Here is a 230686-nt window from a genome sequence, read left to right as displayed (position 1 = left end):
ACCTGGGCAAACTTCTGCCGGAAGTAATCGGCAACGTGGCGTACCTTGCTGGACAGAACAGCCATGGGGGTGTCATCACCCATGGAGCCCACCGCTTCCTGACCACTCTCAGCCAGCGGACGCAGCACCTGATCCCGCTCCTCGAACGACACGTTGAACATTTTCTGGTGAACCAGCAAATCATCCGCATCCATCAGTTTGAATTCGGGCGTTTCCTGGTTCAGCGTGGTTTCAACACGCAACGCATTCTGACGCAGCCAGCTACGATACGGTTGGGCCGTCTTCAGGCGCTGATCAATGTCGTCGGTGTGCAGGACTTCACCGGTTTCAGTATCAATGGCCAGCATCTGTCCCGGACCCACTCGCCCTTTGGCAACCACGTCGTCGGGCTGGTAAGCGTAGGTACCGATTTCCGAGGCCAGGGTAATAAAATCATCCTTGGTGATTACCCAACGCGCCGGGCGAAGGCCATTGCGGTCGAGCATGCACAGTGCGTATCGACCATCCGACATCACCAGGCCTGCCGGCCCATCCCAAGGCTCCATGTGCATGGAGTTGTATTCGTAGAAAGCGCGCAACTCCGGATCCATGCTGTCAACGTTCTGCCACGCGGGCGGAATCATCATGCGAACAGCGCGGAACAGCTCAACACCGCCGGCCAGCAGAATTTCCAGCATGTTATCCATGCTTGAGGAATCGGAACCCGTCAGGTTTACCAGCGGCTGCAGGGTCTGAAGGTCAGGCAGATCCGGTGAGCTGAACTTTGCGGCGCGGGCTATCGCCCAGTTCCGGTTACCATCAATGGTGTTGATTTCGCCATTATGGGCCAGGTAACGGAAGGGCTGGGCCAGCGGCCAACGCGGCATGGTGTTGGTGGAGAACCGCTGATGGAATACGCAGATCGCCGTTTCCAGATCCGGATCACCCAGGTCCTTGTAGAAATTGGCGAGATCCGCCGGCATCATCAGGCCTTTATACGCCAGCGTGCGGTGGGACAGGCTGCAGATGTAAAACTCGGGATCCTCCGCCATGTCCCGCTCGGCATGACGGCGGCCAACGAACAGACTGATGGCAAACTCTTTCTCTGACTGAGCAGCCGGCACGACAAACACCTGCTCAATACGCGGCAGGCAGTCCAGAGCCATGGGCCCCAGGCAGCTGACATCGACAGGTACTTCCCGCCAGCCCATAATCTCGAGCCCTTGCTCGACCAGACGCTTCTCAATGGAAGCCCGTCCCGCTGCCGCCTTGCTCTCGTCCTGGTTCAGAAATACCTGTCCAACTGCAAATACGTCACCCGGCTCTTTGCCAAAGGCCGCCTTTGCAGCCTTTCTCAAAAAGGCATCCGGGCTTTGAATCAGAAGGCCACAACCATCGCCGGTCTTGCCATCCGCAGCGATCCCGCCACGGTGGGTCATGCACGTCAGCGACTCGATGGCAGTTTGCAGTAGCTTGTGGCTCACCTCACCTTTCATGTGAGCTATCAAGCCGAAGCCACAGTTGTCCCTGAATTCCTCGGGATGATACAAACCTGTCATCATAAGCGTTCTCTCGCGTATAAATACTTTCCAATCAGAGGGTTAGCCGAAACCGACCAACAAAACACCCTCTGACTCTGAAAATAAGGGGGCTGGCCATTTTACACACGTAGAAATACGTACTCAAATGGCATGATGCGGAATTCTGGGGCCTCGGGCGTAATTCAGGCCAAGGACGGCAGGCCCAATACCCCGGATTCAGGCTAAAACGGCGGTCACATTCAGAGGTCCGAGGCGGCCCGAATCCACGGGGATTGGTCGCGCAAGTCCTTCGGCAGGTTTGTCTCAGCCGCTCGTGCGGCTTCCCTGGTTGGATAGGGGCCGGCAAACACCATAAACCAGAACCGGCCTTGACGCTCGCTGCGAGTATAGACCAATCCCTCAAGATCTCTATGCTGCTCCAGCAGTGACAGAGCTGTCTTCTCAAGGTTCCCGGCCACCAACTGAACTACCCAGCCGCCATTCGACCGCAGCTGAGCGATATCGACAAATCGATCCGGGTTCGAGGGTTGGAAATCGGGAGCGCCAACCATCCCATTATCAGGGGCTGGCGCCTGCGCTTCGGGCGTCGAAGGCAATTCGGTCCGAGACTGCACACCCGGGCCCAAGGTTTCACTAACCTCTTTGGCAGGCAAAGACTCTGAGGCATCAGCCTCGTCATCTTCCGGTACGACATCAGTTTCCGGTAATTCAGGCTCGACACGCTCAACAGCAACATCAGGCGCATCGTCGCCCTCACTGTCTGCGTCAGACTGGCGGACGGAACGCTCAGCCTCAGCCAACTCGGGAGCTCCCGGTCCGGAAAGGTCGCGCTCCGGAGCGGCCAGCTCATCCATAAAAACCGGCTTCGGGGATGGTGCCTCAGCGTCATCGGTCACGGGCGCGGCCGGGCCTACCGTAATACTTTTCCTGGCCGGCGCAGCCCTCTCAGACTGCGATGCGCTCTCTGCCATTGACTGATCGTATTGACGGGAGACAAACCACCAGGACCCGGCCAACAACGCCAGAGCCAATGCAGGCCAAGCGAGGGTTCCCAGCAACGAAGGACGGCGCCGTGTGCCGGACGGAGAGCCTGCCAACCCGAGCCAGACTCCGGGCGCGACTCGCTTAATGCGCCCGAAACTGCCCTGACTGAGCGTGTGGATAACGGCAACATTGGCCGGGGACAGCATTTTCCTTACATCGCCACCCGCCTGGTAAATCCTCGGCTCCAGGTAGGCGTGTACCTCTTCCTGTGTCAGCGGACGAAGATGAATCTGGTGCATGCCCGATGCCGCGATGGTTGGGTCGACCAACCCCGCCAACTGGTCAGTGCCGGCCAAAACAGGCAAGGCTGCGGCGGAACGCTCCGACGCCAGAAAGGCGGACACCAGAAGTCGCAATAATTCGCCGGGCACGCGATCCGCATCATCGATCAGCAGCACCATTCTCTGGCCCTTACGGGCACGCGATTCAGACCAGCGGAAGAAATGATAGACGCTGTCCCTGGGATTCCGTTCCTCCCGAAACGCAGGGGGCGCAATCGCTTTTAAGCGCATGGCGAGGGATTTAGCGCTGGTGAACGCGGACGCTGGCAAGGCCTTAAATTCGAGGCGCGCTGATTCGCTGCGGACCAGTTCGGCAAGCAAGCGGGTTTTCCCAACCCCGTCAGCCCCGGTTAAAAGAATCGCCATGTCTCCGAAGCCACAAAGATGGCGCAGTGACTCAAGCGCGTGATGACGCATGGCATCGGGGAAAAATGGCGTTTCGAAGTCCATAGGATTGGCTCGGAGGCCAAACCGCTGCTGGAGGCGCGCAACCAGCCCCCCGGAATCGACCGTACTCAGACGCTCTTCCACCACAAGGCTTCCTTGTCCCTCAACCGTAGACACTCAGCTGATCGCAAACCGGCTGAGAAAGCTTAATGACAAAAAACCGACAGGGTTTGAGCCAGGTTCTCCGGCGCCGAATCCCCGGTCACCACCGCCTCACCCATCGCGGCTAACAGCACCAGGCGCAGGCGTCCATCAACGTTCTTTTTATCGACGGCCATCAATCTCATGAAATCATCCGGCGTCATCGCCTCAGGCGGGGTATCCGGCAACCCTGCTCGCCGCACAATCTCGACGACCCGAGTTTTCTCGGGTTCTGTGATCATACCCTCCCGGGCTGACAAGTCTGCCGCCATCACCATCCCGGTACCGACGGCTTCGCCATGAAGCCATTTGCCGTAACCGGCATAGGTTTCGATCGCATGGCCAAAGGTATGTCCGAGATTCAGGATAGCTCGCAAACCACCTTCACGCTCATCCTGAGCCACCACCTCCGCCTTACAGCGGCAGGATCGGAAAATGGCCTCGGCAAGGGCCTCAGCGTCAAGAGCAACAAGCCGATCCATTTCCTGCTCGAGCCAGGCCAGGAAATCCAGATCGCGAATCAACCCATACTTGATGACCTCGGCCAGGCCCGCCGAAATCTCTCTTGGTGGCAAGGTGGTGAGACTATCGGTATCGATCAGTACGATCTCGGGCTGATGAAACGCCCCGATCATGTTTTTCCCAAGCGGGTGGTTGATCCCGGTTTTACCGCCAACCGATGAATCAACCTGTGACAATAAGGTGGTAGGAATCTGAATAAACGGAACCCCGCGCTGGTAACAGGCAGCGGCAAATCCCGTCATGTCTCCAACAACCCCACCGCCAAGCGCCACCAAGGTGGTCTTCCGGCTATGGCGCTTCTCCAGCAGGGCATCAAAGATACGGTTGAGCGTGGACCAATCCTTGTATTGCTCGCCATCGGGCAACACCACCGTATCAACCTGAAGCCCCGGAAAGCTCGCGATCGCCTGTTCCAAATACAGGGGGGCAACAGTGTCGTTGGTCACGATCATGACCTGATGGCCCGAAACCCAGGAGGTCAGGTCCTGCCGGCCCAGCAGCTGCCGGCCAATAATAATCGGGTAGCTGCGCTCGCCAAGTTCTACCGTCAGTTCATGGAGAATCTCAGGCATGATGTCGTCCTTCCTTACGAACCTTTCTTTTATGGCGAGGCGTTTTCGGGTTCAGGCGGTTGACCAGTTGCCGGACCACCAGGCGAGGGCTTTTGCGATCGGTGTACATCACGATGTCGGCCAACCCCGTATACAAGGGATCCCGAATGGCGAAGAGATTACGCAGCACGGCCTCAGGATCTTCATTCTGCAAAAGCGGGCGGTTCCGATCCCTGCGTGTACGTTCGACCTGCTGCTCGATTGAGGTTTTCAGATAGATGACAACCGCACCCTGCTTGAGGATTGCCCGGTTTTCGGGGCGCATTACCGCGCCCCCGCCGGTCGCCACCACGGCATTTTCCTGCCCTGAGAGTTCCTTGAGCATTGCCGTCTCACGCTGGCGAAAGCCTTCCTCCCCTTCCACATCAAAGATCCAGGGGATATTCGCACCACAGCGTTCTTCAATGATCCGATCCGAGTCCATGAACTGATAACCCAGCTCCCTCGCCAGCAACCGGCCAATGGTACTTTTCCCGGCGCCCATAGGGCCCACCAGAACAACGCGTTTGGGCAATGACATGACTTCCGCTCAATGGTTTTTCAGGCCCGTGAGAATAGCACAGGCGCTGGTGTTCCCTAAACATTCAAGGTGTGCGACCGCGGCCGTGCAGACACAAAAAAGCCGCCGGGGTTATGCGGCGGCTTCTGGATAACGAGCGATTACTGAATCAGGTCGCTCTTGATGATCTTCGGCGTGATGAAGATCAGCAACTCACTGCGCTCATCGATACGCTCGGTGCGCTTGAACAGGCGCCCCAGGTAAGGAATGTCGCCGAGGAACGGTGTCTTGGTGGTCTGGGTGGCCACCTCAGACTGGAAGATCCCGCCAAGCACCACAGTCTCGCCATTACCCACCAGTACCTGCGTGGTGACCTCGTTGGTGTTAATGGACGGGATCCCTGCGGTCACTTCGCCACGGGAGTCCTGGTTGACCACCAGGTCCATGATGATCTTGTCATCAGGTGTGATCTGCGGCGTCACTTCCAGGGACAGCACGGCTTCCTTGAACGATACCGATGTTGCACCGCTGGAAGACGCTTCCTGGTAAGGGATCTCTTCACCAGACTTGATAGAAGCGGTTTGACGGTCAGCAGTCACAACCCGCGGCTGGGAAACCACCTCAGCCTGGCCATCGCTTTCCAGCGCCGACAGCTCCAGATCCACCAGGAAGTCATCACTGCCCCAGCCGATGGCGAATGAGGAGGTGCCCTCACCGGTTACGCCCAGATCCACTGCCAAGGCACCGGGGAAGGTGATGGTGTTGCTGCCACCTGCGGCGGCCTGGCGAGCCTCTTCAACAGCACCCTGAGAACCACCCACAGAGAAGACATTGTCGCCGCTCACGTTGTAGGCAGCACCACCCCAGCGAATACCCAGGTCCTCAGCCACATTGGTTTGAGCGCGAACAATACGGGCTTCGATGGATACCTGACGCACCGGAACGTCCCAGGTGGACACCAGGCGACGAATTTCTTCCAGTTTTTCCGCCGTTTCCCGCACACTGATGGTGTTGGTACGGGCATCGGAGGATACAAAGCCACGGTCGGAAATCAGTTCCTGATCGGCCTCAATCAATGCAACCACTTCCGCGGCCTTGGCGTAGTTGACCTGGATAATCTCCAGTCGAACCGGCGCAAGCTCAGCAATCTGCTTGCTGGTTTCCAGCTCCAGCTTTTCCCGTGCAGCGATCTCATCTGCCGGTGCGACCAGAAGAACGTTACCAATCTGACGCTTGTCCAGCCCCTTGGTTTTCAGGATAAGATCCAGAGCCTGATCCCAGGGTACGTTTTGAAGGCGCAGAGTAATGCTTCCACCAACGGTGTCGCTGGCCACCAGGTTCAGGCCGGTGAAATCGGCGATCAACTGCAGAACGGAGCGAACCTCAATATCCTGGAAATTGAGCGACAGCTTATCTCCGGTGTACGGGAACTTCTCCTCGCGGCGGGCTTCCGCCTCCTCTTCGGTCAGTTTCTCGACACTGACCGTAAATTCACTGCCGGACTGGTAAGCAATATAGTCGTAGCTGCCTTCCGGACGAATCTCGACCACGGCGCTGCCGCCTTCCATGTAGGTATCAATGCGGTGAACAGGGGTGGCAAAATCAGTCACGTCCAAGCGGCGACGCAGGTTCTCAGGCACGGACACGCCCGACATGGTCAAGCGAATCTTGCCCGCCTGCTCGGCCAGATCAACCGAGGTGGATTCGCTGCCAAGATCCACAATCACACGGCCCTCGCCGTCTTTTCCGCGCCGGAAATCAACTCCGGCCAGCGTATCTGCCCGACGAGGCGCACTGGACACCGTTGCGGACGCAGACGTGGCTGCCACTGACGGGGAACCCGACTCGCCACCGATCGTCATCACCAGGGAGTTGCCGCTTCTTACGGTGTCGTAGGGGACCAGCTCCACCAGATTGAAAATCAGTCGAGTGCGATCCTTGGTCTCGACCACCGTCATACTCTGTGCGTTACCCGAGCCCAGAGCGATACTGCGACTATCCAGTCCGCTGGTTGTATCTTTCAGGTCAATGGCAATACGAGCAGGACGCTCGATGGTGTATCCGGTTGGCTCCGGTGGCTGGCCATCGAAGGCCAACGTTACCTCTAGCCGCTCTCCTGGCAGCGAAGAGAATGCCACGTCTTCCAGAGTGACCGCGTTAGCCAGGCTTGACAGCAACCCGAAAGTGATCACGCCGACGTATACATTGAGTTTTTTAAACATCGCTAGCCTCGACCCCAAACTTTTTTGTTCATGCGTTTTTCTTACATTTATCATTATGCCGCTCCCTAGCCTTCTTCTCCGTCCAGAGTCATGGAGCGCGGACGCTCTATCCATCCACCCTGGCCATTGGGAACGATCTCAATCAGCTCAACTCTGGCCTCATTAACACCAACAATTCGACCGTAGTTCTGCCCGATATAATTGCCGCTGCGAACCCGGTGGATGCCGCCTGCGTCATCTCGAATCAAAGCGAACAGCGAGCCAGCAGAGCCGCGGAGCGTTCCAACCATCGTCAGGGCCTTGAGGTCGAAGGTTTCCAGCACTTCTTTCGGCCTGTCCAGGTTCGGCTCAACCTGACTTTCCGGCTGCTGATCCACCATGGTCAACTGAATGTCGATTGGCGGCTCAAACGGCGCACGCCGATCCGCAGCCGAATAAGTGAATGCCTCGTAGGCCTTGAACTCGGGGAGTGGCTCAACATGTCCACGAGGCTTTGCCCGGGTATCCGCCATAAATTTATCAAGATCAGAGAAACCACTGCCTTGGGTGCATGCGGTCATCAAAGATGCCAGACACACTCCCAGCCAGGCTTTTCCTGCATGCTTTACCGCCATGCTCACTCTCCAGCCCGGTAGCGGTAAGTTCGCGCAACAACCTGCATATCAAGCTGCTCAGCCTCACCACTGATTGGTTTAATAGTTAAGTCGTGCAAAGTCACAATACGTGGAAGACTCGCCACGCTACTCACAAACGACGCCAGCTCATGATAGGAACCGGAGACCCGGATGTTGATTGGCAACTCCGCATAAAAATCACGCTGACGCTCTGGCTGTAGCTTTACTTCTTGCAGCTCCAAACCACTGCCAAGCGCGGTGTTGGTGATATCTTCCAAAAGACCAGGGACTTCAGTTTCTGAAGGCAGCTGCCGCACGAGAGCCCCAAAGGTTTCTTCCATTTCCGCCATTTGAGCCTTGAACACTTCAAGGTTGGCAACACGGAAAGCCTTCTGCTCGTATGCTTGGCGAAGCTCCTGTTCGGTTTGCTCTACTCGCTCTAATTGGGCGTACTTATCTTTGACAAAGAACCAGTAGCCACCGCCAAGGATGAGACCAAAGACGATCAGTGCAAATATTGCCTTGACTGGCGCAGGCCAGATACCGGCGTTGTTGAAGTCCAGATCCGAAAGATCCAGTTCATTGAGGCTTTTCATTGAGTCCGCGAGGCTCATTACTTTTCCTCCCCTTCGGGCTCGGGCGTTTTCTGCTGCACTGACAGGTTGAACTGGCTGTAGCCAGCGCGCTTATTGTCGGCGGCTAAGACGTTCGACAGATTTGGATTAGCGAACCAGCCGGACTGATCAAACTGCCGCATCAACGATGAAATACGACTGTTGGATTCGGCCATCCCGACGATCGAAACCGTGTCACCCGCTTTTTTGAGCTCGGTATAGAACAAGCCATCCGGCAACGTCCTGACCATCTCATCAAACACCCGCACAATCACAGGGCGCTTACCCTGAAGATCCTGAATCACTTTCATCCGGGCAAGAAGCTCATCACGTTTGCGCTTGAGCTCCTCAATTTCCTTGATCTGCTTGTCCAATTGCTTCATCGCCGTCTCAATGTACGCATTGCGCGACTGCTGATAAGCGATACGACTGTCCACATCAGACACCCAAAGGAAAGCCAGGCCCGCAGCAATGATGGCAGCGCCCAGAATCATGACCACGAACTGCTTCTGCATTTCTGCCCTGAGCTCTTCGCGCCAGGGCCGGAGGTTAATTCTTGCCATCAGTCAAAGCTCCTCATTGCCAAACCGCAGGCAATCATCAGTGATGGAGCATCGTTACTGAGGGTTGATGCATTGACCTTGGACCCTACCGCCATGTCCGCAAACGGATTTGCAACCAGCGTAGGCGTTGCCGTCTTCTCTTCGACCATCTCTGTTAGCCCCTGAATCGAGGCAGTACCACCTGCCAGAACCACATAGTCGACCGCATTGTATTGGCTGGCGCCGAAAAAGAACTGAAGCGCCCGGGCGACCTGCTGGACAACCGCATCCCTGAACGGGCTCAATACTTCAGCCTCATAATCATCCGGTAAGCCACCCTGCTTTTTCGCCAGACCCGCCTCTTCCTGCGACAACCCGTATCGACGCTGAATTTCCTCGGTCAGCTGCTTGCCACCGAAAATCTGCTCGCGGGTGTAAACTGTCCGCCCTCCGGCAAGGACACTGAGCGTTGTCATGGTTGCACCGATATCGACGATGGCAACCACCAGCTCTTCGCCCTGCGATTCGAGCTGGGACTCGAGCAGAGAGTAAGCGCGCTCCAGGGCGTAGGCTTCAACATCGACAACTTTCGTAGACAGCGCAGCAATCTCGAGCGCGTCTTCGCGAATATCGACGTTTTCCTTCCTGCAAGCAGCCAGAAGCACGTCAACTTGATCGGGGTTGGTTTCCGAGACGCCCTGAACTTCAAAGTCAATGGCAACTTCATCGAGGGGATAAGGAATGTATTGATCGGCCTCGAGGGCGATCTGATCTTCCATTTCGAACTCGTTAAGACCGACATCCATCTGAATGATCTTGGTGATAACGGCAGATCCCGACACGGCAACGGCAACCTGCTTCACCCCGGTACGTGACTTGGACGCCACTTTTTTCAGCGCTTCGCCAACGGCCTCAACGTCAGTGATGTTTTTTTCTACAACAGCGTTTGCCGGCAACGGCTCGACTGCGTAACTTTCGACCTTGAAACGGTCACCTTGCTTTGACAGTTCCAGAAGTTTGACTGAACTTGAACTGACATCCACGCCCAGTACTGCACTGGATTTACTTCCAAACAATCCGAACACGCGCTCACCTTAATACCTGGTCAGACAAACCCGGTGTCGTTATTTATGTGTTTTTTATTTAAGAGAATTTCTTCTGTTTTCCGTCTACAATGGCTTCTCTTTGAATGAGAAGCATTGCACCAGCGAAGGAAACCTTCTTAACCTAAAGCAATTTCTCAAATAATAGCCCTATATCCAACAGTTGTCAGAAAAAAATGTCACATTTGCTGCGTACATCTCGTGTTTTAGCCTGGTTGTTTTTCACCGGACTGAGTGTCGCCATCATCGTAACCTCAGGCTTTTATCTTTATCTTCGCCCGGGCCTTCCCGCCGTGGAGCAACTTCTGGATATCAAGTTGCAAACACCGCTTCGGGTCTACAGCGAAGACAGCAGATTAATAGCAGAATTCGGGGAAAAGAGAAGGGCACCTATCACAATCGAACAGATCCCAACAATTCAGTTACAAGCCTTTATGGCCGCGGAAGATGCGCGTTTTTACGAGCACTTCGGGGTCGACATTAAAGGCTTGGCGCGGGCTGCCATTGAACTGATCTCCACCGGATCCATCCAGTCCGGAGGCAGTACGATCACGATGCAGGTTGCAAAAAATTACTTTCTGTCACGTGACCGTACGTTTATTCGCAAGTTCAACGAGATACTTCTTGCACTTCAGATCGAGCGCGAGCTGACCAAAGACCAGATTCTGGAGCTGTACCTGAACAAGATCTATCTGGGCAATCGCGCCTACGGCATTGCTGCTGCCGCGCAGGTCTACTACGACAAACCCATCAACGAACTGTCCCTGCCACAGATGGCCATGCTCGCAGGCCTCCCTAAAGCACCATCTGCTTTCAACCCATTGGCCAATCCAGAACGCGCACTCATTCGCCGTAACTGGATCATCAGGCGCATGAAGGATTTGGGATACATCACCGAAGACGCCTCCGAACTGGCTACGAGCGCACCACTGACCGCCAGTTACAACGCCACCGACGTGGAAGTTGACGCCGATTATGTCGCGGAAATGGCTCGCTCGGAGCTGGTCCGCCGCTATGGCGAAGGCGCCTACACCGACGGTTATGTGGTAACCCTCACCGTCAACAGCAAAAACCAGCAAACAGCAACCGATGCGCTTCGCGCCGGCCTCGAAGCCTATGATCGGCGTCACGGCTTTCGCGGCCCAATCGGTCAAGTTGACGAAGACACCCTGAACGAACGCCCCGCCGAGGAACTGGTCGTCAACTACCCCTATGTCGCCTCTCTGATTCCGGCGCTGGTCACGGAAGTCAGCGACGACGACCTGCAGGTCAGGGTGCATGCGCGCGGACTGGGAGAGGCCATAATGCCCTTTGAAACCATGTCCTGGGCGCGGCGCTTTAAAACCGAGGACCTGCGCGGCCCGGCACTCGAGAAACCCTCGGACGCACTGGCACGCGGCGACGTCGTATACGTCCACCACCGCCAAGCCGAACCGGAAAATCGGGAAACCCCGACCCTGCCTTCCGTTTCACTGGCGCAAGTACCCCGGGTCGAAGGAGCGCTCATTTCCATCGATGCCCAAACCGGCGCCATCGAAGCCCTTGCGGGCGGATACAGCTTCCGTCAGAGCAAGTACAACCGCGCGACTCAGGCGAAACGGCAGCCAGGCTCCACGTTTAAGCCGTTCCTCTACCTGACCGCACTGGAAAACGGCATCACTCCGGCTTCCGTCTACAACGACGCGCCAATCGTCTTTGAAGACGACGAACTTGAGACCGCCTGGCGGCCACAAAACTCCTCCGGACAGTTCTATGGCCCCACCCGCCTAAGGGAAGCCCTGTACCGCTCGAGAAACATCGTATCCATCCGGTTGCTCAGGGACGTTGGCATCGAGAATACGCTGGACTATCTCAGACAATTGAAGATTCCGGCAGACAACATGCCGAACAACCTGTCTCTCTCTCTGGGCAGTGGGCAGCTATCCCCCATGGAGCTGGCTCGCGGTTTCGCAGTGATCGCCAATGGCGGCTTTGACGTCGCGCCCTACTTGATCGAACGCATCGAGGACGCTACCGGCAACATACTGTACGAAGCCCCCGAGACCGTACTGTGTGACGAAGCCTGCGCCGCGCGAAACATTGAGACCGACGCCATTGAGGAACCGAGCACTGAGGTCGCAAACACCAACGGGGAAGAAGAAACCCCGGGCGATACCGAAAATGCGGCCTCCGATCTCGTGGACACCGAGCATAACAACGAAGACGTCCGCTACATGCAGCGCCTGGCCGACGAACGGTCCGTGTATATCCTGCATTCAATGATGCAGGACGTCGTCCGCCTGGGCACCGGACGTCGCGCCCTGGCCCTGGGCCGCACCGACATTGCCGGAAAAACCGGAACCACCAACGAACAGAAGGACACCTGGTTCGGCGGCTTCAACCACCAGATTGCCACGACGGCCTGGGTTGGATTTGACCAGCCCGCTCCTCTTGGGCGAAGGGAGTTTGGCGCGAGCACTGCCCTGCCCATCTGGATTGACTACATGAAAGTTGCGCTTGCAGGCATGCCTCCTCAGACCATGCCCCGCCCCAACGGGATCGTGAACATTCGAATCAATCCCGAAACCGGAAAGCGGGCACGCCCGGGTGAAGAGGGCGTCTTTGAACTGTTCCGCGAAGAGGACGCCCCTGCCCCGATTGCCGCCGAAGACGAATCATCCGGCGGAAGTGGCGATGGCGAAGGCCTGTCTCGACAGATCTTCTGACCGACCGCAAAGCGCGCATAAAAAAACCGGCGGAATCTCCGCCGGTTTTTTTATGCCTCGAACAACCGTTAGATAATGTCGTCCATGGACTTGAGAGGATAGTGAGCAGGGTACGGATGACGCGCCACTCCGGAATCTACCGCAGCTCGGGCGACGGCCGCTGGCACAACCTCAAGCAAACGAATATCCATCGGCTTCGGAATAATATATTCCTTGCCAAATTCAAAGCTGTCGACCCCGTAGGCCTCACAGATTTCCTGAGGCACCGGCTCTTTTGCCAGTTCCCGAATGGCGTGAACCGCAGCAACCTTCATCTCTTCGTTAATGGCAGTGGCACGAACGTCCAAAGCACCGCGGAAGATGAAGGGGAAACCAAGCACGTTGTTGACCTGGTTCGGGTAATCCGAACGGCCAGTCGCCATGATCAGATCATCGCGAGCAGCGAGCGCCACTTCCGGACTAATCTCTGGATCCGGATTCGAGCAGGCAAACACGATCGGGTTTGGCGCCATTTTCTTGAGCTGGTCAGCCGTCAAAAGATCCGGACCGGACAAGCCAAGGAAAACATCAGCACCATCGATAGCATCGTCCAAAGTGCGCTTGTCCGTCTCGTTCGCGAACATCGCCTTGTACTGGTTCAGGTCGTCACGACCGGAGTGGATGACACCCTTTCGGTCGAGCATGAAAATGTTTTCAGAACGGACACCGCAGCTGATCAACAATTTCATACATGCAATCGCAGCGGCACCCGCACCCAGACACACAACCCTGGCCTCATCGATCTTTTTGCCCTGCAACTCAAGGGCATTGATCATGCCTGCCGCAGTCACGATAGCCGTTCCGTGCTGATCGTCGTGGAAGATAGGCACGCTACACTTTTCGATCAAGGCGCGCTCGATTTCAAAGCACTCTGGTGCCTTGATATCTTCCAGGTTAATACCGCCAAAGGTATCAGCGATACGCTCAACGGTTTCGATAAACGCCTGAGGGCTTTCGGAATCAACCTCAATATCGAACACGTCGATTCCAGCAAAGCGCTTGAACAGTACGCCCTTGCCTTCCATGACTGGCTTGCTTGCCAGCGGACCCAGGTTACCCAGACCAAGAATCGCGGAGCCATCAGAGATTACAGCCACCAGGTTACCTTTGGCGGTGTATTTATAAGCGTTCTCCGGGTCTTTTGCGATCTCGCGGACCGGCTCGGCAACCCCGGGGCTATACGCCAACGACAGATCACGGGACGTCTTGGTTGGCTTGGTGATTTCAACACTCAGCTTACCAGCCCGCGGCTTGGCGTGATATTCAAGGGCTGCTTCTTTCAGATCTTGAGACATTGCCACTGTTCCGTTTGTCACGTTTAATAGAGTAATTAGCCGCAGGGACTCCACCCTCCGGAGCGCGCCATTATGGCGCGCCATCCCAGAAACAACAAGCCTAGAAAAATCGTTTTGTGACCCGTCAATAGTCAAAACTGCGTACCCGGCAGTAGCGGCTCATTGGTGGCCAGACACAAAAAAAGCGCCCCGAGGGCGCTTTTTTTGTTAGCTTTCAAGCGATCAGGCTTTTTTGCCGCCAATACGACCGCCAAAACGCTTCTGGAACCGATCAATACGACCACCGGTGTCCATAACCTTCTGCTTACCAGTGTAGAATGGGTGGCACTGGGAGCAAACGTCCAACTGAAGGTCTTGACCAACAGTAGACCGAGTCTTGATTACATTACCGCAGGAACAGGTCGCAGTAATGTCTGCATACTTGGGGTGAATACCTTCTTTCATGGCGAACCTCTTTCGGTCATGCCGCTACCAGATCGAGACCTTCGAACAAAAGGCCAGAGCGTCGGGCACCGCATGTTTGAACGAAATAAAAAGACGGGGCAAAATCATGCCCTGCCGGAACAGACCGCGCATCTTACTTGCAAACACCCCGCCAGGCAAGCAGCGCGGGGCACCCAGACGTGGTTTTGCGCACCACACGGCAGTTCACAAGTGTACGCACATACCACAACTCACGGGAAGATCGAGTGTCATCCACCGCACGCATTGCCCTGAACCGACCACTTCGCCGGCTATTCGATTACGAAATACCGAGAGAACTGACCCTATCGCCGGGCCAGAGAGTCCATGTTCCTTTCGGGCACCAGAAGATTACCGGTCTTGTGGTTGACACCGGTGTCGAACCACCCGCCGGCATTAAAATAAAGCCGGTGGTGTCAGCCCTTGAATCCTGGCCAGCATTGCCCCGGGAAACCTTTCAACTGCTCAACTGGGCAAGCGACTATTACCAGCATCCTTTGGGGGAGTGCCTGTTCACCGCCTTACCCCCGGCCCTGAGACGAGGCCAACCGGCGCAAGAAAAGCCCCAGACCTGGTGGCAGGCCAAGCCCTCAAGCACCCCTCTGCCGGCTAACGCCCACAAGCAAAAGGCATTACTCCACTTTCTACAAGAACACCCTAAAGGACTTCCCGCCAGCACCATCACCACAGCAGGATTTAGCCAACAGCAGCTCAGAAGTCTGCACATTAAAGGGCTGGCAGAGCCGAGCCAGCGTCAGACAGAGGCAAAGACAGGATCGGCAGGATCCGAGGAATTGAGTCCGGCCACACTCAAACTGTCGCCGGCTCAGCAAACCGTGGCCGAACAGCTTGCGCCCCCGAAAGCGGGATTCAGTGCCAGCCTTCTGTTCGGCATCACCGGAAGCGGAAAGACTGAAGTTTATCTGGATTACCTGAAAAACCACCTCCAAGCAGACCAACAAGCGCTGGTCTTGGTGCCTGAGATTAACCTTACGCCGCAAACCGTGGCCCGCTTCCGGCGGTACTTTGGCGATCGCATCGTGGTATGGCACTCGGCACTGAATGACAGTGAGCGTTTGACCACCTGGCTAAAAATCAGAAACGGGCACCCCGTTATACTGATCGGCACCCGCTCAGCTGTGCTGCTTCCTTTTACCGACCTCAAAACCATCATCGTTGACGAGGAGCACGACAGTTCCTACAAACAGGGCGAAGGTTTTCGGTATTCAGCGCGGGACGTGGCGGTTTACCGGGCACACCTGAACCAGTGCCCGGTAATTCTGGGCTCTGCGACGCCCTCGCTGGAGTCGCTGAACAATGCAAAGCAGGAAAAATACAAGCTGATTCGCCTGGAAGAAAGGGCCGGGGACGCCAAGCCGCCCGCCATAAGCCTGCTGGATATCCGCAGTCGCCCGCTTGAAGGTGGCCTGTCCCGGCCCGCGCTGAACGCGATACGACAGACACTTGAAAAAGGCGAACAGGCACTGGTATTCGTCAATCGCCGCGGTTTTGCCCCTGTGATGATGTGCTTTGACTGCGGTCACACCATCGAATGCCCTCGCTGCGACACACGCCTGACCTACCATCGCCGCGATCGCGCCATGCGCTGCCACCATTGCGACTACCAAACTGCCGCCTCGGACCTGTGTCCAGAGTGCCAAAGCGATGCCTTCAAGCCCGTGGGACAGGGCACCGAGCGCGCCGAGGACGTGCTCAAAGAAGCCTTCCCCGACACCCCAATCGTTCGCGTCGATCGAGACAGCACCCAGCGAAAAGGCAGCATCCAGAGCATTCTGAAGCAGGTAAACGCCGGCGAGCCCTGTGTGCTGGTGGGCACCCAGATGCTGGCCAAAGGCCACGACTTCCCGAACGTAACCCTCGTTCTGGTGGTAAACGCTGACGGAGGACTCTTCAGCGTGGATTTCCGAGCGCCAGAGCAGCTGATCCAGACCCTGCTACAGGTGAGCGGGCGAGCCGGCCGAGGCGAGAAAGCCGGGACTGTGCTGATACAAACTTGCCACAGCGACCACCCTCTCCTCAAAGGACTGTGCCGGGGAAACTATCTGCACATCGCAGACCAGCTTCTCGCGGAACGGGAATCCGGCCAACTGCCGCCGTTTCGGGCCATGGCTATCCTGCGCGCGGAGAACAGTACCATGGAGCAAAGCCTGAAACTCCTCGACACCATCAAACCCATGGCGCAGCAGCCAGGCATCGAGACCTGGGGGCCGCTGCCAGCACTGATCGCACGTCGTGCAGACCGCCACCGGGCGCAACTGATTATCAACGCCGGAAATCGTAAGTTGCTAAACCACCTGCTCAGGCAAATGTGCTACGAGCTGGAGCAAACCACCCCTCGCAACCACACCCGCTGGATGATTGATGTGGACCCACTGGAAACCGGCTAAGTAAGGTTGGCAAGCGCCAGGTCAACTTGGCCGGAGGAGCACGCCGGCCGGTTTGCGCGTCCACCTGCTGCTTTCCACTATTTGAGTCGCCCCGCCCTTTCCGCGATAATGCCCCCTTAATTTCGACACTGGCCATTCGGCCCCGTTTTCCACCTTTCCAGCCAACCGAGTCATCTGACAGCATGAAAGAGACCGTTTCCGATCTGCTCCAGTCCGCACTGGCCGCGCTTCAGTCTGAAGGCACACTGCCTGCAGACCAGACCTTCACACCGCAAGTAGGCTACACCAAGGACAAATCCCACGGTGACTATGCCTGCAACATTGCACTGGTCGCCGCCAAAGCTGCAGGCTGTCCGCCGCGAAAACTGGCCGAGGAACTGGTGGCCCGACTGCCGGAGAGCACAGCGGTTGAGAAAGTGGAGATTGCCGGCCCGGGCTTTATCAACTTCTTCATGAGCACCGCCAGTGCCTTCGAGATTGTCGAAACAATCCTTGATCAAGCGGAGCAATTCGGTCGAAACGACTCCGGCAAGCGCGAAAAGGTTCAGGTGGAATTCGTATCTGCCAACCCGACCGGCCCGCTGCACGTGGGCCATGGCCGTGGCGCCGCCATCGGTGACTGCCTGTGCCGGCTACTTGAAGCCAACGGCTACGACGTTACCCGCGAGTTTTACTACAATGACGCGGGCGCGCAGATCAACAACCTCGCGCTGTCTGTCCAGGCCCGTGTAAAAGGCCTGAGCCCCGAGCACGAAAGCTGGCCGGCCGACGGCTACCGTGGCGATTACATCATTGATGTTGCCAATTCTTACCTGGCCGGCGAGAAAATCGATGCCGACGACCGTCATGTCATCGGTAAGGCCGATCCGGATGACCTGGACGCCATTCGCGAATTCGCTGTCGCCTACCTGCGCCGTGAACAGGATCTCGACCTGAAAGCTTTTGATGTTCACTTCGATGTGTATTTCCTGGAGTCTTCGCTGTACAAGGATGGCAAAGTGGAAGCCACGGTGAAGCGGCTGCAGGAGAATGGCTACACCTACGAAAGTGAAGGCGCGACCTGGTTGAAAACCACCGAGTTTGGCGACGACAAAGACCGCGTAATGCGCAAAAAGGACGGCGGTTATACCTACTTCCTTCCCGATGTTGCCTATCATCTCGACAAGTGGCAGCGCGGCTTCACCACCGTCATCAACGAACAGGGTGCCGATCACCACTCCACGGTGACGCGTGTTCGTGCAGGCCTGCAGGCCCTGAAGGCCGACATCCCGCAGGGATGGCCGGACTACGTGCTGCATCAGATGGTGATGGTGACCCGCTCCGGCCAGGAAGTGAAGATTTCCAAGCGCGCCGGTAGCTATGTCACCGTGCGCGACCTGATTGATGAAGTCGGCCGCGATGCCACACGCTTTTTCCTGGCGGCGCGGCGCGTGGATTCCCAGTTGACCTTCGACATCGACCTGGCCCGCTCTCAGACTAATGAAAACCCGGTCTACTACATCCAGTACGCCCATGCGCGGATCTGCAGCGTTCTGCGCAAGCTGGCAGACGAGGGGGTTGAGCGAGGACGCAACGAATGTGCTGGGGAGCTCTCACTGCTGACGCTGGACGAAGAGAAGGAACTCGCCAACCAGCTGGCCAAGTTCCCGGAACTGATTGCCAACTCGGCCGCTCAGCGCGAACCGCATCATCTGACACACTACCTGCGTGACCTGGCCGGCCAATTCCATACTTACTACAACGCCCACAAGGTGCTTGTGGAGGACTCGGCGATCCGGGATGCGCGTGTTAGTCTGTACCTGGCCATTCGCCAAGTCATTGCGAATGGTCTTGACCTGATTGGCGTAAGCGCACCAGAAGAGATGTAACTCATTGCCATGGCAAAAGACTATGCCAAGAAGTACCGGACGGCATCGCCTTCAGCAACGCCTCAACCCAAGAAAAAATCCGACCAGCCCTCGCGCCGTGCCAAGAAACAGCCGAGGGCCGCTGCGCCAGCCAAAACCCAGAAAGGGAGATTGTCAGTGAAGTGGGTTCTTTCCCTAGCCGCCGTTGGCGGGTTCATCGGGTTTATTGTCTACCTGAATTCCATCCCGTCTTCGCAGCCGGATAATCGCGGCACTCAACAGGTACAGCAACCAGCCACCAAGGCTGTCACTGCACCAAGGACCACGGCAAAAGCGGAAGACGAGAAGCCCGGCTTCCGCTTCTACGAAATGCTGCCAGAGTCTGAAGTGGTGCCGCCCAAGGTGGAAGAGTACACACCGGGGCCGGCCAAACAGGACTTCGATTACCTGGTTCAGTCGGGCTCCTTCCGCAGCAAGACGGACGCCGAACGCCAGCGCGCGCAGATTGCCTTCCAGGGCCTGCGCGCTCAGGTTCAACGTATTGACCTGGACAACGGCTCCATCTGGTACCGGGTGAATGTAGGCCCCTTCAGCTCTCGCAGCCAGATGAATTCGGCCATCGACAAGCTGGTATCCATCAACATCGAGCCGCTGGTGCGCAAGATCCCGAAAAAAGGCTGATTCCGGGCCGCCACGGAAGGCGGCAGGCCCCTCACTCGCCAGGGTGCTGCCACGCTGGCAACCCTGCTGAGCACCCACTTGAATTCTCCCCTCCCGCCTCCATAGTGCCTTGATACCGATTTTAATCAGGCAATTGGAGCCAAAATGACTACGATACTTTCGGTCCGGCGTGATGACGAAGTTGCCATGGGAGGCGACGGCCAGGTTTCGCTGGGCAATACCGTCATGAAGGGAAACGCCCGCAAGGTCCGCCGTCTCTATAATGGCCAGGTACTTGCCGGCTTCGCCGGAGGCACCGCCGATGCGTTTACCCTGTTTGAACGATTCGAGGCCCAGCTGGAGAAGCATCAGGGCAACCTGACACGCGCTGCGGTCGAGCTGGCGAAAGACTGGCGTACGGACCGGGCACTCAGGCGCCTTGAGGCCCTCCTCGCCGTCGCCGACAAAACGGCATCGCTGATCATCACCGGCAATGGCGATGTTATTGAGCCCGAGCAGGGCCTGATTGCTATTGGCTCAGGCGGCCCATACGCCCAGGCATCCGCGCGGGCACTGCTGGAAAACACCGATTTGCCGGCCCACGAGGTAGTCGAGAAGGGCCTAAACATTGCGGCGGATATCTGTGTTTACACCAACCACAATCGCACCCTCGAAGTGCTGCCCACTAACGACTGATCCGGAGCGACCATGGCTGGAATGACCCCCCGCGAAATTGTCCACGAGCTCAACAAACACATCGTCGGCCAGGAAGAAGCCAAACGGGCGGTAGCCATCGCGCTGCGCAACCGCTGGCGTCGAATGCAGCTGGACAGCACCCTGCGAGACGAAATCACCCCCAAGAATATCCTGATGATCGGCCCCACCGGCGTGGGTAAAACCGAAATCGCCCGCCGGTTGGCCAAGCTGGCCGACGCCCCGTTCCTGAAAGTCGAGGCCACCAAGTTCACCGAAGTGGGTTACGTTGGCCGGGATGTGGAATCCATCATCCGGGACCTGGCGGATGCGGCCATCAAAATGCTGCGTGAGCAGGAAATGAAACGCCACGAGCATCGCGCTCTGGATGCCGCTGAAGAGCGGATTCTGGATGCCCTGCTGCCGCCGGCGCGCGATTTCAAGGAAGACAGCCAGAAGCCGGCAGACTCCGCCACCCGGCAGATGTTCAGAAAGAAACTCCGTGAAGGTGAGCTGGACGACAAGGAAATTGAAATTGACCTGAGCGCCAGTTCCGCCGGGGTGGAAATCATGGCACCGCCGGGCATGGAGGAAATGACCAGCCAGCTGCAAAGCATGTTCTCGAACCTGTCTTCCGACAAGCGGAAAACCCGCAAAATGAAAGTGGCGGACGCCATGCGTCGGGTAAAGGACGAAGAAGCCGCCAAGCTGGTCAACGAGGAAGAAATCAAACAGAAAGCCATTCAAGTCGTCGAGCAAAATGGCATCGTCTTTATCGACGAGATCGACAAGGTGGCCAAGCGTTCGGAAAACACCTCCTCTGATGTCTCCCGGGAAGGGGTTCAGCGAGACCTGCTCCCTCTCATTGAAGGCAGCACCGTGAGCACCAAGTATGGCTCCGTCCGCACGGACCATATCCTGTTCATCGCCTCAGGCGCCTTCCACCTGTCGAAGCCCTCAGACCTGATCCCGGAACTGCAGGGTCGGCTGCCAATTCGGGTCGAACTCCAGGCGCTCACGCCGGATGACTTCAAGCGGATCCTGACCGAGCCTGACGCCTCGCTGGTCGAGCAGTATGAGGCGCTTATTGGCACGGAAGGCGTCAAGCTGAGCTTCAGTGATGATGCCATTGCCCGAATTGCCGAGGTGGCCTGTAAGGTCAACGAAACCACTGAGAACATCGGCGCACGTCGTCTGCACACCGTGCTCGAACGGTTGCTGGAAGGCCTCTCATACGATGCCGGCGACAAGGTCACGGATGGTTTTGAAGTAACGGCTGCCTATGTTGACGAGCAACTGGGAGAACTGGCTGAAGACGAGGATTTAAGCCGGTATATCCTGTAAGAAAAGATGAGCACCGGGGTGCGGGTCAGTGCCGGCCCCGGTTTATCTGTGCTACTGAGCCTTGCTGAACAGCTGGCTCACATTCTCCAGACTGGACACCAGCCTGCCTTTCTCGGCCTTTTTCTTTCTTCCTTTGGCGACGTACAGCGGCAGCATTTCACCATACAGACTGGTACTGATGGTCCGCTGCTCGTCTTCCAGCCGGTCCCGGCGCAGCGTAATGCCATAACTGGCCAGTTTTGGCTCCAGCTCGTCCGCCCGGTTGAGCAGATCGCGACGAGTCATCTGGTAGGCGTGCTCGCACACCATCCTGCGGGACTGGAAGCTGAACACGTTGGAGAAAAAGAGCTTGGCGTCGTCCCGGGTCGGCTCGAACAGCAGAATGTCTTTGTCCGGATAATCACGGGCGTATTGGGCAATGCCCGACTGCATCCGTGAATACACCATGGTTCGAAACATCTGGGATAGCAGGTTGGGCATGCCAGATCGTGTCAGTTCTCCTGGCTTCATGGAGCCCGCTCGCACCGCGGCACTGGCATCGATCGGGACCTGGGGATTGACGGCAAACACCAGATCCGCGCCATCTTCAAAAGCCACCGACGCGTGCAACCCCTTGCGCAACGTTCCGTCCACATAATACCGGCCATCAATATCGACCGGTACGTACAGCCCGGGCGAGGCCGTGCTGGCCTGAATAGCCTTAGATATCGGCACATGATCAAAGCCCGGAGCGCCGAAACACACGGCATCGGTGCTCTCCACGTCTGCGGCGACGATATACAGGCTACGCTTGAGCTCGCGAAAATCGTTGGTCCGCCCCAGCATGGTGAACGCCCGCTTCAGGTAATCGTGCAAGCCCTCGTTATCGAACAGCCCGGATGGTGCCGCCTGAGCCAGGATGGTCATGGCTTCCAGCAGGCTTTGATCATAGGGGTTATTGATAAAGCGCTGAACCGCTGTCGATACCAGGCCGGGCACGGCGAGAAGCCGCCGCCCTATTTCCCGGAGCGCGGGTCGGTAAAAGACTTCCGGGTGAAACGGATGCACTTCAGCCTCGTTACGAACAAAAATCCGGCACAGCTGAGCGGTTGTCATCTGATTGGCAAGGTTGGCCGCCACAAAGGAGCCCGCGTTCACCCCCACATAGACGTCGATGTTGTTGAAGTCGAGCCCGTCCATGGCTTCATCCAGCGCGCGCAGGGCCCCGATCTCGTAGATACCGCCCAGCGGGCCGCCACCACCAAGGGCGAGCCCGACACGGGGAGCTGTTTTCAGATCGGTTGGCGCTGTCATGATCTATCCTATTCCGATTGGCAAAACGGGGAAGGGTCTTCGAGAGCCCAAGCCTTTTCCAAACTATCAGCAGGATTTAGAGTTCTCACCCTATATTCGCTCAACTCGCTCCCCTGGTTCAGGAAGCTGCCCGCTCTGTGAAGGCCTTGCTGGACGATTTCCCAGGCCGCAGGTACCGGCCAAAGCCAGCATTACGAAGCGCCAGATCTACACAGCTCTTGATGACGTGGGGAGAATCCAGCAGCAATACATCCTCCAGCAGCTGCATGGCCCACTCCCGACTGATACTGCGAATGACTGACTTCACTTTGGGAAGGCTCGCGGCGTTCATCGACAGGGAATCGTAGCCCATGGCCATCAGCAACAGGGCCCCGCCCGGATCCCCCGCCAGCTCACCGCAAATCCCCACCGGCTTGCCAACGACATGGGCATCCTGGGCGATTCGCACCAGAGCCTGAAGTACCGCCGGATGGTAAGAATGGTAAAGCTGAGCCACCCTGGGATTATTGCGGTCCACGGCCAGCAGGTACTGGGTCAGATCATTGGAGCCGACTGACAGGAAGTCCACCCGTTCCGCCAACTCCCGGATCTGGTACACCGCCGCGGGCACCTCCACCATCACACCCACTTTCGGCATGTGAACGTCATAGCCTTCTTCCCGCACCTCGTGATAGACCCGGTAAATCAGGTGCAGGGATTCTTCCACTTCAGACACATTGCTGATCATTGGCAGCATGATCTGGAGGTTGTTCAGCCCCTCACTCGCCTTCAGCATGGCGCGCACCTGCACCAGGAAAATCTCCGGGTGATCGAGCGTAACCCGGATACCCCGCCAGCCCAGGAACGGGTTTTCCTCCTGAATCGGGAAATAGGTCAGGGACTTGTCACCCCCAATGTCCAGCGTCCGCATGGTTACCGGGTTGGGCGCGAAGGCTTCCAGCTGTTCCCGATAGTATTCCCGCTGCTCCTGCTCCGACGGGAAGCGGTCCTTGATCATGAACGGCACTTCGGTGCGATACAGGCCGATACCCTCTGCGCCATGGGACAACGAACGCACCACGTCCGTCATCAGGCCGGTGTTGACCAGCAACGATACCCGGTGGTGGTCGATGGTTTCACACGGTTTATCCCTGAGAGCTTCGAGCCCGCGGATCAGCTCGTCTTCCTCGTCACAGATCGCCTGGTAGAACGCTCTCAGATCGTCGGACGGGGAGGCGAAAATCTGACCTTCAAATCCATCGACGATCAGTTCCTTACCATCCAACTGATTGACCGGGATATCCACCAGCCCCATCACCGTGGGCACGCCCATGGCTCGGGCCAGAATGGCCACATGCGAGTTACTGGAGCCCTTCACAGACACCAGGCCTACCAGTTGCCCCTTCGGCACCTCACCAAGCATGGCCGGCGTCAGTTCCTCACTGACCAGTACGGTACGCTCGGGATACTCAACTTCTTGCTGACCGCGTTCCTGAAGGTGGGATAAAAGTCGACGCCCCAGATCCCGGATGTCGACCGCCCGCTCCTGCAGGTAATGATCTTCCATCATCTCGAAGTGGCGCACGTACTGCTGCACAACCTGCTTCAGCGCGCCCTGCGCCCACACACCGTCACGGATCTTGTTAGCCACCTCGCCAGGCAAGGCATCGTCGCCCAGCATTCTCAGGTAAACATCGAACAACGCCTGTTCTTCCGGCCGAAGCTGCGACGCCAGACGTTTGGCAACACGCTCTATATCTTCCCGAACGGCTTTGACCGCCGACTGGAAGAGGATGACTTCCTGCTCTATGTCCTCGGGAGCCTTTTCCGGTACGGCGTCCAGATCGGCTGCGGGATAAACCGCCACACCCTGGCCAATGGCCACACCCGGAGCGCCGGGTACGCCGTTAAAGCTGACATCGCGGGCTTCTTCGCCGGTCAGCGATAGACCACTGATGACCCCGGTCGCTTCACTGTGTGCAATGACGCCCGCCAACTGGGCAGAGACCGTCACGAGGAAGGCTTCTTCACCCTCGTCAAACGTGCGAATGTTCTCGCGCTGCTGGACAACCAGCACCCCCAATACGCGTCGGTGGTGAATGATGGGCACACCGAGAAACGAGCGGAAACGCTCTTCACCAGTTTCGGGGAAATAACGATATCGGGGGTGGGCCGGCGCGTCTTCAAGATTGATCGGTTCCTCACGGGAACCGACCAAGCCGACGAGGCCTTCGGAGTAGGCGAGGGTTACCTGCCCTACCGCATCGCGGTAAAGACCTTCGGTTGCCATGAGAATGTATCGATTGGTTGCCGGGTCCAGCAGATAGACAGAGCAAACCTCGGTATTCATGGCCTTTTGCACACGCGAGACAATAATATCCAGCGCCTCCTGCAAATCCCGGGCACTGTTTACTTCTTGTACAAGGCTTCGCAGTATGCTGAGCATGCGAGTTTAGTCCGTCACCGTCTGGGGTTCCCGGGCTCGCCGATTCTGTTCGCGCCGGTGCCATTGTTCCATATCATGAAACAGACGCGGAGCCAGCTCTCTCAATGCCCGCCGATATACTTCGCGCTTGAATGAGACCACCTGCCCTAACGGATACCAGTAGCTAACCCACTGCCAGCCGTCGAATTCCGGCGAATCGGTGCCGTCCACGCAGACACGCGCATCCGGCGACAACATCCTCAACAGGAACCATTTTTGTTTTTGGCCGACACACACGGGGTGGGAATTATGACGCACCATCCGACGCGGCAGCCGATACCTGAGCCAGCCCCGGGTGCAGCTGATGATTTCCACATCGCTGGCCACAAGACCAATTTCTTCTCCGAGCTCCCGGTACAATGCCTCCTCAGGCGACTCATCATGCTTGATACCACCTTGAGGAAACTGCCAGGCATCCTGCCCGACACGCCTAGCCCACAGCACTTCACCCCTGTGGTTGGCCAAAATGATTCCGACGTTGGGTCTGAAACCGTCTGAATCTATCACGGCACAGTCCTCTTAAAAGTCGGTCGGCCCGCTCAAGTTTCGAGCGGCCACAATTATCCAAGTTGTTTTCATTCTTGCAGAAACGCATGACTTCGGCAAACGCAGCTGTACGCGACAGGCCGTGGTAGACTAGCCGTTTTCGAAAACGACGTTTGCGCATCGGAGGTGCCCAGTTGACGCTCGCCATTTTTGATCTCGACAATACCCTGCTGGCCGGAGACAGTGACCACGCGTGGGGCGAATTCTTGGTGGAAGAAGGCATCGTTGACGCCGAGGACTACCGTAAGGCCAACGATCGGTTCTATCAGGAATACCTGAATGGCGAACTCGACATCCTGCGTTACCTGAGCTTTGCGCTACAGCCTCTGGCCAAACATGACATGTCCGAGCTGTTGATCTGGCGTGAGCGTTTTATGGAAAAGAAAGTGCGCCCGATGATGCAGCGCAAGGCCGCTGAACTACTCGACACGCACCGAACACTGGGCCATACGCTCATGATCATCACCGCCACCAACCGATTCGTGACAGAACCCATTGCCCACGAACTGGGCATTGAGCACCTGATCGCCACGGATCCCGAGCTGAAAGATGGCCAGTACACCGGCAAGGTTGCCGGTGTTCCGAGTTTTCAGGATGGTAAAGTGACCCGCCTGAACGGTTGGCTCAAAGACACCGGACACAGTCTGGACGGCGCCTGGTTCTTCAGCGATTCACACAACGACGTCCCTCTGCTGGAGGCCGTCGCAAACCCGGTCGCGGTGGATCCGGATCCCACCCTGGAGTCGCTGGCCCGGCAAAGAAACTGGAAGGTCCTGTCACTCAGAGACTGACAGGACTGCTCTCGGCGTTCGTCAGGACCGGCCGGCAATCTTACAGAAAGCCGGTCAATGAGCGGACAAAACAGGACTTGATGTAGTCGGTTTCCGGAATGCCCGGAATCACGGGATGATCCGGGGCCTGGTGCCCCTGCTCCAGCAACTGCACGAACCGGTCAATCTTGCGCCCGCTGCCGCGAATGATATCGACAAGCTGGCTCTGGGACAGATGCATGGAGCAGGACGCCGACACCAGTATGCCCTCGCGTTCCAGCAACCTCAGCCCAAGCTGGTTCAGCCGGGCATAGGCCTGCTCACCGGCTTTCTGGTCTCGACGACGGGGAATCAATGCCGGCGGATCCAGCACCACGATGTCGAACTTTTCCTTCTCATCACACAACGCCTTGAGCGCATCGAAGGCGTCGCCCTGAAGCGTATCCACGTTAGTCAGCCCATTGAGCGCAGCGTTGTGATGCACCATGTCCATGGCGGATACGGAGCTGTCGACACAGGTCACCTGGCTGGCACCGGCCCACGCGGCCTGAACCCCCCATCCGCCGACATAACTGAACACGTCGAGGACCCGCTTGCCGGGCGCGTACGCCTGCAAGCGCTGTCGGTTCATTCGGTGATCGTAGAACCAGCCGGTTTTCTGGCCTTCGGCCAGAGATACCTCAAACCGAACCCCGTTTTCTTCCACCGGAAGCACAGACACCTCAGGCCCGTGAACCTGCTCAACATAGGTTTCCAAGCCTTCCACCTTGCGCATCTTGCCATCGTTCTTGAGCACGATGGCCTTGGGGTGCACCAGACGCTGAACGGCCCGGACAATGGAGCTTTTCATCAGCTCCATACCCGCCGTGGAAATCTGAATCACGACGATGTCATCAAACCGGTCAACCACCAACCCGGAGAGACCATCACTGTCTCCGAACACCCATCGATAGAACGGCCGTTCAAACAGCGACTCCCGCAGTGAGAGTGCGATTTCCAGGCGATGCGTCAGACGCTGTGGCGTCATGCCATGAGAGGCGTCCCGACTGATCAGCCGACCACAAATCAACGCGTGGGGGTTGACGAAAATGGAGCCCAAAGGCTTGTCGTTGGCAGCCCGCAATTCCGCCTGGGCACCGGGTTCAAACTCATTGAGCGGGGAACGGCGGGTATCCACCTCGTTGCTGTAAACCCAGAGATGGCCGGCACGGAGCCGTCGCTCCGCACCTTTTCGAAGATACAAGACAGGTAAGTTCATTGTGGCAACCAAGTGGGAAAGCGATTACAGCTCTGCGGCAATGTGTTCGGCATAGGCGTCGGCATCCATCAAGCCGTCGAGCTCGCCCGCATCCGCCAGCTTCACCCGGAACATCCATCCCGCGTTGTAGGGATCCTCATTCACTTTCTCCGGCTCGTCTTCCAGCGCTTCATTCACTGCAATCACTTCCCCGGTGACCGGGCTGAACACATCCGAAGCGGACTTGACCGATTCGGCAACACCTGCCTCTTCCCCACCGTTCACGGTGACTCCGAGATCAGGCACGCCAACATACACCACGTCCCCAAGCTGCTCCTGGGCGTAGTCAGTGATTCCCACGGTCGCGGTTCCGTCTTCAGCCACGCGGACCCATTGGTGAGTGTCAATGTATTTCAGATCTGCAGGTATGTCGCTCATGGTGAGATTCCCCGATGAAAATTTTGCGCAGTTTAACCCAAGACGCTGGCGAAGCGTGAGCGATGAGCCGGGAGGAGTGGCCGGAAACGGCCTGGCACAGCGTATGAACGTTAGTAGCCGGTGCTGGACTGGTCCAATTCAAAGCTGAAATTGACCGCACGACGGACCCTGGTGGTAAAGCTGCCGTCCGCGTCAAACTCAAACCAACGGTAACCCGGTGCCAGTGGTTCAACGGAGAATTTTGCAGACCCGGTGGTGAACTGAATGCAGGTCGATGGCGTTGATAGCAGGCGGACACCCTTGCGAACCAGGTTCTGCTCCTGATGGATATGCCCCCACAGCACCACCTTAACCTGGGGGAAGCGCTCAATAACCTGCCAGAAGGACTCGCGATTCTTCAGGCCAATGTTTTCAAGCCAATCGCATCCGATGTCCACCGGGTGATGATGCAGAGACACCAGTGCAGGCATGTCGGGATATTCAGACAACACCTGCTCCAGGAACTCAAGTTCAGACGCCGCCAGTTCACCATAAACCCTGCCGGGAACCGAAGAGTCCAGAAGGATGAACTGCCAGCCACCCCGGACAATCCGGCGATGCATGGCATCGAACTCGCTCGCCACACGATTCAGGATCACCGCATCGTCGTGATTACCCGGCGACCAGGCAGAGCCGCATTGGAACACACTGAGTCGCTCGCCAAATACCCGGTACGCCTGCTCGGAACTGTCTTGCGCCAGGTCCCCCGTAGCAAGGATCAGGTCTGGCTGACCATGAGACGCGAGTACTTCGTCGATAACGGCGGCAAGGCTGTCTCGCGTGTTTACCCCCAACAACTGCCCACTGGCATTCGCCATCAGGTGGGGATCGGTAAGATGCAGAACCCGAAGCGGCCGGGCCTCTTTTGGCATGGTCATGTCGATACGTTTCGTCTTACTGCGCGTCACTTGGTAGAGATTAAAGTGTACGTGGTCGAGGCGATAGTTTATTGCCCTTGAATGCCACGGGCATCACATAATCACTAGCGTCTGACGACATATTGCGATTTTTGACAACTATGACACACGAACGCTACCTCTGCCTGAAGAGCCTGATCAACGAAGACCTCCACTGGCTCAATCGACGCCTTCCCCCGCCGGCCAGGCGGCCTGGTCCATCGGCAAATGGCCAAAACGCAGGCAGAAATCCAGCCAGTCCGCCAGAAACCCGTTGACCTGAACCTTCTCATCCGGGTGATGCATAAAACGGTTTGGGTAGTCGTTGACCGGCGCAATCTGGCGATCTCGATAGCAGCTGATCACTTCCGCCTGGGAAGCATCGTGATACACCCGTACCGTCATTTCCGGGTTGTTCAACCAGCGGCCGGCATTGTGGATCTGCTCCAGCAAGAGGGTTTCGGTGTATTTGGCGGTTTGCAACACCTTGATCTGAACGCGCCCGAGATAGAGGTTCTCACGCCGCAACTCGAACGCACTGATGGATTGACCGTTTAACTCAAGCTGGCGCAACCGGCGCAAACGCTGGTAGTTACCATCGCACAGGGCCCCCAGCCTTCGCAGGTCAGGCACGTAGGGCTTTGGCCGGATGGTCCACTCACTCATTGCCCGGCCTCGTGCCGCAGCTTTGGACGATTCAACTCGAGCCACTGCAGCGCAATGATGGCTGCGGCATTGTTGATACGCCCATCGCGAATCATGCCGATCGCCTCGTCGGCGGAAAACACGTGTGCACGGATGTCCTCATGTTCATGCTCAACACCAAACAACCCTCCGGCCGACTCAGTACTGACCAGCCCACAGTAAAGATGCACCATCTCGGTCGTGCCGCCGGGGGACACCAGATAATCACAGATACGATCCAGCTTATGAAAACTCAGGCCGGCTTCTTCCTGGCCTTCCCGTTGCGCCACGTCTTCCGGGGGCTCGCCCGCTTCGTTCATACCCGCAACCAGTTCCAGCAGCCAGGGTGACTGCTCCCGCCCCAGGGCCCCCAGACGAAACTGCTCCAGCAGCACCACCTCATCGCGGACGGGATCGTAAGGCAGTACGCAGGTCGCATCCCCGCGGATGAACAGCTCACGAGTGAACACCGGCATTTCGCGCCCATCGAAACGGGCATGGGTAAGCCAGAGTTTGTCGAGGCGAAAAAACCCCTGGAAGACGGTCTCCCGCCTTTCAACATGAACATCACTGGCATTGAACTGAAACGGACTGGTCATTTTTTCTCCAACTGAACCCAACCTTGAACAATAGCCGGTGATTCTGACTCATTGCAAGCCAGCCCGAACCACCCGCCAGCGCCAAAAAAAACGGGCCACTCAGATCTTGTCGTACAGCTTGCCTCCGGACTTTCTGAATTGCCGGGATTTTTCCTGCATTCCGGCTGCCAGGGCCGTGCGCTCATCCAGAGCATTGGCCTTGGCATAATCCCTTACCTCCTGGGAAATCTGCATCGAACAGAATTTCGGGCCACACATGGAGCAGAAATGCGCCACCTTGGCAGACTCCTTGGGCATGGTTTCATCGTGATACGCGCGGGCCGTGTCCGGATCCAGCCCCAGATTGAACTGGTCCTCCCAGCGGAACTCGAACCGGGCCTTGGAAAGGGCATCGTCCCGCAATTGAGCTCCCGGGTGCCCTTTGGCCAGATCCGCCGCATGAGCAGCGATCTTGTAGGTGATGATGCCGGTTTTGACATCTTCCTTGTTGGGCAGCCCCAGATGCTCCTTCGGCGTGACGTAACAAAGCATGGCGCACCCATACCAGCCAATCATGGCGGCGCCGATACCGGAGGTGATGTGGTCATACCCCGGAGCTATGTCCGTTACCAGCGGCCCCAGGGTGTAAAAAGGCGCCTCGTCGCAGCATTCCAGCTGTTTATCCATGTTCGCCTTGATCAGGTGCATGGGTACGTGCCCCGGCCCCTCTATCATCACCTGCACATCGTGCTTCCAGGCAATCCTGGTCAGCTCCCCGAGGGTTTCCAGCTCGCCGAATTGCGCAGCATCATTGGCGTCGGCCACGGAACCGGGCCGCAGACCATCGCCGAGACTGAAGGACACGTCATAAGCCTTCATGATCTCGCAGATGTCTTCGAAGTGTTCGTAAAGGAAGCTTTCCCGATGATGCGCCAGGCACCACTTGGCCATGATGGACCCTCCCCGGGACACAATACCGGTGACCCGCTTGGCGGTCAGCGGCACGTGATGAAGCCGCACCCCAGCATGAATGGTGAAATAATCCACGCCCTGCTCGGCCTGTTCGATCAGGGTATCGCGAAAGATTTCCCAGGTAAGGTCCTCTGCCACACCGCCCACTTTCTCCAGTGCCTGATAGATTGGCACCGTGCCAACGGGAACCGGTGAGTTGCGGATGATCCACTCCCGCGTCTCATGGATGTTCTTGCCGGTCGACAGATCCATGATGGTATCGGCGCCCCAACGGATGCCCCAGGTCAGCTTGTCGATCTCCTCCTCGATGGACGAACTGACTGCCGAGTTGCCGATATTGCCATTGATCTTTACCAGGAAGTTGCGGCCGATGATCATCGGCTCGACCTCCGGGTGATTAATATTGGCGGTGATAATGGCGCGCCCGCGCGCAACCTCGTCCCGCACAAACGCCGGTGTAATCTCATCCGGCAGCGAGGCGCCGAAGGACTGGCCTTGATGCTGTGACGTCAGAAGCCCCTGCTCCCTTGCCTCCTGAAGCTTCATATTTTCCCGAATGGCGACGAACTCCATCTCAGGCGTAATCACCCCCTGACGGGCATAGTGCATCTGGGTGACGTTCCGGCCCGACTTTGCCCGCAGCGGTTTCCGGGCATCAAAAAAACGCAGTGGATCGAGCCGGGGGTCGACATTCCGGCGGCGGGTATATTCCGAGGTGTACTCGCCCAATTCCTCCACGTCATCACGCTCTTTGAGCCAGGCCGCCCTGACCGGCGCAAGCCCTCGCCTGATATCGATCCGGGCCTTGGGATCCGTGTAGGGGCCAGAGGTGTCGTAGACCATGACGTCGGGATTCGGCTCGCCCCCCATGTCAGTGGGCGTCACACTTTGGCAAATGGCGCGCATCGGCACCCGGAGATCGGCGCGCGACCCCTGAACGTAGACTTTTCGGGAACTGGGCAGCGGCTCGGCGGCGGCAGAATCGACACGGGCAGAATCTTTCAGAAAGGAGGGTTGTTCTGTCATCAGTGGCTCCGGCATTGGCAGATGAACATCTGGTCGCGTATGACGGAGCCTGGCCTTACTGATACCTGTTTAGCGAACAGGCGCACGAGAGTGCGACGGCCAATGATCGTTCTGGTCGTTGATTCCTACGCCGGTATTATCCGGATCAGGTTGCGGGTTCTGCAGTGCAATCTCAGCCGACTTTCAGGCCGCTCTTCATCAAGAGCAATCCGGTCAGCACCCCGTCAAGACGCGAAACTTGGTTGTGTGACACCCAAAATGAGTGCCGTTTGCAAGTGTAGAGCTACGCCCATTTATTGTCCATAATGGCCGACCCATGCCTACACGGCGACTGCCCCTGGTTTTTTGTCCATTTTTGTCGGCAGTTACAGCATTTACGCGGGACACCTTGGTGCACAGGTATTCAGGAGACACTATGAAGAAACGACTGCTTTCCGGACTGGTAGGCCTGATGGCGACTCAGTCCGTTTTTTCCATGGATCTGGTAGAGACCTACGAGAAAGCACTGTCTTACGACTCCGGCATAGCCGCCGCACAGGCCCGCTACGAAGCACAGCAAGCCGCCAGCGATGTGACCCGCAGCGCACTGCTTCCGCAAATCGGCGCCTTTGGCGAAGCCAACCACATTGACGTCGATGGCCCGAATCAGGATACCGGCTACCAGGAACTGAGCTACGGTGCCCGCCTGACCCAACCCGTATTCCGGGCCGACGCCTGGTATCGATACGATGCCAGCCAGTTTCAGTCCGAATCGGCGCGGGCCCAGTTCAATCTGGCCCAGCAGCAGCTCATCCTGGATGTCGCCACGGCTTATTTTAATGTGCTTCTGGCGCAGGACACGGTAACCACAGCCCTGGCCGCCGAAGCGGCGATTCAACGCCAGTATGAGCAGGCACAGGAGCGTTTCGACGTCGGCCTGATCGCGATTACCGAAGTGTATGAGGCCCGCGCCACGTTCGATGACACCCGCAGCCTCCGTATTGTCGCGGAAAACCGGCTGAACGTTGCCCGTGAGCAGCTGGCTCGCCTGACCGGTGAATTTGCCGAAGACCTGGAAAATCTGCGCGAGAACTTCCCCTTGGCCCGCCCGGAGCCGATGGATCCAAAGGCTTGGGAAAAAACCGCGCTGGAGCAGAACTGGTCTATTCAGTCCGCACTCTACGATCTCGACACCAGCGAGGCCAACCTGAAGGCGGCCAAAGCTGGCCACTATCCCACCCTTGACCTGAATGCCTCCTATGGCAAGTCCGACATCGATGGCCTGGAGGATCCCGGCGCCGTATTTACCCAGAGGGATGGCACCACAACGCAGGGCGTGATCGGCCTGACGCTGAACGTGCCCCTCTACACCGGCGGTGGCACCCAGGCTGGCGTTCGGCAACAGCGCTCCTTGCTGACCGTGGCAGAAGAGGACCTGAACACGGTGCGCCGTGACGTTCGCGTGACCACTCGCAGCCTGTTCCTGACGGTCAACAACAACATTGAGACCGCATCTGCCCTCGAGCAAACGATCGTGTCCCGGCGCAGCGCACTGGATGCGACACGCGCCGGCTATGAGGTGGGCACACGAAATATTGTCGAAGTACTGGATGCAGAGCGGGCCTACTATGTGGCACTCAGGGATTACGCCAATGCGCGCTACGATTACGTGGTCAATACCCTGCGCCTGCAACAGGCCGCTGGCACATTGAGCCCACAGGATCTGATCGTGCTTAACAACTGGCTGAGCGAGACAGCGCCGGGCATCGAAGCCCTGGCAAATGACGCTGAAGTGCTGGACGACCCCAGCCAGTGATCCTTCAGGGCGGGCCGCTCAGGCGCCCGCCCTCACAGGCGCTCGATAATTCCGCTTACCACCTTGTCCAGCGCACCCCGGTTTTTCTGCACCACGGCCAAGGCCCGCTCTCCCGACGCCCGCCGGGCCTCCGGATGCCCCACCAGAGCAATCAGGCTCTGAGCCAACTCATTAGCATCGGACACCATGGTGACCCCGTGGTCTGCCACCAAACGCTGGTAGATGGTCTCGAAATTGAACACGTGAGGACCGGAGAACACCGGAATTCCCCACACGGCAGGCTCGAGCGGATTGTGACCACCCCGGGTAATGAGCGAGCCCCCCACGAAGGCGATGTCGCTGGCGCCATAGAGCATCATCAATTCGCCCATGGTATCGCCCAGATAGACCTGAGCCCGGGCAGGGTCATCGCCATTGGCGCGCCGCGCCAGAGAGAGCCCCGCACGCTGAATCTTGTCCGCCACCGAGTCAAAGCGGTCCGGATGTCGGGGTACGACAATCAGCAAGGTCGAAGGATGTTCCGCCAGTACGCGCCGGTGCGCGTCCAGCAGCATTTCATCCTCACCTTCATGGGTGCTCCCGGCAACCCACACCACGCGACCACCGAACGCGGCCTTGAGCTGCTCAGCAGAAGCCTGCACATCCGCCGGAATATCGACATCAAATTTGACACTGCCGGTGACCGACACTCGCTCCGGGGCAACGCCCAGGCGACGAAACCGCTCAGCGTCCTTGTCAGCTTGAGCGGCCACCCAGCTCAGGCTGCGCATGATCGGTCCGGACAGCCCTTTGACACGCTCATAGCCTTGCGCCGAACGCTCCGACATACGCGCATTGATCAGGAAAATGGGCACGCCCAGAGCGTGACTCTGGTGAATCATGTTCGGCCAGAGCTCGGTTTCCATGATGACCAGAATGCGAGGCTCCACACGTCTCAGGAAGCGCCGGATCGAGCCTGGCGTATCGTAGGGTGCGTAGGCGTACCTGACCTGGTCTCCGAACATTTTCCGAGCCTGTGCCAGGCCAGTGTCGGTCATCGCGGTCATCAGGATAGTGATGCCCGGCTCCTGGGCCAGTAGCCGCCGGACCATCGGCCCTGCGGCAATGGTTTCCCCCACCGACACGGCATGAACCCACACCACCGAGCCATTCACCGGCGCCACACAACCCAGCCTCTGACGCCAGTTTTTTCGTAATTCTGGCGCCCTGCGACCATTCCACCAAAGACGCAGGAGGATGAAAGGCAACAGTAGCCGAATCAACAGGGAATAGATAAATTGAAGCACACGGGACTCCCGACAAAACAGTAGGCTATCATAGCGGAAATCCTATGGATTTTCCTGCCGCCACAGCGGAGCTGGCGGCCTTGAGGAGATGAAGTCAGAAGCTTTAAAGGACCCGTTATCAGGTGAAAAAGCGATATCGCAAGCTTCCGAGAAATACCGATTTCTCAGCCTACCGCCATCCTCGCTGGTGGCCGACCTGGTGCCTGATCGGCCTGATGTGGCTGGTGGCTCACCTGCCCCTTCGTTTGCAGTGGTGGCTTGGCAAGGTAGCTGGCCTGCTGGTTTTTCACCTGGCAGGTGGTCGGCGTCACATCACCGAAACCAACATTCGGCTTTGCTTTCCGGAACTGACGGCAGAACAACGCTCAGCCCTGGTTCGACAATCCTTCGTGGCCAACGGTATTGGCCTGATGGAACTCGGACTGGCCTGGTTCCGCGATCCCAAGCATTTTCTCAAGATCACCCGGGTACATGGACTGAAGCACTTTGAACAAGCCAGCAGTAACGGCAAGGGCGTACTGCTGCTTGGCGGGCATTACAGCACTCTGGACTTGGGCGGAGCCCTGGTGACCGAATTCATTGATGCCGATGTGATGCAGCGGGACCACAATAACCCCCTGATGAACGCGGTGATGACGCGCGCGCGGGAGCGACGCTACGGCAAAGTTCTCGGCGCCAAGGATTTACGGGGCCTGTTCAGAAGCCTGAAGCAGAACCACGCCGTGTGGTATGCCACCGACCAGGATTACGGCCGCAAGGAGATCGTCTTCGCGCCGTTCTTTGGCATCCCGGCCGGCACCATTACCGCCACCTCTCGCATCGCGGAACGCAGTGGCTGTGCAGTCGTGCCTTTCAGTCACACCCGGCGCGATGACCAACCCGGCTACGATATTTACTTCCAGCCTGCCCTGGAAAACTTCCCCAGTGGCGACGACCTGCAGGACGCAACCCTGATCAACAGCACCATCGAACAGGAAATCCGGCGGGCGCCCGACCAGTATCTCTGGATGCATCGCCGATTCAAAACCCGCCCGGATCCGGACGATCAGGGTTTTTACCGGCGCAAATAAACCGAACCAACGGGAGGCTGGCACCAGGTGCCTGCATGCATGGCGAATCTCGACACGGAATTCAGTGAAGCCCCGGTGGTCTGGCTCTTGACCGACAACAAACCCGGCCACCGCAACCAGCTCAAGGGCCTTGGCAATCGACTCCGGGTTCTGGCTGGGGCCAGCCTGCACTGGATTGATACGCGGTCGGTCAATGTTCCTCTCTGGCGGGCTCTGCTGGCTATCCCCCCGAGCGCGGATTTCCCAGCTGCCGAACCGGATCTGATCGTCGCCGCCGGTTCTGGCACACACCGCCTGTTACTGGCGCTCAGGCGCAAGAAAAAAGCGTCCACCCTGGTACTGATGAAACCCGGCTTCCCATTCAGTTGGGTCAGCGCCGTCATCACACCCGATCACGATCAAGTGGCAGACGGCCCAAATGTCCTGCTGACCGAAGGTGTCATCAATACCATTACCCCAATGGCACGCATCACCGACAAGCCGGAAGCCCTCATTCTGGTCGGCGGGCCATGCCCCCATTTCGACTGGGACGACGACGTTCTGCTCGGACAGATTCACCACCTGATCAACCATTACCCGGGCTGGCGCTGGACCATCAGCGGTTCAAGACGCACCCCCGAGCCCCTGCTGCACAAACTGCAAGAGCTGGCCGGACTGAAGATCACCGTGGTCGGCCCAGACCGAACTCACCAGGACTGGCTGAATCACCAGGTGTCGGCATCGAGAGCGATCTGGGTATCTCCCGACAGCATGTCCATGGTGTGCGAGGCGGCCACCTCGGGCGTGCCCACAGGCATTTTCCAGCTCACCCCCGTTCCTGGCAGCCGGGTTGCGGCGGGTATCGACCAACTGGTTCAGAACGGCCGCGTCGCGCGCTGGAGTGACCACGCATCGGTGATGACCGAGAAACCCCTTCGGGGCCAGGTGCTGTGGGAAGCCGACCGTGCAGCGCGCTGGGTAGTAACCAGAGGCCTTTTGCCACTGCCCACGGAGCCCCGCCAGGACCGCAAGCGAGGTGAAGATTGAGAATCCTTCAGGCCCTGCCGGCGCTTCACAGCGGGGGCGTGGAGCGTGGCACCGTTGAATTCGCGGCCGAACTTGTGAAGCGAGGCATCGAATCGTTCGTGGTATCCAGCGGGGGGCCAATGGCAGAACACCTACGCCGGGCCGGAAGCACACATATTCAGATGCCCATTCACCGCAAGTCACCGGCTTCCTTCGGTCAGATCTTGCCGATGCGCGAACTGATTCGCAGCGTTCGGCCGGACATCATTCACGTTCGCTCGAGAATGCCGGCCTGGATCGTGCACCTGGCGTGGCTGAGTTTACCCGCCAGCGAACGGCCACGGGTGGTGTCCACCTTTCACGGCATGTATTCCGTGAACCCCTACAGCGCGATCATGACCAAAGCCGATCACATCATCGCGGTTTCCGACTGCGTTCGGGACTATGTGCGTACAAACTTTTCGGTTCCCGCCGAGAACCTCACCGTCATCCAGCGAGGCGTCGATGTGGCACAGTTCCAGGCCCAGCAACTCAGCAAAACCTGGATTGATGAACTGTATCGTGACTACCCGCAGCTGAAACACCGCAGGCTATTGATGATGCCGGGGCGCATCTCGCGCTGGAAAGGGCAGCTGTCTTTTCTCGAGGTAATGGCCGGCCTGATTCGCCAGCGGGATGATTGTCACGGCATCATCGTCGGTGGCGCAGAGCCGGGCAAAGAGCACTTTTTACGCGAACTGGAGCAACGCCGGGAAGCTCTGAAGCTGAACAATCACGTCACCTTTCTGGGCCAGAGAAATGACATGGCGGAGCTCTATCTGCTGTCTGACCTGGTGTGCCACCTATCCACCAAACCGGAGCCTTTCGGGCGCACTGTTACGGAAGCCCTGGCCTCGGGAACCCCCGTGGTCGCCTTCAATCGAGGGGGTGCAGCGGAAACCCTGCAAGCCTGCTTCCGGGAGGGGCTGGTACCGCCCGACGACACCGGCGCCTTCACCCGAACGGTGTTGCAGCTGCTGGACGCACCCGGACGGGACATTCACATACCCTCGCGGTTCCGGCTTGAGGCACAGACCGAAGCAACGCTTCGTATCTATCAGCGACTGACGAATCAGGGCTTGGCGCACTCATGACAGGGCGCCGCCTGACCCTGGCGTTCATTCTCGCCACCCCAGGCACAAGCTGGGGCGGCATGGAGCGGCACACCGCAGACCTCGCTCTCGGACTGGCCAGGCGCGGGCATCAGGTGCATGTGCTCGGGCACAAGGATTACCAGTCGCATTTCACAGCGCCGGTGCGTTTTCACCGCCAGCCCGTGCATCTCGGGCGCAAGAATCCCTGGCTGCAATGGTCGATCAGCTGTTGCCTTAAACGCATTGCCCCAGACATCATCCACGCTCAGGGCAACAAGGCCGCGCACCTTGCAGGTCGGGCCCGGTGCGTCGGCGGAACGCCGCTGTTCGCCACCGTTCATGGCATGAAATCCAGCCACGCCGTTTTCCAGCGCATGGACGCCGTTATCGCGGTCAGTCAGCCCATTTTCGACACGCTGGATCATCGACAAAAACGGCTGATTCTGAACGGTGCCTCTGCACCGCCCCCCGACGCAGACACCGACGCACCGACGCTCGCGCTCCCGGATGGCTGCACCAATGTGATTGCCGTTGGTCGGCTGGAGCCGGTCAAAGGTTTTGCACGGCTTATTGAAGCCTGGGCCCGGATATCCCCTGCCAACACCGACCGTCACCTTACGGTGATTGGCGACGGTTCCGAACGCCCCCGACTGGAGCAACTGATTCGACAACATGACCTGCGTGAGACGGTAACCATCGCGGGCTTTCACTCGAACATCAGCACGCTGTATGAGCAGGCAGACCTGACGGTGATCAGTTCCGAGCGCGAGGGATTGCCGTACGTCCTGATCGAGAGCCTGCTGGCCAATTGCCCCGTCGTGTCAACGCCGATTCCCGGCATTCAGGCCCTGCTTCCGGAACAGGCTTTGAGCACCGACCAGTCAGCGGAGAGCCTTGCGGAATTGCTGACCCGATCACTGGGCAATCTGAAGGCGCTCAGGACGCACGAAGCAGCGGCCATGGCGTTTGCGCGCCAAAACCTCACTCTGGACAGCATGATCACACGAACCGAAGCCTTCTATCTTGAGGTGCTTGTTTGAGGTCCGCGCCAATCCGCCACCGGCCATTCGTCAGAGTCTGGCGCCGGCGATTTACCGCTCACGATTCAGCCGCTCCAGCATGTGCAGCTCCTTGGCCTTGGCCAGACGCATGAAGTTCCGGTAAGCCGCCGTAATCGACACACTCAGGCCAAACCAGCCGTTCAGGATCTGCCGATGGAGCAGATAATATTTCAGAAACTTGACGGGAAACTCCAGGAACAATCGGGCACTGCTGATCCGACGCCCCTTGAAGTGCATATACCTGGCCTGCTCAGACGATAGCTGACAGTACTTCCGTTCCATCTGGGCCAGCGACACCAGAGTCCGGTGCAACACATCGCCCTTGAGATCCAGCACCCGCCCTTCGCTGATCTGAGGACGATCGTTATTGCTGTTCTCTTCGGCCAAGATTGACGCCTTGTTGCGATTGTACAGACGCATGATTTTTTTCGGTTTGTCGTGCCGGAAGGGATGCCCCGGCAGAGGGGGCGACAGCACCCATCGCATCCGAAAGCCGGCCACGTCATCGGGTAGCGGCCCCGAAAACAGTGCCTTGATGTTCTTTACCAGCGCGTCGGACAACACTTCGTCGGCATCCAGGTCAAGCACCCAGTCGTTGCGACACAGGGAAGCCGCGTAGGCTTTCTGACAGGCAAAACCCTGCCAGTCGCGGTGCACAACCCGCGCACCTGCGGCCTCGGCAATGGCGCGAGTTCGATCCCGACTGCCGGAGTCAACCACGATAATCTCATCCACCCAGCCGCTCACTCTGGCGATGGATTCCGGCAATCTCAGTTCTTCATTCTGGGTGATGAAATACACTGACAATGGCAGCGCCATCCGAGGCTCCTTCCGTTACCGGCACTTTCCAGTACCTGTACGACAATATTGTGCTAACCCTATGTTAAGATCACCCGTTACAGCGACTGGCAGTGACTGACGCCCCAACGGGCGAAACGCGCTCAAAACCAACACGGAGTTGACTCATGATTCACCCCGTCATTATGGCTGGCGGTACCGGTTCCAGGCTATGGCCATTGTCCCGGCAATTGAATCCCAAACAGTTTCTGAAGCTGACGGACGGTCCCCTGTCCATGCTTCAGGCAACGGTTGAACGTCTGCAAGGCATGGATGCCAAAGAGCCCCTGCTGATCTGCAACGAAGAACATCGTTTCCTGGCGGCCGAGCAAATGCGCCAGTCCGGCCACGACAACACCAGAATTATTCTCGAGCCCTGCGGCCGCAACACCGCGCCGGCCATCGCGCTTGCAGCCCTCGAACTGATGGAAAACACCAGCGAAGCCAATCCGATTATGCTGGTGCTCGCGGCTGACCACCTGATTAAAAACACGTCCGCTTTTCAGGAAGGCGTCAGCAAGGCCATCCCCCTGGCCCAACAGGGCAAGGTGGTGACCTTTGGCATTGTTCCGCAGCATCCGGAAACCGGTTACGGCTACATCCACCAGGGTGAGGAGCTCGCAGATAACTGTTTCACCGTAGACAAGTTTGTTGAAAAGCCCGACCTGGAGACCGCGGAAGCCTATCTGGCCTGCGGCGAATACCTCTGGAACAGCGGTATGTTCCTGTTTCGCGCCCAGGACTATCTCAACGAGCTGGAGGCGCACCGGCCAGACATTCTGGCAGCCTGCAAAGCCGCCATGTCGGGCGCCAGCGAAGACCTCCACTTTACCCGGGTAAACGCCGAAGCCTTCGCCCGGTGCCCATCGGATTCCATCGACTTCGCCGTGATGGAAAAAACCGACAAGGCCGCCGTTGTCGCGCTTGATGCGGGCTGGAGCGATATTGGCTCCTGGTCGGCCCTGTGGGATGTCAGCGAGAAGGATGCCGCTGGCAACAGCCTGAGCGGCGATGTCATTGCCCATGACACCCAAAACACCCTGGTGCGTGCGGACAGCCGGTTAGTGGCAACCGTCGGTGTCGAGAACCTGGTGGTGATCGAAACCAAGGACGCCCTTTTGGTCGCCCACAAGGACAGGGTTCAGGAGGTAAAATCCATTGTTGAACAGATTCGCGACGATGGCCGCCACGAACACATGAACCATCGGGAAGTCTATCGTCCCTGGGGCGTGTATGACTCCATCGATAATGGTGCCCGCTACCAGGTGAAACGCATCACCGTAAAGCCCGGAGCCAAGCTGTCGGTTCAGATGCACCACCACCGCGCAGAACACTGGATTGTGGTCAGTGGCACCGCTCAGGTGACCAATGGAGAAAAGACGTATCTGGTGACTGAAAACCAGTCCACCTACATTCCGGTCGGCCAGGTCCATTCGCTGGAGAACCCCGGAGTCATTGATCTGGAACTGATTGAGGTGCAATCCGGCTCTTATCTGGGCGAGGACGACATCGTACGATTCGAGGATCGGTACGGCCGGAAATGAGCAGCATGAAATACAGACTGGTCTCTGGCCTGCTGAGGATCGCAGGCAGGCTGTCACTGGCCAGCGCGCAGAAACTGGGTTCCCGGCTTGGGTGGTTGCTATGGAAAATGCCCACCAAAGCCCGACAGGTAACCGACATCAATCTGGACATCTGCCTGCCGGAACTGTCCGAGGCTGAACGCCACGAGTTATCCCGTAGCTCTCTGGCCCACACCGGCATGGCCATGTTGGAAATCCCGCTGATGTGGGAGTGGCCGGTGGAAAAGTGCCTGGAGCTGGTGCGTGAAACCGAGGGACTGGAACTGATTGATAATGCCCTGGCCGCCAACAAAGGCTTGATCCTCCTGGCCCCCCACTTGGGAAACTGGGAGTTGGCGGGACTCTTCTTCTCCTCGCGCTATAAGATGGCCGCCCTGTACAGCCCCCCGAACATGCCGGAATTCGAGGACTACATGATTCGAGTCCGAGGACGACTTGGCTCGGAACTGGTTCGCGGAGACCGTCGCGGGCTGGCAAGGCTTGCCGCCCTCTTACGCGAGGGCGGCGTGGCAGGCATTCTTCCGGATCAGTCGCCGCGGGGGAAAGGCAACGCCTTTGCTTCTTTCTTTGGTATGGAAGTCAAAACCATGACACTGGTCTCCAAGCTCATGCAGCGCACCGGTGCCAACGCACTGATGACGTACGCGGAGCGGTTGCCTGACGCGAGAGGCTTTCGCCTCGTCGTGCGCCAAGTCGAACCGGGCCTTGATGACAAAGACCCAGTTGTCGCCACCACAGCCCTGAACCGTTCAATTGAACGGTGCGTTACCGAGATCCCAGAACAGTACCAGTGGGAATACAAGCGACTTCGCCATCGCCCTGCCGGTGAGATCAACCCCTACAACCCGGACCGGGTGTGTTAACCCATTCAATGCCCAACAGCGTCCAAAGAGATTGTAAGCTTTCATGACTGACTCCACAGCAACCGCCCGCTCACGCCCAATCATTTTTTTACTACTGATGGCCGGACTGGGTGGCGCACTTTTCTCCTCCAGCATGCTGGCTGCGTCAACGCTTTTACTTGCCATTGTCGGCGGACTTTACGTGGCTCGAGGTGTTCCTGAACAACTCCAGTGGGACACCCCAAAGGAGTTGCGCCTTCTGCACTTTGCATTCTGGTTCTTTGTGGCGGTCAGCACCCTGTCCTGGACTTTCGAAGGCTTTGATTACGAGGGCGGTAAAACTCTGGGTACCCACGCGAGACTGATTCTCTTCTGGCCTCTGATAATCGCCTTCAGCTGTGCAGGCTTGCGCGCCTGGCACTTTTTTTCGGCTATGGCTCTGGCTGCGCTCTCGGTATCTGGGGTCTTTCTGGCGGAACTGGTCGCTCACGACTGGGCGATCAATTCCCTGCTAAGTCGCCGCTTTGGCGGCGGCATCAACCCGATCAGCTTCGGTAACCTGGCATTGCTTGCCAGCACGCTCAGCCTGGTGAGCGCTCTCTACTTCATACGCTCGAGGAAAGTTCGCATCGCATTCATCTGCGGCGGCCTGGGCATCAGCGCATTTGTTATTGCATTGCTCTCTGAAACACGAAGTAATCTGATCGCCCTTCCGGTGCTGCTTCTGGTTTTCTTGCCTCTCGTTGATCGGAAGTTGCGTCGCGCGACGATCCTGTTGATCCCATTGATCATTGCTGTTGCACTTTACAACGCAGACCGAATGTCGAAATCCTTGGAGGCGCTGATTGAACAGCAGCAGCTCGACATGGGGATGGAAGTACGGCTTACAATTTGGAAAACAGCTGGCGAACTTTTCTCCACCAACCCGGGCTTTGGTGCGGGCCTTGGAGGCTATACCCGTCAGATAGAAGAACTGGTTGCCAACGGGTCTGCCTCGACGACGTTACTGGACTGCTGTGCCGGTCACGCCCATAACGACCTACTTACTCAAGCGGCCACAAGTGGCGTTCCGGGCATCCTTGGCTGGGCATTCCTGATATTCATTCCACTGACCTTGTTTGCCCGCCATCTGTTCAATTCCTACGCACCAGTAGCGCACCTTTCAGCCGCCGGAGTTATGGTGTCCAGTGCTTACTTGCTGTTCGGCCTGACAGAAGCAACGTTTAACCGAACCCTGTTCCTGACCTTCTACCTTCTCTCGATCGCCGGCATTGCCGCGGCGCTCTTCAATGAGCTGAGCGCCTCTTACAGTCGCCAGCGCAACTGCAAGGTGTCGGCAACGATCATCACAAAGAACGAAGAAGCGCACATTGCCGACTGTATTAAATCGGCAAGGCTGGTGGCCGACGAAATCATCGTCCTGGACAGCGGCAGCACCGACCAAACCGCAGATATTGCCAGAGAGCATGCGGATATCGTTGAAATCACCGACTGGCCGGGCTTTGGCATACAGAAACAGAGAGCGCTTGAGAAGGCGACCGGTGACTGGGTTTTATCCCTCGACGCCGATGAGCGCATCACTCCGGAACTCGCGCGTGAGATTAACCACCACCTGGCCGACCCGGATGCGGACGCCTACAAGCTTCCGTGGGCCGTGACCATTTACGGCAAACGTCTCGATTTCGGTCGAAGTGGACGAGCACCCTTGCGGCTGTTCCGCCGCGAAGGGGTCCGCTTTTCGGACGCGCTCGTGCATGAACGCATCCTGATTCCAGAGGGGCGCAGGACCAAAACGTTGCGCGGCCGACTGACTCATTACACGCATCGGGACTTCGGGCACTCTCTGGAAAAAAGTGCCAAGTATGCATGGCTGGGTGCTCTTGAAAAGCATCGCCGGGGCAAGAAAACCCGCACCATGATCTACCCCACGCTTCGAGGGCTCCTGACCTTTATACAGGTTTATTTCATCCGCTTTGGCTTTCTCGATGGTGCAGTGGGGTATTTGACAGCAGTCACCTATGCCCAGGTGACCTTCAACAAATATGCCGGGTTGTGGACACTCAATCGTGCCGATAGAGGCAAGGGTTAGGGCAGTCCGTTTACCTCCCACGTTTTAAACCACGATCATGTTGCTATCGAAAACCTATCGGGTGCTGACTTGACCACAAAATTCGAATCGATTGTTCAGGGACGAAAATTCTCTTCCTTGATGTTCTTTTGTGTCCTGGGCTTTGTATTTTTTAAGCGGTTTCACCGTGATGTGGGTGATGTCTTCATATTCCTGGCCGTTCTGGGGACCTTCGCTTCGATTTACTTCAGTTCGCGGCCAATAAAAAAAGACCCGATAGTTGTCGCGTTCTTCGTGTCCCTGATCATTCCGGTAGTCAGCTGGCTCAATAGCCGACTGCAAATTCCGGATCTCGCGAAAGATTCCCCATCTCCGTTTTTCTTTTACGACTTCTTCTTTTTCTGGTTTATCGCCTACTGGATCCAAGGGCGAAACGACAGAATTTCGGCCGTTCTCCTGGCCTACTGCTCTAGCGTTTTGAGCATTTACGTGAGTCATTCACCCGATTTTATGGGAGATATCACGCGGGGGATCCAGGGCGCTCGCATCAGCTTTGATCTCGTCAACGCGCAACATACCTCACTGTTTGCTGGCTTCGGGTTTATTGCCGCGGCCTTCTTGTTCGTTGCAAAGCTCAAACTGTCGCGCCCTCTGAACCTGGCAAGAAAAGTATTGGCCGCCTTGGCTGCTCTGTTTTTCATACTGATCATTGTGATCACACAATCAAGACAAGTCTGGCTGGCGCTGTTTGTTTGCCTTTTCCTGGCGCCGTTGGCACTCAAATTACTCCCGAACTCTCGGATCAGTGTTCGCGGACTCGTTGCCGGGTATCTGGCTTTTGCGGTATTGCTAGGGTCCCTATCGAATCTTGCCATTGTCGAGAAGCGCCTTGCGGCTGAACTGGAAACCATTGAGCAGGTAGCGGAGCTGGATCTCGATTCGATCTCTAAATTCAGCAGCGTCGGCATTCGCATCCATCTGTGGCTGGAAGGGTTGGACTGGATTGCGCAGCGCCCAATTCTGGGAAGCGGCGAGGATGCGAGAGAGCTGGTAATAGCTGAGGGTGAAAGGTTTCCGGAGTACGTCCAGAAAAACTTTACCCACCTGCACAGCTCGCACGTTGAGACCTTTGTCAGCTTTGGAGTTGTGGGTGGGATACTGGTCTACTTCCTGATGTTTTACCCGGTTATCCATGCGGTCCGAGAACCAGCGGTGCAAAAGACCTGGAAAGTCTTTTCAATGGTGGTGCTGGCTTTCTGGATCACGGTTAATTTCTTTGAGTCCTACTTCTACGCCGCAAACGGCGTCTATATCTATTCCGTGTTTTTTGGAATTATCTACAGTTTCAGATTCTCAAAAGTACAGGGCTCTGCCTCAGAAGATGCTGCGAAATAGGTATTTTTGCCAAACATAGAGTTTGCCCCAGAAACCAAGGTGTTTCGACTTCAGGAACACCATACCTGGCATTTTCTTCCAACTGTGCTGAAACCAGTGCACCAGATAGCTTTCCTCGGGGCACTCAAAATTCAGAGGTTCCTGGCTGTACGGATAGAAACAGTGCCTTGGCAGAAGAACACAGTTTTCGAGGTTCGAAAGCTGCTGATCCTTTATCAGGTAGGTAACGACCTGAGGCCCAATGTAAAGGTCCGTTTTCCAGATGCCTTCTTCATAAAAGCGAATGAGCTCAGATAAAATCCGGGAGTCCTTCTCGGAGTATATTGCCGCTGTCCCTAAATATTCTTCTGTTTCGTATCCAACGGCGAACTTTGCTCCGGCGAATAATGGGAAAGGGTTCTGTCGAATCGTTACATCCGTATCGAGATATAACCCCCCTTCGGCCTCAAGTACTTTCAAACGGAGGTAATCCGATACAAAGGCATAGAGACCTCGCCTGTAACACTCCTTGGCAAACCGGCAGTCCTCTATCCACTGCAATACCTCAGTATCGGATTCCGTCCACAACCGGAACTTGAACCCCATTTTTTTCCAATCGTCCAGGCAGGCATGAGCAAGAGGCGGCATCATCTCACCGAGCCAGACCGCGTGTATCCTATCGTTCATCAGCGAGCAGCCTTTTCCCGCGATATTTTTTCTCCAACCGCAGGTTGTAAATAAAACGCCTGATTCTCTCTGTCAGCGTGAATAACTCTCGCCTCAATCGATTCAGTAACGGACGGCGGCCAGTTTTGGGTTCGTAACCGATAATGGATTCAAATTTGTAGTCGTGAGATACAAAGGCAGGACTTATTCCCAAACAGGGCACATCGTTAACCCAGTAGCGGTCCATATATATGTCAACCGGGAGGAAGATCGGACTCACACAGTCCAAAAATTTGCGTGCAGCATCGGGGGTCAGATAGTAGCCCATGGAGCTCATCGGACCTTTGGTGTAACGAAGAATGCTGAAATCGCCAACACGCGCAACTTCATACTCTTGGTGATTACGAGTCTTGTTCTTAAACAACCTGAGGCACCCGAAATGCCGAGGCATAATTTCCAATGTTTTCAGAAATGCCTTAAATGTCTCCTGGACAAAGACAATGTCATCTTCAAAGACCACGTATCTCTTATTTTCGTTAACGCAACGTGCCCATATGTTACGATGACCGGCGAAACAGCCCAGTTGGCCGGCAGATAGCGGATTACCTCTTACTCTCAGCCTTTTGGATTGGTCGTAGAGATCGAAAACCGGATCCCGTTCCTTTCTTCCATCCACTCCCCAAACAAACTCAAAGTCTATCCCTGCTTCTTCCAGAGCATTCCTGATTCTCCCCTGTCGATCTTCCGAGTGGGGCAAAGTTAACACCACAACTTTCAGGTCAACGTTATCAGGAAACCCTATCATCAGTGTCCGTGTCCTTAATCAAAACTCTCCACGTCCTAGTGCTTCAGGCCCGTTATCCCGGCTCGCCAATACCATAGTAGAGCGCGAACACCAGAAGGGTACACAAATACGAGGCCATATCGATCACATCATCACAAAATAATGCTCTCAAACATCCAGCCGGGGTTCTAGAGGCTCGATACTTGCTCTAAAGAGGTTCTGACTACACCTATAGAGTGAAGCATACCAACGATTTCGTCGTAATAAGGCAACTGGGCGGCGAAAATTTGATCATCAATTTGATACACTTTCGACGCCGGATATATTTTCTTCAGAGTAAACAATGCCGTAGAGGCAAAGCTGTAGAATGCGAGGTAAGCTGAACCAGATGTCGCCACCTCAATTTCGATAGGACGCCCGGTCTGGCGAATTTCCACTGGAATCTCCGCCAACTCACGCTCAAGCTCCGAACGCTCCTCCTTTCGATGCATGAAATACACAAGGCGAGAAGCCGGATGTCGACCAGCCACATAACTCACCTGAGCCCTGACCTGAGCTAGTCTGTCCCCGGCACCAAACGGCTGTCCGATAAATGCGACAACCGGACTGGCATCGGTCTCACCGCATTGTGTGTGAAAGGTTTGGCGAAAAACCGGAAAATCATGAACTTCGACACGAATTCGATCTGAACTTTCCAGAGGAAAACAGGTGAAAAACTCTAGATTATCGCCACTTAAAGGGCGCAGGGGCACCCGCAGTGCAGATAACAAGGCATGTTTTCCATGGGACAACCTACTATCAAAGCTCTTATCGTGGATCGCGCGGTAGTACCTCAGCGTAGCTAGGCCATCGTCAACGAACAGGGTACGATTCGCCTTCAGCGCCCGATAGAAAGCCTCGTGAAACCAGCTATTTTTGTTTCCAATAAAAAGACGTTCAGGCGGGGACTTGGAGAGCCGGCGTAGAAGTCCAGCCAGTCGGAGCAAAAAACCGGTTTTACCAAGAAACACTGTTTCGATGCTTCTCCACCCAAGCGCGTCACTGAGGAACGCCATCTGCTTTTCTGTTTCTCGATTATCGGGTCTCGCCAGCACAAGCAGGCAGGTCTGTTCCGGACAACCGAAATGATATCGGGCTTCTGAACAACTCATCAGCTGCAGAGGCGTTGTAGCCACGAAAACATTCAAATCTAACGATTTATTTTTCAACTTACCGGCGCTCCACTCCAAGAGGCTGCTGGAGGTCTATTTTTTTCAGTTTTTTCAGCTCTTTGCGCAATCGGCGCCGTACCTTCAGTTTTCTCAGAAGGTTGAGTGGCTTTCTGCTCAAGCCGGCCTGCTTAGTGGTGAAGAAATCCTCAACCGCATCCAGAACCCGGCCACTGGACTGGCCATCGCGAAAACTGTGCAGCTCACGACAAAGGTTTCTGCTGGCCTCCATCAACGGTGCCGGCCGCGCCAGCGCCTCACTCAGGGCTGGCTCCAGGCGATCGACCTCGGCGACATCAATCAGATAGGGACCGGGCATCTTGGTTCGGAAGGTGACAACCGGACGATCCAGAAACATGAACTCGAACATGATGGACGAGGTATCACAGAGCATGATGTCAGCTTCGGGAAGAAGCGGCAGCAGATCCTCATCACTTTCAACAAAGCGAAGATGAGGGCCTGCCAGCTGACGATACTGATCAACCACGGCAGGATCCATCTTCGGATGCAACGTAACGATAAACCGCCACCGACCACTGGCAGCCAGCTCTGTGATCTTATCCACCAGCGCCGGTGCCGCGGTAACCGACCGGCTGAAGGTCGACGCAAAGAAAACAACCGGGAGCTCGCCTTCGCCCCTGGGGCGTTCACCTTGCACGCCTTTCTTTAGCAGTGGGTCGAGCTTTGGCCAACCGGTGTGCGCGACGGCAAAGTGCCCATGCTGCTGGGCCAACGCCTGAAACTTGGCAGTGTCTTTCTCAGCCTGCGTGCAATACAGATCAAACCAGCCTCGAATCCGGTAATGATCACTGTCATCCTCACTGCTATGGCCGCGCTTGTTCCGGGCCATGCCGTGGAACACTTCCACCTTGATCCCCGGAAAGAAATACGGCACCCAGTCACCCGGAACGAACGTTGCGTCCGCGTTGTAGCTCATTACATCCGAAACGGTTTTAAGGTGCCGCTCATCCGGGCGAAGCGGGTCTGTGCTGCAACCCGCTACGAACCAGGCCGCCTCATCACCACGGCGCCGGATTTCCTCCTGAAGTGGCCTGAGGATGGAATAGGAATACGGTTGATTGACAAAAAACAGATATCGGCGCATCACGCACTGCCTGTTAAAGACTGGTACATCTCAGCGGTTTCACGAACGGTCTGACTGGTATGAAACCGGTTGGCGATACGAGCCCTGGCCGCCGCACCCAAATCACTGCGCAGGTCCGGATGACGGTACAGACGCTCAATGCCACGGCACAGCGCGTCGGAACTATTTGGCTCGACAACGAGACCACTGACCCCGTCCTCCACCAGTTCAGGCATGCCTCCAACACTCGTCACCAGCGGCGGCACAGCGTACACCATGGATTCGATCACCGCCCTGGGCAGGCCTTCCCGTTCTTTCGAGGGCAGCACGAAAACATCACTGGCCGCTGCGATAGCCGGCGCGTCGGTACGGAAACCGGTGAAATGAATCCTGTCGCTGCGGGATGACTGGCTCGCCAGCGCCTGGATTTCCTCGTTGTTGATCACATCGCCCACCAGCAACAGGTGAACATCCACATCGGCCGGGAGCTTACCTACGGCTTCGATGAGCACATCAAAGCCCTTACGCGGCGAGTTTCGCCCGGTGCAACACACCACGAAGGCGCCCTCTGGTACGCCAAATTCCCTCAGGTCCGCCGGCTCCGCCTGATACCAGCTCAGATCATGTCCCTTGTAGATGCGCTGGAGCTTGGCATCGGGAATGCTCATCCACAGAAAACGCAGGCTCGCCAGGTAATCTTTGATGGCGTCCGCGACGCAGATGATTTTGCTGACTCTGGGATGCAGGAAGGTAATCCAGGACTCAGGATTGAGGAAGCTGATATTGCCGATCACGCCACGGTAGGCGACGACCTTGATGTCGGTTCCCTTGGATGCTTTCAAACCGCAGGCAAGCGCCCTTGGATTGTAGGCGTGAATGATGTCATAACGCTTGCTGGCGAGCTGCTCGCGAATAGCCGCAATGCCCTCCTTGTCGAAACGGCTTTTCAGGGCCATCGGCTGGGCCACAAGCCCCTCGTCCGTCAAACGCTGAAAATTACGGCCCTTGGGATTACACATCACATCGACATCAAAGCCCGCATTTCGAAGGCCAATAAACAGCTCGGATTCGGGACGATCACACGCATCCGTGAGACAGAGTACAGTAGGTAACGATTGCTTTGCCGGCTGACTGCTCAAGCGACTGGCCTCCCCTGATATCCGTGCGTGAAAGCCTTCCACACTTTCTGCTGGAAGGAATCCCCGGCCACCTTACGCAGCGACCGAGCAAACCGGTCAAGGTTCGCTTTTTTCCATCGAGACGAGGTCCCGTGCGGCATGATTTGCCCCTTATCAAAATCAATCAAATGGAATTCTCCTGCGGCCACCAGCACGTTAAAGCAATTCAGATCCGCATGGCGAACACCGGCATCGTGAAACCGCCGAATCAGCCGGCCGAGCGCGTGCCACTGATCGGTGGACATGTCGGCCATAATATCCGCCAGTGGCACGGCATCGTCGAGACGTTCAACGATAATGGCGGCCTGATACTGCACCGGTGACAGCTTTTGGTACCACGCCGCGATCGCGCGGGGAACTGGCAGCCCCATGGTGACCAGCTGATTCAGCAACCGAAATTCGGCGAACGAACGCACCTGCTTTTCCCGGGTGTAGGTGTAGGCGTTGCTCGACAGCTTGGCAATCAGCCCGCCGCGACGATACGCCCGCAGCACCATCCGGTCGCCATCAGCATCGAGAAACCAGGCCCCGCCCCTGCCCCCGCTACCAACCGGTTGAGCGCGATTGCCCCAGAATTCAGGTCGAAACCAGTCGCTATTGACCCGCTCGGAAAAATCCGGATGAACCAGCAGCACGGCGCCGTTTTCCCGTTTTCGGACTTCGGTTTTCTCCATGATTCCCCAGAGATCAGCAAGTGGTGGAGCGACAGAAACGATATGCCTACGGAGGCGTCGGGACGTTCGCCAGCGAGTGCGCTAGAATGGCGGCCAGTTTACCAATGAATCGCCACCAAGCTCCACACGTGGGCGGCCGAACCAGTCATGGACCTGCACTCAATGAACTCTATTTGCATTCTTCGCCTCTCTGCGATCGGTGACGTCACCCACGTAATTCCGGTGGTTCTGAGCCTTCAGGAGCAACTCCCCGGCGTAAAAATCACCTGGGTCATCGGCAAGATCGAAGCGAAGCTGATCGGTGATCTTCCCGGTGTTGAGTTTGTGATTTTTGATAAAAAAGCGGGCCGAAAGGGATATGCAGAGCTGCGTCAGAAAATGAACGGGCGCACGTTCGATGCGTTGCTGCACATGCAGGTGGCCTTCCGTGCCAATCTGGCCGCGGCCTGCATTCGCGCCAAAATCCGGGTGGGTTATGACAGCGCCAGAAGCAAAGATCTGCACAGCCTGTTCATCAATCGCCGCATTGCGCCGGCGCCCGAGCAACATGTTCGCGACTGTCTGGCCAGCTTCCTCGAACCATTGGGGCTCAAAGCGGCACCGCCGCGCTGGCACATTCCGCTCAGCGAATCGGACCACGCCTTTGCCAAAGAGCATCTGGATGGCGGCGCCAAAAACCTGGTGATCAGCCCCTGCGCCAGCCATACGCTGCGGAACTGGCCGGCGGAGCGTTATGCCCGGTTGGCGGATTATGCCATTCGCCAGCACGGCATGAAGGTCATCCTGGTGGGCAGCCCGGCGCCCTTTGAAGCAGAGTACTGCCGCGCCATCGAGGCCGCCATGGAAGAGCAAGCCCACAACATTTGCGGCAAGGACACGCTGAAACAACTGACCGCCCTGATGGCGGCAGCAGACCTCGTGGTGGCTCCGGATACCGGCCCTGCTCACATTGCCAGCGCAGTCGGTACGGATGTACTCGGCGTATTTGCCGCCAGCAACCCGAATCGATCGGGCCCGTACAATTCGCTCCAGTGGTGTGTAAACCGGTATCCGGAGGCACTGCAGCAATTTACCGGGAAAACGGTTACCCAAGCACGCTGGGGAGCAAAGGCGGAATTTGAAGGGGCTATGGAACTGGTGTCGGTTGAAGACGTTACCGGCATGCTCGACCGCTGGGTAGCGTCAAACGGTTAGCAAGGCGGCGACCGGCCTTAGCTGGCCGGCCACACCCACAACCGCCGGCGAGATTATTTCCTGGCGGTGTAATCCTGGTAGGACTTCTCTTCCACAAACCGGGAACCAAGCGCCAGATTGACCTCTTTCTTGATCGCAGCTCGCTTGTCGTTGGTCACATAGACAGCTCGCGCCAACTCAATAAACCGGGTGCCGAAATCCTGGGCGGCTTCCTGGTCGCGGATATCGTCTTCGATCACCCACAGTTCCTCGTTGACAGCCTTCAGCTGCTGCCGGAGCTCCGCAATCGCGCCCTGGTCGTCAACCGCGTCATTCCAGGTTTCGCTCAGCTCTTTCAGCTCCAAGCGCACATTCGCAAGCTTGGCTTCGTCCTTGATCCGCTCGGACTTGATTTCGAGGATGGTGATTTTGTCGAGCACCTCGCCAAAGGAGACGGGGACTTTGATGACGTCTGCCATTTGCTGTTCCTAACAATAGAATGGATTGAATGAATAAAGCCGCCACCCCGACAATCGCAGGCGACGGCTTGTCTGACTCCCTGCGGATCAGTTTCTGACGTGCGTTAGCCAGCCACTGTGTTGGGCAAGCTTGCCTTTCACCGCGTCGAAATACATGGCCTGCAGCTTTTCAGTGATCGGGCCACGCTTGCCTTCGCCGATGACCCGGCCATCCAGCTCCCGGATGGGCAGAACTTCTGCGGCAGTACCAGTAAAGAACGCTTCTTCTGCGATGTAAACTTCATCCCGGGTGATCCGACGCTCTTTCACCGGGATATTCAGCTCGGCGGCAAAATCGAGAATGGTCTGACGGGTGATCCCTTCAAGACAGGAGGTCAGTTCCGGAGTGTGCATCACGCCATCGCGGATGATAAAAATATTTTCGCCGGAACCTTCGGCCACATAACCCTCGTTATCGAGCAACAGGGCCTCTTCGCAACCACTGGCAATCGCCTCGTTCAACGCCAACATGGAGTTGATGTAGTTGCCATTCGCCTTGGCCTTGCACATCGTGATGTTCACGTGATGACGGGTGTAGGACGACGTCCGTACCTTAATCCCCAGCTCTTTCGCCTCGGGCGACATATAGGAAGGCCAGCTCCAGGCCGCTACCATGACGTGGGTCTTGAGGTTATCGGCCCGCAGCCCCATGCCTTCGGAGCCGTAAAACACCATCGGGCGCAGGTAGGCTTCGTCCAGATTGTTTTCTCTCACCGCCGCCCGCTGAGCTTCGTTGAGTTCATCCTTGCTGAACGGAATGTCCATGTTCAGGATATGGGCGGAACGGAACAGACGATCCGTGTGTTCTTTCAAGCGGAAAATGGCAGGGCCGTTCGCGGTACTGTAGGCGCGTACACCCTCAAAACAGCCCAGGCCATAATGCAGAGTGTGAGTCAGCACATGGGTTTTGGCTTCCCGCCAGGGAACCATTTCACCATCCAGCCAGATCAGGCCATCGCGATCAGCCATCGACATTCTTTGTTGCTCCTAACAATCCGTTTTCTTGGGGAATTGGCATTCTAGCAGGAAATTTGACGAGAAAAATACACGCTGTTCTACGCGCCCATCACCCGCGTCCAGACGGATGTCACGTACTCACGCTCCACTTTAAACGCCTCGCCTTCGACCTTGCTGTTGAGATTCTGAAGCGCCCGGCGATGGATGGTCGACCGTAACACGATGAACACCTCGCGCAGTTTTTCCGCATCCTCAACCGGCAACACACCCACCTGACCCAAAGCCTCCATCTGCCGGATGTTATCGGACCAGCGCGTAAGCTCAGGATGCTCGGCACTGTGGGTCAACATCAGGTACTGCACCATGAACTCGATATCCACCAGGCCGCCGGGATCGTGTTTGATATGAAAGATTTCACCGCGCTGGCTCTCGGGCGTGGCCAGACTGGCCCGCATTTTCTCCCGCATAGCCACAACTTCCTGCCGAAGTGCCTCACCGTCGCGAGCCTGGCACAGAATCCGGTGCCGGATATCTTCAAAACCGGCCAACGTTTCCTCGCAGCCTGCCACGCCTCGAGCGCGGGCCAGGGCCTGGTGCTCCCAGGTCCAGGCATCCTTCTGCTGGTAGCGCTCAAAAGCGGACAGCGTGCTGACCAGCAAGCCGGAATTGCCCGAGGGCCTGAGCCGCATGTCCACCTCGTACAGCTGCCCGGAAGGCGTCTGCGTATTGAGGATGTGCACGATGCGCTGCCCGAGCCGGGTGAAAAACACGGCATTGTCGATGGGCTTGTCGCCGTCAGTGGACAAGTTGGAATCCGCCATGTGGACGAACACCAGGTCCAGGTCCGAGGAGTAACCGAGCTCAATTCCCCCCAGCTTGCCATAACCGATGACCGCGAAGTCGGTTTCAGTCGAAGAGCCATCCGCTCGCCCGGGGTAACCGTGCCGGCTTACCAGGTTGGCGAACGCCACATCCACCACATGATCCAGCACCACTTCCGCAATCCAGGTCAGGTAATCGCTCACTTTCATTAACGGCAGTGTGCCCTTCAGCTCCGCGGCCGCCACCCGCAGCACATGAGCCTTCTTGAAGTGGCGCAGGGATTCCATTTGCTCTTCCAGATCCTCGAAGGGAATCCTCAGCATCTGCTGGCGCAGATCATCCTCCAGCTCAGCCTTTGCGGGCGGGTAATAAAGGCTCTCCGCATTCAACAGCTCATCCAGCAGCAAAGGCGTATCGGCCAACTGCTGGGCAATCCACGGGCTGTCACTGCAGAGCTTGACCAGCTGGGTGCGAGCACCGGGGTTCTCCAGCAGAAGCACCAGATACGCCGTTCGGCGAAGCACCGCCTCAACCAGAAGAAGCACTCGCGATAGCGTCTCCGAAGGATTTTCAACCTTCGTCAAAGCATCCAGCAACACCGGCATAAACTGATTCAGACGCCGGCGCCCCTGGGTTTGCATGGTCTGTACCGTCCTGTTCTGTTTCAGGTTTCTCAGCAGCCGATAACTGTCCTGCGCATCCTCAAAACCTTGCTTTTCCAGCCAGCTGACCGAAGACGCTTCATCAAGCTCCGCCAGCCACAGCTCGTGCCAGCCCTCGGCTACGGCGCCAATACCGGCAGGTTCGTCATCTTCAGTGGCGATGATGTTGGCGAAGTGCAACGCTACGCTCTTGCGGTGGACATCCAGCTCGGACACACAGGCATCCCAGCTGTCGAACCCCATAATCAAGGCGACCCGCGCACGATCCAGTTCACTTTCAGGCAAGAGCTGGGTCTGGCGATCCTCCATCCCCTGAAGCGCATGCTCAAGATTGCGCAGAAATACGTAAGCATCCCGCAACTCACTGACCACCTTGGATGGCAACAACTCCAGCGCTTCCAGCTCGCTGAGAATATTCTGCAGCGGGCGCTGCTGGAGTTCCCGATCCCGACCGCCCCGGATGAGCTGAAATGCCTGCACCACAAACTCAATTTCCCGGATCCCCCCCCGGCCAAGCTTGATGTTGTTTTCCAAGCCCTTCCGGCGCACTTCACGGCTGATCATTGCCTTCATGTTGCGCAGCGATTCAAAGGCACTGAAATCAATGTACTTGCGATAGACAAAGGGACGCAGACTGCGCATCAGAACGGCACCTGCGCGCTGATCCCCTGCGACAACGCGGGCCTTGACCATGGCATAACGTTCCCAGTCCCGGCCCTGCTCCTGGTAATAAGCCTCCAGCGCCGCGAAGCTCAAAGCCAACGCACCGCTCTGGCCATAGGGGCGAAGCCGCATATCAACACGGAACACAAAGCCATCGGCAGTGATTTGGTCCAACGCCTGAATCAGTTTTTGTCCCAGCCGGATGAAAAAGGTCTGGTTATCCAAAGACCGCCGTCCGCCGCGCGTTTCCCCTGCACTCGGGAAGGCAAAGATCAGATCGATATCCGACGAGACGTTGAGCTCGCCACCACCCAGCTTACCCATGCCCAGAACAACCATTTGCTGCGGTGATTCCTGCCCGGTGACCGGATCAACACCCCAGGGCGTTCCGGACTGTTCACAGGCTTCGTCGTACAGCCAGTTCAGGGCACCCTCAATACAGACATCCGCAAAGGTGCTGGTTGCGGCGATGGTCTCCGTGAGGTCCGCCCAGCGCATGACATCCCGCCAGATGATCCGAAACTGAGCTTCGCGACGGAACCGGCGCAGCGCAACCTGCAGGGCGGATTCGCTATCCACTTCAACCAGATAATGCTGCCAGCGCTGTCGCAGAAACTCCGGTGATGTGGGCTCTGAAAGATCCCGTACCGCCAGAAATGAGCGCACCTGATCCGGGCTACGCTCCAGCACCTGTCGAAGGAAAGGGCTGCGGGCGAAAGCACCGGCCACGACCGGTTCGGACGTACCACCAGACTTCGTCAGCCAGTCCGGACACCCGTCCGGAAACGCGGCGCTCCAGCTGCGCGCCACATCGTCTACCAGCACCGGCGGCAATGCATCCCAAGGCGTGGACATAAGGCAAACCCCTGTTTCTCTGTTATATTTCCGGTAATGTATAACGAACACCACCCCGACTGAACAGGCTGCCCCACGGATGCAGAGAAACCGACGCCCCCTCAATCCGGAGCATCAACAGACCCATCTGCCGATGGGCAGTCTGATCCTGAAACGGATGAAACGGCTGTTCCTGATTCTGATCGGGCTGCTGGCTTTTCAGATTCTGGTGATCTGGACCTTCGAGGATCTGAATCTGTTCGAGTCAGTTTGGATCACCATGACCACGGTATCCACTGTTGGCTACGGTGACTACGCGCCGCAAACCCTGACTGGACGAATCAGCACCATCGTCGTGATGTTTGTTGGCGCCATCACCCTGCTCACACTGATCGTCAGTGACTTTATTGAATATCGTTTTTATCGTCGGGAACGCATTCTTACCGGTAGATGGGTATACAAAATGAATGAACACATCGTGATCATCAACACCCCCAAAAACGGGGGTGAGCAGTACTTTTTAAGGTTTGCATCACAGGTTCGGTCGGTGCCGGGCTACACCTCCATCCCCATCATGCTGCTGACTCGCGAGTTCCCGGAGGGCCTGCCACCCGAATTGCGGGACGTCGGCCTGGTGCACTATCACGGCTCGGGTTTCGACCCGGAGGCGTTAAAAGCGGTTCATGCTGGCAGCGCCCGCCACATTGTGGTGCTGGCAGCCAACGAATCCGACGCCTACTCCGACAGCCTGACCTTCGACATTGCCCACCGATTGTGCGATCTCAACCTGGGAAGCCGAACCACCATCGAGTGCGTCAGTGACAATAACCGGTCACGCTTCGAATCCCTCGGCATTCGGACCGTCATCCGCCCGGTTCGCACTTATCCGGAAATCATGGTGCGCTCAGTGGTAGCCCCGGGCTCGGAAAAGGTTCTGGAAGACCTCTTCAATTACGAACACGACCATCCTCACCGCTACGAAATCACACTGGACGACCTGAACTGGGCAGACATCGTCAGCGCCCTGATTCGCCAAGGCATCGGCACCGCTCTGGCCTACATCGATCGCGACGACCACGTCATCTGTCACCCGGAAGTGAACAAGGAAATCGAAGGCAAGGGGCTCATCGTGCTGGTCAAATCCAACAACACACCATCTGTGGCGATTGTGAAGGAAGCGCTGGATCGGTACCGGGAGTTCATCGCCAAGTGGCACGAAATGCAGTCGCGCCAGCCAGAATCAAAAGACTGAAAAGCCTTCGACCGAGCAACGAACCTGCTCACTCATCTGCGACACCAGTGCGCAGCAGCGCCAGTTGTGCCTTACCGAGATCCGACACCTTTGCCGACGAAGGCTCAGCCATCAATCTCTCGAACAACTCGATCTCAGTCCGCCAATCTGTCTTCGTTTCCTTGGCCTTAAGTTCCGCTACTGCCTCGACGTATTCCTGCGGCAGCTCGCCCGTCAGCCACAACCGACTGAGTCCGTGGAACAATTTACTCACCGGCTCCGCGCCCGCCGACAACGAGGCCGGGCGGTGTACACCAGCCAAGAAATAGCCCTGTTCAGCCTTACTGATCAAGTTGATAAAGAACGATACCTGCTCCCCCAGTTTGGACGCCCAATACAACAGACGATCTTCCTGGCCGGACTTAAGCTCAAACTCCACCTCACACAGAGGCACAGATTGCCCCCCGGAAACAATCTCACCACGATCAAAGGCACACTCAATGACCGCCTTTCCGTCGTCGAGCATGAGAATCCTGCGCTCAAAGTTGGTTTCAAAGACCGGTTTAAGCTCGTCCAGCGATACGCTGTCTACCAGGGAGGTTGCGAGCAATAGATCACGATCCAGCACGGCCGACGGTAACGGCCACTCCCACTCCAGGCGCCGGTGCGCCCCAGCTACGAACTCGCCCTGAGTTTTCAGGGTCTGAATGTATCTGTCCCCCGCCTTCCGAATACGCAAAGCCGCTTTAAGCCTGTTGAGGCTGGCATCCGGCGTATCGAAATAGGTGTTGGCAAGGCGTTTGGTCGGGCCCACCGAGGTTTCAGGCAAAGAGGACAGCCAGCGATAGGCATCATCGGCAGGGGCGGGTTCAAGAGTCAGTTTGATTTCCAGTTCCTGAGGCATCATTTCGGCTCGCAGCAATGATTCTGCCGCCAGCATACACACCCCAATAAAAAACGGCGACCCGAGGGTCGCCGTCTTTTCAACTACTTTTAAATCAGGCTAGAAGCCGGATCAGAAGTAGTAAACAGCACCAACTGCCAGTTCAGTGGTATCTGCTTCAGCAGTACCGCTGTCGTCGGTGCGCAGGTAACCTTCAACCCACACGTACATGTGGTCAGACAGGTTGTGCAGCGCCTGAGCGGACAGAACAGAGATCTCGTCGTCGCTCAGATCAGCTTCACCCAGCTCGTAAGACAGAGCGAAGGTGTTGGCGCCCAGCGCATAGGAACCGTGAACGCCGTACAGGTCGCCTACGTCCTTGCGAGTCTGGTACTGACCGGTCACAGCCAGGTCACCCAGGTTGAAGGTACCGCGAACACCGTAGGTGTTTTCGTTGTTCACGCTCAGCTCATCGGCGCTGGAGTAAGACAGAGCACCGTCGTTGGAGTCCATGGCAACTGCCAGCTCAAACGCGTCAACTGCATAGGTAGCAGCCAGCTGGTACGGGTAGGATTTACCACCAACCTTGCTATCACCGTTAACCTGAACAGCGCCGTGCAGCTGCAGGCCGCCGAAGCTTGGGGAGCTGTACTGAATCAGGTCGCCTTCACCAGTGTCATAAACACCGTCAAAAGAGCCACCGCCGAGGTTCTGAGCACCGAACTCATAGTAGTTGGCAATGATGTCGATCGTGCGCTCGTAGGTAGAATCGTCAGAACCTACCCACACCTGACCGAAGCTATCGCCTTTTACACCGATGTAAGCTTCGTCCAGACCGTCAATACCGTTGCTCTGGGCCTTGTCGTTTGCGTTGATACCTTCAAGCTCCAGCTTGAAGAAACCGGTTACGCCCGCGGCAATTTCGTGCTCGTGAGCAATACCCAGAGTAGAGCCATTGTCAGCGTGGTCCAGAGTGGAGCTGCCTTCAACGTCTGTGTGATACAGAGCGTACTGAATGTTACCGTAAACGGTCGGCAGGTTGGACTCTTGGGCCATGGCAGCGCCAGAGAATGCAGCTGCTGCAACAGCTGATGCGATGAGCGTTTTTTTCATTTTGCGTCTTCCTTTGTGAGTTAACTCAGGTTTTAGCTTTAATCGCCGGGTTCTGATCCCGATTTTTTTTAGGCCTGACCAGAAAAACTGGCTGAACCCGATTCTGGATTACCCTTACGTCACTTTCATGACAATCTAGGTAACTTTTCTTCTAGTTATGCAATCCGCATCATGCAGATGTATAAAGCTCAATCACTTACAGAACCTTTTTAATGTCCTGAATGATGAAACTGTTTTAATACAACAAACCCAGTTTTGCAAATCGTTGCGGGTGCATTTTTAGCTCGTTTCGCACCAGAAACGCAAGAGTTTATGCCTTTCGGTGCTCAACAGCTCTCTCTACCACCGCAAACAATTACAGGGCCAACTACAATTTAACCCTTCCACTTCAATTAGTTGCGTCCGTCAATCCGGAACAACCGATATTCACCGGCTAATAACCTACACTTTTATGCACCAATAGAAAACACCACAAGCGCGGCCGCCCTCAATCTGTGCATATCACCCCTGCCCCGAGCCAGCCACCTCTAACAAGAATGTAACCGGACCATCATTTAACAGCCGCACCTTCATATCCGCACCGAAGCAACCGGCATCAACGCGCTCACATCCCAGATCAGCGCGGGCTGCGGCAACAAAATGCTCAAACAAGTCATTGGCGGCTGCCGGGGCGGCGGCAGAAGAAAAGCTCGGGCGCGTACCAGAGTTGGTATCTGCGGCAAGAGTAAACTGGGGCACCACAAGTAGCGCACCACCGGTGTCGCGCAGGCTGCGATTCATTCGCCCCTTGTCATCCGGAAACACGCGGTAATTAAGAATTTTCTGACAAAGATCGGCAGCAACCTGGGCGGAGTCTTCACGCTCAACACCCAACAACAGCAGCAGACCATCGCCAATCGACGCAATCTGCTCACCATCTACCGTTACGCTGGCTTCCGATACTCGCTGGATAAGCCCTTTCATTCAATGCCTTGGGTACAACTAAGGGGTTTTATTATTGGTCGGACGGGAGTCTATAGGTACCAGCACGGATCCGCAACAGCCAGAAGATTAACTATCCGGCGCTTCGTCGCGGTTTACTGATGACCTCTTCAACGCCGCGGATCAGGGCATCCACAATGGCAGGTTCGGATGCGGAGTGGCCGGCATCCCGAATGATTCGCAAATCAGCTTCCGGCCACGCCTTGCTTAACGCAAACGCATTATCGACCGGGCACACCATATCGTATCGTCCATGGACGATTACGCCGGGAATACGCGCCAACTTGTCAGCATTGCGCACGATCTGGTTTGGCTCGAGAAACCCGGAATTCATGAAGTAGTGGCATTCGATGCGCGCCAGCGCAATGGCGACGTGAGGATGGCCGAAGTGCTCGACCACCCGGGGATTGGGATGCAGCGTGGCGCAACGCCCCTCCCAGATGGACCAGGCTTTGGCAGCCTGAATTTGCTCCAATTCGTTACTGCTGGTCAGCCGTCGGTAGTAGGCAGACACCATATCTGCCCGCTCAGCCTCTGGAATCTGCGCCTCATACTCTTCCCAGTAATCGGGAAAGATGCGACTGGCACCGGATTGGTAAAACCATTGAATATCCTCCGGGCGGCACAGGAAGATACCCCTCAGCACCAGCCCAAGCACCCGATCCGGATGAGTCTGCGCATAAACCAAGCTTAGCGTTGAGCCCCAACTGCCGCCGAACAGCAACCAACGCTCAATACCCAGAAAGGCCCGCACCGTTTCCATGTCGGCCACAAGCCGATCGGTGCTGTTTCCCGCCAGCTCGGCCAGAGGCGTTGACCGGCCAGCTCCGCGCTGATCCATCAGAATGATGCGAAAACGCTCGGCATCAAAGAACCGGCGCTGATAGTCTTCGCACCCGGCACCTGGCCCACCGTGCACCACCAGCACCGGTATGCCATCCGGATTACCACTCTCCTCCACGTACAGCTCGTGCGGCGGGTCGACCGCCAGGGTATGGCGGGCATTGGGGGCGATGTCGGGATAGAGAGACAGCATGGCAAAGCATCCGGCTACAAGTTTCCCAGAAGTGTAGTCGACAGGCCAACACTAATGGCATGAAAAGTCATAAAAAAACCGGGCTCACCAACGGCAGGCCCGGTCTTTCAGAACGCAGCTAAGCTTACTTCTTGTTCGCCCGGCGACGCTCGTTTTCAGTCAGCAGCTTTTTGCGCAGACGAATCGACTTGGGAGTCACCTCAACCAGCTCATCATCTTCGATAAACTCAAGTGCCTGCTCCAGAGTATGCCGGATAGGTGGCACCAGACCGACAACCTCATCCTTACCGGAAGCTCGCATGTTATCGAGCTTTTTGGCCTTGGTCGGATTGACGACCAGATCGTTGTCACGGCTGTGAATACCGCACAATTGACCTTCGTAAACCTCCTGCCCCGGCTCCAGGAACAGCTTGCCACGACTCTGAAGCGTTTCCAGCGAATACGTCAGCGCCGTACCCTTTGCCATGGAGACCAGAACGCCGTTCTGGCGGCTGGTGACATCGCCCAGCTTGACCGGACCATAGTGGCTGAAGGTTGACGTCAGAATACCGGTGCCCGAGGTCATGGTGAGGAAGGTGTTGCGGAAACCAATCAGTCCGCGCGCCGGAATGGTGTATTCAAGACGCATACGCCCCTTGCCATCGGGAGTCATGTTGGTCAGGTCACCCTTACGCAGACCCATCTGCTCCATTACCGAACCCTGGTGCTGCTCTTCGATATCGACGATGACGTTTTCGTACGGCTCCTGCTTCTCGCCATCGACTTCACGGATGACCACCTCAGGACGACCTACCGCCAACTCGAAGTTTTCACGACGCATATTCTCGATCAGTACCGAGAGATGCAGCTCGCCGCGGCCAGAAACCTTGAATTTATCGGCGGAATCACCCTCTTCAACACGCAATGCAACGTTGTGCAGCAATTCCTTTTCCAGACGCTCCTTGATGTTGCGGCTGGTGACGTACTTGCCTTCCTTGCCCGCAAACGGCGAATCATTGACCTGGAAGGTCATGGATACCGTGGGCTCGTCCACCGTCAAAGGCGGCAGCGCCTCAACGCTTGAGGGATCGCACAGCGTATCGGAAATGAACAGCTCGTCCATCCCACTCACGCAAACGATATCGCCCGCCTGCGCTTCGTCGACTTCTACCCGCTGCAGACCGGAATGCCCCATGATCTTGAGAATACGACCATTGCGCTTTTTGCCGTCGGCGCCAATTGCGGTCACCGGTGAATTGGTCGAGATTTTGCCCCGCATAATGCGGCCGATGCCGATAACGCCCAGGAAGCTGTTGTAGTCCAGCTGGGAAATCTGCATCTGGAACGGACCATCGAGATCAACATTTGGTGCCGGCACATAGTCAATAATCGCCTGAAACACGGCATCCATATTGTCGTCGAGGTTTTCGTGATCGGTACCGGCAATGCCATTCAGAGCACTGGCGTACACAATCGGGAAGTCCAGCTGCTCGTCCGTGGCACCCAGGGCGTCAAACAGATCAAATACCTGATCGATTACCCAGTCCGGACGGGCACCCGGGCGATCGATCTTGTTCACCACCACGATCGGGCGCAGGCCCGCAGCGAAAGCTTTCTGGGTCACGAAGCGGGTTTGCGGCATCGGGCCATCAATTGAATCGACCACCAACAGCACGCAATCGACCATGCTCATCACACGCTCGACCTCACCACCGAAATCGGCGTGTCCCGGGGTGTCGACAATGTTGATGTCGTATTCGTTCCATTTCAGCGCCGTGTTCTTCGCGAGGATGGTAATACCACGCTCTTTTTCCTGGTCGTTCGAATCCATCACGCGTTCGCTATCGAGCTCTTTACGCTCCAGCGTTCCGGATTGACGCAGCAACTGGTCTACGAGGGTGGTTTTGCCATGGTCAACGTGGGCGATGATGGCGATATTCCGAAGCTTCTCAATCACAACTATTATTCCTGCGACATGCTGTCTTTGACCTGAGGCGTTTTCCGAGGCCAAGCCCCACATGTCGTCTCAAATCCGTAAATGGTAGGCCCATTTAGAAAGTACCCGGAGTACTGTCCCGAAAAGCAGGGACACAAAATGAGGCGGCGCGCAGTATAGCGAAAAGTCATAACCCTGAATATGGACACTAACGCCTATCGCCCCCGAAAGCCTGCACCACTCTGGTTCACAGGGGTCAGTTTGCGCACCATTTAAGTGCGCATCGAATTCTTTTGTGCACCAATAACACTCGCAACGACACCTGCCAAACCTCTTCAGACCGCACCGTTAAGCACTTCCGGGCAACGCCCCAGAAATTGGCAAGACGCTTGCTTAAAGGAATTCAGCCTTAAATCACAGGCGAGCGGCATATTCATTTGATAAGCTGCCCAAGCCTCTGAACAAGATCGGAGTAAAAGTTCCGACTATCGGCGACAAGACCATGAATGCGTCCCAGACGCGGGATAAACAACGGAGCATGCACAATGTCCAAAACGATTGATTTGATCAAAGAACATGAAGTCAAGTGGGTAGACCTGCGTTTCACTGACAGCCGCGGTAAGGAGCAGCACGTTACCCTGCCGGCCTCTGAAATTGATGAAGATTTCTTCACCGACGGCAAAATGTTCGACGGTTCCTCAATCGCTGGCTGGAAAGGCATCAACGAATCCGACATGATCCTGATGCCGGCTGATGACACTTCCGTACTCGACCCGTTCACTGAAGAAACCACCGTGAACATCACCTGCAACATCGTTGAGCCTTCAACCATGCAGGGTTACGAACGTGATCCGCGCTCTGTTGCAGCCCGTGCGGAAGAGTACCTGAAGTCCACCGGCATCGCTGACGGCGCCCTGTTCGGCCCGGAGCCCGAGTTCTTCGTATTCGACTCTGTGAAATGGGACGTAGATATGAAGGGCGCTGGCTACAGCATCCACTCTGAAGAAGCCGCCTGGGTATCCGGCGAAGACTTCGACCGCAACAACATCGGCCACCGTCCGGGCGTCAAAGGCGGCTACTTCCCGGTTCCACCGGTAGACAGCCTGCACGACCTGCGTGGCGCTATGTGTGCGGCCATGGAGTCCATGGGCCTGGAAATCGAAGTACACCACCACGAAGTCGGCACCGCCGGCCAGTGTGAAATCGGTGTTGGCGCCAACACCCTGACCCGCAAGGCTGACGAAGTTCAGATCCTGAAGTACTGCGTACACAACGTTGCTCACGCTTACGGCAAGACCGCTACCTTCATGCCGAAGCCGGTTGTTGGCGACAACGGTTCTGGCATGCACGTTCACATGTCCCTGAACAAAGACGGCAAGAACATTTTCGCCGGCGACGGCTACGCTGGTCTGAGCGAAACTGCCCTGTACTACATCGGCGGTATCATCAAGCACGCCAAGACCATCAACGCCTTCACCAACGCGTCTACCAACAGCTACAAGCGTCTGGTTCCGGGCTTCGAAGCTCCGGTTATGCTGGCTTACTCTGCCCGCAACCGCTCTGCCTCTATCCGTATCCCCTGGGTAAACAGCCCGAAAGCGCGTCGTATCGAAGTGCGCTTCCCGGATCCGTCTGCCAACCCGTACCTGGCGTTCGCTGCCATGCTGATGGCCGGCCTTGACGGCATCCAGAACAAGATCCACCCGGGCGATGCCATGGACAAGGATCTGTACGATCTGCCGAAGGAAGAAGCTCTGAACATCCCGACCGTGGCCGAGACCTTCCAGGAAGCACTGGACTGCCTCGAGAAGGATCACGAGTTCCTGACCAAAGGCGGCGTGTTCACCGAAGACATGATCGCTGGCTACGTCGACCTGAAGCGCGGCGAAGTCGAGCGTCTGAACATGACCACTCACCCGGTCGAGTTCGACATGTACTACTCTGTTTAATCCCTAAGGATTCGACAGATCAAAAAGCCCCGCCCCGTGCGGGGCTTTTTTTCGTTCCGACTCAACCCAAGCGCCTGCCGTCGTTAACGATATGTAACCAACAACCTCTGGCCCAAGCGTTGAAAAGACCTCATGCGCCGCCGATAATCGCTAAAAACCACGACAACAGGTGCAGTTATGAAACCGAGGACCGGATTGCTCGCCGCCCTTATCCTGGCCAGTGCTTCCGCCAGCGCGGAGGTTTATCGAAATGTTGATGCCTATGGCAACGTCACCTATTCCGATGAGCCATCCGAAGGCGCAGAGGCCATTGAAGTCAAACCGGTTACCACGGTCACCCTGCCCAAACCCCAAAATGTCCGGGAAACCGATAAACTTCGCGAAGAGGTGCAACGTGAGGGCTCGGTCTATGAGAGCGTGTCTTTCGTCCACCCGCAGAATAACCAGGCATTTCACAGCGGCGGCGGCGAGGTGCGATTTGAAGTCAGCAGCACCCCAGGCCTGCAGTCCGGCCACAAATACGAAGTGACCCTGGATGGCCAACCGATCGGCCAGACCACCTCTGGTACGGTGGCGGTCAATAACGTGAACCGGGGCACCCACGACGCCCGCGTTCACATCGTGGATGAAAACGGTGTCCAGGTAAAAACGGGCCCAGCCATCAGCTTCACCGTCCACCGCCCATCCGTGAAGCCATCACCGAGAAACTAACTCTCGCACCATTTTTGTGCATCTGCACCACAAAAAAGCCATACTCTGATCAGCAACAGGGCGCCACAGGCCCGCTGATCAGGGTAAATCCGACATTCTGCACCAGCTTACGGCACTGATACCCCGCTTTTCCGGTTTTTATCGGCGTGCCGCCCTGTCTTTTTCCTCGAGAGCTCAAACTGGTTCGCTTCTTGCAATCTATTGAACATCTCTAAAACAAACCAGGTCGGACAACGGGATTCCTGCATGGCACTGTCCAAGGCCAGTACATCAAGCTACAAGAGCATTCTCGACAGCCTCTCAACCGCAGTGCTGGTACTCGGTGAAAACCTCCGGGTCCGCTACTTCAATCCGGCCGCCGAGAGCCTGTTCGAAACCAGCATGACCCGCTGCTTTAACCAGCCCTTCAGCTCCATACTCACGGATTCTGAAGACGCGCTGGAAACCCTTTACGCAGCGCTGGAGAACGGCCAGTCCTATACCCGCCGGGAGGCCGCGTTCACACTGTCCAGTGGATACCGGCTGACCGCGGATTATTCGGTCACGCCGGTAAGCCTGGAGCCCACAGAACTGCTGATGGAAATCCAGCCCCGTGACCGACTGCTGCGAATCACCCGGGAAGAGGACATCATTTCCCAACAGGAAACCACGCGCATTCTGGTTCGCGGCATGGCTCATGAAATCAAGAATCCGCTCGGCGGGATACGGGGAGCGGCGCAGTTGCTCGACCGCGAACTCAATGACGAAGACCAGCGGGAGTACACCCGCGTGATTATTGACGAGGCCGATCGCCTGCGCAGTCTGGTCGACCGCATGCTTGGTCCCAACAAGGCGCTGAAGCTGGCGCCCACCAACATTCACGAAGTACTGGAACGGGTCGGCACCCTGCTGGAGGCCGAAAGCAAAGGCCGCCTCCGGTTCCGCCGCGACTATGACCCCAGCATTCCGGAATTCCCCGGCGATAAAGAGCAACTGATTCAGGCGTTCCTGAACATTGCCCGCAACGCCATGGAAGCGGCTTTCGAAAACCAATCGGGGCACAGTGACGGCGAGCCGCCCACCATTACTTTCCGCACCCGGGCACTGCGCCAGTTCACCATTGGCAATCGTCGCCATCGGCTGGTGTGCCGAGTCAACGTGATTGACAACGGGCCCGGCATCCCGCCGGAGCTCCTGCAAAATATCTTCTACCCAATGATCAGCGGGCGGGCGAGCGGCACAGGCCTGGGCTTGTCCATCACCCAAAGCATCATTGGTCAACATCATGGTCTGGTTGAGTGCGATAGCGAACCCGGCCAGACAGACTTCACCATCTTCCTGCCTCTGGAGGACACCCCATGAGCCAACCGGCTAACGTCTGGATCATTGACGACGACCGGAGCATTCGCTGGGTGCTGGAACGCGCCCTCAATCAAGCCGGCATGCAACCCCGGGTCTTTGACAGCGGCGAGGGCATCACCACCCGCCTGCAGCATGAAGAACCCGATGCGGTAATCAGCGACATCCGCATGCCCGGTGTTGATGGCATTACGCTGCTGTCCGACATTGTCGCCAGCCATCCGGACGTGCCGGTCATCATCATGACCGCCCATTCCGACCTGGAAAGCGCGGTAACCAGCTACCAGACCGGTGCCTTTGAATACCTGCCCAAGCCGTTCGACGTGGACGACGCTGTGGCTCTGGTCAAACGCGCGGTTGCCCACAGCCACGAGAAAAAGGCCACTACCGAACAGCCGGCGGAAAACCTTCAGCGTAACACCGAAATCATCGGTGAAGCGCCCGCCATGCAGGAAGTCTTCCGGGCCATTGGCCGACTGTCCCACTCCAACATCACGGTGCTGATCAATGGTGAAAGTGGCACCGGGAAGGAGCTGGTAGCGCAGGCGCTGCATAACCATAGCCCCAGGGCCAAGCATCCGTTCATTGCCCTGAACATGGCCGCTATTCCAAAGGATCTGATCGAATCGGAACTGTTCGGCCACGAGAAAGGCGCCTTCACCGGCGCCGGCGCAGCCAGGCAGGGGCGTTTTGAGCAGGCCAATGGCGGCACATTGTTCCTGGACGAAATCGGCGACATGCCAGCTGACACCCAGACCCGGCTTCTGCGGGTACTGGCGGATGGCGAGTTTTATCGGGTCGGTGGTACCACGCCCATCAAAGTCGACGTGCGTATCATTGCCGCCACCCACCAGAATCTGGAAAAGCTGGTGGACGCCGGTTCTTTCCGGGAAGACCTGTTCCACCGCCTGAACGTTATTCGGGTGCACCTGCCCAAGCTGGCCGAGCGTCGGGAAGATATTCCACGGCTCATGCAGCACTTTTTGAAGCGCGCGGCAAAGGAACTGACGGTCGAGTCAAAGATCCTGCGCCCGGACGCCGAAGAATACCTGTCCACCCTGCCCTGGCCGGGCAACGTCCGCCAGCTGGAGAACACCTGCCGCTGGCTGACCGTGATGGCCAGCGGGCGGGAAATCCACATTGACGATCTTCCGCCAGAGCTGCTGCATCAGGCCGAAACGCCAACCGTGGGTGCCACCTGGCAGGAAGGTCTGCGCAACTGGGCCGAGCAGGAACTGAAGCGGGGCAAGAAAGGCATTCTGGATACTGCGGTGCCCGAATTCGAGAAGATCATGATCGAAACCGCCCTGAAACACACCGGCGGGCGCCGTCGCGATGCCTCAATTCTGCTGGGCTGGGGTCGTAACACCCTGACCCGCAAAATCAACGAACTGGGCATGGATCATCCCGAGCACGAAGAAGACTAGCGCTCCTGCCAGAAAATAACCCGGTCGTGCCCGCGGTAGACCCCAAAGGTCGCCAGGCCGACCGGATCCTCCAGAACTCCGTCGCCGTTCCAGTCATCCTCAAACCAAGCCGACACATCCCAGGCCAGCACATCGGTTCCCTGACTTCCATTGGGCTGGAGACTCAGTGGGCCACCGGTACCACCCGCGAGCGCCCCGCTGTCTGCCGACAAGGCGTGATACACCTCCGGATCGGTGATGCTCGCCGTGCTCCATGCGGAACACCCGTCATCCCCATGCTCAACAAACCGGCTGCCGTTCCAGACCTCTGCCCGGAACGGCATCGACAGCGACGAGACATTCTCCGGCCCGTAGACATTCTCCAGGTGCCAGCGACCATAACGAATTTCCAGGGGCGCCAAGGGAGTAACCTGGACCGGCGCTGCCGGGGCCGTGACACCGTCGCTGTCGGTCACCCCGGAGATCGTGATCGTCAGGTCTGGTGAGAACGGTGCAACCTTCGTATCGGTCGATTTGTCGTAAACAACGGTGTCCGTGCTGGCGAAGGTGTAGACCAGCTCACCCGAGGGCAAGTCTGACAAATTACCCGGATCAAGGGATGCGGTTACGGGATGCAGGACGCCCGAAAGGCTGGCCTGGTTGTTGTCCGCCACCGGCACATTGCGGCTGACACCGGACTCCGCCAGTTTCATGAAACCTGGCGCGGTATAGTTCCGGGTCACGTAGTTGCCGGGCCCCATGGGCGCAATCGTAATTTCCGGCATCAGATTCCAGAACAGGTCTTGCCCGGTGTAGGTAAAGGGCGATCCGGTACTGCAGAACGACGCCAGCTCACCCGGCGCCACCGACAACTCGAAGCGGTCGGGAATGAACCGGCCAACATTAGCGGAAACCCCCTGAACCGGCGGCGTTACGCCAAGATAGGAAGCGTTGTTCGCAGCCAGGGTGATAATCCCGACTTCGTTCCAGCTCACACCACCAACGACAACCTGACCGTTACTGAACTGCGAACCTGACACATCTCCAGCGCCGGATAGCGGCCCGCTCACGCCGCCTGCCGGCTGAACGAGGGCGTGGCTGAACTCAGCGCCCTGAGGTGTGCCTTCCCGCCCGTAACTGGGTAACGGTGTCCCCTTCGCCCCAACAGCAGAAAGCTGCACGTCAAACGCCCCGCCCGCAGCCCGGAATACCGGTCCGGACGCATCGCTGGCAGACGGATTACCCGATACGGACAGCTCGAACCGGTCCGGCCGGACCGTCCACAGTGCACTGATACCCGACACGGGCAATGGATTGCCCGAGACATCCTGAACAATCCCCGAGGTGTCATCCAACAAGTTCAGCCGGTATTGGCCAACATCAGCAGTCACCAGTGAGAACGGTGCTGCACCGGCATTGAACGTCAGCGACAGGTTGTTCGATGCGGGCAACCCATCCCCTGCAGCCGTGGCGCCCGTACCATTATTCAGGTCCGGCGCGTTTCCACCGGGATCCTCTCCGGTTCGGGACAGCCAGGCTTTGAGGTCGATGCTGCCGTCGTAGTCCGGGATCAGTCCACACTCGCCATCGACAGGATCACGTCGAACCGCCCGGGCCACGAAGGAATGCTCACGCTCTGCCACAATATCCAGGCCATTGGGGTCTACGCTATCGATCAGGATCGCGTTTTCGAGAAACTGAATGGGTGCCGAGCGCCCTTGCTGCCCGTCGGCGGAATCGGTGACGGCGATCGTGATTTCGTCGGCGGTGGCGTTGGCGAGGGCTAAAGAAACGGTGCCATTATCGGTACTGGCAAACTGATAATTCGCGGATCCATCGTTGTCCGTATCCGGGGTCGGCGTCAAAGAACCTGCAGGCGCATCCGATGCCCCGGCCGACCAGTTGCCGCTGCCAGAGCTGGTCTGAAGAGAAACCAAACCAGCATAGTCGGTGACGACATCTCCCTGCTGATCAAGCGCACGAATAGTCACCTCCAGCGGCGCGCACACACTCGCGGTTTGCGCTGCGCTCACCTCGAAGCTATCCAGCCGGTTTGTTACAGGAAGAATTGTCGCGATGCCAGCCTGGCTGGCGAAGGTCCCGAACTGCGAGCCATCTGAGGTTCGGGGGTTACTCAGACTCACAAAAAACTCCGTTTCATTCGGGTTCGCGGAATTCAGGGTTTGGACATTCAAGGTGGCCTGGCTGGCTCCGGCGGCGATCCGAATTGTCCCGGCCGCCCCAGAGTAATCCTGACCGGCTGTTGCCGAGAGATCCCGGGTCTCGAAATCAATCAGGACATCCGAAGCCTGACTGGCATCGAGGGTTATGGTGAAGACGGCAACCTCCCCCTGGAACACTGCAATGTTGTCGATACTGATACCGGGGCCCGACACACCCTCATCATTGGTATCGCCCTCGGTGTCTTTGCCGTCAGAAGCACCTTCACTCAAAGACCAATCACCGTTGCCGTCGGGCTGGCGACGTGCATACTTGCCGCTCTCGCCCCCGACAAGGCTCAACCGCGTGTCGTAGGGCAATGGCGCCGGGTCCGAGGAACAGGTCGGGTCCTCGGAGGCACTGACTGAGTTCCCGACACGAACGTAATCGATGGTCTGGCCACTGGCATCCGAGAGTCTGACATCCATACCGGCAAGGTTGATTGATGCTGCACCCAGATCGTTGGCGTCCATTACCAGCCAAGGCTGGGAGTCTTTGGACGCCAGGGAAACAGACCGCAGGCCGCTGCAGCTCAGTGCCTCTTTCTTGGTCAACGCACAAAACTCTAACTGCCAAGCATCTGACGTCGAGGACGCAATACCCGATGACAGAAGCTTGAGCTCGATAAACCCATCCTGTTCGGATATCTCGTTAATCGTGGCCAATCCCGCATAGGGCGAGCAGGCCGCTCGCACCAGCTGGGGCAGTATGAGCAAGAGCAACGCGGAGGCGAGAACGGTAAGGCGCCCCGTAAAGAAACCACGGTCAGGCCTGAACAGTGTCATCGAACCTTTACCTCCACCACACGGCGGGCCTGATCCAGCCCGGCCCCGCACTGAGCCGCACTGGTTAACGTAAACACCGGCTGAGGGCTACCGGAACCCTGCAGGTCCGCCAGCACCGATTCACATGAAACCACCGCCTGACAGCCGGCAAGCCCGGCAGAAGCGAAAGTCTTGGGGGACGTGAGTCCGCTACAATCGTTGGCGTCCAGCACCTCGCGCACGCCAACCTGGGCACCGCTTTCGGCGCTGAACAAAGCCCGCTGGGACTGTATCTGCAGGCTCACCGCTTCGGCACTGCCTTGTTGCAGCTGCGCCATCACGACCACTAGCAATGCCAGCACGGTAATAACAAAAATCGCCACCGGCAGTCCGGCGCCAGACTGCTTTTTGAGGGAAAACTCAGGGCACATTACGAATCTGCACCTCCTGGCTGACGCTGGTGATCTCTCCCGTCTGATCACTTTGCAGCTGGAACCGGAACGCGACCACGCCGTTGCGCTGCAGGGTGGGAGGCACCACCTCAAAATCTAACGAGTTGGGTACCAGCCCGGCAGCCAGCACTTCGCGGTTGGGTGCGCTGGCAGGCAAACTGGAAGCCACCGCGGGCTGGATGCCGTAGTTGCGATAGCGGAACAGGTACTGCCCTTGCTGGCAGAGGGTTCTGGGGTCCTCAATCACAAAGAACTTGCGCGCCGGCGACTGGGCCGAAAATCGGTGGCTGACGCCGCCAGCAAAGCTCACCGTGACCGGCGACGCACCGGTGGGCAAGGTGGCCGGTGGGGAGACCGGGCCGGGACTGGCCACCGAATACAGGTTGCTGCCGTAACCATACACCACGATCCGCCCCGCGGCGGTTTCGCCGCCAGCCAGCGGCACCGCCTCAAACGAGGTCGGGCTGGCACCTCTGGGTAGCGACAGATAGTTGGACGCCGCCACCAGTGGCATCCACTCGATACAGGACCCGTCGCCATTGACACGCACCGACCCCGGCAACGCTTCCCGCAGAACCCGGCTCACCTGCTCACTCAATACCACACCGGTAAACGAGCGTAGCTGGCGCGAGCCCACGTCGATGGCGCCCTGGGTGGAAAGCGCGACAAACCGCACGGAGATGGTGGCGACGATCGCCAGCAGAACGATCACCATGATCAGCTCGATGAGCGTGAAGCCATTCGTCCGACGCATCAGAAATTGGCCTTGTAGGCGGAAAACACGAAATCCCGGTTATCCGGTGCAGTCACCACCAGATCAATACGCTTGGCCTGGGAAGCGGGCAGCCCGACTTCGGCGCCGGCACAGCTCACCGATACCTGCACGGCAAACCCGTTGTAGCCGGTCAGGTTACTGAGCGCGCTGGCAGGTGGTGCATCATTCAGGCCGTGGTAGTCATCCACGTCATCAAAGGTGGGCCGGGTTTCAGCTCCATCCACGCCGATGCTGCAGGCCCCACTGTAACGGGGCACGCCCCCCTGGGGCGTCTGCTCATCGTATTTGCGCATCAGGATTTCATCCATATACAGCTGGGCCAGCGCCACCGCCCGCGTTTCGTTGAGCGGGTCGGCACTGCGGCCGGAAATCAGCGAAAACGCGCCGACCACGCCGGCAATGGCAATACTGATAATCACGATCGTGATGACCAGCTCCACCAGCGTCGCGCCCTGCGCCCGCCTCACGGCAGACACCCCCCGGAGTAAACCGCCCCGAGTGAGCTGACGCAGGTTTGGTAGGTGCTGTCGCCTGAGAACGTTAGATTGGTGCTGGCGCCGGTGGCAACCCCACCCTGGCTGTTGAAAGAGAGCGTCAAGGGAAGAGCGACTCCGGACAGACTGGTTCCGGCACGCTCGACACTGAAGGTGCGGGCCTCCGGCGAACCGGCACCCACGGTAAATCGAAAGGACTCCGCCGTCTGCTCAACGGTGAGCGTACCGGCGGAGTTGCCCGCCAGCGCTGCCTGCTGGGCAAGCAGCGTGGCGGAGGCGAGTTGCTGGGTGGCGAGGAGTGGGGAGAAGGCTGATCTGCTTACGAACAAGCTACTACCTAGAACAGATAGAACTCCCACTGTGGCGATAACTACGACCAACTCCACGAGAGTGTATCCACTGTTCGTTCGGTCATCGCGCATGTAGCTTCTCACCCCATTCATGGGTCGAACTGCCCGCTCAGCCGAACAACCCCAAATAGAAGTCCAGCCTGTAAAGCAACCGCACTCAACGAAACCAATTACTCACAAGTATCGTTAATCGTCGAGACGATTCCGGTGAGCTCCGAATAACTAAAGCTGCAATTAGGAACAACAGTAGTGCCATCTGAACCCAACAAAGAGACCGTTACCGCATTAGAAGCTTCGGCCCCAACCTGAAACTCCGCACTCAGCTGAGCAGCAGCTCCGATGCCACCAGTTGTAGCCGTTGGATAGCCGTTAGTTGTGTCCATATCTACGGATTGACCATCCAAAGATACCGTTCCTGCAGAATTGCCGTCTGCGATCCATCGTGCGTGGGCAATAGATGCAGCCGAGCGGACCGAACCTGCCGCACCATTGATAGCAGCCGTTCGCGCATCAGTGCCAAAATCCGCAAACCGCGGTAGTGCGAATGCCGCCAGGATGCCCAGAATTACAATCACCATCACCAGCTCGATGAGAGTGAAACCTTGCTCTTTTCTAGTTGCCATTGCTTTCATGGTACTTCTCCATTTGTCCCAGGGACGTTTTCGACTTATAGGTTGTTCGTTACGTCGCCATTGGTGGCGTTGTAGCTGATTGCAGTAGTGCCGCCGTCCAGTTGATAGGCATAGGTGCACGTACCACTGGATGCGTTCGCCAGGTAGTCACTACCAATAGCGGTAGCAACAGACGGAGCGCTGGCCTGAAGGAGTCCCTCCCACACTTCGACACACTCAGCCGCAGTCAAGGTCGCAGGATCGGTGTTACCGGAAGTACTCACCGCCCAACCATTTGCGCTAACGTCAATAGTGTCATTGCCAAAACCGGCCACGTTCGCAGTGGCAACAGTCAATCCATTAGAGACCCACTGCGTCTTAGCCAGCGCCACTCCAGCTGCAAGAGCTCCGGTAGTTGCCTCAACACTGGAGTCATGAGCCTGCTGTGAAAGCTGGGCAAATCGTGGCAAGGCAAATGCCGCCAGAATTGCCAGAATGGCGATCACTACCACCAGTTCGATCAGTGTGAAGCCTTTGTTTTGCTTCGGTTCGGAATACTGCGTCATATCTCAGCCTTGCTTCCTTTGTATGTCTCAGATACCACCCGGTTGCTACCGGGGTGTGCGTCTCCTTCCAACGACACCGGGACCAAGATCAACCCGGTTAATCGCTCAGAGTTCTCTCGCCGACCGTTGCCATTGCGGTCGACAAAATCAGTTGCAACCCGCCACGCCAGGGGAGCTGCCCCTAATGCCCGACGTCCTGCGACGGTTATCGGCTGATTCGGGTTATAAATTAACCATCCTTTCACCCTCAAAACCGTTTCTTTTTGTTGTTCAGCCCGAAAACACCAGTCCCCGGGTTTGGGCCCGCCATCCTGACAGAGCCCCTGGTAGTTGTGCCACTGGTGCCGAAGCCATCCAAACGGATTGCTCCCCGTCAGGTCCTCCAGCCGCTCAGCCCGGTTCAACATGGCTTCGGCGCCGCGAATCATCAGCGCCGCCTGCAGCTGGCTGATGACCATGTTGGCCGCCCTCTCTTCGGCTTTCTGTATCTCCCGCTCCAGTGCATCCAGCGTGAACCACAGCAGCGGAGCAACCACCATCAGTACGATCGCCAGCCGCAACTTGCGCATCAGCGCCAGCGAATCGCCCGAAGGCAGTTGCTTCACCGGCTGTCAGCCCCGCCCCATGGCGGCGGCGCCCAGATCCCAGATCGGCAGGAAAACCCCCAGCGCCAGGATCAGTACGAGGATGCCCATGGCTACGATCAAAATGGGTTCGATGGATTCGGCCAGTCGCTTCAGGCCGTAATCCACGTCTTCGTCATAGAAATCCGCCACGTTGTTCAGCATCTCATCCACCGAGCCTGTCTCCTCGCCGACTGCGATCATCTGCAGAATCAGCGGCGTAAACATCTGGCTCTGGCGAGCCGTGCGGAGCAGGCTCTCACCGCGCTCGATACCGGCTCGCATTTCCTTGATGTGGCGGGAAATCCAGGCGTTGTCTGCAGCATCGGACACCACGGTCAGGGCGTGGGTCACCGGCATGCCCGCCGACAGCATGCTGGCGAAGTTGCGGGCAAAGCGGCTCAGTGTGATCAACTCCAGGAGCGGACCAATGATGGGCACCCGCAGCTTGTAGCGGTCCCAGGTCAGGCGGCCCTGCGGCGTCTGTTTCCATTGCCGCAGCAACACTGCGCTGGCGGCCACGGCAAACAGGCCGATGTACCAGTAGTTGAGCAGGAAGCTGGAGGTGCCAACGAGCAGCTGGGTAAGAAACGGCAGATCCGCGCCCAGTTTGGCAAACACCGCGGAAAATTTGGGAATCACCAGGAAGTTCACCACCATCAGGGCGGACAGCAGGGCAACCACCACAAACGTGGGGTAACGCAACGCCTGTTTCATCCGGCGTTTGGTGTCCCGCTCAAGTTCCAGGATTTCGGACAAACGCCGGAACGCGTCATCGAGCATGCCGGTGTTTTCGCCCACGTGGATCATGGCGATGAACAACTCCGAAAATACCTTTGGATGAGCCTGCATCGCAGTGGCCATCGTGGTGCCACCTTCCAGCCTGCTGGTCACATCGTTCAGCACGTCTGCCAGCGCCGCCGATCGTGTGGTCTCCGCCAGGCCTCGCATGGTCCGGATGATGGGTATGCCGGCCTTTGTCAGCGCATGCATTTGCCGGCAGAACACAATCAGTTCATCCAGTGTGATCTTCTGGCGGAACATGGGCATGGCACCCAACCGCTCACTGAACGAGGCCTGATCGTGCTGTTCTTCAATGGCCAGCGGCGTGATACCCCGGCGCATCAGTTCGGTGGCGGCCGCGTCCGCGCTGGCCGCTGCAATGGCGCCCTGCTGGGTAATACCGCGACTGTCCTTGCCCCGATAACTGAATTGCATCAGACGCTGCCCTCTTCCACGGCCAGATCGGCAAGAGTCTTCTTCGCCTTACCGGTGAAGTCTGCGTCTAACGTTGCTGCCACCCGGGCCACTTCCTCAAGGGTAGTCACGCCGCCCAGGGCGTAGTCCATGGCGCACTGCCCCAGTGGGCGGTAACTATTGCCCAGCCGGGCGGCGCGGGTGAAGGCGGCGACGTCCTTCCGCCGCAGTGCGTCCAGCATCGGCTCGTTCATTTCCAGCAGTTCATAAACACCCACCCGGCCCTTGTAACCCGTGTTGCTGCACTGGTAACAACCGCGTCCCTTAACGAACCCGGCAGCCAGATCGAGGGGGTCGAGGTGGAAGCTGTCGAGCCAGATCCGCTCCTGCTCCGTCGGCTCATAGGCTTCGGCGCAGTTATCGCAGACCCGGCGGACCAGGCGCTGGGCGACCACGCCGAGCAAGGAGCTGGCCACCAGGAACGGCTCGGCGCCCATGTCGATCAAACGCATGGCACTGCTGATGGAATCGTTGGTGTGCAGGGTCGAGAGCACCAGGTGGCCGGTCATGGCGGCGCGCAGACCAATCTCGACGGTTTCCCGGTCCCGCATCTCGCCGACCAGGATCACATCCGGGTCCTGTCGCAGGGCCGCCCGCAAGACCCCGGCAAATTCCAGCCCGATCTTCGGGTTCACCTGCACCTGTGTGATCCGGGGCAGACGGTATTCCACCGGGTCTTCGGCGGTGATGATCTTGACCTCGGGACGGTTGAGTTCGCTCAGCGCTCCGTACAGGGTGGTCGTCTTACCACTCCCGGTGGGGCCAGTGACAAGAATCATGCCGTGGGGCTTGTGGATCATGCGCCGGAAACGCTCCAAAAGGTCCGCCGGCATGCCGGTGCCATTCAGGTTGAGCATGCCCTGACTCTGATCCAGCAGACGCATCACGACGGACTCGCCATACTGCACTGGCATGGTGGAGACGCGCACGTCAATGCTGCGGCCTTTGACCCGGATGTTAAACCGGCCATCCTGCGGCAGGCGTTTCTCGGAAATGTTCAGGCCAGCCATCAGCTTCAGGCGAAGCACCAGGGCAGCGTTCACCTTCTTTTCCTTCATCACCTGTTCTTGCAGCACACCGTCCACCCGCTGACGAATCCGAACCACCGCTTCATCGGGTTCGATGTGGATGTCGGAGCTGCGGGCCTGAACCGCATCTTCGAACAGGGTCTGCAACAGCTTGACCACCGGCGCTTCGGCGCTTTCGGACTCGGCCGACAAGTCGGCCAGGTCGAAGGCATCGTCGCCCAGTTCGTCTTCCAGTTCTTCCGCCAGCGACGCGATTTCATCGGTACGGCGGTACACCAGGTCCAGGGTACTGAGCAACTCGCTTTCGCGCACCACCGCCTGCCGGATCGGCTGTTTGAGAATCCGCACCAGCTCGTCATAGGCGAAGATGTCCAGCGGGTCGGCCATGCCGATCAGCAGCTCACCCCCCTGCTCCGCCAGCACAATACTGCGGAACCGGCGGGCCATGGCCTCGGGCAGCTTTTTAACCAGTTCACTGTTGAACTGATAGTGCCGCAACTGGACAAATGGCACCTCCAGCTGACGCGACAGGATGTTGAGCAGGTTGTCCTCATCCACATAGCCCAGATCAATCAGGGTGCGGCCCAGTTTCCGGCCGGTGTTCTTTTGCTCCCGCAAGGCGGTCATCAACTGCTGTTCAGTGATGACATCGTTCTGAACCAGCAGGTCGCCAATACGAATTTTCTTTTTCGGTTCAGTCATGCCTATCCTGCCTGCAGTGTTTCCAGCCGTTCACGAACATAATCCGACAGCGAGCGCGACAAGCCTGGCAACTGGGCGGCCTGGCCGTAGGCACGGGCCGCGCTGGCCAACTCACCCCGGGATTCAAGGGCAATGGCCAGCCCGACCCACCAGGCCGGGCGGCTGTCGTCAACGGAAATCAGGGCGGTCCAGTGCTGTGCAGCCGAGTCTGCATCCCCGGCCTGTTGTAACAAGGTGGCCAGGGTGACCCGGTATTCAATGTATTCCCGAACCGGTGGAACGTGCTGGCGCAGCGCGGTGACGGCAGCCGCAAGATCACCGGTGGTCAGCAAAGCCCTTGCCCTGAGCAGGCGCAGAGCGGGGTAAGCGCTGACGTCCGATTCACCCAGCCAGCGCAAGGCCCGATCCGGTTGCTGTTGCACCAGCATCGCCCGGGCAAACACCTCCCGGCTGGCCGGAGCCGCCTGTCTGGCCGTCAGAGCCACCAGTTGCTGCTCGGCAACACGGGAATCCCCCGCACGCAACAAGCGCTCAAGCGTCTGGCTGGTTCTCTGATCAACGGCTTCAGGCGTCTCACGGAGCTGTTTGACCGCCGGCTGGGGCGCCAATTCGCTCTGCTTCGCGAGCACCGGTTCCGGTGACGGCTCAGGCTTCGCTTTGCTTGCTTCAACTACAGGCTGGGGCTTGGCCGGCTCAGGACGTTCAGCAACCTGAGGCGCCGCCGAGGCGGTTCCGACGGCCCGCCTTGGATTTTCTTCCGAGGCGGAGTGAGGGTCTGCCTTGGTAGCGGTGTTCGACGCGGGCTCTGCCGAAGCGACCGCGGTCTCGGCGAGCGTTCGCTCAGGCGCCAACGGTGCCGCTGGCGCTGGCTCGGGCACCTGCGGTGCTTCCACGGGAGACAGTTGTTCGGCCTGGTCCGGCGCCGGGGCATCACGCTCCAGCAACACATAACCGGCCACCGCCAGCATCAACACACCACCTGCCAGCGCGGGCAAACGCCACCGGCGAGAACGCTGGCCGGCGTGCTGGCCTGTATAGGCATCAACGCCCTGCGGACGGTTCTGGCGCTGCTCGGCGGCACGCAAGGCATCATTCAGCAAGCTCATAACCACCTCGCCAGTAAACCCGGTGCCCGGACACTTTCGGTATCGCGAATGGCACGAAGCACATGGCCACGGCCTATTGCCCGGTCGCCCAGTCCCCACGCCGCCAGCATGGACTTGTGGGCCAGAATGTTAACCAGCCGGGGAATGCCGCCGGAGGCCCGGGTGATCAGGCGCAACGCGCCCGCAGAAAACAGCTCCGGGCCGTTATAGCCGGCCTGGGATACCCGGTGACGCAAATACTGGGCAACAGAATCCCGGGTCAGCGGCAGCAGCCGATAATGGAAGGTAATTCGCTGCCGCAACTGACGCAGGCTGTCTTTTTCCAGCAGCGTGTCCAGTTCCGGCTGGCCGAACAGCACCACCTGCAGCAGACGGGTACTCTCGGTTTCCAGATTGGTCAACAGCCTTAACGCCTCGATGGTGTCTTCCGGCATGGCCTGGGCCTCGTCAATCACCAGCACCACGGGCTTCCGCTCCATGGCCAGATCAATCAGGGCCGCGTTCAGCGCCTTCAGGACCTGATGGGTATTGGCGCACTCGGACACCGCAACCCCCAACTCCTCAGCCACGGCCTCGTACAGGGCATCGGGGGACAAATGCGGGTTTGGCAGATAAGCCGTGCGGGCTTTGCTGTCCAGTTCGTTGAGCAGTAAGCGACACAACAGGGTTTTGCCGGTACCGACTTCACCGGTGATCTTGATAAAGCCTTCCCGTTCACTCAGCGCGACCAGCAGCAATTCCAGCGCGTCCCCATGGCTGGGGGCACGCAGAAAGTAGCGTGTGTTGGGCGTCAATGCGAACGGTGCTTCCTGCAGTCCGAAATGCGATTCGTACATAGTCAGCGAACGGCTCGTTCGGGTTCCGGCGTCACGGATCCAGAGGACTGCAACACTTCCCGGAGCACATTCATCCGCTCCCGGCTGGCCGACACATCAGCATTCATCTGCTCTGCCGAGGCCACCACCGGCCGCAGCAGGATCACCAGTTCGCTCTTGCGGGACTGGAACTTACGCTGTTTGAACAGCTCCCCCACCAGCGGGATATCGCTGAAGAAAGGCACCGCGGAATTCGAGTCTTCGCTGGTGTTCTGGATCAGCCCACCAATCACCACGATCTGGCCGCTCTCGGCCCGGATCACGCTGTCGGTTTCACGCACGGTGCTGATTGCCAGCGGCAGGGTCACGTCCCGCTCGCCGATGGTGATGATCTTTTCCTGATCGTTCACGTCGCTGACCGAGGGGTGAACGTGCAGGGTAATGCTGCCGCTGTCGGAAATCTGGGGGGTCACGTCCAGGGAAATGCCCGAAAAGAACGGGGTCAGCTCCACCGACGTGGACGTGCTGTCTGACCCGGTGATCGAGGAATTGTCGTCTTCAAAGTCGATGTCGGTGACAAAAAATTCGTCCGTCCCTACTTTGATCACGGCCTTCTGGTTGTTGACGGTAGAGATCCGCGGACTGGACAGGATCTGCACGTTGCCCTGCTCACCCAGCAGTTCAATCAGTGCCGTGAAATCACCGGCGCGAACACTGGCCGAGAACAGGCCACCAATGTCGGAGGTACGAATCGCCTGCCCGGCCAATGCCTGTGCGGTGAAGTTCTCCGGCAGGCCGTCGGAGGCAACGATGCTGCTGCCACTTTGCAGGTCAGACCAGTTGATGCCCTGCTGGTAGCCCTCATCCAGAATGATTTCCAGAATCTTCGCTTCCAGCACCACCTGGCGCTGCATAATCAACTCGGTACGACGCAGGTACTCTTCCACCAGCCGCAGTTCTTCACCGCCGGCACGGACCATCACCAGGCCCGCACCCGGGTTCACGATTACCTGGCGACTGTCGCTGGTGCCGACGATCATGGTGACGGCATCACGGATATCGAGCCAGAAGTTGGATTCGGTTTCGGTGGAGATCGTGGTTCCGGCCATTGTGGTTCCGGCCCGGCCCCGGTTATCCCCGGAGCCGCTGACACCATTGCCACTGCTTGAGGTGTTGGTGACCTGACCGGAGCTGACCCGCGTCTCCGAGCCGCCCTTGCGCTTGAAGTGCAGGTAATCGATCGGGAAGATCCGGGTCTGGATCAGGTCGGCTTTTACCCGGAACAGACGGCCGCTGCGCTGAATATCCAGGCCATACAGGTCAGCGGCAATTTCCATCACCTCGGGCACAGTAACATCCCGCAGGCGCAGATCAATCACGGCATCCACGTCCGGATGAACCACCACATTGTAGCGAGTTCCCTCCACCAGCGATTCGAAGAAACTGCCCGCTGCGATGGAGCTGGCATTCACATCAAATCGCTCTTCCAGGTCCTGGCTCGGTGACAGGGGCGGCAGCAAGGCGGCGCTGATATTCGCGGGCAGCCCCGACGAAGCGGCCGGTTGAGCCGGCCTGGCGGCGGCCTGCGCTTCGGCGGTCGCGAGGCTCTGATCAATGGCTTCCGCAACGTCGGTCGAGGTGGCGGTGGATGAGCGCATCAGCGGGTTGTTGCTGCACGCCGCCAGCGTGCCCGCCAGCAGTGCGACGGCCAGAGGTTTCATCGTGGTCATGATTGCCTGTTGTTGTCTCATTGAGTCCTCCGCACCTGCGGAAGCGGCTCAAGGTAAAGCGTCCGGAGTCGCCCATGATCCAGCACCTCGACCCGATCCCGGAGGATGCGCCGAACCCGGATATCACCGAAGGCCTGGCCTTCTGCCCGAGGCTCTCCGTTGATCACCGCCACTTTGCGGCCATTGCCCACCAGGATGGATTGCAGGGCAAGACTGGTCCTGGGGGCGGCTTTCGCCGGTGCATTGTCAAACCCGGGTGGACGAGTGGGATCCTTCAGCGCCATTGCCGGCGCTGAAAAGGTAAAAAGACCGGCCAGCAGCAACGCCATCAGGCTGACGGATTCAGGGCGGATACACCGGTTCATTTCACACTCCCAACCAGACGGGTTCGAGACTCAATGTCCGAACCCGGACAACCGCTTCACCGGCCGGCCAGCTATTGGCGTCGTATTCAAACGTCACCCAACCCAGCCGCTCATCCAGTGATTCCAGGCGTTCAAGGTACGCCAGAACATCCAGATAGCTGCCTCGAATTTTCAATTCGACATCGTGCGCGTACAGAAGCGGCTCGGCATTCGCCGGCTGCCCGTCGTCCGCATCGCCGGTCGCGGGCGCAAAAACCGGCTCGGGCGCTTTCAATTCCAGCGATTCCAGCCCCAGGGACTGCTGCGCGGACAGCATGTCCTTGAGCAGGGACACCATGGCTTTGGGTGCAATGAGTTTGGCGGTGGAGTCGGCAATCTGTTGCTCCAGCCGTTCCAGTCTGGCCTGACGGCCAGCCAGCTCATTACGCAACGCCTGTGACGGATCGGTCGCGAGCTGTTCATTCAGCGTCTGCTGCTGCATCAGCAGGCGTTCGCGGGTTGAGGACAACACCTCAAGCCGGTCTTCCAGCACGTCTTTGCTCTTCAACGCCGGGGTAACGCTCAGTTCCCAGCCAACGAACAGGGTGGCGATCAGTACCGTCACCGTGATCAGGCCCCGCTCCCGCAGGGGGCGCGCGTTAAACCAGTCCGCAGCCTGTTTCACGGAAGCTTGCCAGGAATTGGCCATCAGCTGTCCTCCCTGTTGCGGTCGGTGGCCACGCGAAAACGGATTCCCCGCTCGTTTTCAGGGCGCGACAACCGGAAGGCACCGAAGGTCTTGCCGCTGAACGCCGGCTCATCGCCCAGATTTTGCAGATAGGACGGCACCAGTGAGCCAGAGCGGGCACGGCCTTCCAGGGCCACCTGCGATTGTTCTGCGCTCAGCCACACCCCGGTCAGCCAGACATCATCCGGAATCTGGCGCGCGAGGGCGGCCATTTTCGGAGAGAAGCGTTCGCCACTGCCCAGCACCAGGCCTTCCACCTTTTCCAGTAACCGCTGCCGGCGGGCAAGCTGATCGGTGATTGCGATCAACGCTTCCCGCACTTCCGGCGAGGGACGGCGTGCCTCGACCGCGTTGCTCAGCCGCGCAATATTCTGTTCGATGCCCTGATTACTCGATGCCATCGAATCGAGGCGCTGTTGCAGCTGGGCTGCCTGGTAATGGGTCATGCCACTGACCATGACCAGGCTGACAATCAACAGACCCAGTAAAACAATCAGCGTGCTGGCCTGCAGGCTCTCACGACGAGGACGGAGCTCCTCGGTGTACAGGTTGACGGCCTGGGTCATGAGCGCTCACCTCCAGCCATCGGCAGCGCGGCACTCCAGGCCGGCAGGCATCGGCTATCCATGTTTGCTTCCGCCCCCAGCGATGACCAGTCCAGCATCTGGACACTTGCCGCCACGTACGAGGAGACCATCGAAGCCAGCGGCAATGACTTGTCCCGGGCCACCATCTGAATCGTCGCCGGAGGCACCTGACCCAACTGGCTCTCGTAATAATCAAGCGATCGCTGCATCTCCAGCGCCAGCGATTGAACAGCGTTCTCCTGACGAGCCACATCCATCAGATCGTTGGCGGCGACATCGAGGCGCCGGGACAGGTAAAGCGTATCCTTCCGGCACACCACCATCTGACCGTACCCGTCCCGCAGATGAACCAGTGCAGCGCCGCGGCCGTTCTGATCCAGCACACTCACCAAGTTACGCAGGGCCAGTTCGGCAATATCGATCGTTACCAGTTCAAGCCCGGTGTCACGAACCAGAGTAACCAGCTCCTGAACCAGCGACTTGCGGGCCGACACCACGTTGACCAGCGCGCCTCGGCCACGTGAGGCGTCTTCGGGAAACGGGAATACGTCGGAAACGGCGTCGGAAGGGGGGAAATCCAGAAAATCCTTCAGCTTCCATTTCAGGGCATCAGCGAGCTCGGATTCATCGACACCTTCAGGCCGCTCCATCTGGAACACCTGATACTGATCCAGCGGCAGCACCAGAGTGGTTCTGGCGCCACTCCAGTTACGCTGATCCACCAGTCCCTGCAGTGTCTGAAGCCGTTTGGCCGGCATGCACTCGACAAAACCGGAGGCCGGCGATGCGCCGCTGGCCACGGCAGCCCAGGCAATGCCATCGGGCCGCACTTCCAGACAAACGTGCGAGCGGCGCCCGCCAGCCCTGTTCAGCAGTCCGGCAAGCCTTGAAAACATGGAGCGTGTGGTCATGGAGTCCTGCTAGGGGAAAAGGCCGATGTTTGCCCAGATTCTAGTGGTTCTGATTGAAATTTCAGCAGTTTTTACATTGGCTTACATAATAAATGAGAAAGCACTATAGACTCCATTTTTTGTGAACATTTTCACATTTTTTTGCAGAGCCGTAACAAAGCCCCAACCCCCCCCCGGCTCGAGCACAAGACATAAAAAAGCCCCGTTCAACGGGGCTTTTTCGAAAGCACTTCGAGCGCGTTAGAAAACCCGCATCAGAAGGGAATATCGTCGTCAAAATCATCGACCGGCTCAGGCATGCTGCCACCCTGGGCTGGCTGACCGGGCTGGCTGTAGCCGCCGCCGGCCGGTTGCTGCGCACCCTGCTGGCTGGCCGGCGGTGCGTTGTAGTTGGCTTGCTGCGGACGACCTGCCGGCGCGCCCTGCCCCATGCCACCACCTTCACCACGGCTATCCAGCATCTGCATCTGGCCGTTGATGTCGACAACCACTTCCGTGGTGTAACGATCCTGGCCACTCTGATCCTGCCACTTACGGGTCTGCAGCTTGCCTTCGATATAGACCTTGGAGCCCTTGCGCAGGTATTGACCCGCCACTTCAGCGATCTTGCCGAACATGACAATACGGTGCCATTCGGTTTTGGGAACCATCTGGCCGGTCTGACGATCCTTGTAGCTCTCGTCTGTCGCCAGGTTGAGGTTCACCACGGCATTGCCATTCGGGGTATAGCGGGTTTCAGGATCCTGCCCAAGGTTCCCAATGAGAATAACTTTGTTTACACCTCGTGCCATGCTCTGCTCCTGACTGAGTATCCCGGGAAAATCGGGCGTTCAAATTTAAGAACCGCCACCCTGGCGAACAAATGCAACGTCCGCCAGTAGCGCCTCATCAAACTGCTGGCGATCAACCTTTAAATAAGCCGTCGCCGCCTCTTCAACAATCACCACATCCTGTACGCCGGGCAACTGCCGAAGCCGATCGTCGATCTGGTCGTACTGGTCACCAACCACTTGCTGCAACTGTACCACGAAACTGGTCGTGTATCCCGGGGCCGGCATCGTCAGTGCCACCAGCAACCAGAGCGCCAGTAGCCCGACCATCAGCCAGAGCACCCCGGCAAAACCGACGCCCTCGAGCAGCACCCCGCCAAGCGCCCCGCCCAGAAATGCACCAAAGAACTGGGACGTGGAATACACCCCCATCGCAGTACCCTTGCTGGCCGCCGGAGCTTCCTTGCTGATCAGGGAGGGCAGACTGGCCTCAAGCAGATTGAATGCCATGAAAAACGCAAACAGCACAACCCAGGCCGTGACCAGCCCGCTGGTGGCCGACGCCAGCCCGGCGGTGGCCAGAGTCAGCAAGCCAATGGCGCCGCACAGAACGGGTTTCATCTTGCGCTTTTTCTCGCCGAGGATGATGAAAGGCACCATGGCAAAAAACGACGTTACCATCACGCTGAGGTAAAACCACCAATGGGATTCACTGGGCAATCCCAGCTGATTTTGCAGAACGGACGGGAATAACAGAAACAGCGCGGTCAGCACGAAATGCAGCGCAAAGATGCCGAAATCGAGCCGGACAAGACGCCCATCCGCGAGCACGGTGCTCAGCATCTCTTTGGCGGGATGGGTATCGGCGCTGATCTTGTGCTGGTGGGGGGTCGGCACGAGCCGGTGCACAATCACCAAGGCCAGCACTGCCAGTGCGGCCGTCGCATAGAAGATACCCGACAGGCCCCAGATACTGCCCAGCAGGGGGCCAAGCACCAGCGACACAGAAAACGACAAGCCAATCGAAATCCCGACCGTCGCCATGGCCTTGGTGCGCTCTTCCTCCCGGGTCAGGTCACTGAGCAACGCCATCAACACGCTGGCGATGGCACCGGCGCCCTGAAGAATCCGACCGACAATCACAACGTATATGGAATCAGCCGAACCGGCGAGCAGGCTGCCCGCGGCAAACAGGACCAGCCCGATGTAGATCATGCGCTTGCGGCCAACCCGATCGGACAACAATCCAAACGGGATCTGGAGCAGGGCCTGACTCAGACCGTAGGCGCCAATGGCAAATCCGAGCAGTGCCGGGGTTGCCCCCTGAAGATCATTTCCCAGCAGCACAAATACGGGCATGACCATGAACAAACCCAGCATACGCATGGCGTACACAGACGCGAGGGCCGCTACCGATCGTCTTTCCAGGGTATTCATGAAAATGCCACCAAAGCCGGGTTGAAACGCGAGCTGCACAAAAGAGCAGCCGTTGCAGGCGGCGCATTGTAGCAGAAGCCAATCCGCCTCGGCACCGGATAACAACCCGAGAACCACTGTGCTTTCGCTGTCACCCGGTGAACGCGTTATAATTTCCGTTTTTTCTCTGAGCGAGGTGTTATGGACCGTATTCAGATCAAGGGCGCACGCACCCACAACCTGAAGAATATCGACCTGGATCTGCCGCGGGACAAGCTGATCGTGGTGACCGGGCTGTCCGGTTCAGGCAAATCGTCTCTCGCGTTCGACACCCTTTATGCCGAGGGGCAGCGTCGCTACGTGGAATCACTGTCGACCTACGCGCGCCAGTTTCTGTCGATGATGGAAAAGCCCGATGTCGACCATATAGAAGGCCTGTCGCCGGCGATCTCCATCGAACAGAAATCCACCTCCCATAACCCCCGCTCTACCGTCGGCACCATCACCGAAATCTACGATTACTTGCGCCTTCTTTTTGCCCGCGCCGGTGAACCCCGCTGCCCGGACCACGGCCAGCCTCTGGAAGCCCAGACCATCAGCCAGATGGTGGACCAGGTACTTGCCATGCCGGCAGACAGTAAGCTGATGATTCTCGCGCCGGTGATCCGCGACCGCAAAGGCGAGCATCACCAGGTCATCGAAACCATGAAGAGCCAGGGCTTTATTCGGCTCCGGGTCGACGGCACCGTCTACGATATCGACGATGTGCCCGCCCTCGACAAAAAGCGCAAGCACCAGATCGATGTGGTGGTAGACCGCTTCAAAGTCAAAACCGGACTCGAGCAGCGCCTGGCGGAAAGCTTTGAAACCGCGCTGGAAATGGCCGATGGGATTGCCATCGTCGCGCCAATGACCGGCGATGGCGAAGAGCATATTTGCTCTGCCCGCTATGCCTGCACCCAATGCGGCTACGCACTCAGCGAACTGGAACCGAGGATCTTTTCATTCAACAACCCCGCAGGGGCGTGTCCCACGTGCGACGGCTTGGGGGTGCGCCAGTTCTTCGACCCTGACAAAATCATCCAGCATCCCGAGGCCACACTGGCCGCCGGCGCCATCAAGGGCTGGGACCGCAGAGCCGTATACTACTTTCAAATGCTGACGTCGGTCGCCGAGCATTACGGCGTCGATCTGGAAACACCCTGGGCCGACCTGCCCGAAGATTTCCAGAGTGCCCTTCTAAACGGCTCGGGCAATGAACCGATTTCCTTCCGCTACGTGAATTCCCGCGGCCATATCATGGAAAAGGCCCACCCGTTCGAAGGCATCCTTCCAAACCTGGAGCGCCGTTACCGGGAAACCGATTCCCAGAGCGTGCGGGAGGAGCTTGCTCGTAACCTGAGCACCCAGCCGTGCAAGGATTGCGGCGGCTCGCGCCTGCGGAGAAGCGCCCGCCACGTGTTCATCGAAGACAACAACCTGGCGGACGTCACCCGATTGCCAGTGGGCGAGGCACACGACTACTTTGACGCTCTCGCCTTGCCGGGGCGCAAGGGCGAGATTGCGGAAAAGATCCTGAAAGAAATTCGCCAGCGCCTGCAGTTTCTGGTCAACGTAGGGCTTGAGTACCTCACTCTCGAACGCAGCGCCGACACCTTGTCCGGCGGCGAAGCCCAGCGGATCCGACTGGCCAGCCAGATCGGGGCTGGCCTCGTGGGCGTCATGTACATACTCGACGAGCCCTCCATCGGCCTGCACCAAAGGGATAACGACCGACTGCTGGCAACCCTGACCCACCTCCGCGACCTCGGCAACACAGTCATCGTGGTAGAGCACGACGAAGACGCCATCCGCGCCGCCGACCACATCATTGATATTGGCCCAGGCGCCGGGGTGCACGGTGGCCAGGTCATCGCCCAGGGTACTCCCCAGCAGATTCTGGACAATCCGGATTCCCTCACCGGCCAGTACCTCAATGGCACCAAGGAAATCGCGATACCCGCTGAGCGCAACAAAGGCTCCGGAAAATCTCTCACCTTAACCGGCGCGACGGGCAACAACCTGCAAGACGTGACATTGAAGATCCCGCTCGGGGTAATGACCTGCGTCACCGGCGTCTCCGGCTCGGGCAAGTCCACGCTAATCAACAGCACCCTGTACCCAGTGGCAGCCACCAAGCTGAACAAGGCCACTAGCCTGAGCGCGGCACCCCACGGCAACCTGAAAGGTCTGGATCATCTCGACAAAGTGATCGATATCGACCAGAGCCCCATTGGCCGGACACCACGCTCCAACCCGGCGACCTATACCGGACTGTTCACCCCTATCCGGGAGTTGTTTGCCGGGACACAAGAGGCCCGATCACGGGGCTACAAACCCGGGCGCTTTTCCTTCAACGTCAAAGGGGGGCGCTGCGAAGCCTGTCAGGGTGATGGCGTCATCAAGGTTGAAATGCACTTTCTGCCGGATGTCTACGTCCCCTGCGATGTCTGCAAAGGCAAGCGCTACAATCGAGAAACTCTCGAAGTCCGTTATAAAGGCAAGAACATCCACGAAGTTCTGGAAATGACCGTGGAAGAAGGTCGGGAGTTCTTCGACGCCGTGCCATTCATCGCTCGCAAGCTTCAGACCCTGATCGACGTAGGCCTGTCCTATATTCGCCTCGGCCAGAGCGCGGTAACCCTCTCCGGCGGTGAGGCCCAACGTGTAAAGCTGGCCAAGGAGCTATCCAAGCGGGATACCGGCAAAACCCTGTACATCCTGGACGAGCCGACGACTGGCCTGCATTTCTACGATATCCAGCAACTATTGAACGTTCTGGAACGACTGCGGGATCACGGCAACACTATTGTCGTGATTGAGCACAATCTGGATGTCATCAAGACCGCCGACTGGATCGTGGATCTCGGGCCGGAGGGTGGTTCTGGCGGCGGACAGATAATTGCTGAGGGAACCCCGGAGGAGGTTTCGGAAAATAAACGCTCACATACTGGGCGGTATTTGAAGCCGATGCTGTCGAAATAAGCTCTGGCGGCAGGCTTGCTGTCAGGGGAGTACGGGATCTGGATAGCCTTTCTTCTGGAAAAATAACGCGCTTCGCTCAGACACATTTTTCCGGCAGAAAGGCCACCCAGACCCCGAGGCAAGCTTTCGTTTCGGCCTTAAACACTCGATGTGAAGTGGAGGGGGTAAGTGTTTTTTAAGGAAAAAGCTGTCTGAGCGCAGCGAGTTACTTTTGCCTTAAAAAACACTTACCCCCTCCGCCCCAGCGGACAGAACCAAACTCCAGACACAAAAAAACCGGGAACCTTTCGGAACCCGGTTTTTTCGTTGGCCAAAGCCGAAGCACTTACGCCTCGTCTTCGTCCACCTCTTCCGCTTCGATATCCAGCGGACGACCTACCAGCTCAACGAATGCCATCGGGGCATTGTCGCCTGCACGGAAGCCACACTTCAGGATACGAAGATAACCGCCAGGACGGTCGCTGTAACGCGGGCCCAGCTCGTCGAAGAGCTTGGCAACCGCTTCGTCGCTACGCAGGCGCGCGAACGCCAAACGACGGTTTGCAACCGAATCATTTTTAGACAGCGTGATCAAAGGCTCAGCCACCCGACGAAGCTCTTTGGCTTTCGGCAGCGTTGTTTTGATCAGCTCGTGTTCAACCAGCGACGCAGTCATGTTACGAAACATGGCTTTGCGATGCGCGCTGGTCCGACTGAACTTACGACCACTCTTACGATGACGCATTGCTCTGATTCCTTACCTTAAACTAATCGGCGATTAACCGCCCAGAACCCGGTCGTCGCCACGAAGGCTCGCCGGCGGCCAGTTATCAAGACGCATGCCCAGAGACAAACCACGGGACGCCAGAACGTCCTTGATCTCGGTCAGCGACTTTTTACCCAGGTTAGGCGTCTTCAGCAGCTCAACTTCAGTGCGCTGAATCAGATCGCCGATGTAGTAAATATTTTCCGCCTTCAAGCAGTTAGCTGAACGCACTGTCAATTCCAGATCATCCACCGGGCGCAGCAGAATCGGATCGATCTCTTCCTCTTCCTCTACTCGCTCAGGCTCTTTCTCATGATCGAAATCGACAAACACCGCCAATTGCTGCTGGAGGATGGTCGCGGCCCGGCGAATTGCTTCTTCCGGATCGATCGTGCCATTGGTCTCCAGGTCAATTACCAGCTTGTCCAGGTCGGTGCGCTGCTCTACCCGTGCACTTTCCACGGCGTAAGCCACACGACGAACCGGGCTGAATGTCGCATCCAGCTGCAGGCGTCCAATCGCGCGAGTTTCGTCCTCGTCAAGACCCCGTTGATCAGCCGGCTCATAGCCGCGACCGCGGGCAACACGCAGGCGCATGTTCACTTCACCGTTCTCACTCAGGTGACAGATCTCATGCTCCGGGTTGGCAATCTCGACATCGTGGTCAAGCTTGATATCGCCGGCAGTCACAACACCCGGGCCCTTTTTGTTGAGCGTCAGCTCAACGTCGTCCCGACCTTCCAACTTAACGGCAACGCCCTTGAGATTCAGAAGAATCTCGATGACGTCCTCCTGAACACCTTCAATGGCGCTGTACTCGTGCAAGACACCGTCGATCTGCGCTTCAGTGATGGCGCAGCCCGGCATCGAGGACAGGAGAATGCGGCGCAGTGCGCTACCGAGGGTGTGACCGAAGCCTCTTTCCAGAGGCTCAAGCGTCACCTTGGCACGCGTGGCACTCAACTCCTTCACGTCAATCGTACGAGGTGTCAATAACTCATGTACTGAACGCTGCATAGACGCCCCTATCTGCTATCGTTGCTAACTAGGCTTTACTTGGAGTAAAGCTCGACGATGAGGTTCTCATTGATGTCACTCGGCAGCTCAGTACGCTCAGGTACTGACTTGTAAACGCCGGACATCTTGTTGGCGTCGACCTCTACCCAGCTCACCGGTGCGCGGCTAGCAGACAGTTCCAGCGCGCCTTTAACACGCAGCTGATTCTTGGCCTTCTCACGCACACTCACAACGTCACCCGGCTTGACCTGGTAGGAAGCGATATTCACAACCTTGTCGTTTACCAGAATCGCCTTGTGAGAGACGAGCTGACGGGATTCTGCACGGGTAGAACCAAAGCCCATGCGGTATACAACGTTGTCGAGACGACCTTCCAGAAGTTGCAGCAGGTTCTCACCGGTTGCACCCTTCAGACGGGCCGCCTCTTTGTAATAATTACGGAACTGCTTCTCAAGAACGCCGTAGATGCGACGAACTTTCTGCTTTTCGCGAAGCTGTACGCCGTACTCGGACAGACGGCCGCGGCCTGCACCGTGCATGCCTGGCTTTGTCTCAATGTTGCACTTGGAGTCGAGTGCGCGAACACCGCTCTTCAGAAAAAGATCTGTCCCTTCACGACGAGACAGCTTGCACTTCGGGCCTATATAACGAGCCATAATTCACTGTCTCCTGTGTTAGACGCGGCGCTTTTTCGGCGGGCGACAACCGTTATGGGGAATCGGCGTCACATCTGTGATGTTGGTGATCTTATAGCCGCACGCGTTCAGCGCACGAACTGCAGATTCACGCCCGGGTCCAGGACCCTTGACTTCAACATCCAGGTTTTTCAGGCCGTATTCAGCAGCCGCGTTACCGGCTCTTTCAGCTGCTACCTGCGCAGCAAAAGGTGTACTCTTGCGCGACCCACGGAAACCGGAACCACCAGAGGTAGCCCAGGACAGTACGTTGCCCTGACGGTCGGAAATGGTCACGATAGTGTTGTTGAAGGACGCGTGAATGTGCGCGACGCCATCAACAACCGTCTTTTTCACCTTTTTACGGGTACGTGTACCTGGCTTTGCCATGTTTGCCTACCTGTTACTTGCGAATCGGTTTGCGAGGACCTTTACGGGTGCGTGCGTTGGTCTTCGTGCGCTGGCCACGGACAGGGAGTCCATGACGATGGCGCAGACCACGGAAGCAGCCGAGATCCTTCAAACGCTTAATGTTCATCTGAACTTCACGACGCAGATCGCCTTCGACAGTCAGCTTGGTAACTTCAGTACGAAGTGACTCCAGCTGCTCGTCGCTCAGGTCTTTGACCTTGACGTCCGGCTTAACGCCGGTTGCATCGCAAAGCTTCTGGGCTGTTGTCTTGCCAACACCAAAGATGTAGGTGAGCGAGATAACAGCATGTTTGTTATCGGGTATATTGACACCGGCTATACGTGCCATCCAAATTACTCCGCGTTCAAAGCTTTGCTGTGTGAATTTTCCGCCACAAAAAGGGCGCGAAATAATAGCGCTTGACCCCGCGTGGAGTCAAGCGCCGATATTTCGATCGCCTTTTGTGCAATCAGGTTTCCGGATAAGGATTAACCCTGACGCTGCTTGTGACGAGGCTCCGTGCAGATGACTCGGACCGAGCCATTGCGACGAATTACTTTGCAGTTACGGCAAATTTTCTTTACCGAAGCGCGTACTTTCATTGTCGACTCCAGTTTCCAAGGGGAACGGCTCAGCCGTTCCGTCCATAGCCCTTGAGATTGGATTTCTTCATCAGGGACTCATACTGATGAGACATCAGATGAGATTGAACCTGCGCCATGAAATCCATCACCACGACTACAACAATCAGCAGCGACGTACCGCCCAGATAGAACGGGACATTCCCGGCCACCATCAGAAACTGAGGGAACAGGGACACTGCTGCGATATACATAGCACCGAACAGGGTCAACCGGGTCAGAACGCCATCAATATACTTGGCAGTCTGATCACCGGGACGAATGCCCGGAATAAACGCTCCAGAGCGCTTGAGGTTATCCGCTACTTCTTTCGGGTTGTACATCAGCGCCGTATAGAAGAAGCAGAAGAAAACCACTGCTGCTGCGAACAGGATAATGTACAACGGCTGACTCGGAGCCAACGCCTGGGACAGATTACTCAGCCATTCCATGCCTTCACCCTGACCAAACCACTGCCCGATTGAGGCCGGGAACAGCAGGATAGAGGAAGCGAAAATGGGCGGGATTACGCCGGCCATGTTCACTTTCAGAGGCAGGTGGCTGGACTGCTGAGCAAACACCCGGCGACCTTGCTGGCGTTTGGCGTAGTTGATGGTCAGGCGTCTCTGGCCTCGCTCCATGAATACCACGAAGCCAATAACCGCAACCGCCAACACACCAATACCAAGCACGACCAGCAGGCTCATTTCGCCATTGCGGGCCTGCTCCAGAGTCTGGCCGATGGCACCCGGCAGACCGGCAACGATCCCTGCGAAAATCAGCAGCGAGATGCCGTTACCAACGCCGCGCTCAGTGATCTGCTCACCAAGCCACATCATGAAGACGGCACCGCTCACGAACGAAACAACTGCCACAAAGTGGAAGCTGAAGCTGTCGTTGAAGGTCACGCCCTGCGAGGCCAAACCAACCGAAATACCTGCACCCTGAATCAGGGCGAGAAGCACCGTACCATACCGCGTGTACTGGCTGATCTTACGACGTCCAGCCTCACCTTCTTTCTTCAGCTGCTCAAGCTGCGGACTGACCGCAGTCATGAGCTGCATGATAATCGAAGCCGAGATATACGGCATGATACCGAGAGCGAAGATACTCATGCGCTCAAGCGCACCACCGGAAAACATGTTGAACATACTCAGGATTGTGCCCTGATTCTGTTCGAACAAGGCTGCGAGCCGGTCAGGATTAATCCCTGGCACCGGGATGTGGGCACCGATTCGGTACACCAACAGTGCCAGGAATACAAACCAGAGCCTCGACCGAAGCTCTGCCAATCCTTTTCCCGCGCCCGCAGGCAATGATGCTGTCTTGGCCATTTAGTCCTCGACTCGCCTTAGTCTTCGACTTTTCCACCCGCGGCAGTAATTGCCTCGCGTGCACCCTTGGTTACCCGCAGGCCTTTCACGGTTACTGGACGGCTAAGCTCGCCGGACAGGATAACCTTGGCTTCACGGATTTCCTCGCGAACGATATCTGCCTTCTTCAGAGCAGCCAGATCCGCCACATCGCCTTCAACCTTCGCCAATTCGTTCAAACGAATCTCTGCAACGTAACGCTGCTGGCGAGAGGTAAAACCGAATTTCGGCAGACGGCGCGCCAAAGGCTGCTGACCACCCTCGAAGCCCGGAGCCACGGAGCCGCCGGAACGGGACTTGAGACCCTTATGACCGCGACCACCAGTTTTACCGAGACCACTACCGATACCACGACCAACGCGCTTGCCGGCTGGGCGTGAACCGGGCTCTGGACTAAGTTCGTTCAGACGCATCTTAGTTCTCCTCAACCCGAACCAGGTAATTCACCCGGTTGATCATACCGCGAACGGAAGGAGTATCTTCCACTTCCACGGTGTGACCGATTTTACGAAGACCCAGGCCCTTGACGCACAGTTTGTGCTTGGGCTGACAGCCGATGGGGCTGCGGGTCAGAGTTACTTTGATCGTATTTGCGTTCGCCATGACTTCAACCCAGGATTTCTTCCACGGTCTTCCCGCGCTTGGCTGCGATATCTTCAGGAGCCTGCATGGCCTGAAGAGCCTTGATGGTGGAACGTACCACGTTCACCGGGTTGGTAGACCCGTAGCACTTGGACAGTACGTTCTGAACACCCGCCACCTCGAGTACGGCGCGCATTGCACCGCCGGCGATAACACCAGTACCTTCGGAAGCCGGCTGCATGTAGACCTTGGAGCCACTATGCTGAGCCCGAACCGGGTACTGAAGTGTATTGCCGTCCAGAGGGACGTCAACCATGTTCTTGCGCGCAGCTTCCATGGCCTTCTGGATAGCAACCGGGACTTCCCGGGCCTTACCACGACCAAAACCAACGCGTCCTTTACCGTCACCAACCACGGTCAGTGCGGTGAAGGCAAAAATACGGCCACCTTTAACTACCTTGGCGACACGGTTCACCTGAACCAGTCTTTCCTGGAGCTCAGGCGCCTTCTGTTCGTTAACGCTCATTTTCTCCACCTCTTAGAATTGCAAGCCAGCTTCACGGGCGCCATCGGCAAGAGCCTGGACACGACCGTGATAACGGTAACCGGAGCGGTCAAATGCGACCTGCTCAACACCTGCCGCCTTGGCACGCTCAGCGATCAGCTGACCAACCTTCTTGGCGGCGTCCACGTTACCGGTTGCACCCTGGCGCAGTTCCTTATCCAACGTGGAGGCAGATGCCAGAACCTTGCTGCCATCTGCGGTAGTGACCTGGGCGTACATGTGACGCGGTGTGCGATGCACACACAGACGATTGACACCCAGCTCACGAATCTTCATACGCACTTTACGTGCGCGACGCATTCTTTCGATATTCGCGCTCATAGTCCCGCCTTATTTCTTCTTGGCTTCTTTGCGTCTGACCTGCTCATCCGCATAACGAACACCCTTACCCTTATAAGGCTCGGGCGGACGGTAAGCGCGGACATCCGCAGCGACCTGGCCAACCTGTTGCTTGTCGATACCGCGAATCACGACTTCAGTATTAGAAGGTGTTTCAGCGGTAATCCCCTCAGGCAGCTCGTACTCAACCGGGTGCGAAAAACCCAGCGTCAGATTGAGCTTCTTGCCCTGCGCCTGGGCACGGTATCCAACGCCTACCAGCTGGAGCTTACGCTCGAAACCGGTGGAAACGCCGACCACCATGTTGTTGACCAGTGCACGAGTAGTACCTGCAAGAGCGCGGGACTGCTTTGCGCCATCGCGGGCGGCAAAGCGCAGAACGTTCTCTTCCTGCTTCACTTCCACCGCCTGGTGGATATTCAATTGAAGGGATCCTTTGGAACCCTTAACACTGATTTCCTGTCCGTTCAGCTTAACCTCAACACCGGAAGGCAGCACGACAGGATTATTGGCAACCCTGGACATGTGTATCTCCTAGAATACGGTGCAGATGACTTCGCCACCCACGCCGGCAGCACGTGCAGCGCGGTCTGTCATAACGCCCTTGGACGTTGAGACAATCGCGACCCCAAGACCACCGGATACTTTCGGCAGTTCCCCAGCGCCTTTGTACTGGCGCAGACTCGGACGACTGACCCGCTTGATCTCTTCAATAACGGGCTTACCACCGAAATAACGGAGAGTGATGGTCAGCTCGGGCTTCGCGTCGGCTGAAACGGAAAAGTCTTCAACGTAACCTTCGTCCTTCAGGACCTGGGCTACAGAGATCTTCATCTTTGAAGACGGCATCGTCACATCAGCTTTCGACGCCATCTGTGCATTACGGATACGGGTAAACATATCCGCAAGCGTGTCTTGCATACTCATTGGTATGAGGCTCCTGATCTTTTTAGTTGTGCAGCGGCGTGCCGCACCGCTTACCAACAGGCACCTGACCGAAGTCAGGGTGCCTATCTTACCAGCTTGCTTTGGTCAGGCCCGGAACGTCACCGCGCATGCCGTATTCACGGAGTTTAATCCGTGACAGCTCGAACTTGCGCAGAACGCCGTGTGGGCGACCAGTCACCTGGCAACGATTCCGAAGACGAGCCGGGCTCGCGTTACGAGGAAGCTGCTGAAGCTTCATCTGCGCGTCCCAACGGTCTTCATCGCTGGAGTTAGGGTTCTTGATAATCGCCTTGAGCTCGGCGCGCTTGGCTGCGTACTTAGCCACAGTCTTTTCGCGCTTGAGCTCGCGGTTTTTCATGGAAACCTTAGCCATTACACTCGTTCCTTTATTTCTTGAACGGAAAGCCGAAGGCTTTCAACAGTTCGCGGCCTTCATCATCGGAGCCGGCAGTGGTGGTAATGGTGATGTCCAGACCACGGATCTTGTCGACCTTGTCGTACTCGATCTCCGGGAAAATGATCTGCTCACGCACACCCATGCTGTAGTTACCACGGCCGTCAAACGACTTGGGATTGAGACCACGGAAATCACGAATGCGGGGAACCGCAATGTGAACCAGACGGTCAAAGAAATCCCACATACGCTCGCCACGCAGGGTAACCTTACAGCCGATCGGCCAACCTTCACGGATCTTGAAGCCGGCAACTGACTTGCGCGCCTTGGTAACAACAGGCTTCTGGCCTGCCAGACGCTCAAGATCAGCGACAGCATTCTCGATCAGCTTCTTGTCGCCAACCGCTTCGCCGACACCCATGTTGAGGGTGATCTTTTCGATACGCGGAACCTGCATCACGTTCTTGTAACCGAACTCATTCTGCAGGGCGGGTACCACTTCTTTTGTGTACTGCTCTTTCATGTTAAGCATCGTCACCACCCCCGCTTACTGGTTGTCGACAGCTTCGTTTGTGGATTTAAAAATCCGCACCTTGGCGCCGTCTTCCTTAACCTGGAAGCCAACACGATCGGCCTTGCCGGTCTGCGGATTAAAAATTGCCACATTGGAAGCCTGGATAGGTGCTTCTTTTTCGACGATACCACCCGGGGTGCCCAGCATTGGGTTAGGCTTGGTATGCTTCTTGATCATGTTGATCCCAGAAACTACCACGCGGCCGTCGTCCTGAACGCGCAGCACTTTACCACGTTTACCTTTATCTTTCCCCGTGGTGACGATTACTTCGTCATCTCGTTTGATCTTTTTCATAACCGGCCTCTGGTCCTTTAAAGTACTTCGGGTGCCAGTGAAATAATTTTCATGAACTTTTCATTACGCAGTTCACGGGTAACCGGCCCGAAGATACGGGTACCGATCGGTGCGTCCTGATTGTTCAGAAGTACTGCAGCATTTCCGTCGAAACGGATCAGCGAACCGTCAGAGCGGCGGACACCCTTACGAGTGCGCACCACAACAGCCTTCAGGACCTGGCCTTTTTTCACTTTACCGCGGGGAATGGCTTCCTTAACGGTCACCTTGATGATATCCCCAACGCTGGCGTAACGCCGGTGTGAACCGCCCAGGACCTTAATGCACATCACCTGACGCGCACCGCTGTTATCCGCGACTTCAAGCATTGTTTGAGTCTGAATCATGGTTGTTCTCCGGGCGAATTACACCTTGGATGCAGCTTCGGTGACTTCCACCAGGGCCCACGCTTTGGTCTTGGAGACCGGGCGTGTTTCCTGAATGGTCACAGTGTCACCGATGTTGCACTGGTTATTCTCATCATGAGCGTGAATCTTGGTAGAGCGCTTCATGTACTTACCGTACAGAGGGTGCTTAACCTGACGCTCAACCAGAACCACGATGGACTTGTCCATCTTGTTGCTCACGACCTTGCCGCTCAGAGTTCTGGCAGTTTGGGTAGCTTCGGTCATGTCACTGTCCTGCCTTTTGGTTCAATACTGTTTTCACGCGAGCGATGTCACGCTTCACCTTAGGGAGAAGGTGAGACTGATTCAGCTGACCTGTCGCCTTGCGCATACGCAGGTTGAACTGCTCTTTCAGCAGGTCGATCAGCTCTTGATTCAGCTCCTCGACTGATTTTTCACGCAGCTCTGTTGCTTTCATCACATCACCGTCCTCGTTACAAAGGTGGTCTTAACCGGCAGTTTGGCCGCCGCGAGAGTGAAGGCTTCACGCGCGAGGTCTTCGCTCACACCTTCCATCTCGTACAACATCCGGCCAGGCTGGATTTCAGCCACCCAGTACTCGACAGAACCCTTACCTTTACCCATCCGTACTTCCAGCGGCTTACCGGTGATCGGCTTGTCCGGGAACACCCGGATCCAGATCTTACCGCCCCGCTTGATACGACGAGTCATGGTACGACGCGCTGCCTCAATCTGGCGCGCAGTTATACGCCCACGGCTAGTCGCCTTCAATCCGTATTCACCGAAGCTCACCTTGTTAGCTCGCTGAGCAAGACCGGTGTTACGGCCTTTCATTACCTTGCGAAATTTGGTGCGTTTTGGTTGCAGCATAAGAGTGCCCCTTTACTTAGAACCTTTCTTCCCAGAGGCTTTCTTGTCAGCACGGACCTGCTCCATACCACCAAGAATCTCACCTTTGAAGATCCATACCTTGACGCCGATAACGCCGTAGGTGGTATGCGCTTCATAGGTTGCGTAATCAATGTCTGCACGCAGTGTGTGCAGCGGTACACGACCTTCGCGATACCACTCAGAACGAGCGATTTCAGCACCCCCAAGACGACCACCAACCTGAATCTTGATACCCTTGGCGCCCTGACGCATGGCGTTCTGCACCGCACGCTTCATAGCGCGACGGAACATCACACGGCGCTCAAGCTGACCGGCAACGTTTTGCGCTACCAGGCGAGCATCCAGGTCCGGCTTGCGGACTTCTTCGATGTTGATGTGCACAGGCACGCCCATCATGTCGCTGACTTCGCGACGCAGACGGTCAACATCTTCACCCTTCTTACCGATAACAATACCGGGACGGGCAGTATGGATCGTGATACGGGCGTTCTGAGCGGGGCGCTCGATCACAATCTTGCTGACAGACGCCTTTTCAAGACGCTTGTCCAGGAACTCGCGAACCTCGATATCGTTCAGGAGGTTCTTCGCGTATTCCTTCTTGTCGGCATACCAGACTGAGTTGTGCTCTTTGATCACACCCAGACGAATGCCAGTTGGATTTACTTTATGACCCATCTGAGCATCTCCTACTTGTCGGCGACCTTGACGGTGATATGACAGGTGCGCTTGAAAATACGGTCAGCGCGCCCCTTGGCTCGAGCTTTAATGCGCTTGAGCGTTGGGCCCTCATCCACCATGACGGTGGAAACCCGCAGATCATCTACATCCAGACCTTCGTTGTGCTCAGCGTTAGCAATCGCAGACTCAAGAGCTTTCTTGATCACTACGGCTGCCTTCTTCGGGCTAAAAGTCAGAATATTCAGGGCGTCCTCAACAGCCTTGCCGCGTACCTGGTCGGCGACAAGACGTGCTTTCTGAGCTGAGAGGCGAGCGCCCTTGTACTTGGCTGCTACTTCCATTTCTATTACCTCACAATCAGCGTTTAGCTTTCTTGTCGGCTGCATGACCACGATAAGTACGCGTTGCCGCGAACTCACCCAGCTTATGTCCAACCATATCTTCGGTGACATAAACCGGCACGTGCTGCTTGCCGTTATGGACTGCAATGGTCAGGCCTACCATCTCCGGAAAGACTGTTGACCGGCGGGACCAGGTTTTGATTGGCCGCTTGTCGTTAGCTTCCAGAGCTGCCTCGACCTTCTTCAACAGATGCAGGTCTATAAAAGGACCTTTCTTTAAAGAACGTGGCACAGCAATTACCTCTATGTAGTCGTTTACTTGGCTGAACGACGACGTACTATCATTTTATCAGTACGCTTGTTCTTACGAGTCTTATGCCCTTTGGTCGGAACACCCCACGGAGTAACCGGGTGACGTCCGCCAGAGGTACGCCCTTCACCACCACCATGCGGGTGGTCAACTGGGTTCATAGCAACACCACGTACTGTTGGGCGTTTGCCGCGCCAACGTGATGCACCCGCTTTACCAAGTTGCTTGAGGCTGTGCTCGCTGTTGCATACTTCACCCAGCGTTGCACGGCAATCTACAAGCACCTTTCGCATTTCACCTGAGCGCAGGCGGATGGTTGCATACGCACCTTCCCGAGCTACCAGCTGTACGGATGCGCCCGCGGAGCGAGCCAGCTGTGCACCTTTGCCAGGCTTGAGTTCGACGCAGTGGATAACAGAACCGACCGGAATGTTCCGGAGCGGCAATGTAGAGCCCACCTTAATCGGCGCGTCGACGCCGGAACGCACAGGATCACCTGCCTTCATACCCTTGGGAGCGATGATGTAACGACGCTCGCCATCGGCGTACTTCAGCAGCGCAATGTGCGCAGAGCGGTTCGGATCATATTCCAGGCGCTCAATCACTGCCGGGATACCATCTTTGGTCCGCTTGAAATCGATTACACGGTAGTGCTGCTTGTGACCACCACCAATGTGACGAGTGGTGATGCGACCAGCGTTGTTACGACCACCGGACTTTCTCAGAGTCTCAACCAACGGCTCGTAAGGGCGCCCTTTGTACAGCTCAGGGTTGTAAGTTTTTACAACGTGACGGCGTCCGGCAGATGTTGGCTTGGTTTTGACGATCGGCATTTTACGACCCCTTTACCTTATTCCACATCCATAAAATCGATGTCCTGACCTTCTGCCAGCTTGACGTAAGCCTTGCGAATGTCATTACGCTTGCCGAACCCGCGGATAGTACGCTTGAGCTTACCCTTGCGGTTCAGAACCTGAACACCTTCGACAGTGACGTTGAACAGCTGCTCAACGGCCTTCTTGATCTCCGGCTTGGTTGCATCAGGCGCTACACGAAAAACAACCTGACCACGCTCTGCCGCCAGAGACGCTTTTTCTGATACGTGAGGTCCCAGAAGAACCTTGTAAATACGTTCCTGATTCATCCCAGCATCTCCTCGATCTTCTTCAGAGCGGGAACAGTCACTACGACTTTCTCGAAGGCAACCAGGCTAACCGGATCCAGGCCAGCGACATCGCGCACATCGACGTGCGGAATGTTGCGGGATGCCAGGTGAAGGTTCTGCTCAACACTGTCGGACAGGATCAGCGCATTGGATACACCCATATCCTTCAGCTTGGCAGTGAACGCCTTGGTCTTTGGTGTGTCGACATTCATGTCGTCAACCACCACCAGACGCTCCTGACGAACCAGCTCAGAAAGGATAGAGCGCATGGCCGCACGGTACATCTTGCGGTTAACCTTCTGCTCAAAGTCGCGCGGCTTGGCGGCAAAGGTGACGCCACCTGAACGCCAGATCGGGCTACGGATAGTACCGGCACGGGCACGACCAGTACCCTTCTGACGCCACGGCTTCTTACCACCGCCACTAACTTCAGAACGTGTTTTCTGAGCCTTGGTACCTTGACGGCCAGCCGCCATGTAGGCAGTAACGACCTGGTGAACCAGAGACTCATTAAAATCTTTTGCGAATGTAGCGTCGGAAACAGAGATTCCCTTACCGCTACCAGTAATTGTCAATTCCATCGCACCGCTCCTCAGGCTTTAACTGCAGGCTTGATGACAACATCGCCGCCAGTCGCGCCAGGCACGGCACCACTTACCAGCAGCAGGTTGCGCTCGGCGTCGACACGGACAACTTTCAGGTTCTGCGTCGTAACACGCGCATTACCCATCTGGCCCGCCATCTTCTTGCCCTTGAACACCTTGCCCGGAGTCTGGTTCTGACCAATAGAACCAGGCGCACGATGGGACAGGGAGTTACCGTGAGTCGCGTCTTGCGTGGAGAAGTTCCAGCGCTTAACTCCGCCCTGAAAACCCTTACCCTTGGATTGGCCAACCACATCGACAACCTGACCATCTTCAAAGACAGAGGCAGTGATTTCGCTACCCAGAGCCAGCTCTTCGCCTTCACCATCAGCCAGGCGGAATTCCCACACACCACGACCGGCTTCGACGCCAGCCTTGGCAAAGTGACCTGCCTCGCTCTTGGTTACACGGGAAGCACGACGAGCACCAACCGTTACCTGAACAGCACGATAGCCATCGCTCTCAAGAGTTTTCAGCTGAGTAATCCGGTTGGGCTCAACCTCGATTACTGTTACAGGCACTGCGTGCCCTTCATCCGTAAAAATACGGGTCATCCCGGCCTTACGGCCGACTACACCAATTGCCATGTTTCACCTCTTAAGTGTACGGGGCTTTCACCCTCTATGGCCTTAGGACAGTTACACAGACTAATACCGGGCGGTATTAGCCGAGGCTGATCTGAACGTCTACACCTGCTGCCAGGTCCAGCTTCATCAGAGCATCGACTGTCTTTTCCGTCGGCTCAACGATGTCGAGCAGACGCTTATGAGTACGAATTTCGTACTGATCGCGCGCGTCTTTATTGACGTGCGGAGAGATCAGAACCGTGTACTTTTCCTTCCGCGTCGGCAGAGGGATAGGGCCACGCACCTGAGCGCCGGTCCGCTTAGCGGTATCGACAATCTCCTGCGTGGACTGGTCGATCAGACGATAATCAAACGCCTTCAACCGAATTCGAATTTTTTGGCTTTGCATGATGCACCAAACTCCACTCGTAGCAGCTACTAGTTAGCCGACCTTCAAAAAAAGGAGCCGCATTGTATGCATATTACCCAACCCTGTCAACAGCTATGCCGGTTGCCAGAATCAGGTAAGAGCTTTGCGACTTCAATAGAAAAAGGGGCTGATGAATCAGCCCCTTTCTCAGGATCACCCGAGAGGAATCACTCGATGATCTTGGATACCACGCCGGCACCAACGGTACGGCCACCTTCGCGGATCGCGAAGCGCAGACCATCTTCCATGGCGATCGGAGCGATCAGGGTAACGCTCATCTTCACGTTGTCACCCGGCATAACCATTTCCACGCCTTCCGGCAGTTCGCAAGAACCGGTTACGTCGGTGGTACGGAAGTAGAACTGAGGACGGTAGCCCTTGAAGAACGGGGTATGACGACCACCTTCTTCTTTGCTTAGTACGTACACTTCGCACTCGAACTTGGTGTGCGGCTTGATGGTACCCGGCTTACACAGAACCTGACCACGCTCAACGTCGTCACGCTTGGTACCACGCAGCAGAACACCAACGTTCTCACCAGCACGACCTTCGTCGAGCAGCTTGCGGAACATCTCAACACCGGTGCAGGTCGTCTTGACGGTATCCTTGATACCAACAATCTCGATTTCCTCACCAACTTTGATGACGCCGCGCTCTACACGACCGGTAACAACAGTACCACGGCCGGAGATAGAGAATACGTCCTCGATCGGCATCAGGAACGGCTGATCGATTGCACGCTCAGGCTCAGGGATGTAGTCATCCAGGGCTTCTACCAGCTTCTTAACAGCAGTAGTACCCATCTCGTTGTCATCCTTGCCTTCCAGCGCCATCAGCGCGGAACCAGTGATGATCGGAGTGTCGTCGCCCGGGAAGTCGTACTGGCTCAGCAGATCACGCACTTCCATCTCTACCAGCTCAAGCAGCTCTTCATCGTCGACCATGTCGGCCTTGTTCAGGAACACAACGATGAACGGAACGCCAACCTGACGGGACAGCAGGATGTGCTCACGAGTCTGCGGCATGGGGCCGTCAGCTGCGGAGCAAACCAGGATCGCGCCGTCCATCTGCGCAGCACCAGTGATCATGTTCTTCACATAGTCAGCGTGGCCCGGGCAGTCTACGTGAGCGTAGTGACGAGTCGGGGAATCGTACTCAACGTGAGAAGTCGCGATGGTGATACCACGCGCTTTCTCTTCCGGTGCGTTATCGATCTGGTCAAACGCGCTGGCAGTACCTGTGCCCCAAACTTCGTGACACACACGAGTCAGAGCGGCAGTCAGAGTAGTTTTACCATGGTCAACGTGACCGATGGTGCCCACGTTTACGTGCGGCTTACTGCGTTCAAATTTTTCTTTAGACACGGTTACACCTCTTCCTGTTTCTTAAGTCCGGGAATCAACCCTTTTTAATGATTGCTTCGGCAATGTTCGACGGCGCCTCCGAGTAACCGGCAAACTCCATGGAGTATGACGCTCGACCCTGGGTCGCAGAACGCAGGTCGGTGGCATAACCGAACATCTCCGCCAGCGGAACTTCCGCGCGAATCAGCTTACCGGAGGGATTCTCATCCATCCCCTGAACCAGACCACGGCGACGGTTCAGGTCACCGACAACGTCACCCATGTAATCTTCAGGAGTGACTACCTCAACCTTCATGATTGGCTCGAGCAGTGCCGGATTTGCTTCCAGCGCACCCTTCTTCATCGCCATAGAGCCCGCGATCTTGAACGCCATTTCGTTGGAGTCCACATCGTGGTAAGAGCCATCGTACAGAGTGGCCTTGATGCCCAGCAGCGGATAGCCGGCCAGACAGCCATTCTGCATCTGCTCTTCGATGCCCTGCTGAACCGCCGGGATGTATTCCTTGGGAACCACACCACCCACGATCTCGTTCACGAAGATGAAGTTATCGGTATCTTCGTCCAGAGGCAGCGGCTCAAGCTTGACCTTGACGTGACCGTACTGACCACGACCACCAGACTGGCGAACGAACTTACCTTCAATATCAACCGGCTTGCGGATGCATTCACGATAGGCCACCTGAGGCTTACCGATGTTGGCCTCTACCTTGAACTCGCGACGCATACGGTCAACGATGATGTCCAGGTGAAGCTCACCCATCCCGGAGATGATGGTCTGACCAGATTCTTCGTCGGTACGAACACGGAAAGACGGATCTTCCTGGGCCAGCTTGCCCAACGCCACACCCATCTTCTCCTGATCTGCCTTGGACTTGGGCTCAACCGCAACCGAGATAACCGGCTCAGGGAACTCCATCTTTTCCAGAATGATCCTGGCGTCTTCGGCACACAGGGTGTCACCAGTAGTGACGCTCTTGAGGCCGATCGCCGCGGCGATATCGCCCGCCAGAACTTCTTTGATCTCCTGACGGTCCTTGGAGTGCATCTGCACCATACGACCAACGCGCTCTTTCTTACCCTTTACAGAGTTATAAACAGCGTTGCCGCTCTCCAGCGTACCGGAGTAGACACGGAAGAAGGTCAACGTACCAACGAACGGATCGGTGGCAATCTTGAACGCCAGGGCCGCAAACGGCGCATTGTCGTCGACTGGACGCGTCTCTTCAGTACCCTCGTCGTCAACCACACCACGGATGGCCTTTACTTCGTCCGGAGCCGGCAGGAATTCGATCACCGCATCCAGAACCGCCTGAACACCCTTGTTCTTGAACGCAGAACCGCAAGTTGCCAGAACGATCTCGTTGGCCAGGGTACGCTCACGCAACCCCTTCTTGATTTCGTCGTTAGACAGCTCACCACCTTCAAGGTACTTGTCCATGAACTCTTCATTGGCTTCAGCCGCAGCCTCCACCATCTGTTCACGGTACATGGCGCACTCGTCGGCCAGCTCGGCGGGGATCTCTTTTTCTTCGTAGGTCATACCGGAATCAGCTTCGTTCCAGTAGATAGCCTTCATACGAATAAGGTCTACCACACCCTTGAAGTCTTCCTCAGCACCGATCGGCAACTGAATGGGAACAGCGTTTGCGCCCAGACGGTTCTTGATCTGGTCTACAACACGCAGGAAGTTCGCGCCAGCACGGTCCATCTTGTTGACGAACACCATGCGCGGAACTTCGTACTTGTTGGCCTGACGCCATACAGTTTCTGACTGCGGCTCAACACCGGAAGAACCACAGAAAACAACTACGGCACCATCAAGTACACGCAGGGAACGCTCAACTTCGATGGTGAAGTCAACGTGCCCCGGGGTATCAATGATGTTGATACGGTGCTCGGGGTACTGCTTGTCCATACCCTGCCAGAAACAGGTGGTCGCAGCTGAGGTGATGGTGATACCACGCTCCTGCTCCTGTTCCATCCAGTCCATGGTAGCCGCGCCATCATGGACCTCACCGATCTTATGAGAAAGACCGGTGTAGAACAGAACCCGCTCGGTCGTAGTGGTTTTGCCCGCATCAACGTGCGCACAAATACCGATGTTTCTGTATCGTTTGATTGGAGTTTTGCGTGCCACTGTATAAACCTCGGCTTATTAGAAACGGAAGTGGGAGAAAGCCTTGTTGGCTTCTGCCATGCGGTGAACGTCTTCGCGCTTCTTAACAGCGGCGCCCTTGCTCTCAACGGCGTCGAGGATTTCCCCGGCGAGACGCTGAGCCATGGACTTCTCACCACGCTTCCGTGAGTATTCAACGAGCCAGCGCATAGCCAGCGCGTTCTGACGGGAAGGCCGTACTTCCACAGGCACCTGGTAGGTAGCACCACCCACACGACGGGACTTAACCTCCACCATCGGCTGGATGTTTTCCAGGGCCTTCTCAAACATGTCGATCGGCTCTTCCTTGGATTTTTCGGCAACGATATCGAGCGCGCCGTAAACAATGCGCTCTGCAACAGACTTCTTACCGCTTTCCATCACGTGGTTGATGAACTTGGCAAGACGTGCACTGCCGAATTTCGGATCCGGGATAATTTCCCGTTTAGCTGCAACTCTTCTTCTAGGCATCGATAAGCCCTTATCTATTCAAAAGGTCTTCAGGAACCCCTGAGATAGCACACATGCTACTCAGCCTTACTCTTACCGTTCTAACAAGCAACGATAAAAGACACCCATTAGGGACATCAGGACTTGGGTCGTTTAGCACCGTACTTGGAGCGACCCTGCTTACGGTTCTGCACACCCTGGGTGTCCAGTGTTCCGCGAACAGTGTGATAGCGCACACCCGGAAGGTCTTTTACTCGACCGCCACGGATCAGCACTACACTGTGCTCCTGAAGGTTGTGACCTTCACCACCGATGTATGAGGAAACCTCGTAGCCGTTAGTCAGACGAACACGGCACACTTTACGCAGTGCGGAGTTCGGCTTCTTCGGCGTTGTGGTGTACACACGAGTGCACACACCACGACGCTGAGGGCAGGCCTGGAGAGCGGGAACGTCGCTCTTGGCTGCCTGGCGTTTACGAGGCTTACGCACCAACTGATTAATCGTTGCCATGTAAGCAAACTCCAAAACCATTCCAATGAAACTTACCCCCTTGGTGTAGGGGGTAAAATTTGAGGGCCGCAAGTGTAAGCCTGCGGCCCTTGTCAGTCAAGATGACTGATCTCTTTTTAACCACCTCGCGCGTAGGTATCTATGCGGAGGTGGCTGCTGGGCTCAACTCAGCTTTCGCGGTTAAGCTCAGCACTGAGCGCTTCTTCGACATCCGCCGCGGTTACGCCCTGCTCACCCAGTTCGCGCTTGCGACGGCGCTCGCTATGGTAGGCCAGACCGGTACCGGCCGGGATCAAGCGACCAACAACCACGTTCTCTTTCAGGCCGCGCAGGTAGTCACGCTTACCGGTAACTGCACCTTCGGTGAGTACCCGCGTGGTTTCCTGGAACGACGCCGCAGAGATGAACGATTCGGTCGCCAGTGATGCCTTGGTGATACCCAGCAACAGACGCTCGAAACGCGCCGGCTCTTTGTCGGCCGCGTCGGCTTTCTCGTTTTCTTCCAGAACCTGAGTAATTTCCACCTGGTCACCGGACAGCAACGTGGTGTCGCCTGGGTCTGTAACCTCAACCTTGCGCAGCATCTGGCGAACAATTACCTCGATGTGCTTGTCGTTGATCACAACACCCTGCAGACGGTAGACGTCCTGGATTTCGTTGGTGATGTACTTGGCCAGCTCGACCACGCCCAGCAGACGCAGAATGTCGTGCGGGTTGGACGGACCGTCGGAAATCACCTCGCCCTTTTCAACCGTCTCGCCTTCGAAGACGTTGAGCTGACGGTGCTTCGGAATCAGAACTTCGTACGCATCACCGTCTCTCGGCGTGATCACCAGGCGCTTCTTGCCTTTGGTTTCCTTGCCGAAGGAAACGGTACCGCTGATCTCAGCCAGGATCGACGATTCCTTCGGACGACGGGCTTCGAACAGATCGGCAACCCGCGGCAGACCCCCGGTGATATCCCGGGTCTTGGAGCTTTCCTGCGGAATACGCGCAACGACATCACCAAGCTCGACCCTGGCGCCGTTCGCCATTGTCACCAGAGCGTTGGCCGGCATGAAGTACATCGCGGTGGCGCCACCAGGCAACTCCACTTCGTTACCAGCCTCATCCAGAAGCTGGATGCCCGGACGAACATCCTTACCAGCGGCAGGGCGGTCCTTGGGATCGATAACTTCCATGGTCGACAGGCCAGTCAGCTCGTCAGTCTGGGTGCGGACACTGATGCCCTGCTCCATATTGACGAACTTCGCGATACCCTCGGCCTCGGCAATGATCGGGTGGGTGTGGGGGTCCCACTTCGCCACCGCAACGCCGGCTTCGACGGCGTCACCGTTCTTGACCGACAGCACCGCACCGTATGGCAGCTTGTACCACTCACGCTCACGACCCTGCTCATCAGCAATGGCCAGCGCGGAGGAACGAGACACAACCACCAGGCTTCCGTCAGACTTCTCGATCGACTTGAGGTTATGCAGGCGAACTGTCCCGCCATGCTTGACCTGGATGTTGTCGACAGCAGACGCCCGGCTCGCCGCACCACCAATGTGGAACGTACGCATGGTCAGCTGGGTACCCGGCTCACCGATGGACTGAGCGGCAATAACACCCACCGCCTCGCCAACGTTGACCTGGTGGCCGCGGGCCAGATCGCGCCCGTAACACTTGGAGCAGATGCCGTGGCGAGTCTCACAGGTAATCGCAGAGCGAACCCAGACCTCGTCCACACCGGCGCGCTCCAGCGTTTCGATCGTCTTCTCGTCCAACAGTGTGCCAACCGGCACAACCGCGTTTTCCTTGTCGGTCGGGGTGTACGCATCACGCGCGGTCACACGACCAAGGACACGATCACCCAGCGGAACAACCACGTCACCGCCTTCGATGTGCGGCGTCATCAGCAGACCTTCGGTGGTACCGCAGTCTTCCTCGGTCACCACCAGGTCCTGGGAAACATCAACCAGACGACGGGTCAGGTAACCGGAGTTCGCGGTCTTCAATGCGGTATCCGCCAGACCCTTACGAGCACCGTGGGTCGAGATGAAGTACTGGAGTACGTTCAGACCTTCACGGAAGTTCGCAGTGATCGGCGTCTCGATGATGGAGCCGTCCGGCTTGGCCATCAGACCACGCATACCCGCGAGCTGACGAATCTGAGCCGCAGAACCCCGGGCACCGGAGTCGGCCATCATGTACACCGAGTTAAACGATTCCTGCATCAGGTCATCGCCGTCCTCGCCCTTCACAGGCTCGCCGTCAGGACCAATCACCTGCTCTTTAGACAGGCGTTCCATCATCGCTTTGGAAACTTTGTCGTTGGCACGCGACCAGATATCGATGACCTTGTTGTACTTTTCACCCTGGGTCAGGAGACCGGACGCGTACTGGTTCTCAATGTCCTTAACTTCGTCGGTCGCGGCGTCCACCAGCTCGTACTTTTCGGGCGGGATTTCGAAATCGTTGAAGCAGATCGAGATACCGGAAACGGTCGCGTAGTGATAGCCCATGTACATGAGCTGGTCAGCAAAGATAACCGTGTCCTTCAGACCCGCGTCCCGGTAACAGGTGTTGATCAGGCCAGAGATCGCTTTCTTGACCATCGGCTTATTCACCAGGTCGAACGACAGACCGTCAGGCACGATATCAAACAGCAGCGAACGGCCAACGGTGGTATCGACCACCCTGACGATCTCTTCACGGGCCCCGTCTTCCGCAACGCTGACTTCCTTGACCCGCACTTTCACCTTGGCCTGCAGATCGACCATACCGGCGCCATAGGCCCGGTGTACCTCTTTCACATCAGAGAACACCATGCCTTCACCCAGCGCGCTTTCACGCTCCCGGGTCATGTAGTAAAGCCCCAATACCACGTCCTGGGACGGAACGATGATCGGCTCGCCGTTCGCCGGAGACAGCACGTTGTTGGTAGACATCATCAACGCACGGGCTTCGAGCTGGGCTTCCAGGGTCAGCGGTACGTGTACCGCCATCTGGTCACCATCAAAGTCAGCGTTGTAGGCCGCACACACCAGTGGGTGCAGCTGGATGGCCTTGCCTTCGATCAGGACCGGCTCGAACGCCTGAATACCCAGACGGTGCAGGGTCGGCGCACGGTTAAGCATGATCGGATGCTCGCGAATAACCTCGTCCAGGATATCCCAGACCACGCCCTCTTCGCGCTCAACCATCTTCTTGGCGGCCTTGATGGTGGTCGCCAGGCCGCGATGCTCAAGCTTGGAGAAAATAAACGGCTTGAACAGTTCCAGCGCCATCTTCTTCGGCAGACCACACTGGTGCAGACGCAGGTAAGGACCGACCACGATGACCGAACGACCGGAGTAGTCGACCCGCTTACCCAACAGGTTCTGACGGAAGCGACCCTGTTTACCCTTGATCATGTCAGCCAGGGACTTCAGCGGGCGCTTGTTGGTGCCGGTAATGGCACGGCCACGACGGCCGTTGTCCAGCAGTGCGTCCACGGCTTCCTGCAGCATCCGCTTCTCGTTACGGACAATGATGTCCGGCGCGTTCAGTTCGAGCAGACGCTTGAGACGGTTGTTCCGGTTAATCACCCGACGGTACAGATCGTTCAGATCGGAGGTCGCAAAACGACCGCCGTCGAGCGGCACCAGCGGGCGCAGATCGGGCGGCAGAACCGGCAGAACGGTCATGATCATGTCACCCGGACGGTTGCCGGAGTGCAGGAACGCCTCAAGAATCTTCAGGCGCTTGCTGAACTTCTTGATCTTGGTTTCGGAATTGGTCTGGGGAATTTCTTCCCGCAGCGCGTCAACCTCGGCCTGCAGGTCGATGCCTTCCAGCAATTCTTTGACCGCTTCGGCACCCATGCGGGCGTCAAATTCGTCACCAAACTCTTCCAGAGCTTCGTAATACTGCTCATCATTGAGCAACTGGCCCTTCTCAAGCGTGGTCATACCAGGCTCGATCACAATGAAGGATTCAAAATACAGGACCCGCTCGATGTCGCGCAGGGTCATGTCCAGCATCAGACCAATGCGAGACGGCAAAGACTTGAGGAACCAGATGTGGGCAACCGGGCTCGCAAGCTCAATGTGCCCCATGCGCTCGCGACGCACGTTGGCCAGAGCGACTTCTACGCCACACTTCTCACAGATGACACCACGGTGCTTGAGACGCTTGTACTTTCCGCACAGGCACTCGTAGTCCTTGATCGGGCCGAAGATCTTGGCACAGAAAAGACCGTCACGCTCGGGCTTGAACGTACGGTAGTTGATGGTCTCAGGCTTCTTAACCTCGCCGAAGGACCATGAGCGAATCATGTCGGGGGATGCCAGGCCGATGCGAATGGCATCGAATTCCTTGCTTTGATTCTGGCTCTTGAGAAGATTCAGCAAATCTTTCATCAGTAAAAGCTCCGGATGGCGTTAAATTCGGGCGGGCACACGGGGTGCCCGCTCACGCTGCCAAAAACAATTCGGCTTACTCGGATTCCAGCTCGATGTCGATACCCAGCGAGCGGATTTCCTTGACAAGAACGTTGAAGGATTCGGGCATGCCCGGCTCCATGCGATGATCCCCATCGACAATGTTCTTGTACATCTTAGTCCGACCATTGACGTCATCAGACTTGACGGTAAGCATTTCCTGCAGCGTATACGCCGCGCCGTAAGCCTCAAGGGCCCACACTTCCATCTCACCGAAACGCTGTCCGCCAAACTGCGCCTTACCACCCAGCGGCTGCTGGGTAACCAGGCTGTACGAACCAGTGGAACGCGCGTGCATCTTGTCGTCGATCAGGTGGTTCAGCTTCAGGATATACATGTAGCCAACGGTCACCGGACGATCGAATGCATCACCGGTACGGCCATCGTACAACACCGTCTGCCCGGTGGTGCTCAGGCCCGCAAGCTCAAGCATCCGCTTCACTTCGGCTTCCTTGGCTCCATCGAAGACCGGAGTCGCCATTGGTACGCCGGAACGCAGGTTGCCGCACATCTCGAGGATTTCCTTGTCGCTCAGAGAATCCAGATCCACCTTGAACACTTCATCAGAGTGGTTGTAGATCTCGTCCAGCAATTTCCGCAATTCAGCGACTTTACGCTGCTCATCCAGCATCTGGCTGATACGCTCACCCAGACCCTTGGCGGCCGCACCGAGATGAGTTTCCAGAACCTGCCCGACGTTCATCCGCGAAGGAACACCCAGCGGGTTCAGCACGATATCAACCGTGGTGCCGTGCTCGTCGTAAGGCATGTCCTCGATCGGCATGACCGCTGAGATAACACCCTTGTTACCGTGACGACCAGCCATCTTGTCGCCCGGCTGGATGCGACGCTTGATCGCCAGGTAGACCTTGACGATTTTCAGCACGCCCGGAGCAAGATCGTCGCCCTGCTGAAGCTTGCCTTTCTTGTCATCGAAACGCGCTTCGTGCTCCTTCTTGCGATCCTCAAGCCCCTGCTCGGATTTCTCCAGCAACTCGTTGAGGCCCTCGTCCTTCATGCGAAGTTTGAACCAGTCCGGACGCGGCAGCTCAGCCAGGTAGGCTTCGTCCAGCTTGGCGCCTTTCTTCAGCCCTGGACCACCGATCACTTCCTGACCACTCAGAGCGCTCATCAGACGCTCGTAGGTGGCGCCTTCGACGATCCGGTACTCGTCTTTCAGGTCCTTGCGGTACTGGTCCAGCTGCTCTTTCTCGATGGACTGGGCACGCTGGTCCTTCTCGATACCGTCGCGGGTAAATACCTGCACGTCGATAACGGTACCGCGAGTGCCGGTCGGTACACGGGAGGAGGTGTCTTTCACGTCAGACGCCTTCTCACCGAAGATCGCACGCAGCAGCTTCTCTTCCGGAGTCAGCTGTGTCTCGCCTTTCGGTGTGACCTTACCGACCAGAATATCACCGGGGCCAACTTCCGCACCGATGTAAACAATGCCGGACTCATCCAGTTTTGACAGCGCGCTTTCACCGACGTTCGGGATATCTGCGGTGATTTCTTCACTGCCGAGCTTGGTATCCCGAGCGACACAGGTCAGCTCCTGGATATGGATCGTGGTCAGGCGATCTTCCTGCACCACTTTCTCGGAAATAAGGATCGAGTCCTCGAAGTTGTAACCGTTCCAGGGCATGAACGCGATGCGCATGTTCTGCCCCAGGGCCAACTCACCCAGATCGACGGACGGACCGTCTGCCAGCACATCACCGCGGGCCACTTCGTCGCCCTGACGGACGATGGATCGCTGGTTAATACAGGTGTTCTGGTTCGAACGGGTGTATTTGGTGAGGTTGTAGATATCCACACCGGCATCACCCGCCTCGGTTTCCGCGTTGTTGACGCGTACCACGATGCGAGCCGCATCGACGCTTTCAATCACACCACCACGGCGAGCCGTCACACAGACGCCGGAGTCCTGGGCGACGGTACGCTCGACACCGGTACCAACCAGGGGCACCTGGGAACGCAGGGTCGGCACTGCCTGACGCTGCATGTTCGCACCCATCAGAGCCCGGTTAGCGTCGTCGTGCTCGAGGAACGGAATCAGAGACGCGGCCACCGACACAACCTGGCGCGGAGAGACGTCCATGAAGTTAACGCTTTCCGGCGGCATCACAGTAAATTCGTTCTGATGACGCACGGTAACCAACTCGTCCGTCAGCCGGCGAGATTCCTCATCCATAGCCGCGCTGGCCTGGGCGATAACGTAGTTGCTCTCCTCAATGGCAGAGAGGTAAACCACCTCGTCAGTTACCACACCTTCAACAACCTTCCGGTACGGGCTTTCCAGGAAGCCGTAGGAGTTGGAGCGAGCGTAGGTCGCCAGAGAGTTGATCAGGCCGATGTTCGGACCTTCCGGGGTTTCGATCGGACATACCCGGCCGTAATGCGTCGGGTGCACGTCTCGAACTTCGAAACCAGCACGCTCACGGGTCAGGCCGCCGGGACCAAGCGCAGAGATACGACGCTTGTGAGTCACCTCGGACAGCGGGTTGTTCTGATCCATAAACTGGGACAACTGGCTGGAGCCAAAGAACTCTTTGACCGCAGCAGCAACCGGCTTGGCGTTGATCAGGTCTTGCGGCATCAAGCCTTCGCTTTCGGCCAGGCTCAGGCGCTCACGCACCGCCCGCTCGACACGAACCAGGCCAACACGGAACTGGTTTTCAGCCATTTCCCCAACACAACGTACACGACGGTTACCGAGGTTATCGATGTCGTCGACCTGGCCCTGCCCGTTACGGATGTTGATCAGGGTCTTGAGTACATCAATGATGTCCTCGTTGGTCAGGATGCCCGGACCAGTACTGTCCTCACGGCCCAGACGGCGGTTGAGCTTCATGCGGCCAACGCCGGACAGGTCGTAACGCTCGTCCGAGAAGAACAGATTGGTAAACAGGTTTTCCGCCGACTCTTTGGTAGGCGGCTCCCCCGGACGCATCATACGGTAGATTTCGACCAACGCTTCCAGCGGCGTCCGGGTCGGATCGATGCGCAGGGTATCGGACATGAACGGACCACAATCGAGGTCGTTCGTGTACAGGGTTTCGATCTCGGTAATACCGGCGTCCAGCAGCTTTTCGATCAGCTCAGCCGTCAGCTCGGAGTTACACTCGGCCAGCACTTCACCGGTCTTGCTGTCGACCATATCCTTGGCCAACACGCGTCCGTGGAGGTACTCGGTAGGCACGTCAAGCTCATTGATGCCGGCTTTTTCCAGCTGGCGAATGTGACGCGCAGTAATCCGGCGGCCTTCTTCGGCAATGACATTGCCTTTCTGATCTTTGATATCGAAGGTCGCGATATCGCCACGCAGACGGCTTGGCACCAGCTCCAGCTTGCAGGTTTCCGCGCCCAGCGTGAACTTACTGGTATCGAAGAACATTTCCAGCATCTGCTCGGAGGTAAATCCGAGACCACGCAGGAGAATGGTGGCCGGCAGCTTCCGACGACGGTCGATACGAACGAACACAGAGTCCTTCGGGTCGAATTCGAAGTCGAGCCATGAACCACGGTAAGGAATAACCCGGGCCGAATACAACAGCTTGCCGGAGGAATGCGTTTTACCTTTGTCGTGATCGAAGAACACACCCGGTGAACGGTGGAGCTGGGAAACGATTACACGCTCGGTACCATTGATAACGAAGGTACCGTTCTCGGTCATCAAGGGCATTTCGCCCATATAAACTTCTTGTTCCTTGATGTCCTTGATCGCCTTGTTGGACGATTCCTTATCGTAAATGATAAGGCGGACTTTCACCCGCAGCGGCGCTGCGTAAGTTACGCCCCTAAGCTGACATTCCTTGACGTCAAAAACCGGCTCACCAATACGGTAGCTGACGTATTCGAGCGCGGCATTGCCAGAGTAACTGACAATCGGGAATACGGATTTAAATGCTGCGTGAAGACCGGTTTCCCGGCGGTCTTCAGGAGCGGCTTCCATTTGGAGGAAGTCCCGGAACGAATCCAGCTGAATAGACAGCAAATAGGGGACGTCCATCACGGAAGGCAATTTGCTAAAGTCTTTGCGAATCCGCTTTTTCTCAGTGTAGGAGTAAGTCATCTGCATTCCCCAGCTTTAGACCTGATACCTGGTATCAAGAAGCAACCAATGTTTTGCTTCGGGGCCGAATTGCTCGGCATATCGCGCCGTCTTGAACAAGACCCTGGCTGTCGGTTTTATAGCTTTGACGCCCATCTGCTTTGGCAGACCAGAGTCCATAGCATATACAACAGAAAAAGGCCGGTGGCATAAAGCCACCAGCCCGCCCATGCTTTACAGCACGGTGTCGATCAACAGCCGACTCTTACTTGAGCTCAACAGAAGCGCCTGCTTCCTCGAGCTTCTTCTTGGCTTCTTCAGCCTCGTCCTTGGAAACGCCTTCTTTAACGGTGGACGGAGCGCCGTCAACCATTTCTTTCGCTTCCTTCAGACCCAGACCGGTCAGCTCACGAACAGCCTTGATGACGTTTACTTTCTTCTCACCAGGACCGGTCAGAACTACGTCGAATTCGGTCTGCTCTTCAGCGGCACCAGCATCGCCAGCAGCAGCGGCCGGAGCGGCAGCAACAGCGGCTTCAGCGGATACGCCGAACTTCTCTTCCATCGCTTCAACGAGCTCAACAACTTCCATTACGCTCATTTCAGCAATTGCATTCAAAATATCGTCTTTAGACAGAGCCATGTCTTTCTCCCAAAAATAGAAAAATAGTGTTCAACAGAATCAAGCAGCTTCGCGTTTCTGGTCGCGGACTGCGGCTACAACCCGCGTAATCCGTCCCGGAATATCGTTGAGGCTGCGTACGAGCTTGGTAACTGGTGCCTGGGTAACGACTGCCAGCTTGGTCAACGCTTCGTGGAGCGTCGGCAGCTTGGCAAGGCGATCAATCTGTTCTGCACCCATCAGCTCACCGCCGACAGCCAGACCCTTGATCTCAAACGCCTCATTCTCTTTGGCAAAATCCTTCAGCAGGCGCGCTGCGGCACCCGGATCTTCCATAGAGAAGGCCAGAATGGTTGGGCCAACCAGAGCTTCGTCAATGCACTCGAACTCAGTACCTTTAATGGCAATCTTCGCCAGATTGTTACGAACAACCTTCAGATGCACATTTTCAGCACGAGCCTTGGCACGAAGCGCGGTCATGCCACCAGAGGTGACGCCGCGATAATCAGCCAAAACCACAGACAGAGCAGCACCAGCAGTCTCGTTGACTTCAGCGACGATCGCCTTCTTGTCTTCGAGTCTAATTGCCACTGGTAATCTCCTTGATTTCGCCGGCTCTTGCCGGCAAACCCATAAATACCCTTTCGGGCGCCTTAACGGTGTTTGGGTTCAGAGAGAACATCTTCACACCGTCTGCGCAGGCGTTGCTTTAACCCTTACAGCCTTCCCGGAACCGGGAAGGCCTCGGGGGCCTGCGGTCTTTGACAGCCTTGGCTTCCGCCTAGACTACAAAGTAACTATCAACCGAGACCTTAAAGTGCCAAGGTTCCCTGATCGATAGCCAGGCCAGGACCCATGGTCGAGGAAAGGGTGATCTTCTTCAGATACACACCCTTCGCCGACGCAGGCTTGGCCTTTTTCAGGTCTGCAACCAGAGCTTCAAGGTTTTCCTTGATGTTCTGCGCAGAGAATTCAACATTACCCAGCGGGGCATGAATGATGCCGTTCTTGTCGGTGCGGTAACGCACCTGACCCGCTTTGGCGTTCTTGACCGCAGTCTCCACGTCCGGAGTCACGGTACCGACCTTCGGGTTCGGCATCAGACCGCGCGGACCGAGAATCTGGCCCAACTGACCAACAACACGCATGGCATCCGGCGTCGCGATAACAACGTCGAAATCCATGTTGCCTTTCTTAACTTCTTCCGCCAGATCGTCCATACCCACGATATCGGCACCTGCGGCGGTCGCCTTCTCAGCGTTCGCACCCTGGGTAAACACCGCTACGCGAACGGTCTTGCCCGTGCCGTGCGGCAGAACAGTGCTGCTACGAACAACCTGATCGGATTTACGTGCGTCAACGCCAAGGTTAACGGCCACGTCGATGGATTCCTGGAACTTGACTCCTTCGCCAAGCTCAACCAGCAAAGCTACGGCTTCGTCTACGGAGTAAGAACGGCCGGCTTCAACCTTTTCACGAATCAGCTTCTGACGCTTGCTCAGCTTTGCCATGTTACAGGCCCTCCACGTTCAGGCCCATGCTGCGGGCTGTTCCTGCAATGGTACGAACGGCTGCATCCATATCGGCTGCAGTCAGATCAGGCTCTTTGGTCTTGGCGATCTCTTCGAGCTGGGCACGGGTCACGGTACCGACTTTCTCGGTATTCGGACGACCAGAACCGCTCTTAATACCAGCAGCCTTCTTCAGCAGAACAGAGGCAGGCGGAGTCTTGGTAATGAACGTAAAGCTGCGATCGCTGTAAACAGTGATAACAGTTGGAATCGGCAGACCAGGCTCCATTTCCTGAGTCTTGGCGTTGAACGCCTTACAGAATTCCATGATGTTAACGCCGTGCTGACCCAGTGCAGGGCCAACAGGGGGACTCGGGTTGGCCTTACCGGCAGCAACCTGAAGCTTGATGTACGCTTCAATCTTCTTTGCCATGATAGTTCTCCTATGGGTTCGAACGCCTCTCGGCTCCCCTCTTCAGACACAAAAAGCCCGCGTCGCCTGGGCGCGCGAGCTTTCAGCTTTCAAGTCGCCAATTAATCTTTTTCGACCTGCCCAAATTCCAGCTCAACTGGAGTTGAACGACCGAAGATCAACACCGCGACTTTCAAACGACTCTTGTCGTAATCCACTTCTTCGACAACACCATTGAAGTCCGCAAACGGACCCTCAATGACGCGAACAACCTCACCCGGTTCAAACAACGTCTTCGGTTTCGGCTTCTCTGCGCCACTTTCTACACGACGCAGGATTGCCTCGGCCTCACGCTCAGTGATTGGCGCAGGCTTATCCTTGGTTCCACCAATGAAACCGAGGACCTTCGGTGTATCCTTCACAAGATGCCACGACGCATCATCCATTTCCATCTGGACGAGTACGTATCCCGGGTAGAACTTGCGCTCACTCTTGCGCTTCTTCCCTTCTCGCATCTCAACAACTTCTTCGGTCGGCACGAGGATGTCACCAAACATATCCTCCATACCGTTAAGCGCAACACGCTCCTTGAGAGTGCGCATCACATGCTTTTCGAAGCCAGAATACGCATGAACCACGTACCAGCGCTTAGCCATTGCACACTCCCGTTAACCGATAAACCCGGCGACCAACCAGCTGATCAGCGAGTCCATTCCCCACAAAATCAGAGCAACAACCAAGACAAACACCACAACAATGATGGTGGTCTGAACCAGCTCAGGCCTGGTGGGCCAAACAACTTTCCGAATCTCAACGCGCGCCTCTTTCAGCAGCGTCGCAAAACGACGCCCGCGATCAGTCTGAAGCGCCACAAAGGCAGCTACCAGCCCGAGAGCCACGAGAGCCAGAACCCGATACAACAAAGACTCGGCACTAAAATACTGATTACCAACGACACCGACGGCAATCAGAGCGAAAACAACCAGCCATTTCACCAAATCGAAACGGCTGGCTGACTGTACGGCTTTTGACTCCATAGGAATCAACTTATGTATCCAAATGTTAAAAAATGGCAGGCCAGGAGGGAATCGAACCCCCAACCTGCGGTTTTGGAGACCGCTGCTCTGCCAATTGAGCTACTGGCCTGCACCGAAACAACTCAGTGCAACTACTACTTACCGAGGGATCACTCGATAATCTTGGATACCACGCCGGCACCAACGGTACGGCCACCTTCGCGGATCGCGAAGCGCAGACCATCTTCCATGGCGATCGGAGCGATCAGGGTAACGCTCATCTTCACGTTGTCACCCGGCATAACCATTTCCACGCCTTCCGGCAGTTCGCAAGAACCGGTTACGTCGGTGGTACGGAAGTAGAACTGAGGACGGTAGCCCTTGAAGAACGGGGTATGACGACCACCTTCTTCTTTGCTCAGTACGTACACTTCGCACTCGAACTTGGTGTGCGGCTTGATGGTACCCGGCTTACACAGAACCTGACCACGCTCAACGTCGTCACGCTTGGTACCACGCAGCAGAACACCAACGTTCTCACCAGCACGACCTTCGTCGAGCAGCTTGCGGAACATCTCAACACCGGTGCAGGTCGTCTTGACGGTATCCTTGATACCAACAATCTCGATTTCCTCACCAACTTTGATGACGCCGCGCTCTACACGACCGGTAACAACAGTACCACGGCCGGAGATAGAGAATACGTCCTCGATCGGCATCAGGAACGGCTGATCGATTGCACGCTCAGGCTCAGGGATGTAGTCATCCAGGGCTTCTACCAGCTTCTTAACAGCAGTAGTACCCATCTCGTTGTCATCCTTGCCTTCCAGCGCCATCAGCGCGGAACCAGTGATGATCGGAGTGTCGTCGCCCGGGAAGTCGTACTGGCTCAGCAGGTCACGCACTTCCATCTCTACCAGCTCAAGCAGCTCTTCATCGTCGACCATGTCGGCCTTGTTCAGGAACACAACGATGAACGGAACGCCAACCTGACGGGACAGCAGGATGTGCTCACGAGTCTGCGGCATGGGGCCGTCAGCTGCGGAGCAAACCAGGATTGCGCCGTCCATCTGCGCCGCACCAGTGATCATGTTCTTCACATAGTCAGCGTGGCCCGGGCAGTCTACGTGTGCGTAGTGACGAGTCGGGGAATCGTACTCAACGTGAGAGGTCGCGATGGTGATACCACGCGCTTTCTCTTCCGGTGCGTTATCGATCTGGTCAAACGCGCTGGCAGTACCTGTGCCCCAAACTTCGTGACACACACGAGTCAGAGCGGCAGTCAGAGTAGTTTTACCATGGTCAACGTGACCGATGGTGCCCACGTTTACGTGCGGCTTACTGCGTTCAAATTTTTCTTTGGACATTTGACCAACTCCCTAATCAACAGGATCGTAACGTTGACCGGATTGAAAGTGGAGCTCATGGGCGGATTTGAACCGCCGACCTCACCCTTACCAAGGGTGTGCTCTACCAACTGAGCTACATGAGCATTACAAAACCAAATTGGAGCGGGCAGCGGGAATCGAACCCGCGTCATCAGCTTGGAAGGCTGAGGTAATAGCCACTATACGATGCCCGCGAGCAATTAGTGGTGGAGGGGGCAGGATTCGAACCTGCGAAGGCGATGCCGTCAGATTTACAGTCTGATCCCTTTGGCCACTCGGGAACCCCTCCGAGCCAGGCTTACTTATGCAAACCTGCCAAAAACTAAAAGTGGAGCTGGCGGACGGAATCGAACCCCCGACCTGCTGATTACAAGTCAGCTGCTCTACCAACTGAGCTACGCCAGCTCACATTCGCCTCGTCAGCGAGGGCGGTATACTACGGATTTTTTTTCGGCGTTGCAACACCCTCGCAAGGGTTAATTTCAACGAAATCAAACTTGCTACCGTAACCCGCTTCGACCGCCGGAACCAGCTCTTCAACAAGAGCCGGGTTACCCTCAAAAGCGAGCGCGTAGCTTATCTGATTTCGGGGGAAGTTTGCCAGCACCGCATTAAGATTCTGACGTTTTTTTTGCTCCAGCACGGAAAGTGCTGCTTCGCGGGATTCGAACAACCCTAACGAAATCGCATTCCGGTTCTCACCCCCGGTCACCAGATAGGAATCGATGCCCCGACGCTGAATCTCACGGAACTGCTTCAGCGCTTCGGGGCGAGGCTGGGGCGGAATGATAATCCAGTTAAAAGGAGGCAACTCCCGCTTTTCCTCGAGAACGGTAAACCGGGCCTGCGCGGCAGGAGGCTGGCGTTCCACGAGCTGAACCGCGACATCCCGGCTTTCGAGCCAGCCCATCCGAACACAGACACGCAGGACTGGTTCGTCCGCAGGACTGGCCTGCCCCGCTTCGCTGATCGTTCCGGCCTCGGAGGGCAGGGTATGGCCAGCGTCCGGCGTCCGCGAAGCATTGCCGGAACCAATCGGCTCGGGCTCGGGCTCGGATTCGGATTCGGATTCGAGTCCGTAACTCTGATCAGGCGCTTGAGCCTGCGCCAACTCGGTAGGGCCGGCTACGGATTGGGCAGATTCAGCCTCAATCGGCATCGCGCTTTCGGTCTCAACGGTAGGCTCCGGCGAGACATCAGAAGCACGCTCGCCATCAGCCACATCAGTGCGATTTTCGCTGCCCCCCTCCTGCGTCTCGGAGGCTGGCAGAGGATCTGCCTTTTGTTGCTGTTCAACCGACTTGAGACTCGCAACCCGCGGCAGGCTACCGCCACTGGCGACGATGGCACGCCCGGGCGACTGAAGCGACGCGGCGAAGTGCCAGACCGCCAGATTGATTGTCAGAAAAATGAATGCCAACCACCTCATCCGGCCAACTCCTCGCCGTCAATTTTTGCCAGACCATCGAGCACCAGGCCCGGCTTTATTATTCCGTTCAACCCTAATCTAACCAAACGATCAGCATCGCCGCCGGTGACCAATGTCTCTCGCAGGCCAAAGCTGGCCATATCCTGTTGAATCCTGGACACCATACCAGCCGACAGCCAGGCAAGACCGTGATTAACGCACTCGGTGGTCGATCGCCCGGGAGCAACCTCGAGCACCTGATCCGGATCGAAGCCTATCCTGGCGGCATCGGTCTTCAGGCTTCGAAACATCATCTGGAGCCCCGGTAAAATAAAACCACCCAGATGCCGGCCGGCGTCATCCACATAATCCACGGTAACGGCACTGCCCGCGTCCACCACCGCACACCCCTGACGGCGGGAGGCCCAAGCGCCATACATCGCGTGCCAACGATCCGCCCCCATTTTCGACGGGGAGGAATAGGCATTCACCAATCCGCCACGCGCGGCTTCAGCCCAGTGGTAACGGACCGGGGCGCCGGTCAAATCGGACAGCAATTGCGACAGCCTCTCACGCTGTTCTTCAGCAGCAACCACCGACACCGCGACACGCTCAACCGCATCGGCCCGACCGGCAAGAGCTGCCAGAGGATTGCGATCAACCAGCAGCGCCGCGCCCTGATCAACAACCCGCCCATCGCTATCGAGCCGCCATTTAATACGGGTATTGCCAGCGTCAACAAGCAGTCTCATGAAACCATCCGCAGACTTATTTCACCCGCCCGCACCGGGACGATCTCTTGCCCGACACGGACCAGATAGTTACCCTGATCATCAATGCCAGCGGCGGCGCCAACAACGCCTCCACCCCTCGCTTCGACCATCTTGCCGTCAAAAACGTCTCGCGCCTGCCAGGTTTGGCGGAACGCTGGAAAGCCCTCCTCCGAGAACACCTGCAATGCATCCTGGACCGCACTGATCAGCTGCCCGGCTATGTCGTTTCGACACCATTGCACCGCCGGATAGGCCCGAGCCAGACTACTCCATGGCTGATCGACATCACCCAAATGCCTGGCGTGAACATTGATCCCAAATCCAGCAATGACCTGCACAACACCCTCCTGCAACTCACCCTGCAACTCCACAAGAATGCCGCCCAGCTTTCCATCAGACACGAAAATATCGTTTGGCCACTTTAAGCCGAGCCCCCCTGCGCCCAGACCCTCCAGCGCATTGGCAACGGCAACGCCCAACACCAGACTGAGACCATCCAGCCGGGAAAAACCGCCTTGCAGGGTAATACCCATGGACAGGTAAAGGTTCTCGCCCCGCGGACTGGTCCAGACACGCCCCCGACGCCCCCGGCCCGCGGTCTGGCAATCGGCAATGGTGACCGGCACACCCGCTTCCCCCTGCGCCATACGACGACCGACATCCGCGTTGGTAGACCCCACGTCGTCCAGCACCTGAAGGGTAATAGCGTCTCTGTGCTCTGGCGCCACCGCTGCCAGGATCCGCTCCCGATCGAGAAGATCGACCGAGGATAGCATCTGGTAGCCCTTGCCACGGATGGTCTGAATTTCCACCCCATCATCCATGGCTTTGCGAACCTGTTTCCAGACCGCGGTACGGCTTACCCCGAGCTTGGTGGCGAGCGACTCGCCCGAGTGTATTGCGCCGTCGCTCAGGTGTTTGATCAATGCTTTAGACTTCATTCGATGCTATCCGGGCTGGAGAGTGGACACCGCCGGATTAAACACCAGCGGGAACCAAAAGACAAAGTTGGCACCCGGCGCCGGATTAACCGGATGCGACTAAATCAGGGAATCGGGGTTGCAGTGAGGTTCGCGCGGACGTCGAAATTCTGCATCTTGATTCCGTACACGGCGGTCTGACTGCCACCCACGGGATGAACCAGGTCAACATTGTTGACCGACAGTTCTTTGAACTGGGTTCGCGCCGACACCGCAAAGCCGAGCGGCCGGTTAGCCACCTGCTCGGCGGTAGGGCGGGACACATACCGATAGCCGCCGGGTATGGACGAATCCATGATTTTCTCATCGCCTTTCGCGCCTACAACCCCCTTGGCATCGGGCCCGTTGGCCTTCTTCACCACTTTGGTCTGAAAGATATCAATGGCCAGCTCGGTTCGAATACCGAAGGTATTGTCTTCAATCCCGTCACCGTTGAAGTCACCGCCGTCGCTGGTGTGAATATCATTGAGCACCAACCTGGTTCCAGTGCCATTGACCGCATTGCCAGCGCCGTCGACCCGGCGATTGGTTTCCCAGCTCAAAGCGTTTTTCTTTTCTTCACTGATAGCTCTGGCAAAGATTTGCTTCAATCGAATGGTGAGCCCCTCCTCTCCGCGGTCTTCCCAGCGACCCCCGGAGCTCTGGCACGCCGCAGGCGTTGAACCCACGCCACCGGCGCACACGGTACCGGCCCCGCCCGGCACAATGGTCATGCCACTGCCGGTCTCATATTTCTGCAATTGGAAGCGGCCAAAACTGGCCCCGGAATTCTTGTCACCCACCCGGAGGTTTCCGACATCCATGGTACCCCAGGCCTCACCCTGGATAATGGCCACCCCCTCTTCGGTAACGTCTATGGTCATATCCCGGATATGGCTGTCGTAATCCAGCTCTGTCAGCCACAGGCCTTTCTGTTTCTTTTCACCGGCGCCCTCATCATAAGGCGCGGCAATGAGTGCCGCCCTGCCGTTGCGAATCCGCATGTCCGAGTTAATAGTAATACCTTCACCACTGGCACCCCCGGGGCCAAGGGTCAGGTGACCATCCAACTCGAATTCATAGGCGGGGTAAAAGCCCAGCGCGAGCAAAAGCTCGGTACCCCCTTGTAACTCGGCGTCCTCACTGGCGACGCGCAAACCGTTGACGCGGTAGCCGGCTTCAACGCCCTCGAACCCGATTCTCAGGCCATCGTAAAACCGCGTTCCGTTTAAAGTCTCAGACCGCGTAACGTTCAAGGTCACATCACCCCGGCCCCAGGATTGCAGGCCACTGAAGATGACGCGGTTACCGTCCTCGGTGTAAGCAACATCGGCATTGGCGAGACTCCACTCGGTCGCCAACCGCATCCCCTGCGGTCCCGCGTCGGCATGCCCACCGGCCTGCAAGTAGATGGCATTTGTGTAAGCCTGACCGCCAAAGCTCGCATCCTCAAACACAAAGTCCAGGTCGACCGACCCCAGACGTTTCCCCTGACCGCCAAGTTCGACCGAACCGATAGACAGATCGCCATTGAACGAGGCGGTGGTGAACGCCAGAGCGGCCCGCCCGCGAGGATCCGTAGTGACATCCAGCCGAAGGTCATTGATCTGGTAAGCACCGGTGATGTCCCTCAGGGCCAGCGCATGACCGTCATCCAGATACAGGAAGTTGGCGCTGTGAATGGTGGCCTCCTGATCAAGCCTCAGGCCCTCACCTTGGCGACCACCGCCCGCAATCCGGGTTCGAACTGAAAGGTCGAAATCTCCACTGAGCCGACCATAGGAGGGCAGCGGCTGCGCCGTCGAAACGTCGAAGCTGACACCATGATTCAACGGATTTTTACTGTAACGAATCGCACCTGCAGCCCAGTGCCCGGTAATCCGGGGTGCATTAAGCTCAATCGCGCCAGCAACACTATCCAGGGTGATCCCCAGGGCTTCTACCGACAGCGTGACATCATCAAGGAAAATTTCGTTGCCATTGGTTCGATACCCCAGGCGCCCGCCAGTCATGGTAAACGCGGTATCAAAGTTATAGCCGGAGCCAGCCACGGCACCACCAGATCCGATGGTCAGATAACCAGACAAGGAATGATCAAAGAAGAAACCGCCGGCACTGAGACCCGGCGCGCCGGCAAGACGGATGTCGCCGAATTCAATCCGTCGGTCCTCGACCAGAAAATCAAGATTGAGCGTCGCATCGCTCTCGACGTCGATTTTGATCAGATGGAATGCCCGTCCATCGGGGTCCACTGCAGAGCCGATCCGAAAATCTTCGAGATGAATCCCGTGCCCGTCATCGAAATAAGATAGTTGATCGGCGGATACCCCCAGGTCCAGTTCGATGGTAAGACCGCTCTGCCCGCTTATGGAAGACAGCGCCGAATCATCCAGCCGCTTTAGTTCGGCCACCGAGATCGACGGCAGCGTAAGAAATATCGACGTGAGGGCAAGGTAAATACCCGCCCGGTCCTGCTTGATGACGTTCATCCCAGCCCCTCCCTAGGGATTCCCCGTTGGGAAAATCAGCAGATTTCCTTCCATGATGACCTCGCCCTGCATTTCCACCGAAAACAGATCGGTTTGCTGGAAACCGGGATCCGTGGGCCTTGCCGTGCTGCTGGTGGCGATCTTGAATTGAACGTCGTTGAAGCGAACGTTATCTGGCAGCCCCAACTCCACAACGTCCCGATTGAAAAGCTCACCGTCCCCGCCAAAACCTGTATTGATTTCGCGCACCCTCAGGGTCAGGCCCTCGAAGGAGAAATTGCCTCGAAGATCATCGAGAACCATCCAGCCTCCGTCCTCTTTAAACTGATAAGCCAGACGAGCACCGCATTTCTTGCTCGTCTCGTCGCAGCGCCCGAAGTAGGCGTTTTCAATCGGCCCACCCATCTCGTTAATGCTGACGTCGCCAGACAAATAAATACCGCCCTGGCCAGAAACACGGGCCAGCGCACCATCCTCCATTGGCGCCAGTTCGGCCAGACATGCCTGAGCGCTCACCGCAAAAATGAGCCATCCGAGTAGTTCCAAAACTCCTGTCAGGCGTTTCATGGCGCAAGGTCCTTCGTGCGGATCTGAAGATACTGGGTGAGCATTCCCTGCACCCGCGCGGAACCGAAATTCTGGCTGCCAACGCCAAGATTTCCGATGTGCAAGCTGGAGCGGTATTCAGGATTGGTGTAATACCCGTGGTAAAAATCCCACGCCTGGACATTGCTGCTGCCCCGCTTTCCGTCGCGGCCAATCGTGCCCGCGGCGGGCTTGCGTATCGCAGCCACGTCGAGCACAAAGTTACCGGTGCCATCAACGTCGAAAAATACCGGCTGCAGTCGGTTTCCAAGCGCCAGCTGGAGCACAAAGTCGGCCATCAAGATGCGCGATCCACACATGATTCCGCTCTGATCACAGGCATTGATAGACACTTCCGGGGAAAAAAAGTTGAGTTTAAACTGTCCGAGCATCTGCCTACGGCCATCATCCCCCCAGAGCCTCAGGTAACTCCCATCGATAACAGCGCTCTTGGCGTGGATGTTGATATTGCCGGACCTGTCGTCGCCCACGGCAATATTCATTTGCATACCGATGTCCGTTCGTTCGCCGCGGAAACCATCACTGGCCGGGCGACTGGCACAGGTGCCACTCCCAGCGGTAGCACTGGAGCTGAGGCAGTCCACGCCCTGCCCAACCGGTACCATGGCCGGCGCTGCGATCTCCAGCACCGCTTTATCGGGAATTCCTATGGCATTCCCGTCCACCACGTCAATGCGATAGGGATTGACCAGACGACCGAGATTCACCGGACTCAGGGTCTCACCATAGTTGCTGTCGGGCCCGGAGATATAAAGTTGATTGATGGTAATATCGACGTCACGCCCATCCGTGCTTTTGATGCCACCGACGCGAAAGATCCGAGCGGGTTTCCCGTCCGCATCGGGCAGGTCACTGCCATGGGAAAACTTGAAATCCTCCAGCACCAGACCCACACCGGCCCCTTGAATTTCCGCCATCTCAGGTTCGCTAAGCCCCTTTAGTTCGGCTCCCACAGGTGAAACCGCAAGTAGCATGCACCACACCGCCACTGGCCTTAGCAGCCAGCGGCCAAAATTGCGGCAGGTTTGGATAGATAAAGACATCGGAACTCCTAAAACAGGCCGCGACCGCGATCGATGTATTCGGTCCGATAACGCTGGGTACCGTAAAGCGCCTCATTGAGGTTCACTTCGGTCGCGCCATTAGGAATATTGAAGAATGCCCCGGCGGTCGTTCGAATGAAGTCTTCCGGAGTAATGTCGGTTTTACTGACATCTTTCAGCCAGTCGAGATCTTTGGTCTGAAACGAAATGAAGGTGCCGTCGGTCGAGCCGGTAATCCGCCTCTCACCATCGACTTCTCCTACCTGACCAATCGGAAAGCTGTTGTAGATGTCGAGGTCAAAGCAGGCATCGATTCCGAGAATCACGCAATCCTGCGCATACACATAGATATCCCCTCCGCCACAGCTGAAAAAGCTGCAGTCAGGCACTTCAATTTCAGAGCTCGAACCCCATCCAATGAGGTTTTTCAGGGACCAGCGAGTGAATCCGTTGGCGCCCTCCAGAACGAATTTCTCGCCATCGGGAATACCAATGTGCTCCGCGCGAATCGGGTCTAAAGAGCCAATGTTGGGATCGCCCTCGGCGCCATACACCAGTTGGGCCTTGGTCGCGAGCGGGCTGTTTTTCTCCAGCAACGGGGTCAACAGAACAATCAGCTGGTCGAAGAAGTTGCCATCGGAGTCGGCCTGCCTCAACCCCTCCCCCCGGTCGATAATGTCCACGTTGATACTGCCAGTCAGGGTTTCAATCTTGCCGGAAAAAACTCCCATTGAATTCCCGAACCCCAGACGGAAACCAACCACTTCTTCGGTCGCTTCGTCATAAGCAAATTCAAAAAAAGGGTTCTCGATGTGGAAGGGAACAATCTCACCCTCAGCATAGGGCGTTCCGTCTGGCTTACGCTGTCGCGGGGCTTCAGGATTCGCGTCAAAGTACGCCTGGTTCTGGATATAGCCCAGGGCGAAATCCTCAATGTACACGTCAGAGGTCCCGGCTTTTTCGCCATCCCGTTCATATCGCCCTAACTCCAGAACCTCAATACCGGTCTGGATATCGATATCCATACCGAGATTTACCCGGGTATAGGATGTGGAATCGTTTTCGTCAGGGTGGTACTGGCGATCGACAGACACAAAGGCCTGGCCGGTGACCTCGGACAGTTGCGCATCGGAAATTGGCTGAAGATCGGCGAACGCCGACACACTCACCAACCCAAATACGATGAGGGGAACGCTATTTTTACTCATAGTCACATCTCACTGTCGCCGCACTTTGTTGTGAGCGGCGGTTCCTTATGAAGACTGATGAGCGTCTCTGATGACTGGCTGCTGTTTATTTTTTTGCCAGTTCTTTTCTGGGGCAGTTTAATCGGGCTTTTGGTCTGTCTCTGTGAGCGACGTCTAAGAACGGCGAGATAGGCTGGCGTGTTTGCAGAGATTCAGGACCGGTCAAACTCACCCCAAGTTTTCTACCGGCAATAAAAAACCCCCGGCAGCGGAGCTGTCGGGGGTTTTGGTATTAAGAGTCTGACGATGACCTACTCTCGCATGGGCAATGCCACACTACCATCGGCGCAGGCCTGTTTCACTTCTGAGTTCGGGATGGGATCAGGTGGTTCCGGGCCGCTATGGTCGTCAGACAAAACGGTTGATCACTGGGAAGGACGAGATGGACTGTGATATTGATTTCGCGTTATCCGCAATTGTCTTGGGTGTTATATAGTCAAGCCGCACGAGCAATTAGTACCGGTTAGCTCAACGCCTCGCAGCGCTTACACACCCGGCCTATCAACGTCCTGGTCTTGAACGGCTCTTTAGGGACCTCGAGGGTCCAGGGAGATCTCATCTTGGAAGGGGCTTCCCGCTTAGATGCTTTCAGCGGTTATCCTGTCCGAACATAGCTACCGGGCAATGCCACTGGCGTGACAACCCGAACACCAGAGGTTCGTCCACTCCGGTCCTCTCGTACTAGGAGCAGCTTTCCTCAAATCTCCAACGTCCACGGCAGATAGGGACCGAACTGTCTCACGACGTTCTAAACCCAGCTCGCGTACCACTTTAAATGGCGAACAGCCATACCCTTGGGACCGGCTTCAGCCCCAGGATGTGATGAGCCGACATCGAGGTGCCAAACACCGCCGTCGATGTGAACTCTTGGGCGGTATCAGCCTGTTATCCCCGGAGTACCTTTTATCCGTTGAGCGATGGCCCTTCCATACAGAACCACCGGATCACTATGACCTGCTTTCGCACCTGCTCGACGTGTCTGTCTCGCAGTTAAGCGGGCTTGTGCCATTACACTAACCGCATGATGTCCGACCATGCTTAGCCCACCTTTGTGCTCCTCCGTTACGCTTTGGGAGGAGACCGCCCCAGTCAAACTACCCACCACACAGTGTCCTCATCCCCGATAAGGGGACCAAGTTAGAACCTCAAACATGCCAGGCTGGTATTTCAAGGTTGGCTCCACCACCACTGGCGTGATGGTTTCAAAGCCTCCCAGCTATCCTACACAAGCATGCTCAAAGTTCACTGTGAAGCTATAGTAAAGGTTCACGGGGTCTTTCCGTCTAGCCGCGGATACACCGCATCTTCACGGCGATTTCAATTTCACTGAGTCTCGGGTAGAGACAGCGCCCCCATCGTTACGCCATTCGTGCAGGTCGGAACTTACCCGACAAGGAATTTCGCTACCTTAGGACCGTTATAGTTACGGCCGCCGTTTACCGGGGCTTCGATCAAGAGCTTCGCACGAATGCTAACCCCATCAATTAACCTTCCGGCACCGGGCAGGCGTCACACCCTATACGTCCACTTTCGTGTTTGCAGAGTGCTGTGTTTTTAATAAACAGTCGCAGGGGCCTGGTATCTTCGACCGGCTTCCGCTCCACCCGCAGGGGCTTCACGTACACACCGGCGTGCCTTCTCCCGAAGTTACGGCACCATTTTGCCTAGTTCCTTTACCCGAGTTCTCTCAAGCGCCTTGGTATTCTCTACCTGACCACCTGTGTCGGTTTGGGGTACGGTCTCGAATCACCTGAAGCTTAGAAGATTTTCCTGGAAGCATGGCATCAATGACTTCCCGCTCAATGAGCAGTCGTCGTCACGTCTCGGAATTGAGGACCCGGATTTGCCTAAGCCCTCTTCCTACTCGTTTAAACCGGGACAACCGTCGCCCGGCTCACCTAGCCTTCTCCGTCTCTCCATCGCAGTGATCCAAGGTACGGGAATATTAACCCGTTTCCCATCGACTACACCTTTCGGTCTCGCCTTAGGGGCCGACTCACCCTGCGCCGATTAGCGTTGCGCAGGAACCCTTGGTCTTCCGGCGTGCGGGTTTTTCACCCGCATTGTCGTTACTCATGTCAGCATTCGCACTTCTGATACCTCCAGCATGCTTCTCAACACACCTTCGCAGGCTTACAGAACGCTCCCCTACCCCGCATACAAAGTATGCAGCCGCAGCTTCGGTGACCAGTTTGAGCCCCGTTACATCTTCCGCGCAGGCCGACTCGACTAGTGAGCTATTACGCTTTCTTTAAAGGGTGGCTGCTTCTAAGCCAACCTCCTAGCTGTCTGAGCCTTCCCACATCGTTTCCCACTTAACTGGTACTTGGGGACCTTAGCTGGCGGTCTGGGTTGTTTCCCTCTCCACGACGGACGTTAGCACCCGCCGTGTGTCTCCCGGATAGTACTCACTGGTATTCGGAGTTTGCATGGGGTTGGTAAGTCGAGATGACCCCCTAGCCCAAACAGTGCTCTACCCCCAGTGGTATTCGTCCGAGGCGCTACCTAAATAGCTTTCGGGGAGAACCAGCTATCTCCGGGCTTGATTAGCCTTTCACTCCGATCCACAAGTCATCCCCTGGCTTTTCAACGACAGTGGGTTCGGTCCTCCAGTGCCTGTTACGGCACCTTCAACCTGCTCATGGATAGATCGCCCGGTTTCGGGTCTATGCCCAGCGACTAAGTCGCCCTATTCAGACTCGGTTTCCCTACGGCTCCCCTAGATGGTTAACCTCGCCACTGAACATAAGTCGCTGACCCATTATACAAAAGGTACGCCGTCACCCAACAAGTGGGCTCCGACTGCTTGTACGCATACGGTTTCAGGATCTATTTCACTCCCCTCACAGGGGTTCTTTTCGCCTTTCCCTCACGGTACTGGTTCACTATCGGTCAGTCAGGAGTATTTAGCCTTGGAGGATGGTCCCCCCATATTCAGACAGGATATCACGTGTCCCGTCCTACTCGATTTCACCAGACTCAGGTTTCGGATACGGGGCTATCACCCACTATGGCGGCACTTTCCAGAGCCTTCTCCTACCAGTTGTCTAGCTTAAGGGCTAGTCCCCGTTCGCTCGCCGCTACTAAGGGAATCTCGGTTGATTTCTTTTCCTCGGGGTACTTAGATGTTTCAGTTCCCCCGGTTCGCCTCTTACACCTATGTATTCAGTGTAAGATACCGACCCGAAAGTCGGTGGGTTTCCCCATTCAGAGATGTCCGGATCACAGCTCGTTTGCCAGCTCCCCGAACCTTATCGCAGGCTTCCACGTCTTTCATCGCCTCTGACTGCCAAGGCATCCACCGTATGCGCTTAGTTGCTTGACTATATAACCCCAAAACAACTGATCACGACCGAGCATCACCACCAGGCAAGCCTGATATTGATTCCCACTCGAGACCGTCATTCGAAGCTATAAACAACCACTTCAACGACACACCGGATAACGCTTGAAATCGTTATCACTTTGAACATTTTCTCTCGGAGATAATGAGAGAAAAATATTCGTCTATCTCGTCCAATTTGTTAAAGAGCAAATCTGACCCAGTGATCAGAAAGAAGAGCTTCACAATGGAAACGCTTGTTTCTGGACACTGCCAATCCGGCGCCGCCGAATCGATCAGTTAAGTTTGGTGGAGCTAGGCAGGATCGAACTGCCGACCTCCTGCGTGCAAGGCAGGCGCTCTCCCAGCTGAGCTATAGCCCCAATTCAGCTACTGCGAAAATTGTGTAGATCCAGGCGTCGTTTGGTACGGCCTAGCCTGCTAGGCAAGCCATTCGACAACGACGAGCTACGCAATTTTGGTGGGTCTGGGTGGACTTGAACCACCGACCTCACCCTTATCAGGGGTGCGCTCTAACCACCTGAGCTACAGACCCAATGGCATGGGCCTGCTAGACCCGTTGCTCTCTTTAATTAGCCAACCAAGTAATTCGTGTGGACTCTGACCGAAGCGTTCGGCTTCGTTTAAGGAGGTGATCCAGCCGCAGGTTCCCCTACGGCTACCTTGTTACGACTTCACCCCAGTCATGAACCACACCGTGGTAATCGTCCTCCCGAAGGTTAGACTAACTACTTCTGGTGCAATCCACTCCCATGGTGTGACGGGCGGTGTGTACAAGGCCCGGGAACGTATTCACCGCGACATTCTGATTCGCGATTACTAGCGATTCCGACTTCACGCAGTCGAGTTGCAGACTGCGATCCGGACTACGATGCGTTTTGTGAGATTAGCTCCCCCTCGCGGGTTTGCAGCCCTCTGTACGCACCATTGTAGCACGTGTGTAGCCCTGGCCGTAAGGGCCATGATGACCTGACGTCATCCCCACCTTCCTCCGGTTTGTCACCGGCAGTCTCCCTAGAGTTCTCAGCCGAACTGCTAGCAACTAGGGATAGGGGTTGCGCTCGTTACGGGACTTAACCCAACATCTCACGACACGAGCTGACGACGGCCATGCAGCACCTGTCACTGCGTTCCCGAAGGCACCAATCTATCTCTAGAAAGTTCGCAGGATGTCAAGGCCAGGTAAGGTTCTTCGCGTTGCGTCGAATTAAACCACATGCTCCACCGCTTGTGCGGGCCCCCGTCAATTCATTTGAGTTTTAACCTTGCGGCCGTACTCCCCAGGCGGTCTACTTAGTGCGTTAGCTGCGCCACTAAAGATTCAAGATCTCCAACGGCTAGTAGACATCGTTTACGGCGTGGACTACCAGGGTATCTAATCCTGTTTGCTCCCCACGCTTTCGCACCTCAGTGTCAGTGTTGGTCCAGGTAGCCGCCTTCGCCACTGGTGTTCCTTCCTATATCTACGCATTTCACCGCTACACAGGAAATTCCACTACCCTCTACCACACTCTAGTCTGACAGTTCGAAATGCCGTTCCCAGGTTAAGCCCGGGGCTTTCACATCTCGCTTATCAAACCACCTACGCGCGCTTTACGCCCAGTAATTCCGATTAACGCTTGCACCCTCCGTATTACCGCGGCTGCTGGCACGGAGTTAGCCGGTGCTTCTTCTGTAGGTAACGTCAAGCCTCACGAGTATTAATCGCAAGGTTTTCCTCCCTACTGAAAGTGCTTTACAACCCGAAAGCCTTCTTCACACACGCGGCATGGCTGGATCAGGGTTTCCCCCATTGTCCAATATTCCCCACTGCTGCCTCCCGTAGGAGTTCGGGCCGTGTCTCAGTCCCGATGTGGCTGATCATCCTCTCAGACCAGCTACGGATCGTCGCCTTGGTAAGCCTTTACCTCACCAACTAGCTAATCCGACTTAGGCTCATCTGATAGCGCAAGGTCCGAAGATCCCCTGCTTTCCCCCGAAGGGCGTATGCGGTATTAATCCGAGTTTCCCCGGGCTATCCCCCACTACCAGGCAGATTCCTAAGCATTACTCACCCGTCCGCCGCTCGTCAGCGGGTAGCAAGCTACCCCTGTTACCGCTCGACTTGCATGTGTTAAGCCTGCCGCCAGCGTTCAATCTGAGCCATGATCAAACTCTTCAGTTTAAATCATATAGCGATCCGAAAATCGCAAATCTTGCTCAAGACAAAACTCAATTTCGACGAGTCACTGTCCTGATATTTCATGTCCGAAATACCTCGGCCAGCGCCCACACGAATTACTTGGTTAACTTTTTAAAGAACGTTGAGCCGTTGCTCAATCAAGGCCGCGTATTCTACATCGAATCCCGACCCTGTCAACCGTTGTTTTGAAGTAATTTTCGAAGCTCTCAACAAACTTCCAAACCACTCAAACCGTCCGGCTTGCTCCGAAGAGCGAGGCGCGCATTCTACAGTGAATCGCCACCTTGTCAATCGCTTTCTTGAAGAATCTTTAAAACCATTTTCTTCAACAATTTCAATCAACTACCTCAGAGAATCCGCGCCTTGCCGGCGCCGTGTTCCTCAGAAGTGGTGCGCATTCTACAGGCCACAGGCAGACTGTCAACGCCGAATTTGAAGAAACTTCAAATTCGGCGGAAACCACCTACCTGACGATCAAAACCCGAGCAATTTTCTTCTTACCCGCCTGGATCACGCAATCATCCCCTTCTTTAAAGAGACGCTCGCCATCAAATTGCTGGCCATCAAGGTAAACAGCGCCGCGACCAAGCACGTCACGCGCAGCAGCACCATTCTTCACCAGCCCCGCCAAGCGCAATACGGCGGCCATTGGAATCTCAGCCTGACCATCGAGTGACACATGAACAGCCGGCACGTTATCGGGGATATCGCCCAGCGCAACACGGTTACCGGCAGACTTGTGCGCCGTTTTGGCCGCGTCCTCATCGTGAAAGCGGGCAATGATTTCTTCCGCGAAGAGCTTTTTATAGTCCTGCGGATTGGCGCCTTGCTGCACGGCTTTGCGGAACTCGTCAACGTCTGACATCGGACGCAGACTCAACAGCTCAAAATAACGCCACAACAAATCATCCGGCATGGACAGGAGCTTGGTATACATCTCGCCTGGTGAATCATTCACGCCCACGTAGTTGCCCAGAGACTTGGACATCTTCTGAACACCATCCAACCCTTCAAGGATTGGCATGGTCAGGATAGCCTGCGGCGTCTGGCCATAATGCTTCTGCAGAATCCGCCCCATCAGCAGATTGAATTTCTGATCGGTACCGCCCAATTCCACATCCGCTTCCAGCGCTACCGAGTCGTAGCCCTGAACCAGCGGATACAGGAACTCATGTATCGCAATGGACTGCTCAGCCTTGTAGCGCTTGGTGAAATCGTCCCGCTCAAGCATGCGCGCCACGGTATATTGGCCAGCAAGCTTGATCATGTCTGCCGCGCCCATCTTGCCCATCCACTCGGAATTGAATACCACCCGGGTTTTTTCTGGATCAAGAATCTTGAACACCTGCTCTTTATAGCTGACCGCATTTTCCGCGACCTGCTGCTCGGTGAGCGGCGGACGGGTGGCGCTCTTGCCGGTCGGGTCGCCGATCATGCCGGTGAAGTCACCGATCAGGAAAATCACCTCGTGACCCAAATCCTGGAACTGGCGAAGTTTATTAATAAGAACGGTATGGCCAAGATGGAGGTCTGGCGCCGTCGGATCGAAGCCTGCCTTAATGCGCAGCGGCCGCCCTTCTTTGAGCTTTTCAATCAGCCCTTCTTCCGGAATCAGTTCGTCAACGCCGCGCTTGATTACGGCCAACGCCTCATCGATAGATGACATGAACAACACATCCCCAGTTTGATCTAGATGAAATCGCTTGGTTACAGACCTCTACAAAAGAAATCTGTGAGTTACCCACACTCCTGCTAAAGTGCGCTCGATCAGTTTTTGTACAATACTGAACTGGCAAGGCGGCACATTATAGCAATGCCGTCTAAAGAAGTCCGGGGGATGGAGCAGTTGCCGTAATGTTCCACGCTGTCCCGCATGCATTTTATACGGTAACCTGTTGGTTCTTATTTGAACCACAGCTTTAACTAGGCAATTTAACCTGCCGGAATACCGATTAAAACGGGTGCGATACGTGTTTAATATGTTTCCCAAGACCCACATTACCATTGCCGCCGCAGCCACAGCGTTAGTGACTTCCGCGGTTCTGATGAGCCCGAGCTCAGATGTCGAAGCCAAGCGCATGTCCTATGCCCTGGATCTGAGCGAAGGCACTGCGACCATGAGCGGCCCGGCGCATCAGCCCGCGCCGCAGGCCACCGACGAAGTCGCCGTCAGTGCACCAGCATCAGTCCAGCAGAAGCAGAACTCCCCTGCGCAGGTGGCCGAATCCAAACCTGCGGAGCCAGCAACACCGCCGGCCCCGGTACTGGACTGGCAGACATACAAGATCAAATCCGGCGACACCCTGTCCTCACTGTTCAAGAAGGCGGGTTGGAATGACGGCATCATGCTGTCGGTTATTCACGGCGACGGCAAGGCCGATGAACTCCAGCGCCTGTATGCCGGCGAGACCATCCGTTTCGCAAGGGATTCTGCCGGAGAACTGGCGGCGGTTGAGCTTCAGCGCAGCAAGCTGGAGTCTCTCAGAATCGAGAAATCCGGTGACGGTTACGCTGGCAAGAGCGTGATTCGGGAGCCGGAGGTCCGGCAATCCTTTGCATCCGGAACCATCGACGGATCGCTTTACCTGGCCGCTCGCGAGGCGGGCCTGAATGACCGCCTGACCATGGAACTGGCCGGCATTTTTGGCTGGAACATCGACTTCGTGTACGACGTCCGTCAGGGCGACCAGTTTGAAGTGGTGTACGAAGAACTGTATCTGGATGGCGAAAGGCTCGAAAACGGCCGCATTCTCTCGGCTCGGTTCATTAACCGAGGTGAAGAAAACATTGCACTTTTGTATACCGACAGCAACGGCGACAGCGACTACTACGCACCGGACGGCAAGAGCATGCGCAAAGCGTTCCTGCGCACCCCGATCAACGCACGCGTGTCCTCACCATTCAATCTGCAGCGCCGGCACCCGGTACTGAACGTGGTGCGGCCACACGAGGGAACCGATTACGGCGCTCCCACCGGCACTCCGATCAAGGCTGCAGGCGGCGGCCGCGTGCAGTTCGCCGGCTGGAAAGGCGGCTATGGCAGAACGGTGGTACTGCAGCACGGCGACAACATCACCACGCTGTATGCGCACATGAGCCGTCTTGGCAAAGGCATCAAAAAAGGCGCCCGGGTCAAGCAGGGTGAGACCATCGGTTACGTCGGAGCCTCCGGCATGGTTACCGGGCCCCACCTGCACTATGAGTTCCGTGTGAACGGCGTGCCGCGTAATTCACGCAGAGTACAGCTTCCGGATGCCAAGCCGGTCCCTGCGACTGAAATGGCCCGGTTCAAGCAACACACCCAGAACCACCTGGCGCAGCTTGAAACTTTCCGCGAGAACTACCAGCAACTCGCCTTGGCTTCAGACGAGTAACAGCCATGGAAGCATGGCTCGGTCTAATGTCCGGCACCAGCATGGACGGCATCGACGCCGTGCTGGTGTCGTTTAACGGTCAATCCCTGACCGTTCACGGCACCCACACCCTGAATTACCCTGACAACATCCGGCACCGACTTCTGGCTCTGAGCCAGAATCAGGGTTCGCCGGATGAAGTCGGCGAACTGGATACCGTCACAGGTTCGCTCTTCGCGGACGCAGCCAATCAGGTCATTGAACGCTCGGGTATCGATCGCTCTGCCATTCGAGGTATTGGCAGCCATGGGCAGACTATCCGCCACCAGCCCAATGGCTTTGCGCCTTTTTCGATTCAGATTGGCAATCCCGCCATCATTGCGGAAAAAACCGGACTCACCACGATTGCTGACTTCCGACGTCGTGACATGGCCGCCGGCGGCCAGGGCGCGCCGCTGGTGCCGGCGTTTCACAAGGCCTTCTTCAGCTCACCGGAAGAGAATCGCTGCATTCTGAACCTGGGCGGCATTGCCAACATCACCTGGATTCCTTCCGACCAACAGCAACCGATTACCGGTTTTGACACCGGCCCGGCGAACGCACTGCTGGACGCCTGGTGCCTGAAACAGCTTGGCCTGCCCTACGATTCCGACGGGCACTGGGCCTCGGAAGGCAGGGTCGACGACCGCTTGCTCGAAGACATGCTGTCCGATGCCTATTTTTCCCGGCCCGCCCCCAAAAGTACCGGCAAGGAACGCTTCAATCTGGGGTGGGTAAAAACCATGGTTCAGCGTCATGATGAACTCAGGCCCGAGGATGTGCAGCGCACCCTGCTCCAACTGACGGTAGAGAGCATCGTCCGTCAGCTGCCTTGCGGCCGGGATACCCATCTCTATGTGTGCGGTGGCGGCACCCGAAATCCCCTGCTGATGTCGGAACTGGCCCGAGTTCTCGATCCCGCCAAGGTCTCGGTGACCAGCGACCTGGGCCTCGATCCCCAGTGGGTGGAGCCGGTGGCGTTTGCCTGGCTGGCCGAGCAATCCGTGTCGGGCAGCTCCGGAAACCTGCCGGAGGTAACCGGAGCCAGGGGTGAGCGTATATTGGGTGCAATTTACCAGGCCTGAAATACAGACGAAAAAAAGGAGAGCATCTGCTCTCCTTTTTTTGTTTGATGCTGTTTTTACCAGCGCTGCCGATCAGATCGAAAACGAACTGCCACAGCCACAGGTCGAACTGGCATTCGGGTTCTGCACGACAAACTGTGACCCCTGCAGCCCTTCCTGATATTCGATAGTGGCGCCCACCAGATACTGATAGCTCATCGGATCAACCAGCAGGCTTATACCGTCGCGTTCAATCACGGTGTCTTCGTCGTCCTGATCTTCATCGAACGAGAAACCATACTGGAAGCCGGAACAGCCACCCCCGGTGACGAACACGCGAAGCTTGAGGTTCGGATTTTCCTCTTCCTCGACCAACTCCCGTACCTTGGCAACCGCGCTGTCGCTGAAGAACAGTGGTGCGGCCATTTGCTGCTGAACAACGCTCAACTTTGCCTCCGGACTCGTTCTGAATAACAGTGGAAATTATCATATTCCCGACTAAAACAATCAACTATTCGGATTTACCACCATCCTCAATGTCCATCGCCGGTTCTGCCGCCCTTTCGGCCTTGGCCGCAGGGGCATTCTTCTGTGTTTTCGACCCGTCGGTCAGCAATCCCAGGGATTCCTGCTGGTGGACGAGGTTGCCGTTTACCGACGCGCCCATCGCCATCTCGATCAGATTGTAATATACGTTACCACTAATGACGGCGTTTTCCGCCAGCTCCAGGTGCGCCGAGGAATAGACATCGCCATGTACCTTACCGTTGATAATGACGTGCGGGGCGACGATGTCACCGGCAATGTCGCCAATCTCGGAAATACGCAGCACCGCATCGCTACCTTCTTCCGCCACCACTTTTCCACGTACGTGGCCATCAACGTGCAGGCCACCGGAAAAGGTGATGTCCCCATCCACGGTCGTTTTGGCAGAAATCAGCGTGTCAAAGTTGCCGGACGGGCGCCGGGGTTTCTGCTTTTTCTTGCGAAGCATGTTAATTCTCCGTTAAGTCATCCCAATCGAAAGTTCGTTCTGCCTGTGAGGATTTTTGCCCCTTTGCTCGCGCCACGACCTGAACTTCCCGTGGCTCGAAATTTTCTGGCAACACCAACAGCCCCGCCACATCCTGAAAATATCGGAAGCGGAATTTCACACCGAGGTCCTGGATATCCTTAGACAGGTCGCGCAAGGCGATGACTTCTTTTTCTTCGTCGCGAAGGCCGATGACATTCACTGCCACCACGCCCTCGATGTAGCTTTTATTATTGCCCACCTGCGTCAACGTCATCTTGAAGTCGTACGCACCAGGCTGGGGATCTTTTGCCAGCGAAAAGCTGTCCACCTGAAGACCTTTGCTGGTCTCCGAGGGAGCCATGATATTTTGATAGAAAGTGAGGTCGGATTTCAGTGATGCAATCTGGGTTTCGAGCTCGACAATCGTGGTTCTGGCGCGGTTGAGGGCCTGTTTGTCGATCAGCCTCCCACGCTCCAGATTCACCACCTGCTGACGAGCTTCCGTATATTGGTCTTCAAGGCTGTCCAGCTCGTCCTCCAGCACCTCATTGGTGGCAGCCATGCTGGAGAAATGGGCGCCGCCCTGATCCACACCCACCGCATATCCGACCGCCGCAGCGCTCACGCTGAACACCAGTAGAATCAGGGTTCGACGTACCCGGTAACCCGGTCGGTGCCGAACCACAACATACTCCTTTTCCGGCTTGCGCTTGTCGACCACGGAACCCCCTTAAGGCAGGAACGCCGGAGCACTGAGCCCCTGTGTTTCATCAAGCTTGAACATGATATTCATGTTCTGAACCGCCTGCCCGGCGGCGCCTTTCACCAGATTATCGATCACCGAAGAGACGATCACGATGTTGCTGTCTTCCTGACGATGCAGCGCCATCCGGCAATGATTGGCACCGCGCACACTTCGGGTTTCCGGATGACTGCCCTGAGGCATGACATCCACGAAGGGCTCATCACGGAAGCGTTCTTCGAAAAGGGTCTGGAGACGCTCGAAATCAGCAGGATTTTTCAGTTCCGCGTACAGGGTTGCCTCAATACCACGAATCATAGGCACCAGGTGTGGCACGAAGGTGACTTCCACATCTGCCTGGGCAATGGCCGACAACCCCTGGCGAATTTCAGGCAGGTGCCGGTGGCCGGACGCACCATAGGCTTTGAAACTCTCGCCGATCTCGCCATGCAGCATACCGATCTTGCCCTGGCGACCCGCGCCACTGGCGCCGGATTTGGCATCGGCAATCAGGCGGGAGGGGTCCACCAGGCCACTTTCCAACAGCGGCAAGAAACCGAGCTGGATCGCGGTGGGGTAGCAACCGGGGTTAGCCACCAGCTGGGCATCCCTGATGGCGTCCCGCGCCACTTCCGGAAGGCCATACACCGCCTTCTCTGCCCACTCGCCACTCTCGTGGGGCATGCCGTACCAGTCAGCCCAGACCGAGAGGTCCTTGAGTCGAAAATCCGCCGAGAGATCCACGATGCGCACGCCGGCAGACACCAGTTCCGGGACCATCCGCATCGCGACACCGTGAGGCGTGGCAAAGAACACCAGGTCGCAGGACTTGAGGGTTTCGACATCGGGCTCAGAGAAGGCAAGATCGTAGTGTCCGCGTAAGTTCGGGTACAGATCCGCCACCGGCAATCCGGCTTCCGAGCGTGAGGTAATACAGCTGACGGTAACGTCCGGGTGAGTAGCGAGCAGCCTCAGCAGCTCCACCCCGGTGTAACCCGTGCCTCCTACGATGCCTGCTTTGATCACGATGTTCTCCAACGACGTGCTTTTGGTGTGTGAATTGAGCCGTAGTCTACCATGATAAACCAACGACTTATTGCAGCCCGCCCGCCGACCGTTACAATGTCGTCAGAAAAACGTCGTAACCCCACAGCACGCAAGCGGAATCCCTGCCTACATGCGCAAACTCTGGCAACACATCAGCGAGTACTCAAGTACTGTTTTCCGCAACAGGCTGTCGGGTGTCGACGCACTGCCACAACTGGCGGTGCTCGGCCTGTTATCCGGCATCATTACCGGGGTAGTCATCCTGGTGTTCCGGTTTGCGATCGAATGGCCGCTGGAGCACTTTCTGCCCGGGGACAGCGCGGAATCGTTCGAGGAACTGGCGCCGCTGACCCGAGGGGTTCTCCCGCTGCTCGGCGCGCTGATGCTGGGGCTGATGCTGCACCGCCTGGCTATCAGTGATCGCAAGGTGGGGATCGTTCACATCATGGAGCGACTGAACTACCACCAGGGCTACATGTCGTTCCGCAGCGCGGTCGTCCAGTTTGTCTGTGGTGTGTCCACGGTGCTGACCGGCCAGTCCGCCGGCCGGGAAGGCCCCGCCGTCCATCTCGGCGCCGCGTTTTCCAGCATGATGGGGCAATGGATGCGCCTGCCCAACAACAGCATCCGGACCCTGGTGGCTTGCGGTTGTGCCGCCGCCATCTCTGCCTCGTTCAACACGCCGATATCCGGCGTTATCTTTGCCATGGAAGTGGTGATGATGGAGTACACCATTGCCGGTTTTACGCCCATCATTCTTGCGGCAGTGAGCGCGGCGGTGGTGACCCACCTGGTCTATGGCCCGGAACCTGCGTTCAATGTTCCGGCGCTGACCATGAATTCACTCATGGAAATCCCGTGGATTCTGGCCATCGCACTGATCATCGGTGTCGCTGCCGCCCTGTTCATCCACCTCGTGGACACCATGGGCCGCTTCCATCAACGGCCAGTGCTGGGCCGTATCGCGGTTGCGGGTCTGATCATGGTGCCCTTTGCGCTCGTTGTGCCGCAAACCATGGGCATTGGCTATGACACGGTCAACGAAACCATCGATGGCCAACTGGGCTTCTGGTTCCTGCTCATCGTGGGCGTCACCAAGCTGCTGGTGACCTCTTTGACCATTGGCCTTGGCATGCCCAGCGGGGTGATTGGCCCGACCTTGTTTATGGGCGCGACACTGGGCGGTGCCATGGGGCTGATCGGCACACAAATTGCGCCCCAGTCGGCTTCATCGGTGGGTTTCTACGCCATGCTGGGCATGGGCGCCATGATGGGTGCCGTGCTGCAGGCCCCGCTTGCTGCGCTGATGTCGCTGATGGAACTTACCCGAAACCCCAACATCATCCTGCCCGGCATGCTGATTATTACCACGGCGACGCTGGTGACCAGTGAGGTGTTCGGCAAGAAATCGCTGTTCCTGACCATCCTGAAAAGCCAGGGCCTGAGCTACCAGAACTCGCCAGTGATCCAGGCCCTTCGGCGGGTCTCCGTGGGTGCGATTATGGAGCGCAACATCCACCGAACCCAGCGTCACCTCACCCCGGACGAAGCCCGGCAGACACTGAAATCCGAGCCCAAGTGGCTGGTGGTCGAGGGCAAGAACGGCCCTACGGCCATCTTGCCTGCAGTGGATCTGGCGCGTTTCCTGGAAGACGCCGAAAAACCCGAACACGCCGAGGACGGCCCACTGGAATCGGTGGACCTGATGAAGATTCCGGCCAACCGCCGCGATATTGCGCCGGTGCAGTACCAGGCCACGCTGGAAGAGGCCCTTCACCAGTTCGATGCAACCAATGCCGAAGCCCTGTACGTACAACGGCATGTGGCGCCCGTGATTCAGCGGATATACGGGATCGTGCTGAAAACCGATATCGAAAGTTATTACCAATACCGACGGAGCTGACACATGCTGTGGGTTAAGGCGTTTCATATTATCGCGATGGTGTGCTGGTTCGCCGGCCTGTTCTATCTGCCCCGGTTATTTGTCTACCACGCCAATTGCGAGGACGCACCGGGCCGCGATCGGTTCAAGATCATGGAGCGCAAGCTGTACCGCGGCATTACCACGCCATCGATGATCGCGACCGTCGTGCTGGGCGTCTGGCTGATCGGCTACAACCCGTCAGGCTACCTTGCCCAGGGCTGGATGCACGCCAAACTGCTGCTCGTGGCGCTGCTGATCGCCTATCATTTTTATTGCGGGCATCTGGTCACCGTTTTCCGGGATGACCGGAACCAGCGCAGCCACGTGTTCTACCGCTGGTTTAATGAACTGCCGGTACTGGTACTGCTGGCAGTGGTGATTCTGGTTGTAGTCAAACCGTTTTAAGGAGTCGCGCTATCAAACTGCACAACCGTCCCCAGGTTCTGATTCTGTCCGGGCTGGATCCGTCCGGCGGTGCCGGCATACAAGCTGACATACAAGCCTGCACCTCCCTTGGCTGCCACCCATTGCCGGTGCTGACCTGTCTGACCGTGCAGGACACCGTCAATGTTTATGAAGCCGACGCGATCGATGCCGACCTCATTCACCGCCAACTCAACTGTCTGGCCGGCGACACCCCCATTCATGCAGTAAAAACCGGGGCGCTGGGCAATGCCGCCATCGTTGACGTTCTGCTGGAGCTCCTGCAGGACTATCCGGAGATTCCGCTCATCGTCGATCCGGTGATCAAGGCCGCCGGCGGCGGTGATCTGGCCGACGGCGAGCTGATCAGCGTGATGAAGAGCCGTCTGTTCCCCCGGGCAGAAATGATCACTCCCAACGGTGACGAACTGGCCATCCTGGGTGATAACGCAGATCCGGAGCGCGCGGCGCGAAACTTACTGGACGCGGGCTGCTCGTCGGTGTTGGCCACCGGTGGTCATGGCACCGGTCTGCACATTACCAACACCCTCTATAACCACGCGCCCGAGCCCATGCACTGGAACGTCGAGCGGGTGGGTGGTGTCTACCACGGCACGGGCTGCACCCTGGCCGCCGCCATAACCGCCGGGCGGGCCTGTGGCCTGTCGCCCCGGGCCGCAGTATCGCAGGCCCAGAACTACGTACACCGCGCGGTCCTGCACGCCCTTGAGGTTGGCAAGGGACAACCCGTGCCCGACCGCGGCATTCCCTGGGAACGGTGAACGACACCATGGACAAAGGCCTGCGCCCCGGCCTGTATGGTGTGACAGACTCCATGCTCACGCCGCCGGAAACCCTGATCGCCTCCGTAGAAGCCGCACTGCGCGGTGGGGCGGTTTTGATACAATACCGGGAAAAGCAGGCACCGGCCCCCGAGCGCCTGCGCCAGGCGCGGAACCTGCAGGCGTTGTGCCGTAACGCCGGTGTGCCACTGCTGATCAATGACGACCCGGAGCTGGCGAGACGCTGCGGCGCCGCAGGCGTGCACCTGGGCCAAGGCGACGCGGCTGCGTCCGAAGCCCGGCAACAGCTTGGCGAGAACGCCATTATTGGGGTGACCTGCCACTCCCGGCTGGCACTGGCGCAAGAGGCTTGCGCGGCAGGAGCAGATTACCTGGCATTCGGCCGGTTTTTCCCGTCTGCAACCAAGCCCAAAGCACCGGCCGCCGACGTCTCGGTGCTCACACAAGCCAGAGCGTACGGCCGCCCCATTTCTGCCATTGGCGGAATCACGATTGATAACGGCGCGCCTTTGATTCAGGCCGGGGCCGACTTACTGGCGGTTGTTGGCGGCCTGTTCGGCGGACCGGCAGACACAATCGAGCAGCGGGCAAAAACCTTTTCCCGCCTGTTCGAACAACATCACCCTCTTTTTTCAATGCCCAGATAACAGGACACAACTTGCATGACACATTCCGAAACGCTGTTCACGGAAGCCCAGAAATACATTCCCGGTGGCGTGAACTCGCCGGTGCGGGCTTTTCGTGGCTTGGGTGGAACCCCGATTTTCTTCAAACACGCCGAAGGGGCCTACCTGTACGACGAAGATGACCGACGCTACATCGATTACATTGGCTCCTGGGGCCCGATGATTCTGGGCCATGCCGACCCGCGCATCAAAGAAGCCCTGCACGCGCAGGTGGACATCGGCATTGGCTACGGCGCACCGACCGCCATCGAAACCGACATGGCCCGGAAGGTTTGCGATCTGGTGCCCTCCATTGACCTGGTGCGCATGGTGAACTCAGGCACTGAAGCGACCATGAGTGCCATTCGCCTGGCCCGCGGCTACACCGGTCGCGACAAGATCGTGAAGTTCGAGGGCTGTTACCACGGCCATGTCGACTCTCTTCTGGTGAAGGCAGGCTCCGGCGCGCTGACGCTCGGCGTCCCCAACTCACCGGGCATTCCGGCCAGCCTGGCCGAACATACCCTGACTCTCGACTTCAACGACATCGACGGCGTTCGGGAAACCTTCGCCACCATGGGCGACCAGATTGCCGCCATTATTGTGGAACCGGTCGCTGGCAACATGAATTGCATCCCGCCGGTGCCTGGATTCCTGGAAGGATTGCGCGAGGTCTGTGACGAACACGGATCGGTCCTGATTTTCGACGAAGTCATGACCGGTTTCCGAGTCTCTCTGGGCGGCGCCCAGGGCCTTTACGGCGTAACACCCGACCTCACCGCCCTCGGCAAGGTCATTGGCGGCGGTCTGCCGGTAGGCGCCTTTGGCGGCAAGCGTGAAATCATGGAACACATCGCGCCACTGGGCCCGGTGTACCAGGCCGGTACCCTCAGCGGAAACCCGCTGGCCATGCGCGCCGGTCTGGCGACCCTGAACGCCATTTCCGAGCCGGGATTCCACGACCGCCTGACCGAGAAAACCACCGCCGTGCGTGATGGTATCAAGGCCGCTGCAGACGCGGCGGGCATCCCGTTGACGGTTCAGAGTGCCGGAGCGATGTTTGGTTTCTTCTTCACCGAAGAGGAGTCGGTGACCCGCTTTGACCAAGTCATGCGCTGTGACAAAGAGCGCTTCAAGCAGTTCTTCCAGGGCATGCTGAAAGAAGGCGTCTACCTCGCGCCCTCCGCGTTCGAAGCAGGATTCACCAGCGCGGCACTGACCGACGCGGACATCGAACACACCATTGCTGCTGCGCACAAGGTTATGGCCACCCTGTAACGGTGGCGCCGTGGATGCGTGCCTCAGGCTCGAGCGCGCATCCAGCCTGCCCTTCTCCCATCGGCTAAATTCGGGCCTTTCCAGGCCCACCGATGAACGCCGCGCGCTTTTGGTCAATTTGCGACCACACCGCTCTGTGTCTGAGGGAAGTTTTCAGAAGCTGGCTTCAAGCGATGCCATAAAGGTATGGCGCCGGTAATCGTAACGGTCAATCCGGCTGCTGTTGTCCTGAAGATCCCATTCGGCCCGAACCAGCCATCGGTCCGAAAGCTGATGTTCGGCGAACAGTCCCGCTTCAAACCATTGATCGACACGCCGCTGGACGGTCAGCACATCGTCCTGGATCAACGCATGGGCGTCCTGGTACCGACTGTATCGGAAGGCGCCCAGCCAGCCTGCGGTAACGCGAGCGCTCACCTGATATCGAAGGCTCATCGCAAATTCGTGACGCTGCGGAGAGACACTGACAAACTGCTCGCCATTGCTGAAATCGGCCCGGTTATTCAACTCGACGCTGTACTCACCCCGCCAGCGCCAGTGGCCCCATAGTTGCTGTGCCGTCAGCCTGGCTTTGTACCACTCGCCATCGTAGGCGCCGAAATTTTCGCCGCCAGCCACTTGTGCGATGGCCAGGGACACCCCGCAGCGTGACAGGCCCAGCAACTCACCACACTGGCGCCATTGCTGGAATCCCTCGAACCCGTAGCGGCGCTCGAACCGTTCGGTGTCGAACCAGGACTGACTCAGCGCCAGCCCCACACCCCGAGTTCCTACCTGGTGCGGAACAATCCATAACAAATCCGAGGCGATCAGCGAGGTGTTGAATTCAGATTCTGACGGGTATTGACGGCTGTACACCACGCCGTCCAAGCGCAGCTCACCGGAACCGGCCCGGGTCAAGCCCAGAGAACCGGTGGCCAGCAGTTCGGCGAACCCCCCGCCTTCGCTGGAGACACTGGTATCCGGCAGGCCGGCGATGTTGCTGTCATAGCCTCCGGCGGCAATCACATAGGCATTCGGTTCAGTCAGGGGGTAACCGTCCGGCTCCTGCGCCGGTCTCAGCTGCTGCAATTGCAGATTGGCCATGGCCCGCAGCTTGTCCGGCGCCGCGCCATCAAGAGTTCGCTCAAACCAGGCCTCAGCAGCCAGGGTATCACCCTGCTCCAGCGCCACCAGGCCCAGATTGTAGGCGGCGAGCGGTTCGTGACGGGTACCGAGAAGGAGGTGGAATGTTTGTTCAGCGGCGGGGTAGTCGGCCAGGCGATAATAAACCACGCCGAGGTTGTACAACAAAGACGCGGAGGTGAGTCCACCGGTCCGGGCCGCCTCGAAAGATCGACGGGCGTCGTCCAGGTTGCCGGACTGAAACTGGGTAATACCGCGCTTGAAAGCATCAACCGGAGTCGGCGCTTCATCTGCCACTACTGCACTGGAGGCAAGAGCAAACAGCCAGCCCCCCAAAATCAGCCGATTAAGCAGCAAGAGGTTGTCTCCGGGTCAGATAACATCTCGGAGGTCCGACAAAAACGAACCAAAACTCCGAACTACATCACCGAAGAGTATAAGAACGGGAAGATGAAAAAAAGGGCAGCGGGCCGGTGAAGCGCTTTCAGCCGGCCGGGGGTGTCAGGGTTTGAGGTCAGGGCCGGTCACGTCGCGCACGTCTGGCACATCATTGGCACCGACGTCGGGCCGGGCATTATCGATGGCGTCCGGAAGGTTGTTTGGGCGCTCAGTCTTGTCCCGAACACTGTCGTTCCGACCGGTCATTTCCCGGGCGTCGCGAGCAGCAGAGCGGGCTTCGTCTCGCTGGTCCGCACCCTTTGCGACAAGGTCCCGGGACTTGTCGCGGTCAGCGGACTTGTCGCGGCCGGCGGAAGAAACAGCGGGCACGGCCCGCGGCAACTCGATTTCCCGGACCACGGAATTCATCAGGTCGGCGTCATCCACCACCATGCGCATCGTCACATCGAGATCATCGCCAGCCTGACTCACGGTCGATATCAGCAGGCCCGCAACCACCGCAAGCACTGGCAGCATCGACGAAGCTGCTGAACCGTAACGTTTCACGACGAGGGCACCTCCTCAACTGCAGATGGGTAATCCGGGATCGCACCCCGGAAAATCTTTTGGCGATCACCGGTGTCGAGCTTGGCAACCAGTTCCCCGGCACCCGGGAACAGAACTTTCAGTGGCAACGCCAGAACGTTGTCGCCGGCCTCCAGACTCACCTGCCAACTCAACTCCTGACGCCCGGGCCAGGACGCCAGTTCCACATTCGGCGGCAGCTGGATCGTCAACGTCACGTTCTCAAGCGGCTCTCCGGAGTGGAACGCCAGACGAACGGTTTGCTCAACGGGCTCACCATACACCGGTTGCACGTTTTCGGGCTGACCAACTTGCGCCTGCTGGGACGCCGCAATCGCCGCGGAGTCACTCTGACTTTGATCACCGCCCATGAACACACCGAGGGAAATCCCCATGGCCAGGGCTGCCGCAACAGCGCCCCCCATTACGCGGTGACTCCAGCCGCCGGTGGTGCCAGCCGTCTGTTTGGTCGCGGCCGCCAGTACCCGGGCTTCAAAGCCCGATGAAGCCGGCGGGATGGGGTTGCGGTGCCGAAGTACATCCCTGAGGGTTTGCTCGGATTCCATCAGGGAGTGACAGGAAGCACAGCCACGCAAGTGCTGGGCAACCGTTTTGTTGCGCTCAGCTGGCAGCTCGTTGTTCAGGTAAGCGATCAGGCTTACGCGTATTTCCCGACACGTCATATTGTTCACCTCATTCACCAACACGCTCAAGATGCCGCGTAGGTTCCAGCTCCCTGTGAATTTTTTTTCTCAGCGCAGCACGACAGCGATGCAAACGGGATTTCACGGTACCCAGAGGGATGTCGAGGATATCCGCAATCTCCTCCTGTCGCCATCCATCCACATCATGCAACAACACCAACGTACGCTGATCCGGCGGCAGGGTGGCAAGCACCCGATCCAGTGCCGGGCCCAAACGGGCATGTTCCAGCATCAGGTCCGGGCCGGCGTTGTCAGATTCCAGGCTATCCAGCCAGTCGGCCTGACCATCCGCCTCCACCAGATCACTCAGGACCACATCACCCTGGCGGGACTTGCGCCGCACCTGATCAATAAAATGGCGATAGAGCACCCGGTTTAACCAGGGGCGCAACTGTTCCACGGCTTCGAGCTCGTCGAGCCTGGGGTAAAGCTTGACGACGACATCCTGAACCAGGTCTTCCGCATCCTGTTGCTGGCCGGACAGGCGAAACGCAAAACGGTAGAGAACATCCAGATGGGGCTGAACGAGCTGCTCAAAACGCCGGGACTTGGACTGTTTGAAGGATAAGAGAGACAAAACCGCTACTACCTAAAGTGGTTTCTATACAGATCAGCAGTCTATACCAAGCCACTTTATGTTGACCCGATGGATCCACTTTTAAAGTCATTAATGAGGAAACGTTAACAAAACGGACAGAACTTTTTATGGGGTATGGGCGTTAGGATAGGGACCGTTTTTGACATTGGTTAACAAATTCACGCTCGCCCAAGGGGGTTTTATGAACCGTATCATCCGCGTTTTCACCGTTTCAGCGCTGGCAGCAGGTATTGCCGCGTGCGGTGGCGGCAATGACACAGGCAATACAGGCACCGTTTCCATTGGCCTGACCGACGCACCGGCCCTGGAGTTCTCCAACGTCACCGTCGCCTTCACCGGCATGTCCCTGAAGCCCGAAGGCGGCAAATGGATCGAGTTCGATTTTGCCAGGCCCAAAACCTGGAACCTGCTGGAACTGCAGGGCGGCCTGAGCGAGCCGCTGATCACCGACGAAGAGGTTCCCGCCGGTGCCTACAGCGAAATCCGCCTGTACATCGACACCTCCCAATCCTTCGCCAACCTGGCAAGTGCTCCGGACGTACCCAAAACCCTGGCGGCGCCATCCGGCGAACAGAGCGGCCTGAAACTCAAGGGCGAAATGGTGGTTGCTGCGGACACCACTACCGACTTCACCATCGACTTCGACGTGCAGAAATCCATTGTCGACCCGCAAGGTGAGTCGCTCGCCGACTACCTGCTCAAGCCCACCCTGCGCCTGGTGAACAATCTGGAAGTCGGCTCCATTTCCGGACAGGTGGATTACGGCACCATCAACCAGGATCCGAACCTGACCGACTGCTCTGCGGATTATGAAGGTGCCATCTACGTCTACACCGGCGCGGACGCCTCGCCGACCGACCTGAACGTCAGCCTCGAAGAAGCCGGCCCGCTGATGACGATTCCTGTCACCGATCAGGATATGGACGGCCTTTACGAGTACACGGCGGCCTTCCTGCCGGCTGGCGATTACACCATCAGCTACAGCTGTCAGCTGGATGACAACGAAACAACCGATAAGGTGGAGTTCCTTGGCACCCAGAACGTGAGCGTTATCCCCAACACAGACACCAAAGCGGAAACCATTCCCCTGGTGCTCTGATCTAGACGCTTAACAAAAAACCCCGCGGTGAGCGGGGTTTTTTTGTGTCTTCAAACCAAGGTATTACAGCGCCGACGCCCTTTCCTCAGCCTGATCGGCACCGGCCACGTTACCCCGCGCCCGACGGATATCCGCCAGCAACAACCACCCTGCCCGCTGCATACGCAGATCACTGCCTGCCACCGACAAGCCTTTGAGAGCAAACTGCTCGGCCGTACCGAGCTGATCGCTGACCACGTAGGCCTGGGACAGTTTGAAGTACACCGCCGCGGAACGCGGTGATATCCGCTGCGCCCGCTCCAGTCGGCCAATGGCCGCTGGCACATTTCCCTGGGCCAGCAAGGCATCCGCTTCCCGCACCAGGCTCAATGCCGCCGGTGACAGCTGCTCTCCGGCGTCCCGATAGCTGGGAGAAGAACTCTGCGGCGCTGACTCAACGGGCGCGCTCACCTCCGGCTCCGGCTGCTCGCTCTTGCGCCAGACCGGCGCACTATCAGTGTTCGTCCCGACGTCTGTTCGCGGAGGCTCCGGCGCATCAGTGGGCTGACCGCCCACGGGCACATAAATCGATTCACCCGGGGCGGTGGCACAGCCGGCCATCACCAGCATTGCTGCGGCCACCGGAACCCATAAACCGTTTCGCATATTCATTGGAACAATCCTTCAAACCAGCCTTTGATTCGTTTCTGGAGCACACCGGAACAGGAAACCTCCTGAGTAGGTTCACTGCCCGCGATAAATGGCATCCGTCGTGCGTTGTCACAGTATTCATTGGTGAGTGCCTGTCGCTGCCCGTTCACCCAGTGGTACCCCACCCCATCCGGCATGACCGGAGCAAAACCATGCTGGGGCACTTGCGCCATGAATCGGGACCAGACCGGCAGCGCGCCACTGGCACCGGTCAGTGATGTCGCGCCATTATCATCGCGCCCCACCCAGGCCACGGCCAGCAGATCCCCGCTGAAGCCGGCAAACCAGGAATCCCGGCCATCGTCCGTGGTGCCGGTTTTGCCGGCCAGAGCCAGTTCCTCGGGCACGTTGTAATAGGCCGAACGGCCGGTACCCTCGCGCATGGTTTCCTGCATGGCGTACTGAACCAGATGCACAGCCGCCGGGTCAGCCACCTGATCCACCGCCAGATTGTACCGGCTGAGCGGCGCATTCTGGGCATCGGTCACCTCGCGGATGGTACGCAGTGGCGTATTGAACCCCGACGTTGCCAGCCCCTGATACATCTGGGCAACGGTCACCGGACTCATGGAAACAGCCCCCAGCAGCATCGAGGGGTACTCGGGAATGTCAGAGCTCACGCCAAACTTCTGCAGGGTGTCCCGCACTTCGCCCACCCCAATATCGAGCCCGACCCGAACGGCGGGCAGATTGTAGGAGCGCGACAGCGCCTCGTGCAAAGGCACGGGGCCACGCTCCTCACCGTCGTAGTTTTTCGGCTCCCAGCGCCGCCCGTCATTGAACTCAAGGGCAAAGGCCTTGTCCTGAACCGGCGTGATCAATGTGTAGCGCTCCGGGTATTCCAGAGCAGCAAGGTAGATAAAGGGCTTGATCAACGAGCCAACTAACCGATTCGCGTCCAGTGCCCGATTGAAACCGGCAAATTGGGGATCGCGGCCACCCACCAGCGCCAGCACTTCCCCGCTGTCCTTGGCGGTCACCACCAGCGCGGCCTCCAGTTCGCTGGCATTTGCCAGCCGGGGCACCGTATCGGTTACCGAATACTCGGCCGCGTACTGGATGGCGGGATTAAGCGTGGTGAAAATCCGAAGCCCTTCGCTGCGCAGGTCCTCTTCGCGATAATCCCGCGCCAGATGCCGGCGCACCAGATCAATGTAGGCCGGATAACGGTTTTCGGAATAGGATGGCCGTTCACTGACACCGAGCGGCATACCCCGCGCCCGCGCCGCGGTCACCGAATCAATCAGTGCCGCATCTTCCATCTCCGAAATCACCAGGTTGCGACGCTCGGTCGCCCGCTCGGGATGGCGCCGTGGATTGTAATAACTCGGCCCCTTGACCATGCCGACCAGCAACGCCAGCTGGTGTATCTGAAGATCTTTCAGGGGCTCACCGAAGAAGAACTGACTGGCCAGACCGAAACCGTTAATACTGCGGGTGCCGGCCTGCCCCAGATACACCTCATTGAGGTAGGTTTCGAGGATATCGTCCTTGTCGTAATGCATTTCCAGCAGGACCGACATCAGAGCCTCATTGCCCTTGCGCAGCAAGGTCTGCTCCCGGGTCAGGTAGAAGTTCTTCACCAGCTGCTGGGTCAGGGTGCTGCCACCCTGAACGATGCGACCGGCCCGGATATTGGCCAGCATGGCCCGGGCAATCGACAGGGGCGCAACGCCAAAGTGCTGGTAAAAATTTCGGTCCTCAATGGTGAGCAAGGTTTGCGTCAATAACTCCGGCACATCTTCCAGCTGGACGAGAATCCGGTCTTCTTTGTGGGCCGGGTAAATACCACCAATCTGAGCCGGCTCCAGACGCACAATCGGCGACGACTCGCCGCGCAGCACGGAAAAATTCTCTATTCGGTCCCGGTAGATGCTCAGTGCCAGCTGGCGCCTGGGCTCGGCACCATCAGGGAAGGCAAAGCCGCGGGTGCTGATAACGAACCGGCCACCGTTACGGCGGTAACTCCCGGGCTTGGTCCCATCACCTTTGCGAAAGCCAGCCAGTGCCAGTTCCCGCTCCAGGGCCCCGGCACTGATGCCGGCGCCGTCGTAGAGTTCCAATGGGCGCGCGTAGACCCGCGAAGGAATCTCAAACCGGCGCCCCTCGAAACGGGACGTCACCACCGCATCGAGGTAGACCATCCAGCAGGCCAGCAAAACCGCGCCGAAAATGACAAATCGAAAGAACGTACGCCAGAACCAGGGACGACGCTGGTTTTTTGCCGTTTTTTTCGGGGATTTACGCTTCTTGCCTGAGGGAGAGTTCGATTTTTTCATGGCCGGCATTATACCGAATGGTATTGAGACGAAGGCAGGCCAAGTATGTGTTATTTCTGTAAACCGGCAGCTATCATTAGACCTATAACAACGACACAAGCTCAGGGAAAGTGAGGTAAACACAGTGAGCGATGCATCCCCAGACACACTGATTCAGACACTGCAAAACCCCGAACTGTTCGACCACGCGGTGAGCGATTTCCGGGTGATCGAAACGCATATCTCACAGGTTCTCCTGACCGGCGATTACGCCTACAAGATCAAAAAGCCCATGGATTTCGGGTTCCTGAACTTCTCTACCCTGGAGCGTCGCAAGCATTTTTGCGAGGAAGAACTTCGACTCAACCGGCGTCTGGCCGAACCTCTGTATCTGGAAGTCCTGCCCATTACCGGCACGCCCGAGAACCCGGTCATTGGCGGTAGCGGTGAAGCATTCGAGTACGCCATCAAGATGCGGCAGTTTGACCAAAACCAACTGCTCGATCGGCTACAGGAACAAGGCCAGCTGGCACCGGAGCTCCTGACCGATCTGGCCCGGCAGGTCGCCGAGTTCCACGAACAGATCCCGAGGGTTGCGGCGGACAAGCCACTGGGTACACCGGAAGCCGTTTTCGCAGCCATGCAGGAAAACTTCGACCAGATCCGCCCCATGATCGAAGACAAGGACCTGCTCAACCAGCTCGACAATCTGGAGGACTGGACCCGGATCACCTTCGAACACCATCGCGATCAACTTGCCGAGCGCCGACAAAACGGCCTGATCCGCGAATGCCACGGCGACCTCCACCTCGCCAACATTACCCTGTTCGAGGACAAGGTCACCGTTTTCGACTGCATTGAGTTCAACGAGCCTTTTCGCTGGATTGACGTGATTAACGATCTGGCGTTCTTGTTGATGGATCTTGAGTCCCGCAATGAATATGCCCTCGCGAGCCGGGTCCTCAACACGTACCTGGAATACCGCGACGACTTTGACGCCTTGCCACTGCTTCCGCTGTACAAGGCCTACCGGGCAATGGTGCGGGCCAAAATCGCCCTGTTCACCATGGCGAACCCGTCACTGAGCGACGACGACAAAGCCGGACTGATGCAGCGTTACCGCGACTATGCCCAGCTGGCCGAGGAATACAGCGTGATTCCCACGCCCTATCTGCTGGCCAGCACCGGTTTATCCGCCAGCGGGAAGTCTCTGGTCTGTGCCACCATGGCCGGCGAACTGGGCCTGATTCGGCTGCGCTCTGACGTTGAACGCAAGCGCTTACACGGACTGGGTCCGCTGGAGGACAGCAAGTCCAGCGTTGGGGACAACCTGTACACCAAAGAGGCGACTGAAAAGACCTACCAGCGACTGGTCGGTATCGCGCGGAGCCTTCTGGCAGCTGGCGTACCGGTGGTGATTGATGCCGCTAACCTTAAGCAACGGGAGCGCACGCTGTTTGCCGACTTGGCCGAAGAGCAGGCCGTTCCCTTCGCCCTGCTGCATTGCGAGGCGCCCGAGGAGCTGCGCCGGGAATGGATCCGCAAGCGCTATAACGACGCCTCCGAGGCCACAGAAGACCTGCTGGACGATCAGAAAACCTGGTACGAACCGCTGACCGCCGAAGAGTGCAGCCATACCATCCATTTGCATACGGAACAGGAGCATGTGGCGGAGGCGGTTGCCGACCGGATCCGCCAGCACTTTGGCTTCGCTGCACATTGATCATGTCACCAGCAAGCCAGAACCTTATGGGCAGGGATGCATGAACAACACGGTAAAGAGCCCCTGGCAGACCGTGTGCAAGCTGAGCGAACTTCCGCCCGGCCTGTTTCTGGAATTCCGCATCCACCAGCCGGACCGCGATCCGGATACCATACCGCTAACCGGGTTTGCCTTCCTGCAGGATGGCAATCCGGCGGCTTACGTTAACCAATGCCCCCACCTGGGCGTCGAATTGAACTGGATGCCCGGTCGGTTCATGGACACCGACAACCTGTTCATACAGTGTTCCACCCACGGCGCCTTGTTCAAACCGGGCACCGGGGAATGCATCACAGGGCCCTGCCAGGGCGAGTACCTGACGGCCCTGGATGTGCGTGTCGAGGAAGGCCAGGTACAGATCAGGTTTCCAGACTGACCGGCACCGATTCGGTGAGCGCCAGACTGCCCGATGGTTCGCCCCCCTCCCCGGCCAACTCGGCCCGGTAAGCAAGCACTTCCACACCGGCCGCCACCGCTTCCCGCAATAGCGCCCCGTAGGCCGGATCGATATGGTCTGCGGGCTGAACCACCTCCACCCCGGTGTGATTGACCACGAACAGCAGGACGGCCCGATCACCCTGCGCCGCCTGCCCGATCAGCTCCCGAAGATGCTTTTGGCCCCGAACGGTTACCGCGTCGGGGAAGTAGCCCTGCCCAGCATCCGCAAGCGTGACATTCTTGACCTCCACCCAGGCATCGGGCTTATGCGCGTGACCCGACAGGTACAGATCGATCCGGCTATTCTCTGCGCCGTATTTGACCTCGGACCGGCACGATGGGTAACCGGTTAATTCCGCAATGGTTCCGGCCTGCACCGCCGCTTTGGCCTGGGCGTTGGCCCGGCCGGTGTTAATGCACGCCAGTTGACCGGGTGCAACTTCCACCAGTTCCCAGGTGTATTTGAGCTTGCGCTTGGGGTTATCGCTACCGGTCAGCCATACCCGGGCGTTGTCCGGCTGACAGCCCAACATAGACCCGGTATTCGGGCAATGGGCCGTCACCTCAGTGCCATCGGGTAACCGGACATCCGCCAAAAACCGCTTGTAGCGACGCAATAAGTGCCCCTGGATCAGGGGATCTGAAAACTTCATGTGACCTCCGTACAAAAGTCGTCACGACAACGCTGGCACCCCCGTGACTAATCTGCTATTTTCCGCAAATTCCTGTTTCAGGACGACCACTTCGCCCAACTTGCAGCTAACACGTGACAGTGGCTGCATCCAGGGCAGGCAGGGCGTTCTTGAGAAGTACAAACAAGAGGCCGGCTCGATGGCAAATACAGCAGAACAACAACGCGAGAGTTTCACCAACTTCACCCCTTACGAAATGAAGAAGGGTGAAGAGTACATGAGTGACGACATGCTTCAGCACTTCAAGGGCCTGCTGCTTCAGTGGAAGCAGGAGCTCATGGAAGAAGTTGATCGCACCATGCACCACATGCAGGAAGACGCGGCAAATTACGCGGATCCGAGCGACCGCGCAACCCAGGAAGAGGAATTCAGCCTGGAACTGCGCACCCGGGATCGTGAGCGCAAACTGATCAAGAAGATCGATCAGACCATCGATCGCATCGACAAGGATGATTACGGCTTCTGTGATCAGTGCGGCGTAGAAATCGGCATTCGCCGCCTGGAAGCGCGCCCTACCGCCACCCTGTGCATTGACTGCAAAACCCTGGCCGAAATCCGGGAAAAGCAGACCGGTATCTAAGCCGTCATTCATCCGTCAGCAGCCGGCATGGCTACCCCCAAGCCGCCGGCTGATTGCCCATGACTACCCCACGCTATCGCGGCCGCTTCGCGCCATCACCCACAGGCCCACTGCATTTCGGCTCACTGGTGACCGCCCTGGCCAGCTATCTTGAGGCACGGGCCCACCAGGGTGACTGGCTGGTGCGCATTGAAGACCTGGACCCACTCCGGGAACCGCCGGAAGCCACCGATCAGATCCTTGCCAGCCTGGAGGCTCACGGCCTGATTGCGGACGAACCGATCCGCTTCCAGTCCCGCCGGCACCCAGCTTATCAGTCCGCCATTGAGCAACTGCTCGCTTCAGGCCATGCGTACCGCTGCGCCTGTTCCCGCAAGCAACTGAAAGCCAACGACGGCCGGCATCCCGCTCATTGCCGTGACACGACGGCGGTGCCCAGGCACATCCGCCACGCCATCCGCTTCAAGCTGGAAGATGAATCCAGCCATTGGCAAGATCAACTGTTGGGCCCGCAGCGACAAACCGTCAACGCTGAACTGGACGATCCGGTGCTGCTTCGCAAGGAAGGTTTTTTCGCCTACCAGCTCGCGGTGGTGGTCGATGACATCGACCAGGGCATTAGCGATGTCGTGCGCGGTTCGGACCTGCTGGACATGACAGCCCAGCAACAGCAGATCTATCGCGCACTCGGCGCCCAGCCTCCCGCGTGGCTTCACATCCCGGTGATTCTCAACGAGCAGGGCCAGAAACTCAGCAAACAGACCCACGCCCCCGCTCTGGATAACAATCGCGCCGCCGGCAATCTTGCCGAGGCCCTGCAGGCGCTGGGGCAAAACCCGCCGGGGCACCTCGCCGCCGCTGGTGTTGACGCGGTCCTGGAATGGGCCATGTCCCACTGGCGCAGAAGGGCCATTCACCTGACATCGGGCTAAGTGCATGGTATAACCCGGTTTTACCATTCACCCCGGATAGCGAGTCCGATGTACATTTACCGCCTGGTCTTCCTGCTGGTGCTGGCCATCTACATCTTTTCACCGAACATTCTGGATTGGTGGACCGAGCCGGGAAACGCCTGGTACACGCCCTATGTAATCTGGGCGGTGCTGATTGCCATCGGATTCTGGCTGGAGTGGCGGCGGGATCCTAATGAGTTTTAGCGCACCCACTCTGCTTTCAGCCAGCCTGATCTATCTTCTCCTGCTGTTTGGCATTGCCTGGATCACAGAGCGCGGCGCCTTGCCGCGCCACTGGGTCCGCCATCCGCTGGTCTACACCCTCAGCCTGGGTGTCTACGCCGGCATCTGGGCGGTGTACGCCGCCGTCGGCGTGGCTGCGGATACCGGCTACGGCTTTCTGGCCTATTACCTGGGTATCAGCGGGGCGTTTCTGCTTGCCCCGGTTTTGCTGAATCCGGTAATGCGAATCGGACGGGCCTATCAGCTCACGTCGCTGGCGGATCTGTTCGCCTACCGATACCGCAGCCAGTGGGCTGGCACCCTGGTCACCCTGTGCTCGGGCTCCGCCATTCTTGCCCTGTTGAGTATGCAGATTCAGGCGGTGAGCACCTCGGCGTCGATCCTGGCGCCAGAGACCCCCACCAACGTCATCAGCCTGATGTTCAGTATCACCGTGGTGCTGTTTGCCATGCTGTTCGGAACCCGGCGGGATCAGGCCTCGGAAAACCACCAGGGGCTGGTACTGGCCATCGCCTTTGACTCGCTGGTTAAACTGGTTGCCCTGCTGGCTCTCGGGGGCGTAGTCCTGTTCGGTGTGTTTGGCGGAATGGACGGGCTTGACCAGTGGCTGACCGATCACCAGTCACCCGCGACGACCATGACGCTCAGCATCGACGACGGCAGCTGGCGCGCCCTGATGCTGATGGCCTTTGCCGGGGCGCTGGTACTGCCCCACATGTACCATATGACGTTCAGCGAGAACCCGTCGCCCCGTGCACTGGCCAAGGCCAGCTGGGGGCTCCCGCTTTACCTGCTGCTGCTGGGCTTGCCAGTGCCGCTGATTCTGTGGGGCGGCCAGGCGCTGGAGGTAACTGTCCCGCCAAGCTTCTACGTACTCGGCATCGCTCAGGCGATCGACAGCCCGGCTCTCACCCTGCTGATGTACATCGCTGGCCTCTCAGCCGCCAGCGGATTGATGATTGTCAGCACCCTGGCGCTGGCGGGAATGGTCTTGAACCACATCATCCTGCCGCTGAAAACGCCACGGGAACAGGGCGACATCTATCGCTGGCTGCGCTGGGTAAGGCGCCTGCTCATCGCCATGATCATTTTCCTGGCGCTGTTGTTCCACCAGACCCTGGGCAAACACCTTGACCTGTCGATTCTCGGCATCCTGTCACTGTCTGGCATGCTGCAATTGCTGCCGGGAGCTCTGGGGGTCATCTACTGGCCCGAAGGCAATCGCCGGGGCCTGATTGCCGGCCTGATGCTGGGGCTTGCCATCTGGATCGTGACCCTGGTCCTGCCCTTCTCACACACCACCAACCTGCTGGTGCTTCTGGATGCACCACTGGTTCCCGATGACTCCAACTGGTACATCTTCACTTTCATCAGCCTGACCGCCAACGTGGCGCTGTTTGCCGTGGTGTCCATTCTCAGCGGCAGCACCGGCGAGGAAACCAGCGCCGCCCAGGCGTGCTCGGTCGGCGCCCTGTCCCGACCCCAGCGGCGCGAACTGCTGGCCACCTCGTCGGCGGATTTCGCGCGCCAGCTTTCCGAGCCGCTCGGGTTCGGCGTCGCCAAGCGGGAAGTCGAGCGGGCCCTTGCCCAGCTGAAACTGCCGGAAATCGAATATCGTCCGTACCAGCTCAGGCGCCTCAGAGACCAGATTGAGGTCAACCTGTCCGGCCTGCTCGGGCCCACCGTGGCCAGGGACATGGTGAAACGCTATCTCGGCTTCAAACCCATGGCCCGGGGTGGCACTGCCCAGGACATCCGGTATGTCGAACGGGCGCTGGGAGAATACCAGAACCGCCTGACCGGACTGGCCGGCGAGCTGGACAACCTGCGTCGCCACTACCGGCAAACCCTGCAGAATCTTCCGATTCCCGCCTGCTCCGTGGGCGAGGACGGCGAGATCCTGATGTGGAACCACACCATGGAAGCGCTGACCGGGATTTCCGCCGACGATGTGGTGGGCGCCAAGCTCATGACCCTGCCGGAGCACTGGCACCTTCTGCTGGATGACTTCAATCGCGGCGAGGACCTGCACCGCTACAAGCACCGCCTTGATCTGCAGGGCAAACCACACTGGCTGAACCTGCATAAAGCAGCCCTGAGCGGCCCGGACCACCCGGAAGGCGGCAGCATCATCCTGGTTGAAGACCAGACTGAAACCCGGTTACTCGAGGATGAGTTGATGCACAGCGAGCGGCTGGCATCGGTCGGCCGGCTGGCGGCGGGCGTGGCTCACGAAATTGGCAATCCGGTAACCGGAATTTCCTCCCTGGCCCAGAATCTGAAGCTGGAGACCGACAATCCGGATATTCTGGATACCGCCAATCAGATACAGCAGCAAACCCGGCGGATTTCGACCATCCTGCAATCCCTGATGAATTTCGCCCGCACCGGCAACCACGCACAGGCCAACCGCTACGAGCCAGTCGCCATCCGCCGCTGCGTGGATGAGTCCATCAATCTGCTGTCCCTGAGTGACAAAGACGGCCACATACGTTACATCAACGAACTGCCTGCAGAGCTTCGGGTGCAGGGCGATGAACAGCGTCTGGTGCAGGTATTCGTCAACCTTTTGGCCAACGCAAGAGACGCATCACCGGAGGGCGGCACGGTTTGGGTCAGTGGAAACGGCGACGGCTACTCCGCTATCATCGAGGTTGTCGATCAGGGCTCAGGTATTCCCGAGGATCAGCTGGACCATATTTTCGAGCCTTTCTACACCACCAAGGCTCCCAATAAGGGCACCGGGCTGGGCCTTTCGCTGGTGTACAGCATCATCGAAGAGCACTATGGCAACATACAGGTTGAAAGCCCCGCTGATAAGGAATCGGGCCGGGGCACCTGCGTGCGGCTCAGACTGCCAGCGTATGAATCGACCCCCGAGCACCACACGATCAGCCAGAACGAAAGGTCTTGACTCCAACTATGCCGCGCATCCTGATAGTAGAAGATGAAGACATCATTCGCTCTGCGGTTCGAAAACTGCTGCAGCATGCTGGCTACGAAGTATCGGATGCCAGCTCGGTGGAAGAGGCAGAAACCCTGGAACCCGATCAGTTTGACCTGATCATTTCCGATCTCCGTCTGCCGGGCGCCGCAGGCACCGAACTGATCAACCTTGCGCCCGACACCCCCGTGCTGATCATGACCAGTTACGCCAGCCTGCGCTCGGCGGTGGACTCCATGAAGATGGGCGCGGTGGAATACATCGCCAAGCCGTTCGACCATGACGAAATGCTGGCGGCGGTTGAAAACATCCTAGCCCGCAACCCGGCCGGCGCAGATCAGCCACAGAAGCCGTCAGACTCCGGTAGCGGCGAACAGCCCGACCCGGCCAGCATCATGTTCGGGCAATGCGAGCCCATGCAACGGGTGTTCACACTGATCCGTAAAGTCGCCCCCACGGAAACGACGGTGCTGATTCAGGGCGAATCGGGAACCGGGAAGGAACTGGCGGCCAGGGCCCTGCACCTGCTGAGCCCCCGGGCTGCCAAACCCCTGATTTCAGTCAACTGCGCCGCAATCCCCGAAAGCCTGATCGAATCGGAACTGTTCGGCCATGAGAAAGGAGCCTTCACCGGCGCCGTGTCCGCCCGCACCGGCTTGATCGAGGCCGCAGACGGCGGCAGCCTCTTCCTCGACGAAATCGGCGAATTACCGGCCGAAGCCCAGGCCAGGCTTTTGCGCGTGCTTCAGGAAGGGGAAATTCGCAAAGTCGGCTCGACCCAGAGTCGCAAGGTCAACGTGCGGATGATTGCGGCTACGCACCGCAATCTGAAAGCGATGACCGCAACGGGCGAATTCCGGGAAGACCTGTACTACCGACTGAACGTCATGCAGGTCCGCATTCCACCGCTAAGAGATCGCAAAGGCGACATCCTCGGCCTGGCCAGACGCTTCTTGCAGCAGCAGGCCGAGAAGATGGGCAAGCCCAATCTGAGCCTGAGCCCACAAGCCATGCAGGCGATGGAGCGTCATCGCTGGCCAGGAAACGTCAGGGAACTGGAGAACGCCATCGAACGCGCGACCATTCTTTGCGAGGGCGACATCATCACGCCGGACTTACTGGACCTCGAACTGGAAGCCGGAGACGAGCACATCCCTGAAAGTCTGGTCGCTGGCAACAATGAACAAAGCCGTGCTCCCGATGCAGATTCTGGCAGCGACCTATCGCTCGAAGACTACTTCCAGCATTTTGTCCTTGAAAATCAGGATCGCATGAGCGAGACCGAGTTGGCCCAGAAGCTCGGCATCAGCCGGAAATCGCTTTGGGAGCGGCGTCAGCGCCTTGGCATCCCCCGGAAAAAAACCTCCGGTAGCTGAAGCGCTTCAAAAGACGACGGCTCGCGAAACCGTGAACCGACGCTCATTTGTTACCTCATTGTTCCCCACGGTAACACCCAGGCTGACCCAAAACGCGAAACCGGTAACACATGGTGGCAGAACCAGGTAACACCACCCCTCCCCAAAAACCTATGTTACTGTTATTAAAGAAGTTAAAAAAACTGGCACGCACCCTGCAGACTCTAGAGCGCACAACAACAAAAACAAGATCGTGAGTGCGGCGCCTCAACAAAAACAAAAAGCCGCCAGAAAAGCGTTCAGCAACAAAAACAACAATAGAACGCAAGCGAACTGAGTGTTTTGGGTACTTGGCTTTTTAGTGATCCCACAGCATGTGCGGGTTGTAGATGTAGAGAAGAATCGCCGGAAAGGCGGCACTGCAGCTACCACGGACTCGCTCGATGTTTCTGATCACTCTGTGTATTCAAAGCTTTCCGTTTGCACTCCTGTATCTCCACTTTGGAGATCAGCATAAGGGGTAAAAAAAGAATAATCCCGCTAACAACAAAAACAACGCAGATCGTCAACGCTTTCGAGGCGGATCCGTGAACACGGATCCGCCTTTTGATTATCTGGCACGCCACCTCCTGCCTCCGCCAGCCATGGGAAAATCCCTCTCAAACCGTTACACTTGCGCCTCTGCTAAACGCAACCACGGATTTCAATGCCTAAAAAACTCGTTGAAAAGCTCCGTTCGCTGATTCCCAGCAACGGCAAAAAAAAAGCGCGCAAGTACCAGCGCAGGGAAGTTCCCCGCGATCAGCATAATGTGTCCAGATCGGCGATCAGCGAACCTGCCAAGAAAGTACTTCACCGCCTGAATAAATCCGGCTACGAAGCGTATCTGGTCGGCGGCGGTGTGCGCGACATTCTGCTCGGCGGCAAACCGAAAGATTTTGATATCGCCACCAACGCCACACCGGAAGAGGTTCACGATCTGTTCAGGAACTCCCGACTGATCGGCCGACGCTTTCGCATTGTCCATGTCGTTTTTGGCCGGGAAATTATCGAAGTCACTACCTTCCGCGGAGGCGCTGACGCAAACGATGACGATGCGCCGGCCAGAGACGCCAGAAAGACCAGCGAACATGGCCTGCTCCTGCGGGACAACGTCTATGGCTCCCAGGAAGAGGATGCCCTGCGTCGGGATTTCACCGTCAATGCCCTTTATTACTGCATTCGCGATTTCACCGTAATCGATTTTGCCAGCGGCATAGAAGACCTGAAGAACCGCCAGCTGCGCCTGATTGGCGACCCGGATACCCGTTACCGGGAAGACCCGGTGCGGATGCTGCGCGCCATCCGATTTGCCGCCAAACTCGATTTCCAGATCGAACCCGAAACCGAAGCCCCGATTCGGGAACTGGCGCCTCTTCTGGCCCACATACCGCCAGCGCGACTGTTCGACGAGGTACTCAAGCTGTTTTCGGCCGGGCAAGGCGAGGCGACCTACGACCTGCTGACCCGTTACGACCTGCTTGCACCACTGTTTCCCGAAACCGTCAGGGCACTGGACAGCGGCGCATCCGACACCTTGATCCGCAAGGCGCTGCGCAACACCGATGCGCGCATCGCTCAGGGCAAATCGGTCACGCCATACTTCCTGTTCGCGGCCATGCTCTGGCCTGCCCTCCAGGCAGAATGGGCGCGCCGCCAGGACAACGGCGATCCGGTGCAACCGGCCTTACACGCTGCCATTGGCAAAGTAATTGGTCGTCAGGTTCAGTCCACGTCGATACCCAAACGTTTTTCAGGCCCCATGAAGGAAATCTGGGAGCTGCAGATGCGCCTGCCGCGACGACAGGGCAAACGCGCCTTCGCCACCATGGAGCATCCACGCTTCCGCGCCGCCTACGACTTCCTCCTGGTTCGGGAAGCGGCTGGCGAACTGGAACCCGGGCTCGGCCAGTGGTGGACCGATTTCCAGGAAGCCAATGAGCGAGATCAGGAGCGCATGCTGTCCCAGTTGAGCAGCGATGCGCCGAAGAAACGCCGCAGAAGACGCAAGCCACCTGCCCAGAAACAGGTGCCACAGTGATGAGCACCAATGCATTCATCGGCCTCGGCAGCAATCTTGAGGATCCGGCGGGACAACTGGCCCGGGCCGTGGCAGAACTGGCAGCGCTACCGGCAAGCACACTGATCGCCCAATCACCGTTTTACGCCAGCCGCCCGGTTGGCCCGCAGGACCAGCCAGACTTCGTCAACGGCGCGGTCTGGCTGAAGACAACGCTGACACCCCATGTTTTGCTGCATCACCTGCACACCATTGAACAGCAACATGGTCGACAACGAATAAAGCACTGGGGCCCACGCACCCTGGATCTGGACTTATTGCTGTACGGCAACCACTGCATTGACGACGAACGCCTGACGGTTCCGCACCGAGAGCTAGCCAACCGGGACTTTGTCCTCCAGCCGCTGCTGGACCTGGATCCGGACCTGGCACTGCCGGACGGCAGACCGCTGACTTTCCTCAGACAGCACTGCCCCGACAACCAGTTGCGCAAACTTCCGCCCTTAGTCCGAACCCCGCTGAACAACCCGCAACCCTGACTACACACCTGAACCTTCCCTTGCGAGGTTCATGTTACTATTGCCTCATCTATACCCCGGAATTACCCTAAGCACCTGAGAGCCGGACACCCCGGCATGGTCGAGGCCCATCCACCCATAAGGCAAGGATTCTATGGCTGTTACCATCAATACCCTGCGCCAATACAAACAAAAGGGCGAAGCTTTCTCCGTTCTGACCTCCTACGACGCAACCTTCGCTCAGGTGGTTAGCGAAGCCGGAGTGGACGTGATCCTGATCGGCGACTCTCTTGGCATGGTCCTGCAGGGCAACGACAGCACCTTACCGGTAACCATGGAGCAGATGGAATATCACACTCGCTGCGTTGCCAAGGGTAACCGTGGTGCACTGATCATGGCGGATATGCCATTCATGACCTACGGCACCGTCGAATCCGCCCTGGCGAACGCGGCTCAGCTGATGCGGGCCGGCGCCCACCTGGTGAAACTGGAAGGCACCGACTGGATGAAGGACACCATACGCGCACTGAGCGAACGCGGTGTGCCAGTCTGCGCCCATCTGGGCCTGACCCCGCAATTCGTGAACAAGTTTGGCGGGTACAAGGTACAGGGGCGAGATGAGAAAACTGCGGAAATGATGATCGAGCATGCCTGCGAGCTGGAAGCCGCCGGAGCCGATGTCATTCTGCTCGAGTGCGTCCCTGCGCCTCTGGCCGCGCGCATCACCCAAGCCGTTAAGGCCCCGGTTATCGGTATTGGCGCCGGCTCCGAAACCGACGGCCAGGTGCTGGTGCTGCACGACATGCTGGGCATCACTCCGGGCCGAAAGCCGCGCTTTGTGAAAAACTTCCTGGCGGAAACCGGCTCTGTGAACGAAGCCATTGCCGCCTACGTTTCAGCTGTTCGTGACCGGACATTCCCCGCCGAGGAGCACACGTTCAAGGCATGAGAACCGTACATTCCATCAAAGAGCTCCGCACCATTCTCCGCGGTTACCGCCAACAGGATAAAACCATCGGCCTGGTGCCCACCATGGGCAACCTGCACGAAGGTCACATCTCGCTGGTGCGCAAAGCCGGCGAGGCTGCCGACATCGTGGTCACCAGCATTTTTGTCAACCCGATGCAGTTTGGCGCCAGCGAAGACCTGGACACGTACCCGCGAACACTCGCGCAAGACCAGGAACAGCTTGAGGCGGCCGGCAATACCCTGGTGTTTGCCCCTAACGTCGAAGAAGTGTATCCCGAAGGCTTGGCCAGACAAACCCAGGTTGTCGTGCCAGACGTCAGCGACGGCCACTGCGGCGCCAGCCGGCCCGGACATTTCGAGGGCGTAGCGACAGTGGTGACCATGCTTTTCAACATGGTTCAACCCGACGTTGCCGTCTTTGGCGAGAAGGACTTTCAGCAACTGACCGTCATCCGGAAACTGGTGCGCGATCTCTGCATCCCCGTTGAGGTCATTGGCGCCCCTACGGTGCGCGAAGACGATGGTCTGGCAAAAAGTTCCCGAAACAGCTACCTCTCGGAGGGCGATCGCGGCATAGCGCCTGCAATGTATCGCATTCTTGAGGAGACGGGCCGCAAACTGGCTGCAGGCCGGTCAGACTTCGCCGCCCTGGAGAGCGAGGCGAAAGAGGCCATGGTGCAGGCCGGTTTACGGCCGGATTACTTCAACATTGTGAACAGTGACACTCTGAAGCCCGCGACCAACGAAGATACGAGCCTGACCCTGCTCGTGGCAGCCTTCCTGGGCACCACGCGCCTGATTGACAATCTGACGGTAACTCGATGAACTGAGGCGACCCAACGAAAGGGAATTTCCGATGTCTTCAGCACCAGCCAATCCTACCAGCCTTCCCGAGTGGCGGGCACTGGAGCAACACAGGGATGCGTTGCTCAGCCAGCCCATGAAGCAGCTGTTCGAAAACGATCCGACCCGGGCCGACCGATACTTTATCGAAGCCGCTGGCCTTGCTCTGGACTTTTCGAAGAACCGGCTGAACGGTGACACCCTTGAGGCCCTGATGGCATTGGCGCACAGCCGCGGCCTTGATGCCAAGCGAGCCGCTTTGCTGGGCGGTGAAGCCGTCAACAACACCGAACACCGGCCCGCGCTGCACACGGCGCTTCGCCAGCCGGTCGATACTTCTGTTCTGGTCAATGGCCAGAATGTGGTGACCGAGATCCATGCCACCCTGGACCGCATGGAGCACTTCGTTTCCGGCGTCACCGAGAAATCCATCGTCGGCTACAGCGGCAAAGCGTTCACCGACATTGTCAGTATCGGAATTGGCGGATCCTACCTTGGCCCCAAGCTCGTGTGCGAGGCCCTTCAACCATTCCAGCGGAACGGTATCCGCTGCCACTTCGTGGCGAATATGGATGGCACGGACATCTGTGAAACCCTGCGGAAGATCACTCCGGAGACCACTCTGTTCCTGGTTCAGTCCAAATCCTTCCGCACTCAGGAAACCCTGGCGAACAGCCAAGTGGCCAGACAGTGGTTTGTTGCGCGCTGTGGCGACGAATCGGCCATTGCCAAGCACTTTATCGCGGTCACCGCCAACGTTGCTGCCGCGCGGGAATTCGGCATCGACGAGGATCATGTTTTTCCCATGTGGGACTGGGTGGGCGGTCGCTACTCGCTGTGGTCCGCCATCGGACTACCCATCGCACTAACCCTTGGCATGGCACACTTTCGCGCCCTGCTCGCCGGCGCCCACGCGATGGACAAACATTTTGCCGAAGCCCCGCTGGACCAGAACCTGCCAGTGGTGATGGCCTTGCTCAGCGTCTGGTACAACAATTTCTGGCACGCCGACACCCACGCCGTCATCCCCTACGACCACTATCTGAGAAGCCTGCCGGATTACCTCCAGCAACTCGACATGGAAAGCAACGGCAAGGGCGTGGATAAGCAGGGACAACCGGTGAAAACCGACACCGGCCCGGTGATCTGGGGCGGCACGGGGTCCAACGGCCAGCACGCCTACCACCAGTTGATCCACCAGGGCACACGGCTGATTCCAGTGGACTTTATCATTCCTCTGAAAACCCACAATCCGGTAGCCCACCATCACGCCGATCTGTTCGCCAATTGCCTGAGCCAGTCCCAGGCCATGATGGCTGGAAAGAGCCTGGGTGAGGCGCGAGCAGAGCTGGCCGACACAGGATTAAGTGCGGCTGACATTGACCGACTGGCTCCCCACAAGGTCATCCCCGGCAATAAGCCCAGCAACACGCTGATCATGGAGCAACTCACGCCGGAAACCCTTGGCGCACTGATTGCACTTTACGAACACCGGACGTTTGTTCAGGGGGTGATCTGGGGCATCAACTCATTCGATCAGTGGGGTGTGGAACTGGGTAAGCAGCTGGGCGCCAAGATTCTGCCTCAGCTGATGGGCGACCGGATGAACGAGCTCGACAGCGACAGTTCAACCAATCACCTGATCCGGATGTTCCGATCAGCCAACGGCGTCTGAGAGCTGGCGTCCGCGCCAGACAAACCCGACCGGCCAGAGTTGCTGGCCGCTGTCGTGGGCCTGCCAGAGCTCGCGATAGCTTTGCTGACAAACAGGATGCGACTCGTCTGGAGCTAATTCCGCCAACGGCTTGAGCACAAAGGCATTGACGAGTATTTCCGACCGCGGCAGTTTTACGCCATCCACCTCACCAACGCAGGTTCCGTAGGTCAGAATATCCAGATCCAGAGTTCTGACGCCGGCCTGCGTTCCGTCCCGGCAACGACCGTTGGCATCTTCCAGCGCCTTGAAGCGGCGCGACAGTGTCGCCACTGACCACTGCGTATCAAAGCCTGCGATCATATTCAGGTAAGGGGCGCCATCCGAACCCACCGCCTCGCTTTCGTACACAGCAGACAAGTCCAGCGCACCAAACCAGTCGGCCAGGGCATCCAGAGCCACACCCAGATGGCGCTCGCGGTCAACGTTGCTACCGATGCCCACGTAAACCCGGACGCCATCGGCCATCAGCGCTGCCCCCGCTCGATGCGCACACCCACCGCCTGGGCGGCGGGCACGGCACCGGGCTTCCTGAGCGTCAGGCGAAGCCAGGTAACCCCGAACACCTCCTGCAACTCGCCCGCCAACACCTCTGCTCCCCGCTCAAGGAGTTTCGGTTGCAGCCCTTTCAGGCAAGCGGTGACTCGCTCACTCACGGCCGCATAGTCCAGTGCATCGCTGACATCGTCTGAGGCACCCGGAACCCGGTTGTCCCACGCCATTTCCAGATCCACGAGCAGGCACTGGTTAATCCTTCTCTCCCAGTCATAGACCCCGACAACCGTTTCGACTTCCAGACCTTCGATCAGCACGCTATCTACCAAGAGAACTCCCGGGCTATACCACTCTTTGCCAATTGAACCCCTCAAAGCCAACGGTTACTGTGAACACGCTGGCCAGAATTTAGCCCTTATTTTCGCATACTGGAATCGACACGTCTGCTTCCGAGAGCCGCCCATGATAGCGCCCGAAACACCCATTTTGACGGTCCTTCTCTGCGCTGCCGCTTATTTTATGGGCTCTATACTCTTCGCCTTGCCAGTCAGCCGCCTCTGGCGGTTACCAGACCCGAGAGCCCAAGGCTCTGGCAATCCTGGAGCAACGAACGTCTATCGCATCGGAGGCTGGCTGCCTGCGGCCGTGACTCTTGCACTCGATGCAGCGAAGGGATGGCTGCCGGTCTGGCTCGCCCATGCCGGCGGATTGTCCGTCATCGGCCAGGCCATGGTGGCCCTGTGCGCAGTAACCGGCCACATGATTCCAGTGTTTTATCGCTTCAAGGGAGGCAAAGGGGTGGCCACCGCACTGGGCGCGGGACTGGCATTGGCGCCAGCCACCACCCTGGTTATGATGGCGATCTGGGTGCTGGCCATGTGGCGCTGGCGAATTTCCGCCCTGGCCTCGCTGATCGCCGTTATCAGTGGCCCGGTCATCAGCGCGATTATCGAGCCAGATACACTGCCACTGTTCGGGCTTCTCGCCCTACTGATTGTGGTGCGTCACCGCAACAACCTGATCCGACTGGCACAGAACCGGGAATCCGGATTCTGAGCGCCGGGCTGCTCAATCAACGAGGCCAGTTGTCCGGGGCTCATCAATCGATGGAAGGGTATTCATGGGCCAGCGCGGGACGGCCACAATACGCTCCCCGTCACGCTGCCCGGCCTGAAGCCGTTGAGCACCCGCATACGCGATCATGGCACCGTTATCGGTGCAGAATTCCGGGCGGGCGTAGAACACACTGCCTTTCAGTTTCGCGGCCATCCCTTCCAACCCGGTTCGCAGGCGGCGATTCGCGCTGACACCCCCGGCAATCACCAACCGGGAACAACCGGTTTGCTGCAGAGCCCGGCGGCACTTGATGGTCAGGGTATCGACCACCGCCGACTCGAACGCAAGGGCAATGTCTGCGCGGGTCTGATCCGACAGGTCGCCTTCTTTTTCCGCCGCGTGAACGGTATTCAGAGTAAAGGTCTTCAGGCCACTGAAACTGAAATCCAGCCCGGGCCGATCCGTCATCGGACGCGGAAAACGAAAGCGATCCGGCGTACCCTTTTCAGCCAGTGCCGCGACACGGGGCCCGCCGGGGTAATCCAAACCGAGCATTTTGGCCGCCTTGTCAAAGGCCTCCCCGGCCGCGTCGTCCACCGACTCACCCAGCATCTCATACACACCGATACCATCCACCTTCACGAGCTGGGTATGGCCCCCGGAAACCAGCAGGGCAACGAACGGGAACGCCGGCGGGTTTTCCTCCAGCATCGGGGCCAGCAGGTGGCCCTCCATGTGATGCACACCCAGTACCGGAATTCCCAGCGCCAGCCCCAGAGCGTGGGCAACAGACCCACCGACCATCAGCGCCCCGACCAGCCCCGGGCCGGCGGTGTAGGCAATGCCATCAATGTCCTGTCTCAGCCGATTGGCGCGGTCCAGCAACTGGTCACACAGGGGCAGAAGTTTCCGGACATGGTCCCGGGATGCCAGTTCCGGCACCACGCCGCCATAATCCGCGTGCATGTCAATCTGACTGAATAACGCGTGGGCGAGCAGCCCATCCTGGGTGTCGTAGAGCGCCACGCCGGTTTCATCACAGGAGGTTTCAATTCCAAGGATCAGCATAAAGGTCTGTTGCCATCATCGTCGACGGAATAAAAGAAGGACGCTAGTCTACCAGAAACCCGAAACTCACCGTCAGTTTCATCGAACAAACATTGACCTAAGCCTTAGCCGGACGCTATCATAGCCGCCCTAAAATACGTACTGGTCGAGTTTTAACCAATCTGACCAGGTGTCGAGCCGGACTGGCAGCGCCAGACGGAGCAAACAAAACCGAATTTAATCAGGTAGGTGATTTTCGAATGCCAGCTGTTAAAGTGAAAGAGAATGAACCGTTTGACGTAGCACTGCGTCGCTTCAAGCGCTCTTGTGAGAAAGCAGGCGTCCTGTCCGAAGTACGTCGTCGTGAGCACTATGAGAAGCCGACTTCTGTTCGCAAGCGTAAAGCTGCTGCTGCCGTTAAGCGTCATCTCAAGAAGCTTCAGCGGGAACAGCGCAAGTTCGAGCGTCTGTACTAATCTGCTACTGACGCCGCTTGACTGCAAGTTGAGTGATTGCCTGCCCAGCTTAAGGCTGAACAGGGCAATTTAAAAGTGCCGCCGGGGCCTGGCTTCGGCGGCATTTTTCGCTATAGCCACATCCTTCACTACGCCCGGTTTACCTGGAGTCTTCATGAGCGGACTGATCCCTCAGCGTTTTATTGAAGACCTGCTTGATCGTCTGGATCTGGCAGAGTTGATCGGCTCCCGTATCCAGCTGAAAAAGGCAGGCGCAAGCTACAAGGCCCGATGCCCGTTTCACGACGAAAAAACACCGTCGTTCAACGTTCGGCCGGACAAAGGCTTTTACCACTGCTTTGGCTGCGGAGCCCACGGTGATGCCATCAGCTTTATTCGCGAACTGGAGGGGTTGAGTTTTAACGAAGCCGTTGAGGATCTGGCCCGGCGAGCCGGACTGGAAGTGCCATACGACCGAGCCGCCAGGCAGGAAATGCAACAGTCACGGTCGCTGACCGACGCACTGGATTTTGCCAACCGTTTCTACCAGTCCTCCCTGGCCAGCCCGCAGGGCAGTTATGCCCGCGACTACCTGGCCCAACGGGGACTGGATGACAGCATCATCCAACAGTACCAGCTTGGTTTTGCGCCGGGCGGCGGCACGGCGCTGTTCGATGCGGCGCCACAAGATCTGAAAGATGGTCTGACCGAGACGGGGACCGTATCGGACAAATATGGACGCCCCAGGGACCTGTTTCGTAACCGGGTGATGTTCCCGATCCGGAACACCCGGGGCAAGACCGTGGCCTTTGGCGGGCGAACGCTGGGCGATGACAAGGCGAAATACATCAACTCGCCGGAGTCCGATGTTTTTCACAAGAGTCGCGAAGTCTACGGACTTTACGAAGCACGCCAGGCGCTCCGGCAGCTGGACAAGCTGCTTGTCGTGGAAGGCTACATGGACGTCATCGCGCTCGCGCAGAACGGCATCCATTATGCAGTCGCCACGCTGGGGACGGCCACGAACCAAGACAATCTGAACGCGCTTCTGAAGCATGTTCGCCACATTGTTTTTTGCTTTGACGGTGACCAGGCCGGGTTCCGGGCGGCAGATAGGGCCATGGAAAACGCACTCGAATTGATGGCCGACGGTTTGCACCTGCAATTCCTGATGCTGCCCGAAGGCGAAGACCCGGACACCCTGATTCGAAAAGAAGGGCCGGATGCATTCCAGCAGCGGATTGACGGTGCAACGCCCTTCTCCCGCTTCCTGTTTGACCGGCAGAGTGAAGGCCTTGACCTTGAGCTCCCGGAAAATCGCGGCGAACTGCGAGCCCGGGCTGAGCCGCTGCTGAACAGAATGCCCAAGAGCACGCTGCGCGATGCGATGTGGCATGAAATGCTTCGCCTTTGCAGCAACCGGAAGCAATGGCAGGACCGCAAGGGTGACTTCAAGGGCAAGTGGTCGAACGGTCGGCGGGACCGCGTCAATGAAGAGCGCATTGATGTGCGGCTCAGCAAGGACAGCGTGCTTTGCCTGGCCTTGCTGGAATCACCCGACCTGGCAGCCGATGTGTCGGAACTGGCCAGGCGCTCCCGACAATACCGGCAGGCACTGGAGTTTGCCGACTGGATCTCGGGCCAGGAAATAAAAGACAGGAAATCACTGGTTCGCCAGCTGGCGTTTGACGTTCAGGCCCGGGAGCGGTTTTACCACCTGTTCGATGGCGTCGAACACATTCCCGCCAGGGAGAGCACTCTGAACGCAGCGCGGGAACTGTTAAGCCCCAATGAGGAGGCCTCCCGGCAACAGCGACTGGCGGCACTGTTACGCAATTTCGCCAACCTCACCAGCGAGGAGCGAAAGGAACTGAGAGACCTGAGCAATCGTGCTCAGTAATGGCAACACTTGAAACTAGCTGCCGTGATCACCATCTAAGCAGTCGGTGGCAGCGTATTTGAGCGACAGCTATAATAGCTGTTTAAGTTTTTTTCCTTCAAGAGCGAGTTCACAGGGTGTCTATGGCGGGCAATTCGCAAAAATCACGTTTGAAAGACCTCATTGCACGGGGCAAGGAACAGGGCTACCTGACCTATGCCGAGGTAAACGATCACCTCCCGGAAGACATCGCCGACCCGGATCAGGTCGAAGACATCATTCGAATGATCAACGACATGGGCATTCAGGTGACTGAAGAAACACCGGATGCCGATACTCTGCTCATGACCGAAGGCGATTCCACCGCTGACGAAGCAGCGGCGGCAGAAGCTGCGGCAGCACTTGCGGCCGTGGAAACCGATGCTGGCCGCACCACGGACCCGGTGCGGATGTACATGCGGGAAATGGGTACCGTAGAACTCCTGACCCGCGAAGGCGAGATCGTCATCGCCAAGCGTATTGAGGAAGGCATCCGCGATGTCATGGCAGCCGTGGCCCATTTCCCGGGTACTGCGAGCACCGTGATCCAGGCCTACGAGCGCATCATTGAGAACGAAGGTCGCATCAGCGACATCGTCACTGGCTTCCTTGACCCGGACGACGCCGAGCCGTTCATGGGTGAGGACACCACTTCCGACACCTCGGATGAATCTGCCGACTCCGCCGACAGCGATGATGATTCCGACAGCGACGAAGAGACAGACAACGGGCCAGACCCGGAAGAAACCCGTCTGCGCTTCGAACTGCTGCAAGAAAAACTGGATGCAGCGGAGAAGGCGCTGGTAAAGCATGGCCGTGCCCACAAGAAGACTCAGGAAGCCCTGAATGAGCTTGGCCAAGTCTTCGCACCCTTCAAGCTGGCCAACAAAGCGTTCGAGGAACTGGTCAACGTTGTCCGTTCCACCAACGAGATGGTGCGCGAGAACGAGCGGGCGATCCTGAAAATCTGTGTGCGCGACTGCAAAATGCCGCGCAAAGATTTCATCAAGTCCTTCCCGGGTAACGAAGTTAACCTGAACTGGGCCGAAGACATCGCCGGCAGCAAGAAAGCGTACGCGGCAGCAATCTCAGAGCGTATTGATGAAATCACCCGCCTGCAGAAGCGTATCCAGCACCTGCAGACAGACGTTGATCTGGACGTTGCGGACATCAAAGAAATCAACCGCCGGGTATCCATCGGCGAAGCCAAAGCACGCCGGGCAAAGAAGGAAATGGTCGAGGCCAACCTTCGTCTGGTTATTTCTATTGCCAAGAAGTACACCAACCGCGGGCTGCAATTCCTTGATCTGATTCAGGAAGGCAACATTGGCCTGATGAAGGCAGTGGACAAGTTTGAATACCGTCGGGGCTACAAGTTCTCCACCTACGCGACCTGGTGGATCCGGCAGGCCATCACCCGCTCCATTGCGGATCAGGCCAGAACCATCCGTATTCCGGTTCACATGATTGAAACCATTAACAAGCTGAATCGGATTTCACGTCAGATGCTTCAGGAAATGGGCCGCGAGCCGACCCCGGAAGAGCTGGGTGAGCGCATGGAAATGCCGGAAGACAAAATCCGCAAGGTGTTGAAAATCGCCAAGGAGCCCATTTCTATGGAAACTCCGATCGGTGATGATGAAGACAGCCATCTGGGCGACTTCATCGAAGACATCCAGGCCCTGTCGCCCGTAGACTCCGCCACCGCCGAAGGTCTGCGCGAGGCCACACGCTCAGTGCTGGCCGGCCTGACAGCCCGCGAGTCCAAGGTGCTCCGGATGCGCTTCGGTATCGAAATGAACACCGACCACACGCTGGAAGAGGTTGGCAAGCAGTTCGATGTCACCCGTGAGCGTATCCGTCAGATCGAAGCGAAGGCACTGCGCAAGCTGCGCCACCCTTCCCGCTCCGATCACCTGCGCGGCTTCATTGACGATCAGGGTTCCTCATCATAACGCTCTGAACAGTAGCGGGCGCCCAACCTCCCCGGTATAATGGCGCCCGCCTGTTTACTCCCTCCGGAAACATCGGTTTCCAAAAACAGTGAATACGAAAAGGGCCTATAGCTCAGTTGGTTAGAGCAGGGGACTCATAATCCCTTGGTCGCTGGTTCGAGTCCAGCTGGGCCCACCATTTCTCTCTAGCTTCACCGTTTTTCTTATATGTTCTCGTCACCGTATTTTGGCCGGTTCGGATACGGTATGTTTTGTGCCGCAAGAAGAGCGAGTGCCTTTTAAGCCCTGAAGAGTGAAACACGAGCAAGCTAATTGGGGAGTGCCATACAAAACACATTCCCTCTTGCGCCTTGAGCGTTCACAAAAAAAGCCTGTTTTCCCGCTACGGACTTGAGCCTTCCCGGGATTGGAAGGTATTTCTGGCCTTGTGCGGGCTGCTCAAGTAGGAATGAGACCGTCCAGGCGGCTTGAGCACCAAATCCGACTAGCCAACCAGCAGCGGGTCTTCCGCCTTCTCATCATCGACGAGTCAAAGGACGTGCGTGAAGGAGCAAACGCGTTCTTTACTAACAATCACTCGAAGCAACGGAACGCCGCCAAAAATCTCTAAAGTTTATGGCCCGCCCGGCCATTTAGTATTTTTACAACGAGTCTCTTGGCTTCGTGGATCTATCAATAGCCAGCCCCCCGGACCGCTCGGCCTCTGATCAGAACTTCGGCCTCCCACCTTAAGCAGGCCAAGGGGATTTCGCGCGCCATTTCGAACGGGACATGGTCAAAACCACGGCGGACTCGGGGTTCTCCATACTGGGAGCCTTTGGCCGCGAGAAAACCCAGGCCAGATCGCGACCTCTTGAGCCCCCCTGCCTCAAGCCTTTTCCCGGCACTGTGCGAAGGGCTGAATCCTTTTGAAGATTCTTGATTTAGGCGTCGAAAAACTTTACATGCTTTTCCCACTGGCTGTTCTGATTTTTTATAAATCCACCGAAAGACGTGTAGATAGAGCTTCTGGCACGATCTCTGCTGCTTTTGATTGGTTGTACCTGTTTCCAAGACGGCAAGCCGTCAAGGCACCAGCCTCCAGCTGCGAACCTAACGGTTCAGGGAGGGGCTTTGTGCTCAAGGAGAAGAAACTCCGATGAACCGATTTATTAAATGCAGGTGATTTATATGAGCAGGGAATTAAAAGGGGTTGGTTTAAGCGCGGTGACCCGTCTGCTTTTGATGTTATACCCAGACGCTAATCCGCACTTCTACCGAAAAGTGCAAAAAATGTTTAGGAAAATTTTACCCTCATTGGCGGTCCTGCTTTTTGCAGGAACGGTTCACGCAGTTCCCACGACCTACAACTTCTCGTGCGACGGCTCCGTAGACCCTAGTAATTGCGCCGGAGATGAAGGCGGTTCGATTACGATCGATTACTTCGATAATGGCGGCAGCTTTACTTATCAAATTGACATTGACAACGTCTCCCTCGAGGCACTCGTCACCGGTTTCGGTTTTGACTTCACGCCGGATTTCGTATTCGCAAACATGTCTAACTTCTACATAGAACGTCTAGAAGCTGACGGAACCACTTACACAGACGTTACCGGCAACTGGCAAGTCTCGGAGGGTACTCAAAGCGTCAGCAACGGCTCGTCTTTCGGCGGTATTTTTCTCGAATTCATTGACTTCGATGCCGCACAGACGGGCAACGTTAACCTCACCGCGATCGGCAACAATGGGCCATTGGACGGCATTGCCAGATTCGACTACACGGAGATGCTGACAGTTGAAGGAGCCCTCATGCGACTGCAGCGGTCTGGGGACATCGGCGACGGTAGCCTCAAACTCGTTGACGTGTCGACCTCTGTACCTGAACCGGGCACTCTCGCACTGTTAGGGTTAGCACTCGCTGGATTTGGTTTCAGACGTCGTTTTTAACCGAACCAGTGTGGTGCCAAACGAATTTTGGCCCCGCGAAGCGGGGCCTTTTGCTTGAATCCCGAACTCACTTCTCAGAGCAATCAGTCCAGAACACTATCTTCAGAGCGGAGAGTCTTATCGTGTCAGTATTTTTTACAGCCTGACTCGAGACTCTATCGTCAAAGACTTTCGCCAACACCGAGCCGAAAATTGGGTTCCGGCACATAGCACGCAAGATGACTTCGCCGTTCTCTCGGCAGAGAAACCAACGAGCGCAAATTCAACATGCCTGGTTTTCCCATCACCAATTTCGTCAAGAAAGCCAACGCCCCAAAACACAAGCCGAATACACTGCCCCTGACGTCAGGCAGGTGAATGTCGCCACAGCCCCGCCCTATACCAATCCCCTGATCTGAGCTATCGATTACAACTGAACTCAACTCACCGAAGATGAGCGCCACGAACTAACAGACGGAATTCTTCATCCCGGGCCGAAGTCGCGCTCTGCCAACCCGCATGCCAATGGCGATATCCTGGCCAGCCTAACGAACCAACGGACTCTGATTGGTGTTAACGTCAGTATGGGTTAACCGTCGCGCTTCAAGCATCCGATCTATCTCCGCTTCATTGCAGGCGTCAAAAATCCCGCTCAGGCGAGGCCTCTTTATTTCTGATGCCAAAGCTCTTTCCTCACCATCACATTGCATTTCCCATCAAACCGCCGCCGCACACTGACAATCTGGGGAAAGCTGGTCGTTCCAGCAGCCCCCTCCATCCGGTCCCCAAATCTCGTGAGATTGCCCTGATGAGCCCCTGCTCTTGATTCAAACACCCCTACGCACCAGCGATCTTACTGTAAATTCTTCTGACACCATGCCCCTCCAACGGTCTCCCGTGGGAAGCAGATCGAGGGAAGATTGAAGCTATTCACATTTTGAGCATTCAACAAGCCTTGAATGGCATACCACGAAAACAGAGTGGACGCGCCATTACCTACTGTTTTATCGATATTTTTTTCTAACTTCGCGCGATTCATGATCGGCCGAAGCCAAATCCCCGTCAAATAGGTCAACGTCCGACGGAACCGATCCCCCTAAACTTAAACCTGAACGAACGTACCAGTCAGTTTTCTCTGCGCGCGGAGAAGGACCGGACAAAACAATAAAGAGACGATGGAGTGTATCTATGGCTTTCGCTTCCCGGTTATCAGTACGGGCGGTTTCCCTCACGCTGATGTCCCTCGCTATCTCCCCTTTTGCCAACGCCAGCATGGGCAATCTCGGCACCAGTTATGGCGTGATGCCAGTCGATGTGGCCACGGCCCAGTCGATGTCGATGTTCAACAGCCAGGTGTCGGCCACCTATTACAACCCGGCCTACCTCACCAGCGACCCTCGTGGCGAGCTGACCACGGGCATTCTTCATGCGGAACAGGAACTCCGGTCCGCTAACCCCAACGCCAATGGCGATATTCTGTCGAATTCGCCGAGCCAGCATGTACTGATCGGCATGAAGACCAATCTTGGCTCGCTGACCCGTTACGACCATCCGATCTACCTCGGATTTATCGCGGGCGTGGAAAAGTACGGCAAGGAGATGCTGGCGTTCAGCTCGGAAACCAGCGAAACCGGGCAGTTTCTGCAGTATGGCAAGGAGCCTCTGTTCCTCAACATTGGTGCAGCCACGCCGATCTGGCGGGGCGTCGCTGCCGGGGCCTCGGTGAGAATCACGCTGGATGCCACCGCCAAGCTCGATGCGGTATCCACCCTTGGCGGCGAAACCAGCCGCGAGCGCCTGTCTGTCAATGCAGAGCCCTCGCTGAAGACCATTCTTGGTGCCAGCGCCGACCTCGGAAGCACCTTCTGTCCGGACATGGACTGTTACCTGCAGGGGTGGGAAGTTGCCGCCGCTTATCGCAGCAAGTCGTCGGCGTCCACCACCATCGACTCCAACATTATTGTTACCCAGACCATTCCGGACCCCGGCCTGAGCCTGGCGGTATCCACCATCGATTCCTTCCAGCCGGAAACCCTGGTGATCGGCGCACAGTATGGGACAGAGAACTGGCGCATTGGTGGCTCCATTGAACAACAAAACTGGTCTGACCTGGAGAAGGAATTCTCCTCCGACACCGTCAAGGACCAGCAGTCGGTTTCACAGGCAGACCGCATCCGCTTTGACGACATCGTGATTCCCAGGCTGGGTGCGGAAACCCATCTGACTCCCAATCTGGCGCTGCGCGGCGGCATCGCCTTTGAGCCCTCCCCGCTCAAGACGACCCGCAACCCGGAGATCAACTATCTGGACACCGACAAGATTGTCCTCGGGCTGGGTCTGAGCGCTACCTACGACCGCACCCGCCTGCTTGCCCACCCGGTTCGGTTTGATCTGGGCTACCAGTACCAGCAACTGCAGGATCGTGATTTCACGCTGGTGGACACCACAGGCTCCGAAACCGAGGTCAGAGCCGACGGCGACATCCATGTGTTCAGCGGTTCAGTCACGCTGAAATTCTAAAGGGAGGTGGAACCATGAAGTTCAAACAACACGCCGTTCTCATCCCTACCCTGCTGCTTGCGGCCTGTGGCGGTGAAGAACAGACCATGAAGCAGCGCACGCCGCCAGCCTCGGTGATCTATTCCTATCCGGCGGACGGTCAGTCAGGCGTCAGCCCGTCCAGCAGCGTTGTTCTGCGCTTCTCTCACGCTCTGGCCGAAAACGCCGGTGAGCTGGAACAGAAAATCCGCCTGACACACGGCCGCACTCCGGTCGAATTCAGTGCGGCCCTTATTGACGACGGACGCAGCCTGACGCTGACTCCAGCCAGCGAACTGGCTACCGGGGCGGATTACTCGATCGAGTTCCTGGAGCCGCTGAGGAGCCGGGGCGCCAGCGATATTCACACACCCAATGCCACAGGCCCTGAGGGTGTTCAATTCTCCACCCGGGGTGACTTTACCGGCATTGCGGCGCTGGACCACATGAGCGAGGACTTCACCGTCCGGGGCCTGCTTCCGTCGCCCGGCAGCCATTTTCAGCCCATGGACTTTTCGACGTTTCGCCTGAATCTGAGTCAGCCGGTGCATCCGGAGTGGCGCAACCGGGGCGGCACAATACGCCTGGAAGACGCCGACGGTGAGCCAGTTCCAGCCAACATACTGGTCAGTCATAACCGGATCGTCATTGATCCTTGCACCACCGACGCGATGAATCTGTGCGGCACCAAAGCCGACCAGCTGGCTTCCGGCCAGACCTACACCCTGAGGATACAGAATCTGCCCAACCTGTCGGGCACAGACACCCTCAACTTCAGTGAAACCTTCACCCCCAAAGAAACCGGCCCCACCGTTGTGCTGCTGCAACAGATTGTTGACTCTGGCCTGCTCGACGGTGCCGATCAGACAAACGCGAAGAAGTCGGTACTGAACGGCCAGATTATCAACGGCGTCACCCTTGACTCGGTGTTGCTGGGATCCGCCGGCCCCGCCCAGCAAGCCGGGGGGCTGTTTGCTGAGCTGGCTTACGCCCCGTCCTTTGCAGCGCAGGAAGCTTTACCCCTTCGCATACCTCGCGGCAGTGTGCTGACCAGCACCAGCCTGGATGTCCGCATCAATGGCCAGGTTCAGGTGTTGAACGCGCAGACCGGCCAAGCGCAGACCACCGGGGATCTGAGCGTCACCATGGTGACCGATGCTTCCGGCTACCTGAGCCCCAACCCCTACACCGACGATCTGAACGCACCCCGCCATGTGACGCTGTTTATGGATGTCGCCATGCACAGTGCCGAGGCGCAGCCCAATGCGTCGCTGTCCCAGGACCTGCTGGGGGTTGAGCTGCGGGGTATTGCGCTGGTGGAAGACGGCGTGCTGACCATTGACGCCATCGGAGCCGTCGAGCCGGAACTGCTGGGCCAGGAATACGCCAATGCCACCATTGCTTTCCGCATTGAAGCGGCAACAGACGCCGACTCGGTCCTGGACGCGGAAGAACTCTGGCAGCCAGATACATCCGCGCCCACGCTGGTCAGCTGGATGCCCGGAGCCAAAGATTCCCTCCCGCAAGGCCGGCAATCCATGCAGCGTCCCGGCGACCCGGTGATCCTGAACTTCGATGAACCCCTGAACCCGGCGTCACTGAAAGGCGGCATAACGCTGTTTGAAAATGGCGTTCCAGTGGACAACCTGAACCTGAAACTGGACGGCACCGTTGTGGCAATTAACCCCAACGGCGGGCTAAAACACGGGGTTGCTTACGAGCTAGCATTGAACGGACTGACCGACCTCGCCGGCAATCCGGTCGTCGAGGGCCCGCTGTCCTTCGCTCTGGACGATATTGGCAACAATGATGCTAACGTTACCCAGCGCTCACCGCTGGTGTTGACGACCTATCCGGGCTACCCGTGTGCTACGACCGGAGTAGATCTGCGTAACGGCAAGCATGGTCGGTGCCTGGATGATGCGCCTGGTGGGCCAAGGGGAGATATCCTGCCTGTCACGACCCTGCCAGCGGACAGACCAATCGTGGTCGTTTTCTCTCAATCAATGAACCTGAATTCGATTCGCTTGAACGAAACCTTCACTGTCGAACACGTCGACCAATCAGGCGCTTCCATCAAGACGGTCTCCGGAAGGCTGGAAAAGAACAACCAGCGCATCCGTTTCTACCCCGATGAACCCTGGGAAATCGGCGCCTACTATCGCTACACCCTGTCCTCTTCAGACCAGGGCAAGTGTATCGCTGGCGCGACCCTCTCCTTCATCTGTGGCGAGAATGGGCTGGCACTGGAAACCGACCTTCTGGTCGACCCGGAGCGCTCCGGCGGACCCGACATGGTGATTTACTTTCGGGGAACGACGCCGGTGAAATCGGTCTTCACGGCGCTGCGCAATCTGCCAATCCGGGATACCAATTCCAACTATGAAATTGACTGCGCCACTCTGGGCGAGGAACAGAAGAGCGAAGACTGCCTGGAGCCCTTCCTTCACGAATCGGATGGGAACGGCGGCTACAAGCCATCGGCGAACTCCGCCAAGCTGAAAGTCATCACGCAGGAAGCAAGCGCCCTTGGTGTGAAGGTTGGTGCCAGTGTCGGCTGTAAGGCCAGCCAAACTTGTCCGCGAAACAAATTCATCTACCAGACCTATGGCCTGAATACCGAGGTAATGGGCCCGGCGTACGACACGGACGGCAAAGCCATCGGTGTTCGGGTCCTGCTTTACCCGACCCTGCTGGCCACCACATCGGCCAGTGTTTTCCTGGACGGTTTTGGCGAGCAGGCAACCGGCCCTCAGATACTCAGAATGCGGTATGGCGCCCCCACTGAGGATAATCCACTGGGTCTGGTGGAAGGCCTGATCACAGAGGACGAAAGCGGCAACCCCGTGTTCCGCACTGACGCGGATCTGACACTGGATGCACCTAACCTTCAGCTACCGCTGGCACAGGCTCTGGAACACAACTTGTACAGCCAACCGCTGACCCTTGAACTCGAAGGCCCCATTGATTTTTTTGATGACGGACGCATGCAGATTGTCCAGATCAACAGCAACGCGCCACCGATTGATGTGAACGTTAACGTGACGATACCCATCATCAACGAGTTCCTGAGCTATTCCGCCTGTGTCGCTGATCGTGGTCCCTCTGGCATATTCAGCTGCCTGCTGGATTCCTCGACCGGCGTCGATCGCGGCGACATTGCCATCCCACTGGAAATTCCGAGTAACGGCGTTTACCTCAATTTTGTGTCGGATCCGATAAAGGACCTACCGGCAACGCCCTGAGATCAGACCGTTCTCCTTTCAGGCCAGCCTCTCGGGGCTGGCTTTTCCCCCAGCACTGAACACTTTTCGCACGATGACGATTCCTGTTAATCTGGTTGCAGATTGAAACTCCCTGTCAGATAACAACAATTAGGAGACCTGCCCGATGGAAAATGGCACCCACTACCGAACCTGCCACCTGTGCGAAGCCATGTGCGGCGTCGCTATTGAAACTCAGGATGGGCGCATCACTTCCATCAAGGGGGACGAAAACGATCCCCTCAGCCGCGGCCATATCTGCCCCAAAGCCGTCGCCCTGCAGGACCTCCACGAAGATCCGGAACGGCTGCGCCAACCGGTTCGCCGCACGGAAACCGGCTGGCAGGAAATCAGCTGGGATGAGGCGCTGGACCTGGTGGCCGAGAAGCTCCACCAAACCCGCCAGGAATACGGCCGCAACAGCGTTGGCGTTTATCTGGGCAACCCGAACGTCCACAACCACGGTGCCCTGATGTCCGTGACACCACTGATGCGGGCAATTGGCAGCCAGAACCGGTTCTCGGCCACCTCCAACGATCAGTTGCCGCACATGCTGGCCAGTCTGGACATGTTTGGCCACCAGATTCTGTTTCCCATCCCCGACATCGACCAAACCGATCTGTTCATCTGCATTGGCGCCAACCCCATGGCCTCCAATGGCAGCCTGATGACGGTTCCGGATTTCCGTGGCCGGATCAAAGAACTCAAGGGCCGGGGTGGCAAGATGATCGTCATCGATCCACGCCGCACGGAAACCGCCAAACTGGCGGACGAATTCCACTTCATCCGGCCAGGCAGCGATGCCTTTCTGCTGATGGCAATGGTCCACACCCTGTTTGCTGAAGACCTGATCAACCTGGGCGCCACCGAACATCTGGTCAAGGATGTCGATCTGCTGCGCCTGGCCGCCATGCCGTTCACGCCGGAAGCCGCCAGCCCGCACACCGGAATGCCGGCCGAGGACATCCGCGCACTGGCCCGGCAGCTGGCCAACACCCCGAAAGCGGCACTTTACACCCGCATGGGCACCAGCACCCAGGTGTTCGGTGGCCTGGCCACGTGGCTGGCGTCCTGCCTGAACATACTGACTGGCAAGCTGGACCGCCCCGGCGGCATGCTCTTCAACCAGCCGGCCATTGATCTGGTCGTTCTGGGCGCTCTTGCCGGGCAAAGCGGGCATTTCGGTAAACGGCACAGCCGGGTCAAAGGCCTGCCGGAATTCGGCGGCGAGTACCCGGCCAGCACGATGGCCGATGAAATCCTGACGCCGGGCGCAGGCCAGATTCGGGCATTCGTCACCGTTGCCGGCAACCCGATCCTGTCGAGCCCCAATGGCCGGCGACTGGAGGAGGCCTTCGAACAGCTTGATTTTATGGTGTCAGTCGATTACTACCTGAACGAAACCACCCGCCATGCCGATGTGATCCTGCCGCCGACCGCGGCTCTGGAACGCAGTCATTACGACCTGATCTTCAGCATGTTCGCGGTCAGAAATACCGCCAAGTACAGTGAGCCACTGTTTGATGCCGGCCCAGATACCAGGCACGACTGGCAGATCCTGCTGGGTCTGGCGCACCGGCTCGAACGGCTGAACAAGGGTGGCAGCCTGCCCCTGCGCACCGAACTCGGCTGGCGCGCGTTTCAGCAACTTGGCCCGGACCCGATTCTGGACCTGCTCCTGCGCTCCGGCCCCTATGGGATGAATGCCGGCCTCTTGAAGGGCATTGCCGAACCGGCCATTGATCTGGTTCTGGACATCCTTCCGCGCCGCCACCCACTGCGGGGCCTGGCCAAGCTGAGTCCGCTCAACCGGCACTGGAACGATTTGCCCAAGGGATTGTCTTTGTCGGTACTCAAGGACAATCCCAACGGGGTCGATCTCGGCCCGCTCAAGCCTACTCTGCCCGACCGCCTGTTCACCCGGGACCGCAAGATTCATCTGGCACCACGACGATACCTGCAGGATGTCGAGCGACTGTTTGCGCACCTCAATCAGGAGGCACCGGACGATTTGCTCCTGATTGGCCGGCGCCATGTGCGCAGTAACAACTCCTGGATGCACAACAGCCAGCGACTGGTGAAGGGCAAGGACCGCTGCACCCTCATGATTAACCCCAAGGATGCATCCCGGCTGGGGCTGCAGGCCGGCGATTCGGCGGAAATCAGCTCGGAAGGGCGAAAAATCGTGCTGCCGGCCGAAATCACCGAGGATCTCATGCCCGGGGTGGTGTCCATTCCCCACGGTTGGGGTCACGACCGGGACGGCATCGGCCAATCAATTGCAGCGGCACATCCGGGCGCGAGCATCAACGATGTGCTGAGCGACGAGCAAATTGATCCACTGGTAGGCACATCCGTATTGAATGGTCAGGCAGTTTCGGTCAAAGTCTGGCGCCCTGACCGACAGCGCAAACGCGCCTGACCCAAAACCAGGAGGAGACCATGCCTCAGTGGCTTCAGTGGGCCCTGATCATTGCTGGCCTTGCGGCCATCGTTGTGTTGCTGACCTTTATCCGCCGACAGCTCGCCGGCCTGGGTGAGCAACGAAAACGACAGCAGAAGGCCGAGGCTTTTCAGACCCAGCGCCGCGCCGACATGATCGAAAGCATTCGGGTTATTGCGCTGGCGGTGGAAGCAGACCAGATCGAGTACTCTGAAGCCTGCCTGCGCCTGAAAGGCCTGCTTGACCATGTTGAGCCGGCCTTGTTAGACCAACCTCCGTACGACATCTTCCAGCTGGTGCATGAGAAACTCGAACACATGCCAACCCACCGGGCACGAAAGACCGCTGACAAAAAGCTGGTGGCAAAGATGGACAAGGAACGTTTTTCGGTCGAAAAAGAACACGCGGAAGCCATTCGTCAGGCAGCCGGGGCGATACGCCAGCACACCTTCAAGTAAGCCTCGCGATTCGGCGGGGGCTTTTTGTAATGTTTTGTAACCTGGCGCTACGGACTTTTCCGTTAAGCACCAGGGAAATCAAGAGCTTTCGCAGCGCGGAAAATGTGACACGCACCTCATAAATTCGCGCCTGCAATCCCCGGCTTTTCTTTTGCCCGCCCTTGGCTAACTTTACAAGTAGGGTGCTGCACAGTTGATGCGGTTTACGGGCCCTCAGTGGTTTCTCCTGATCAGTCTGGACGGACTTCTTCGATACCTCTGCAACAAGCGGGTGAGCTTGCCGGCCTCTGGGCCGGCTTTTTTTGTTTCCTTAACCGGGCCAAGCTACCCCGCTTACTGGGTCATCATCCCTGCCATGGCAAGGACACTGTCTTTCTGCTCAACCAGCTCATCAAACCGGGCCCGGACCTTTTCCGGGTCCAATCCCAGCGACTCGAACATACCCGGTGGAACAGGCTCGCCCGGCCCCAGCGACAAGCCCCGCTCGATCAATAACTGCCGCCCCAGCCAGAGCAGCCTCGCGTATACGTTGTGGGCGCCGTCATAACCGGCATGTTTCTGATAGCGCAGGGCGGCATTCACTTCCTGCGGCATGCCCCAGTTCTCCATCAACTGGGCACCGATCTGCTCGCGGGTAATCCCCAGCAGGTGGTGTTCAATCACCGAAGAATCAATGTTCGGATTGGCCTCCAGTGACCGGCACACCAGTTTAAAATGAGGCGGGAACACATGGGCCAGCACCAGATAGCCAAAATTGTTGAGTAAGCCAGCGAGGTAAGCGAGGCCAAAGAAAGGGCGTTTCCCGGCCGGCATCAGGGTGCACAGGAGCCCGGCTGACTGTGCCTGCCAGATCGCCTGCTGCCAGTAGTCCACATACCCCTCCGGGTGATCCTGCGGTTGTTTGAGCGCACGCCCCAGCGCAAGCCCCATGGCCAGATTCATCACCAGCTCAAAGCCAAGCACCCGGGAAACCGCATCGTGAACGGAACGCACTTGTCCGGCGGAAACATACAGCGAGGATGACGCCCAGCTGACCACCTGCGCCGCCAGGCTGGGGTCACTCTCCACGACATCCACCAGATCCCCCATCACCGCGTTGGGGTCCACCCGGAGGTGGATGATACGCTGAGCGCTTTCCGGTAGCGGAGGCAGCTCAAGAGTGTCTTCAAGACGCTGCTGGATGCGCAACCCGGTAAACTTTTTCAGCGCCTGGCGAAGCTGGGCCTGGTCACGGCCGGGATCATCCAGGTTTACCGCAATGGCATCAACGGCTACGGCAAAAGACATCCGTCGGGCATGTTCGGTCAGAGATCGGAAGTCCTCTCCGGGTAACACCAGCGCCAGATCCTGCTCCGCCAGTTCAAGGGTGACCGAGGACATCTCATCCACTCCGGAGTCCACCAGAGTTTCCCATCCGGTGAGCTTTGGCAGCGCGGGTAGCTCGACCACGCCGGCACGTTCCCGGACGCGAAGCTGCTCTCGGCGGCCGATTACCTTCAACTGTCGCCCAAGGTGCGTATTAAGCTGCTCCAGGTCGATGAGGTCGGCTTTTCGGCACACCAGTTGTAGCTGGCCCTCGTCGTCCGTAAGCAGAACCATGCGCAGGCAGTCTTTGATCTCGGCCTGGCCTGCACTGCGCAGTGAAACGCCCGAGGAGAACTCTCCCAGAGCTCGCTGAACTGCGACAGGTATTTGCATAGTGTTGTCCTGAATCGTGCTGCAGGCCGACATGGGGCCCATTTTTTATCGGGGTAACCGTCTTATCTGTTCAAAGCCCGGTCCATTCTGAGACGTAAGCGATGAACCTTGCAAGATCACGGCGGCCATCAGACATCACCGTAACGAATGCGCTCACCCAGCCAGCGACGGATCAGCGCGTCAACCACCTCCGGGGTCTGCATCAGCGGCGGTGCCATTTCACGAACAGGCTCGATCCAGCCCTTGTCGCGCTCAAACTCCGCCAACCGGAATTGCATCATGCCAGTCTGGCGGGTACCGAGCACTTCCCCCGGCCCACGGATCTCCAGGTCCTTCTCGGCAATCACAAAGCCGTCCTGGCTGTCACGAAGCGCCTGCAGGCGGGACTTGCCGTTGCTCGACAGCGGCGGGTGATACATCAACACACAGAAACTGGCCTGCTCGCCACGGCCGACCCGGCCCCGCAGCTGATGCAGCTGGGCCAGACCAAGGCGCTCGGGATTTTCAATAATGATCAGTGACGCATTGGGCACATCGACGCCGACCTCAATCACGGTCGTAGCCACCAGCAGGTCCAGCTCGCCAACCTTGAACCGATCCATGACCTCGGCTTTTTCAGCCGCCTTGAGACGGCCGTGGACTAGCCCGACTTTCAGCTCAGACAGCCGCTGGGCCAGTTCTTCCGCCGTCGCTTCGGCGGCCTGGCATTGCAGGGCTTCAGATTCTTCAATCAGCGTACAGACCCAATAGGCCTGTCGCCCGGCCGCGCAGGCTTTACGCACCCGCTCGATGATCTCCTCGCGGCGACTGTCCGGAATCACGATGGTTTCAATCGGCTTGCGCCCCGGGGGTAATTCATCAATCACGGAGGTGTCCAGATCGGCGTAGGCGCTCATGGCCAGCGTTCTGGGAATGGGGGTAGCGGTCATGATCAGCTGGTGCGGCGCCATGGCGGAACCCACCCCTTTTTCCCTCAGTGCCAGGCGCTGGTGGACACCAAAACGGTGCTGTTCATCCACGATCACCAGCGCCAGCCGCTGAAACTCAACCTCGTCTTGAAACAGGGCGTGGGTGCCGATCACCACTCGCGCCGCCCCGGACCGGACGGTCTCCAGAACGTCCTGTCGGGCCTTGCCCTTTACCTTGCCCGACAACCAGGCCAGCTGGACACCCAGGGGCTCCAGCCAGGCCCGGAAGTTGTGAAAGTGCTGTTCGGCCAGAATTTCCGTCGGCGCCATCAGCGCGACCTGTGCACCCACTCCCAGCGCCTGCAAGGCAGCCAGCGCAGCAACCACGGTCTTCCCTGAGCCGACATCCCCCTGCACCAGTCGCAGCATGGGCAATGGCTGGCTCAGATCCTGACGAATATCGGCAACCACATGACGCTGGGCCTGGGTGAGCTGGAACGGCAGGGAATCCAGGAAGCGATCCACCAGGTCGCCACTCGGTAGCAGGGGCAGTGCCTGGCGATGCTGAATCTGCTGCCGAACCTTGAGCAGACTTAACTGGTGGGCCAGCAGTTCCTCCATAACCAGCCGTTGCTGAGCGGGGTGCTTACCCTCCACCAGCAAGTGCACCGGCGCATGGGCCGGGGGCGAGTGCACGGTGCGTATGGCGTCATTGATACCGGGCAACTGGTAATCCGCCAGCACAGCCTCGGGTAGCCAATCCCGCACGGGAAAGCGCTGCAAATACCCCAGCGCCTGCTGGCACAGGGCGCGTATGCGCGGCTGCTGGATACCCTCGGTTAATGGGTAAACGGGAGTAAGGGTCGCTTGCCCTTCACCGGGCATCGGTGGTGGATTAACCTGGTACTCGGGATGGTAAAACTCGAATCCGGCCCGGCCGGGCCGTACCTCACCAAAACACCGGACCCGGGTGCCCTCGCTCAACTGCTTTTTCTGGGCGGCGTTGAAATGGAAAAATCTCAGGGCGAGAAAACCGGTGTCGTCCTTGATCGTCACCTGAAGACTCCGGCGCCGGCCCATCACCAGATCAGCCTTCATGACCTCGCCTTCCACCAAGGCGACATCGCCGATCCGCAAACTGCCCAGGGGGATCAGGCGGGTTCTGTCTTCGTAGCGATGCGGCAGGTGAAACAACAGGTCCTGCAGGGAGGAAATGCCCAGCTTGGCCAGTTTCTCGGCGAGGGCGTTACCGACGCCCTTGAGTTCGGAAACCGGAATGTCTTCCAGCGCCACCATGAGCCGCGTCAGGCCTGCTCAGCGACGGCGGGAGTGTCGGACTTTGCCTTCTCGATAACGCGGCACTGACTGGCGGCCAGCGACAGCATATCGATGGCCTTCGGCCGGGGAAAGGTGACCCGCCAGGCAAGCGCGACGGTCCGGAACGGAACCGGCGGTGCGAACCGGCGCACGGCAATAATATCGTCCGGGTAATGCATGGCCGTCGCGGCGGATAACGGTAACACGGTGATGCCCAGCCCCGAGGCCACCATGTGCCGAATGGTTTCCAGTGAGCTGCCCTCAGTCACCAACGCCGGTGAACTGGCATCCGCCTTGCGGGTGACCGCCTCCACCAGTGGTGGGCAGGATTCAAGCACCTGATCCCGGAAGCAGTGGCCCGGCCCCAACAGCAGCAATTGCTCCTTGGCCAGCTCCTCCGGAGTCAGCTCTTCTTTCCTGGCCAGGGGGTGGGCGGCCGGCAGCAGCACCACGAACGGCTCGTCGTACAGGGGCAACGTCACTACCTCGGGTTCTTCGAACGGCAGTGCGATGATAATGGCATCGAGTTCGGAACGGCGCAGCTTCTGGCGCAGGTCCGCGGTGTAATTCTCTTCAATGTACAGGGGCATTTCCGGGGCCGCCCGCCGGAGCTCAGGCAGCAGATGGGGGAACAGGTATGGGCCGATGGTGTAGATGGCCCCGACTTTCAAGGGCGAGTTGAGCTGATTCTTGCCGTCCTGGGCCATGTCCTTAATGACCCCGACCTGATCCAGCACCCGCTGCGCCTGTTCGATGATACGCTGTCCGGTCTCGGTGACCCGGATGCTGCTCTTGCTTCGTTCGAACAGCGGAATACCCAGCTCTTCTTCGAGTTTCTTGACCGCTACACTGAGCGTGGGCTGGCTGACATGGCAGCGTTCGGCGGCGCGGCCAAAGTGCTTTTCCCGGGCAAGGGTTACAACGTATCGTAGCTCTGTGAGAGTCATGACGAACTCCGGTCACGGTTAGGCGAATCGAACTTTCACTTATTTATGAGTCACAGGATAAGGATTGATAAAGTCTATGGCAACGTGCGAACCCTCTCACCCACCCCGGATTCTGGTCGCCGGCTGCGGCAAACTCGGCGGCGCGATCGCGCAGCGCCTTTCTGCTCAGGCCACGGTGTTTGGTCTGCGGCGCAACCCGGATCAGGTACCCGCTGGCGTCACCGGCATCGGGGCAGACCTGACGGAGCCGGATACTCTCACCAACGCACTGCCGGACAACCTGGACATCGTCATTTACTGCCTGACCCCCGCCAGCTACGACGAGCAAGGCTACCGGAGTGCTTACGTCACCGGCCTGAGCAACCTGCTGGCGCACATCCCCCCGCACTCTCTGACCCGGTTAGTTTTCATCAGCAGCACCAGTGTGTACTCGCAGGACGATGACAGCTGGGTGGACGAAACCAGCCCCGCCGAGCCAGCTCGATTCAGCGGCCAGCAAATCCTGCATGGCGAGCAGGCGGCCATCAACAGCGGCCACCCGGCTACCGTAGTGCGTTTCAGTGGCATCTACGGACCGTCACGGCGCCGTTTTCTGGAAGAGGTGATCGAAGGACGGATGAACCCGGGCAAACCGGCGCCATTCAGCAACCGGATCCATGAGGATGACGCGGCACGGGCCGTTGAGCATGTGGTCGGGCTCGCCCTGGCAGGCCGCCCACTGGAAGAGCTTTACCTGGCCAGCGACAGCGAACCGGCGAGACTGGATAAGGTAGTCGCCTGGGTTCGGGAGCAGACGCCCTGCGCCGAGCCGGTCGAGGACGCACGAACAGGCGGAAGAGCAGGCAGCAAACGGTGCCGGAATCAGCGATTGCTCGACTCTGGTTTTCGCTTTGAATACCCGGATTTCAGGGAAGGTTACCGCGAGATGATTGGAGACTGACGGACAGTCGACAACAAAAAAGGGCGGTTTGAACCGCCCTTTTTCATGGTTCACTGATTCGCGTTAACTCAGCACCATCACTGCTTCCATTTCAATAGGAACGCCCTTGGGCAGCGCAGCCACACCAACCGCAGCGCGGGCAGGATATGGTTCCTTGAAATAGGTGGCCATGATTTCGTTGACCGTGGCGAAGTTGGCCAGGTCAGTCATGTAGATGTTCAGCTTCACGATGTCCTTCAGGCCGCCACCGGCTGCCTCACACACGGCTTTCAAGTTTTCGAAAACCTGGCGGGTGTTGGCCGCAAAATCGCCCGATACCAGTTCCATGGTTTCTGGCACAAGCGGAATCTGTCCGGACAGGTAAACAGTATCCCCGGCTTTGACGGCCTGGGAATAAGGGCCGATGGCCTGTGGCGCTTGTTCTGTCTGGATAATGGACTTATTGGTCATTGTTAAAAACTTCCTCTCTTCAAAACGACCATACTCCCCTCAGAACCCGGCCAGTGTCAACCGGGCGCCCTGTCATCCTCAGTGACGAACCCGGCTGATGTGGGTAACGGCACGGATATTCCGAATCCGCCGCATTACCCTGGCCAGATGCCGCCGCCCCTGAACGTGCAGCACGAGGCTGACAACACTGAACTTGGCGTTCTGTTCCTCGACATTGATGCGCTCGATATTGCCATCGGCAATGGCTACGGCGTTCGCCACCTCGGCAATGACACCCCGTTTGCGCACCAGTTCCACCTTCAGGTCGACGGAGAACTCGTCGGTAATGTCTTTTGCCCAGTTCAGGTGCGTCAGGCGCGCGCGCCCTTCGTCATCTGCGGGCAACCGGGCACAGGTATCGGAATGAATCACCATCCCCTTGCCGGAATCCATCACGCCCACCACCGGGTCACCGGGGATCGGCTTGCAACAGGTGGCACAGCGCACCAGAAGCCCCTCGACGCCCCGAATGGTAACCGGGCTCTGTTCGCCGCCGCGCCCGGTCTCCTTGGTCAGGGCCGCCTGGCCGGTCTCCTCACCGCCAGACAGCAGCTGCCGGGCCACCAGATACGCCATGCGATTACCCAGCCCGATTTCACTGACCAGATCGTCAAAACTGTTGACCTGGTTGTGACTGACAACGCTCTGGATCTGGGCATCATTGATATCGGAAAGAGTCGCACCAAAGCCCTTGAGGGATTTTTTCAACAGGGTCTTGCCCAGCTCCAGAGACTCGGTCCGTTTCTGGCTCTTGAGGGTGTGACGGATGCTGCTACGGGCCTTGCCGGTCACCACGAAGCCGAGCCAGGCAGGGTTGGGCTTGGCGCCCGGCGCGGTAATGACCTCGACGGTCTGGCCGCTTTCCAGCGGCTGACTCAGCGAGCCGAGATTTCGGTTGACCCGGCAGGCCACGGCAGCGTTGCCGATATCGGTGTGAATCGCGTAAGCGAAATCGACCGGTGTCGACCCGCTGGGCAACTCCATGATCTTGCCCTTGGGCGTGAACACGTAAATCTCATCCGGGAACAGATCCACCTTCACGTGCTCGATAAATTCTTGCGAGTCCTCGGCACGCTCGCGCATTTCCATCAGGCCTTTGACCCAGCGGTCCACCCGGGCCTGATTCACACTGGTCACACTGCTGCCTTGGTCCTTGTACATCCAGTGCGCCGCAATACCGTTGTTGGCGATGTGCTCCATTTCTTCGGTGCGGATCTGGATTTCGATATGCACGTGCATGCCGAAAAGTGTGGTGTGCAGAGACTGATAGCCATTGGCCTTGGGCATGGCAATGTAATCTTTGAACCGTCCCGGCAGCGGCTTATACAGGCTGTGCACTGCGCCAAGAATCCGATAGCAGTCGTCTTCGGTGTCGGTAATGATGCGGAACGCGTACACATCCATGATTTCGTGGAAGGACTTCTGCTTGAACTTCATCTTGTTGTAGATGCTGTTCAGATGCTTCTCGCGCCCCATGATACGCCCGGGCAGGCCGCGCTCCCGGAGCTTCTCTTCCAGTTTGCCTCGAATGTCATCGATAATTTCCCGATGGCTGCCCCGCAGTTTTTGCACCGCCTGCGAAATGTACTTCGCGCGCATCGGGTACAGGGAGGCAAAGCCCAGATCTTCCAGTTCGGTGCAAATGGAGTGCATACCCAGCCGGTTGGCGATGGGGGCATAGATATCGAGGGTTTCCGTCGCGATCCGCTGGCGCTTCTCATAGGGCATGGGGCCCAGGGTTCGCATGTTGTGCAGGCGGTCCGCCAGCTTGACCAGTATGACCCGGATATCCCGGGCCATCGCCAGCGTCATCTTCTGGAAATTCTCTGCCTGGGCCTCGGCCCGGGTGCGAAACTCAATCTGGGTCAGCTTACTGACGCCATCCACCAGCTCCGCAACATCTTCACCAAACTGCTCGGAAAGGGCGTCTTTGGGGATACCGGTATCTTCAATGACGTCATGCAGCATCGCTGCCATGAGTGTCTGGTGGTCGAGCCGCAGCCCCGCGAGGATGCCGGCAACGGCGAGCGGATGGGTAATATACCGATCACCGCTTTTGCGCATCTGCCCTTCGTGGGCCTGCTCGGCATAATAGTAAGCACGGCGCACCTGATTGATGCGACTGATATCCAGGTAGGAGCTGAGCTCTTTCGTCAGACCCTCTACAGTAGCCTCTGCCGACACCGCGCCTCCACTCTCTCTTGATGATCAGGGACAAAAAAACCCGAATGCACGCATCCGGGTTGCTTCCTGATCCTGCCTACAATCTATGCGTTATAGATACACTATTAAAACGCGGGGCAGAAGATCAATGTCGTTTGAGCCAGGTAGGTAATTCTACCTGCTCAAACTTATTCGTCGTCGGTTTCGTCCAGGATGGTCCGGCTGACCTTACCCTCGGCAATTTCACGCAGAGCGAGCACGGTCGGCTTGTCGTTTTCTTCCTGCACCATCGGCTCGGCACCTTTGGTGGCAATCTGACGAGAACGCTTGGTAGCCAGCATCACCAACTCGAAGCGGTTATCAACGTGTTCCAGGCAATCTTCAACAGTTACTCGTGCCATATTATCCCCGAAAATTAACAGACCAAATCAGAAGACCGCGTAGTGTACTTTCCCCGGTTCACTTTGTATACAGCAAGGCTGGCACTGTTTTCAATCCGACAGCCCGGCCAGCAGGGCCTGGTGACGGTATTGCTGCACCGCCATCCGGGAACGCTGGGCCCGCACAATGGCCAGCAAATCCGCCAGCGCCTCATCAAACTGATCATTAACCACCAGGTAGTCGAACGCCAGCGCATGCCGGCATTCTTCCGACGCTTCTGCCAGGCGCCGCTCTACGACATCCGGCGCGTCGGTGCCGCGCCCGGTCAGACGTTCGCGCAACACCTCCGGTGACGGCGGCACAATGAAAATGCTGACGCATTCGGGCATCAGACGGCGAACCTGCTCGGCACCCTGCCAGTCTATTTCAAGAATAACGTCCTGCCCGCTGGCGAGAGTTTCCCGCACCCAAACCTGGGACGTACCGTAGTAGTTGCCGAAAACATCTGCATGCTCAAGGAAATCGCCCCGAGCGATCATTGCCTCGAACAGCTCGCGCTCGACAAAATGGTAATTCACGCCGTCCTGTTCACCGGACCGCATTGGGCGAGTGGTGTGGGAAACGGAAACGCCAAGTTTGCTATCCGCCTTCAACATGGCAGCAACAAGACTGGTTTTGCCTGCACCTGAGGGCGCCGAGATGACGTACAGCGTCCCCTGATCACCTACCTGACTCATGTGAGTGTGTACTCCAACATCGATGGTTTCGCACGGGCCCGCGACGCGAACGGCGACCCCTGCAGGAAAGAAGGCGCGAAATTATACGGATAAGCTGACCGAAGCGCACCTCACTCCAGATTCTGCACCTGCTCACGCATCTGCTCGATCAGCACTTTCAGATCGACCGCGGCGCGGGTGACCCGCGCATCGATACTCTTGCTGCTCAGGGTATTGGCTTCCCGATTCAGCTCCTGCATCAGAAAATCCAACCGCCGCCCGATCGCAGCACCACTGCTGAGAGTTTCCGCCACCTCGCTGACATGGGCATCGAGGCGATCCAACTCTTCGGCAACGTCACACTTCTGCGCCAGCATCACCATTTCCTGGGCAACGCGCTCCGGCTCCAGCTCCACTTGCGCCTTTTCAAACCGCTCTTTGATTGTCTGCTCCTGCGATTTGAGCAATTCGGGCATCAGGGCCCGAACGTCGGCAACCAACTGCGTGATCGTCGCAAGCCGCTCGCTGAACAATGGCCGCAAGCGCTCGCCTTCCCGCGCACGGGACGTGGCCAACTCGGTAAGGACTTCATCGAACAGGCCCATCGCGGCCGCCCTGGCCTCGCTGAAATCCTGCTCAGGTACCGACAGCACCCCGGGCCAGCGCAGAACATCCAGCGTGTCGATGGCTGCGGCGTTGTCCAGAAGGCGACTGACTCGTGCCGCCGCCGCGCCCACCGCGCGGACCAGATCTTCATCCACCTCGAACTCATCAGAGGTTTTCTCGGCAGACTGAAGCCGCATGGATACATCCACCTTGCCTCGCTTCAGGTGCTTGCGCAGAGCCTCCCGAAACGGGTTTTCCAGTTCCCGTAACACCTCAGGCAATCGAAAAGAAGGTTCGAGGTAACGGTGGTTCACCGTCCGGATCTCGCACGTGAGCGTTCCCCACTCTCCGTGTGTCTCGCTGCGGGCAAAGGCGGTCATGCTTCTGATCATGGACTCTCCAATTCTGTTCGACGAAAACAAAAGTTTAGCAGGCGCTGAATGCGTTCTGCGAACGGACTGCAACCCTGCGGCAAAACCACAGCGTGTTATACTCCCGCTCTTGCTTAATTCACTTCGTCGGCTCGTCAGGGCCGATTCTCAAAACTCTTCAGGACTAACTATGCGACCAAGTGGCAGAACACCCGAACAGCCCAGAAACGTGCGTATTACCCGGAACTACACCCGCCATGCGGAGGGCTCAGTTCTGGTTGAGTTCGGTGATACCAAAGTGATCTGCACCGCCTCTGTCGAAAACAAGGTTCCGCCTTTCCTGCGTGGTGAAGGCAAGGGCTGGATCACCGCTGAATACGGCATGCTCCCCCGCTCCACCGGCAGCCGCATGGGCCGTGAAGCGGCGCGCGGCAAACAGGGCGGACGCACCGTGGAAATCCAGCGTTTGATTGGCCGCTCCCTGCGGGCCGCAGTGGACCTGAGCGCACTGGGCGAGCACACCATCACCGTCGACTGTGATGTCATTCAGGCCGATGGTGGCACCCGCACTGCGGCCATCACCGGCGGCTGCGTGGCACTGGTGGACGCACTGAACTACCTGGTCGCGGAAAAGCGGCTGACCAAGTCACCACTGAAGCAGATGATCGCGGCGCTGTCGGTCGGGGTTTACAAAGGTACGCCAGTAGTCGATCTGGACTACCCGGAAGATTCTGAGGCCGAAACTGACATGAACGTCATCATGACGGATCAGGGCGGCTTTATCGAAATCCAGGGCACAGCAGAGGGGGCACCTTTTGCCCAGGAAGAACTGGACCAGATGCTGATTCTTGCCAGACAAGGCATTGACGAGATCTTCGAGATTCAAAAGGCAGCCCTGGCGGGCTAAGAGACGAGGTACGGGCTGCCAATCCGGCAGCCCGGCCACTCAGAAACCAATATCGATGTCGTATTCCATGATCACAGGAGCGTGATCCGAGAACCGGGTTGAGTCATCAATCCAGCCGTCCAGGATGTTCTTGCGGATTCCCGGCGTCAGCAACTGGTAGTCCACCCGGATCCCCGCATTGCGGCGCGCGCCTTCGGACTGTTCCGGCCACCAGGTGTACTGGCCACTCTGCTTGTTGATTTCACGGAAGGCATCCACACAACCCAACTCGTCAATCAGGCGATCCAGCCATGCCCGTTCGTGGGCCAGAAAACCGGAAAAGTCACGCTTGTGATACAGCGGACTGGCGTCGGTGACGTGGTGTGCAGTCTGGAGATTGGCGCAGAAAATAAACTGGCGCCGCTTGCGAAGCGTTTTCTGCAGGTGCAAACCGAAGCCATCCAGAAATTCATCCTTGTGGTCGAGTTCGGTCAGGTCGTCCTCACCCATTGGCTCATCTTCCCGGCCGAGGGCACACGGCGCCAGCACACAGGCCACCGATACCTTGTCGAAGTCCGCCTGAATAAAACGCCCTTCACGGTCGGCCAGTTCGTTGCCGTAGCCGTACATGATGGCCTTGGGGAAATGGCGGGTGTAGATACCGACACCACCGTGTTCGTTTTTCTCGCCGTCGATGAAATAGGCCTCGTACCCTTCCGGGATCAGCCCCAGATCTTCAATTTCATACGCCCGCATGCGGTGATCCTGAACACAAACCACATCAGCATCCTGGCCGGCCAGCCATGCAAAAAAACCCTGATCGACGGCCCGGGCAAGACCGTTCACACTAATAGATACTACCCGCATACGTGTTCCCTGATTAGGTTTGTGTGTATGATACCGTTTTTACGTCTGAATTAAAGATACAACCCCGCCAGAACCCTTGCCATGCATGACTATCAGAAGACTTTCATCGAGTTTGCCATCCGTCGGAACGTGCTCCGTTTCGGGGACTTCACTCTCAAATCCGGACGCACCAGCCCCTACTTCTTTAACGCTGGCCTGTTCAACACCGGCGACGATCTTCTTCAACTAAGCAAGGCCTATGCCGCTGCAATAGAACGCAGTCAGTTGAATTATGACATTATTTTCGGACCCGCCTATAAGGGCATTCCGCTGGCAACCGTGACCGCCATGGCCCTTGCAACAGACGGTAACAACAAACCCTTTGCCTTTAACCGCAAGGAAAAGAAAGATCATGGAGAGGGCGGAAATATCGTCGGCGCCCCATTAAAAGGCAAGGTTCTGATTGTGGATGATGTCATCACCGCTGGCACCGCCATCCGGGAGTCCATTGATCTGATTCAGCAGGCCGGCGCTGAACCGGCAGGCGTACTGATTGCCCTGGATCGGCAGGAAAAAGGCAATGGAGAACTGTCTGCCATCCAGGAAGTAGAGCAACAGTTCGGCATCCCGGTCGTTAGCATCATACGATTGGAACAGATTCTGGACTACCTCCGGGCCAAGCCGGAATTTGCAGGACACGCCGACAACGTCGCCAAGTATCGGGTTCGTTACGGAGTCTGAGCATGCCCCATCATTCCCGCCCACTGGGCAAGTCAGCCATTGTCGCACTCGCGTTCACTATGGGTCTTGCCACGACAGCCGAGGCTCGAATGTATCGCTACACTGATGACAACGGTCAAATCGTCATCAGTAACACCATCCCACAAGCAGCCACCAAGCGGGGCTACGAAATCCTTGGCAGCAGCGGGCGTGTGGTTGAAACCGTCGCACCCGCCCCCACCGCAGAAGAAATTGCCGCCCGTGAGGCCGAAGCGCAACGCCAAAAAGAGCTGGCCATCCAGCGTGAAAAAGATCGGCAACTGCTGCGCCGGTACAGCCATCCTGATCAGGCGGTCGAGGCCATGCACCGAAAAGTACGACAGCTTGAGGGCCTGATCCAGATCAAACGCGGCAACATTTCGGTTCTGGCAAGCCAGCTGGAAAACGAACAGGGGCGCGCCGCTGACCTGGAACGTGCCGGCCGTGAAATTCCGGACGCCATGCTCGGCAAAATCAACCGTCTCGAAAGCAAGATCGACGAGCTCGAAGCGGAAATCCGCTCGCAAAACATAGAGATCGATCTGGTGCGCGCGGACTTTGAGACCGATATCACCCGCCTGGAGCAAGTCACCGGCGAGCCCCGCACACTGCCACTGGAACTCTCCAAAGCGCAGTAAAGGCATTGCCTTGCCTTGCCGCCAGTTCCGGCTCAAAAAAAGGGCAGCGTTTAGCACGCTGCCCTTTTTGATTTCGCTGACGCCTGCTTGATTCAAGGCAGGCGGTCAGGTGCTTCCTTAGGCGGAAGCAGTAGACTTCTTGGCGGTCGAAGCCTTGGTCTTGCGAGCGGCCGGCTTCTTGGTTGAAACGGTCTTCTTGACCTCTCCAGCCGCTTCAGCCACTTCTTCAGCCGCGTCAGCTACAGCGTCCGCGCCGTCAGCAGCTTCTTTTTCCAGCTTGGCCACCAGCTCAGCAGCAAAGCCGCCAAAACGGGTGTTCAGGCTGCGCAGTTGCTCGAACAGGGTCTCACTGTAACCATCGTAGCGCTCACGCAGGCTCTTGATCGTATACTCGCGAACTTCTGCTTCCAGTTTTTCAGCGTAATCGAACGGCTTGGCAGACAGCTCCTTTTGCTTTTCTTCAGCAGTGTTGATGCCCTTCTCGACGATTTCCTGAATCTGCTCCTGGTAAGTCTTAAGTTTACCCATGTCTAATCTCCTTGGTTTTCTGAAAGTACATAGAGTCAGGCGACCAAGCGACAACTGCCGGCCTTCTCTGATATCCGACTTTCACAGTACGGAGAAAAATTAGAATGTTCATACTAAAAGCAATTCTGTGATCGATACGTAGTTTTACCCACCAATCACTTGAACCCTCGTTCAGATTCCCGATAATCGGCAACGCTTACCTGCCTCCCCGCCGTATTCAGGCCCAAGCCCAGAAAAACACCCCCAAGACACTTCGGACGTCACAAGCGGTTCGCTATGACCAACCTTATCTGCCAGGGACCGAACGATGCCCGGCCGACTGGCTTTTATTTGCCATTGATTCTGTCCATCTACGCGCTGCTGACCGCCTGTCAGGAAGACAGCCGGGCCGGCAAAACCAGTGCGAAGCGTTCTGCTGAACTGACGGAGCTCAGACTCGAACAAGCCACAGACACCCTGTTCGAAGCCTTTGGCCAAAACTCTTACCCCGGGAACCATAACGCCCCGTTCGATGCTCCGCCGAAACTGACCTGGTCAGCACCGCTGACGCGGGAAGACGGATCTGTCCTGAAACCGGGACAGATCGCGAAGTTTCGTATTTATTATCGTATGCGGCATGAGAACCGCCTCCACATCGTCGACGTGGATAACCCGGTGGCGGAACACTACTTCTTGGCGGGATGGCCCACAGGCGTGTATGAGATTTTCGTCACGGCGGTGGACCAACAAGGTCTGGAAAGCGCGCGCTCAGAACCGCTGACGCTAGACATCATTGCGAGGTAACGGGCTGCTGGTCACTACTACCAGCGAAACAACACCCAACTGGGCACCAGCATGTCCGATTCGGTTTCGCGAATCCAGCCACCGCCGTCCGTGGGCACCAGGTAATACTCAGAACCTATCTCGGGCACCACTTTAATCTCGACAATCTGGCCATTCACCCGGTACTCGTAGAACACCGCTTCGTCACCGGGACGGATCACAATCTGAGGCGCATCGCCGTCTGGCTGATAATCCGTAATCACCACCGGCTCATCGGGTGTCTGAACCAGGTTGTCATCGAGCTTTCCGCTGTCCTGGGCCACAACCAGCATCGAAACCGTGGCAATCAGGCCACCTAGGGAGAGGGCGATAGGCTTCATTTTCATGGTACCCTTCTGGCAATCGATTTCCGTACAGAGTTGCACAAGCCAACCCACGCATCAATTGAAATCCGGACCTGTTTTGACATGACTCAGCAAAAGACTCCACCGGTCGTTCTTGTGGACGGTTCGTCCTATCTTTTCCGCGCCTATCACGCCTTGCCACCGCTCACCACGAGCAAAAATCTCCCCACCGGCGCGATCAAAGGGGTCATCAGCATGCTTCGTCGGCTGGAACAGGATTTTCCCGATTCCAAGATCGTCGTGGTCTTCGACGCCAAGGGCAAAACGTTCCGCCATGACATGTACGAGGAGTACAAGGCCAACCGCCCTCCGATGCCGGAGGACCTCGCCTGCCAGATCGAACCTATCCACAACATCATCCGGGCCATGGGCTTGCCACTGCTGATCATTTCCGGCGTCGAGGCCGACGATGTGATCGGCACCCTGGCCTACGAAGCCACGGACAAGGGCATTGATGTGGTGGTTTCAACCGGCGACAAAGACATGGCCCAGCTGGTGAGCGATCACGTCACGCTGATCAACACCATGACCGAGACCCGCATGGATCGGCAAGGCGTCAAAGACAAGTTCGGCGTCCGGCCCGACCAGATCATCGACTACCTGGCCCTGGTGGGGGACAAGGTGGACAACATTCCCGGCGTCAACAAATGCGGCCCCAAAACCGCCGTCAAATGGCTGCAACAGTACGATGACCTGGACACCGTCATGTCGCACGCAGACGAGATCAAGGGCAAAATTGGCGAATACCTGCGTGACGCACTGGAGACTCTGCCGCTGAGCCGGGAACTGGCCACCATCAAGACCGACGTCGATCTGGATCTGGGCTTGGAAGAACTCAATCCGGTGGAGCAGGATGACGAGCAACTGCTGGACCTGTTCAAGGAGTACGAATTCCGCACCTGGATTGCCGAACTGGACAACAACGGCACGTCGGAAGCCGTGAAAACGACAAACGTGGCCTCTGACAAGCCACCCGCGGAAAAGCGCTACAGCATCGTTACCGACCAGAAAGAGTTCGACGCCTGGCTGAAACGCCTGAGCGAGGCCGAAAGCTTTGCGTTCGATACGGAAACCACCAGCCTGCGCTACATTGACGCCGAAGTGGTGGGCGTGTCGTTTGCCATCGAACCGGGCGAGGCCGCCTACGTCCCACTGGGACACGATTACATGGGCGCCCCCGAGCAGCTGGACCGCGATACTGTGCTGGAGCAGCTCAAGCCACTGCTGGAATCCGCAGACCACCACAAAATCGGCCAGAACCTGAAGTACGATAAAAATGTACTCGCCAACCATGACATCACTCTGGAAGGCATTTCTGCCGATACGATGCTGGAATCCTATGTGCTCAACTCGGTGGCCACCCGCCACGACATGGACAGCCTGGCGATGCAGTACCTGGGCGAGAGCACCATCAGCTTCGAGTCCATTGCCGGAAAAGGCGCCAAACAGCTGACCTTCAACCAGATTGAGCTGGAAAAGGCCGGCCCGTACGCCGCGGAAGACGCCGATATTACCCTTCGCCTGCATCAGACGCTGGCTCCGCAACTGGCGCAGACCGGCAAACTGGCGTCTGTTTACAACGACATCGACCTCCCCCTGGTGCCGGTACTCTCGCGCATGGAACAGCGCGGCACGCTGATCAGCGCCAGCACCCTGAGACAGCATAGCCAGGAGCTGGCCGAGCGGATGGCGGAACTGGAGAAAGAAGCTCACGATGTCGCCGGGGAAACCTTCAATCTGGGTTCCACCAAGCAATTGCAGGCCATCTTCTATGACAAGCTTGGGCTGCCAGTGATCAAGAAAACCCCGAAAGGCGCCCCCTCGACGGCGGAGCCCGTGCTGCAGGAACTGGCGCACGAGCACGAACTGCCGCGCCTGATACTTGAACACCGCAGCCTGAGCAAGCTGAAATCGACCTACACCGACACCCTGCCCGAGCTGATCCATCACCGGACCGGACGGGTGCATACTTCCTATCATCAGGCGGTGACTGCAACGGGCCGGCTGTCCTCCTCCGAGCCAAACCTGCAAAACATCCCGATTCGATCCGAACAGGGACGGCGAATTCGCCAGGCCTTTATTGCCCCTGACGGGTATAAGCTGGTCGCGGCCGATTACTCGCAGATCGAGCTGCGCATTATGGCGCACCTGTCAGGCGACAAGGGCCTGCTAGACGCCTTCGCTCACGGCGAAGACATCCACAGGGCTACCGCTGCAGAGGTCTTTGGCGTTTCACTCCCCGACGTGTCCTCCGATCAGCGCCGCAGCGCCAAGGCCATCAACTTCGGCCTGATCTACGGCATGTCGGCCTTCGGCCTTGCCCGACAACTGGGCGTGGAACGCAAGAAGGCCCAGGAGTACATCGATCGCTATTTCGATCGTTACCCCGGCGTGCTCAAGTACATGGATAACATCCGCAAACAGGCCCACGAAGACGGCTTCGTCGAAACCCTCTTCGGCCGGCGCCTGTATCTGCCCGAGATCAATGCCCGCAACAAGCAGATGCAGCAGGCGGCGGAACGCACTGCCATCAACGCGCCGATGCAGGGCACGGCGGCGGACATCATCAAACGGGCGATGATCGACATCGACAACTGGCTGACGACAGACCATGCCGATGTAGCCCGAATGACCATGCAGGTACACGATGAGCTGATCGTGGAAGTACGCGAAGACATCATCGACACCATTCGGGATGGGCTCATTGAGCGGATGTCGGCAGCAGCCGAGCTGGATGTCCCCCTGGTGGTCGAGGCTGGCACCGGCGATAACTGGGATCAGGCCCACTAGGACAAGGGCTTACCGAAACTGGGCAAAGCCATACCTGGGTGCACTGAAAGGAAGCAGTCATCACCTCCCCGCTCCGGTCGCGGGGCCTAAGGGACTTTGTCCACCAAGCCCCGCCCTGCCCCACATTCCGGCCGCACTGTTAAACAGTGTGAAAAGCGGCACAATTCCTGCGTAACTCCCTGTGTCGGGTGACGAGCGCTCAATAGGACGAGCGCTGGCGCCACCCTTGTTGTGACACCAGACACAGAGGCAGTATCCATGACATCACTGGCATCAGAACGACGCTGGTTGCTGGACCCGAGCCTGCTCAAACTTTTTCACCAATGCCGGCGCCTGATCCACTCAGAGTTCGGCGTGAAACTGCACCTCACGGAAGAGCACCTCGAACAGCAACTGGCCGAATATGCGAGCAAGTCCCGCTCCAGCCATCTGGCACGAGCCTGGCAAGCACTTCAGGAAAAAGTGCCACAGCTAAACCCGCCATTGGAGAACCAGGCTCCCGAACCGCCCTCCAGGCGAATGTACCGGGGACAACCGATTGCCCATGAATCGGATGGTAAAAACGAAGTGTCGGGAAGTGTCAGCGGGCAGGCAACGGAGACGCCGAACGCCAAAAAATCCAGAGTGGTGTATCGGGGACAGGTAGTGGGTTGACCGGCGACAGCCGGCCAACCCCTTTGCGAGGGTCGACCTCAGAACGACTTACTGATCTGGACGGACGCACTCCATGCGCTCAGATCATATTCCGCCTGATAGTTCGCATCGGTGGCCGGCACCGTCGGGTTCTCATGGGAGTACTCCCGATCATCGACCTTGGCGTCATCAACGAAAATCAGGGTTCCCAGAGCGGCATCGACGGCCCAGCCGGTTTGGGCATCCTGCCACTGCGCGCCCAGGGTCAACCAGTGGCGGTCCTCTGACGGGATACGGGCGGTGACATACTCATCGACGGGCGACTCGTCCCAGGCGTAGCCAGCTTTGAACGCCCACACCGGCGTTGCCTGCCAGATACCACCGAGATTGAACTGCCACGTGTTCTTCCATTTTTCGGTGACGTGCGAGATGGGATCTTCCGCCTCCTGACCCGGCGTCAGGCCCAGTGCGGAGGAAACCTGACCGGTATTACCTTCCCGGCTCCGAATATCCAGCTCTTCAAACTCGCCCCACTTGGCATAGGTTGCACCCGCAAGCAACGTCACCTCGGAGGTCAAGTCATGGCGGGCACCGAACGTAATGCTTTCCGGGATAGCGACAGGAACCTCAACCCTTTCCGTCAGGGAAGTCGTGGCTATACCGGACGGGCCGCCGACAACCGGAAAATCGGAGATAACGATATCGCCCTTGAGCCGCAGCTCGGTTCCAGTCTGCGCGGTCAGGCCAAACTGGGTGCGGTCAGACAGCTCATAAAGAAAGCCCACCCGCAAGGTCACGCCGATGTCATCGCCTTCCACGTCGGAATACGGCTCGGCGGGCAAACTGCCGACAACAGCCGCGGCCGTCGCTGCCGCGGTTGCCGGATCAGCGCCGGCGGCCAGCGCCTGACGGAAGACGATTCCGCTGGGATCTGAGAACCTGGAGAGCCTGCCCTCGGCGTAGATGACGTTCAGCCCGGCCCCCATGGACAGGCCTTCGCCATTACTGAGGGCGATAGACGGCGTAAACGCGATGGCGGTCAGTTCCGTTTTATCGGCGAAGAAACGCCCGGCAAAGCCGTTGTCGTAGTCAGCGGCCAGGCCATAAGGCGCGTGGATGCCAAACCCGACATCAACGGACTCATTGACTTCGTGAGTCATGTAGAAATTGGGCAGAACGGCAAGGTCAGCGATATCGCCACCGCTCGTTGCGGGGACAACGGGCACAGAAGGTACCTGCCGCTGGACGGAAATGGAGTCAGCCTTGGCTTCGGCATCAATGTCCAGAAGCGCCGCGCCGAAGGACAGATTGGTGCCCTTGAGCTGGCTCATACCGGCGGGGTTGAACAGGACCGTCGTGGCGTTTTCGGGGTTGGCCGCCGCACCGGCGTTAGCCACGCCCATGGCACTGGCACTTTGCTCATTGAGGGCAAAGCCGCCGGCCAGCAGGCTGGCCGGCGCCATCAGCGCAGCCAGGGCGGAATAACGGAGTGCGATTGTTGTCGAAGAAGTTCTCATGTGCGCAATATCTCCTGGAAGTGACGGGCGCGGAGTATACGCAGCACAGGCCTTCGGCCTCAAATACGAAACCTACTGATTCAGAAACCACCGATTAGCAAGTCGAACTTAATCGTCCTGAATCGACAACCGGTCGACCGTCGATGACAGCTTATCCGCGCCCTGGGCATCAGCACCGAGCTTGATCATCAGACGCAGATCGTTCGCCGAATCGGCGTGCGCGAGAGCGTCCTCATAGGTGATCGAGCCCTCAGCATACAACCTGTAGAGCGCCTGGTCGAAGGTCTGCATGCCCCCTTCATTGGACTTGGCCATCAACTCCTTCATTTTATGGACTTCGCCCTTTCGGATCAGGTCCGCCGCCAACGGCGAGTTGATCAGGACCTCCACAACCGCCTTACGGCCATTGCCGTCCGGAGTGGGTACCAACTGCTGGGCGACAATGGCCTTCAGGTTCAGGGACAAATCCATCCAGATCTGGTTGTGCTGCTCCGGCGGGAAGAACTGGATGATCCGGTCCAGCGCCTGGTTGGCGTTGTTGGCGTGCAGGGTGGCCAGACACAGGTGACCGGTTTCGGCAAACTGCACGGCGTACTCCATGGTCTGACGCGTGCGCACCTCACCGATCAGGATGACATCGGGTGCCTGACGCAGGGTGTTCTTCAAGGCAACTTCAAAGCTCTCGGTATCGATGCCCACTTCTCGCTGGGTCACGATACAGCCCTGGTGCTGGTGCACAAATTCGATCGGGTCTTCAATGGAGATGATGTGCCCGCGGCTGTTACGGTTCCGATGCCCCAGCATGGCCGCCAGCGAGGTCGACTTGCCGGTGCCGGTGGCGCCCACGAAAATAATCAGCCCGCGCTTGGTCATGGCCAGCTCCTTGATCACTTCCGGCAGCGACAGGTCATCGATCTGCGGAATCTTGACCTCAATGCGCCGGAGAACCATGCCGCACAGGTTGCGCTGGAAGAAGGCGCTGACACGAAAACGACCGATACCCCGCGCGCTGATGGCGAAGTTACACTCGTGGCTTTCCTCGAATTCGGCGCGCTGCTTATCATTCATCGCGCCGTAAACCAGTTCACGGGTCTGCTCGGGCGTCAATGCGTTCTTGGTGACGGGAAGCACCTTGCCATTGACCTTCATGCTGGGCGGGACGCCCGCCGTGATGAACAGGTCAGAGCCCCCTTTTTCAACCATCAACCGAAGCAGCTTTTCGAATTCCATGAGAATACCTGTCGTTCTTGTTTCTTAATCTCGGATCAGAAGTTGTCTGGCATCTTTGCCTTGGCCCGTGCCGCGTCTCTGGAAATCAGTCCCTTCTTGAGCAACCGTTCCAGGCACTGATCCAGAGTCTGCATTCCCAGAGAACCCCCGGTCTGGATAGACGAGTACATCTGAGCAATCTTGTCTTCCCGGATCAGGTTACGAATCGCCGGCGTGCCAATCATGATCTCGTGCGCGGCGACCCGGCCACCACCCATTTTCTTCATCAGGGTCTGGGAAATAACCGCCTGCAGGGATTCGGACAGCATGGAACGAACCATGGATTTCTCTTCGGCCGGGAACACATCCACCACCCGGTCAATGGTCTTGGCGGCGGAGGTGGTGTGCAGGGTGCCAAACACCAGGTGACCGGTCTCTGCGGCAGTCAATGCCAGGCGAATGGTTTCGAGATCCCGGAGCTCACCCACGAGGATAATGTCGGGGTCTTCCCGCAGCGCCGAACGCAGGGCTTCGTTGAAGCCCAGGGTATCCCGGTGCACTTCGCGCTGGTTGACCAGGCATTTCTTGGAATCGTGGACGAATTCGATCGGGTCTTCGATGGTGAGGATGTGCTCGTAGCGGGTGTCGTTGATGTAGTCCATCATTGCCGCCAGCGTGGTGGACTTACCGGAGCCGGTCGGCCCGGTGACCAACACCAGCCCGCGCGGTACCGAGGAAATGTCCTTGAACACCTGCCCCATCCCCAGATCTTCCATGGTCAGTACCTTGGACGGGATGGTCCGGAATACCGCGCCGGCACCCCGATTCTGGTTGAAGGCGTTGACACGGAAACGGGCGACGCCCGGTACCTCGAAGGAGAAATCGGTTTCCAGGAACTCCTCGTAGTCCTTGCGCTGCTTGTCGTTCATAATGTCGTAAATCAGCCCGTGCACCTCTTTGTGCTCCATGGGCGGCAGGTTGATACGACGCACATCACCGTCAACACGAATCATCGGCGGCAGGCCAGCAGACAGGTGCAAGTCAGACGCACCCTGTTTGGCCGAAAAGGCAAGCAGTTCAGTAATATCCATAGGGTTCCTCGGAAGGCATTTTCTTTCTTGTTCGGGAGCAATCGCCCGATGGAGGGCCCGCCTCAGATTACTTGGCAATTCAGCAACCTGCGGGTAACGTGTCACCCCCAAAAGTGACCGATCGGATCAGGCGAACTCGCACGATGAGCAGCATAGCAGACAACATCGGGAGCGTAACCCGACGCATACAAAAAGCAACATTACAGGCCGGCCGGGAGCCAGGCGCCGTGCGGCTGCTGGCGGTCAGCAAGACCCGACCGGCGGAAGATCTTCGTGAGGCCGCAGCCGCCGGACAGATCGCTTTCGGCGAGAACTACCTGCAGGAGGCGCTCGACAAGATCGAGGCGCTATCCGATCTGCCCGACATCGAGTGGCATTTCATCGGCCCGATTCAGTCCAACAAAACCCGCCAGATCGCCTCGGCTTTTGACTGGGTGCACAGCGTCGACCGACTGAAGATCGCCCGCCGGCTCAGCGAACAACGGGCGCCTGAGCTGGGTCCATTGAATCTCTGCCTTCAGGTTAATATTAATGACGAAGACAGTAAGGCCGGCTGTTCACTGGACGACCTGCCCGACCTGGCTGCCGAGATCGGCCAGTTGCCGAACCTGTCGCTGCGCGGGCTGATGGCGATCCCGGACCCGGATCAATCGGAAGCCGCTTTAAGGTTGAGTTTTCGCAAGCTGGCCAACGCGTTGAGCCAGTTAAAACAGAACTTCCCCGACGCTGGCCCGCTGGACACCCTGTCGATGGGAATGTCTGGCGACCTCGAAATGGCGGTGGCCGAAGGGGCGACCTGGGTCAGGATTGGCACGGCCATTTTTGGCGCGCGTCCACGCAAGGACTGAGCGGGCCCGTTCCTGCTATGATCAGGACCAACGAGTCATACGAACCAAGTCACCAAACGCTGGAGTAACTCTTGAGCAAAACACCAACCATTTCGTTTATTGGTGCCGGCAACATGGCCAGCGCCATCATCGGCGGCATGCTCGAACACGGCTATGAGGCTGACAACATCTGGGTCAGTGCTCCGGATGACGGACATCTGCAGTCCGTCCGCAAACAGTTTGGCGTCAGCGTCACCACCGACAACCGGCACTGCGCACAGCAGGCTGACATGGTCATTTTGGCGGTCAAACCGCAGGTGATGGCGGATGTGTGCCGCGATATCGCTCCGATGGTGCAGAATACCCGGCCATTGATGGTGTCGATTGCCGCAGGCCTGACAGCGGAAACCCTTGACGAGTGGCTCGGCGGCGGACTCCCGGTGGCACGGGTGATGCCCAACACGCCCTCACTGGTGGGCAAGGGCGCTGCTGGCCTGTATGCCAACGATCAGGTCAGTGACGAACAGAAAACCATGGTGCAGTCGGTCTTTGACAGCATCGGCACCGCTGTGTGGGTCGAAGAGGAAAACCTGCTGCACGGGGTTACCGCGCTGTCCGGCTGCGGCCCGGCGTATTTCTTCCTGATCCTGGAAGCCCTTGAAGATGCCGCCAAGAACGCCGGCATGGCCGACGACACCGCGCGGACCCTGGCCATCCAGACCATGGCAGGCGCCGCCGAGATGGCCGCGCGCAGCGAGCACGACCCGGCACAGCTGAAACAGAATGTCATGTCCCCGGGCGGCGTCACTGAGCGCGCCATCCACGCCTTTGAAGACGGCGGCCTCCGCGATCTGATACAAAAGGCCTATAGCACTGCGTTCAAGCGTTCTGAGGAAATGGCGGAACAACTGGCAGGCAAACAATAACCGTTAACGGAGACACGGCTACATGCTGGCAGAAATTCTGATCACCATCCTGCTGATCGCATCAACCTTCTACCTGACCATCGTGCTGTTGCGATTTTTGCTGCAGCTGGCCAGGGCGGATTTCTACAACCCCATCACACAGTTCGCGGTGAAGGCCACCAATCCGCTGCTGCGCCCGCTGCGCCGCATCATCCCCGGCTGGGGCGGCATTGACGGGGCCGCACTGGTGCTGGCCATCCTGATTCAGGCGGCCACCTTTTTCCTGATCCTGATTGCGCTGAACGGCGGTATCCCGGCCATCAATCCGATTACCCTGCTGGTGTGGGCGTTTCTGAACGTGCTGGACCTGATCGTGAAGATCTACTTCTGGTCGGTGATTGCGGTGGTTGTGGTGAGCTGGATCGCACCGGGCAGCTCCCATCCGGCCATCCAGCTGGTTGAACAGATCACCGAACCGGTGATCCGACCGATTCGTAACATCATGCCGTCCATGGGCGGGCTGGATCTGTCCCCGATCGTGGTGTTCCTGATCCTGAACGTGGTTTCGGTCGTCATTAAACACATGAAGCTGGCCGCCGGTCTCGGCTCCATCGGCCTGGGAATGTAAACAAAGTCTCACAGAAACAATTCGTTACAAGCTAATCCAGCCCTCGAAAATCTCAAGCTGCATCATCATCCCTATGATTTTGCAGCTTTTTTATACCCCCTTCTGCATAAACCCGCGACACATTCAACTTCTTGAGCGCTTCCAGTGACTTAGGAACAGGATATTATTGCCGATAAGTAATCTGTCACACGTGAGTTGTCACCAGCAGGCACTTGGAAGTCGCGAAGAAGGATAGACCAATGAATCAGCAGGGAACTCTGTCGCAGCAGGTAGAGGCGTACCACAACTGGAAAAAGAACCTGATCCGCCAGATCGGCCGTTACCGGCTGTGGCTGCAGGATAACGATCTCTTTTCCGACGACGTGAGCACCCGGATTCGCCACGGCCTGGAGCTTCTGATTGAAGACGAACTGACCATCGCTTTCGTGGGGGAATACTCCCGGGGCAAGACCGAGCTGATCAACGCCCTGTTCTTCTCCGAGTACGGCCAGCGCATGCTGCCTTCCCAGGCTGGCCGCACCACCATGTGCCCGACCGAGCTTTTCTTCGACCGCAGCGCCAACCAGAACTACCTGCTGCTGCTGCCGATCGAAACCCGCACCGAAGAGCAATCCCTGCAGCAACTGCGCAAGCAGCCTCACCTGTGGGTTCGCCACGAGCTGGACGAAAACGATCCGCAAGTCATGCGCGAAGTGCTGGCGGAAGTGGCACGAATCAAAAGTGTATCGCCGGACGAAGCCCGCAAACTCGGCTTCGAAGAGCACATGCTGGAGCACGACCGTGACACCCCGGGCAACGTCCTGGTACCGGCATGGCGTAACGCCCAGATCAGTATCCGCCACCCTCTGTTCGAGCGCGGTCTTCGCATCCTCGACACTCCAGGTCTGAACGCACTGGGGTCGGAACCGGAACTGACCATCAGCATGCTGCCCCGGGCCCATGCGGTGCTCTTTGTGCTCAGCGCCGATACCGGCGTCACCGCCAGCGACATGACCATCTGGAAAGAACACATCGACACCGAACACGCCGACCACCGCGCCGGCCGCTTCGCGGTGCTCAACAAAATCGACGTGCTCTGGGATGACCTGCAAGGCGAGCAGCATACCGCTGACGCCATTGACCGGGTGCAGAGCTACACCGCCGATCATCTGGGCATCAATCGCCAGGACGTGATCCCCCTGTCGGCCAAGCAAGGCCTGCTGGCGCGCGTCCGCAAGGACCAGGACCTGTTCGAGCGCGCCAACATCGGGCATCTGGAGAGCCTGATCATCCAGCGCATTCTGGCCCACAAGGAACAACTGATCACCCAGAACCTGATTAACGACCTGCTGGGCATGCTGCAAAACAGCCAGGCCGCCATGCAGAGCCGCCTTGCCGGACTGCAGGAGGAACTGCAGGCGTGCTCCGGCACCACCATGGATAAGCCGGCACTGGGCCGTCTGGCGGAAAGGGCCCAGAATGATTACGACTTCTATTACAAAAAGCTGATCACCCTGCGTTCCAGTCGCCGACTCATGGACTCCCAGGGCAATATGCTGAAAAAACTGGTGAGCGAAGAACGGTTCGAAGAGCACGCCGATCAGATTCGCAAGACCATGAGCAAGAGCTGGACCACCGCCGGCATGAACCGGGCCATGGACCGCTTCTTCGAATTGCTGGAAGCCGACCTGACCAACCTGCTCAGTGAAGGTCATCTGGCGGAAAAAATGGTCGGTGCCATCTATCGCCGTTACAACGAAGACACCCGTGCGCGCCATCTCGAACCCATTCCCCTGCGTGCAGGTCGCCATGTCATTGCCATTCGCGAACTGCGCAAGAAGGCCCGCCGTTTCCGGATCAGCCCCAAGAACCTGCTGACCGAGCAGTCGCTGCTGGTGCGCCGCTTCTTCAATGTCATGGTGGGTGAAGCCCGCACCCTGCACGCCAGAGTGCGGGCAGATGTGGAACGCTGGCCCAACGAAGCGCTGCTGCCGATCATGCAGTACTCGATGGAACAGAAGCAGCTGCTGGAACACCAGATCCGACGGCTGCGGGACATGGTACGCAGTGATCGGGACAGCCGTGCCGAGCGCGTGCGCCTGAACCACACCATTTCGGATCTGCAGCGCCAGCTGGAACTGGCGGACGCCATGCAACGGCAGATCCGCAAGCCGGCCCCGACACTGATCCAACAGAAAGTCGTCACCATCTCCGGCGCGGTCTGATCCCCGCGCGCCTCCCGGCACGCTCAGTTGCAGCGATGCCAGCCCGGCTTTAAACTGCTGGGCTGGCAATGGCTCAATCATTGCTGTTCCCGATTATCACGGACCGAACCAGGAACCTGTCGCGCCAATGTCTGATTCGTTGCCCGCGGATTCTGTTGGGATTGTCACCCCACAGACCTACCGTTTCGATACCCCCATTGACCTTGCCTGTGGCCAAGCTCTGGACAGCTACCAACTGGTGGTAGAAACCTACGGCGAGCTCAATGAAGACGCCAGCAACGCTGTGCTCATCTGCCATGCGCTGAGCGGTCATCACCATGCCGCGGGCTATCACTCTGCGGAGGAACGCAAGCCCGGCTGGTGGGACAGCTGCATCGGCCCCGGCAAGCCCATCGACACCGACCGGTTTTTTGTCGTCAGTCTGAATAATCTGGGCGGTTGTCACGGCAGTACCGGCCCGAACAGCAACAACCCGAAAACCGACAAGCCCTACGGCCCGGAGTTCCCCGTCGTTACGGTACAGGATTGGGTCAAGAGTCAGGCGCTGTTGGCCGACCGGCTTGGCATTCAATGCTGGGCCGCGGTCGTGGGTGGCTCGCTCGGGGGCATGCAGGCCCTGCAGTGGAGCCTGGATTATCCGGACCGGCTCAGGCACGCGGTAGTGATTGCGTCCACCCCGCGCCTGACCGCCCAGAACATCGCCTTCAATGAGGTCGCCCGGCAGGCCATCACCTCGGATCAGGAATTCCATGGCGGCCGCTACTACGACCACGGCGTGATCCCGCGCCGGGGCCTGATGCTGGCCCGCATGGTTGGCCACATCACCTATCTGTCCGATGCTTCCATGGGCGAGAAGTTCGGCCGGGAACTGCGGGACCAGGCTTACAAATTTGGCTTCGACGCCGAATTCCAGGTCGAGAGCTATCTGCGCTACCAGGGCGAGCGCTTCTCCGAAACCTTCGACGCCAACACCTATCTGCTGATGACCCGGGCGCTGGACTATTTCGATCCGGCCCACGATTTCGGGGGCGACCTGGCCCGCGCCATGACCACCGCCCAGTGCGAGTTCCTGGTGCTGTCCTTCAGCACTGACTGGCGTTTCAACCCCTCCCGCTCCGAAGAGATGGTTAACGCCATGATTGCCGCCCGTAAGCGGGTGAGCTACGCGGAAATAGACGCACCCTGGGGGCACGACGCGTTTCTGATTCCCACCCCCCGATACACCAGCGCGTTTTCCGCCTATATGGATCGGGTTGCACGGGAGGTGGGCGCATGAGACCAGACCTTGAGATCATCCAGAACTGGATCCAGCCCGGCCACCACGTGCTGGACCTGGGTTGTGGTGACGGCACGCTGCTGGACTTCCTGCAACGCGAGCGCGGCGCCAGCGGCTTCGGCCTCGAGATCAACCCGGACCACATCACCACCTGCATGGCCAAAGGCGTGGCGGTGATTGAGCAGAACCTCGATACCCAGGGGCTCGACAACTTCGACGACAACAGTTTTGATGTCGTGCTGATGACCCAGGCCCTGCAGGCCGTGCGCCGCCCGGACAAGGTGCTCGACGAAATGCTCCGGATGGGCCGCGAAGGCATTGTCACCTTCCCCAACTTCGCTCACTGGCGCCTGCGCTGGGGGCTGGCGTTGAGTGGCCGCATGCCCGAATCCGAAGCGCTGCCGTATAAATGGTATAACACGCCCAACATCCGGCTGTGCACGTTCAAGGATTTTGAAGCCCTGTGTCGTCAGAAAGGCATCCGCATCAAAAGCCGGCGCGTGGTGGACGGCAAGCATCAAAATAGCTGGCTGGCCCGGTTATGGCCTAACCTGTTGGGAGAAATTGCCATTTACCGCATCACTCGGGAGAACGGGACATGAGTAACAACAGCATTGCTCGTCTGCTCGCTAGAACATGTCTGATTACCCTGACCTGGCTGGTTCTCAGCCTTCAGGCCCAGGCCGCTGGCAACAAGGATTTTGGTGACTACCGGGTGCACTGGAGCGTCCTGCCCAGCACCTTCCTGGCCCCGGAAGTGGCCCGTGCCAACGATTTACGCCGCAGCAAGGGCATCGGCATCATCAACATCGCGATCATGAAGGAAAACGACGACGGCTCGCTGTCGCCGGTCGGTGGCCAGGTGGAAGGCAAAGCCACCAACGACGTGCAGCAGGTCCGCTTTCTGGCCTTCCGCCGTGTTCAGGAAGGTGATGCCGTTTATTTTATTGCCGAGTACCAGTACTCCCCGGGTGAGCTGATGACCTTCAACATCACCGCACGGCCAACGGGCGTGCAACAGGATATGCCGGTTCGGTTCTCTCACACTCTGTTCAGCGACTGACACCAGCCATGAGCCAGAAACTCGTTATCGCCAGCAACAACAAGGGCAAGATCGCCGAACTCACTGACCTGCTGGGCCCGGTGGGATTCGAGCCGGTTGCTCAGGGCGAACTCGGAATATCCGAAGCAGAGGAACCGGCGGTGACATTTGTTGAGAACGCCATCCTGAAGGCCCGGCATGCCGCCCGGGCAAGTGGGTTGCCTGCTCTGGCCGACGACAGCGGCCTGGCGGTGGACGCCCTGGACGGCGCTCCAGGCGTTCGCTCCGCCCGCTATGCCGGTAGCCAGGCCAGCGATAGCGACAATATCGCCGCTTTACTGGCGGCTCTTGGCGATCTGCCAGACACCGAACGCAGCGCCCAGTTCCATTGCGTGCTGGTTTACCTGAAACATGCCGACGATCCGACGCCACTGATCTGCCACGGCCGCTGGCCCGGCGCTATCCTGAGCGCGCCACGGGGTGACGGCGGGTTTGGCTATGATCCGCTGTTCTGGGTTCCGGAACAGGCATGCAGTGCAGCCGAACTGACCCGGGAGCAAAAGGGCAAGATCAGCCATCGGGGACGCGCACTTACGCAGCTGATTCAACAGCTCAGAGCGGGAGCCTGAACCGGTGACCGCCCCTGTCCCGGTGGCGGTTACGCCGCCCCTCAGTCTGTATATCCATGTGCCCTGGTGCGTGCGCAAATGCCCCTATTGTGATTTCAACTCCCACGCCGTGCGCGATGAGATCCCCGAAGCCGCTTACCTTCAGGCCCTGGCGGAAGACCTGCAACAGGATCTTGCGCTCGCCAACGGCCGGGAAATACAGACCATATTCATCGGCGGCGGTACCCCCTCGCTGATGAGCGGTGAGTTCTACCGGAGGCTGTTCGCCGAACTCAGCTCACGACTGGTGATCGCCGACGATGCAGAGATCACACTCGAAGCCAACCCCGGCACCCTGGAACAGGGGCGCTTCGAAAGCTTCCGGGAATCCGGTATTAACCGGCTGTCCATTGGCGTGCAGAGTTTCAAGCCGGAGCATCTGAAGACCCTGGGCCGAATCCATACCCGGGATGCCGCTCACAAGGCCATTGAAGCCGCCCGTCAGGCCGGGTTCGACAACTTCAACATTGATCTTATGCATGGCCTGCCCGAACAGACTCCGGAGGATGCCCTGAGGGACCTGCAGGCGGCCCTGGAGCACCAGCCACCCCACCTGTCCTGGTATCAGCTGACCATCGAACCCAACACCGAGTTTTTCAGCCGGCCACCGAGGCTGCCGGACGATGAGCGCTTGTGGGACATCTATCAGCAGGGTGCCGAATTTTTGCACGCGCAGGGTTTTCGGGATTACGAGGTATCGGCCTGGTCACAGCCCGGCATGGCGTCGAGCCACAACCTGAACTACTGGACGTTCGGCGATTATCTGGCGCTGGGAGCCGGAGCCCACGGCAAAGTGAGTCTTGCGGACGGCCGCATTCGACGCTACTGGAAAACCCGGCAACCGGAGGCTTACCTGAAGCGGATTGGCAGTCGTACCGCCGGGTCGGAGGAGATCGCCCCCAGTGAGCGACCGCTGGAATTCCTGATGAATGCCCTGCGACTCACCGAAGGGGTAGACGAAAGGCTTTTTGCCGGTCGCACAGGTTTGCCGCTATCCTCAGTGCAAGAGACGATTGATCAACTGCGTGATGAGAAACTGCTGAAACCGGACCGGTTGCAGACGACTGAACTGGGACAGCGTTACCTGAACAGCCTGCTGGAGCGTTTTCTGTAATGGACCATCCCCGAGGATGGGCGGCCATGCCGCCGAAGCTCAAAATCCTGCTGGTCGCAACCCTGTTGGTGCTGGCCGCACTCTGGTTGATCAACCAACCGTTGCAAACGTCCTCTGCGCCCCAGGGCGTGGTGAGTTTCCAGGTCGCGGGCACAGCCGATCAGGCGCACGCCATCCTGTTAAGCTGGCAACGTGACGGTGAAACCTGGGCCAAAAGCTACCTGTGGCTGAGCCTGCTCTTTATCCCCATCTACCTGATCACCCTGCTCCGGCTCACGGGCCATCTGATGCGAGACCGCCCGGGTGTGAGGGAGCGCATGGTCGGCCGCTGGGTTCGAACGCTGTTTGTCACCGCCGCCATCAGCGATCTGGTGGAAAACATCCTGTTGCTGAATAACTTCAATCCGCCCAGCGACACGTTCAGCCTGTGGGCCACGATCTTTGCCCTGATCAAGTACGCCGGGCTGATGCTGGGCATCGCAGGCCTGATCATTATCCGGGCAGCCCGACGCCACCCGTTAGAACATCACTGATCGGAAACGATCAATTGGTGCGGTAAAAAAGCAAGTCCCACACCCCGTGCCCCAGGCGCTCGCCTCGCTTCTCGAACTTGGTGATGGGCCGGGTGTCTGGCCGGGGCGAATAACCGCCGTCTTCCTGGGTATTGGCAAAGCCTTCGGCTTCAACCATTACTTCCATCATATGCTCGGCGTAGTTTTCCCAATCCGTGGCCAGATGAAGGATGCCACCAACGCGCAGCTTGTGACGGATGCGTTGAACAAATTCCGACTGCACCAGGCGACGCTTATGATGTTTTTTCTTCGGCCAGGGGTCCGGGAAGAAGATCATGACCTGATCCAGACACGCATCCGGCAGGCACAGATCGATCACGTCGTTTACATCGATGTTGTAGACGCGAACGTTCTCCAGCCCCCGCTCGTCGACGTCCTTCAGTAGCGAACCGACACCGGGGAGATGCACCTCCACACCGATGAAATCCTGCTCTGGTGCGGCCTCCGCCATTTCGGCCAGAGACTTGCCCATGCCAAAACCAATTTCCAGGTTCAGAACGGCGTCACGGCCAAACACCTGACGTGGATCGATCATGCCGTCTTCACGGGTCAGTCCGTACTGCGACCACAGTCGATCGAATGCCTTTTTCTGCCCTTCAGTCATTCTGCCCTGACGCAGAACGAAGCTACGAATCCCTCGGCGCGTCGTTACCGGCGAATCCGACGCCTTGTCGTTCGAATCGGGCGGTGTTTTCTGGTCGGTCATTTGAAATCCTCAAGCGCTGGCTGCGGGTTTAAAGTAACGAGAACAAACACACAGTTTACCAGAGTCCGTTCCATCAGGAGGACACCGGCGAGCGGTTTGGCTGCTGGCGATCCAGCTGACGATAGCCCAGAGCTTCTGCCAGGTGGCACTGGCTCAGTGTGGCCGCATCGTCCAGATCCGCCAGCGTTCGCGCAACGCGCAAGATCCGATGCAATGCCCGGGCGGACAACCCCAACCGGTTCATCGCGCCCGTCAGCATCTGCTCGTTCGCCGAATCCAGCCCGCACGCTTCCTGCAACGCTCGGCCGGTGAGCATCGCGTTGATGCCGCCCCGATGATCCTGCCGCTCCCGGGCCTGCAGCACCCGCTCGCGCACCACGGCACTGCACTCACCCGGGGCGCCACTGTGTAACAGAACATCGGCAGACTGAACCGGCACCTCCACATGCATATCGAACCGATCCAGCAAAGGGCCCGACACCCTGGCGCGGTATCGAAGCACCTGCTGCGCAGAACACTGACACTCCCGTGTCGGATGCCCCAGAAAACCACAGGGGCATGGATTCATGGCACCGACCAGCTGAAACCGGGCTGGAAAAATCACCTGACGCGCTGCACGGCTGATGGCGATGACTCCCGACTCCATGGGCTCGCGGAGTACCTCCAATACCTTGCGCTCAAATTCAGGCAACTCGTCGAGAAACAGTACGCCACCATGGGCCAGAGAGATTTCCCCCGGCCGCGGGTTGCTGCCGCCCCCCACCATGGCAACCGCAGACGCCGTGTGGTGAGGGGCTCGAAAAGGCGGCAATCGCCACTGCTCGGGTGGCACCGGGTGCCCCGACACAGAGTGAATGGCCGCCACCTCCAGCGCGGCAGACGTGTGCAAGCATGGCAGAAGCCCCGGTAGCCGGCTTGCGAGCATACTCTTGCCGGTACCCGGAGGCCCGAAAAAGAGCAGATTGTGCTGGCCCGCTGCCGCTACCTCGAGCGCCCTTCGGGGCACGTGCTGCCCCCGCACATCGGCCAGGTCCGGAGTTTCGACCGGTGCTTGCCCGGGTGCAACCGGTGCAGGCGGGACCGGACCGAGCTTTGATTGTCCCGTGATATGCCCGCAAACCTCCAACAGGTGGCCGGCGGCCAATACCTCTCCCTCACTGACCAGGGATGCTTCCAGCGCGTTCGCCAAAGGCACCATAATGGCCCGGCCCGCCTCGGTGGCGGCGACAGCGGCGGGCAATACACCACTCAGGGCACGCAACGCGCCATCGAGCGACAGTTCACCTACGAACTCGAGACGCTCCAGCGGTTCGCTCGGTAACTGACCGGACGCCGCCAGAATGCCGATAGCAATGGGAAGATCGAATCGTGCGCCTTCTTTGGGCAGATCCGCTGGCGCCAGATTGATGGTGATGCGACGGGCAGGGAATTCGAAACCGGCATTCAGCAGAGCGCTACGCACCCGTTCCCGGCTCTCGCGGACCGCGGTTTCCGGCATTCCGACGATGGACAGCGCAGGCAGACCTCCGGAGAGGTGGACCTCGACGGTGACACTGGGGGCAACCACGCCGACACTGGCGCGGGAATGGACAATCGCAAGCATGACAACCTTCCATGGTTTCATGGGTTACAGACACTTCCGGGCCCGGCATCCTGCCAGGCAAACCGGCGTTTATTTCGCCTTGAGCTGCTGCTCCAACTCCGCCACGCGCTGCTCCAGCGCGTCGACTTTTTCACGGGTTTTCAACAACACAGCCTGTTGGGCGTCGAACTCTTCGCGGGTAACCAGTTCCAGCCGGGCCAGCACAGACATCACCGTTGCTCGGGCGTGGGTTTCGAAGTCTTCTCTGGCGGCACGGGCCATGTCCGGCACGAACTGACCAAACTGGCCCTGCAACTGGGCAAAAATATCCTGTGGACCTTTCACGAACGGCTTCCTCTTGGTAGCTCACCTCAATTCCGGCACGGCCTGACGCCAACTCTGCCGTCTAGGGGCGCAGTGTATCACAAGGGCCTCTGGCGAGCGTGTGATGACCCAGACAGAGACCCACCTGGGGACCTTGAACAAGGGTGGTGCCAAATCGAGCTATTTAGGTGCACAATGCTCTTTATTGGTGCGCACTTTTGCGCCAATCTGGGACAGGCATTGCCCAGGACATTGATATATAATGTTTTTTTTGCGTTGGCACACCCAATGCTTTCTACCTCGTACGCAATCCGCACAGTTGATGTGCGAGGTGGCAGCATCCCGAACCCATCAGTCGGCCGCCAGGCCCTCACTGCTGGGCCGGCTTTACCAAGGAGACAGCAATGAAACTTGTGACAGCGATCATTAAGCCTTTCAAGCTGGATGATGTCCGTGAGGCACTATCCGAGATTGGCGTTCAAGGTGTAACCGTCACTGAAGTCAAAGGCTTCGGTCGGCAGAAAGGACACACAGAGCTCTACCGTGGCGCGGAATACGTGGTGGATTTCCTCCCGAAGGTCAAAGTAGAAGTTGCCATTGGCGACAACCTGCTGGACCAGGTGATCGAGTCCATCACCAAGGCAGCCAACACCGGCAAGATCGGTGACGGCAAAATTTTTGTTACAGAACTGGAGCAGGCCATCCGGATCCGGACAGGCGAAACCGGCGAAGAAGCGGTGTGATCCGGATCTGACAGAACTGCCAACGCAAATTTTTTAACCGAATCAAGCCTTGTGCGGAGGGCTTAAAATGGAAAGTAATCTTAATCATATTTTTGAATTGCAGTACGCAATGGACACGTTCTACTTCCTGATTTGCGGCGCGCTGGTCATGTGGATGGCCGCGGGTTTTGCCATGCTGGAAGCAGGTCTTGTCCGTGCCAAAAACACCACTGAAATCCTGACCAAAAACGTCGCCCTGTTCGCAATCGCCTGTACCATGTACCTGATTTGCGGCTACGACATCATGTACGGCGGTGGCCTGTTCCTTGACGGCATCACTACCGTTGCTGAAATGGACGACGCAGCTATTGCAGGCGTTATCGCAGCATCCACCGAAGCCGGTTTCGGCGACATGGGTGAGTACAGCGGTGCTTCCGACTTCTTCTTCCAGGTTGTGTTCGTAGCAACCGCTATGTCCATCGTATCCGGTGCCGTTGCCGAGCGTATGAAACTGTGGGCCTTCCTGCTGTTTGCCGTTGTTATGACTGGCTTCATCTACCCGATGGAAGGCGCCTGGACCTGGAACGGTGACGCAGTATTCGGCATGTTCGAGCTGAACTACAGTGACTACGCCGGTTCCGGTATTGTTCACATGGCTGGTGCTGCTGCTGCCCTGGCGGGTGTGCTGGTGCTGGGTCCGCGCGCCGGCAAGTACGGCGCTAACGGTCAGATCAACGCCTTCCCGGGCGCCAACCTGCCGCTGGCAACCCTCGGTACCTTCATCCTGTGGATGGGCTGGTTCGGCTTTAACGGCGGTTCCACGCTGAAGCTGGGTGGCATCGGCGTTGCCAACGAAGTTGCTAACGTGTTCCTGAACACCAACGCTGCCGCCGCGGGCGGTCTGATCACAGCTCTGGTGGTTGCTCGCATCATGTTCGGCAAAGCCGACCTGACCATGGCCCTGAACGGTGCCCTGGCTGGCCTGGTTGCGATCACTGCCGAGCCGGCTGATCCGTCTCCGCTGCTGGCGACCGTCATCGGTGCCATCGGTGGCGCGATCGTAGTCTTCTCCATCGTGTTCATGGACAAGATCCGCATTGACGATCCGGTTGGTGCCATCTCCGTTCACGGTGTGGTTGGTATCTGGGGTATCTTCGCGGTACTGCTGTCCGACGCCGACGCGACCTTCATGGGTCAGCTGGTAGGCACCCTGACCATCTTCATCTGGGTCTTCGTTACCAGCCTGATCACCTGGTTGGTCATCAAGGCCATCATGGGCATCCGTGTCAGCGAAGAAGACGAGTACGAAGGTGTGGATCTGTCCGAGTGCGGTATGGAAGCCTATCCGGAGTGGGTTAACGCCCGTCAGTAATCAACTGACTGCAAACGAAAGGGGCGCCCGATGGGCGCCCCTTTTTTGTGCCAGCAAACGTTACTTTACGGACACCGCTCAACGCACTCCGTGATACAGCGAATCATCCGAGTGACGCAGATACAGCAGCAGTACCGTTTCCGCTTCTTGGTGTGTGTCATAGGGCCCTTCCACCGACCCTTCCCGGGTCTGAAAGAACCACTTACCGTTTACCAGTGAAAACCGGTCGCTGCGGAACCAGTGCTTCTCAGACTCTCCTTTGCGCACATCCATCACTAGACTCTCCTTGCTCAATGCTGACCGGGTCGATGCAATTTTCGACCACATCGTTTTTGAGTCTAGACCGAGAGCAGACCTTGTCTAGCGATAAACCTTACCCTTCACCCGGCTGAACCGGATCGCCAAGGCTTTCCGCCATGAACTGCGGCATCGCCAGCGCACCGCGGTGGACACCCGCGTTGTAATAGCGAGTCACAAACGGCCGGTTATCGGCATCCTCTTCCCGGAAATACTGCACAGGCTTGTGCTTGCCAGCCATGGTGCAGCTCCACCACCCGGTCGGATACACCGGTTGCGGGAACGGCAGGGTGTGGACGTGATCGAAGCCAGCCTTGCGCAGATCGGTGTGAATGGACTTGATGATGGAATCGGTGTGCAGCATCGGCGATTCGCTTTGCTGGACAATCAGTCCGCCCTCGTTCAGCGCCAGCAGCGCATCCCGATAGAAATCCAGCGCAAACAGGCCCTCGGCCGGCCCCACTGGATCCGTGCTGTCAATGATGATCAGATCCAGGCTGCCGGGGGCTACATCCCGAATCCACTGGATGCCGTCGCCGAAAAAGAAATTGGCCCGGGGGTCCTCGTTGGACTCACAGAGTTCCGGGAAGTATTTTTCGGACATGCGGGTCACCCGCTCGTCAATTTCAACCTGCCAGGCTTCTTCCACGCCAGGATGCTTGAGCACCTCCTTCAAGGTCCCGCAGTCACCGCCACCAATGATGGCGACTTTCTTCGGATCCCGGTGGGTAAACAGCGCCGGATGGGTCATCATCTCGTGGTACAGGAAGTTGTCGCGAGAGGTCAGCATCACGCACCCGTCCAGCACCATCAGATTGCCGAAGGTTTCGGTCTCATAGATTTCGAGTTTCTGGAACGGCGTCTGCTCTTCATGCAGTTTTTGCTTGATCTGCAGGGAAAAAGCGGTTCCCTGATCCTGGAAGATTTCGGTAAACCAGCCTTCGTTCAATGATGACATGCGGTGCCTCCCTGTGCTCCATGGGCTGAATTGGTGCCGCCATTGTAGGGCCGCATGCACCTCAGCTGAAGCCTTAATGTTTGTTGGCACGCTGTTTTTCTGCGAATCCGGCTCTTTCAGGCAAGGCAGCGACCACCTACAATGCGGCCATACACAGCACGACCACCTTCAAGCTGCCACCCCGGTTTCCCAACAGGATGACGACAATGAGCGAAGCCAGCCGCCAGGCCCACAAGGTCTATAACATCAGCCACTGGAGCGACGGCTACATCGGTGTCAGTGCGGCGGGCGAGGTGTTGATCCGCCCCCACCGCGGCCAGGACTCCGCCGCCATCAACCTGCCCGAGCTGACGCAGTCACTGATGGCCTCCGGGGTGGCGTTGCCGGTGCTGATCCGCTTTTCGGACATTCTTCACGATCGCGTGAATACACTGTGCAATGCCTTCAACACGATGGCCGAGGAGCACGACTATCAGGGCAAATACACCGCGGTTTACCCGATCAAGGTGAACCAGCAACGGCGGGTCGTGGAAGAGCTGATATCAGCGGAACCGGCGGCCAGCAACGGACAGATCGGCCTCGAAGCGGGCAGCAAACCGGAGCTGATGGCGGTGCTGGCCATGTCACCCAAAGCCGGCTCGGTCATCGTCTGCAACGGCTACAAGGACCGCGAATATATCCGTCTGGCCCTGATCGGCCAGAAGCTGGGCCACCGGGTTTTTCTCGTGGTTGAAAAACGCTCCGAACTGCCGCTCATTCTGCGCGAAGCGGAAGATCTGGGCGTCTCGCCACTGATTGGCGTTCGCGCCAGGCTCGCCAGCATCGGCAAGGGCAACTGGCAGAATACTGGCGGTGAAAAATCCAAGTTTGGCCTGTCAGCCCAGCAGGTGCTGGAAGTGGTCCGGACGCTCCGCGAGGCCGGTGCCCTGCATACGCTGCAATTGCTGCACTTCCACCTGGGCTCACAAATCGCCAATATCCGCGACATACAGACCGGCCTGCGCGAATGCGCACGGTTTTACAGCGAACTGTGTCAGCTTGGGGCACCGATCAGCACCGTGGACATCGGCGGCGGCTTGGGCGTGGACTACGAAGGCACCCGGTCGCGCAGCAGTTGCTCGATGAACTACAGCGTCAAGGAATACGCTTCCAACGTTATCCGGACCCTGCAGGCTGAGTGCGACCGCCACGACCTGCCCCACCCTGACCTGATCAGCGAGTCCGGCCGGGCTCTGACCGCTCATCACTCAGTTCTGGTGACCAACGTGATTGATCGCGACACGCCCGACGACCTCGTGCCGGCGCAGCCGGGAGCCGATGCGCCCGCCCCCCTGCAAGATCTGTGGCGGGACCTGCTCAGCCTGGAGGATGAAAACTCGCCCCGCTCCCTGCCCGAGATCTATCACGATATCCTGCATGCCATTTCGGACGTCCACGCCCAGTTCGCTCATGGCGTGCTGTCGCTTCAGGACCGCGCCGACGCCGAAACGATCTACACCCGCTGCTGCCGCCTGCTGAGGGCCGCGCTCGACAGCACCAGCCGGGTGCATCGGGAGATCATTGACGAGCTCAATGAAAAGCTTGCTGAAAAGCTGTTTGTGAATTTCTCGCTGTTCCAATCGCTGCCAGATGTCTGGGGCATTGACCAGATTTTCCCGGTTCTGCCGATCAACGGCCTGAACCGGCCACTGAACCGCCGGGCCGTCATTCAGGACATCACCTGCGACTCCGATGGCCGGATCGACCAGTACGTGGATGGCCAGGGTATTGAGAGCACCCTCCCGCTGCCGGAAGACCAGCCCGGGGAAGCCTTACTGATGGGATTTTTTATGACCGGGGCCTACCAGGAAATACTGGGGGATATGCACAACCTGTTTGGCGACACTCATTCGGTGGATGTCCGGCTTAACGGCAACAACGGATTCGACACCAGTGCCCCGATGACCGGCGATACCGTGTCGACGGTCCTTCGCTACGTCAACTTCGACTCCGCCAGCCTGCTCAAGTCCTATGAGAGAAAGCTGGCCGACAGCGAACTGCCTGAAGAGGTTCGAACGGCACTGTTGGCGGAACTGGCAGCCGGACTGGAGGGCTATACCTACCTGGAAACGTGATCCGGGCGGATTTCCTGCTGGTCGCGTTGCCGCCAGACACTGGGTGCGACACCCTCCCATTTCCGGAATGCCCGGGCGAAGTTCGACGGATCGCTGTAACCCAGGGCATCGGCAATGGCGTCCAGATTGAGTTCCTGCCGGCGCAGAAGTACCAGCGAGCGCTCGTGCCGAATCCGGTCCTGCAGCTGTTTGAAACGTAGCCCCTCCCGCGTCAGCTGACGCCGGAGAGTGCGTGGCGAGATGAGCAATTGGTCGGCAACCTGCTCCAGACCCGGCAAACGTCCGTCTCGGGTCGAGGCCAGTATTCGCTCGACCTTATCGGCCATGGAGGCCGTCGCCTCTATGGTGCGCATCTGTTCCTCGCACTGCGCCTCGGCCATACGACGGGTCACCGGATTGGACAGAACCAGTGGCAGTGCCAGAAACTGCGCCTGGAACCGCATCTGGTTGGCCTCGCCACCAAATTCCACAATGTCGCCAAACAGCCCTCGATAGGGCGAAGTATCCTCTGGCTCCGGATAGGCAAACCGGCAGCACCCCGCCCTGGTTAACTTATCGCCGAACAGCAGCTGATTCACGTCCATCAGTGAGGCCATGAGCAGGTCGATGGTGAAGCGACGCAGGTCATCCACCTGATGGACAACGTCCAGTTGCAGCACCGCCTCGTCGGACTCGGTGAAGAACGAGAGCGCCATATACACGAACCGTGTGCGGCAGTACTTGATGAG

Annotated in this window: 210 protein-coding genes, 8 tRNA genes, 3 rRNA genes and 1 riboswitch (2 of these 222 running past the window's edge); of the genes, 73 read left to right on the top strand and 148 right to left on the bottom strand. The window is 57.8% G+C overall.

The genetic code is table 11. From position 1 onward, the window contains the following. The 9 genes from gltB to LPB19_RS06775 form a co-directional block, all read right to left on the bottom strand. Window positions 1–1541 carry the 5' end (the start) of a glutamate synthase large subunit gene (gene gltB / locus LPB19_RS06815; protein ID WP_206645321.1) on the bottom strand. Its footprint begins 2908 nt before the window's first position, so the window shows 1541 of its 4449 coding nt (coding positions 1–1541); it begins with the start codon at window positions 1539–1541; its stop codon lies off the left edge, out of view. 218 nt (window positions 1542–1759) lie between these two features. Further along, the gene (locus tag LPB19_RS06810; protein ID WP_206645320.1) at window positions 1760–3376 is read right to left on the bottom strand and encodes an SPOR domain-containing protein; all 1617 of its coding nucleotides are present in this window, start codon (window positions 3374–3376) and stop codon (window positions 1760–1762) included. Between the two features lie 62 nt (window positions 3377–3438). Continuing rightward, window positions 3439–4527 (bottom strand): 3-dehydroquinate synthase, encoded by a 1089-nt coding sequence (gene aroB / locus LPB19_RS06805; RefSeq protein WP_206645319.1) that lies wholly within the window; start codon window positions 4525–4527, stop codon window positions 3439–3441. Next, complete coding sequence (gene aroK / locus LPB19_RS06800) at window positions 4520–5086, bottom strand: shikimate kinase AroK (RefSeq protein WP_206645318.1); 567 nt, start codon at window positions 5084–5086, stop codon at window positions 4520–4522. The genes aroB and aroK overlap by 8 nt, the downstream gene beginning before the upstream one ends. 140 nt (window positions 5087–5226) lie before the next feature. Next, entirely contained in the window at window positions 5227–7287 is a 2061-nt protein-coding gene (gene pilQ, locus LPB19_RS06795) for a type IV pilus secretin PilQ (protein ID WP_206645317.1), read from the bottom strand. Window positions 7288–7352: 65 nt separating this feature from the next. Next, on the bottom strand, window positions 7353–7901 hold the full coding sequence (locus LPB19_RS06790) for a pilus assembly protein PilP (protein ID WP_206645316.1): 549 nt from the start codon (window positions 7899–7901) through the stop codon (window positions 7353–7355). 2 nt (window positions 7902–7903) lie between these two features. After that, complete coding sequence (locus tag LPB19_RS06785) at window positions 7904–8515, bottom strand: type IV pilus inner membrane component PilO (protein ID WP_206645315.1); 612 nt, start codon at window positions 8513–8515, stop codon at window positions 7904–7906. Continuing rightward, window positions 8515–9078 carry a PilN domain-containing protein gene (locus LPB19_RS06780; protein WP_206645314.1) on the bottom strand — a complete coding sequence of 188 codons (564 nt, stop codon included), beginning with the start codon at window positions 9076–9078 and terminating at the stop codon, window positions 8515–8517. The genes LPB19_RS06785 and LPB19_RS06780 overlap by 1 nt, the downstream gene beginning before the upstream one ends. Continuing rightward, window positions 9078–10142, bottom strand: a complete 1065-nt coding sequence (locus tag LPB19_RS06775; RefSeq protein WP_206645313.1) for a pilus assembly protein PilM — start codon at window positions 10140–10142, stop codon at window positions 9078–9080. The genes LPB19_RS06780 and LPB19_RS06775 overlap by 1 nt, the downstream gene beginning before the upstream one ends. A 194-nt stretch (window positions 10143–10336) precedes the next feature. Here LPB19_RS06775 and LPB19_RS06770 point away from each other — a divergent pair, with 194 nt between their 5' ends. Then, on the top strand, window positions 10337–12865 hold the full coding sequence (locus LPB19_RS06770; protein ID WP_206645312.1) for a penicillin-binding protein 1A: 2529 nt from the start codon (window positions 10337–10339) through the stop codon (window positions 12863–12865). A 68-nt stretch (window positions 12866–12933) separates the two neighbouring features. Here the strand turns inward: LPB19_RS06770 and LPB19_RS06765 are convergent, their stop codons facing one another. Both LPB19_RS06765 and rpmE read right to left on the bottom strand, forming a co-directional pair. Beyond that, complete coding sequence (locus LPB19_RS06765; RefSeq protein ID WP_206645311.1) at window positions 12934–14199, bottom strand: malic enzyme-like NAD(P)-binding protein; 1266 nt, start codon at window positions 14197–14199, stop codon at window positions 12934–12936. 222 nt (window positions 14200–14421) lie between these two features. Further along, window positions 14422–14643 carry a 50S ribosomal protein L31 gene (gene rpmE, locus LPB19_RS06760; protein ID WP_206645310.1) on the bottom strand — a complete coding sequence of 74 codons (222 nt, stop codon included), beginning with the start codon at window positions 14641–14643 and terminating at the stop codon, window positions 14422–14424. A 245-nt stretch (window positions 14644–14888) separates the two neighbouring features. On the opposite strand from rpmE, the gene LPB19_RS06755 reads away from it, so the two are divergent. The 5 genes from LPB19_RS06755 (at window position 14889) to hslU (ending at window position 21613) form a co-directional block, all read left to right on the top strand. Continuing rightward, on the top strand, window positions 14889–17069 hold the full coding sequence (locus tag LPB19_RS06755; protein WP_206645309.1) for a primosomal protein N': 2181 nt from the start codon (window positions 14889–14891) through the stop codon (window positions 17067–17069). Window positions 17070–17251: 182 nt separating this feature from the next. Further along, window positions 17252–18937, top strand: coding sequence for an arginine--tRNA ligase (gene argS / locus LPB19_RS06750; protein ID WP_206645308.1), 1686 nt, complete (start codon window positions 17252–17254; stop codon window positions 18935–18937). Between the two features lie 9 nt (window positions 18938–18946). Then, complete coding sequence (locus LPB19_RS06745) at window positions 18947–19597, top strand: SPOR domain-containing protein (RefSeq protein WP_206645307.1); 651 nt, start codon at window positions 18947–18949, stop codon at window positions 19595–19597. Between the two features lie 144 nt (window positions 19598–19741). Next, entirely contained in the window at window positions 19742–20272 is a 531-nt protein-coding gene (hslV, locus tag LPB19_RS06740) for an ATP-dependent protease subunit HslV (RefSeq protein WP_206645306.1), read from the top strand. Window positions 20273–20284: 12 nt separating this feature from the next. Then, complete coding sequence (gene hslU, locus LPB19_RS06735) at window positions 20285–21613, top strand: ATP-dependent protease ATPase subunit HslU (RefSeq protein ID WP_206645305.1); 1329 nt, start codon at window positions 20285–20287, stop codon at window positions 21611–21613. Between the two features lie 51 nt (window positions 21614–21664). On the opposite strand, the gene LPB19_RS06730 is transcribed toward hslU, so the two are convergent. The 3 genes from LPB19_RS06730 to LPB19_RS06720 all read right to left on the bottom strand — a co-directional run bounded on the left by LPB19_RS06730 (window position 21665) and on the right by LPB19_RS06720 (window position 25877). After that, window positions 21665–22906, bottom strand: a complete 1242-nt coding sequence (locus LPB19_RS06730) for a patatin-like phospholipase family protein (RefSeq protein WP_206645304.1) — start codon at window positions 22904–22906, stop codon at window positions 21665–21667. Between the two features lie 118 nt (window positions 22907–23024). Beyond that, the gene (gene ptsP / locus LPB19_RS06725; protein WP_206645303.1) at window positions 23025–25331 is read right to left on the bottom strand and encodes a phosphoenolpyruvate--protein phosphotransferase; all 2307 of its coding nucleotides are present in this window, start codon (window positions 25329–25331) and stop codon (window positions 23025–23027) included. Window positions 25332–25337: 6 nt separating this feature from the next. Further along, the gene (locus LPB19_RS06720; RefSeq protein ID WP_206645302.1) at window positions 25338–25877 is read right to left on the bottom strand and encodes an RNA pyrophosphohydrolase; all 540 of its coding nucleotides are present in this window, start codon (window positions 25875–25877) and stop codon (window positions 25338–25340) included. A gap of 173 nt (window positions 25878–26050) precedes the next feature. On the opposite strand from LPB19_RS06720, the gene LPB19_RS06715 reads away from it, so the two are divergent. Next, complete coding sequence (locus LPB19_RS06715; RefSeq protein WP_206645301.1) at window positions 26051–26707, top strand: histidinol-phosphatase; 657 nt, start codon at window positions 26051–26053, stop codon at window positions 26705–26707. A 40-nt stretch (window positions 26708–26747) separates the two neighbouring features. Here LPB19_RS06715 and LPB19_RS06710 read toward each other — a convergent pair whose 3' ends face one another. The 6 genes from LPB19_RS06710 to thiC all read right to left on the bottom strand — a co-directional run bounded on the left by LPB19_RS06710 (window position 26748) and on the right by thiC (window position 32556). Continuing rightward, a complete protein-coding gene (locus tag LPB19_RS06710; RefSeq protein WP_206645300.1) occupies window positions 26748–27944 on the bottom strand; it encodes a class I SAM-dependent rRNA methyltransferase in 1197 nt (398 codons plus the stop codon). Window positions 27945–27968: 24 nt separating this feature from the next. Beyond that, window positions 27969–28361, bottom strand: coding sequence for a glycine cleavage system protein GcvH (gene gcvH, locus LPB19_RS06705; RefSeq protein ID WP_206645299.1), 393 nt, complete (start codon window positions 28359–28361; stop codon window positions 27969–27971). A 110-nt stretch (window positions 28362–28471) separates the two neighbouring features. Continuing rightward, window positions 28472–29278, bottom strand: a complete 807-nt coding sequence (cpdA, locus tag LPB19_RS06700; RefSeq protein ID WP_206645298.1) for a 3',5'-cyclic-AMP phosphodiesterase — start codon at window positions 29276–29278, stop codon at window positions 28472–28474. A gap of 198 nt (window positions 29279–29476) precedes the next feature. Beyond that, the gene (locus tag LPB19_RS06695) at window positions 29477–29962 is read right to left on the bottom strand and encodes a DUF1249 domain-containing protein (RefSeq protein WP_206645297.1); all 486 of its coding nucleotides are present in this window, start codon (window positions 29960–29962) and stop codon (window positions 29477–29479) included. Then, complete coding sequence (locus tag LPB19_RS06690; RefSeq protein WP_206645296.1) at window positions 29959–30579, bottom strand: NUDIX domain-containing protein; 621 nt, start codon at window positions 30577–30579, stop codon at window positions 29959–29961. The genes LPB19_RS06695 and LPB19_RS06690 overlap by 4 nt, the downstream gene beginning before the upstream one ends. A 99-nt stretch (window positions 30580–30678) precedes the next feature. Further along, window positions 30679–32556, bottom strand: a complete 1878-nt coding sequence (thiC, locus tag LPB19_RS06685) for a phosphomethylpyrimidine synthase ThiC (protein ID WP_206645295.1) — start codon at window positions 32554–32556, stop codon at window positions 30679–30681. A gap of 105 nt (window positions 32557–32661) precedes the next feature. Then, a riboswitch (TPP riboswitch) is annotated at window positions 32662–32790 on the bottom strand. Window positions 32791–32971: 181 nt separating this feature from the next. Here thiC and LPB19_RS06680 point away from each other — a divergent pair. Further along, on the top strand, window positions 32972–34351 hold the full coding sequence (locus LPB19_RS06680) for a TolC family outer membrane protein (RefSeq protein WP_206645294.1): 1380 nt from the start codon (window positions 32972–32974) through the stop codon (window positions 34349–34351). 32 nt (window positions 34352–34383) lie between these two features. On the opposite strand, the gene waaA is transcribed toward LPB19_RS06680, so the two are convergent. Then, window positions 34384–35637 (bottom strand): lipid IV(A) 3-deoxy-D-manno-octulosonic acid transferase, encoded by a 1254-nt coding sequence (gene waaA, locus LPB19_RS06675; protein WP_206645293.1) that lies wholly within the window; start codon window positions 35635–35637, stop codon window positions 34384–34386. 122 nt (window positions 35638–35759) lie between these two features. Between waaA and lpxL the strand changes: the two genes are divergently transcribed. The 4 genes from lpxL to LPB19_RS06655 are packed head-to-tail and all read left to right on the top strand — an operon-like array spanning window position 35760 to window position 39885. Further along, window positions 35760–36707 (top strand): LpxL/LpxP family Kdo(2)-lipid IV(A) lauroyl/palmitoleoyl acyltransferase, encoded by a 948-nt coding sequence (gene lpxL, locus LPB19_RS06670; RefSeq protein ID WP_206645292.1) that lies wholly within the window; start codon window positions 35760–35762, stop codon window positions 36705–36707. A 39-nt stretch (window positions 36708–36746) separates the two neighbouring features. Then, window positions 36747–37733: a mitochondrial fission ELM1 family protein gene (locus tag LPB19_RS06665; RefSeq protein WP_206645291.1), complete on the top strand. Its 987-nt coding sequence runs from the start codon at window positions 36747–36749 to the stop codon at window positions 37731–37733. Beyond that, window positions 37730–38845, top strand: coding sequence for a glycosyltransferase family 4 protein (locus tag LPB19_RS06660; protein ID WP_206645290.1), 1116 nt, complete (start codon window positions 37730–37732; stop codon window positions 38843–38845). The genes LPB19_RS06665 and LPB19_RS06660 overlap by 4 nt, the downstream gene beginning before the upstream one ends. Then, complete coding sequence (locus LPB19_RS06655; RefSeq protein WP_206645289.1) at window positions 38842–39885, top strand: glycosyltransferase; 1044 nt, start codon at window positions 38842–38844, stop codon at window positions 39883–39885. The genes LPB19_RS06660 and LPB19_RS06655 overlap by 4 nt, the downstream gene beginning before the upstream one ends. Before the next feature lie 51 nt (window positions 39886–39936). On the opposite strand, the gene LPB19_RS06650 is transcribed toward LPB19_RS06655, so the two are convergent. Next, complete coding sequence (locus LPB19_RS06650; RefSeq protein ID WP_206645288.1) at window positions 39937–40725, bottom strand: glycosyltransferase family 2 protein; 789 nt, start codon at window positions 40723–40725, stop codon at window positions 39937–39939. 146 nt (window positions 40726–40871) lie between these two features. Between LPB19_RS06650 and LPB19_RS06645 the strand changes: the two genes are divergently transcribed. From LPB19_RS06645 to LPB19_RS06630, 4 genes are all read left to right on the top strand, one after another. Further along, window positions 40872–42287, top strand: coding sequence for a mannose-1-phosphate guanylyltransferase/mannose-6-phosphate isomerase (locus LPB19_RS06645; protein ID WP_206645287.1), 1416 nt, complete (start codon window positions 40872–40874; stop codon window positions 42285–42287). Continuing rightward, on the top strand, window positions 42284–43189 hold the full coding sequence (locus tag LPB19_RS06640; RefSeq protein WP_206645286.1) for a lysophospholipid acyltransferase family protein: 906 nt from the start codon (window positions 42284–42286) through the stop codon (window positions 43187–43189). The genes LPB19_RS06645 and LPB19_RS06640 overlap by 4 nt, the downstream gene beginning before the upstream one ends. A gap of 43 nt (window positions 43190–43232) precedes the next feature. Next, entirely contained in the window at window positions 43233–45257 is a 2025-nt protein-coding gene (locus LPB19_RS06635) for a glycosyltransferase (RefSeq protein ID WP_206645285.1), read from the top strand. A 69-nt stretch (window positions 45258–45326) separates the two neighbouring features. Then, window positions 45327–46631 (top strand): O-antigen ligase family protein, encoded by a 1305-nt coding sequence (locus LPB19_RS06630; protein WP_206645284.1) that lies wholly within the window; start codon window positions 45327–45329, stop codon window positions 46629–46631. On the opposite strand, the gene LPB19_RS06625 is transcribed toward LPB19_RS06630, so the two are convergent. From LPB19_RS06625 to LPB19_RS06600, 6 genes are all read right to left on the bottom strand, one after another. Further along, a complete protein-coding gene (locus tag LPB19_RS06625; RefSeq protein ID WP_206645283.1) occupies window positions 46611–47297 on the bottom strand; it encodes a glycosyltransferase family 32 protein in 687 nt (228 codons plus the stop codon). The two genes, LPB19_RS06630 and LPB19_RS06625, sit on opposite strands and share 21 nt — an antisense overlap. Next, complete coding sequence (locus LPB19_RS06620) at window positions 47287–48081, bottom strand: glycosyltransferase family 25 protein (RefSeq protein ID WP_206645282.1); 795 nt, start codon at window positions 48079–48081, stop codon at window positions 47287–47289. Before LPB19_RS06620 ends, LPB19_RS06625 begins: the two co-directional genes overlap by 11 nt. A 167-nt stretch (window positions 48082–48248) precedes the next feature. After that, complete coding sequence (locus tag LPB19_RS06615; protein ID WP_206645281.1) at window positions 48249–49268, bottom strand: hypothetical protein; 1020 nt, start codon at window positions 49266–49268, stop codon at window positions 48249–48251. Window position 49269: 1 nt separating this feature from the next. Further along, window positions 49270–50373 carry a CDP-glycerol glycerophosphotransferase family protein gene (locus LPB19_RS06610; protein WP_206645280.1) on the bottom strand — a complete coding sequence of 368 codons (1104 nt, stop codon included), beginning with the start codon at window positions 50371–50373 and terminating at the stop codon, window positions 49270–49272. Further along, the gene (locus LPB19_RS06605; RefSeq protein ID WP_206645279.1) at window positions 50373–51491 is read right to left on the bottom strand and encodes a glycosyltransferase family 4 protein; all 1119 of its coding nucleotides are present in this window, start codon (window positions 51489–51491) and stop codon (window positions 50373–50375) included. The genes LPB19_RS06610 and LPB19_RS06605 overlap by 1 nt, the downstream gene beginning before the upstream one ends. Next, complete coding sequence (locus LPB19_RS06600) at window positions 51488–52204, bottom strand: 3-deoxy-D-manno-octulosonic acid kinase (RefSeq protein ID WP_206645278.1); 717 nt, start codon at window positions 52202–52204, stop codon at window positions 51488–51490. Before LPB19_RS06600 ends, LPB19_RS06605 begins: the two co-directional genes overlap by 4 nt. 162 nt (window positions 52205–52366) lie before the next feature. Between LPB19_RS06600 and LPB19_RS06595 the strand changes: the two genes are divergently transcribed. Further along, on the top strand, window positions 52367–53398 hold the full coding sequence (locus tag LPB19_RS06595; RefSeq protein ID WP_206645277.1) for a glycosyltransferase family 9 protein: 1032 nt from the start codon (window positions 52367–52369) through the stop codon (window positions 53396–53398). 53 nt (window positions 53399–53451) lie between these two features. Here the strand turns inward: LPB19_RS06595 and LPB19_RS06590 are convergent, their stop codons facing one another. The 3 genes from LPB19_RS06590 to glnE all read right to left on the bottom strand — a co-directional run bounded on the left by LPB19_RS06590 (window position 53452) and on the right by glnE (window position 57854). After that, complete coding sequence (locus LPB19_RS06590) at window positions 53452–53856, bottom strand: DUF6165 family protein (RefSeq protein ID WP_206645276.1); 405 nt, start codon at window positions 53854–53856, stop codon at window positions 53452–53454. Between the two features lie 87 nt (window positions 53857–53943). Beyond that, a complete protein-coding gene (locus tag LPB19_RS06585) occupies window positions 53944–54870 on the bottom strand; it encodes a branched-chain amino acid transaminase (RefSeq protein ID WP_206645275.1) in 927 nt (308 codons plus the stop codon). An 80-nt stretch (window positions 54871–54950) separates the two neighbouring features. After that, window positions 54951–57854 carry a bifunctional [glutamate--ammonia ligase]-adenylyl-L-tyrosine phosphorylase/[glutamate--ammonia-ligase] adenylyltransferase gene (gene glnE, locus LPB19_RS06580; protein ID WP_206645274.1) on the bottom strand — a complete coding sequence of 968 codons (2904 nt, stop codon included), beginning with the start codon at window positions 57852–57854 and terminating at the stop codon, window positions 54951–54953. A gap of 79 nt (window positions 57855–57933) precedes the next feature. Between glnE and LPB19_RS06575 the strand changes: the two genes are divergently transcribed. Further along, complete coding sequence (locus tag LPB19_RS06575; protein ID WP_206645273.1) at window positions 57934–59085, top strand: potassium channel protein; 1152 nt, start codon at window positions 57934–57936, stop codon at window positions 59083–59085. Between the two features lie 28 nt (window positions 59086–59113). Here LPB19_RS06575 and LPB19_RS06570 read toward each other — a convergent pair whose 3' ends face one another. From LPB19_RS06570 to typA, 5 genes are all read right to left on the bottom strand, one after another. Further along, window positions 59114–60004 (bottom strand): CYTH domain-containing protein, encoded by an 891-nt coding sequence (locus LPB19_RS06570; RefSeq protein WP_228289235.1) that lies wholly within the window; start codon window positions 60002–60004, stop codon window positions 59114–59116. 75 nt (window positions 60005–60079) lie between these two features. Then, window positions 60080–61060: a porin gene (locus LPB19_RS06565; RefSeq protein ID WP_206645272.1), complete on the bottom strand. Its 981-nt coding sequence runs from the start codon at window positions 61058–61060 to the stop codon at window positions 60080–60082. Between the two features lie 501 nt (window positions 61061–61561). After that, window positions 61562–62023, bottom strand: coding sequence for a D-aminoacyl-tRNA deacylase (gene dtd / locus LPB19_RS06560; protein ID WP_206645271.1), 462 nt, complete (start codon window positions 62021–62023; stop codon window positions 61562–61564). A 91-nt stretch (window positions 62024–62114) separates the two neighbouring features. Beyond that, window positions 62115–63077, bottom strand: a complete 963-nt coding sequence (pip, locus tag LPB19_RS06555; RefSeq protein WP_206645270.1) for a prolyl aminopeptidase — start codon at window positions 63075–63077, stop codon at window positions 62115–62117. Between the two features lie 124 nt (window positions 63078–63201). Then, complete coding sequence (typA, locus tag LPB19_RS06550) at window positions 63202–65013, bottom strand: translational GTPase TypA (RefSeq protein WP_228289234.1); 1812 nt, start codon at window positions 65011–65013, stop codon at window positions 63202–63204. Between the two features lie 524 nt (window positions 65014–65537). Between typA and glnA the strand changes: the two genes are divergently transcribed. The 4 genes from glnA to glnG all read left to right on the top strand — a co-directional run bounded on the left by glnA (window position 65538) and on the right by glnG (window position 70417). After that, window positions 65538–66941: a glutamate--ammonia ligase gene (gene glnA / locus LPB19_RS06545; RefSeq protein WP_206645269.1), complete on the top strand. Its 1404-nt coding sequence runs from the start codon at window positions 65538–65540 to the stop codon at window positions 66939–66941. Between the two features lie 177 nt (window positions 66942–67118). After that, entirely contained in the window at window positions 67119–67652 is a 534-nt protein-coding gene (locus LPB19_RS06540) for a DUF4124 domain-containing protein (RefSeq protein WP_206645268.1), read from the top strand. 246 nt (window positions 67653–67898) lie between these two features. Then, window positions 67899–68993 (top strand): nitrogen regulation protein NR(II), encoded by a 1095-nt coding sequence (gene glnL / locus LPB19_RS06535; protein ID WP_206645267.1) that lies wholly within the window; start codon window positions 67899–67901, stop codon window positions 68991–68993. Further along, complete coding sequence (gene glnG / locus LPB19_RS06530; RefSeq protein ID WP_206645266.1) at window positions 68990–70417, top strand: nitrogen regulation protein NR(I); 1428 nt, start codon at window positions 68990–68992, stop codon at window positions 70415–70417. The genes glnL and glnG overlap by 4 nt, the downstream gene beginning before the upstream one ends. Here the strand turns inward: glnG and LPB19_RS06525 are convergent. The 19 genes from LPB19_RS06525 to LPB19_RS06435 all read right to left on the bottom strand — a co-directional run bounded on the left by LPB19_RS06525 (window position 70414) and on the right by LPB19_RS06435 (window position 88686). Beyond that, a complete protein-coding gene (locus LPB19_RS06525; RefSeq protein WP_206645265.1) occupies window positions 70414–73401 on the bottom strand; it encodes a DUF6701 domain-containing protein in 2988 nt (995 codons plus the stop codon). The two genes, glnG and LPB19_RS06525, sit on opposite strands and share 4 nt — an antisense overlap. After that, window positions 73398–73811, bottom strand: coding sequence for a hypothetical protein (locus LPB19_RS06520; RefSeq protein ID WP_206645264.1), 414 nt, complete (start codon window positions 73809–73811; stop codon window positions 73398–73400). Before LPB19_RS06520 ends, LPB19_RS06525 begins: the two co-directional genes overlap by 4 nt. Continuing rightward, a complete protein-coding gene (locus LPB19_RS06515; RefSeq protein ID WP_206645263.1) occupies window positions 73801–74586 on the bottom strand; it encodes a pilus assembly FimT family protein in 786 nt (261 codons plus the stop codon). Before LPB19_RS06515 ends, LPB19_RS06520 begins: the two co-directional genes overlap by 11 nt. Continuing rightward, a complete protein-coding gene (locus tag LPB19_RS06510; RefSeq protein WP_206645262.1) occupies window positions 74586–75074 on the bottom strand; it encodes a prepilin-type N-terminal cleavage/methylation domain-containing protein in 489 nt (162 codons plus the stop codon). The genes LPB19_RS06515 and LPB19_RS06510 overlap by 1 nt, the downstream gene beginning before the upstream one ends. Beyond that, window positions 75071–75523 carry a type II secretion system protein gene (locus tag LPB19_RS06505; RefSeq protein WP_206645261.1) on the bottom strand — a complete coding sequence of 151 codons (453 nt, stop codon included), beginning with the start codon at window positions 75521–75523 and terminating at the stop codon, window positions 75071–75073. The genes LPB19_RS06510 and LPB19_RS06505 overlap by 4 nt, the downstream gene beginning before the upstream one ends. Window positions 75524–75621: 98 nt before the next feature. After that, complete coding sequence (locus LPB19_RS17160; RefSeq protein WP_206645260.1) at window positions 75622–76083, bottom strand: type IV pilin protein; 462 nt, start codon at window positions 76081–76083, stop codon at window positions 75622–75624. A gap of 35 nt (window positions 76084–76118) precedes the next feature. Beyond that, on the bottom strand, window positions 76119–76628 hold the full coding sequence (locus tag LPB19_RS17155; protein WP_206645259.1) for a prepilin-type N-terminal cleavage/methylation domain-containing protein: 510 nt from the start codon (window positions 76626–76628) through the stop codon (window positions 76119–76121). After that, window positions 76625–77233: a hypothetical protein gene (locus LPB19_RS06490; protein WP_228289233.1), complete on the bottom strand. Its 609-nt coding sequence runs from the start codon at window positions 77231–77233 to the stop codon at window positions 76625–76627. Before LPB19_RS06490 ends, LPB19_RS17155 begins: the two co-directional genes overlap by 4 nt. Before the next feature lie 6 nt (window positions 77234–77239). After that, on the bottom strand, window positions 77240–78469 hold the full coding sequence (locus LPB19_RS06485; protein ID WP_206645258.1) for a type II secretion system F family protein: 1230 nt from the start codon (window positions 78467–78469) through the stop codon (window positions 77240–77242). Then, window positions 78469–80238 carry a GspE/PulE family protein gene (locus LPB19_RS06480; protein ID WP_206645257.1) on the bottom strand — a complete coding sequence of 590 codons (1770 nt, stop codon included), beginning with the start codon at window positions 80236–80238 and terminating at the stop codon, window positions 78469–78471. The genes LPB19_RS06485 and LPB19_RS06480 overlap by 1 nt, the downstream gene beginning before the upstream one ends. Window positions 80239–80240: 2 nt before the next feature. Further along, window positions 80241–81344, bottom strand: coding sequence for a hypothetical protein (locus tag LPB19_RS06475; RefSeq protein WP_228289232.1), 1104 nt, complete (start codon window positions 81342–81344; stop codon window positions 80241–80243). Next, complete coding sequence (locus tag LPB19_RS06470; protein ID WP_206645255.1) at window positions 81341–82180, bottom strand: ExeA family protein; 840 nt, start codon at window positions 82178–82180, stop codon at window positions 81341–81343. The genes LPB19_RS06475 and LPB19_RS06470 overlap by 4 nt, the downstream gene beginning before the upstream one ends. Before the next feature lie 2 nt (window positions 82181–82182). Then, window positions 82183–83910: a pilus (MSHA type) biogenesis protein MshL gene (gene mshL / locus LPB19_RS06465; RefSeq protein WP_228289231.1), complete on the bottom strand. Its 1728-nt coding sequence runs from the start codon at window positions 83908–83910 to the stop codon at window positions 82183–82185. After that, window positions 83907–84254: a hypothetical protein gene (locus LPB19_RS06460; protein ID WP_228289230.1), complete on the bottom strand. Its 348-nt coding sequence runs from the start codon at window positions 84252–84254 to the stop codon at window positions 83907–83909. Before LPB19_RS06460 ends, mshL begins: the two co-directional genes overlap by 4 nt. 1 nt (window position 84255) lies before the next feature. Further along, on the bottom strand, window positions 84256–84942 hold the full coding sequence (locus tag LPB19_RS06455) for a type II secretion system protein M (RefSeq protein WP_206645254.1): 687 nt from the start codon (window positions 84940–84942) through the stop codon (window positions 84256–84258). Then, window positions 84942–85547, bottom strand: coding sequence for a PilN domain-containing protein (locus LPB19_RS06450; RefSeq protein WP_228289229.1), 606 nt, complete (start codon window positions 85545–85547; stop codon window positions 84942–84944). Before LPB19_RS06450 ends, LPB19_RS06455 begins: the two co-directional genes overlap by 1 nt. Continuing rightward, a complete protein-coding gene (locus LPB19_RS06445) occupies window positions 85544–86479 on the bottom strand; it encodes a type IV pilus biogenesis protein PilM (RefSeq protein ID WP_206645253.1) in 936 nt (311 codons plus the stop codon). Before LPB19_RS06445 ends, LPB19_RS06450 begins: the two co-directional genes overlap by 4 nt. 254 nt (window positions 86480–86733) lie before the next feature. Further along, window positions 86734–87270, bottom strand: a complete 537-nt coding sequence (gene ssb, locus LPB19_RS06440) for a single-stranded DNA-binding protein (protein ID WP_206645252.1) — start codon at window positions 87268–87270, stop codon at window positions 86734–86736. Window positions 87271–87315: 45 nt separating this feature from the next. Next, window positions 87316–88686: an MFS transporter gene (locus LPB19_RS06435; RefSeq protein WP_206645251.1), complete on the bottom strand. Its 1371-nt coding sequence runs from the start codon at window positions 88684–88686 to the stop codon at window positions 87316–87318. A 180-nt stretch (window positions 88687–88866) separates the two neighbouring features. On the opposite strand from LPB19_RS06435, the gene uvrA reads away from it, so the two are divergent. Continuing rightward, window positions 88867–91689 (top strand): excinuclease ABC subunit UvrA, encoded by a 2823-nt coding sequence (gene uvrA / locus LPB19_RS06430; RefSeq protein WP_206645250.1) that lies wholly within the window; start codon window positions 88867–88869, stop codon window positions 91687–91689. Window positions 91690–92014: 325 nt separating this feature from the next. On the opposite strand, the gene rplQ is transcribed toward uvrA, so the two are convergent. The 59 genes from rplQ to tyrS form a co-directional block, all read right to left on the bottom strand. Beyond that, a complete protein-coding gene (gene rplQ, locus LPB19_RS06425) occupies window positions 92015–92413 on the bottom strand; it encodes a 50S ribosomal protein L17 (RefSeq protein ID WP_206645249.1) in 399 nt (132 codons plus the stop codon). A gap of 33 nt (window positions 92414–92446) precedes the next feature. Next, on the bottom strand, window positions 92447–93451 hold the full coding sequence (locus tag LPB19_RS06420; RefSeq protein ID WP_206645248.1) for a DNA-directed RNA polymerase subunit alpha: 1005 nt from the start codon (window positions 93449–93451) through the stop codon (window positions 92447–92449). Window positions 93452–93486: 35 nt separating this feature from the next. Beyond that, window positions 93487–94107 (bottom strand): 30S ribosomal protein S4, encoded by a 621-nt coding sequence (rpsD, locus tag LPB19_RS06415; RefSeq protein ID WP_206645247.1) that lies wholly within the window; start codon window positions 94105–94107, stop codon window positions 93487–93489. Between the two features lie 18 nt (window positions 94108–94125). After that, window positions 94126–94515 (bottom strand): 30S ribosomal protein S11, encoded by a 390-nt coding sequence (rpsK, locus tag LPB19_RS06410; RefSeq protein WP_007153992.1) that lies wholly within the window; start codon window positions 94513–94515, stop codon window positions 94126–94128. A gap of 13 nt (window positions 94516–94528) precedes the next feature. After that, complete coding sequence (gene rpsM, locus LPB19_RS06405; protein ID WP_206645246.1) at window positions 94529–94885, bottom strand: 30S ribosomal protein S13; 357 nt, start codon at window positions 94883–94885, stop codon at window positions 94529–94531. Window positions 94886–95025: 140 nt separating this feature from the next. Continuing rightward, window positions 95026–95139 carry a 50S ribosomal protein L36 gene (gene rpmJ / locus LPB19_RS06400; RefSeq protein ID WP_004580765.1) on the bottom strand — a complete coding sequence of 38 codons (114 nt, stop codon included), beginning with the start codon at window positions 95137–95139 and terminating at the stop codon, window positions 95026–95028. Window positions 95140–95168: 29 nt separating this feature from the next. Further along, window positions 95169–96491 (bottom strand): preprotein translocase subunit SecY, encoded by a 1323-nt coding sequence (gene secY, locus LPB19_RS06395; RefSeq protein WP_206645245.1) that lies wholly within the window; start codon window positions 96489–96491, stop codon window positions 95169–95171. A 17-nt stretch (window positions 96492–96508) separates the two neighbouring features. Next, a complete protein-coding gene (gene rplO, locus LPB19_RS06390; RefSeq protein WP_206645244.1) occupies window positions 96509–96943 on the bottom strand; it encodes a 50S ribosomal protein L15 in 435 nt (144 codons plus the stop codon). A gap of 1 nt (window position 96944) precedes the next feature. Further along, a complete protein-coding gene (gene rpmD, locus LPB19_RS06385) occupies window positions 96945–97133 on the bottom strand; it encodes a 50S ribosomal protein L30 (protein WP_029655317.1) in 189 nt (62 codons plus the stop codon). Window positions 97134–97137: 4 nt separating this feature from the next. Beyond that, complete coding sequence (gene rpsE / locus LPB19_RS06380; RefSeq protein WP_206645243.1) at window positions 97138–97638, bottom strand: 30S ribosomal protein S5; 501 nt, start codon at window positions 97636–97638, stop codon at window positions 97138–97140. A 12-nt stretch (window positions 97639–97650) separates the two neighbouring features. Further along, on the bottom strand, window positions 97651–97998 hold the full coding sequence (rplR, locus tag LPB19_RS06375) for a 50S ribosomal protein L18 (protein ID WP_206645242.1): 348 nt from the start codon (window positions 97996–97998) through the stop codon (window positions 97651–97653). Between the two features lie 9 nt (window positions 97999–98007). Then, window positions 98008–98541 (bottom strand): 50S ribosomal protein L6, encoded by a 534-nt coding sequence (rplF, locus tag LPB19_RS06370; RefSeq protein WP_206645241.1) that lies wholly within the window; start codon window positions 98539–98541, stop codon window positions 98008–98010. A 9-nt stretch (window positions 98542–98550) separates the two neighbouring features. Next, on the bottom strand, window positions 98551–98943 hold the full coding sequence (rpsH, locus tag LPB19_RS06365) for a 30S ribosomal protein S8 (RefSeq protein WP_206645240.1): 393 nt from the start codon (window positions 98941–98943) through the stop codon (window positions 98551–98553). An 88-nt stretch (window positions 98944–99031) separates the two neighbouring features. Continuing rightward, on the bottom strand, window positions 99032–99337 hold the full coding sequence (gene rpsN, locus LPB19_RS06360; RefSeq protein ID WP_206645239.1) for a 30S ribosomal protein S14: 306 nt from the start codon (window positions 99335–99337) through the stop codon (window positions 99032–99034). A gap of 13 nt (window positions 99338–99350) precedes the next feature. Then, window positions 99351–99890 (bottom strand): 50S ribosomal protein L5, encoded by a 540-nt coding sequence (gene rplE / locus LPB19_RS06355; protein ID WP_206645238.1) that lies wholly within the window; start codon window positions 99888–99890, stop codon window positions 99351–99353. A gap of 15 nt (window positions 99891–99905) precedes the next feature. Further along, window positions 99906–100226 carry a 50S ribosomal protein L24 gene (rplX, locus tag LPB19_RS06350; protein ID WP_206645237.1) on the bottom strand — a complete coding sequence of 107 codons (321 nt, stop codon included), beginning with the start codon at window positions 100224–100226 and terminating at the stop codon, window positions 99906–99908. Window positions 100227–100243: 17 nt separating this feature from the next. Beyond that, window positions 100244–100612, bottom strand: coding sequence for a 50S ribosomal protein L14 (gene rplN / locus LPB19_RS06345; RefSeq protein ID WP_206645236.1), 369 nt, complete (start codon window positions 100610–100612; stop codon window positions 100244–100246). An 18-nt stretch (window positions 100613–100630) separates the two neighbouring features. Next, window positions 100631–100897, bottom strand: a complete 267-nt coding sequence (rpsQ, locus tag LPB19_RS06340; protein ID WP_206645235.1) for a 30S ribosomal protein S17 — start codon at window positions 100895–100897, stop codon at window positions 100631–100633. Window position 100898: 1 nt separating this feature from the next. Further along, window positions 100899–101090 carry a 50S ribosomal protein L29 gene (rpmC, locus tag LPB19_RS06335; protein WP_206645713.1) on the bottom strand — a complete coding sequence of 64 codons (192 nt, stop codon included), beginning with the start codon at window positions 101088–101090 and terminating at the stop codon, window positions 100899–100901. Then, the gene (rplP, locus tag LPB19_RS06330) at window positions 101090–101503 is read right to left on the bottom strand and encodes a 50S ribosomal protein L16 (protein WP_206645234.1); all 414 of its coding nucleotides are present in this window, start codon (window positions 101501–101503) and stop codon (window positions 101090–101092) included. Before rplP ends, rpmC begins: the two co-directional genes overlap by 1 nt. A 12-nt stretch (window positions 101504–101515) precedes the next feature. After that, window positions 101516–102199, bottom strand: coding sequence for a 30S ribosomal protein S3 (gene rpsC, locus LPB19_RS06325; protein WP_206645233.1), 684 nt, complete (start codon window positions 102197–102199; stop codon window positions 101516–101518). Window positions 102200–102210: 11 nt separating this feature from the next. Beyond that, on the bottom strand, window positions 102211–102543 hold the full coding sequence (gene rplV / locus LPB19_RS06320) for a 50S ribosomal protein L22 (RefSeq protein ID WP_008940674.1): 333 nt from the start codon (window positions 102541–102543) through the stop codon (window positions 102211–102213). A 16-nt stretch (window positions 102544–102559) separates the two neighbouring features. Continuing rightward, on the bottom strand, window positions 102560–102835 hold the full coding sequence (gene rpsS / locus LPB19_RS06315; protein WP_007154011.1) for a 30S ribosomal protein S19: 276 nt from the start codon (window positions 102833–102835) through the stop codon (window positions 102560–102562). A gap of 23 nt (window positions 102836–102858) precedes the next feature. Beyond that, the gene (gene rplB, locus LPB19_RS06310) at window positions 102859–103686 is read right to left on the bottom strand and encodes a 50S ribosomal protein L2 (RefSeq protein WP_206645232.1); all 828 of its coding nucleotides are present in this window, start codon (window positions 103684–103686) and stop codon (window positions 102859–102861) included. Between the two features lie 17 nt (window positions 103687–103703). Continuing rightward, entirely contained in the window at window positions 103704–103997 is a 294-nt protein-coding gene (gene rplW, locus LPB19_RS06305) for a 50S ribosomal protein L23 (RefSeq protein ID WP_206645231.1), read from the bottom strand. Next, window positions 103994–104599 carry a 50S ribosomal protein L4 gene (rplD, locus tag LPB19_RS06300; RefSeq protein WP_206645230.1) on the bottom strand — a complete coding sequence of 202 codons (606 nt, stop codon included), beginning with the start codon at window positions 104597–104599 and terminating at the stop codon, window positions 103994–103996. The genes rplW and rplD overlap by 4 nt, the downstream gene beginning before the upstream one ends. Before the next feature lie 11 nt (window positions 104600–104610). Continuing rightward, complete coding sequence (gene rplC, locus LPB19_RS06295) at window positions 104611–105249, bottom strand: 50S ribosomal protein L3 (RefSeq protein WP_206645229.1); 639 nt, start codon at window positions 105247–105249, stop codon at window positions 104611–104613. Between the two features lie 76 nt (window positions 105250–105325). After that, a complete protein-coding gene (gene rpsJ / locus LPB19_RS06290) occupies window positions 105326–105637 on the bottom strand; it encodes a 30S ribosomal protein S10 (RefSeq protein WP_004580743.1) in 312 nt (103 codons plus the stop codon). A 188-nt stretch (window positions 105638–105825) separates the two neighbouring features. Continuing rightward, on the bottom strand, window positions 105826–107022 hold the full coding sequence (gene tuf, locus LPB19_RS06285; protein ID WP_206645217.1) for an elongation factor Tu: 1197 nt from the start codon (window positions 107020–107022) through the stop codon (window positions 105826–105828). A gap of 34 nt (window positions 107023–107056) precedes the next feature. Beyond that, a complete protein-coding gene (gene fusA, locus LPB19_RS06280) occupies window positions 107057–109159 on the bottom strand; it encodes an elongation factor G (RefSeq protein ID WP_206645228.1) in 2103 nt (700 codons plus the stop codon). A gap of 18 nt (window positions 109160–109177) precedes the next feature. Further along, the gene (gene rpsG / locus LPB19_RS06275; protein ID WP_206645227.1) at window positions 109178–109648 is read right to left on the bottom strand and encodes a 30S ribosomal protein S7; all 471 of its coding nucleotides are present in this window, start codon (window positions 109646–109648) and stop codon (window positions 109178–109180) included. A gap of 116 nt (window positions 109649–109764) precedes the next feature. Beyond that, window positions 109765–110139, bottom strand: coding sequence for a 30S ribosomal protein S12 (gene rpsL / locus LPB19_RS06270; protein ID WP_206645226.1), 375 nt, complete (start codon window positions 110137–110139; stop codon window positions 109765–109767). A gap of 167 nt (window positions 110140–110306) precedes the next feature. Then, window positions 110307–114521, bottom strand: a complete 4215-nt coding sequence (gene rpoC / locus LPB19_RS06265; protein WP_206645225.1) for a DNA-directed RNA polymerase subunit beta' — start codon at window positions 114519–114521, stop codon at window positions 110307–110309. A gap of 76 nt (window positions 114522–114597) precedes the next feature. Further along, window positions 114598–118677 (bottom strand): DNA-directed RNA polymerase subunit beta, encoded by a 4080-nt coding sequence (rpoB, locus tag LPB19_RS06260; RefSeq protein WP_206645224.1) that lies wholly within the window; start codon window positions 118675–118677, stop codon window positions 114598–114600. Window positions 118678–118921: 244 nt separating this feature from the next. After that, window positions 118922–119299 carry a 50S ribosomal protein L7/L12 gene (gene rplL, locus LPB19_RS06255; protein ID WP_206645223.1) on the bottom strand — a complete coding sequence of 126 codons (378 nt, stop codon included), beginning with the start codon at window positions 119297–119299 and terminating at the stop codon, window positions 118922–118924. A gap of 39 nt (window positions 119300–119338) precedes the next feature. Beyond that, window positions 119339–119869, bottom strand: coding sequence for a 50S ribosomal protein L10 (rplJ, locus tag LPB19_RS06250; protein WP_206645222.1), 531 nt, complete (start codon window positions 119867–119869; stop codon window positions 119339–119341). Between the two features lie 221 nt (window positions 119870–120090). After that, window positions 120091–120789 carry a 50S ribosomal protein L1 gene (gene rplA / locus LPB19_RS06245; RefSeq protein ID WP_206645221.1) on the bottom strand — a complete coding sequence of 233 codons (699 nt, stop codon included), beginning with the start codon at window positions 120787–120789 and terminating at the stop codon, window positions 120091–120093. 1 nt (window position 120790) lies between these two features. Beyond that, the gene (rplK, locus tag LPB19_RS06240; protein WP_206645220.1) at window positions 120791–121222 is read right to left on the bottom strand and encodes a 50S ribosomal protein L11; all 432 of its coding nucleotides are present in this window, start codon (window positions 121220–121222) and stop codon (window positions 120791–120793) included. 101 nt (window positions 121223–121323) lie between these two features. Beyond that, the gene (gene nusG / locus LPB19_RS06235) at window positions 121324–121857 is read right to left on the bottom strand and encodes a transcription termination/antitermination protein NusG (protein WP_206645219.1); all 534 of its coding nucleotides are present in this window, start codon (window positions 121855–121857) and stop codon (window positions 121324–121326) included. A gap of 12 nt (window positions 121858–121869) precedes the next feature. Further along, complete coding sequence (gene secE, locus LPB19_RS06230) at window positions 121870–122238, bottom strand: preprotein translocase subunit SecE (RefSeq protein ID WP_206645218.1); 369 nt, start codon at window positions 122236–122238, stop codon at window positions 121870–121872. A gap of 33 nt (window positions 122239–122271) precedes the next feature. Then, window positions 122272–122347 (bottom strand) — tRNA-Trp (locus tag LPB19_RS06225). 40 nt (window positions 122348–122387) lie between these two features. Further along, window positions 122388–123584 carry an elongation factor Tu gene (tuf, locus tag LPB19_RS06220; RefSeq protein WP_206645217.1) on the bottom strand — a complete coding sequence of 399 codons (1197 nt, stop codon included), beginning with the start codon at window positions 123582–123584 and terminating at the stop codon, window positions 122388–122390. A gap of 49 nt (window positions 123585–123633) precedes the next feature. Then, window positions 123634–123709 (bottom strand) — tRNA-Thr (locus LPB19_RS06215). Between the two features lie 15 nt (window positions 123710–123724). Beyond that, a tRNA-Gly gene (locus LPB19_RS06210) sits at window positions 123725–123799 on the bottom strand. 10 nt (window positions 123800–123809) lie between these two features. Beyond that, window positions 123810–123894 (bottom strand) — tRNA-Tyr (locus tag LPB19_RS06205). A gap of 40 nt (window positions 123895–123934) precedes the next feature. Further along, a tRNA-Thr gene (locus LPB19_RS06200) sits at window positions 123935–124010 on the bottom strand. Window positions 124011–124041: 31 nt separating this feature from the next. Continuing rightward, on the bottom strand, window positions 124042–125034 hold the full coding sequence (locus LPB19_RS17070; protein WP_228289228.1) for a hypothetical protein: 993 nt from the start codon (window positions 125032–125034) through the stop codon (window positions 124042–124044). Further along, window positions 125031–125765, bottom strand: coding sequence for a type III pantothenate kinase (locus LPB19_RS06190; protein WP_206645216.1), 735 nt, complete (start codon window positions 125763–125765; stop codon window positions 125031–125033). The genes LPB19_RS17070 and LPB19_RS06190 overlap by 4 nt, the downstream gene beginning before the upstream one ends. Then, the gene (locus LPB19_RS06185) at window positions 125762–126727 is read right to left on the bottom strand and encodes a biotin--[acetyl-CoA-carboxylase] ligase (protein ID WP_206645215.1); all 966 of its coding nucleotides are present in this window, start codon (window positions 126725–126727) and stop codon (window positions 125762–125764) included. The genes LPB19_RS06190 and LPB19_RS06185 overlap by 4 nt, the downstream gene beginning before the upstream one ends. A gap of 104 nt (window positions 126728–126831) precedes the next feature. Continuing rightward, on the bottom strand, window positions 126832–129234 hold the full coding sequence (locus LPB19_RS06180) for a DUF6160 family protein (RefSeq protein WP_228289227.1): 2403 nt from the start codon (window positions 129232–129234) through the stop codon (window positions 126832–126834). Between the two features lie 12 nt (window positions 129235–129246). Then, window positions 129247–129714, bottom strand: coding sequence for a hypothetical protein (locus tag LPB19_RS06175; RefSeq protein WP_407943953.1), 468 nt, complete (start codon window positions 129712–129714; stop codon window positions 129247–129249). 83 nt (window positions 129715–129797) lie between these two features. Continuing rightward, entirely contained in the window at window positions 129798–130757 is a 960-nt protein-coding gene (locus tag LPB19_RS06170; protein WP_206645213.1) for a hypothetical protein, read from the bottom strand. A 134-nt stretch (window positions 130758–130891) separates the two neighbouring features. Beyond that, window positions 130892–132091, bottom strand: a complete 1200-nt coding sequence (locus tag LPB19_RS06165) for a hypothetical protein (RefSeq protein ID WP_206645212.1) — start codon at window positions 132089–132091, stop codon at window positions 130892–130894. A 277-nt stretch (window positions 132092–132368) separates the two neighbouring features. After that, window positions 132369–132483 (bottom strand): 5S ribosomal RNA (gene rrf, locus LPB19_RS06160). Window positions 132484–132562: 79 nt separating this feature from the next. Further along, a 23S ribosomal RNA gene (locus tag LPB19_RS06155) occupies window positions 132563–135455 on the bottom strand. 304 nt (window positions 135456–135759) lie between these two features. Beyond that, window positions 135760–135835 (bottom strand) — tRNA-Ala (locus tag LPB19_RS06150). A 96-nt stretch (window positions 135836–135931) separates the two neighbouring features. Further along, window positions 135932–136008 (bottom strand) — tRNA-Ile (locus LPB19_RS06145). Window positions 136009–136097: 89 nt separating this feature from the next. After that, window positions 136098–137637: ribosomal RNA gene (locus tag LPB19_RS06140) — 16S ribosomal RNA — on the bottom strand. The 16S, 23S and 5S rRNA genes sit together here with 2 tRNA genes alongside, the layout of an rRNA operon. Window positions 137638–138118: 481 nt before the next feature. Beyond that, entirely contained in the window at window positions 138119–139321 is a 1203-nt protein-coding gene (gene tyrS / locus LPB19_RS06135) for a tyrosine--tRNA ligase (RefSeq protein ID WP_206645211.1), read from the bottom strand. A gap of 304 nt (window positions 139322–139625) precedes the next feature. On the opposite strand from tyrS, the gene LPB19_RS06130 reads away from it, so the two are divergent. Together LPB19_RS06130 and LPB19_RS06125 are read left to right on the top strand one after the other, a co-directional pair. After that, window positions 139626–141029 carry an OapA family protein gene (locus LPB19_RS06130; RefSeq protein ID WP_206645210.1) on the top strand — a complete coding sequence of 468 codons (1404 nt, stop codon included), beginning with the start codon at window positions 139626–139628 and terminating at the stop codon, window positions 141027–141029. 5 nt (window positions 141030–141034) lie between these two features. Next, window positions 141035–142132, top strand: coding sequence for an anhydro-N-acetylmuramic acid kinase (locus LPB19_RS06125; RefSeq protein ID WP_206645209.1), 1098 nt, complete (start codon window positions 141035–141037; stop codon window positions 142130–142132). 72 nt (window positions 142133–142204) lie between these two features. Here the strand turns inward: LPB19_RS06125 and erpA are convergent, their stop codons facing one another. The 4 genes from erpA to argC all read right to left on the bottom strand — a co-directional run bounded on the left by erpA (window position 142205) and on the right by argC (window position 144894). Next, window positions 142205–142537 (bottom strand): iron-sulfur cluster insertion protein ErpA, encoded by a 333-nt coding sequence (gene erpA, locus LPB19_RS06120; RefSeq protein WP_206645710.1) that lies wholly within the window; start codon window positions 142535–142537, stop codon window positions 142205–142207. Between the two features lie 85 nt (window positions 142538–142622). Beyond that, window positions 142623–143105 (bottom strand): bactofilin family protein, encoded by a 483-nt coding sequence (locus LPB19_RS06115; protein ID WP_206645208.1) that lies wholly within the window; start codon window positions 143103–143105, stop codon window positions 142623–142625. A gap of 1 nt (window position 143106) precedes the next feature. Continuing rightward, the gene (locus LPB19_RS06110) at window positions 143107–143847 is read right to left on the bottom strand and encodes a DUF6776 family protein (RefSeq protein WP_206645207.1); all 741 of its coding nucleotides are present in this window, start codon (window positions 143845–143847) and stop codon (window positions 143107–143109) included. A 9-nt stretch (window positions 143848–143856) separates the two neighbouring features. Next, the gene (gene argC, locus LPB19_RS06105) at window positions 143857–144894 is read right to left on the bottom strand and encodes an N-acetyl-gamma-glutamyl-phosphate reductase (protein WP_206645206.1); all 1038 of its coding nucleotides are present in this window, start codon (window positions 144892–144894) and stop codon (window positions 143857–143859) included. A gap of 151 nt (window positions 144895–145045) precedes the next feature. On the opposite strand from argC, the gene LPB19_RS06100 reads away from it, so the two are divergent. Genes LPB19_RS06100 through hemL form a run of 5 tightly spaced genes read left to right on the top strand, consistent with a single transcriptional unit; the run spans window position 145046 to window position 150008 of the window. Beyond that, entirely contained in the window at window positions 145046–146818 is a 1773-nt protein-coding gene (locus tag LPB19_RS06100) for a chloride channel protein (RefSeq protein ID WP_206645205.1), read from the top strand. A gap of 3 nt (window positions 146819–146821) precedes the next feature. After that, window positions 146822–147244 (top strand): protoporphyrinogen oxidase HemJ, encoded by a 423-nt coding sequence (gene hemJ / locus LPB19_RS06095; protein ID WP_206645204.1) that lies wholly within the window; start codon window positions 146822–146824, stop codon window positions 147242–147244. Window positions 147245–147285: 41 nt separating this feature from the next. Next, window positions 147286–148044, top strand: coding sequence for a bifunctional hydroxymethylpyrimidine kinase/phosphomethylpyrimidine kinase (gene thiD, locus LPB19_RS06090; RefSeq protein ID WP_206645709.1), 759 nt, complete (start codon window positions 147286–147288; stop codon window positions 148042–148044). 8 nt (window positions 148045–148052) lie between these two features. Then, window positions 148053–148712 carry a thiamine phosphate synthase gene (gene thiE, locus LPB19_RS06085; protein ID WP_206645203.1) on the top strand — a complete coding sequence of 220 codons (660 nt, stop codon included), beginning with the start codon at window positions 148053–148055 and terminating at the stop codon, window positions 148710–148712. 15 nt (window positions 148713–148727) lie between these two features. After that, window positions 148728–150008 carry a glutamate-1-semialdehyde 2,1-aminomutase gene (gene hemL, locus LPB19_RS06080; RefSeq protein WP_206645202.1) on the top strand — a complete coding sequence of 427 codons (1281 nt, stop codon included), beginning with the start codon at window positions 148728–148730 and terminating at the stop codon, window positions 150006–150008. Between the two features lie 153 nt (window positions 150009–150161). On the opposite strand, the gene LPB19_RS06075 is transcribed toward hemL, so the two are convergent. The 4 genes from LPB19_RS06075 to LPB19_RS06060 form a co-directional block, all read right to left on the bottom strand. Then, complete coding sequence (locus LPB19_RS06075; RefSeq protein WP_206645201.1) at window positions 150162–151490, bottom strand: tetratricopeptide repeat protein; 1329 nt, start codon at window positions 151488–151490, stop codon at window positions 150162–150164. A 144-nt stretch (window positions 151491–151634) separates the two neighbouring features. After that, complete coding sequence (locus tag LPB19_RS06070; RefSeq protein ID WP_206645200.1) at window positions 151635–152078, bottom strand: hypothetical protein; 444 nt, start codon at window positions 152076–152078, stop codon at window positions 151635–151637. Continuing rightward, window positions 152075–152779, bottom strand: coding sequence for an anti-sigma factor family protein (locus LPB19_RS06065; protein WP_206645199.1), 705 nt, complete (start codon window positions 152777–152779; stop codon window positions 152075–152077). Before LPB19_RS06065 ends, LPB19_RS06070 begins: the two co-directional genes overlap by 4 nt. Window positions 152780–152789: 10 nt before the next feature. Further along, complete coding sequence (locus LPB19_RS06060; RefSeq protein WP_206645198.1) at window positions 152790–153377, bottom strand: RNA polymerase sigma factor; 588 nt, start codon at window positions 153375–153377, stop codon at window positions 152790–152792. Window positions 153378–153579: 202 nt separating this feature from the next. Between LPB19_RS06060 and LPB19_RS06055 the strand changes: the two genes are divergently transcribed. Beyond that, entirely contained in the window at window positions 153580–154497 is a 918-nt protein-coding gene (locus tag LPB19_RS06055) for a DUF4382 domain-containing protein (protein ID WP_206645197.1), read from the top strand. Window positions 154498–154560: 63 nt separating this feature from the next. Here the strand turns inward: LPB19_RS06055 and LPB19_RS06050 are convergent, their stop codons facing one another. After that, complete coding sequence (locus LPB19_RS06050; protein ID WP_206645196.1) at window positions 154561–155148, bottom strand: hypothetical protein; 588 nt, start codon at window positions 155146–155148, stop codon at window positions 154561–154563. Then, window positions 155145–157466, bottom strand: coding sequence for a penicillin-binding protein 1B (gene mrcB / locus LPB19_RS06045; RefSeq protein ID WP_206645195.1), 2322 nt, complete (start codon window positions 157464–157466; stop codon window positions 155145–155147). Before mrcB ends, LPB19_RS06050 begins: the two co-directional genes overlap by 4 nt. A gap of 124 nt (window positions 157467–157590) precedes the next feature. Between mrcB and LPB19_RS06040 the strand changes: the two genes are divergently transcribed. Continuing rightward, window positions 157591–159168: a bifunctional aminoglycoside phosphotransferase/ATP-binding protein gene (locus tag LPB19_RS06040; protein ID WP_206645194.1), complete on the top strand. Its 1578-nt coding sequence runs from the start codon at window positions 157591–157593 to the stop codon at window positions 159166–159168. Between the two features lie 40 nt (window positions 159169–159208). Continuing rightward, window positions 159209–159583, top strand: coding sequence for a Rieske (2Fe-2S) protein (locus LPB19_RS06035; RefSeq protein ID WP_206645193.1), 375 nt, complete (start codon window positions 159209–159211; stop codon window positions 159581–159583). Here LPB19_RS06035 and sfsA read toward each other — a convergent pair. Beyond that, the gene (sfsA, locus tag LPB19_RS06030; protein WP_206645192.1) at window positions 159567–160298 is read right to left on the bottom strand and encodes a DNA/RNA nuclease SfsA; all 732 of its coding nucleotides are present in this window, start codon (window positions 160296–160298) and stop codon (window positions 159567–159569) included. The two genes, LPB19_RS06035 and sfsA, sit on opposite strands and share 17 nt — an antisense overlap. 178 nt (window positions 160299–160476) lie before the next feature. Here sfsA and dksA point away from each other — a divergent pair, with 178 nt between their 5' ends. The 10 genes from dksA to pgi all read left to right on the top strand — a co-directional run bounded on the left by dksA (window position 160477) and on the right by pgi (window position 172476). Beyond that, window positions 160477–160917 carry an RNA polymerase-binding protein DksA gene (dksA, locus tag LPB19_RS06025; RefSeq protein ID WP_206645191.1) on the top strand — a complete coding sequence of 147 codons (441 nt, stop codon included), beginning with the start codon at window positions 160477–160479 and terminating at the stop codon, window positions 160915–160917. 59 nt (window positions 160918–160976) lie between these two features. Beyond that, window positions 160977–161849 (top strand): tRNA glutamyl-Q(34) synthetase GluQRS, encoded by an 873-nt coding sequence (gene gluQRS / locus LPB19_RS06020; RefSeq protein ID WP_206645190.1) that lies wholly within the window; start codon window positions 160977–160979, stop codon window positions 161847–161849. Window positions 161850–161897: 48 nt separating this feature from the next. Then, complete coding sequence (locus LPB19_RS06015) at window positions 161898–162074, top strand: hypothetical protein (protein ID WP_206645189.1); 177 nt, start codon at window positions 161898–161900, stop codon at window positions 162072–162074. Further along, a complete protein-coding gene (locus LPB19_RS06010; protein WP_323127906.1) occupies window positions 162064–165027 on the top strand; it encodes an ATP-binding protein in 2964 nt (987 codons plus the stop codon). The genes LPB19_RS06015 and LPB19_RS06010 overlap by 11 nt, the downstream gene beginning before the upstream one ends. Before the next feature lie 8 nt (window positions 165028–165035). Next, the gene (locus LPB19_RS06005) at window positions 165036–166433 is read left to right on the top strand and encodes a sigma-54-dependent transcriptional regulator (protein WP_206645707.1); all 1398 of its coding nucleotides are present in this window, start codon (window positions 165036–165038) and stop codon (window positions 166431–166433) included. A gap of 685 nt (window positions 166434–167118) precedes the next feature. Then, complete coding sequence (pcnB, locus tag LPB19_RS06000; RefSeq protein WP_206645188.1) at window positions 167119–168492, top strand: polynucleotide adenylyltransferase PcnB; 1374 nt, start codon at window positions 167119–167121, stop codon at window positions 168490–168492. Next, on the top strand, window positions 168492–169010 hold the full coding sequence (gene folK, locus LPB19_RS05995) for a 2-amino-4-hydroxy-6-hydroxymethyldihydropteridine diphosphokinase (RefSeq protein ID WP_206645187.1): 519 nt from the start codon (window positions 168492–168494) through the stop codon (window positions 169008–169010). The genes pcnB and folK (LPB19_RS05995) overlap by 1 nt, the downstream gene beginning before the upstream one ends. Window positions 169011–169143: 133 nt before the next feature. Further along, complete coding sequence (gene panB / locus LPB19_RS05990; RefSeq protein WP_206645186.1) at window positions 169144–169938, top strand: 3-methyl-2-oxobutanoate hydroxymethyltransferase; 795 nt, start codon at window positions 169144–169146, stop codon at window positions 169936–169938. After that, window positions 169935–170783, top strand: coding sequence for a pantoate--beta-alanine ligase (panC, locus tag LPB19_RS05985; protein ID WP_206645185.1), 849 nt, complete (start codon window positions 169935–169937; stop codon window positions 170781–170783). Before panB ends, panC begins: the two co-directional genes overlap by 4 nt. Before the next feature lie 31 nt (window positions 170784–170814). Continuing rightward, window positions 170815–172476 carry a glucose-6-phosphate isomerase gene (gene pgi / locus LPB19_RS05980; RefSeq protein ID WP_206645184.1) on the top strand — a complete coding sequence of 554 codons (1662 nt, stop codon included), beginning with the start codon at window positions 170815–170817 and terminating at the stop codon, window positions 172474–172476. Here pgi and folK (LPB19_RS05975) read toward each other — a convergent pair. After that, a complete protein-coding gene (folK, locus tag LPB19_RS05975) occupies window positions 172459–172983 on the bottom strand; it encodes a 2-amino-4-hydroxy-6-hydroxymethyldihydropteridine diphosphokinase (RefSeq protein WP_206645183.1) in 525 nt (174 codons plus the stop codon). The two genes, pgi and folK (LPB19_RS05975), sit on opposite strands and share 18 nt — an antisense overlap. Continuing rightward, window positions 172983–173339, bottom strand: coding sequence for a dihydroneopterin aldolase (gene folB, locus LPB19_RS05970; RefSeq protein ID WP_206645182.1), 357 nt, complete (start codon window positions 173337–173339; stop codon window positions 172983–172985). Before folB ends, folK (LPB19_RS05975) begins: the two co-directional genes overlap by 1 nt. A gap of 133 nt (window positions 173340–173472) precedes the next feature. Here folB and plsY point away from each other — a divergent pair, with 133 nt between their 5' ends. Continuing rightward, the gene (gene plsY / locus LPB19_RS05965) at window positions 173473–174066 is read left to right on the top strand and encodes a glycerol-3-phosphate 1-O-acyltransferase PlsY (protein ID WP_206645181.1); all 594 of its coding nucleotides are present in this window, start codon (window positions 173473–173475) and stop codon (window positions 174064–174066) included. A 12-nt stretch (window positions 174067–174078) separates the two neighbouring features. Here the strand turns inward: plsY and tsaD are convergent, their stop codons facing one another. Beyond that, the gene (tsaD, locus tag LPB19_RS05960; RefSeq protein WP_206645180.1) at window positions 174079–175134 is read right to left on the bottom strand and encodes a tRNA (adenosine(37)-N6)-threonylcarbamoyltransferase complex transferase subunit TsaD; all 1056 of its coding nucleotides are present in this window, start codon (window positions 175132–175134) and stop codon (window positions 174079–174081) included. 239 nt (window positions 175135–175373) lie between these two features. On the opposite strand from tsaD, the gene rpsU reads away from it, so the two are divergent. The 9 genes from rpsU (at window position 175374) to LPB19_RS05915 (ending at window position 190048) form a co-directional block, all read left to right on the top strand. Beyond that, window positions 175374–175589 carry a 30S ribosomal protein S21 gene (gene rpsU, locus LPB19_RS05955; RefSeq protein WP_072794797.1) on the top strand — a complete coding sequence of 72 codons (216 nt, stop codon included), beginning with the start codon at window positions 175374–175376 and terminating at the stop codon, window positions 175587–175589. A 154-nt stretch (window positions 175590–175743) separates the two neighbouring features. Beyond that, window positions 175744–177468, top strand: coding sequence for a DNA primase (dnaG, locus tag LPB19_RS05950; RefSeq protein WP_206645179.1), 1725 nt, complete (start codon window positions 175744–175746; stop codon window positions 177466–177468). 122 nt (window positions 177469–177590) lie between these two features. Continuing rightward, entirely contained in the window at window positions 177591–179441 is a 1851-nt protein-coding gene (gene rpoD / locus LPB19_RS05945) for an RNA polymerase sigma factor RpoD (RefSeq protein WP_206645178.1), read from the top strand. A gap of 101 nt (window positions 179442–179542) precedes the next feature. After that, window positions 179543–179619: transfer RNA gene (locus tag LPB19_RS05940), tRNA-Ile, on the top strand. Between the two features lie 992 nt (window positions 179620–180611). Beyond that, complete coding sequence (locus tag LPB19_RS17065) at window positions 180612–181367, top strand: PEP-CTERM sorting domain-containing protein (RefSeq protein WP_228289226.1); 756 nt, start codon at window positions 180612–180614, stop codon at window positions 181365–181367. 1167 nt (window positions 181368–182534) lie between these two features. Beyond that, window positions 182535–183866 (top strand): outer membrane protein transport protein, encoded by a 1332-nt coding sequence (locus tag LPB19_RS05930; RefSeq protein WP_206645177.1) that lies wholly within the window; start codon window positions 182535–182537, stop codon window positions 183864–183866. A gap of 14 nt (window positions 183867–183880) precedes the next feature. Further along, the gene (locus LPB19_RS05925; RefSeq protein ID WP_206645176.1) at window positions 183881–187129 is read left to right on the top strand and encodes an Ig-like domain-containing protein; all 3249 of its coding nucleotides are present in this window, start codon (window positions 183881–183883) and stop codon (window positions 187127–187129) included. 145 nt (window positions 187130–187274) lie between these two features. Further along, a complete protein-coding gene (locus LPB19_RS05920) occupies window positions 187275–189569 on the top strand; it encodes a molybdopterin-dependent oxidoreductase (RefSeq protein WP_206645175.1) in 2295 nt (764 codons plus the stop codon). 20 nt (window positions 189570–189589) lie between these two features. Continuing rightward, complete coding sequence (locus tag LPB19_RS05915; protein WP_206645174.1) at window positions 189590–190048, top strand: DUF2489 domain-containing protein; 459 nt, start codon at window positions 189590–189592, stop codon at window positions 190046–190048. Window positions 190049–190381: 333 nt separating this feature from the next. On the opposite strand, the gene LPB19_RS05910 is transcribed toward LPB19_RS05915, so the two are convergent. The 3 genes from LPB19_RS05910 to LPB19_RS05900 all read right to left on the bottom strand — a co-directional run bounded on the left by LPB19_RS05910 (window position 190382) and on the right by LPB19_RS05900 (window position 194918). After that, window positions 190382–191746 (bottom strand): HDOD domain-containing protein, encoded by a 1365-nt coding sequence (locus LPB19_RS05910; RefSeq protein ID WP_206645173.1) that lies wholly within the window; start codon window positions 191744–191746, stop codon window positions 190382–190384. A 128-nt stretch (window positions 191747–191874) separates the two neighbouring features. Continuing rightward, a complete protein-coding gene (gene recG / locus LPB19_RS05905; protein WP_206645172.1) occupies window positions 191875–193950 on the bottom strand; it encodes an ATP-dependent DNA helicase RecG in 2076 nt (691 codons plus the stop codon). A gap of 8 nt (window positions 193951–193958) precedes the next feature. Continuing rightward, complete coding sequence (locus LPB19_RS05900) at window positions 193959–194918, bottom strand: hydrogen peroxide-inducible genes activator (protein ID WP_206645171.1); 960 nt, start codon at window positions 194916–194918, stop codon at window positions 193959–193961. 76 nt (window positions 194919–194994) lie between these two features. Between LPB19_RS05900 and LPB19_RS05895 the strand changes: the two genes are divergently transcribed. Then, window positions 194995–195858 (top strand): NAD-dependent epimerase/dehydratase family protein, encoded by an 864-nt coding sequence (locus tag LPB19_RS05895; protein ID WP_206645170.1) that lies wholly within the window; start codon window positions 194995–194997, stop codon window positions 195856–195858. Between the two features lie 63 nt (window positions 195859–195921). On the opposite strand, the gene LPB19_RS05890 is transcribed toward LPB19_RS05895, so the two are convergent. From LPB19_RS05890 to LPB19_RS05870, 5 genes are all read right to left on the bottom strand, one after another. Beyond that, on the bottom strand, window positions 195922–196308 hold the full coding sequence (locus LPB19_RS05890) for a RidA family protein (RefSeq protein ID WP_206645169.1): 387 nt from the start codon (window positions 196306–196308) through the stop codon (window positions 195922–195924). Window positions 196309–196386: 78 nt separating this feature from the next. After that, window positions 196387–198531, bottom strand: coding sequence for a RelA/SpoT family protein (locus LPB19_RS05885; protein WP_206645168.1), 2145 nt, complete (start codon window positions 198529–198531; stop codon window positions 196387–196389). A 167-nt stretch (window positions 198532–198698) separates the two neighbouring features. Next, window positions 198699–198911, bottom strand: coding sequence for a DNA-directed RNA polymerase subunit omega (rpoZ, locus tag LPB19_RS05880; RefSeq protein WP_206645167.1), 213 nt, complete (start codon window positions 198909–198911; stop codon window positions 198699–198701). Between the two features lie 90 nt (window positions 198912–199001). Further along, window positions 199002–199628, bottom strand: coding sequence for a guanylate kinase (gmk, locus tag LPB19_RS05875; protein ID WP_206645166.1), 627 nt, complete (start codon window positions 199626–199628; stop codon window positions 199002–199004). 110 nt (window positions 199629–199738) lie between these two features. Continuing rightward, complete coding sequence (locus tag LPB19_RS05870; RefSeq protein WP_206645165.1) at window positions 199739–200605, bottom strand: YicC/YloC family endoribonuclease; 867 nt, start codon at window positions 200603–200605, stop codon at window positions 199739–199741. Between the two features lie 169 nt (window positions 200606–200774). On the opposite strand from LPB19_RS05870, the gene rph reads away from it, so the two are divergent. Continuing rightward, entirely contained in the window at window positions 200775–201491 is a 717-nt protein-coding gene (rph, locus tag LPB19_RS05865; RefSeq protein ID WP_206645164.1) for a ribonuclease PH, read from the top strand. A 39-nt stretch (window positions 201492–201530) separates the two neighbouring features. Here rph and LPB19_RS05860 read toward each other — a convergent pair whose 3' ends face one another. Then, window positions 201531–202337 carry an exodeoxyribonuclease III gene (locus LPB19_RS05860; protein ID WP_206645163.1) on the bottom strand — a complete coding sequence of 269 codons (807 nt, stop codon included), beginning with the start codon at window positions 202335–202337 and terminating at the stop codon, window positions 201531–201533. An 81-nt stretch (window positions 202338–202418) separates the two neighbouring features. Between LPB19_RS05860 and pyrE the strand changes: the two genes are divergently transcribed. Beyond that, window positions 202419–203057 (top strand): orotate phosphoribosyltransferase, encoded by a 639-nt coding sequence (gene pyrE, locus LPB19_RS05855; RefSeq protein ID WP_206645162.1) that lies wholly within the window; start codon window positions 202419–202421, stop codon window positions 203055–203057. A gap of 2 nt (window positions 203058–203059) precedes the next feature. Further along, complete coding sequence (locus LPB19_RS05850; RefSeq protein WP_206645161.1) at window positions 203060–203713, top strand: DUF4124 domain-containing protein; 654 nt, start codon at window positions 203060–203062, stop codon at window positions 203711–203713. A gap of 117 nt (window positions 203714–203830) precedes the next feature. Here the strand turns inward: LPB19_RS05850 and LPB19_RS05845 are convergent, their stop codons facing one another. Further along, window positions 203831–204241: a hypothetical protein gene (locus LPB19_RS05845; protein ID WP_206645160.1), complete on the bottom strand. Its 411-nt coding sequence runs from the start codon at window positions 204239–204241 to the stop codon at window positions 203831–203833. A gap of 276 nt (window positions 204242–204517) precedes the next feature. Between LPB19_RS05845 and LPB19_RS05840 the strand changes: the two genes are divergently transcribed. Continuing rightward, window positions 204518–205024 carry a fibronectin type III domain-containing protein gene (locus tag LPB19_RS05840; RefSeq protein ID WP_206645159.1) on the top strand — a complete coding sequence of 169 codons (507 nt, stop codon included), beginning with the start codon at window positions 204518–204520 and terminating at the stop codon, window positions 205022–205024. Window positions 205025–205041: 17 nt separating this feature from the next. Here LPB19_RS05840 and LPB19_RS05835 read toward each other — a convergent pair whose 3' ends face one another. After that, entirely contained in the window at window positions 205042–205383 is a 342-nt protein-coding gene (locus LPB19_RS05835) for a DUF2782 domain-containing protein (protein WP_206645705.1), read from the bottom strand. 87 nt (window positions 205384–205470) lie between these two features. On the opposite strand from LPB19_RS05835, the gene polA reads away from it, so the two are divergent. After that, a complete protein-coding gene (gene polA / locus LPB19_RS05830) occupies window positions 205471–208197 on the top strand; it encodes a DNA polymerase I (protein WP_206645158.1) in 2727 nt (908 codons plus the stop codon). A gap of 258 nt (window positions 208198–208455) precedes the next feature. Further along, on the top strand, window positions 208456–208851 hold the full coding sequence (locus tag LPB19_RS05825) for a hypothetical protein (RefSeq protein WP_206645157.1): 396 nt from the start codon (window positions 208456–208458) through the stop codon (window positions 208849–208851). 38 nt (window positions 208852–208889) lie between these two features. Here the strand turns inward: LPB19_RS05825 and LPB19_RS05820 are convergent, their stop codons facing one another. The 3 genes from LPB19_RS05820 to LPB19_RS05810 all read right to left on the bottom strand — a co-directional run bounded on the left by LPB19_RS05820 (window position 208890) and on the right by LPB19_RS05810 (window position 212647). Next, window positions 208890–210347, bottom strand: a complete 1458-nt coding sequence (locus LPB19_RS05820) for an OmpP1/FadL family transporter (protein WP_206645156.1) — start codon at window positions 210345–210347, stop codon at window positions 208890–208892. Window positions 210348–210455: 108 nt separating this feature from the next. Next, entirely contained in the window at window positions 210456–211577 is a 1122-nt protein-coding gene (locus LPB19_RS05815; RefSeq protein WP_206645155.1) for a PilT/PilU family type 4a pilus ATPase, read from the bottom strand. A 35-nt stretch (window positions 211578–211612) separates the two neighbouring features. After that, window positions 211613–212647, bottom strand: a complete 1035-nt coding sequence (locus LPB19_RS05810; protein WP_206645154.1) for a type IV pilus twitching motility protein PilT — start codon at window positions 212645–212647, stop codon at window positions 211613–211615. 143 nt (window positions 212648–212790) lie between these two features. Between LPB19_RS05810 and LPB19_RS05805 the strand changes: the two genes are divergently transcribed. The 10 genes from LPB19_RS05805 to LPB19_RS05760 all read left to right on the top strand — a co-directional run bounded on the left by LPB19_RS05805 (window position 212791) and on the right by LPB19_RS05760 (window position 221844). After that, window positions 212791–213495: a YggS family pyridoxal phosphate-dependent enzyme gene (locus tag LPB19_RS05805; RefSeq protein WP_206645153.1), complete on the top strand. Its 705-nt coding sequence runs from the start codon at window positions 212791–212793 to the stop codon at window positions 213493–213495. Between the two features lie 71 nt (window positions 213496–213566). Beyond that, complete coding sequence (gene proC / locus LPB19_RS05800; RefSeq protein WP_206645152.1) at window positions 213567–214400, top strand: pyrroline-5-carboxylate reductase; 834 nt, start codon at window positions 213567–213569, stop codon at window positions 214398–214400. A 22-nt stretch (window positions 214401–214422) separates the two neighbouring features. Beyond that, complete coding sequence (locus LPB19_RS05795; RefSeq protein ID WP_206645151.1) at window positions 214423–215007, top strand: YggT family protein; 585 nt, start codon at window positions 214423–214425, stop codon at window positions 215005–215007. A 239-nt stretch (window positions 215008–215246) separates the two neighbouring features. After that, complete coding sequence (locus LPB19_RS05790) at window positions 215247–217211, top strand: dynamin family protein (protein WP_206645150.1); 1965 nt, start codon at window positions 215247–215249, stop codon at window positions 217209–217211. 127 nt (window positions 217212–217338) lie between these two features. Continuing rightward, window positions 217339–218487 (top strand): homoserine O-succinyltransferase MetX, encoded by a 1149-nt coding sequence (metX, locus tag LPB19_RS05785; RefSeq protein WP_206645149.1) that lies wholly within the window; start codon window positions 217339–217341, stop codon window positions 218485–218487. Continuing rightward, window positions 218484–219089 (top strand): methionine biosynthesis protein MetW, encoded by a 606-nt coding sequence (gene metW, locus LPB19_RS05780; RefSeq protein WP_206645148.1) that lies wholly within the window; start codon window positions 218484–218486, stop codon window positions 219087–219089. Before metX ends, metW begins: the two co-directional genes overlap by 4 nt. After that, on the top strand, window positions 219086–219550 hold the full coding sequence (locus tag LPB19_RS05775) for a DUF4426 domain-containing protein (protein ID WP_206645147.1): 465 nt from the start codon (window positions 219086–219088) through the stop codon (window positions 219548–219550). The genes metW and LPB19_RS05775 overlap by 4 nt, the downstream gene beginning before the upstream one ends. 8 nt (window positions 219551–219558) lie before the next feature. Further along, window positions 219559–220158, top strand: a complete 600-nt coding sequence (rdgB, locus tag LPB19_RS05770; protein WP_206645146.1) for an RdgB/HAM1 family non-canonical purine NTP pyrophosphatase — start codon at window positions 219559–219561, stop codon at window positions 220156–220158. A 4-nt stretch (window positions 220159–220162) separates the two neighbouring features. Beyond that, on the top strand, window positions 220163–221311 hold the full coding sequence (gene hemW / locus LPB19_RS05765) for a radical SAM family heme chaperone HemW (protein ID WP_206645145.1): 1149 nt from the start codon (window positions 220163–220165) through the stop codon (window positions 221309–221311). Between the two features lie 26 nt (window positions 221312–221337). Further along, complete coding sequence (locus LPB19_RS05760; protein ID WP_228289225.1) at window positions 221338–221844, top strand: hypothetical protein; 507 nt, start codon at window positions 221338–221340, stop codon at window positions 221842–221844. 10 nt (window positions 221845–221854) lie between these two features. On the opposite strand, the gene trmB is transcribed toward LPB19_RS05760, so the two are convergent. The 3 genes from trmB to LPB19_RS05745 all read right to left on the bottom strand — a co-directional run bounded on the left by trmB (window position 221855) and on the right by LPB19_RS05745 (window position 224516). Beyond that, complete coding sequence (gene trmB / locus LPB19_RS05755; protein ID WP_206645143.1) at window positions 221855–222589, bottom strand: tRNA (guanosine(46)-N7)-methyltransferase TrmB; 735 nt, start codon at window positions 222587–222589, stop codon at window positions 221855–221857. Window positions 222590–222662: 73 nt separating this feature from the next. Next, the gene (locus LPB19_RS05750) at window positions 222663–224192 is read right to left on the bottom strand and encodes a YifB family Mg chelatase-like AAA ATPase (protein ID WP_206645704.1); all 1530 of its coding nucleotides are present in this window, start codon (window positions 224190–224192) and stop codon (window positions 222663–222665) included. A gap of 69 nt (window positions 224193–224261) precedes the next feature. Beyond that, window positions 224262–224516: an accessory factor UbiK family protein gene (locus LPB19_RS05745; RefSeq protein ID WP_206645142.1), complete on the bottom strand. Its 255-nt coding sequence runs from the start codon at window positions 224514–224516 to the stop codon at window positions 224262–224264. Between the two features lie 383 nt (window positions 224517–224899). Here LPB19_RS05745 and glnK point away from each other — a divergent pair, with 383 nt between their 5' ends. Beyond that, the gene (glnK, locus tag LPB19_RS05740; RefSeq protein ID WP_004578958.1) at window positions 224900–225238 is read left to right on the top strand and encodes a P-II family nitrogen regulator; all 339 of its coding nucleotides are present in this window, start codon (window positions 224900–224902) and stop codon (window positions 225236–225238) included. 67 nt (window positions 225239–225305) lie between these two features. Continuing rightward, window positions 225306–226589, top strand: coding sequence for an ammonium transporter (locus LPB19_RS05735; RefSeq protein ID WP_206645141.1), 1284 nt, complete (start codon window positions 225306–225308; stop codon window positions 226587–226589). Window positions 226590–226667: 78 nt separating this feature from the next. Here LPB19_RS05735 and LPB19_RS05730 read toward each other — a convergent pair whose 3' ends face one another. Together LPB19_RS05730 and speE are read right to left on the bottom strand one after the other, a co-directional pair. Beyond that, complete coding sequence (locus LPB19_RS05730; protein WP_206645140.1) at window positions 226668–226862, bottom strand: DUF6316 family protein; 195 nt, start codon at window positions 226860–226862, stop codon at window positions 226668–226670. Between the two features lie 100 nt (window positions 226863–226962). Next, the gene (gene speE, locus LPB19_RS05725) at window positions 226963–227844 is read right to left on the bottom strand and encodes a polyamine aminopropyltransferase (protein ID WP_206645139.1); all 882 of its coding nucleotides are present in this window, start codon (window positions 227842–227844) and stop codon (window positions 226963–226965) included. A gap of 206 nt (window positions 227845–228050) precedes the next feature. Here speE and speA point away from each other — a divergent pair, with 206 nt between their 5' ends. After that, window positions 228051–229958, top strand: a complete 1908-nt coding sequence (gene speA / locus LPB19_RS05720) for a biosynthetic arginine decarboxylase (RefSeq protein WP_206645138.1) — start codon at window positions 228051–228053, stop codon at window positions 229956–229958. Here speA and LPB19_RS05715 read toward each other — a convergent pair. Next, window positions 229943–230686, bottom strand: partial view of an AraC family transcriptional regulator gene (locus LPB19_RS05715; protein WP_206645137.1) — the 3' portion only. 318 nt of this gene lie beyond the right edge of the window; only the last 744 of its 1062 coding nucleotides appear in the window; the start codon falls outside the window, past its right edge — the gene reads right to left on this strand; its stop codon occupies window positions 229943–229945. The genes speA and LPB19_RS05715 overlap by 16 nt on opposite strands.

The organism is Marinobacter salinisoli (assembly GCF_017301335.1).
GTDB classification, from domain to species: domain Bacteria; phylum Pseudomonadota; class Gammaproteobacteria; order Pseudomonadales; family Oleiphilaceae; genus Marinobacter; species Marinobacter salinisoli.
The sequence above is the reverse complement of the archived record's forward strand: the minus strand, read 5'-3'. Positions and strand labels throughout refer to the sequence as shown.

Coding starts and splice junctions, on each gene's coding strand:
- aroB (WP_206645319.1), bottom strand. CDS start 4,527: ATGCCTGAGATTCTCCATGAACTGACGGTAGAACTTGGCGAGCGCAGC.
- aroK (WP_206645318.1), bottom strand. CDS start 5,086: ATGTCATTGCCCAAACGCGTTGTTCTGGTGGGCCCTATGGGCGCCGGG.
- pilQ (WP_206645317.1), bottom strand. CDS start 7,287: ATGTTTAAAAAACTCAATGTATACGTCGGCGTGATCACTTTCGGGTTG.
- LPB19_RS06790 (WP_206645316.1), bottom strand. CDS start 7,901: ATGGCGGTAAAGCATGCAGGAAAAGCCTGGCTGGGAGTGTGTCTGGCA.
- LPB19_RS06785 (WP_206645315.1), bottom strand. CDS start 8,515: ATGAGCCTCGCGGACTCAATGAAAAGCCTCAATGAACTGGATCTTTCG.
- LPB19_RS06780 (WP_206645314.1), bottom strand. CDS start 9,078: ATGGCAAGAATTAACCTCCGGCCCTGGCGCGAAGAGCTCAGGGCAGAA.
- LPB19_RS06770 (WP_206645312.1), top strand. CDS start 10,337: ATGTCACATTTGCTGCGTACATCTCGTGTTTTAGCCTGGTTGTTTTTC.
- LPB19_RS06765 (WP_206645311.1), bottom strand. CDS start 14,199: ATGTCTCAAGATCTGAAAGAAGCAGCCCTTGAATATCACGCCAAGCCG.
- rpmE (WP_206645310.1), bottom strand. CDS start 14,643: ATGAAAGAAGGTATTCACCCCAAGTATGCAGACATTACTGCGACCTGT.
- argS (WP_206645308.1), top strand. CDS start 17,252: ATGAAAGAGACCGTTTCCGATCTGCTCCAGTCCGCACTGGCCGCGCTT.
- LPB19_RS06745 (WP_206645307.1), top strand. CDS start 18,947: ATGGCAAAAGACTATGCCAAGAAGTACCGGACGGCATCGCCTTCAGCA.
- hslV (WP_206645306.1), top strand. CDS start 19,742: ATGACTACGATACTTTCGGTCCGGCGTGATGACGAAGTTGCCATGGGA.
- hslU (WP_206645305.1), top strand. CDS start 20,285: ATGGCTGGAATGACCCCCCGCGAAATTGTCCACGAGCTCAACAAACAC.
- LPB19_RS06730 (WP_206645304.1), bottom strand. CDS start 22,906: ATGACAGCGCCAACCGATCTGAAAACAGCTCCCCGTGTCGGGCTCGCC.
- ptsP (WP_206645303.1), bottom strand. CDS start 25,331: ATGCTCAGCATACTGCGAAGCCTTGTACAAGAAGTAAACAGTGCCCGG.
- LPB19_RS06710 (WP_206645300.1), bottom strand. CDS start 27,944: ATGAACTTACCTGTCTTGTATCTTCGAAAAGGTGCGGAGCGACGGCTC.
- gcvH (WP_206645299.1), bottom strand. CDS start 28,361: ATGAGCGACATACCTGCAGATCTGAAATACATTGACACTCACCAATGG.
- cpdA (WP_206645298.1), bottom strand. CDS start 29,278: ATGACCATGCCAAAAGAGGCCCGGCCGCTTCGGGTTCTGCATCTTACC.
- LPB19_RS06695 (WP_206645297.1), bottom strand. CDS start 29,962: ATGAGTGAGTGGACCATCCGGCCAAAGCCCTACGTGCCTGACCTGCGA.
- LPB19_RS06690 (WP_206645296.1), bottom strand. CDS start 30,579: ATGACCAGTCCGTTTCAGTTCAATGCCAGTGATGTTCATGTTGAAAGG.
- thiC (WP_206645295.1), bottom strand. CDS start 32,556: ATGACAGAACAACCCTCCTTTCTGAAAGATTCTGCCCGTGTCGATTCT.
- LPB19_RS06680 (WP_206645294.1), top strand. CDS start 32,972: ATGAAGAAACGACTGCTTTCCGGACTGGTAGGCCTGATGGCGACTCAG.
- LPB19_RS06665 (WP_206645291.1), top strand. CDS start 36,747: ATGGCGAATCTCGACACGGAATTCAGTGAAGCCCCGGTGGTCTGGCTC.
- LPB19_RS06655 (WP_206645289.1), top strand. CDS start 38,842: ATGACAGGGCGCCGCCTGACCCTGGCGTTCATTCTCGCCACCCCAGGC.
- LPB19_RS06650 (WP_206645288.1), bottom strand. CDS start 40,725: ATGGCGCTGCCATTGTCAGTGTATTTCATCACCCAGAATGAAGAACTG.
- LPB19_RS06645 (WP_206645287.1), top strand. CDS start 40,872: ATGATTCACCCCGTCATTATGGCTGGCGGTACCGGTTCCAGGCTATGG.
- LPB19_RS06640 (WP_206645286.1), top strand. CDS start 42,284: ATGAGCAGCATGAAATACAGACTGGTCTCTGGCCTGCTGAGGATCGCA.
- LPB19_RS06635 (WP_206645285.1), top strand. CDS start 43,233: ATGACTGACTCCACAGCAACCGCCCGCTCACGCCCAATCATTTTTTTA.
- LPB19_RS06625 (WP_206645283.1), bottom strand. CDS start 47,297: ATGAACGATAGGATACACGCGGTCTGGCTCGGTGAGATGATGCCGCCT.
- LPB19_RS06620 (WP_206645282.1), bottom strand. CDS start 48,081: ATGATAGGGTTTCCTGATAACGTTGACCTGAAAGTTGTGGTGTTAACT.
- LPB19_RS06610 (WP_206645280.1), bottom strand. CDS start 50,373: ATGCGCCGATATCTGTTTTTTGTCAATCAACCGTATTCCTATTCCATC.
- LPB19_RS06600 (WP_206645278.1), bottom strand. CDS start 52,204: ATGGAGAAAACCGAAGTCCGAAAACGGGAAAACGGCGCCGTGCTGCTG.
- LPB19_RS06595 (WP_206645277.1), top strand. CDS start 52,367: ATGAACTCTATTTGCATTCTTCGCCTCTCTGCGATCGGTGACGTCACC.
- LPB19_RS06590 (WP_206645276.1), bottom strand. CDS start 53,856: ATGGCAGACGTCATCAAAGTCCCCGTCTCCTTTGGCGAGGTGCTCGAC.
- LPB19_RS06585 (WP_206645275.1), bottom strand. CDS start 54,870: ATGTCGATGGCTGATCGCGATGGCCTGATCTGGCTGGATGGTGAAATG.
- glnE (WP_206645274.1), bottom strand. CDS start 57,854: ATGTCCACGCCTTGGGATGCATTGCCGCCGGTGCTGGTAGACGATGTG.
- LPB19_RS06575 (WP_206645273.1), top strand. CDS start 57,934: ATGCAGAGAAACCGACGCCCCCTCAATCCGGAGCATCAACAGACCCAT.
- LPB19_RS06570 (WP_228289235.1), bottom strand. CDS start 60,004: ATGCTGGCGGCAGAATCATTGCTGCGAGCCGAAATGATGCCTCAGGAA.
- LPB19_RS06565 (WP_206645272.1), bottom strand. CDS start 61,060: ATGAAAAAAACGCTCATCGCATCAGCTGTTGCAGCAGCTGCATTCTCT.
- dtd (WP_206645271.1), bottom strand. CDS start 62,023: ATGAAAGGGCTTATCCAGCGAGTATCGGAAGCCAGCGTAACGGTAGAT.
- pip (WP_206645270.1), bottom strand. CDS start 63,077: ATGCTGTCTCTCTATCCCGACATCGCCCCCAATGCCCGCCATACCCTG.
- glnA (WP_206645269.1), top strand. CDS start 65,538: ATGTCCAAAACGATTGATTTGATCAAAGAACATGAAGTCAAGTGGGTA.
- LPB19_RS06540 (WP_206645268.1), top strand. CDS start 67,119: ATGAAACCGAGGACCGGATTGCTCGCCGCCCTTATCCTGGCCAGTGCT.
- glnL (WP_206645267.1), top strand. CDS start 67,899: ATGGCACTGTCCAAGGCCAGTACATCAAGCTACAAGAGCATTCTCGAC.
- glnG (WP_206645266.1), top strand. CDS start 68,990: ATGAGCCAACCGGCTAACGTCTGGATCATTGACGACGACCGGAGCATT.
- LPB19_RS06525 (WP_206645265.1), bottom strand. CDS start 73,401: ATGACACTGTTCAGGCCTGACCGTGGTTTCTTTACGGGGCGCCTTACC.
- LPB19_RS06520 (WP_206645264.1), bottom strand. CDS start 73,811: ATGTGCCCTGAGTTTTCCCTCAAAAAGCAGTCTGGCGCCGGACTGCCG.
- LPB19_RS06515 (WP_206645263.1), bottom strand. CDS start 74,586: ATGCGTCGGACGAATGGCTTCACGCTCATCGAGCTGATCATGGTGATC.
- LPB19_RS06505 (WP_206645261.1), bottom strand. CDS start 75,523: ATGCGCGATGACCGAACGAACAGTGGATACACTCTCGTGGAGTTGGTC.
- LPB19_RS17160 (WP_206645260.1), bottom strand. CDS start 76,083: ATGAAAGCAATGGCAACTAGAAAAGAGCAAGGTTTCACTCTCATCGAG.
- LPB19_RS17155 (WP_206645259.1), bottom strand. CDS start 76,628: ATGACGCAGTATTCCGAACCGAAGCAAAACAAAGGCTTCACACTGATC.
- LPB19_RS06485 (WP_206645258.1), bottom strand. CDS start 78,469: ATGCAATTCAGTTATCGGGGCAAGGACAGTCGCGGTATTACCCAGCAG.
- LPB19_RS06480 (WP_206645257.1), bottom strand. CDS start 80,238: ATGACTGAACCGAAAAAGAAAATTCGTATTGGCGACCTGCTGGTTCAG.
- LPB19_RS06475 (WP_228289232.1), bottom strand. CDS start 81,344: ATGAGCTTGCTGAATGATGCCTTGCGTGCCGCCGAGCAGCGCCAGAAC.
- LPB19_RS06470 (WP_206645255.1), bottom strand. CDS start 82,180: ATGTACGAATCGCATTTCGGACTGCAGGAAGCACCGTTCGCATTGACG.
- mshL (WP_228289231.1), bottom strand. CDS start 83,910: ATGAGACAACAACAGGCAATCATGACCACGATGAAACCTCTGGCCGTC.
- LPB19_RS06460 (WP_228289230.1), bottom strand. CDS start 84,254: ATGAACCGGTGTATCCGCCCTGAATCCGTCAGCCTGATGGCGTTGCTG.
- LPB19_RS06455 (WP_206645254.1), bottom strand. CDS start 84,942: ATGGCCAATTCCTGGCAAGCTTCCGTGAAACAGGCTGCGGACTGGTTT.
- LPB19_RS06450 (WP_228289229.1), bottom strand. CDS start 85,547: ATGACCCAGGCCGTCAACCTGTACACCGAGGAGCTCCGTCCTCGTCGT.
- LPB19_RS06445 (WP_206645253.1), bottom strand. CDS start 86,479: ATGACCACACGCTCCATGTTTTCAAGGCTTGCCGGACTGCTGAACAGG.
- ssb (WP_206645252.1), bottom strand. CDS start 87,270: ATGGCACGAGGTGTAAACAAAGTTATTCTCATTGGGAACCTTGGGCAG.
- LPB19_RS06435 (WP_206645251.1), bottom strand. CDS start 88,686: ATGAATACCCTGGAAAGACGATCGGTAGCGGCCCTCGCGTCTGTGTAC.
- uvrA (WP_206645250.1), top strand. CDS start 88,867: ATGGACCGTATTCAGATCAAGGGCGCACGCACCCACAACCTGAAGAAT.
- rplQ (WP_206645249.1), bottom strand. CDS start 92,413: ATGCGTCATCGTAAGAGTGGTCGTAAGTTCAGTCGGACCAGCGCGCAT.
- LPB19_RS06420 (WP_206645248.1), bottom strand. CDS start 93,451: ATGCAGCGTTCAGTACATGAGTTATTGACACCTCGTACGATTGACGTG.
- rpsD (WP_206645247.1), bottom strand. CDS start 94,107: ATGGCTCGTTATATAGGCCCGAAGTGCAAGCTGTCTCGTCGTGAAGGG.
- rpsK (WP_007153992.1), bottom strand. CDS start 94,515: ATGGCAAAGCCAGGTACACGTACCCGTAAAAAGGTGAAAAAGACGGTT.
- rpsM (WP_206645246.1), bottom strand. CDS start 94,885: ATGGCACGTATAGCCGGTGTCAATATACCCGATAACAAACATGCTGTT.
- rpmJ (WP_004580765.1), bottom strand. CDS start 95,139: ATGAAAGTACGCGCTTCGGTAAAGAAAATTTGCCGTAACTGCAAAGTA.
- secY (WP_206645245.1), bottom strand. CDS start 96,491: ATGGCCAAGACAGCATCATTGCCTGCGGGCGCGGGAAAAGGATTGGCA.
- rplO (WP_206645244.1), bottom strand. CDS start 96,943: ATGCGTCTGAACGAACTTAGTCCAGAGCCCGGTTCACGCCCAGCCGGC.
- rpmD (WP_029655317.1), bottom strand. CDS start 97,133: ATGGCGAACGCAAATACGATCAAAGTAACTCTGACCCGCAGCCCCATC.
- rpsE (WP_206645243.1), bottom strand. CDS start 97,638: ATGAGCGTTAACGAACAGAAGGCGCCTGAGCTCCAGGAAAGACTGGTT.
- rplR (WP_206645242.1), bottom strand. CDS start 97,998: ATGAGCGCGAATATCGAAAGAATGCGTCGCGCACGTAAAGTGCGTATG.
- rplF (WP_206645241.1), bottom strand. CDS start 98,541: ATGTCCAGGGTTGCCAATAATCCTGTCGTGCTGCCTTCCGGTGTTGAG.
- rpsH (WP_206645240.1), bottom strand. CDS start 98,943: ATGAGTATGCAAGACACGCTTGCGGATATGTTTACCCGTATCCGTAAT.
- rpsN (WP_206645239.1), bottom strand. CDS start 99,337: ATGGCTAAGGTTTCCATGAAAAACCGCGAGCTCAAGCGCGAAAAGACT.
- rplE (WP_206645238.1), bottom strand. CDS start 99,890: ATGCTTAACATGAAAGAGCAGTACACAAAAGAAGTGGTACCCGCCCTG.
- rplX (WP_206645237.1), bottom strand. CDS start 100,226: ATGAAAAAGATCAAACGAGATGACGAAGTAATCGTCACCACGGGGAAA.
- rplN (WP_206645236.1), bottom strand. CDS start 100,612: ATGATTCAGACTCAAACAATGCTTGAAGTCGCGGATAACAGCGGTGCG.
- rpsQ (WP_206645235.1), bottom strand. CDS start 100,897: ATGACCGAAGCTACCCAAACTGCCAGAACTCTGAGCGGCAAGGTCGTG.
- rpmC (WP_206645713.1), bottom strand. CDS start 101,090: ATGAAAGCAACAGAGCTGCGTGAAAAATCAGTCGAGGAGCTGAATCAA.
- rplP (WP_206645234.1), bottom strand. CDS start 101,503: ATGCTGCAACCAAAACGCACCAAATTTCGCAAGGTAATGAAAGGCCGT.
- rpsC (WP_206645233.1), bottom strand. CDS start 102,199: ATGGGTCATAAAGTAAATCCAACTGGCATTCGTCTGGGTGTGATCAAA.
- rplV (WP_008940674.1), bottom strand. CDS start 102,543: ATGGAAGTAGCAGCCAAGTACAAGGGCGCTCGCCTCTCAGCTCAGAAA.
- rplB (WP_206645232.1), bottom strand. CDS start 103,686: ATGCCGATCGTCAAAACCAAGCCAACATCTGCCGGACGCCGTCACGTT.
- rplW (WP_206645231.1), bottom strand. CDS start 103,997: ATGAATCAGGAACGTATTTACAAGGTTCTTCTGGGACCTCACGTATCA.
- rplD (WP_206645230.1), bottom strand. CDS start 104,599: ATGGAATTGACAATTACTGGTAGCGGTAAGGGAATCTCTGTTTCCGAC.
- rplC (WP_206645229.1), bottom strand. CDS start 105,249: ATGGCAATTGGTGTAGTCGGCCGTAAGGCCGGGATGACCCGTATTTTT.
- rpsJ (WP_004580743.1), bottom strand. CDS start 105,637: ATGCAAAGCCAAAAAATTCGAATTCGGTTGAAGGCGTTTGATTATCGT.
- rpsG (WP_206645227.1), bottom strand. CDS start 109,648: ATGCCTAGAAGAAGAGTTGCAGCTAAACGGGAAATTATCCCGGATCCG.
- rpsL (WP_206645226.1), bottom strand. CDS start 110,139: ATGGCAACGATTAATCAGTTGGTGCGTAAGCCTCGTAAACGCCAGGCA.
- rpoC (WP_206645225.1), bottom strand. CDS start 114,521: ATGAAAGATTTGCTGAATCTTCTCAAGAGCCAGAATCAAAGCAAGGAA.
- rpoB (WP_206645224.1), bottom strand. CDS start 118,677: ATGACTTACTCCTACACTGAGAAAAAGCGGATTCGCAAAGACTTTAGC.
- rplL (WP_206645223.1), bottom strand. CDS start 119,299: ATGGCTCTGTCTAAAGACGATATTTTGAATGCAATTGCTGAAATGAGC.
- rplA (WP_206645221.1), bottom strand. CDS start 120,789: ATGGCAAAGCTGAGCAAGCGTCAGAAGCTGATTCGTGAAAAGGTTGAA.
- rplK (WP_206645220.1), bottom strand. CDS start 121,222: ATGGCAAAGAAGATTGAAGCGTACATCAAGCTTCAGGTTGCTGCCGGT.
- nusG (WP_206645219.1), bottom strand. CDS start 121,857: ATGGCTAAGCGCTGGTACGTGGTTCATGCGTATTCTGGCTTCGAAAAG.
- secE (WP_206645218.1), bottom strand. CDS start 122,238: ATGGAGTCAAAAGCCGTACAGTCAGCCAGCCGTTTCGATTTGGTGAAA.
- tuf (WP_206645217.1), bottom strand. CDS start 123,584: ATGTCCAAAGAAAAATTTGAACGCAGTAAGCCGCACGTAAACGTGGGC.
- LPB19_RS17070 (WP_228289228.1), bottom strand. CDS start 125,034: ATGAGGTGGTTGGCATTCATTTTTCTGACAATCAATCTGGCGGTCTGG.
- LPB19_RS06190 (WP_206645216.1), bottom strand. CDS start 125,765: ATGAGACTGCTTGTTGACGCTGGCAATACCCGTATTAAATGGCGGCTC.
- LPB19_RS06185 (WP_206645215.1), bottom strand. CDS start 126,727: ATGAAGTCTAAAGCATTGATCAAACACCTGAGCGACGGCGCAATACAC.
- LPB19_RS06180 (WP_228289227.1), bottom strand. CDS start 129,234: ATGAACGTCATCAAGCAGGACCGGGCGGGTATTTACCTTGCCCTCACG.
- LPB19_RS06175 (WP_407943953.1), bottom strand. CDS start 129,714: ATGGAGGATGGTGCGCTGGCCCGTGTTTCTGGCCAGGGCGGTATTTAT.
- LPB19_RS06170 (WP_206645213.1), bottom strand. CDS start 130,757: ATGGCGGAAATTCAAGGGGCCGGTGTGGGTCTGGTGCTGGAGGATTTC.
- LPB19_RS06165 (WP_206645212.1), bottom strand. CDS start 132,091: ATGAGTAAAAATAGCGTTCCCCTCATCGTATTTGGGTTGGTGAGTGTG.
- tyrS (WP_206645211.1), bottom strand. CDS start 139,321: ATGTCATCTATCGATGAGGCGTTGGCCGTAATCAAGCGCGGCGTTGAC.
- LPB19_RS06125 (WP_206645209.1), top strand. CDS start 141,035: ATGGAAGCATGGCTCGGTCTAATGTCCGGCACCAGCATGGACGGCATC.
- erpA (WP_206645710.1), bottom strand. CDS start 142,537: ATGGCCGCACCACTGTTCTTCAGCGACAGCGCGGTTGCCAAGGTACGG.
- LPB19_RS06115 (WP_206645208.1), bottom strand. CDS start 143,105: ATGCTTCGCAAGAAAAAGCAGAAACCCCGGCGCCCGTCCGGCAACTTT.
- LPB19_RS06100 (WP_206645205.1), top strand. CDS start 145,046: ATGCGCAAACTCTGGCAACACATCAGCGAGTACTCAAGTACTGTTTTC.
- hemJ (WP_206645204.1), top strand. CDS start 146,822: ATGCTGTGGGTTAAGGCGTTTCATATTATCGCGATGGTGTGCTGGTTC.
- thiE (WP_206645203.1), top strand. CDS start 148,053: ATGGACAAAGGCCTGCGCCCCGGCCTGTATGGTGTGACAGACTCCATG.
- hemL (WP_206645202.1), top strand. CDS start 148,728: ATGACACATTCCGAAACGCTGTTCACGGAAGCCCAGAAATACATTCCC.
- LPB19_RS06065 (WP_206645199.1), bottom strand. CDS start 152,779: ATGACGTGTCGGGAAATACGCGTAAGCCTGATCGCTTACCTGAACAAC.
- LPB19_RS06055 (WP_206645197.1), top strand. CDS start 153,580: ATGAACCGTATCATCCGCGTTTTCACCGTTTCAGCGCTGGCAGCAGGT.
- LPB19_RS06050 (WP_206645196.1), bottom strand. CDS start 155,148: ATGAATATGCGAAACGGTTTATGGGTTCCGGTGGCCGCAGCAATGCTG.
- mrcB (WP_206645195.1), bottom strand. CDS start 157,466: ATGAAAAAATCGAACTCTCCCTCAGGCAAGAAGCGTAAATCCCCGAAA.
- LPB19_RS06035 (WP_206645193.1), top strand. CDS start 159,209: ATGAACAACACGGTAAAGAGCCCCTGGCAGACCGTGTGCAAGCTGAGC.
- sfsA (WP_206645192.1), bottom strand. CDS start 160,298: ATGAAGTTTTCAGATCCCCTGATCCAGGGGCACTTATTGCGTCGCTAC.
- dksA (WP_206645191.1), top strand. CDS start 160,477: ATGGCAAATACAGCAGAACAACAACGCGAGAGTTTCACCAACTTCACC.
- gluQRS (WP_206645190.1), top strand. CDS start 160,977: ATGACTACCCCACGCTATCGCGGCCGCTTCGCGCCATCACCCACAGGC.
- LPB19_RS06015 (WP_206645189.1), top strand. CDS start 161,898: ATGTACATTTACCGCCTGGTCTTCCTGCTGGTGCTGGCCATCTACATC.
- LPB19_RS06010 (WP_323127906.1), top strand. CDS start 162,064: ATGAGTTTTAGCGCACCCACTCTGCTTTCAGCCAGCCTGATCTATCTT.
- LPB19_RS06005 (WP_206645707.1), top strand. CDS start 165,036: ATGCCGCGCATCCTGATAGTAGAAGATGAAGACATCATTCGCTCTGCG.
- pcnB (WP_206645188.1), top strand. CDS start 167,119: ATGCCTAAAAAACTCGTTGAAAAGCTCCGTTCGCTGATTCCCAGCAAC.
- folK (WP_206645187.1), top strand. CDS start 168,492: ATGAGCACCAATGCATTCATCGGCCTCGGCAGCAATCTTGAGGATCCG.
- panB (WP_206645186.1), top strand. CDS start 169,144: ATGGCTGTTACCATCAATACCCTGCGCCAATACAAACAAAAGGGCGAA.
- panC (WP_206645185.1), top strand. CDS start 169,935: ATGAGAACCGTACATTCCATCAAAGAGCTCCGCACCATTCTCCGCGGT.
- pgi (WP_206645184.1), top strand. CDS start 170,815: ATGTCTTCAGCACCAGCCAATCCTACCAGCCTTCCCGAGTGGCGGGCA.
- folK (WP_206645183.1), bottom strand. CDS start 172,983: ATGGCCGATGGCGTCCGGGTTTACGTGGGCATCGGTAGCAACGTTGAC.
- plsY (WP_206645181.1), top strand. CDS start 173,473: ATGATAGCGCCCGAAACACCCATTTTGACGGTCCTTCTCTGCGCTGCC.
- tsaD (WP_206645180.1), bottom strand. CDS start 175,134: ATGCTGATCCTTGGAATTGAAACCTCCTGTGATGAAACCGGCGTGGCG.
- rpsU (WP_072794797.1), top strand. CDS start 175,374: ATGCCAGCTGTTAAAGTGAAAGAGAATGAACCGTTTGACGTAGCACTG.
- dnaG (WP_206645179.1), top strand. CDS start 175,744: ATGAGCGGACTGATCCCTCAGCGTTTTATTGAAGACCTGCTTGATCGT.
- rpoD (WP_206645178.1), top strand. CDS start 177,591: ATGGCGGGCAATTCGCAAAAATCACGTTTGAAAGACCTCATTGCACGG.
- LPB19_RS17065 (WP_228289226.1), top strand. CDS start 180,612: ATGAGCAGGGAATTAAAAGGGGTTGGTTTAAGCGCGGTGACCCGTCTG.
- LPB19_RS05930 (WP_206645177.1), top strand. CDS start 182,535: ATGGCTTTCGCTTCCCGGTTATCAGTACGGGCGGTTTCCCTCACGCTG.
- LPB19_RS05925 (WP_206645176.1), top strand. CDS start 183,881: ATGAAGTTCAAACAACACGCCGTTCTCATCCCTACCCTGCTGCTTGCG.
- LPB19_RS05920 (WP_206645175.1), top strand. CDS start 187,275: ATGGAAAATGGCACCCACTACCGAACCTGCCACCTGTGCGAAGCCATG.
- LPB19_RS05915 (WP_206645174.1), top strand. CDS start 189,590: ATGCCTCAGTGGCTTCAGTGGGCCCTGATCATTGCTGGCCTTGCGGCC.
- LPB19_RS05910 (WP_206645173.1), bottom strand. CDS start 191,746: ATGCAAATACCTGTCGCAGTTCAGCGAGCTCTGGGAGAGTTCTCCTCG.
- recG (WP_206645172.1), bottom strand. CDS start 193,950: ATGGTGGCGCTGGAAGACATTCCGGTTTCCGAACTCAAGGGCGTCGGT.
- LPB19_RS05900 (WP_206645171.1), bottom strand. CDS start 194,918: ATGACTCTCACAGAGCTACGATACGTTGTAACCCTTGCCCGGGAAAAG.
- LPB19_RS05895 (WP_206645170.1), top strand. CDS start 194,995: ATGGCAACGTGCGAACCCTCTCACCCACCCCGGATTCTGGTCGCCGGC.
- LPB19_RS05890 (WP_206645169.1), bottom strand. CDS start 196,308: ATGACCAATAAGTCCATTATCCAGACAGAACAAGCGCCACAGGCCATC.
- rpoZ (WP_206645167.1), bottom strand. CDS start 198,911: ATGGCACGAGTAACTGTTGAAGATTGCCTGGAACACGTTGATAACCGC.
- gmk (WP_206645166.1), bottom strand. CDS start 199,628: ATGAGTCAGGTAGGTGATCAGGGGACGCTGTACGTCATCTCGGCGCCC.
- LPB19_RS05870 (WP_206645165.1), bottom strand. CDS start 200,605: ATGATCAGAAGCATGACCGCCTTTGCCCGCAGCGAGACACACGGAGAG.
- rph (WP_206645164.1), top strand. CDS start 200,775: ATGCGACCAAGTGGCAGAACACCCGAACAGCCCAGAAACGTGCGTATT.
- LPB19_RS05860 (WP_206645163.1), bottom strand. CDS start 202,337: ATGCGGGTAGTATCTATTAGTGTGAACGGTCTTGCCCGGGCCGTCGAT.
- pyrE (WP_206645162.1), top strand. CDS start 202,419: ATGCATGACTATCAGAAGACTTTCATCGAGTTTGCCATCCGTCGGAAC.
- LPB19_RS05850 (WP_206645161.1), top strand. CDS start 203,060: ATGCCCCATCATTCCCGCCCACTGGGCAAGTCAGCCATTGTCGCACTC.
- LPB19_RS05845 (WP_206645160.1), bottom strand. CDS start 204,241: ATGGGTAAACTTAAGACTTACCAGGAGCAGATTCAGGAAATCGTCGAG.
- LPB19_RS05840 (WP_206645159.1), top strand. CDS start 204,518: ATGACCAACCTTATCTGCCAGGGACCGAACGATGCCCGGCCGACTGGC.
- LPB19_RS05835 (WP_206645705.1), bottom strand. CDS start 205,383: ATGAAGCCTATCGCCCTCTCCCTAGGTGGCCTGATTGCCACGGTTTCG.
- polA (WP_206645158.1), top strand. CDS start 205,471: ATGACTCAGCAAAAGACTCCACCGGTCGTTCTTGTGGACGGTTCGTCC.
- LPB19_RS05825 (WP_206645157.1), top strand. CDS start 208,456: ATGACATCACTGGCATCAGAACGACGCTGGTTGCTGGACCCGAGCCTG.
- LPB19_RS05820 (WP_206645156.1), bottom strand. CDS start 210,347: ATGAGAACTTCTTCGACAACAATCGCACTCCGTTATTCCGCCCTGGCT.
- LPB19_RS05815 (WP_206645155.1), bottom strand. CDS start 211,577: ATGGAATTCGAAAAGCTGCTTCGGTTGATGGTTGAAAAAGGGGGCTCT.
- LPB19_RS05810 (WP_206645154.1), bottom strand. CDS start 212,647: ATGGATATTACTGAACTGCTTGCCTTTTCGGCCAAACAGGGTGCGTCT.
- LPB19_RS05805 (WP_206645153.1), top strand. CDS start 212,791: ATGAGCAGCATAGCAGACAACATCGGGAGCGTAACCCGACGCATACAA.
- LPB19_RS05795 (WP_206645151.1), top strand. CDS start 214,423: ATGCTGGCAGAAATTCTGATCACCATCCTGCTGATCGCATCAACCTTC.
- LPB19_RS05790 (WP_206645150.1), top strand. CDS start 215,247: ATGAATCAGCAGGGAACTCTGTCGCAGCAGGTAGAGGCGTACCACAAC.
- metX (WP_206645149.1), top strand. CDS start 217,339: ATGTCTGATTCGTTGCCCGCGGATTCTGTTGGGATTGTCACCCCACAG.
- metW (WP_206645148.1), top strand. CDS start 218,484: ATGAGACCAGACCTTGAGATCATCCAGAACTGGATCCAGCCCGGCCAC.
- LPB19_RS05775 (WP_206645147.1), top strand. CDS start 219,086: ATGAGTAACAACAGCATTGCTCGTCTGCTCGCTAGAACATGTCTGATT.
- rdgB (WP_206645146.1), top strand. CDS start 219,559: ATGAGCCAGAAACTCGTTATCGCCAGCAACAACAAGGGCAAGATCGCC.
- LPB19_RS05760 (WP_228289225.1), top strand. CDS start 221,338: ATGCCGCCGAAGCTCAAAATCCTGCTGGTCGCAACCCTGTTGGTGCTG.
- trmB (WP_206645143.1), bottom strand. CDS start 222,589: ATGACCGACCAGAAAACACCGCCCGATTCGAACGACAAGGCGTCGGAT.
- LPB19_RS05750 (WP_206645704.1), bottom strand. CDS start 224,192: ATGCTTGCGATTGTCCATTCCCGCGCCAGTGTCGGCGTGGTTGCCCCC.
- glnK (WP_004578958.1), top strand. CDS start 224,900: ATGAAACTTGTGACAGCGATCATTAAGCCTTTCAAGCTGGATGATGTC.
- LPB19_RS05735 (WP_206645141.1), top strand. CDS start 225,306: ATGGAAAGTAATCTTAATCATATTTTTGAATTGCAGTACGCAATGGAC.
- LPB19_RS05730 (WP_206645140.1), bottom strand. CDS start 226,862: ATGGATGTGCGCAAAGGAGAGTCTGAGAAGCACTGGTTCCGCAGCGAC.
- speE (WP_206645139.1), bottom strand. CDS start 227,844: ATGTCATCATTGAACGAAGGCTGGTTTACCGAAATCTTCCAGGATCAG.
- speA (WP_206645138.1), top strand. CDS start 228,051: ATGAGCGAAGCCAGCCGCCAGGCCCACAAGGTCTATAACATCAGCCAC.